This is a genomic window from Acinetobacter sp. ME22, assembly GCF_022012315.1.
Lineage (GTDB): Bacteria > Pseudomonadota > Gammaproteobacteria > Pseudomonadales > Moraxellaceae > Acinetobacter > Acinetobacter brisouii_A.
Genome location: NZ_JAKLTL010000004.1, coordinates 115344 through 288427, shown reverse-complemented (window position 1 = coordinate 288427; position 173084 = coordinate 115344). Strand labels below are relative to the sequence as shown.

The following is a 173084-nucleotide window of genomic DNA, read 5'->3' as shown; positions in this document are numbered from 1 at the left end:
ATTTTCTTTGCGGGAAAATTAGGATAATGATAAAGTTAGGTTGAGTTTATTAACCAGTCGTGAAAAATTTGTGCTGCGTCATTAAGTTTTCGATGCTTTTCATAGACTAAAAATTCTCCATTTCCAGTGTGGCATTTGAAAGATGTCACTTGTTGAAGTTTTCCTGTATGTACCAATTCATCTGCTATAAAGCTCCATGCCAATCCTATGCCCATTCCTTGTTGTACTGCATGAAAAGCCAATGTCAGTTGATTAAACGTTGGGCTACCTGAGGCAATTTGATAGGACATATCAAAGTGTTGGAACCAGTCTTTCCAGTCTAAACAATCCCATGTGCTGGCATTAATTTGAACTAATGGAATTTTTGCTAAGTCCTGTAAGTTATGAATTTGTGAAATATCAAGATCAGGATGAGCAACAGGATAAATGACTTCTGGGATCAGGCGCTGGCTATGTAAAGATGACCAATGCCCTGCACCATATAAAATACCAAGATCATATTGGGTAAAGCTCGACTCATCCATAGTATTGATCGCATCGACATGTACGGTAATGTTGGGATAAGCCTTATGAAATTCGACCAATTTTGGAAATAGCCAAAATTGAGTCAGTGCATGCGTTGCAAGAATGGTGACACTATCGGATTGATGAATTGTCTGTAAGCGAATGATTTTATGTTGTAATTTCTCAAATATTTGCTGAGTTGTTTGATGTAGTTCTTCTCCAGCAGGGGTCAATACCACACCGCGAGGTTTACGTTCAAAGAGTTGAATTTTTAAAGAATCTTCAAGCTGCCGAATCTGTTTGCTGACAGCACTTTGAGTCAGATACAACTCAGTTGCTGCTTGGGTAAAGCTCCCGTGCCTCCCGACAGATTCAAAGGCAATCAAGGTTTCAAGAGGGGGTAATTTTTTAATGTAAGGACTCATATTTTTACCATCGCTATTCCTCTATGGAATAGATCAATTCTAAATGATCTTTAGTCTTTTTACTGTGATCTCTTTATGCTGCTGTTTTATTTTTAGGGAAAATCAGTATGCGCCAAGGCATTATTTTCGCGATTTTAGCCTGTGCTTTGTGGGGAGGAACAATTGTTGCTCCTTGGTTTATTCCTGAATTTAATCCAATTTTGATTAGTAGTGTGCGTTTTGTTTTATATGGGCTAATTTCATTGCTTGTGGCATTGCCTACCTTAAAAAAATTAATTAAAAAATTAGATAAAGCCGATATTTATAAACTAATTCAGTTGTCAATTGCAGGCAACATTTTATATTTTGCCTGTATTGGTACGGCTGTACAGTTTGCAGGAATTACCATGACATCATTGATTAATGGCTTAATGCCTGTATCCATTGCCTTTTTAGGACGAGGTGAACAGTCGAGTCTACCTTTTTCACAACTTAAGTTACCGCTCTGTATTGTGGCATTTGGCTTGATTTTGATTAACTTTATTCCTGATGTATTTTTAGGTGTACATTCGAGCACTGGGCAACGAATTTTTGGAATGGCATGTGTTGTTGCTGCAGTTGGGAGTTGGTCATGGTTTGCGATTCATAATGCACGTTATTTGAAAGAAAGTGCCTTTAACAGTCGTGAATGGTCGAGTTTAATGGGCATCATGACGGGGTTAATCGCCTTACCTGCGGGAATATTCACGGTGATTCTGATGCCGAAAACGTGGTTTTTACAGCAAAGTGCAGAGCAGTGGGTGACCTTTGCAATGGTTAGCTTATTTTTAGCAATAGCAGGTTCTTGGATCGCAAATGCTTTGTGGAGTGCTTCAACCCGACGTTTGCCGATTAGTTTAGGTGGGCAGTTGATGGTGTTTGAAACCCTGTTTGCATGTAGTTATTCGTATGTATTTGCTGGACGTTTTCCGAGTAGCCTAGAAGCAATTGCAATTGGGTGTATTTTAGGTGGCGTGTTTTGGGTGATTCGCTTGTATATGCGAGTACAGCCAGAAAAAACATCGGATCCATCTACGATTTCATAGAATCAAAAAAAGCCTCAACATCCTGTTGAGGCTTTTTTTGATTCTTCACCGAGGGTACAACTCCTGTCATACCATAAGGTTTCCATACCTAGATTTTTTATTCTTTTAATAAGAGACGTCCTGTCTCTGTATGGTTCTATCTTAAGAAAAAAATGAATGATGCCATAGCCGCGAATGGCGGTAAGCGTTGTAAGAGATTGCTGACAACGCTGTAATCATTACATCAGGATTGCTTCGAATTCTGCAAAATGCGAATGTTCTAAACACTGTTTCTTCTTGGTTTTTTGTTTAGAATATTGAAGATATGCCATTAGCCGAGATCAGCATGCAAAAAATACAAGATTCCACTGCGATTGTTCATCAAAATACGCAGGATTATTTGCACTGGTTTCGTCATTCCGCACCTTATATTAATGCGCATCGTAATAAAACTTTTGTGGTGATGTTTGATGGTGAAGCCATCCAGCATGAAAATTTTCAATATATTATTCATGATATTGCGTTACTGCATTCCCTCGGCATTCGCTTGGTTTTGGTTTATGGCGCACGTCCACAAATTAATGCCCAACTGCACATTCAGCAGCTTGAAACGCCTTTTGAGCAGTCACGTCGTGTCACAACCCGTGAAGCATTGCCTTGTGTGATGCAGGCTGTCGGTGCTGTGCGTATGCAGATTGAAGCACTTTTGTCGATGGGGCTTGCCAATTCCCCTATGTTTGGCGCACGGATTGATGTCGTTTCGGGCAATCTGATTACGGCTAAGCCTTATGGGATCCGTAATGGTATTGATTTTCAGCTGACAGGTGAAGTTCGTGCGGTGGATGTCGATGCCATGACGCGTTTGCTGGAACGTCATAATATTATTTTGCTCGGCCCTGTGGGCTATTCAACTACAGGTGAAGTCTTCAACTTGCTGGCAGAAGAAGTCGCCACCAAAACTGCCATTGCTCTCAAAGCAGACAAGTTAATTTTCTTGGGCAATCAACGTGGGGTACTCAATCCGCAAGGGCAGTTACAGCGTGAAATTGCACCGCATCAGCTCGATCAATATATTGCTCAATCTCAGCAAAGCCAAAGTCAAATGGCGTTGTACTTACAAGGGGCAAAAGATGCAGCACTGAATGGTGTGCAGCGGGTGCATGTTTTACCGTATGCGCATGATGGTGCTTTGATTCAGGAATTGTTTACCCGTGACGGGATTGGCACCATGGTCACGGATGCACATTATGAAGAAGTGCGTATGGCGAATATTCAGGATGTCGGTGGTTTAATTAACTTGCTACGTCCGCTTGAAGAGCAGGGGATTTTGGTCTATCGCTCACGTGAGCGTTTGGAAACCGAGATTGATCAATTTGCGGTGATTGAGCGCGATGGAACGATTTTGGCTTGTGCCGCTTTATATCCGATTCCAACGACTGAAAATGAAATTGCATCGGCTGAAATTGCCTGTGTTGCAGTGCATCCAAGCTATCGCAAGTCTAATCGTGGTAGCCAGATTTTAAACTTTTTGGAAGAAAAAGCCCGAACTTTGGGGATTCAGCAGCTCTTTGTATTGACCACGCGGACGGCACATTGGTTCTTGGAGCATGGTTTTAGCCATGCAACAGTCGATGATTTACCAAATGCTCGACAAGCGTTATATAACTATCAGCGTAATTCATTGGTATTTAAAAAGATAATCTGAAATTTCGATGCTGTTTTTAAAACCCATTTTATTTTTATGGATTAGTATTTTTATTGACAAGATGAGTGCACAAAGTCACAGAATTGCTCTACAATCAAAATCATTTCTCTGAAATTGTGTTGGCAATGGAACTAAAGAAAAGTACGCAAAAACGTAATCAACTTTTAAATGCTGCCTTAGATGTCTTTTCTGTGTACGGCTTTAATGGGGCGAGTCTGGATGAAATTGCCCAGTTGGCACACATGCATAAGTCAAATATTTTCTATTATTATGAAAATAAAGAAGCGCTGTATATTGAAGTGTTGATGTCGGTTCTTCAGAAATGGATTGAACCTTTGCAACTGTTTGAATCAGGTTTAGAGCCTGAAGATATTCTGACGCAGTATATTACGCAAAAGATTGAATTTTCTAAAACCAATCCGAAAGCCTCTAAACTGTTTGCCTTAGAAATTATTCAGGGCGCACCATATATTCAAACGGTACTGAAAGGTTCGATTAAGAAACACGTTAAGCGTAAGCTGAAAGTGCTACAACACTGGCAAGCTGAAGGGAAAATGGCTGCACATATTGACCCTGAGCTGTTTATTTTGAATTTATGGTCAATTACGCAAAGTTATGCTGATTTTGATGCTCAGTTTTCTGCGATTTTAGGCAAAACCTTGCGTAATCGTAGTTTTCATCAACGTGCAATTCAACATACCATTGCGATGTTGTTACATGGCAGCATGACGCCACCAGTGCAAGAATAACACTGGTGTTGTTGCTTTAAAAATGCTGTTGATAGAGCTGTAACAGTTTTTCTGCCCCCACTTTTAAATTATCTTGCCAGTCGAGATGCGCGCTATCATCTGCACCATCGGTAATATATTTCACCGAAATCAGGCGCACGCCGAGCTTTTTACAGACTTTTGCCAGCGCATAGCCTTCCATGTCGACCACCTGACATTGCACTTTGGGCAAACCTGTTTCAAATGAATCCCCTGTACCACATACAGCATGGGGAAGCTCAGGAAAATAGCGCTCAAGATCAATTTCTGCGGGATGCTCATCATCCATTGGCGTAGTTCCGACAGGAAAGCCAAGCGGAGAGACATCCATATCGCGTTGTACAAATTGTCCGATCTCAACCAACGCATGTCGTGGAAAACTAGAACTGCCTGCTGTACCAAAGTTGATCAGGGTTTTGCAGCCTGTACGCTGAATCACGTCATAGGCTTTAAATGCTGCATTGACCTTACCAATACCACTATAGTGCACGGTAATACCATGATTTTCGAAATAACCTTGAGATTCGCTCGGAAGTGCCATGATCAGGGCATGGTCATGCAAAGTGTTCAAATGATCTACTCTTTGGGGATGAAGTTGCGTGTTTAGTATAACCAAATTGTGTTGATCTGTAAGAGTGACAGCAAGTTGGGTGGGTTTGAAATCAATTGAGATTTTTATTTCTAAGTAAATGTTTTTAAACATTAAAATTTGATAAAAACAACCACAAGACGAATTGATCAGAATATGGCACAATAGTTGGCTTTGAAATCATCAATTTTTAAAAGTGCCATGAAGCTACTTCGTTTGAATGCCTTGCCAGCCGATTTAGATTTGCCAAAGACAGCCGTGACGATTGGCAACTTTGATGGTGTGCATCTTGGGCATCAGTCGATGATTGCTCAGCTTAAACAAGCAGCGCAAGCCGAGCAGTTGAAAACTGCCGTGATGATTTTTGAACCGCAACCTTTAGAGTTTTTTAAAGGTTATCAAGCACCGCCACGCATTATGTCGCTGCGTGAAAAAGTTGAATATCTCAGTGAGTTGGGTGTGGATTATGTGGTGATTGCCAAGTTTGACAATCATTTTCGTAGTCTGAGTGCGGAACAATTTTCAGAACTTTTAAAACAACAACTCAATGCACAGCATTTAGTGTTGGGTGATGATTTTCATTTTGGTAAAAACCGTCAGGGCAATGCCGAGTTTTTACGTCAGTATGGTTTTAGTGTCACCAACTTGCATACTGTGGAACTCGATGGTGAGCGTGTCAGCTCAACCCGTATTCGTGAAACCTTGCAAAAAGGTGATCTGGCTTTGGCTGCGCGCCTGCTTGGTCGTCCGTATAGCATTACAGGTCGGGTACAATATGGCGATCAGATTGGGCGCACCATTGATTTTCCAACGATTAATGTACGTTTAAACCGCCATCGTCCATGTATTAACGGCATTTACGCAGTTGATGTGTTTTGTGAAACGACTGCGCTAGATGCCAAAGTCCGCCAAGACTCACCTGAGCAACTCGGTGTTAAAGGTTATCAACCGACGGCACTGTTTGGGGCGGGGCATGTTGGCACGCGTCCTGCGATTCGTCAGGAACACCCACAATGGCGTTTAGAAGTACATTTTCCTGAGGTTTCTGCTAATCTGTATGGTTTATTAATGCGAGTGACATTCTTACACTTTTTGCATGGTGAACGGAATTATCCTTCTTTAGAAGCACTCAAAGCAGGAATTCAGGATGATGTTGTACAATTACGCGCATTCCGTGAGCAACACCACGAATTCCCTTTTTAAATTTTAGTTTTAATTTTGATGTTACAACGTGTCGGCGTGAGCGCAGACAAAACTGGAAGCAACTTGCATGAGCGATAAGCAAACACCTGAAAATGTAGTGGATTATAAAGCCACATTGAATCTGCCAGGTACTGAATTTGCAATGAAAGCAAATTTGGCAGTACGTGAACAAAAATGGTTAGAAGAGTGGTACGCCGACAACATTTATCAGCAGATTCGTGCTTCGCGTATAGGCAAGAAAAAATATGTCCTTCACGATGGCCCTCCGTATGCGAATGGTCAGATTCACCTTGGACACGTGGTCAACAAAGTTCTTAAAGATATTATTGTCAAAAGCCGCACTTTAGATGGCTTCGATGCACCGTATGTACCCGGTTGGGACTGTCACGGTTTACCAATTGAACTTAAAGTTGAAGAGAAAGTAGGTAAAGTCGGCGAGAAAGTCGATGCTGCAACTTTCCGTAAGCACTGCCGTGAATATGCGCTAGAGCAAATTGATATTCAGCGTAATGACTTCAAACGTCTAGGGATTCTGGGTGATTGGGACAATCCGTATTTGACCATGAACTTCAAGCAAGAAGCCGATATCGTACGTGCTTTGGGTGCAATCCAGAAAAATGGTCACATTCAGCCCGGCTTAAAACCAGTGAACTGGTGTCTGGACTGTGGTTCAGCATTGGCAGAAGCTGAAGTTGAATATGAAGATAAAAAATCTGACGCGATTGACGTTGGGTTCTCTGTGGTTGATCTTGCAGATTTGTCAGCACGTTTAGGCGTGGACGTTCAAGATCCAACCGATTTGGTGATCTGGACGACGACGCCTTGGACTTTGCCTGCCAACCAAGCGGTGGCATTGCATACTGAAATTGAATACCAATTGGTACAAGTACAAACGGATCGTGGCACACAAAACCTTGTCTTGGCAAAAAGCCTAGTTGAGTCTGCGTGTGAGCGTTACAAGTTAGAAAATCCTGTGGTGCTTGCTGACTTTGTTGGTGAGAAGCTGGAAAATCTACAACTGCAACATCCATTGATCGCAGAACGCCAAGTGCCTGTGATTTTGGGTGAGCATGTCACGGCTGATAGCGGTACAGGCGCAGTGCATACGGCACCAGGTCATGGTGTAGACGACTATAAAGTGGGCTTGATCTACAACTTGAAAGTGGACAATCCTGTCGGTGGTAATGGGGTGTATTTGCCAACTGCACCGATTTTTGCAGGTGAGCACATCTATAAAGCCAATCCAAAAATTATTGCAGTATTGGGTGAAACAGGTCGTCTTTGGGCACACAATCCGATTAAGCACAGCTACCCACACTGCTGGCGTCACAAAACACCAATCATTTTCCGTGCAACACCACAATGGTTCATCAGCATGGATCAACAAGGTCTACGTGACGGTGCCTTGAATGCAATTGAAAAAGACATTCAATTTGTTCCGAACTGGGGTCAAAACCGTATTCAATCGATGATTGAAGGTCGCCCAGACTGGTGTATTTCACGTCAACGTACTTGGGGTGTGCCAATCCCGTTCTTTGTGCATAAAGACACCAATGAGTTGCACCCACGTACGCCTGAACTGATTGAAGATGTAGCGAAACTGATTGAACAAGAAGGCATTGATGCATGGTTTAACCGTGGCGCTCAAGACTTCTTGGGTGATGAAGCTGAACAATACAATCCTGTACGTGACACGCTAGATGTTTGGTTTGACTCGGGTACAACCCACTATGCGGTACTTGAGCAACGTGATGAGTTGGAAAGCCCTGCGGACTTGTACCTAGAAGGTTCAGACCAACACCGTGGTTGGTTCCAGTCTTCATTGTTGACCTCTATGGCGATCCACAACCGCGCACCATATAAAGCGTTGTTGACGCATGGTTTCACAGTGGATGAGAAAGGTCGTAAATTGTCTAAGTCTTTAGGCAACTACATTCCGCTTGAAGAAATCATCAAGCAGTTGGGTGCAGATGGTCTACGTTTATATGTCGCATCGAGCGATTACCGTTATGAAATTGCAGCGTCTAAAGAAATCTTTAGCCGTGTCAGCGACAGCTACCGCCGTATTCGTAACACCTTACGTTTCTTGTTGGCGAACTTAAACGGTTTCAAACCAAGCACAGATTTGTTACCTGTTGAAGAATTGATTGCACTCGATCAATACATCTTGCAACGTGCGAACGAAGTTCAAAAAGTCATTACTCAAGCTTATGACGAAATGAACTTCCACGTGGTATGCAGTGCATTGACCAACTTCTGTATCAATGACTTGGGTGGTTTCTACCTCGACATCATTAAAGACCGTCAGTACACCACCAATGCCAATTCGCAAGCACGTCATTCAGCACAAACTGCGTTGTATCACTTGGTACAAGCCTTTGTTCGCTGGATGAGCCCAATCTTGAGCTTTACAGCACAAGAAGCATGGCCGTTGATTCCAGAGCAATCTGAACAGTATGTGTTTACGACGGAGTGGTATAGCATTCCAACGGTGACAGCAAATTTACTTTCAGAAGCAGATTGGCAAACATTAATTCAAGTAAAATCAGCAGTAAATAAACAGATTGAAGTGGCGCGTAACGCTAAACTCATCGGCAGTAATTTGTCAGCGAAAGTTGAGCTTTGGGCGCAACCTGAACTTGCAGCAGTCCTCAACAAACTGGGTGATGAACTCCGTTTTGTATTGATTACTTCACAAGTGGCGGTTCATGAATTTGCAGAACAAGGCGAAGCAACCGAGCTAGACGGATTACGTGTTCAGGTGTCTGCTGCTGAAGGTGAGAAATGTGCACGTTGCTGGCATGTTTTACCAGATGTCAATACACATGCAGCACATCCTGGTTTATGTTCTCGTTGTATTGTGAATGTTGCCGGTTCTGGCGAAGAGAGAAAGTATGCCTAATCCTCAAAACAAGGGTTTAGTATTTTACGCGCATAATATCCTGTGGTTGGGGCTGTCCGCCCTTGCCATCGGGCTGGATCAATGGACCAAACACATTGCCAGCACAGACTTGGTGTATGCGCAACCTGTCCATGTAATGCCATTTTTAAACTGGACATTGCTACATAACTATGGCGCAGCCTTTAGCTTCTTGTCCGATGCAGGCGGTTGGCAACGTTATTTGTTTATGGGACTTGCTGGGCTCGTGTCTTTGATTTTTGTATTTTGGCTGATGAGAATGCCGAAATCCATAAAGGTTTTACCCGCAGCGATTGCCCTGATTTTAGGCGGTGCGCTCGGTAACTTAATTGATCGGGTAACTTTGGGTTATGTTGTTGATTTTATCCATGTGTATTATCAAAATCACAACTTCCCTGCGTTTAACATAGCCGATAGTGCGATTACCTTGGGAACGATTCTGTTGCTCATCGACACGTTCTTTTTGGAAAAGCAGCGTAAAGCAGGTGTGAAAAGTTAAGATGGTTGAAATTATTAATCCCAATGAAGAAACACGCGTGAGCGAAGGTTCAAAAGTTGATTTGCACTTTTCAGTCACCATTGAAAATGGCGTAGAAATTGACAATACCCGTAGCCGTGAAGAACCTGTCAGTTTGGTGATTGGCGATGGTAACTTGTTACCAGGCTTTGAAAAAGCATTGTTTGGTTTACGTGCAGGCGATCGCCGTACTGTGCATTTACCCCCTGAGGATGCTTTTGGCCCTTGGAATCCAGAAAATGTTCAGCGCTTTGATACCGTTAAATTTGAACAGTCTCCAGTGGTTGGACACATGATCGAATTTGAAGACAAAGCGAAAACCAGTTTGTTTGGTGTGGTGAAATCGGTCAATGAAGATATTACGGAAATTGATTTTAACCATCCACTTGCGGGCAAGAACATCACTTTTGAAGTTGAAATTTTCAAAGTGACCCCAGCAGGGCAACAAGGTATTAAAATCATGTAAGAAAAAAGCTCCTTCGGGAGCTTTTTTTAACGCACCTGAAGAATGATATTGTCATCATTAATCAATAAATAGTCACTGTTGACCTTATACCACTGTTGACCACGTGCAGGTTTTGGCAGGTTATAGTCATCATAATCGACTTTATAACGATCACTGCGATAATGCTGTGGCATGGTATAGCCTGTTTGCCATTTTAGTTGTTTCAGGCGTTGAAAGCCACGCTCTTCACGGGCACGACGACGCTCTTGTAAGTCTTGTAGTGAAAATCCATCATTATCAGCGCGATTAAAGAAACCATCATCGTTGTTACTGAAGCTATTTGCTCCGCGACCACCAAAGTTGCCACCTCCTCCACCATGAGGGGCTGCAAAAGCAACAGGAATACTTAGCCAAACAGTTAAGCATAGTGCCATCGCTGTTAAACTCTGTTTCATTTTGCGTCCTCAATGTATTGCATGTTATGCCAAGTGTGGCTGTACTACTGTATAAAAAAAATGCAGAGAAACTGTGAAGATCATGACATGATTGTTTTAAAAAACGTTCAAAATGGACTATATTCAAGATTCTTATGCAAATTTTCTTTTGATTATAAGCTAAAAAATCAGCACCTTAATTTTAAAGATGCTGATTTTTTGTTTAACTTGATTAAGTTTGGTGATATTAATATAAATTGATCATTTGGTAAAATTAGTCTTGAGCATTAATACTTTGCCCGTTCATTCCAATACTATCTTCACCCATTAAATAAAGATACGCTGGCATAATACTTTCAGGTGTCGGTAAGCTCAGAGGATCTTCCTGAGGAAAGGCTTTGGCACGCATTGCTGTACGGGTTGCCCCCGGATTAATACAGTTATAGCGCACATTGGCTAAGCTATTTTCACTGGCAAAGATTTTATTCATTGCTTCAACCGCAATTTTTGAGATCGAATATGCCCCCCAAAGTGCACGAGCTTCTCGTCCAACGCCTGAAGATGCAAAAATGACAGAAGCATTTTCAGATTTTTCCAGTAAAGGCAGTAGTTCCTGAGTGAGGACAAAAGGCGCACGTAAATTGACCGCCATCACTTCATCCCAGACATCAACAGAATAATCTGCCAATTCTACGCGCTCACCTAAGATGCCTGCATTGTGTAGGATACCATCAAGACGACCAAACTGACGGTCTAAGGTATCGACCAAATGTTCATATTCACGGCTAGAGGCTGTGGAGAGCTGTAAAGGTAAAATGGCGGGCTGTGGTGCGCCTAAACTTTCAATTTCATCATAAATGACTTCAAGTTTATTGAGGGTGCGTCCATGCAAGACGACCGTTGCACCATGTAGCGCATAACTGATGGCTGCTGCGCGCCCAATGCCATCGCCTGCACCTGTGATTAAAATTATTTTGTCTTTTAATAAGTCAGTTCGAGGTCGATATTCTGAATATTTCATTATGAAACCTCCATTTGTGATTGATGTTTATTTTAGATTGCCAATTGCTGCTGTAATACGTGGTGTAACTGTTGTACCGTGTCAATAATGCAGTCGGCTTGCCAAGCCTGTAAATCGTCACGATGCTGTTCTGGTAAATAGCCATAGGCAGCCAAAATGGTGTACATGTCGGCATTTCGACCCGCTTCAATATCGCGTGGATGATCACCTACATAAATAATCTGTTCAGGATCAATTTGCAATTGTTTGGCTGCAAGAAACATCGGTTCAGGATGTGGCTTAGCGTGGGTGACATCGTCAGGGCAGACCAAAACCGAGCAACGTTGTTGCAAATTCAGTGCCTCTAGCAATGACTCACTCAAATTACGTGGCTTATTGGTGACAATGCCCCACGGAATTTGGTGCTGTTCAAGCATGTGGAGTAGAGGATACATGCCTTCAAACAGATCAGTTTCCACCACAATCTGCTGACCATAACGATCGAGAAAATCCTGACGATGTGCCAAGAAAGTCGCATCGTCAATCGCCAGTTCAGGATAGACCAGTTTCACCATAGCACGTGCGCCTTCAGACACCTGACTACGAATGGTGTCGGCATCGACTACAGGGCGCTGTTGTTCACGGCACATGTCTTGAATGATACGAATAAAGTCTGCTGCGGTATCGATCAGCGTACCATCGAGATCAAAGAGAACGGCTTTCATGTTTTAACCCAAATTTTGTGTATAGACCATGTAGTTCACATCAACATTGGGTGCAAGCCAGTAGTGTTTAGTCAGTGGGTTGTAATGTAACCCTGTCATTTGTTTTAACTTTAAGCCTGCAGCTTCAATGTCAGTTGCCAGTTCAGAAGGACGAATGAATTTGTGATAATCATGTGTGCCTTTTGGTAGCATACGCAGTAGATATTCTGCCCCAATAATGGCAAACAGATACGATTTTGGGTTACGGTTAATGGTCGAGAAAAACACATGACCATTCGGCTTAACCAGTTTCTGGCACGCTTGAATAATTGAGGCAGGATCTGGAACATGTTCCAACATTTCCATACAGGTGACGATATCGTATTGACCTGTTTGTTCTTCTGCGAGTTGTTCAACAGGCACTTGGCGGTATTGAATATTGGCAACCTGCTCTTGTTCGGCATGTAAACGTGCCACGGCAAGCGGTGCTTCGCCCATATCAATGCCGAGCACTTCAGCCGCACCGCGACGTGCCATACTTTCTGCCAAGATGCCACCACCACAGCCGACATCGAGGATTTTTTTGCCACGTACACCGCCAGACAGTTCATCGATCCAGTTTAAGCGTAGCGGGTTAATCTGATGTAAGGGTTTGAATTCGGAATGCTGATCCCACCATTTGGCTGCGAGAGCTTCGAATTTTGCAATTTCTTGTGGATCAACATTCAGCTGTGCCATGACCTTCACCTCAGTACAGTGCTTCATTTTTAAAAGATTTGTTTTCGTTGCTAGTGTAGCGCGTCTTGGAAAAAAAGCGATAAAAGCTGTAAAAAAGTTGACAGAAACAAAACGTTTTTTGCATAGATGTTTTATAGTTAGCGGCTAAGCTAGTCAAAATCTTATATAAGGAAACATCAATCCATGAAAAAATTCATTATCAATGGCTTAGCTGCAACAGTTATGGCATTTTCAGCCAACGCTATGGCGGCAGATTTTGTTGCAGGAAAAGATTATACGATTTTGAAGAACCCCGGTAAGGTTGATGTTCCTGGGAAAATTGAGGTTCGTGAGTTCTTTTGGTACGGTTGCCCACACTGTTTTAAATTAGAACCTCACATGCAGGCATGGCTGAAAAAGATGCCGAAAGATGTCAATTTTGTACGCTCTCCAGCAGCAATGAATCCTGTTTGGGAGTCGGGCGCACGGACTTATTATGCTTCTGAGCAATTGGGTGTACGCAAACGTACTCACTTGGCTTTGTTTGATGCGATTCACCTGAAAAACCAACAAATTTTTGACCAAGCTTCAGCAGCTCAATTCTTTACAAAATATGGCGTGCCTGCGGCAAAATTTAATGCAGCTTATAGTTCATTTGCAGTCAGTGCCAAAGTGATGCAATCGAACCAACTCGCTGCACAATACCAGCTAACGGGTGTACCTGCAGTGGTCGTGAACGGTAAATATGTTGTACAAGGTGAAGATGGCAAAGTGACTGAAGTGGTCAGTTACTTGGTGAACAAAGAGCGTCACGGCAAATAAATTTTGTGATTGGTTCTAAAAAAAAGCGTATTTAACCATACGCTTTTTTTGATTATTGGGGAAGCTGAATAAACTGTAACTGTTGTATAAAGCACTGGAGAAATTGATATTGTTGATTTGGATTTTTACTGTGTAACCACTTGATGACCCAAGCAAAATGTAATTCTAAACTTAATGCCGCCAAGGCTTCAGATTGTTGCTGATGCTGTAATAGGCTGCCATATTTTTTGTGTAGAACTTGAGCAAGGTCATCGACTAAAAACTTGATTTCTTGCTGAATTTTATCTTGCAAAAAAGCACTACTGTTCCAGCGTTCGACAATAAAAAAGTGCCAGTGAGCCGCTTTAAATTGAATTTGATGACAAAAGACGTTGAGATGCTTTTCTAAAATGTCACTATTTTTGTGTTGCACATGCTCTGCGATCTGTACCAGATGGCTTTTAATCATCAGCGATGTCTGATCAACGAGCTCAGCTGCCAGTTGTTCTTTGTTGGGAAAGTAGCGGTAAAAAGCACTGGGTACCATTCCAACCGCCTGTGCCAATTGACGTAGACTAATGCTGTTAAAGCATTGACCTGCATAACTCAGCTTTAAAACCTGTTCTAAAATTGCTTGCTGACTTTGCAATTTGCGCTCAGCACGTACTGACATAGCAAGCCCATCCTTACGATCTTTCATCTCTGTACTTCTCGACGCATTATAGCGGTTCTCGATCAAAGAAAATGTATGTTTTTGCTAAAAAAATAGAAATTATTAAATATAAATCATATAGTTATATAGTTTTTTAGATTATATGCTCTAATCTAATTTTTTAATCTATTGAAAATTAAAATAATTTTACTGATCCAATCTTATTGTGAATTTGCATTTCAAACGTAATGACAGTTCAATGACGTGTGTATAGTCGAGATTGATGAAATGTTGCATGAAAATAAAAATAAGCTGCCGAAAATTAAATTTACATCTGAAAATACAATGTATATTTTGAATAAAATATTTAAAAATCAATATATTAATATAATTTTGATTGAATGTGGAAATTGAATATAGGGGTCAGTTCCAAAACTCAGTTGCCATTCTGCTATAATTCAGGCGAAATTTCTGACTTGAAACCGAAGGAAAAATTATGCGTATTGACCAACGAGCATTAGACCAATTACGCGATGTTAAAATTACGCGTAACTACACGCGTTATGCTGAAGGTTCAGTTTTAGTTGAGTTTGGTCATACCAAAGTACTCTGCACAGCAAGTATTGATAACAGTGTGCCGCGCTTTTTGAAAGGTCAGGGTCAAGGTTGGGTGACTGCTGAATATGGCATGTTACCTCGTTCAACCCATACACGTTCTGACCGTGAAGCAGCACGCGGCAAGCAAACAGGGCGCACTCAAGAAATTCAACGTCTGATTGGTCGTAGCTTACGCGCTATGGTTGATCTGAAAAAACTCGGTGAAAATACCATTACGATTGACTGTGATGTGATTCAGGCCGATGGCGGTACGCGTACTGCATCAATTACTGGTGCAGCAGTTGCATTGATTGATGCAATGAATGTGTTACTTGCCCAAAAGAAAATTAAACAAGACCCACTTAAAGGTTTGGTAGCTGCGATTTCTGTGGGTATTTTCCAAGATGAAGTCTTACTTGACCTTTGCTACGAAGAAGACTCGAACTGTCAAACTGACTTGAATGTGGTGATGACCCAAGCAGGTGAATTCATTGAAATTCAAGGCACTGCTGAAGACAAGCCATTTACCCGTACCCAATGTAATGCCATGTTAGAAATGGCAGAGCAGGGCATTCAAGCACTCATCAAAAAGCAGCAAGAAGCGCTGGGCTGGTAAGCAACATCATAAGGAAAGACTCCATCTGGAGTCTTTTTTTATTTAAAGAGCAAAATTCCTGCCCACGTAATCGCCATCATACTTAAAGCGACAAATTGTGCTGCACTGCCCATATCTTTGGCATTTTTGGCGAGCGGATGGCGATCCAGTGAAATACGATCGACCACTGCTTCAATCGCCGAGTTAAATAACTCCACAATCAAACCGAGCATGCCGACCAAGATCAGTACAATATGTTCAAGCTTACTGAGATTGAGCCATAAATTGATGGGCAATAACACAATATTTAGTAAGACAATCTGGCGAAATGCTGCCTCATAGCGAAAAGCCGATTTAAATCCTGCGAGTGAATATCCCGCGGCATTGATAATGCGCTTGACTCCAGTTTTGCCTTTGAGTGGTGAATATTGATCCATGACAATCTACAGAGAAAGAAACTGTTGCTATGTTAATCAACCTCTGGCTAAAAGTAAAAAGAACAGATTTCTCTTCAGATTAAAGTTGTAAAGTCATACAGAACAGTCTGAGTCAGTTAAAATGTCGCGATGCGATTCGATATGGGAATGAAGATGTCAAATCAGACAAAATTTGCAGTGATTGATGGTGTATTACAAGGTGTGCAGCAATTACCTTCTCCCAATTTTAATCAGCGTCCTGCCAATACCCCGATTCAGTTGGTGGTGATTCACAATATCAGTTTGCCACCGTCCCAATTTGGCGGGGGCTATATTCAGCAGTTTTTCCAAAATCATTTGGACTGGAATGCTCATCCCTATTTTCAAACCATTGAGGGGATGCAGGTTTCAGCCCATCTGCTGATTTTAAGAACAGGTGAAGTGATCCAGTTCGTCAACTTCAATGATCGGGCATGGCATGCGGGGCGTTCCAGCTATTTGGGTGTACCTGAGTGTAATGATTACTCGATTGGCATCGAACTCGAAGGCAGTGATGACTTGCCTTTTGAAGTGGTGCAATATCAGGTACTTGCTCAAGTGGTTTCAGCATTACAATGCGCGTATCCAAAAATTCAGCAGCATATTGCAGGGCATTCCGATATTGCCCCACAACGCAAAACCGATCCAGGTGAGCATTTCCACTGGGCAGATTTTCGTGAATTGTTACACAAAGAAAATCACACAAATTGAAGAATTAATAACGAAATTGTCTGGGCTTTTCATTAAAATAGCCACTTCCAATTTGACTTAGGTGTAAGCGATGGCGCTTTGGCGGTCGACCTTTATCGTGAGTGCTATGACCATGTTGTCCCGTATTTTGGGGTTGGTACGTGACATGGTCTTGCTGAACGTGTTTGGTGCAGGCAAAGAATTCGACGTCTTTGTTGTTGCATTTCGCATTCCCAATTTTTTCAGGCGACTGTTTGCTGAAGGTGCATTTTCACAAGCGTTTATTCCGATTCTGACCGAGTACAAAACTGGACGTTTACATGCCGAAGTTCAAATCCTGATTAGTCGGGTATTCGGCTGTTTATTGGTGGTGATGTCATCGATTACTTTATTGGCGATGATCATTGCGCCTGCGGTGGTGTATGTCTACGCCCCAGGGTTCCATAATGATCCTGACAAGTTTGCTCAAGCGGTTGAAATGTTCCGTTTGACCATTCCGTATTTGATGTTTATGTCACTGACGGCATTTGCTAGCAGTATCTTAAACAGTTACGGTGCATTTTTTAGTCCCGCATTTTCCCCTGTTTTATTGAATCTGGTGATGATTGCAGGGGCGTGGTGGCTGACGCCATATTTGCAAACCCCGATTATGTCTTTGGGATGGGCGGTTCTGGCGGCAGGCTTTATTCAACTGGCGATCCAGATTCCTGAGTTATGGCGTAAAAAACTGCTGATTCCACCGCGTATTGACTTCCAACATGAGGGCGTACAGCGCATTCTCAAACTGATGCTGCCTGCCTTGTTTGGTGTATCCGTGACACAAATCAATTTATTGTTGAACACCATTTGGGCATCGTTCATGCAGAGTGGTTCGGTGTCTTGGTTATACAGTGCTGAACGGATGACGGAGTTGCCATTGGGCTTGATTGGTGTGGCAATTGGAACGGTGATTTTACCATCGTTGTCTGCACGTCATGCGGAGCAAGACCTTGAGCGTTTCCGCGGCATGATCGACTGGGCGGCACGTGTGATTATTTTGGTGGGCGTACCTGCCAGTGTTGCGCTATTTATGTTGTCGACACCGATCATTCAGACCTTGTTCCAACGTGGTGAATTTACCGCTGAAGATACTCACATGACCGCATTGGCATTGCAATGTATGAGTGGTGGTGTTTTGGCCTTTATGCTGATTAAGGTGTTTGCCCCAGGTTTTTATGCCCAGCAAGATACCAAAACGCCTGTACGCGTTGGTTTGATGGCAGTTGCAGCCAATGCGATTTTAAACGTGATTCTAATTAGCTTCTTTAAAATGATTCACTGGAATGCAGAGCATATGGCACTTGGGATTGCATCTTCAAGTTCAGCCTTTGTCAACGCGGGCATGCTGTATTACTACTTGCATAAGCGCAATATTTATCGTTTTGGGTCGCATTGGAAAAAGATCTTTGCGCAATATGCTTTTGCCAATTTGTGTATGATTGGGGCATTGGCATATGGTTTACATTTCTATAGCAGTCATGCTGCAACGTGGATGAAGATTGCAGAGTTAAGTGGATTGTGTGTGGTTGGTGCGCTTGCTTATGCGGTCGGATTACTGCTTTCAGGCTTCCGCCCTCGGCATTTGCGTCCAGAGCATTAAGCATGAAAAAAACCCGACACTGTCGGGTTTTTTCTTGTTGAATTATTTTACTTTAATTAATTCAACATCAAAAATCAGGGTGCTGTTTGGCCCAATCGCATCGCCCGCGCCAATTTCACCATAGCCGAGTTTAGCTGGAATGAAGAAACGGGTTTTACCGCCTTCTTTCATGGTCAGTAAGCCTTGCGCCAAGCCACTAACCACTTCACTGACACGAAAATCAACCGATTGTTCACGGGCAATTGAACTGTCAAACACCGTACCGTCAATTAAACGGCCTTCATAGTTGATTTCAACCGTACTGTTTTTATTTGGGCTTTTGCCTTGACCCGCTTTTAAAACTTGGTATTGCAAACCTGAAGCCATGGTGACAACACCTGCTTGGTGAGCATTCTTGTTTAGGAAATCTGCACCTGCTTTGGCATTGATATCAGCTTGCTGCTGATGTTCAAGTAAATCTTTGGCTTCTGCCTGTTTTTTATAAAGTGCTAAGGCATTTGCCATTTCTTGTTCAGACAAAGCTGGGTTTTGATTGCGTGATGCCGCAGTCAATCCCTCAACAAAAGCATTGAGATCTAGACCTTGCATCGCCTCGGCATTACTTTTCCCCAAGAGATAACCAAAGCTATAACCTGCTTGGGTACTTAATGAGCTATTGCCATCAATGGTATTGGCTGCCCAAACAGGCGTGGATAAGCAAGATAAAGCACATACGACGCTCAGGATTTTTTTCATTATCGTCTTCCTAAAATATGAATGGAGAGTAAATACTCTCCATTATTTTGATTATTTTACAGCAAGTAAATCGACCTTGAAGATCAAGACACTGTTTGGTGGAATGGCTTGGTTTCCTTGTTCACCATAAGCCAGTTTTGCAGGAACGTAAAGCATAATGCTACCGCCTTCTTTCAGCAGTGGAATGCCTTCGATCCAACCTGGAATAGTACCCGAAAGTGGGAATTCGGCAGGTTGACCACGCGTGTAACTACTATCAAATACTGTGCCATCGACCAGTTTACCTTCGTAGTTAACTTTAACGGTTGAGTTGGCAGTGGCTTGTTTGCCTGTACCTTGTTTGATGATTTCATATTGCAAACCAGAAGCTGTGGTTTTTACCCCAGCTTTTTTGGCATTTTCAGCCAAGAAAGTTTTGTTCTTTTCCTGCAAGCTGTTGAGTTTGCCTTGTAATTCTTTTTGATAGTTCACAATCGCTTCTTTGACTTGCTGGTCGTTATAGGCATGTGGTTTATGGTCACGGGCATCACGTAAACCTTGTGCAAAACCATCAATATCCATTTCAGCAGAAACCTGACCACCCATTTGGTAGCCTTGCATATAGCTTAGGATCTTTTTCGGTTCAGAAGAGGTACTTGCTGATGCGCGTTGTGATTTGGCTGGAGCAGGGTGTTGAGATGCATAAAAAACAGGAACAAGTGCAGCGCCGCCTAAAATAACTGCAACAGCAACGGGTAAGGCTTTACTCATAAGAGGAATCCAATTTTATTCGATAAACATAGCTGGCCTGATCATGCAGGCATGAGTGGCTGTAAGCATATAATGGATTGTAAATAAACGGTATGTTTTTTGTGTGAAGTAACCGCCTAATCTGATTAAAAACGTGTTTTAAATCTGTAAATAAACCCAATCGGGTAGACAGAGGTCGCTCACTTTTTTATCCAAAAAATCAGTGTGATTTCTGTTATATTAGTCAGCCTGTAAGGATCATCAATTATGATCCTCTTTTACTTTATTGATTAGGATCGGACTGTCTATGTTGCAACGAGATCAACTCAAAATCGCGATTGTGGGTTTAGGCTATGTGGGACTGCCACTGGCTGTCGAATTTGGTAAAACTGTCGCAACAGTCGGGTTCGATATTCAGCAAAAACGGATTGATGAACTTCGAAACGGTCAGGATCATACTTTAGAAACGTCGCCAGAAGAATTACAACAGGCGAGCCATTTAAGCTATACCACACAGATTGATGATTTACAGACCTGTAACTTCTTTATCGTCACCGTACCGACCCCGATTGATCAGTATAAACAACCCGATTTAACCCCGTTGGTCAAAGCGTCTGAAAGCATTGGCCGTGTCTTGAAAAAAGGCGATGTCGTGGTGTACGAGTCAACCGTGTACCCAGGGGCGAGTGAAGAAGTCTGTATTCCTGTACTGGAAAAAGTGTCAGGTTTAACTTTTAACCAAGATTTCTATGCAGGCTATAGCCCAGAACGGATTAACCCAGGTGACAAAGAACACCGTGTCACCAATATTCTAAAAATCACATCAGGGTCTACGCCAGAAATCGCAGATTATGTCGATGACGTCTATAACCTGATTATCACCGCAGGCACACATAAAGCACCAAGCATCAAAGTCGCTGAAGCAGCCAAAGTCATTGAAAATACCCAGCGTGATGTCAATATTGCCCTGATCAATGAATTGGCGTTGATTTTCAATAAAATGGGCATCGACACTGAAGATGTGCTCAAAGCCGCAGGTACCAAATGGAACTTCTTGCCGTTCCGTCCAGGTCTGGTCGGGGGGCACTGTATCGGGGTTGATCCGTACTATTTGACCCATAAAGCGCAAGCGATTGGTTATCATCCTGAAATTATTTTAGCGGGTCGCCGTCTGAATGATGGTATGGGTGCTTATGTGGTGACGCAACTGGTTAAGACCATGGTGAAAAAGCGCATTCAGGTTGAAGGTGCCAAAGTCTTGGTGTTGGGTCTCAGCTTTAAAGAAAACTGTCCAGACATTCGTAACACCCGCATCATTGATATTATTCATGAATTGCAGGAATACCACATTCAGGTCGATATTCATGATCCGTGGGTGGATGCCGCAGAAGTCCAACATGAATATGGCTTGGAACTGACTGAAACCCCGAAAAATCATTATTATGATGCGGTGGTGTTGGCGGTTGCCCATCATCAGTTTAAACAACTGACTCGTGATGAGATTGCCAAGCTGTGTAAAGCCAACTTTGTCCTGTATGACTTAAAATACGTGCTCGACAAAGACAGCGTGGACATTCGTCTGTAAGCGACCTCATGAGTAAAAAAGTCTATCTCAATTCTTTATGGATGATGGCTGAAAAGCTGTTGTCCATTTTTGGATTGATCTTTGTAACCTCGTTTGTGGCACGTTATATCGGCCCTGCCAACTTTGGTAAGCTGACCTTTGCCACTTCGATTTTTGCCATTGTGCAAACGGTGTCGTTATTTGGCTCCGACAACCTGATTTTCCAAAAAACCAGTCAAAACCGTAAAACGGGTGAGCATCTTATATTTGCCACACGAACTTTACGCAATCTGTTCTTTGCGGTGTTTGCCAGTTTGGTGCTGCTGTATCTGTATTTAACCGTTGATCCACTGACTTTTATTTTCTCGGTCGCAGCGTGTATCGGGGTGTATTTTTCTCTGCATGACACCGCTTATAGCATTTACTTCAATGCCACCTTGCAGTCACGTTTCAATACCATGTGTAATGTCACTGCGATTTTGGTCAGTCTGATCGTGCGTTATGGCATTGCCGAATTTCATTTACCTGTCAGTTATTTAAGTATTCCGATTGTGTTGGTGACGCTGGTTCCATTTCTGATGCGTCGGGCGATTTTTGCCCGTAAAAAACTCAGTAATCCGCAGCGCATTGCCGAGCATTTACAGCAGTATCGTGGTTATGTGCTAAAAGTCGGGCGCAAACTGGTGCTGTATACGCTGTCGATTGCGATTTTTACCAAGACCTCGCAACTGTTTTTGGGGATGAAATCGCAGCATGATTTGGGGATTTATTCGGTTGCAATGACTTTGGGCAGCAGTTTTTACTTTGTTTTAAATGCTTTTATTTCCTCATTTTTGACTCAGATTTATGCGGAAAAAGACTTTGAACGCAGTCAAACTATGGTGGCACGCTTAAATGCCATGGTGATTGTGATTGCCTCTTCGGCTGCGGTATTTTTCGCCTTGTTTGGGCACTGGATTATCCAGTGGCTCTACGGTGCTGCCTATCAACAGGTCAACGATATTTTGATTATTGCGGTCTTTGTCACCCTATTTTCAGGGATGTCGACCGTAGCTGAAAAATACCTGATCAAGTTCAATGCCTATGATTATTTGCACCATAAGACCATGAGTTTAGTGGCATTTAATGTGATCGTGACCTTTTTGGCGATTCATTATTTTGCCTTGTATGGCGCAATTTTTGCCATTCTCGCCACAGAAATTTTGTCATTAACGCTATTTAATTACTTTTATAAGCAGGGTTTAATTTTAGACACGCATATTCGTATCTTTAAACCATCCACCTATTTCAAACGCTGAGAATACCCCGATGAAGCTGAGCTTGATCATCCCCGTTTATAATGTCGAAAAGTACATTGAACAATGCCTGACCAGTATCTGCCAGCAATTGCCTGTGCCTGATGTGGAGGTGATTGTGGTCGATGATGGTAGCCCAGACCAGTCGGTTGCCAAAGCACAGCAGTTTTTGGCACAGCAGCCTGAAGCGGTACAGCAGCAATTTCGGATTATTCGCCAAAAAAATCAGGGCTTGAGTGGGGCACGTAATACAGGGATTGGAGAAGCGCAAGGCGAGTACGTGGCATTTCTGGATTCCGATGATTATCTCAATCCGCAGTATTTTGCCGAAGTGTTTAAAGGCATACAGGCGGCTGCGGACATTATCCAGTTTGCAGTGCAACGGGTCGATGATCAGGGCAATATCATTCCGTTTTTACACCGTATGTCGAAACAGGGTTTGCAGACTTTAGATCAGGATATTCTACTGGAATTGTCGAATCGTTCGGCTTGGTTTGCATGGCTGCGCATTTATAAACGAGAGCTGTTTCAAGAGATTCGTTTTCCTGTCGGCAAAAACTATGAAGATGCTTATACCACGCCATTGTTATTTTTCGCAGCAAAAACGGTGTATTTTAGCGCTGAAGTGTTGATCAATTACCGTATCAATCCGCAAGGCATTACCGCAACCAAATCCCGTAAAAATATTGATGATTTGGGTGGCGTGCCGTTATTTTATCTCGAACATATCGAGCAGCATCCTGAGTTGGTGGCGACCATGATTGCGATTAGCCAGTCGCATATTATGGATGTGCTGAATGCCGATGGAATCAGTGCGGCACAGCAGCGCTGGAAAATTTTAAAACAACAAATGCGTCAGCATCCACTCAATGAAAGCATGATTCGTAATCGTGGCAATCGCCTGTTTTTCCAATATGGTGTGGCATTTTTATTGTTTGACCGTAGCTTGCGCCGTTTAGGTCTGAAAAAATGATTGGCAAAATCTGCTTTCTGATTGGTAATCTCAATCTTTCAGGTGGAACGGAGCGAGTGACCACACTAGTTGCCAATGCTTTGGCTGCACAAGGTCAACAGGTCTGTATTCTGAATTTGTCGCAGGGTGAGCATCCATTTTTTGCTTTGGATGCCCGTGTGGAAAACCATGCACTTTATCCACAGCCTGTGTCGATGAAAAGCCATTTATTCGGAACCATCTGGAAAATCCGCCGTTTTGTGCAGCAGCAGCAGATTCAGCATTTGGTGGTGGTGGACAGCATTTCCTGTATTTTTACGGTGCCTGCGCTGTTCGGTTTGAAGGTGCAACATATTTGCTGGGAACACTTTAATTTTGAAGTGGATTTGGGTGTACGTCTGCGCCGTGTCGGGCGGGTTTGGGCTGCGCGCTATGCCGATGCGGTGGTGACTTTAACCGAACATGACCGCCAGTTGTGGCAGCAGGGCATTGCCAAAATTTCTGCTAAGATTCAAGCGATTGCCAATCCATCGCCATTTAGCATTGCCTCACAGTTACCGAGTCTCAGCCATAAAACCGTGCTTGCTGTTGGGCGGCTACGTCCTGAGAAAGGTTTTGATCTGTTACTGGAAGCATGGCAATTACTTCATGCGAAATATCCTGACTGGACACTGCGGATTGTGGGTAGCGGTGAACAGGAACAGGCACTCAAACAGCAGTCACTTCAGTTGGGAATTCAAGATTCGGTGGACTGGGTGGCAGCGACACCTGAGATTGCCCAGTATTATGCACAGGCATCGATTTACTGTTTAAGTTCACGTTTTGAAGGTTTTGGCATGGTTCTGCTCGAAGCTCTGAGTTTTGGTTTGCCAATCGTGGCTTTTGATTGTCCGATTGGGCCGCGTGAAATTTTAGCCAATACGTCAAATTCGTTGGTTGCTCCTGAAAATGCGCAGGCTTTGAGTGATGGATTGACACAGATGATGGCGTTAGAAACGACGCATTATCAACAGATTGCTGAACAGAATCAGCAATATGTGCAACAGTATTCGACCGAGCAGATCGTGACCCAATGGCTTGATCTGTTTGCCCAAGCTTGAGTGAATTGAAGATGAAAATTTTGCTGCTAATTACAGGTTTGGGTTTAGGTGGTGCAGAGAAAGTCGTGACCAGTCTGGCTGATCAACTGTTTGAAGCAGGGCATCAGGTCAAAATTGCCTATTTGCGTGGCGAAATTGAGGTTCGACCGCAACATGCCGAGATTGAACTGATCTCACTGGGACTCAATTCAATAGCAAATTTTTCACACAGTGCACGAAAATTTGCGCAACTGATGCAGCAATTTCAGCCCGATGTGGTGCATGCGCATATGTTCCATGCGATTTTATTTGCCCGTTTGCTGCGTCGCTCGGCACAAATTCGGTATTTGATGTGTACGGCACACAGCAAGGCGATTGGCGGTAAAGCACGACAATGGTTGTATCGTCTGACCGATGGTTTGAGTGATCTGAATACCAATGTCAGTCAGGAAGCCACCGATTTTTTTGTGGCGCAAAAAGCCTTTAGCGCGACCAAAAGTACCGCGGTCAGTAATGGCATTGATACGCAAAAATTTCAATTTTCTGCAACCGCACGTCAGCAGCTTCGTTCGCAATTCGGTTTCTCCGATGACATTCCTGTGTTGATGGCAGTCGGGCGTTTGATGCAAGCCAAAGATTATCCCAACCTGATTCAGGCATTTCGCTTGCTACTCAACACGCAGCCGAAAGCACAGCTCTTGATTGTTGGGGATGGCGTGCAACGGACTGAGTTGGAACAGCAAGTGCAGCAATTAGACTTGAGCCATCAGATCCATTTTCTGGGGGTACGGCATGATGTTGCTGAACTCCTGTCCGCCGCAGATCTGTTTGTCTTATCCTCAGCTTGGGAAGGTTTTGGCTTGGTGGTGGCAGAAGCTATGAGCTGTGAACGGGTGGTGGTGGCAACCGACTGTGGTGGCGTGAAAGAAGTGTTGGGTGAGCCTGAGTGGCTAGTTCCACCACAAAATGCAGAAATGCTCAGCAAAAAACTCGTCCAAGCGTTACAATTGTCGACAGAACAAAAAGCCCAATTGGGGCAGCAGCACCGTCAGCGCATTCAGCAGCATTACTCGATGCAGAGCATGTTGCAACAATGGTTGGCACTTTATCACCTCAGCACTGAGAGAACAGCATCATGAGCCAATATCAACAATGTTGTGAACAACTGCAACAGCAGCCTAAAACGTGGTTAATTACAGGCGTTGCAGGATTTATTGGTTCAAATTTGCTGGAAAAATTATTGTTGCTGGGTCAGCGTGTGGTGGGTTTAGACAACTTCTCGACGGGCTTTCAGCATAATCTCGATGAAGTACAAGCCACCGTATCGGCTGAACAATGGCAGAATTTCAAATTTATTCAGGGCGATATTTGCAACCTTGAAGATTGCCAAACCGCGTGTGCAGGTGTGGATTATGTGCTGCATCAGGCAGCGCTCGGTTCAGTGCCACGTTCGATTGAAAACCCGATTGCCACCAATGCGTCGAATATTTCGGGCTTTGTGAATATGTTGGTCGCAGCCAAAGAGGCTCAGGTCAAAAACTTTGTCTATGCAGCAAGCAGTTCAACTTATGGTGATCATCCTGCTTTGCCTAAACAGGAAGATATTATTGGCAATCCGTTGTCGCCGTATGCCGTGACCAAATATGTCAATGAATTGTATGCCAGCGTGTTTCAGCGTTGTTATGGCTTTAACTCAATTGGTCTGCGTTACTTCAATATTTTTGGGAAACGCCAAACCCCAGACGGTGCTTATGCCGCAGTGATTCCAAAATGGACGGCTGCCATGATTCAGGGCGATACAGTCTTTATCAATGGCGATGGCTCAACCAGTCGCGACTTTAACTATATTGCCAATGCCGTGCAGGCTAATCTGTTGGCTGCAACCACAGAAAATACGGCTGCGTTGAATCAGATTTACAATGTGGCTGTGGGCGGGCGAACTGATCTCAATCAACTGTTTAATATGCTGACCGAAACCTTAGCTAAAAATGCGGTGAACTATACCCAAGCTGCTGTATATCGCGATTTCCGTGCAGGCGATGTGCGTCATTCACAAGCCGATATTTCCAAAATTCAGACGTTGCTCGGTTATCAACCGCAGTTCAATATAGCACAGGGCATTGAACAAGCTATGCCGTGGTATGTCCAGCATTTACAGGGTTCAGCACAATAATCTATGAAGTTCTGTATTATTTCCAACGACTTGCATACTGTCCGAAATTTTCGGGGTGACTTGCTCAATAGTATCGCTGCGCAAGGCTATGCGATTCATATTCTTGCTCCAAATATTGAGTTATACCCTGAAGATCAGCATTATTTTCAGGACTTGGGTTTTCAATTGCACAGCTATCCTTTGCAGAAAATGGGTACTAATCCTGTTGCAGATTCGAAAACCCTGTTGGCGATTTATCAGCATCTTAGAGCGATTCAACCCAATAAAGTCCTGAGCTATACCATTAAACCTGTGATTTACGGCACGATTGCGGCGTATCTGGCGAAAGTGCCTGAGCGTTATATTTTGCTCAGTGGTTTAGGCTTTGCCTTTCAGGACGATCAGTCCGCAGGGCGCTTGAAATATGTAAAGCAGTTATTTAATCAAATTTTTCGTTTTGCACTCCGTCAAGCGACTGCGGTGATTTTTCAAAATGCGGATGATTTGGCTTTGGTTCGTGAACTCAAGCATTTGCCACCGCATATCCCGACGCATATTGTGAATGGTTCAGGGGTAAATACCGAAAAATTTGCCCCACAGCCGTTACTTCTCGATGAGCACAATCATCCTCAACCGATTTTCTTGATGGTGGGACGCTTGCTCAAAGACAAAGGCGTGTATGAATACATCGCCGCAGCGAAGCAAATCAAGCAGCACTATCCGCAAGCCCATTTTCATCTGGTGGGTTGGATTGATGAAAATCCCGCAGCCATCGCCCAAGAAGATTTGGAAGAATGGATGGCATCGGGTTTGATTCAGTACTGGGGCAAACTCAGTGATGTGCGTCAGGCGATTTGCCAAGCCAATATTTTTGTGTTGCCGTCTTACCGTGAGGGGATTCCCCGTTCGGTACTCGAAGCGATGGCAATGCGCCGTGCGATTATCACCACCGATGCGCCGGGTTGTAAGGAAACCGTGATTGATGGGCAAAATGGTTTTAAGGTGCCTGTGCGGGATGCCGATGCCTTGGCGCAAGCCATGCAACGCCTGATTGAACAACCTGCTCAAATTGAATGGATGGCAGCGCGGTCTCTGATTTTGGTGGAGCAGTGTTATGAGGTTGAACGGGTCAATCAACAGATGTTACAGGCGATGCAATTTGTGACAGATTCATCAGTCAGTACGCCCTCGACATGAATGGCAGTTTTGTCCAAGAGTTGATAAAATACGCTTTTTAAAATTGATCTACCATTTCGGCAGACCAGTGTTTCAACAAGGTTCAATTCAATGTCTACGATCGCTATGCGATGTGATCTCGGTGGATGGGTAAAATAATCATGCTCAAAAGACTTGTCGATATCATCATTGCTTCTATTGCATTTACGATTTTGTTGCCTGTGTTTATTTATGTTGCCTTCAAGGTCAAAAAAAATCTGGGTTCACCGATTTTCTTTTACCAAGAACGTCCAGGGAAAGATGGCAAGCTGTTTAAAATGATGAAGTTTCGCTCTATGAAAGATGCGCTTGATCAGCATGGCAATCCACTTCCAGACGAGCAGCGTATCACGCCGTTTGGTCAAAAGTTACGTTCAACCAGTCTCGATGAAATGCCTCAATTGCTCAATGTGATTAAGGGTGATATGAGCGTGGTTGGCCCACGTCCGATGCTCAAAGAATTTGTCGAACATTACACGCCTGAACAAGCACGTCGTTTGGAAGTCCGCCCTGGTATGACAGGTCTGGCACAAATTAGCGGGCGCAATGAACTTGATTATGAAGAACGCTTCAAATGTGATGTTTGGTATGTCGATCATCACAATGTTGCGGTGGACTTCAAAATTATGTTTAAAACCGTATCGGTGATGCTGAAAAAAGAAGGGATCAACGCGCCTGGTCATGTTGGCCCATCGTTATTTACAGGCAATGACACAGACACGTCGAAACAAAGTAAAACCTGATTGTGAAATTTGATAAATGATTAAAAAAGCTATTTTGCCTGTTGCAGGTTTAGGAACTCGTTTTTTACCTGCGAGCAAGTCTATTCCGAAAGAAATGGTGACTGTGGTCGATCGTCCTGCCATTGAATATGTGGTGCGTGAAGCGGTTGAGGCAGGCATTGAGCAGATTATTTTGGTGACCCATTCTTCTAAAGCTTCGATTGAAAACTATTTTGATCGTAACTTTGAACTGGAAACCACGCTAGAACAAAAGCAAAAGTGGGACTTATTGGCAGAGATTCGCCAGATTGTCCCTGAGCATGTCAGCATTGTCAGCGTGCGTCAGCCACAGCCTTTGGGCTTGGGACATGCGGTTTTATGTGCCAAATCAATTGTAGGTGATGAGGCATTTGCGGTGATGTTGCCTGACGTTTTGGTCAAAGCTCAAAATCAGCAAAATGATTTGGCATGTATGGTTGCGCGTTATCAGCAAGCCCAAGCAGCACAAATTATGGTGGAAGCCGTTCCTGAAAACTTGGTTGATCAGTATGGGATTGTGGATGTCAAAACTGTTCCAGATGAGGGGCAAAGTATCGAGATGCAAGGCATTGTTGAGAAGCCTGCATTAGGAACAGCGCCAAGTAATTTGTCGGTGGTTGGACGTTATGTGCTTCCTGCAAAAATTATGCAATTGCTTGAACAAACACCGAAAGGTGCAGGCAATGAAATTCAACTGACAGATGCTATTGCCATGCTCAATCAAACTGAATGCGTGGAAGCTTATCGAATGTCAGGTGTAACCTTTGACTGTGGCAGCAAGCTCGGTTATCTCAAAGCGGTATTGCATTATGCGGTTGAACATCCAAAACTCGGTCAGGATGTCATTGCTTTAATTCGTGAACTCGATATCTAAATCGGAGCTAGGCCATGAAAATCGCAGTCTATGGAGCAACATTACATGCTGGGGTTATGGCAGGCTTATTTGCAGAGTATGGGCATCATGTTTATTGGTGCCCAAGTCTTTGTGCCCAGCAGCATAGCAGCATTCATTATCAAGATCAGAGTGTTAATCAATTGCTGCAACAGCAGTTGACAAGCCAGCGCTTATATTTACAGTCGTTGCAGGAGATTCCACTGAGTGTCGATGCATACTTTTTTGCATTTAACTCCAATGAATTACAGCAACAACAGCAAGTCCTAAACCATTTGCAGCAGCAGCCGATCATCCATCCCAAATTAATGATCAACGGGTCAAGTTTTGGTTTGGATGGAACAACCCAGTTGATGCATCAACTGCCGCAGGATGACTGGTGCTACTTACCTGATATGATTCAGGAAGGCAATGCCATCAATAGTGTGTTGCAGGTTAAACATGTGGTGGTCGGGGCGGAAACGGCAAGCGCCCAAACAAAAATCCGTGAGTTATTACGTCCATTTTTTAGCTATAACCATAATTATCTGTTTATGCCTATTTTAGATGCTGAATTTACCAAACTCAGTATTTCAGGCATGTTGGCAACCCGAATTAGTTATATGAATGATTTGGCTCAGGTTGCTGAAAAACTCAATATTGATATTGCCAATGTGCGTCTAGGGATTGGTGCCGATAATCGGATTGGTTCAAGTTATTTGGCGGCAGGTGTGGGATTTGGTGGGGCAAATTTTTCGCATGATATTTTGACACTGTCACAAACTATTGCTGATACAGGGGTCAAAAGCCAGTTGCTAGAACAGGTCTGGGAGATTAATGAGCAACAGAAGGAACTCTTATTCCGTAAGTTGTGGAATTATTATCAATGTGATCTGCAAGGCAAAGTGATTGCAATTTGGGGAGCATCCTTTAAAGAGGATACCGCCAGAACCAATTATTCTCCGATTCATACCATGCTCAAAGCCCTGTGGGCACAAGGGGCGATTGTACGTTTGCATGATCCACAAGCCTTATCTTTAATTGCAGAACAGTACGGTTCACGTGATGATCTGATTCTCTGTGAAGATCAATATGACGCCACCCAAGGGGCAGAGGCACTGTGTGTCTTGACAGCATGGAAACAATATTTAAGTTTGGATTATCGCCGTTTGCATCAGTTGATGCAGCATCCACTGATTTTGGATGGGCGTAATATTTATGATCCAGAATATATGAAGGCACAAGGCTTTGCCTACGCAGGAGTCGGTCGCCAATGACAGAAGAAAATATTACTCACTTTCCGAAAGCTCAGCACAGCTCGGCACAGCAAGAGTTAACTCAGTGTGCCCAAGCATTGTCCCAGTTACATCTCACTGAATTATTTGCAGAAAATAACACGCGGTTCCAAGACTTTTCTTTGCGTTTTGAACAACTGTTTCTCGACTATAGCAAGCAGCGTATTGATCTGCCGATTGTTCAGCAACTGATTCGTTTGGCTGAACAGCAACAACTTAAAGCATGGATTCAGGCATTATTTTCAGAAAAAACCATTAACTATACTGAGCAACGTGCAGCGATGCATTGGGCACTGCGTTTACCTGAACAATCCGTTGAATTTCCAGAGTTGGCTGAGCAGGTTCAGCAGCAATTACAGCGTATGTATGCTTTGGTGGAAAAAATCCATGCGGGGCAATATCGCGGTGCAACAGGTGAAGTGATTCAGGATGTGGTCAATATTGGGGTGGGGGGGTCAGACCTAGGTCCACTGATGGCGACGCATGCACTGTCTGACTTTAAAGTCAAAACTGCAAAACCTTTACACGTACATTTTGTTTCAACGATGGATGGGAGTCAGTTATCAGATTTACTGCATCAACTGCGACCTGAAACGACACTGTTTATTATCTCCTCTAAATCATTTGGTACGATTGATACTTTATCCAATGCTCAAACTGTACGTTTGTGGCTTGAAAAAGCCTTGGGTCAGCAAGATAAAGTCGTTAAAAATCATTTTATTGGCGTGTCAACCAAAGCCGATAAAATGACGGCATGGGGAATTGCCCCTAATAAACAGTTCCTGCTTTGGGACTGGGTCGGTGGGCGCTATTCACTGTGGTCATGTATTGGCTTGCCGATCGCTTTAAGTATTGGTGTTCAAGGCTTTCAGCAATTTTTGGCTGGGGCACATGCGATTGATCAACATTTCCGTACAACTGAATTTTCCCAAAATATTCCTGTCTTAATGGGTTTGCTTGGGGTGTGGAATAGCAATTTCTTGGATGTCCAAACCCATGCGGTGTTGCCGTATGATGGTCGCCTCAAGTATTTTGCAGCGTATTTGCAGCAGCTCGAAATGGAATCGAATGGTAAGTCGATTCAGCGTAATGGTCAGAAAGTCACCATGAACACTTGCCCAATTGTATGGGGAGAAGTGGGGCCAAATGCGCAGCATGCTTTTTATCAATTGCTGCATCAGGGTACACATACCGTGAGCTGTGATTTTATTGCGCCTATACAGCGTTACAATACTCAGCAATTTACCTATGTTGAAAATGCCAGTGCCTTGATTGAACAGCATCACTTGGCGCTTTCTAACTGTTTGGCACAATCCCGTTTATTGGCTTTTGGTAATCAGGCTTTAGATCAGAGTGAACTGGATCATTTGCCGATTTATAAACAGTACGCAGGCAATCAAGCAAGTTCGACGTTATTGGTGGATGAACTTAATCCTTATAGTTTGGGGATGTTAATCGCCTGCTATGAACATAAAGTCTTTGTGCAATCCGTGATTTGGAATATTAATCCTTTCGATCAATGGGGCGTTGAAAAAGGTAAAGAAATTGCTAATCAACTATTACCGATTTTGAATGGGCAGCAGCATCATTTGCCAGAGTTGGATGCCTCAACTCAAGGCTTACTCAAGATTTTGTTAGGAAAATAACATGACAACAGTTTTAGTGACGGGTGGCGCAGGGTTTATTGGTTCGCATACTTGCGTTCGTTTGCTAGAAACAGGTTATAACGTTGTTGTACTCGACAATCTGAGTAACAGCTCGCCTGAAGCATTGAAACGTGTACAAGAACTGACAGGAAAGACACTCAACTTTGTTGAAGGCGATATTCGTGACAGTCAAGTACTGGATCAGGTATTTGCTGATCATGCAATTGATGCGGTAATTCATTTTGCGGGTTTAAAAGCTGTCGGTGAAAGTCAGCAAATTCCACTGACTTATTTTGATAACAATATCTCGGGCAGTATCAATTTAGTCCAAGCGATGCAGCGGGCAGGGGTATTTCGACTGGTGTTTAGCTCATCGGCAACGGTCTATGGTGATGCTCATCCATCACCATTGCAAGAAACCATGCCGACCGCGATGCCAAACAATAATTATGGCTACACCAAACTGGTGGTTGAGCAAATGCTGGAGAAACTGGCAGCGGCGGATGATCGTTGGTCATTGGCTTTGTTACGCTATTTCAATCCTGTGGGGGCACATCCAAGTGGTCGAATTGGTGAAGATCCACAAGGCATTCCAAATAACCTGATGCCGTATATTACCCAAGTGGCTGTGGGTAAACGTGAAAAACTGTCGATCTTTGGCAATGACTACGCTACCCCAGATGGTACAGGCGTGCGTGATTATATTCATGTAGTAGATTTGGCAGAGGCACATGTTTGCGCACTGAAAAATCGTTTAACCCAACAAGGCTGCCGTGCATGGAATATTGGTACAGGGCAGGGCGTTTCGGTTTTAGAAATGAAAAATGGTTTTGAGCAGGTCAATGCTGTGCCGATTGCTTTTGAGTTTTCTTCACGCCGTGCAGGTGATGTCGCAACCTGTTTTGCCGATAATACCCGTGCAGTGACAGAGTTAGGTTGGCAGCCAAAATATCAGCTTGAAGATATGCTCAAGCACAGTTGGAACTGGCAAAAGCAAAACCCTCAAGGTTATCGTTAAATATAAAGGTGGCGCGACAAGCGCCATTTTTTCTGAGTAATTGCCTCAAAACTGCTTATTTTTTGATATAATTCGCCGCCTGTTCAATCAATCCTCTCCCTCCTGCCTTATGAACACCTTACGCCAGCAAATCCTCTTTTTGCTTGTGGCCTGTTTGTCTACATTTTTTTCGATGTATCTTGCATCAAGTTGGAATTTTTTGCTTGATGGTTTCTCTTCAATTCGTCTTGCCAAGACATTGATGTCCTGTTTGTTTAATTACAGCCTGATTTTATTATTTGCTGCTGTTCTAAGACGACAATATACCGCACTAGTACTGAGTCAGATTTTCGCGGGACTGATTGAATTTATTAACTTTAAAAAAGAAAAATATCTCTCCACCAACTTTAGTCCCGATGACATCTTATTATTTTCAGAAGCTTTTAAAGCTGCACCGATGCCATTGAAAGTTGCTTTTTTTGCCTTTATTGCAGTGTTCTTGACTGTGCTGATTTTCTGTTTCAGAAAAGAAAAAGCCACACCCATAAAGACTCACTTGGTGCAGTTGTTGCTGAGCGTGGTGATGTTTTGCTCAGCCATATATATGAACTACATTAAGAGTCCAATTGGGGCTTGCAGTAAACCGAACTATCCAAGTATTTGTTTAAATATGTCAGGTTTTCCCAATACCCGTAGTGACTGGATTGGGGATTTTCGCAAGATTCAGAATTTTGGTTTTACCACATTTTTTATGTCGAAAATTTTGGATAATTTAACTGAAACTTTTTTACCGCATGAAACTGTTTCACGTGAAACCATTGAACAGATTTTTAAGCCATTAGAAACCCCTACAGCAGCAAGTGAGCCAGCATCATCGACGACGGAACAACCCAATATTGTGGTGGTCATGGATGAGTCGATGTGGAATCCGCGCTTGCTCGATAAAAAATTACCGAAGAATCTCACGCCATTTACCAAGCAAAATCAGGTCTCTGCATTATTATCTCCTTCATTTGGGGGTGGGACTGCCAATGTTGAATTTGAAGCACTGACCAGCTTAAACACGATTTTCTTCCGTAACGAACTGGTCTATGTGGCAAAAATTCGTAAGCCAATTTATTCATTGCCATTGTATTTAAATAGCTTGGGCTACGACACCATCGCCATGCACAACAACTGGCGTTACTACTACAACCGCAATCGGGTGTATCAGTCGATGGGCTTTCACAAGTTTATATCACTGGAAAACATGATGAACTCAGCTAATCGTGCCACATTATTCAATCAGGCAGGTTGGGCGAATGATGATGTGATTTTTAATTCCATCAAAACAGAATTAAGCCTTGCCAGTGATCAGCCGAAATTTATTTATGCGATTACGGTGGAGAACCATCCGATGTATTCGGATGACCGTTATGGGGCACAGTCTTATAAGCTCAATCCGAATCTGTCTGAAAGTGCCCATCAGAAAATGGCAACCTACACAGCTGGGGTGGCGCGAGCCGACCAACATATTCGTGATCTGACAGCGTATGTGAAAACCCTGAAACGTCCAACCATTGTGATTGCATTTGGGGATCATTTGCCAAATCTACAAAATGTGTATGATGAATATCATTATTTTGATCAAGACCCAAACCGTGAAGAACCGAATGCCTATGAAACACCATTGGTACTGTGGAGTAATTATGCGGTACAGCGGAAAATTTTGACACAGGCGTATGTGCCAACCAGTTTCTTAGCACCGAAAATTTTGCATTTGGCGAATTTGCCATTGTCACCTTATTATCAATTTATTGAGCAGGTTTCTTCTTGTTACGATGCGATTCATCAGAAATTTATTCGTGAAAAAGCATCGTGCAAATTCAATAAAGAGCAACTTCTTGAACAATATAAATCATTGAATAACGACACATTGAATGGACATAATTTTACCTATCAAATGCTGAAACCAAAAAGTCATTGATGCCATAAAAAAAGCTCGGTATGTGACCGAGCTTTTTTTATTGCTGCCGATGTAAGTGATTAGCTCTGAATCATGGCGGATAGTTCATCGACATAGGCTTGCATTGTACGCGGCTGAAGTTCGCTACGGCTTTCAATATTTAAACGCAGCAATGGTTCAGTATTGGACGCACGGATATTTAAACGCCATGCGCCAAAGTCCAGACTCACGCCATCGGTACGGTCAATCACAGGATTTTGTGCAGCATAATGATCAAAAATCTTTTGAATGGTGATTTGGCTATCAGCAACTTTAAAGTTAATTTCACCGCTACATGGGAATTTGGCAATCATGTCTTCAACCAAGCTCGACAACGATTGTTGAGTTTCAGACAATAAACTTGCCACCAATAACCATGGAATCATGCCACTGTCACAGTAAGCAAAATCACGGAAATAGTGGTGTGCGCTCATCTCACCGCCATAGATGGCATTTTCTTCACGCATGATTTGCTTAATGAAAGCATGACCCGATTTAGACTGTACGGTTTGCCCTTGATATTTTTCAACAATATCCTGCGTGTTCCAGACCAGACGCGGGTCGTGCACGATTTTTTCATTGGGATGTTGCAACAAGAAGGCTTGTGCGAGTAAACCGACAATGTAATAGCCTTCGATAAATTGACCTTTCTCATCGAACAAGAAACAGCGGTCAAAGTCGCCATCCCAAGCAATCCCCATATCGGCTTGATGAGCAAGCACGGCTTGTGACGTACTGTCACGGTTTTCGACCAGTAATGGGTTAGGGATACCATTGGGGAACGTACCATCAGCTTCATGGTGAATCTTGATAAATTCAACAGGGATATTGAGTGCTTTAAACTGGGTTTCGAGCGCATCAATCACATGACCTGCTGCACCATTACCTGCATTGACCACCAGTTTGAGTGGGCGAATTTTTTCAGGCTGGATATAACCCAAAAGATGTTGTACAAATTCAGGCAAAATATTGTAGCTTTGTGTGCTGCCTTTTGGGCTGACTTCTGTAAATTCAGCACTTTCTGCCAAAGCTTGAATTTCTTTTAAACCTGTATCGGCACTAATCGGACGTGAATTTTCACGCACCAGTTTCATACCGTTATAGTCCATCGGGTTGTGACTGGCTGTCACTTCAATACCGCCTTGAACATCGAGATGGAATGCCGCAAAATATACTTCTTCTGTGCCTGTCATGCCCAAGTCAAGGACATTGACCCCTGCATCATTTAAACCACGAATCGTGGCTTGTTTAAGACTTTCACTGCTAAGACGAACATCACAACCGACCGCGATGGTTTGAGGTTGATAGATCTGACCGTAGGCACGACCAATTTTATAAGCAATATCTTCATTCAATTCAGTTTCGAGTTTGCCGCGAATGTCATAGGCTTTAAAGCACGTCAGTTTTGTCATGATATTGATAGATAGACTGTTATTGGAAAACTTCATTATAGCGGTCTTTTAAAGCTTGTCTGTATTTGAGGCATTGAACAACGTAACAAAGTGCATCTCATATTTTGCTGAAAAAATCACATAATCACCTGTGTTAGACATTTTTTCGATGAGTTAATATAATTTTTGTTAAAAATTAGAAATAAAATACATAAAAAATAATAACTTATAGTTATGTTTTTAGTTCTTATGGTGATTGTTTAAGAGATTTTGTGGAATTTTTGAGTGAATCTTAAAAAAAAATTAAAATTTAAAGTAAAAATAAGTTTTTGAATTAAAATAAGAAAATTTAAGTATTAATTTTTTGTTGCAAGTATTTTGTATTTTTTTTGTTGACGAAAGAATAGCCCCTGAGTAGAGTAGTCCCCGTTTTTAATGGAGCGGCCTCGAAATTGGATTTCGACTTATATGCTTTATTCTTTTCCATCTTCCTTTGTTAATGTCTGCCCATATTACTGTGGACAACTCACTGGATCGTATAAGGTCTTAGCCTATGAACAAAGTAAAGATTAGTCTTGCTTGGCAAATCTTAATTGCATTGATTTTGGGTGTTGTTGTGGGAACTATTTTGCACAACCAACCCGATATTCAGCAAAGTGTTGTGAATAACTTTTTGAAACCAGCCGGTCAAATTTTTATTAACTTGATCAAGATGATCGTTGTACCGATTGTGATTTCAACTTTAATCCTAGGTATTGCTGGGGTTGGAGATTCCAAAAAACTTGGAATCTTGGGTGTAAAAACCATTCTTTATTTTGAAATTATTACCACTGTTGCGATTGTGGTGGGTATTGTTGCTGCCAATGTCTTCCATCCTGGTTCAGGCATTGATATGTCTTTACTGCATAAAGCCGACATTTCTCAGTATGAACATACCACTGAAGAAGTGCAGTCACAGTCACATGGTTTGGTACAAACGATCTTGTCGCTGATTCCATCGAACATCTTTAGTGCGATGGCTAGTGGACAAATGTTGCCGATTATTTTCTTCTCGGTGATGTTCGGGATTGGTTTAGCTGCTCTGCCTGTAGAAACGAAACAACCATTACTCAATGTGTTGAAAGCAGTTTCTGAGGCGATGTTTAAAGTCACCCATATGATCATGCTGTATGCACCTGTGGGTGTATTTGCCTTGATCGCGGCGACTGTGACGACGTTTGGTTTTGCTTCATTGGTGCCTTTGGCAAAATTGGTGGTGTTGGTTTACGCTGCAATTTTATTCTTTGGTTTGGGTGTCCTCGGTTTAGTTGCAAAAATCTGTGGTCTGAACATTTTTACCCTGATCAAGATTCTCAAAGACGAACTGATTTTGGCGTACTCAACGGCAAGTTCTGAAACCGTTTTGCCACGTATCATGGAAAAAATGGAAGCGTATGGCGCACCAAAAGCGATTTCGAGCTTTGTAGTACCAACAGGCTATTCATTTAACCTTGATGGTTCAACTTTGTACCAAAGTATCGCGGCAATTTTTATTGCACAGCTTTACGGAATTGACTTGTCGATCACTCAAGAAATCGTGTTGGTCTTGACCCTCATGGTTACTTCTAAGGGGATCGCAGGTGTTCCGGGTGTATCCTTTGTGGTGCTGTTGGCGACTTTGGGTTCAGTCGGTATTCCACTTGAAGGTCTAGCGTTTATTGCAGGGGTTGACCGTATTTTAGATATGGCGCGTACTGCATTGAATGTGGTTGGAAATGCCTTGGCTGTGCTGGTGATCAGTAAATGGCAGAAGCAATTCGACGAAGACAAAGCAAAAGCGTACGAAGCATCTTATAAATAAGATCATCTATGCGAAATAAAAAACGGCTCATCAGAGCCGTTTTTTTTATGTCAGTGTGGACTAAGATAATGATGAGTCACTGGCAAGGCGTTTCTTATGTTTGAAATAGCTATAGCCAAAAATAATCAGACCGACCATGTAAAGCTGTACTGAATCCCACAGTAAAGAAAGATCTGCGGCATACAGTAACCAAAGCGCATAAATAGTTGCGACAAGTGCAATCAAGATATGTTTTGGCTGTTTCTTTTTACCCGATTCTTTTAAGTAGAACGCGGATACCAAGAAATAAGGCAACAGAATCATCACCGAAGAAATCATCAACAGCCACGTGTAGTTTTTATTGAAAAAGTACACGCCAATCAATGCCGCCTGCACCACAATCGAGGTCAGCCATAACGATGAAATCGGCACATTGTTGCTATTGGTCTTGAGAAACATCGCAGGGAATGCCCCATTTTTCGCAGCCAAAAATGGAATTTCAGTGGCGAATAAAGTCCAACTTAAATACGAGGATGCTACTGAAATCATTAAGCCGACCGTAATCACAATGGTGCCTGGCAACCCAATTAACTGGGTCAAAATGGTTGCCATCGATGGGTTGTGCATGCCTGCAATTTCGGCACGACTGGTGACGCCGTAAGACAACACCGTAACCATCACATAAAAAGCCAATGCCAGTAACACGCCAAACACCGTGGCTTTACCGATATCATTACGGTTACGCGCACGAGAAGACAGCACCACAGCACCTTCAATTCCTGTGAACACCCATAAGGTAATCAGCATCAAGTCTTTGACCTGTTCCCAAACGGGCATTTTTAAGGAGAAGTCATGCAAATTGAGTTTGAAAAAATCCAGTTTGAATGCGACCAAACTACAGGCAATAAACACCACCATCGGTACGATTTTGGCAAGGGTGGCAATCAGGTTGACCACCGCCGCTTCTTTAATTCCGCGACTCACTAGCCAATGCACCAACCAGACAAAGATCGATGAACCGATCAGGGCATAAATGGTATTGCCATCGCCAAAGATCACATGCTCTTTGGTATCCACGAATGTACCGAGACTTGAGAATACAATCACCACATAACCGACAATGCCAATCGTGGTACATAGCCAGTAGCCCCATGCTGAGCAGAAGCCAATCAATTCGCCAAAGCCTGCACGAGCATAGTTATAAATTCCGCCGTCCAGTTCAGGGTACTGACGAGATAAATACAACAATGAAAATGCCAAGAATAAAATACCGACCCCAGTGATCAGCCATGCAATTAGCAGGGCTGAACCATTGGCAACGGCTGCCATGTTCTGCGGTAAACTAAACACCCCAGAGCCGACCATGGAGCTAAACACCAGTGCGGTCAGCGACAGTAAACCAATTTTTGCAGAAGACATATTTTCTTATTCTTTAAAAAACGCAGACAGTTCGGCAATGTGTGCAGGGGTAATCCCACAGCATCCACCAATTAACGATGCACCAGCATCTTGCCATTTTTTAGCAAAAGCCAAGTAAGCAGTCGGGTCAAGGTCTTTACGTACTTCATCCAAGCCATCATTGGCTGTTGCAGATTCGTCTTGTGGCGGGAATGCATTGGCGTAGGCACCAATCGTCAGTTCAGGCGCCAATTTTTTGATTTCCTGAATCGCTTGCAAAATCACTTCAGGCTGACAGCAGTTAAATAATACCGCTTCTGCACCGATGCGACGAATCACGTCTACCGCTTGTTCAAGGTTTTCACCTGAACGTAAATAAGCACGATCTTGTTGCAACACATCTTGCAGAGTGAAAGAGACCCAGTACGCTTTGCCATCTTTTGGCAGCAGGTTGTGTACCATTTCTACTTCTTTCAGGCTCGATTGGGTTTCAGCCAACCAGAAATCGACTTGACCTGCTAAAGTTTCAATAATCGGCAAAGCCAGTTCACGTACATGATCTTCTTGGAATAAATCGGCACGGTATGAGCCAAACAGTGGCGGTAGGCACCCTGCGATTTTGACATCACGACCACTTTCTTGAACGGCTTTTTTGGCTTGATCAACAGCGACTTGTACCAGTTGGCGCACTTCGGCATCGAAACGTTCTTGACCAATATGGAATGGTACAACCGCATAATTGTTGGTGGTAATCACTTCTGCACCTGACTGAATAAAGTCGAGATGCACATCTTTTACAATTTCAGGCGCTTCCCAAAGGGCAAGTGCAGACCACTCAGGTTGACGAAATGGTGCACCACGACGTGCCAATTCACGACCTACACCACCATCTAAAATTTTCATCGGACAATTCTTCTAGCACTATAAAGCGCATTAGTATACTCAAAAGCCGATTTCGCCGTTAATGGACTTTTTGATAACCTTATTCAGTAAAACCATGAAGTCATATAGGGGGTGATGATGTGATTTATAAGGCACCCAACTGTTGCCACGACTCACCCGTATGAAAACTGGCGTAGTGCTGTTGTAACTGATGTAAATCGTGGTTTTGCAGCATCAGGAAAATGATCAGGCATAGACTGAGTAAAGCCGCTGTCCATAAATGTTCTGCAATCGAAATATGCTTGGCACGACGGTAAAAATAATAAGCGGATAAGCTCAGATGAGGTAACAGCAACCCGATAAAAGACAGATGCAAATATAGATACAGCAACAAGCCAATCGGCAAAATCAGCAAACAGCCACTACGCAACAGGCTTTGCTGGCGTTGCAACTGATAAATCACAACCAAGCAGAGGTCGAGCCAGAAGAAGATTGTCGTGCCACCTAAAATCGCAATATAGCACGCCTGTAAAATGGCGATGCCAAAGAGGCTATACAGTAAAACGCCACTGATTTTTGACCAAGACATCAATCGCAACATATTCAACCTGATTTAGAAAAAGAATGATCAGTAGACTGATCGCGGGTTTGCCGATAACTCAGCACGACTGTCAGTAAAGACAAACTTGAACCGAGCAGCATCGCAGGGATAATACTCAGCAGCCGTGCCATCAGACTGGATTGCAATGCACCCAACTGATTGCTCGACGTGACAAAAATGCCATTAATCGCTGCAATCCGACCGAGCATGTCTTTGGGGGGAATCAGTTGCAGCAAGGTCTGTCGAATCACGATGCTATAACTGTCACAAGCACCCATCAGCAGCAAAATCAGTACCGCAAGATAGAGATGTCGACTCAGTGCAAACGCAAAGCCGCAACAGGCAAAACCTGCAACTGCAATCAGCATTTTTTGCCAGAGTTGCTGTTGGGGTGGAAACTTCACCAACACACTCATCATCAGCAGCGAGCCACAGGCAGGAGCAGCGCGTAACAACCCAAAACCATCGGCATCCAGATGCAAAACATCCTGAGCAAAGATGGGGAGCAGGGCAACCACCCCCCCAAAAAAGACCGAGCTGACATCAAGTAGCATTGCCCAAAACAGCACTCGACTCTGCCTTAAAAATGCCGCAGCTTCTTTAAGACTTAGCCAAACAGAACTTTGCGCAAGCTGTGGAAATTCTCGCGCTTTAAGCTGCCAGAGCGCCAGACTGCCCAATGCAAACAAGATCATCACTGCCATAAATGTCACGTCCAAACCGAAATGGGTGAGTAGCAATCCTGCCAAAATCGGGGCAAGCACCGCATTGATTTGCCAGCAGAGTGCTGTCCATGTTGAAGCATTGCTATACAGTTTTTCGGGAACTAGAAATGGACGCAACGAATTAAAACACGGGCTATAAATGCCGCGAATACAGCCAAATAAAAAGATGATGCTGTACACAGAAACGAGAAATAACGTGTCCGAAAGCAGCTGTTGTTGGTGACTGGAAAAACATAACCACAGCAGTCCTGATAGTGGAATTGAACTGCTAAAACTCAGTTGTAAAATTCGTTGTCGGTTAAAACGATCGGCAAGATACCCACCCCAAAGCGAGAGCAGTACAAATGGCAGAAACTCTGCCAATCCGACTAAACCGAGCATCATCGGGTTATGCGTGAGCTGATATAAATAAAAACTCAGCAACACTTCCTGAATCAAAATCGCTAAGGTCAGACAGCACTGATTCACGGTCAGCAATGAAAAATCGCGACAGGTCAGGGCAGCAAAAGGTGAAATTTTGTCAGACATTAGAGATCTTAAAAGGCATAAATAACAAGGTTTTAAAATGACAAAAGGGATGAATGACTTCATCCCTTTTGTTTTCAGTGACTTAAATTACTTTTGTGCTTGTTGAGCAACAGGGGTGTAATGTAAGCCCAGTGTTGAACTGGTGTACTGACGTACTTGGTCAAGCAAAGCAGGGTTTTCGCCCAAGTCTTGTTGATAAGAACGAATAATTTCATGCAACTTGCCGTTCCATTCGCCTTTGGTTTGTGTAGGGAAGGCTTTTTCCAAGACATTCAAAATGATGTATGGCGATGTTGATGCACCCGGTGAAGCACCCATCAATGCTGCAATCGCATGGTCTTCAGAAACAAACACTTCAGTACCAAACTGCAATTTTGCAGGTTTACCCGGTTCTTTCTTAATGATCTGTACACGTTGACCACCTTGGCTCAAGTGCCAGTCTTTCGGGTTGGCATCTGGGTAGTAGCGTTTCAGTTCGCGGAAGCGGTCTTCATCAGTCATCATCACCTGACCAATTAGGTATTTCACCAAGTCCATGTTTTCAATACCAATCGCAGTCATCGGCAAAATGTTGTTTTTGTTGGTATTGGCAATCAAATCTAACTGTGAACCATTTTTCAGGAACTTGTTCGAGTAAGTTGCAAATGGCCCAAATAACACATATTTCTTACCGTCGATATAACGGGTATCGATATGCGGTACAGACATTGGCGGTGCACCAAAGTCGGCACGACCATACAATTTCGCCGTGTGTTGTGCTGCAACTTTTGGATTGTCTGTAATCAGGAATTCACCACCAACAGGGAAGCCCGCATATTGTTTCGCTTGTGGTAAGCCAGTCATTTGCAACATTTTAATCGCTGCACCGCCTGCACCAATAAACACAAAGCGTGTTTTGACATGATCCACTTTGCCTGTTTTTAAATCTTTAAATTCAACAGACCAAGTTTTGTCATCGTTTTGGCTAATGCCTGTCACTTCAGTTGAGGTTTGTAACTTGAAGTTTGGTGACTTTTGCAAATGAGCGACCAATTGGCGAGTGATTGAACCGTAGTTCACATCCGAACCAATTTCCATTCGGGTTGCCGCAACTTTCTGTTTTGGATCACGTCCTTCCATCACCAAAGGTGCCCATTGCTTAATCTGATTTGGGTCTTCAGTAAACTTCATACCTTGGAAGAACGGGCTTTTGATCATGGCTGCATAACGTTTTTCAAGGAATTTAACGTTGTCATCCATCACAAATGCGTGGTGTGGTACAGGATTGATAAAGCTGGTTGGCTCGCCCAAAACGCCTTGTTTGACTTGATATGACCAGAATTGTTTTGCAACTTCAAATTGAGAAGCGACTTTTTCTGCTTTGGAAATGTCCATTTTACCGTCTTTTTCTTCGGTATAGTTCATTTCCATGAAGCCTGAGTGACCCGTACCTGCGTTGTTAAAGCCATTTGAGCTTTCAAGTGCAACATTATCGAGGCGCTCATACATGCGAATTTGCCAGTTTGGCTGTAATTCGTTGAGATAAGTCCCGAGTGTTGCACTCATGATACCGCCGCCAATCAGTACGGCATCAACAACAGGTTCACCTTGGGTGGTATTAATTTTTTTAGACGCAATCGGTCTAAACAAAAAGATTACAGCAAGGATGATTAATACCAAAAGCAGTATTAATAATGCCTTTAAAAACTTACGCATTCAATTTACCTAAAAAATGAAAGGTCTTGCCAAAAGCGTGGCAAAAAAGTGGACATTAAAAATGTTCAAAAATGCTAGAAAATAAAACAGGATATTTAAAAAGCGAGGATAGAGATTGAACAAAATAAGACTTTAGTATAACAATTGTGTAGATCTATTAATAGACAGGAACTTTAATATAACCTACTGAATTAATCGGAATTTTTAAAAAATTATTGATATTCAATTGCTTATATTTTAATTAATTTTAAGAAATTGGGCTATTTTTTAATAAATCATTAATATTAGTCATAACATAATGAAAGTTATAAATAAATTTTAATTATGATGATTATTTAGTAAAAATTATAAATCTTTCAATAAGATGATTTTTTCTTCCGATTGCATCATTCTCCAAATTAGCTTGTTGAAAGAGAGGATCAGTGGACAAGCAGCTGCCATGCAATTCCCCACATCACGCCACCAATTACTGTATCTAAAATTTTCCAAGAAACAGGGCGGTTAAAAATCGGCTGAAGCAATCGTGCGCCATACCCTAAACTAAAGAAAAATAGCCATGAGGACAAAATTGCACCACAGGCAAACCATTCTAATTGATGCGTAAATTGGCTAGAAATTGAACCGAGTAATAATACCGTATCGAGATAGACATGTGGATTGAGCCATGTAAATGCCAAACACATCATCATGATTTTAGTCAAACTTTCAGGTTCGGTTTGGCTTGGGGTTAATGCTGCATTGCTATAGAGCGCTTGATAAAAACTGCGTAGCCCATAGCAAAATAAGAATAATGCGCCTGCATATTGGGCAAACATGAGAAGTTGTGGAAATTGTCCAATGGCTTTGGAAAAGCCTGTGACGCCTAAAAAAATTAAAATAGAATCTGACAGCGCACAACTTAGCACAATCCACAAAACATATTGCTGTTTTAAGCCCTGTTTGAGAACAAAAGCATTTTGTGCACCAATCGCAACAATTAAGGACAGGCTAGTCGCCATGCCGTACCAGAAAGCAGACATCGTTTACTCAGCATATTGATTTTTGAGCATTATGATTTTTTAGTTAAATCAATGCAGTAAAACTAAAAAAATTTCAGTGTCCTTAAAAAATTTTTATTTAGGGCTAGGGGAAAGTGCGTTTTCGCATAAAATATCAATACTTTATTAAAGGATAAAATAATGAAAAATATAATATTGGCAATTTTATGTTTAATGCCATCATTCCTATGGGCAAATCAAAATTTTGAAACCTTATCTCATCATGTGGTTATTTCAGAAATAAACCGATCGGGTGTTTATTGGATTGTCCAACCGCAGATTTCTCAAAATGACCTTAAGCATATTCCAGTACGGAGTTGGCAATATATTGTCATTGTCATAGCAGATTTTGACCAAGAGGGTAATATTAGTCAGGTACAAATAATGAGATCTTCAGGGAATCAAGAATTAGACCACATTGTTTTAGCAAGTTTTAAAGATGCTAAAGTTCATAATCCATATGCAAGACCTATACGAATTGCACAGCCTTTTTCTATTTCTACTGCAAAAGAAGATCAAGAACCAAAATGGCAAAAGTGGTTAAAAAAACACATGATCTAAGCATAAAAAAACAGCCTGTTAATAAAAACAGGCTGTTTTTGAGTAGAGGGAATTTTCCTTTAATCCACCGATCACAGAATTATTCGACCGTCACCGATTTTGCTAAGTTACGTGGCTGATCCACATCGGTACCGCGTAGTACCGCAACATGGTAAGACAATAACTGTACAGGCACGCTGTAAACGATTGGCGCAAGCCATTCATTCACGCTTGGAATTTTCACCACGTGTTGACGGTCTTTTTCATTGATGCCACTTTGCTCATCGGCAAAGACAAACAATTCACCACCACGCGCTTGCACTTCTTCCATGTTCGATTTGAGTTTATCGAGCATCTCATCTTGTGGCGCAAGAATGACCACAGGCATGTCATTGTCAACCAGTGCCAATGGACCATGCTTGAGTTCACCCGCCGCATAGCCTTCTGCGTGAATGTAAGAAATTTCTTTGAGTTTCAACGCACCTTCTAATGCAATCGGGAAGTGCGTACCACGCCCCAAGAACAGACAGTGTTGCTTTTCAACAAACAGTTCCGACAAACGCAAAATTTCGGCATTGTGCTGTAAAGTATCGAGCACTACTTTTGGACAGTGCCATAACTCACGGGTAATTTCAGCAATTTTCTCAGCAGATAGACGCTGTTTGACTTGACCGATTTTGAGTAATAACAACATTAAAGCAGCCAACTGTGTGGTAAATGCTTTGGTTGAAGCGACGCCAATTTCAGGGCCTGCGAGTGTCAGCAGGTGATGATCTGTTTCGCGAACCATCGATGAGGTTGCGACGTTACAGATGGTCATGGTTGAAATATTCAAGCCTTTCGCTGCGGCACGTTTTTGCGTATCGCGTAGCGCTGCCAAAGTATCTGCGGTTTCACCTGATTGTGAAATACATACGTACAAGGTACGGTTGATGATCACAGGCGAACGGTAGCGGAATTCACTGGCAATTTCGACTTGGCAAGGCACATCAATCAATTGCTCTGCCCAGTATTTGGCAATCATGCCTGCATGGTAACTGGTACCACAGGCAATAATTTGAATTTGCTCGATATTGTTAAAATCAACTTCCGCATTGGCAAGGAAATCTTCACGCAAAGCATTGCCATTCAATGCTTGAGAAATCGTTTGTTGCAGCGCTTCAGGCTGTTCATAGATTTCTTTAAGCATGTAGTGCTTGTATTCACCTTTCGATGAATTGCTGACGGTTGCATCAAGCTCTTTCACAGGGCGTTGAATCGCTTGTGTACCGTGCGCATAAATTTCAATGCTAGTACGGGTTAAACGTGCAATATCACCTTCTTCAAGGTAAATAAAGCGGTTGGTGATCGGCAACAATGCCAACTGATCCGAACCGATAAAGTTCTCACCAATCCCCACACCAATGACTAGTGGAGAACCTTCACGAACCGTAATCAGTTCATTTGGATAGTCAGCATGCACAATACCCAGTGCATAAGCACCTTTGAGTTTTGATACGATGCTTTGTACTGCAACCAAAAGTGAATCTTCAGTTTTGAGTGCTTCAGCCACCAAATGGGCAACCACTTCGGTGTCTGTTTGAGAATTGAAGACATAACCAAGCGTTTGTAAGTCTTCTTTTAGCTCAGCGTAGTTCTCAATAATGCCGTTATGCACGACGGCAACTTTGCCTGAAATATGCGGATGCGCATTGATTTCGGTTGGTTTCCCATGCGTTGCCCAACGGGTATGCGCAATGCCTAGGTTTCCAGAGACCTGATGTGATTTAACCGCTTCTTCAAGGTTAACCACTTTACCCACGCGACGCTCACGTAGCACTTGACCTTGACTAATTAAAGCCAAACCAGCCGAGTCATAGCCACGGTATTCAAGGCGCTTGAGACCTTCAATTAAAATTTCACTGATATTTCGTTCGGCAACGCCACCAACAATACCACACATAGGATTTACCTCTTATTTCTTAGTCTTTTGGGGACGTTGATAATCTGCTTTTTCAATTTGTGGAGCGCGTTCAAAAGCCAGTGCATTGTCCACCACATCTCGGGTAATGACCGAGCCTGCACCAATTGTTGCCCCATTGCCAATTTTGACTGGCGCAACCAGTGAACTATTTGAACCAATAAATGCGGCATCACCAATAATGGTTTTGTGTTTATTTGCACCATCATAGTTACAGGTAATCGTGCCCGCACCGATATTTGAACCCGCACCAACTTCAGCATCACCTAAATAGGTAAAGTGGTTGGCTTTTGAGCCTAAGCCGATGCTTGAGTTTTTCACTTCAACAAAGTTGCCGATATGCACGTCATTGGCCAGTTTTGCACCTGGACGTAAACGGGCAAATGGGCCGATTTGAGTGTCTTCACCGACGACCGCACCATCGAAAATGCTATAAGGCTGAACTTTAGTGCCTGCGGCAATTTTGGTATTTTTTAATACGCAGCCTGCACCAATTTCCACACCATCACCGAGTTCGCAATCGCCTTCAATAATGACATTGATGTCAATACGTACGTCTTGACCGACTTTGAGCTGACCACGCAAATCGAAGCGTTTTGGATCGGTTAAAGTCACGCCTTGACGCATCAACTCGAGTGCTTGTTGCGCTTGGAATTCACGTTCTAAAGCTGCAAGTTGAATACGGTCATTCACGCCTTCAACTTCAAAAGCTTGTTCAGGTTGAATCGATGCAATTTCTAAACCTTCAGCCACCGCCATTTCAACGATATCCGTCAGGTAATATTCGCCCTGAGCATTGTTATTGGATAATTTTGGCAGCCATTCATGTAATTTGGCATTGCTGACACAGTAAATGCCTGTGTTAATTTCTTGAATCTGGCGCTGTGCATCAGAGGCATCTTTATGCTCGACAATGGCTTGGATTTGACCATTTTCACGCACAATACGACCGTAACCTGTTGGATTGTCTACCGTGAGGGTAATCATGCCAATCCCCGTTTGGCTTGAGGCATCGAGCAGTTGCTCTAGGGTTTGCTGGCGTACAAGCGGCACATCACCGTATAGAATCAGGGAAATCCCGTCTTGCGGCAAAACAGGTAAAGTGACTTGTACGGCATGACCTGTACCGAGTTGTTCAGCTTGTTCCACCCATTGAATCTGTTCATGGCTGAATGCATCTTTGACCAAATCACCGCCATGCCCATAAATGGTAATAATATTTTGAGCTTGGAGTTGTTTTGCAGTTTGAATCACATGACCGAGTAAAGGTTGCCCTGCTAATGGTTGTAACACTTTTGGCAATTTAGAGCGCATGCGCGTGCCTTTACCAGCAGCAAGAATAATCACGGTAGTTGACATAATAACCTACTTAAATGGCGTTAAGCCCCTGAAAGTACTAAATATACGGTAATACATAATGCAGCCCAAATCCCTGCAATAATGTCATCCAGCATAATACCGAAGCCACCTGCAACCTTTTGGTCAGCAACACGAATCGGCCACGGTTTCCACACATCAAACAGGCGGAATAACGCAAAGCCAATCAATGCCCATTGTATATGCATTACATTAAAAAAGATTAAAGGCAATAAAGTAATTGATTGTCCTGCAAACTCGTCCCAAACAATTCGTCCATCGTCATGTACGCCAATCACTTTGGCGGTATGCCCGCAAATCCAGATCCCGACAAGGGACATCACAATGATTGCGAATACCGAGCCATAAAAGCCCAAAGCAATCCAGATTGGAATGAACAATAGTGCAAAAGCTGAGCCAAATGTACCGGGTGCTTTGGGTGCTAGACCTGAGCCTAAGCCGACGCCACAAAACACGACGCAACGATCAAACCAAGACATGCCTTGGAATTTAATAGGTGGTTTATGCAAAGTGTTGATATCCGCTTAATGGTAAGGATTGAGGTTGCCCTTGGTATTCCAGTCTTAAACCGAACTCAGCCTGAATCGACCCGATGATGGTGAATGGTGTGGTTGGGTTCAACTGACATAAACGCTGATAATTGTCTTTAGACAGAGTAAAGCACAACTCATAGTCATCGCCGCCTGCAAGGGCATATTGCCAGCGTTGTTCAGGTGCTAAGACCTGTAGAGCAGGGTCAAGCGGGAGCTGATCAAGATACAAGGTCGCCCCGACACCTGACGCTTTTAAAATATGCCCCAAATCTTGTGCGAGACCATCAGAGATGTCAATCATGCTTGATGCCAGTCCTCGTAAACTTTGTCCAAGTTCACAGCGAGGTGTTGGATAGTCTAGCCGCTGCTGTAGAGGATGCCCCAAGTGTTGTAAGGCAAATGCAGCATCACCAATTTGTCCACTGACCACGACATAGTCACCGACCTGTGCGCCAGAACGGGTAATGCCCTGAGCCGTTGGAATCCAGCCTAATGCAGTCACACTAATGGTTAAATGCGGGCTTTGTGTGGTATCCCCACCAATCAATTGCACGTTGTAAGGGGCACAGCAGTCAAATAGACCCTGACTAAAACCTTCGAGCCAAGTGTCATCGACTTGTGGCAAGCTGAGTGCCAAGAGAATACTGTGAGGCGTTGCACCCATTGCGGCTAAATCGGAAAGGTTGACGGCAACACTTTTCCAGCCAATGGCATGTGCAGAAGTAGAAAGTGGGAAGTGGCGACCTGCAACCAGCGTATCGGTGCAGATCACCAGCTGTTCCCCCACGGGTGGGGAAACGATAGCCGAATCATCTCCAATACCTAAGTCGACCTGTGCAGATGCAGCAGTTTTGAAATAGCGATCAATCAGCGAAAATTCGGCCATAGCGTTCGACAACACATTAGTCTTGCTGTTTTTCAGCTTCGCGTAGCACTTGTGCTAAACGATCCAATACACCATTGATGTATTTGTGGCTGTCTGCACCACCGAAGTGTTTAGCAAGCTCAATCGCTTCATCCAAAACAACACGGTATGGAATTTCTAAATGCTGACGTAATTCGTAAGCACCGAGACGTAAAGTTGCAAGCTCAACACCGTCAAGCGCATCAATTTCACGATCCAGTACAGGAATCAGCAAGGCATCTAATGCTTCGTGCTCTGCCACGATTTGAGTCAGCAATTCGTGGTAGTAGTTTAAGTCGACTTTGTGCATGGCATTTTCAGCACGGGTGCGTGCTTCAATTTCATGAACAGGGTTATGGCTCATTTGCCATTCATAGACGCCTTGTACAGCAAAACGACGTGCTTTGCGTTTTGCCGCATAAATTGCTTGTTGTGTTTGTGACATGAATTAAATTGCCTTTAACAAATTCACCATTTCAATAGCAGTCAAAGCAGCTTCACTGCCTTTGTTGCCCGCTTTGGTGCCTGAGCGTTCAATTGCTTGTTCAATGCTGTCAGTAGTGAGTACGCCATTAATGACAGGCAGACTAGACTCTAAACCAACAACACCTAAACCTTTGGCACATTCACCCGCAACAAAGTCAAAGTGAGGAGTGCTACCACGAATCACTGCACCCAATGCAATAATTGCATCGAATTGTGCAGAGTTCGCCAATTTTTTCGCAACAACAGGCAGCTCCCATGCACCAGGTGCATGAATGACCGTGATATTTTCTTCTGCAACGCCATGACGTTTTAATGTGTCAATTGCGCCTTCAAGCAAATGTTCAACCACAAAGCTATTGAAACGAGCAACCAAAATCGCGTAACGGCCTTCGCTCGCGAGATGTAATAAACCTTCTATACGGCGAATCGCCATAGCAACCTCGATTATTTTCCAAAAGATTGATCGGCAGAAATATATTCCACCACTTCTAAGTTAAAACCAGAAAGGGCATTGAAGCGTAAAGGCGAACTGAGGAGGTTCATTTTTTCCACTCCCAAGTCGCGTAAAATTTGCGCGCCGACCCCAATGGTCTGATACTGATGTGACAATGCCGCATTGGATTTGACTGGCGTTGGCGCAGTTAATGCATCGAAAGCAGGGCCTAGGTCAGGCAAGCTTTTTTGACCAATCCAAACCAGAACGCCACGTTCACTGTTGGCAATCGTTTGTAGTGCATGGTCAATTGTCCATGCAGACTCGCCCGATTGTTTTTTCAATTTTAATAAATCACGCGTTGGGTTAAAACCATGAACACGAACGGCGGTGGTGCCTTCTTTTGGCTCACCTTTCACCAAAGCCAAATGAATGTCTGGGCTGCCTTGCTCTTGATAACGATACAATTGCAATGGACCATATTCAGTATCAATGGTTTGCTGACTTAAACGTTCAACCGTTTGTTCATTGGTCATACGGTAATGAATCAAGTCGGCAATTGTACCAATTTTTAAGCCATGTTTTTCAGCAAATATTTCTAAATCTGGACGACGAGCCATTGTGCCGTCTTCATTGATGATCTCGCAGATCACCGATGCAGGCTCTAAACCTGCTAAACGTGACAAATCTGAACCTGCTTCAGTATGTCCCGCGCGGTGTAAAACACCCCCTGGCTGAGCCATGAGCGGGAAAATATGCCCAGGTTGTACAATGTCACTTGGTTTAGCTGCGGCTGCTACCGCTGTGCGGATGGTATGTGCACGTTCTGCTGCTGAAATACCTGTCGTAATCCCATCAGCCGCTTCAATCGACAAAGTAAAGTTGGTGCCATGTTGTGCGCCGTTTTGATCGACCATAAGCGGTAAATTCAATTGCTTACAACGTTCTTTACTCAAGGTCAGGCAAACAAGACCTCGGGCATGGGTAATCATGAAATTGATATCTTCAGCACGCACATGCGTTGCTGCCATGACTAAATCGCCTTCATTTTCACGATCTTCGTCATCCATAAGGATGACCATTTTACCAGCACGAATATCTTCGATAAGCTCTTCAACTGTATTGAGCGCCATCCTGTCCTACCTTAACCCTAGATCGACAATCTGATCGATTGTTGCAATTGTTTATATTAGCAATTTTTAGGCAGTATTGCCTATGTTTCCAAGCGGAACCACAGCAGCTTTTCTGATGTGTATTTCTATAATGGTGCTAAAGCTGATGATGTCAAGGTAAAATCACCATAAAAAAACCCCGCAACATTGGCGAGGTTTAAAAATGTGCCCAATTTAAGTGGTGCTAGAACGTGATTTCTTACTTTTTAAAATCTCGGTTCTTAAGCTTTGTGCCAACTCGGCACATTCACTATTCATACCACTGATCATGAATGCGTGACGGGTCAGTACATTGCTTGGATTTGGTAATGCCACCAATTGGAAATGATCGCTCACCAGTTTTAAATATTGTTCTTGAAGATACAGCGCACTTTCTCTTGCAGTTAAATGATGGGTTAAGCGGGCTGCGGCTTGCGTGGCATCAAGCTGCATATCTTCAACGGCATTGGCAATGGCACAGCGGGTTTGTAGTACAAAACGTTTTTCTTCGCGATAACGTTTATACAGGACTTCAGAGAGCAACTGAAATACCATACCAATCATCAGTAAACATTCGACAGCTTTTGGGCGTTCCGCATCAATACTAATGTTTGCACCATCTGCTTGAAAACTTTGCTGTACATTGATATCTGCGGGTGACAGATCATAGTGTTGCACACATAAGTCAATGCTTTTCTTTAAGAATAACTGACACAAGTTAAAATAAGGCACAGAAACGGTTTGACTCACTGTACTCAATAATTGTTTAGGGTCATAAAATTGAATGTTGAGTGCTAACGCATGTGGATGTGCAGGACGATCAGATTTTTCACTCGCCAGTAATTTAGTTGGGATGGCTTGTTTTTTCGATTGTTTTTGTGCCTGAGCAATCACCACGGCACTGTTGTGTTTTTCCTGTTCCAACGCTTGAGTGAGCGCCTGAATTTCATGTTTTAAACGTGATTCATTATTGACTCGTGCCAAGTATTCGCTACGGCTTGGACGGGCAATCGCACGATAAGCAATCCATAAAGCGAAATGTAAAATCAGAGAAATAAAAATGGCGAGCCATTCGCTACGCAAAATTTCACCAATGCTTGGTTTGATGAGGGTGACTTCAACACGTCCGACTTTCTTTTCATTTTGTAAAGCATCGCGACTAAAGACTTCACCTTCACGGGTTCGGTATAAGCCATCTGTGGCGAGGACTTGGTTTGAAGCATCGAGAATACGAATTGAGGCAATACTTGGATTGGTTTTATAACGATCAACCAGAAGTGCTAAAGAAACGCGGTTTGCAGGGTCAAGCTCATGCAAGCTGTCTGTAACAAGTTGTGTTGTTAACAACTCACCTTGATTTGCACGATTTTCTTTGAGTTGATGTGTGGTTGCGATGACTAGCAAAAAGGTTTGCAATGCAAAACTTACAATTAGCAGGCTAGCAAATAGCCCTTGTCTAGGTGCATTCAAGGTAAACTTCCAAGGCAATTCAATTCATTTTCGATTATGATTCTAGGCATAGTTGTAGCTCAGACTGAGTCATCCATGCGAGAAATCATTCTTATTTCATTTTTAGGACCCGACCAACCCAATCAGTTCACTCGATTGATGCAGGTTTTGTCCTCTCATTCATTACAAATTTTAGATGTTGGTCAGGCTGTGATTCATAATCAGTTGACTCTTGGCATCGTGGTTGCATCTGAAGATCAGACGGCAACAGCATTGGCAATGAAAGAGATTTTAATTTTAGCACATGATATTGGCTTAACTGTGCGATTTAAACCAATCTCCAACGCAGAATATGATCAATGGGTTAGTGAAGGTGGACGTACCCGTTATATTGTGACGGCATTTGCACCAGAACTGACGGCTGCCGATCTGCAAGCAGTGACAAAAATCGTGTCAGGTCAGGGGTTTAATATTGAAACTGTGACTCGTTTATCAGAACGTTTGTCACTTGATTCACCTGAAGAACAGCACCGTCGTGCTTGTGTACAATTTGGTTTGAAAGGGCAAATGCTCGATGCTCAGGCCATGCGTGCGGCATGTTTACGTTTGTCCAATGAGCTGAATGTCGATGTAGCCGTTCAAGAAGACAATGTTTATCGTCGTAATCGCCGTTTGGTCTGCTTTGATATGGACTCTACTCTGATTGAGCAAGAGGTGATTGATGAGTTAGCGCTTGAGGCAGGTGTGGGCGCACAGGTGGCTGAGATTACTGAACGTGCCATGCAAGGCGAACTCGATTTTCAGCAGAGTTTCCGTGCACGTGTTGCCTTACTAAAAGGTTTAGATGCATCTGTATTACCTAAAATTGCAGAGCGCCTGACTATTACGGAAGGTGCAGAGCGCCTGATCTCGACTCTAAAAGCTTTAGGCTATAAAACAGCGATTTTGTCAGGTGGTTTTCAATATTTTGCTGAATATCTGCAAGAGAAATTGGGCATTGATGAAGTTCACGCCAATATTTTGGATGTCCAAGCGGGGATTGTGACAGGCGAAGTAAAAGGTGCGATTGTCGATGGCGCACGCAAAGCAGAATTGCTTCGTGGTTTAGCCAATGATATGGGAATTTCATTGGAGCAGGCGATTGCTGTTGGCGATGGCGCTAATGATTTGCCAATGCTGTCAATCGCAGGTTTAGGTGTGGCTTTCCGTGCTAAACCACTGGTTCGTCAAAATGCCAATCAAGCGATTTCGAGTGTCGGTTTAGATGGTGTTTTATACTTACTCGGTGTGCATGATAAAGATATGCATCGTGCTTAAAAATTGTCATCGTTCCAAAAAAGCACAACTTTAGAGTTGTGCTTTTTTAATATAAATTAAATATTTATTTCTTAATTTTTACATTTTTATGTTTGGTCAGACTTTTTTGTAAAAAGTGATAGAGTTCACATAAAATAAATTTGGCTATGTAATGACAACCAAAGCCATATATTTCTTATATTTGTGAAGTTTTGTGAATAACAGCATCGGTCATCATCTCAAGATTCACGACAGGGTATGTCGCTTTAATCAAAATCAGCTCTTTTTTTTCTTTTAAAACTTTGCATAATGCAAAGATGGACATGTAAATAAAGCAGTATGGAAACAGAGACCTAGATTAGACTGCATGTTCAAAAATAGATCAGTAGTTTATTCACAGTTATGTGATCGACGGAGGTTTTTATGTTAACAGCAAATTTTGCCAGCATTATTGGGTTGAGTCTGATTGGCATTGCACTTGTGGCTGTTTTCTTCTCGCCTTTTCGTCATTGGTTGGGGTTTATGTGTGCAGGAATGGTATTCTGGGGGATTGTTGAAAGCATCCGTTTAAGTCTGCAATATGCATTTCACTTGCCAATGACGTATGGTTATTTAACCGCTTTAAGTTTAGTCATGATTGGAATCACCTTATTACTCTTAAGAGCAGATCGTATTGCACAAAAGGCATTGGCAAACCGTCGGTTAATTGAACACACACCTGTGTATGAAGAAGAATTATAAAATCAGTTACTCAACTCGGGCGTATTGAAAAATACGCTCTTTTTTTACTTAAAAATTGTTATACAAAGCCTTGTTCTTGATTTGCAAAGTTATGATACGATGCGTTAAAGATGAATAAAATGACAAATAGGCTCGCTCAATGCACATGAATCTTTCTGCTATTCCTGTTGTAAAGTTACCTTTGCTGAATGTCAGCACTGATCCGCTTGATTTATTGGTGGTTAGCATTGTTTTACGTATGAAACAGCTTGCAAAAACTTCACCAAAATTTATTGAATTATCACATGATCGCCAAATCCGTATTCAGATTGCGACAGATGCGGGTTTTGCCCGTCAGATTTTGGTGAACAATGGTAAAGTTGAAACTGTTGCGGGTGCGCCTCAGCCTGCTGACTTTACCCTACAATTTGCTGATAGTGATCAAGGCGTAAAGACCTTAATTAAAGGCGAACCTTCGGCATTTATGACAGGCATGCAAAACGGCAGCATTAAAATGGAAGGGGATTTTAGTTTACTGGTCTGGTTTAATAAGGTTGCACGCCTGTTGCCACCACAATTGCCTAAGCCTGTACAAGCCAAAGTTAAGCAGGTTCGTCAGTTTGTTCGCCAAAAGACAGGCAAATAATTGATAATCATACTAAAAAGCGCTCAGATTTGAGCGCTTTTTTATGTTTAAAGCACTTCAAGGTTAAATGTCACAGGGCCGTCATTGACCAAGTGGACTTGCATGTCAGCAGCAAAAATGCCTGTTTCAACTTGCGGGTATTGGGTCTTGGTATATTCAACCAGTTGCTCATACAATGCTTTGGCTGCGCTAGGTGGCATGGCTGGGCCGAAGTCTGGGCGTAAGCCTTTTTGAGTTTGTGCCATCAGGGTGAACTGTGAAACCAGTAAAATGCCGCCTTGAGCTTGCGCTACATTCCAGCCCATTTTGCCATTTTCATCATCAAAAATACGATACTTTAAAATTTTATCAATCAGCTTTTTGCCAATATCCAAGTTATCTTGTTGAGCAAGACCTAGAAATACCAAAATACCTTGTTGAATTTCACCTGTAATTTGTTCATCGACAATGACTTTAGCCGATTTGACCCGCTGCAATAACGCACGCATGCTTGGAATGACTCGTAAAAAGTACAGACTATAAACATTTCTTTCAGGCTTTGAAATGTTTTTACAGAAATGGTTGTGGCGATAAATTCGGCAAAAATGCAGCGAATTTGCGAGTTTTTTATCATAGTTTGCTAAAACGCACGCTGAGTTGCTGATAAAAATGTGGTTTAATGCTTTGAGCTAAAAACGATCTAACCGATATGGAACCAATAATACGATCCTTGCTTGATACGGATTTATATAAATTTACCATGCTACAAGTGGTATTACATAAGTTCCCGCAAACCCATAGTGTTTATCAATTCCGTTGCCGTAATCTTGAAGATACGGTGTATCCACTGACAGATATTTTGGACGATTTGAATGAGCAGCTTGATTATTTGTGTGAGCTGCGTTTTCAGGATGATGAACTTCAATATTTGCGCAATTTGCGTTTTATCAAAAGTGACTTTGTCGACTATTTAGAATTATTCCAACTTAAACGCCGTTTTATTCGTGCAGGGATAGATGATCAGGGACGCCTCGACATCCATATTGAAGGGCCAATGGTACAAGCTCTGATGTTTGAAATCTTTGTTTTGGCGATCGTCAATGAACTATATTTCAAACGCGTTCATTCCGAAGAGGTACTGGCTGAAGGTGAGCGCCGTTTACAAGCCAAATTGCAGCTCTTAAAACAATACGAACAGCAAATCGATGACAGTCCATTTTTAGTCTCTGATTTTGGTACACGTCGTCGTTATAGCTTGACATGGCATAAGCATATTGTTGAAGAGTTTTATCAGGCTGCGCCGAATGTGTTTCGTGGTACCAGTAATGTGATGTTGGCGAAAGAACTGGGCATCACCCCAATCGGTACGATGGCTCATGAGTTTTTGCAAGCGTTTCAAGCATTGGATGTGCGTTTGCGTAATTTCCAAAAAGCAGCACTTGAAGCATGGGTTCAAGAATACCGTGGTGATTTAGGCATTGCTTTGACCGATGTGGTCGGAATGGATGCCTTCTTGCGTGATTTCGATTTGTACTTTGCCAAATTGTTTGATGGTTTGCGTCATGACAGTGGCGACCCGTATGAATGGGGTGATAAAGCTTATGCCCACTACCAAAAGCTAAAAATTGACAGTAAAACCAAGATGCTAACCTTTAGTGATGGGTTGGATTTGCAACGTGCATGGGATTTGCACCAGTATTTTAAAGACCGTTTCAAAGTCAGTTTTGGGATAGGAACCAATCTGACCAATGATATGGGCATTAAACCACTGAATATCGTGCTGAAACTGGTGGAATGCAACGGGCAATCGGTTGCCAAAATTTCAGATAGTCCGGGTAAAACCATGACTGATAATGATACTTTTCTTGCTTATTTACGTCAGGTTTTTCAGGTTGAAGATGTGTCGAGCTAAACAGCCAGATTCAACTGTCGATTTGAGCATTGTGTCTTGTGAATCTTAGGCACAATGCTTGCATAAAAAATCATAAATCGGCAGGAAAAGCCTATGTTATGATCAAGTCTGATCGAGTTTCAGTACGCCTTGAGCCAAATAAAAATGACCGCCACTTCTGAATTAAAATTGCCTTTATTGATTGAAGCCGAAGACCTAGTCCCACATTTAGGCAATCCGCACATCAGAATTGTGGATTTAAGCCGTGGATCTGTCTATGAACAGCTACATATTCCACATGCGATTCACCTTAAACCTCAGCAACTGGTTCAGCAGCATGAATTGGCTTCAGGCATGTTGCCAGATGTTGAGCGCCTAGAGCAATTGATTGAATATTTACAACTTTCACCTGAACATCATGTGGTTGCCTATGATGATGAAGGGGGAGCTTGGGCAGGACGTTTCTTGTGGAATCTACACTGTTTGGGTTTTGAGCAGACGAGCTTACTCAATGGTGGAATTCATGCTTGGTTAGCTGCAAGTTTACCAACGACGGCTGAGGTCGATGTATTGCCTGTGGTTGAGCAACGCTTAAAAGTTGATTTGACACAGGCAGCTAAAGTCCGAATTGAATATGATCAACTCATTGAATTAGTTCACAATCAGCAGATTCAGCTTTGGGATTGTCGTACTGTGGATGAATATACAGGGCTACGTTTAGCCGCACGTCGAGGGGGGCATATTCCACATGCATTGCATTATGAATGGAGTACTGCACTTAATCGTCAAAATCATTTAAAATTACGTACTTTAGAACACATACAGCAACGTTTGCAGCAATTGGGCTTTGATTTTAGTCAGCCAGTGGTGGTGTACTGCCAATCACACCACCGTTCAGGATTGGCTTATATTTTAGGTCGCCTGTTGAATTGGAATATTCGCGCATACGATGGTGCATGGAGTGAGTGGGGAAATCGCCCCGATAGTCCAATAGTTACGGGAGAGAAACCGCTTTGAGCCTCACATCACAACTGAAGAAACGTCTTTTTTTACAGGCACAACGAGTTGTTCCACAGCATCAACTTAGCCGTGTGGTCGGAAAAGTTGCTGCAAGTGAAAACCCTATCATAAAAAATATTGTTATTCAGGCATTTAAATCCAAATACGATATTGATTTGTCGATTGCAGAGCAAACCAATCCATTACAGTACAAATCATTTAATGAATTTTTTACACGCGCTCTAAAACAGGGAACACGTCAGGTCGATACTCACCTGAACAGTATCGTTTGCCCTGCCGATGGTGCTATTTCGCAGATTGGTCAGATTACCGATGGCGAAGTGTTCCAAGCCAAAGGACAAAGCTTTTCGGTCGAGCAGTTGGTGGGTGACCCACAACTGGCTGCACCGTTTAAACAAGGTCAATTTGCAACAGTTTACTTGTCACCGCGTGATTATCACCGCGTGCATATGCCTTTTGCAGGGACTTTAACAGAAACCTTGTATGTACCTGGTGAATTGTTCTCAGTGAATCAGGTGACTGCTGAAAATGTACCGAATCTATTTGCGCGCAATGAACGTATGGTGTGTTTGTTCGATACCGAAATTGGACGGATGGCCGTGGTGCTTGTCGGTGCGATGATTGTGGCGGGTATTGAAACCGTTGCAACAGGTAAGGTGAAACCCAATGGTCGTTTAGACTTGCAGCAGCATCAGCTTGAACTACAAAAAGGTGCTGAGTTGGGGCGCTTCTATTTAGGCTCAACGGCGATTATTTTATTTGAACCAAATACCATGGCATGGGATGCTCAATTCAAGGCTGAATCAACTGTGATTATGGGCGAACGCTTAGGGCAGGCGCTGTAATTTGCTGTTATTAGCGGTATCAAAACGCAACCTAGAGGGTTGCGTTTTTTGTGGATTATCGTTGTTGGGCAAAAGCTGCAACACATTCAGGGTAGGAACGACGAGCCTGAGTTTGTTGAGTTTTAGATAAAGCAAAATAAGCTTCGATCCATTGATTCGCTAAAGTGCTCCTAAATTCTGGCTGCTGAAAAGCATAGTCAGGGATACTGCCTTGCTGAATTTGGCGCATTTTGGCTCGAAGTTGTTGCAGATCATGCGGTGCTTGGGGCTGCCGAATCACAAAACATAAAATTGCTTGATAGCGTGCAATTTCATCGGCATCGGGTTGTTGTGCTTGAATCAGTAAAAATACAAGCAGGGCAGCACATAGACCGCCAATCACAATATAAAACTTTTTCATGCCTGCTAGTGTAGGGCTTTATGCCTCAGCTTGACAGAGGCGCTCTTTGGGAAAGACCGCTTTAAAGCATGAGCCTTGATTAGGTTTAGAGTCTACTTCTAGATGTGCGCCATGCTGCATCAGAACATGTTTGACAATCGCAAGACCTAAACCTGTACCACCTGTCTGGCGGCTACGTGCACTATCCACACGGTAAAAACGTTCGGTCAACCGTGGTAAATGTTTTGGATCAATCCCGATGCCATTGTCTTCTACGGTAAAATAACCATGTTCCTGATCGTCATGCCAACCAATGGTGATCACACCCCCTTTTGGGGTGTATTTAATTGCATTGGTAATCAAATTACCAAAAGCACTCGCCAGTTCAACATCTGAACCGATCAGATCACAATGACTGTCAATGTCGAGATTGAGGATATGGCTATATTCAGAGTTATAAGCTTGGGCATCATCAAAAAGTTGGTTCATCAGACTAGGCATGTCCACGATTTGATTTTTGGCGAGCTGTTTATCATTTTCTAAACGGGATAACAGCAACAAGTCATTGACCAAGGCATTCATGCGTTTGGTTTGAGCCTGCATCTGTTCAAAAGGGCGTCTCCAGCGTGGATTGAAGTCTTCCTGATCGGTAAATGTTTCTAAATAACCACTTAACACGGTGAGTGGTGTTCGTAGTTCATGGGAAATATTATCGACAAAATCTTTACGCATTTGTTCAAGGTTATGTACACGCGTCACATCATAAGCCACAACCAAGCGACTTTCTAAACCAAAACGGGTCAGTTTAATCTGTACATAACGATCTTCATGCAAAGAAGATTTCAGCTTAATTCCATCGGGTTGCTGTTCCATATTATTGAAATATTCAACAAAAGCGGGCTGGCGTAAAATACCCAAAATATTACGCCCCCGATCCAGCTCCTGAATGCCGAGTAAGCGCTCGGCTGCAGGGTTCCACCATTCAATTTGATGCAGCTCATCAGTGAGTACCACGGCTTCAGCCAGTGCAACCAAGGAGGACTGGGCACGATCAATCAAACCCACCATCTCCGCCTGAACGACACGTTCTTGGCGTTGGGAACGATAGATATTGAACAGTAATGCCCCCCAAATTCCATTGAGATTGGGAGGAACTTCATAGGGGCGGTTGGCAATCCAGTCATTGACCAAATACAAGGCGCGTAATTGCATGACAACAAACAGGATAAATGCAGCTGCAATACATCCCCAAAAATGACCGATCCCAAAGCCAACTAGACTCGCAATAATCAGGAAAAACAGTAAAATCCGTAAGTCTTGCTTAGCATAGTCCCATAAACTGCTATAACGATAATTTTTATGTTCGTGGCTAATTTCTGGGGTGGGGTACGGTTCATACATAAAGGTGGTCTAACTAACTTAAAGCATCGGCACGAGTTGAGAAACGGTAACCTGTACCACGTACAGTTTGTACGAAGCGATCAACACCAAAAGGTTCGAGTACTTTGCGCAGGCGACGAATATGGACATCAATGGTTCGGTCTTCAATATAAACGTTACCGCCCCAGACTTGATCTAGGAGTTGAGCACGCGTATAAGCACGTTCTGGATGCGTCATAAAAAATGCCAGTAAGCGATATTCTGTCGGTCCCATATCCAAGATATTATCAGCAAAACTCACGCGCTGACTCACTGGATCTAAGATTAACCCATTGGCATCAATGACTTTTTCACCACTCAACGCATTAGAACGACGTAAAACCGCTTTAATCCGTGAAACCAGTTCCCGTGTTGAAAATGGTTTGGTCATGTAGTCATCTGCACCTGCATCGAGACCTTGAACTTTATGGTCTTCTTCGCCACGAGCAGTCAGCATAATCACTGGAATTTCAGACAGCGTTTCATCGCGTTTCAAACGACGGCACAAATCTACGCCACTGACTCCCCCTGGTAGCATCCAATCAAGTAAAATAAGGGCAGGGCGTTGATCAACGATCATTTGATGAGCCTGTTTGGCATCTTCGGCTTGCAGACACTGAAAACCTGCCATATCGAGCGATGTATGAATCATCTCACGAATCGGTAATTCATCATCGACGATTAAAATGTAGTCCTCTTTCACAAGGTCAAATCCTATCACTGCTTTATTTGTATATAGCTCAGTATTACAAAGACTAATTATGACAGTATCATTGCAGCAGATTATAGGTATCTGCAATTTTAAAAAATATTTGTGACAAAATCTTGATCACCACATGACTAAATGATGACGCGGGTGGTAATCAAGTACAAGATCGAGATGGTAATGAAAAATTTTCAAGGAAAAGTGGCTGCAATTTCAGGTGCAGGTTCAGGTATTGGTCAGCAGTTGGCAATTTTGCTTGCACAACAAGGTTGTCATTTATCCTTGAGTGATATTAGTTTGGCAGGTTTGCAACAGACCTTAGCATTATTGAAAGAATCCACCGTGAAGATTTCAACGCACATGGTCGATGTCGCAGAACGTGAGCAAGTTCAATATTGGGCAGAGCAAACTGTACGTGAACATGGACAGGTCAATCTGATTTTTAATAATGCAGGCGTGGCATTGGCTTCGACGGTTGAGGGTGCGAGTTATGAAGACCTGACTTGGATTACCAATATTAATTTTTGGGGGGTAGTCTATGGCACCAAAGAGTTTTTACCTTATATCAAGCAGACTCAAGAGGGTCATATTGTCAATATTTCCAGTATTTTTGGAATAGCAGCTCAGCCTACCCAGTCAGCTTATAATGCCAGCAAGTTTGCAGTGCGTGGATTTACGGAAGCCTTACGACAGGAGTTAGATATTCAGCGTTGTGGGGTCAGTGCTTTATGTGTGCACCCAGGCGGAGTGCGGACGAATATTGCAAAATCAGCACGTTCTAACCAAAGCTTAAAAACTTTGGGCATTGAAACAGATGGTACTCAGCAAGACTTTGAAAAATTGCTGCGAACGCCCCCTGAGAAAGCTGCTAAACAAATTTTAAAAGCCATACGCCGTAACCAACGCCGTGTCTTGATTGGTGCAGATGCCAAGATTTTAGACTTTTTGCAGCGGTTATTTCCTGCGGGTTATCAGCGTTTCAGTGTCTGGTTGAATCGTTTACAGACATGGAAAGATTAAAAACAAGAAGAGAAGCTTTAGCTTCTCTTCTTGTTCAACATGTTGGCTGTAGTTTCTTAAACTCGACCTCGTGATAAGAAGCCGATGACTGCCAAAATTAAAGCAACAACCAATAAGATAATGGCGAATTGTTGAGATAAACCAGCTACACCACCGAATCCAAGTAAGCTAGCAATCAGTGCAATCACAGCAAAAATAATTGCCCAACGAAACATGATGATTCTCCTTAAGTTTTTTATTCTGTGAAGTCAGTTTAGCACTATGATTTTGCATGACTGTTTTTGCTTTGTGCATAAAATGTGCAACTTTCACACGGCTTTTAGCATCACTCTGTAAGTTATGTTGATAAAATTTAAGTCGCTTGTTGCCATGCTATAATTGAAACTCTGTTGTTTTTAGGCTGAATTGCTGATGTCGCTACGCCCTCAATTTTGGAAGAAATATCCATTAAATCAAATGTCAAATGAGGAATGGGAAGCCTTGTGTGATGGCTGTGGCTTATGTTGTTTATTGAAGCTTGAAGATGAAGATACCCATGAAGTTGCTTATACAAAAGTGTCGTGCAAGTTACTGAACTGTACAACAGGACAATGTTCAGATTACATTCATCGCCAAACACATGTGCCAGATTGTATTCACTTAACCCTAGAAAAATTAGAAACAATTCATTGGTTACCCTCTAGTTGTGCCTATCGACGCATTTATGAGGGTAAAAACTTACCTTCATGGCACTATTTAAATACAGGATCACGGCAAAGTGTGATTAAAGCCAAAAAGTCAGTTGCGGGGCGCTGTATTTCAGAAGAATTTATCCATGAAGATGAGCTTGATGAATATGTGGTTCGTTGGGTGAGATAAAATTAAAATAAAAACAATAAAATAGCGGTTAAAAAAGCATCTCCTTAAATTGTTGGCTTAGATTTTGCTTGATTTTTATACATATAAAATTTGTGAAATTTCCAATATTCTAAGCAACAGTGTCATGGGGGGTAAATGTATAAATATCGCGATATCAAACATCTTCTACTCATCTTACTTGGCTTTTTTGCAAGTTCGAGTATGACTTGGGCAGCAACTGCCCCTTATGTCACCAATTTAGATCAAATCAATAGTGGTAATACCGCGTGGATGTTGACATCCACCGCCTTGGTATTGCTGATGACTATTCCCGGAATTGCATTGTTTTATGCAGGAATGGTACGCAAAAAGAATTTAATCGCAACTGCATTACAAAGTTTGGTCATTGTTTGTTTAGCCAGTGTGTTATGGGCTGTAGTGGGTTATAGCCTTGCATTTACACCGAATAATGCCTTCATTGGGGGCTTTGACCGCGTGATGTTACAAGGCGTAGTTTTCGATGCAATTGATGGCAAGATTTCGGTGAGCCATATTGCTTCGAGCATTCCTGAAACGGTTTGGATCATGTTCCAAATGACTTTCGCGATTATTACCCCTGCATTAATCACAGGGGCATTTGCAGAACGAATGCGTTTTTCGGCGATGTTTTGGTTTATGTTTTTCTGGATTTTACTGGTTTATGTCCCCGTAGCCCATTGGGTTTGGGAGCCAACAGGTTGGCTTGCAGCAAAAGGTGCTTTGGATTTTGCAGGCGGTACTGTAGTTCATATCAATGCAGGTGCAGCAGGTTTAGCCTGTGCTTATATGCTGGGTCAGCGACAAGGCTATGGTAAAGAACCATTTTTCCCCAATAACCTGATTTATACCTTTATTGGTGCAGCATTACTGTGGGTGGGTTGGTTTGGTTTCAATGCAGGTTCAGCAGGGGCAGCCGATGGTCGCGCAGGCATGGCGATGTTGGTGACACAATTAGCCGCCGCAGCCGCTGCATTGACTTGGTTATTGGTGGAATATATCAGTCGTCGTAAAGCAACTTTATTGGGGGCATGTTCAGGTGCGGTAGCAGGTTTGGTGGCGATTACCCCTGCATCGGGTTTTGTGGATATGACAGGTGGTTTACTGATTGGTTTGATTGCAGGCGTGTGTTGTTACTGGGGTGCAACCCAACTCAAAAGTTTACTCAAAGCCGATGATTCTTTAGATGTCTTTGGTATTCATGGTGTAGGGGGCATTGTCGGTGCGATTTTGACAGGTATTTTTGCACAAAAACAGATCTCAGGTTTGGATGCAAGTTTACTTGTGCAAGTTATTGGTGCAGTCACAACCTTCATTTATAGCGCTGTGGTTTCAATCATTATTTTATTTGTGATTAAGAAGGTCATTGGCTTACGGGTCGATGCTGAACAAGAACAGATCGGATTAGATTTAGCGCAACATGGCGAGCATGTGCCTTAATGTGTTGCATAAAAAAAATAGATTCAGTGCACTCACTTGAATCAGACTGTGGAGATGAATATGAAAACGATGTTAAGCAAAGATAAAAAAGTTGAGAAAGAAATCTTTGATCTAGCCACACAGTTGTATGTGCGTTTAAGACGCGTTGCTGGACGCGTGATTGATGTGGTTTATCTGGAGCATAATTTAGAGTATGCAGAAGAGGTGGTTAAACTTGCTTTATCCACAGGAGATAATGAACTACATCGTTTGGGTTTACGTTTAGAAAGCGTATTGGCAACAGGAACAGCACCAACTCATATTCCAACAGTGAAATTTATCGCACCTGTCACCGCAACTCATCCAGCAATGGCTGAAGAAATCAGCCATCCTGTGATTAATAAAGAAGAAGTTCCACATCATTATATTGGAGCACTACGCTAAGTCACTTTGGCTGCTTGGCGCTCGGCACGGGATTTTTGAATAACGTGATAACCTGAGCTAAAGCCCAAGCTGGCCATGACAACAGCCACAACAAGATCGGGAATGCTGCTTTGTGTGCCAAAAACACCGATAGCAGCCAAGATCACAGCAATATTTCCAATCGCATCATTGCGACTACAGAGCCACACCGAGGTCATATTGGCATCGCCATCGCGGAAGGTATAAAGCACAAGGGCACTCAGCACATTGGCAACCAAAGCCAATAATCCGATCAGTCCCATCGTTATGGCTTCAGGCTGAAGCCCTGTCCAGTAAGCCCAAACCACCTTGACCAAGATCAGTACAGCAAAAGCGAACATAGTGATGCCTTTAACCAATGCAATACTGGCTCGCCAATAGAGACTCATACCCAGTGCCATAATGGAAATCGCATAGTTAAAAGCATCTCCTGCAAAATCTAGCGCATCTGCCCAAAGTGCTGTTGAACCTGCTTTTACGCCAACAACAACTTCAATGATAAACATGCTGAGATTCAAGAAGAATGCAATCCATAGCGCATTGCGAAATTTTTTTGATCGTGCCTGTTTCGGCGTATGATGTTCACATTGACAACCTGCCATTTGAAAATCCTGTCTAATCTGCATACACTGATTTAAAAGCTTGGAGTAACTCTAAGGTCAAGAGAGGTGTGTATGTTTTTTAGCATTGGTGAACTCGCTAAAAAATCGAAGCTTTCAGCCGATACCATTCGATTTTATGAAAAAAAGCAGTTATTTGCTGCACCACAGCGCGCCAACAACAATTACCGTTATTATGATGATCAGGCTTTACAGCAGTTGATTTTTATTCGGCACTGCCGAGAATTGGGAATGTCACTCAAGGAAATACAAGAGATGAATACCCTGTTACAACATCCTCAAGATAACTGCGCAGTGGTTGATGAACTGGTTGAGGCACATTTGGGGCATATTCAGGAGAAAATTCAGCAATTACAAAAATTTAGTCAGCAATTACAGCAGTTACGTCAAAGCTGTAATTCACAAGCCTGCATACAAGATTGTAATATTGTTAGAACCTTACATCAGCTGGATGCAGAGTAAGGCTAAAAATATAAAAAATTCATTCATCGCAAGATGCATGAAAGTGTTTTGTGAGAAGGATGTATCGATGCAAAGATTTAAACATCTTTTACTATTTATGTCAGTTGGGTGGCTGGTGAGTGCCTGTAGTTCATCAGATTTTAGTCAGTTAAAAGCGCTCAAGGAATATTTTGATCAGCCTGACGATACCCGTAATTCTAAGTTTACTTTACTGCATTTTCAAAAAGTCAGTTATTTTAATTCGCCGTGGGCACTGGCGGCATTGCCTGATGGACGTTTGCTCGTCACAGAAAAGGCAGGGGCAATTAAACTCTTTGAACCCGCAACCCAAAAAATATTGAGTGTTGCAGGCGTACCTACAGTGGTAGATGCAGGACAGGGCGGTTTGGGAGATATTGTTTTACATCCCGATTTTCAGCGTAATCATTTGATTTATTTTAGTTATGTTGAAAGCTCTGATCAGGGAACTGGCGCAGTGGTCGATCGTGCTGAATTAGATTTGTCACAGGCGCAGCAACCACGGTTATTACATCGGCAACGTATTTGGACACAACAGCCTAAAGTACGTGGTCATGGTCATTTTTCTTATCGGGTGCTATTTGACCGAGATGGTAAGTTGTGGATTAGCTCAGGTGAACGTCAGCAATTTAGCCCAGCCCAAGATTTACAAAGCCATTTGGGGAAAATTGTACGCCTCAATGCCGATGGTTCAGTGCCCTCAGATAATCCGTTATATGCCCAAGGTGGAACAGCCGCACAGCTTTGGTCATGGGGGCATCGTAATCCTTTAGGCATTGCTTTTGACAGCCAAGGACAACTTTGGGAAGTCGAAATGGGGCCAAAAGGCGGCGATGAGTTAAATCAAATTCATAAAGGTCGGAACTATGGTTACCCCTTGGTGTCTAATGGTGATCATTATTCAGGAATTAAAATTCCACGGCATAGTACTCGTCCTGAGTTTCAGGCTCCAGTCGTGAGTTGGACACCAGTGATTTCTCCTTCAAGTTTAATTATTTATCAAGGTAAACGTATTCCGCAGTGGACAGGAAAGGCATTGATTGGAGGTTTATCTTCAGAGTCGATTATTGTGGTCGATCTTCAGCAGAAACCGATTAAGGAACTGGAAAGGATTGAAATGGGACAGCGGATTCGTGGCTTACTGCAAACGCCAACAGGAGATTTGTGGGTCATTGAAGATGGGGAGAATGCAGCTTTACTTAAATTGCAGTAAACTATGTGCGTTTTTTATTTCTGAATGAAAAACTGCCTTAAAATGACTGAAAAATAAAGCAAATTGATGATATTAACTGGATTTTTATGAATAAAATTAGAAACTTATTTTTAGTAACTCTGCTCAGTGGCTTTTTGAGCAACCCTGTATATGCAGCAATCGATTTTGATGAAATGAGTGCTCCACAGGTTTTACAACTCGCTAAACAAGGTAATCCTGAAGCGCAAAATAAAATTGGCGATATCTACTATTACGGTGATGATGAAACTGAACAAGATTTTGATCAGGCGCTTATGTGGTATGAAAAGGCAGCAAAACAGGACAATGTAGATGCAGAATATGCCCTTGGACTCATGTATGACGATGGCGAGGGTGTCGAACAGGATCTAAAAAAAGCTTTAGCCTATTATCGCAAAGCAGCTCAGCATGGCTCAGCACAGGCAATGACCAATATTGGCTATCTTTATGAAAATCAAAAAGAGATTCCAGATTATCATCAGGCATTTTCATGGTATAGCCAAGCAGCGAAACTCGGTGAGCCAAATGCATTGAATAACTTGGGAACATTTTATCTGCATGGTTATGCAGTGGTGAAAAACAGTAAGAAAGCCGTTGAATATTATTCACAAGCCGCAGAGCAAGATAATGCGCTGGCTCAGTATAATTTGGGCTGCTTATATCGCGATGGGATTGGCGTTATCCAAAATAACAAGCAAGCGCTGAAATGGCTAGCAAGAGCCGCAAAGCAAGGCAATGAAGATGCGCAAGCGGATTTGTACAGTTTGATTGAAGCACTCTAATTAAAATTATTTGATAATGATTCTCAATAATGATAAAACAAAACATCTCGTTTTGTAGCACGATCATTATGAAATTTTCAGCTCAGGCAGGCAGCATCTTATTGGGTTGCTTGCTTGGTTTTAGTAGCATCACGGCAAATGCTCGTCCCAATATTCAGCCGTTACCTGCCAATATTGCCCAAACAGGTTCGGCTGTTTATCAGTTTAAAACTTTAGAATTTGACTCGAAAGATCGCCAGCGACACTATCGGGTGTGGCTCGGAATTCCTAAACATGCTGCGCCAGCCCAAGGTTATGCTGCGCTATATATGCTCGATGGCAATTCTGCAATGTCACATCTTCAGGAAAATGTCTTGAAACAACTGAGTAAGTCGGATGCACCTGTTTTGGTGGCAGTGGGTTATCAAAGCAATTTGCCTTATGACGTGAATGCCCGTGCTCAGGACTATACGCCTGCCGATGCTTCAGGCAAGTTACAGCCTGATGCCAATCACCCTGAACGGATGACGGGTGGGAGTGCCGAGTTCCGTCAACTGTTATTAGATAAGATTGTGCCGTGGGTCAATCAGCAGACACAGATTAATCCGCAACGGACTGCGTTGTGGGGACATTCTTATGGTGGGTTGTTTGTGTTAGATACTTATTTAAACAGCAACTATTTCCAGTCTTACTTTGCGGCAAGTCCTTCGATTCACTGGCAAAATGACCGTATTCAGCAGATGTTGAATCAGGCAACACCTGCCCAGTTACAGCATAAGCATTTATCAATTATTGAAGGTGACGTACAAACCCCTGTTGCGGCTGATGACCAAGACAAGCAGATTGATGAATTAATTGATCAAAATCGGGAGATTGTGCGACAACTGCATCGTAAAGGGGCAGATGTCAAACTGGTGGTGTATCCCGACTTGAGGCATGGTGAAGTTTTTCCAGCCTCGTTGCTCGACGTAATCACAGAACAACGCTATTGAATGGGTATTTCAATCTTGTAGACTATAGCAAAGCCAAAACAATGAATTGAAACCGCATGTCAGAGAGCCAAATTCCATTACCCGAGCGTTTGCGTCCCCGTGATCTGTCTGAAATTATTGGGCAAGAACATTTGCTGGGAGATGGTGCGCCCTTACGCCAGATGATTGATCAGGGACATTTACCTTCAATTATTTTTTGGGGGCCGCCAGGTGTTGGAAAAACCACGATTGCCTTACTTTTGGCTCAAGCAGTGGATCGTCCTTTTATCAGCTTGTCGGCACTGAATACTGGCGTCAAAGAACTCCGTGAAGTGATCGCGGAAAGTGGTGACTTACTGACACCTGTGGTTTTTATTGATGAAATTCATCGTTTTAATAAATCTCAGCAAGATGCATTATTGGGTGCAGTCGAAAAAGGCAAAATTACCTTAATCGGCGCGACCACAGAAAATCCGTCTTTTGAGGTGAATAGTGCTTTGCTGTCACGCTGTCAGGTGTATAGCTTAAATGCCTTGTCCAATGAAGCGATTGAAAGTTTATTAAATAAGGCACTACAGCAAGACCGTTTTTTAAAAGACCGTCAGATTTATATTGATGAATTTGATGCGCTTATTCAGTTTGCAGCAGGTGATGCACGTAAGGCACTTAATTTACTGGATTTAATTGCCAGTACCTTTGAGCCAGAGCAAGACAATCATATCAATAATGCACTGGTGGTACGTGTTGCTCAGCAAAACATTGCACGTTATGACAAGTCGGGCGAGCAGCATTATGATTTGGTTTCGGCATTCATTAAATCGATTCGTGGTAGTGACCCAGATGCAGCTTTGTACTGGATGGCACGTATGCTTAAAGGCGGGGAAGACCCGTTATTTATTGCACGCCGTATGCTGATTGCAGCTTCGGAAGATATTGGGAACTCCAACCCAAATGCACTGTTACTGGCAGGGGAGTGTTTCCGCTCTGTGCAGGTGATTGGGATGCCCGAAGCCCGTATTCTGTTGGGGCAATGTGCGGTGTACTTGGCGACCAGTGCCAAAAGTAACAGTACCTATTTGGCAATTAACCGTGCTATGGAACTGGCAGAGAAAACTGCAAACCTGTCTGTGCCATTACATTTACGCAATGCACCAACCAAGCTGATGAAACAACAGGGTTATGGTATCGACTATCTCTACCCACATGATTATCCAGAGCATTTTGTCATGCAGGATTATTTGCCACCAGAACTTAAAGGCACAAAGTTGTATGAGTCAGCTCGCAATAAGCGAGAAGTGGAAGGCGAACGTTTGCAACAGCGTCGTTGGCAGCAAGAACAGCAGCAACAGTAAACCAAATTGCCAAGATTCCTTGGCAATCTTTTTGATTATCTCAAAGTTGAATTTGTTTTACAGGACACGGGCTTACTCAGCAGTTCGGCTTTGTGATTGTTAAAGCTATAAAGTTTGCCCTGATTATAGATTTTGATGACTTTGGCATGTAAAACTTGAGTTTTAAATGCAGCCAGCTGTTTTGCCTGACCTAATCCAAAAATATTGCTTTAGTTTTTATTGTCGAGCAGAAACTGGATTTGTCCTGCCTGTTCGTCATAGGCTTTAAGAACGACTTGGCCATCACTATTCTCAATGGAGAACGTTGGCTTTTGGCTCACCACATTACAGTTGAGTTTAAGCGAGAGAACATCACCTGTTTTTGCCTTGTTTTTCAGGTCATAAATGTCCTGTTTTTTATTCTCAATATAAGACCATTGATCGTTTGGCAGGTTTTCAGTGAGTTGTTCTAGCTGGCTGATATTACTATCACTCACATCAACCACGCCTTTTTTGTTGGCTTGTGGGATTTCTTCTTTCGCAAGTCCGACTATATTTCCCACTTTATGTGTGGCGTTGGAAACAGTTTGACAGCCTGTCAGGTAAATGAAAGGGATGAAACCTAGGCAGAGGGATTTAAAAAATTTTTTTTTTCATTGCTTTGCTTATAAATTAAAAAATATTGTGGTGTATAAGTTGTAGGATTTTGAAAATTAAAATTATTTTATATGGATAATAAAAAACCGAGCCATAAGACTCGGTTTTTTGCAGTTTAAACTTAGATATCTTCTAAGTTAATGCCTAAGCGTGCTGCAACTTCTTCATAAGCTTCAACAACACCGCCTAAACCTTGACGGAAACGGTCTTTGTCGAGTTTTTTCTTCGTTTCTTTGTCCCACAAACGGCAACCGTCTGGAGAGAATTCATCACCAAGTACGATACGGTCATGGAACACACCAAACTCAAGTTTGAAGTCAACCAAAAGCATATCACCTTGATCAAACAAAGCTTTAAGAACGTCATTTACTTTATAAGTCAGTTCTTTCATGCTCTCAAGTTGTTCAGCAGTTGCCCAACCTAAAGCAATCGCTTGAGATTCGTTGACCATTGGGTCACCAAGCGCGTCATCTTTAAAGAACAATTCGAAAGTAGGAGGAGTTAACTCTTTACCTTCTTCAATGCCCAAGCGACGGCATAAAGAACCCGCTGCATAGTTACGAATCACGCACTCTACAGGAATCATTTTAAGTTTTTTCACTAACACTTCTGTTGGTGTAAGCAATTTCTCAAAATGAGTTTCAATACCAGCAGCAGCCAGTTTTTCCATAATAAAGGCGTTAAAACGGTTGTTCACCTTGCCTTTACGATCTAGTTGCGCGATTTTTTCGCCGTTGAACGCCGAAGCATCGTCACGAAAAACTAAAATCAAGTGGTCTGGACTATCTGTTTCATAAACAGATTTTGCTTTACCTGTATAGAGCAAGGTTTGTTTTAACATGGGATGAACCTGTTTTCAAAAATATACCTAGGGTGACTAGGCTGGCCAATTTTGAGAAATCTGGTCTAACAATGCTTTCGCTTTAGCCTGATCAGCAAAACTGTTATCAGGATTAAATAAAACGAGGGTATTGGTTTTACCAACAGCGGAAAGCTTTAAGACATAGGTATGATCATCGATCTTAATGGTTGCTTCATACCGTGTTTGGCTTTGGCTAATCACGCTGTAATTTAGACTGCTTAGTGTTGCAAGCGTGTACGCCCAAATTGTATCAGATTTACCTGTAACTTTCAGTAACGGATTTTGGTTTCCGTCAACTAAAACCACAGGTTTTGGATAATTATCTTGAGCTTCAGTCAAGGCACGGTTCGGAACGACCTCACCCGCACGTGGCATAACAAAACGGTTACCTTTTTTATTTTCATAATCAGGCGCATGTTGTAATGCCTGTGGGTCAATAATCGGTGCAGGATACAGTGGTGTTGCAGGTCGAGCCATTGAACCTTCAGGGTATTTTAAGGGTTCGATTTGATCGTTCGACTTTTTATAGTTTAAAGAACCATTGTTAATACTGAGCGTATTACTCAAGGTGCTACAACCAGCCAAACTTAAAACTGAAAGTGCAAGGGTTAAACCTAAACGTAACTGCATAATATTGTGCTCTTTAAATAATACCGACGTCTTTTAGCGCCTCACGCAATGGAGCGCGATATTGTTCTGCAAGAGGAGTCAGTGGCAAACGAATACCTGTGCCAATTTGTCCCATTTCATGTAATGCCCATTTCACAGGAATTGGGTTCGATTCGCAAAACAAAATATTGTTTAAATTTGCAATCTTATTGTTGATCTGCTGAGCAATATCTTGATGACCTTGTAATGCAGCAGCACAAAGCTCACTCATCAGTTTTGGTGCAACATTGGCAGTCACAGAAATATTACCATTTGCACCAAGGCTGATCAGTTCGGCAGCTGTTTCGTCATCACCTGAGAAAACAGACATACGACCTTTTAATGCATCGATGAGTGCTTTACCACGTGCTGTATCACCAGTCGCATCTTTTACCGCAATGATATTTGGAATATCGGCAAGGCGAAGTACAGTTTCATTTTGCATGTCGACGCCTGTACGTCCAGGAACGTTGTACACAATAATCGGTAAATCAACAGTTTCAGCAATCGCTTTGAAGTGTTGGTATAAACCTTCCTGAGTCGGCTTGTTGTAATAAGGTGTCACGAGAAGTGCGGCATCTGCACCGAGCATTTGCGCTTCTTTGGTCAGTTCAATCGCTTCATGAGTTGAGTTTGCACCAGTACCAGCAATAACAGGGATGCGTTTGTTGACCACACGAATGACTTCTTTAATCACTTGTGTATGTTCAGACATACTTAGGGTTGATGGTTCACCTGTAGTGCCGACTGCAACAATTGCATTAGTACCTTGTTCGACGTGCCACTCAACGAGCTTTTCAAGGTTCTTCCAATCTACGCTGCCATCTTCAAACATAGGGGTGACAAGTGCGACAATTGAGCCTTGAATATTCTGAGCTTGCTGAGTCATTTTGAAAAAATATCCTATTTGACCATCCATGCAATTTTAAAAAGGATGGTTACTGATTTTTTGAATTTAAGCGGGAAATTCAACGAAATTTTGCGGCAACGTTGAATGTTGCTTACTCAAATTATGACTGAACATGGTATGAAGAACAATATACTTTCGTTAAAGCTTGAGAAAACTTTTGAGACATTTTTTAAGCAGTTTGTGTCAAAAGTCTCGCTGTTGATAAATTTAACAAAAAGATCGAGTTAAACCATGTAGCTCAGGTTTTGTTTTGTAAAGTATTGGCTAAAATCTCGGCATACCCGAATCTTGAGGAAAATAAAAATGCATCTACAACATAGCGCACTGATTGTAGTCGATATTCAAAATGGCTTTACTCCAAAAGGACATTTGGCTGTTGCAAACAGTGATCAGATTATTCCCTTGGTCAATCAGTTGGCTAAGAAATTCCAGCATGTGGTACTCACACAAGACTGGCATCCTGCCAATCATATTTCCTTTGCTGAAAATCATGCAGGTAAGCAGCCTTTTGAAACGATTCAGCTCGATTATGGAACACAAGTGCTGTGGCCAAGTCACTGTGTACAGGGAACGCATGATGCAGAACTGCATCCTGACTTAAATATTCCACATGCGCAGCTGATTATTCGTAAGGGTTGGCATACCGAGATTGACAGTTATTCGGCTTTTTTGGAGGCAGACCAAAAAACCACGACAGGTTTGGCGGGCTATTTAAGAGAGTCTGGGATTGAAACGGTTTATGTGGTTGGAATCGCGACGGATTTTTGTGTGGCATGGACTGCGATGGACGCTGTAAAACTGGGTTTTCAGACCTATGTGATTGAAGATGCCACCGCAGCCATCGACTTAAATGGTTCATTACAGCAGGCATGGGCGGTGATGCAGGGCTTAGGGGTGATTCGTTTGCAGTCTGGTCAGCTTTAAGGATATTCAGTTTTTTAGAAAATCGGCAAAATTCTTGCATATGTTTTTGAAAATGGCTTTGGAACAGCGTATGAATTTTCAAACATGGGCAGCTTTTGTCGATCATTTTGCGCAGTCGGTTTCGCGTATTATGCCTTTGGATGGGGTATTTTCATACAAAATCGACTCGGCGCAGTCACAAAGCGATTACTATTTTCAGAACTTGTCATCGCAGTTAGTCGATGAATACCTCTCGGAAATGCAGGGGCATGATCCACTCTCGATTCAAAAACATTTTTATCGCAATGTCGATACCTTGGCACTGAGCCAGTGCTATGTTGATTCGACCTATCAGGAGTTTGCTGATCGGGTACAGATGCAGGATAACGTCGAACTGTTTTTTAAAATCAATAAAGTGCCTGTGCGTGGTATTAGTCTGATCCGCTCGAAACAACATGCAGCATTTTCAGCACAAGAACTACACGTGATTCAAAGCTGTTATTTGCTTGGAAATTATCATCTGAATCAAATGCTGATTTTGTCCAATCAGGACATGGGTGAAAAATATTCTGACTATGGTTTGACTAAAAAAGAACAACAAGTTGTTGATTTTATTTGTTTAGGTAAAAGTAACCAAGCTATTGCCGATGCGATGTTTGTCAGTGTGCCAACAGTAAAAACCCATGTGCAGCACATTTTTCAAAAAATGCAGGTGAGTAGTCGCCAACAAGTGATCAGCCAGTTCCTCTAGCCCAATCAAAATCATTCTTTTGGATGATGCCTTTTCTCTAGTCTGAATTTAAGTTTACTCAATATCAGTATGATCTTTGGGGAAAATCAGATGAAATGGAATAAAGGCAAGATGGGATTCAACGGAATGAATCAACTTAAAATGCTAGGTATGGGTTTGTCGATGGCATTGTTAACTCAACAGGCTTTGGCACATGGTCAGGCAGCCAAAATGTTGCCGTTGGCACAAGCTATGCAGGCGGTGGGGGCAACTGTTGAACAAGACCAGTATGCCGATGTCTATACCGTGACCAAAAATTCAACTTATGTTCGGATTAAACCGAACAGCAATACCATTCTGGTCAACGGCAAGCCGCTGAAAATTAGTGTGCCTGTTATCATCAAAAATGGACAGGCGATGGCATCTGAAGAACTCGCCAATGAAATTTTCCAGTCGAAACTCGATCAAACTTTTCAGGTCGAAAGTGTCCCGCATCCATTAAATACGTTATCTGCCGATGAAATTCGTTCTGTGACAGCCATTATTAAAGCCGATACACGTGCACCACAAGCTTTGCGTTTTAGTCGTTTGGCACTCAAAGAACCCGATAAAAATGTGGTGTGGAATAGTGTCTTGAACCATCAGGCGTATACAGGTGACCGTCAGGCGGTATTTTCCTTACTGGAAAATAACAACATCATTGAAGGTGTGGTGGATCTAAAAACCCAGAAAGTTACCGAATGGAACATTCTTAAAAATACGCATGGTATGGTGCTACTCGATAATTTCGAGCTGGTGCAGCAAGTGATTAAGGAAAGTCCTGAATATGCGGCAGCACTGAAAAAACGTGGCGTGACTGACATCAGTAAAGTCGTGGCAACACCGCTGACCGTGGGCTATTTTGGTGGTGAAGATGGCTTAAATAAGGAACTGAATCTGCTCAAAGTTGTATCGTATTTAGACACAGGCGATGGCAACTACTGGGCGCATCCAATTGAAAACTTGATTGCTGTGGTCGATCTCGACAAGAAAAAAATTATCAAAATTGAAGATGGCGATTTAATTCCCATCCCAATGGCGGCACGCCCCTATGATGGTCGTGACAAAGCAATGGTTGCCAAAAAACCATTACGCATCACTGAGCCTGAAGGTAAAAATTTTACTGTGACAGGACAATATGTCCATTGGGGTAACTGGTGCTTCCATGTTGGACTGGACTCACGTGTCGGGATTCAGTTATCGACCCTGACCTATAAAGATCAGGGCGTAAAACGCAAAATCATGTATGAAGGTAACTTGGGCGGGATGGTTGTGCCTTATGGTGATCCTGACATGGGTTGGTATTTCAAATCCTATCTCGATTCGGGTGAATACGGCATGGGAACGCTGACTTCATCGCTACATCGTGGGACTGATGTGCCTGAAAATGCGGTGATGTTTGATGCCGTGATTGCCGATTATCAAGGCAACCCTGTCACGATTCCAAATGCCTTTGCAATTTTTGAGCGCTATTCTGGGCCTGACTATAAACATCAGGAAATGGGACAGCCAAATGTCAGCGTGGCACGCCGTGAACTGGTGGTGCGTTGGGTCAGTACCGTCGGTAACTATGATTATATGTTTGACTGGGTACTGTCAGAAAATGGCACGATTGGCATTAATGCAGGTGCAACAGGGATTGAGGCAGTCAAAGGGGTGAAATCACGCACCATGCACGATGCAACAGCCAAAGAAGACACCCGTTATGGAACATTGATTGATCACAATATTGTGGGAACAACTCATCAACATATCTATAACTTCCGTTTAGATATGGATGTGGATGGCAGTAACAATACCTTAACTCGTATGAACCCTATGATTGCCAAAAATGGCAAAGGGCTGCGTAAAAGTGCTATGGAGTTAGAAACCAGTACCGTCAGCAAAGAACAGGATGCTGCAGAGAAGTTCGATGCAGGCACCATTCGCCTGATCAGTAACTACAGCAAAGAAAATGCAATGGGCAACCCTGTATCCTATCAGTTGATTCCGTATGCAGGCGGGACGCATCCTGTCGCCAAAGGTGCGAACTTCTCGAAAGATGAATGGTTGTTTAAACGTTTGAACTTTATGGATAAGCAGATTTGGGTGACCAAATACAATCCAAATGAATTGTATCCTGAAGGGGCGTATCCAAACCGTTCTGACCATGACACAGGGCTGGGGCAGTTTGTGAAAAACAATGACAATATTGATAACCAAGATTTGGTGGTCTGGCTGACCACAGGCACAACCCATGTGGCACGTGCTGAAGAATGGCCAATCATGCCAACCGAATGGGTGAATGTCTTGTTGAAACCATGGAATTTCTTTAGTCAAACACCAAGTTTAAGCAGTAATCAGTCAGATCAACCTGTTGCAGAAACAGCACCGAGTAGTTCTGATGCACATTCAGGTCATTAAGCTAGAAATTAAAATCCACCTCGACAGAACCAAATTGCTGCCGAGGTGGATATTTTTTGATAATTCTATCGAACGCTAAAAAACCGAGATTTCTTTCTATTTTATTTTTGAGATGATGTTGCAAGCTTCGTTTGCAGCGTGATTTCATGAAATTATTTTTATCGATGATTCAGTTTGTTCAGAAAAGTTTTGCACTGCTAAACAGCAGGCATAAAAAAACCAGTCATCGAATGGGCGAGACTGGTTTCTTTAATTGGCTGTCTGAACGATTATTCAGAAAGGTCAACACACAAGTATTTCATTTCGAGATACTCTTCGATGCCGAACTTCGAACCTTCACGTCCAAGACCTGATTGTTTTACACCGCCAAATGGTGCAATTTCGTTGGAGATCGCACCAGTGTTGATGCCGACCATACCATATTCGAGTGCTTCACCCACACGCCATTGACGTGCTGTGTTCTGAGTGAATAAGTAAGCTGCCAAGCCAAACTCAGTGTCATTTGCCATCGCCACAGCTTCGTCTTCAGTTTTGAAACGGAACAATGGTGCAAGCGGACCAAAAGTTTCTTCTTTAGCGACTTTCATGTCTTGAGTCACGCCAGTCAACACAGTTGGTTCAAAGAATGTTGCACCAAGCTCAGAACGCTTACCGCCAATGCGGATTTGAGCGCCTTTAGCCACGGCATCATCAATGTGTGATTGAACTTTAGCGACTGCTTTTTCGTCAATCAACGGACCTTGAGTTGAACCTTCATGACGACCGTCACCCACTTTCAACTGTTTAGCCACAGTTTCAACGAGGCGTTCAGCCAATGCATCATAAATGCCGTCTTGAACATAGATACGGTTTGCACATACACAAGTTTGACCGCTGTTACGGTATTTACTTGCCATGATGCCTTGAACCGCTTGATCCAAGTTTGCGTCATCAAAAATCAAGACAGGTGCGTTACCGCCCAATTCAAGAGAAAGTTTCTTGATGGTTGGTGCACATTGTTGCATCAAGATACGACCCACTTGGGTTGAACCTGTGAAGCTGAGTTTACGCACGATGTCGCTGTCACATAAAGTTTTGCCGACTTCTGCTGCATCACCGCTGATGTTGATTAAAACATCTACAGGTAAGCCAGCTTGTAGTGCAAGCACTTCAAGGGCATATGCAGTTAACGGCGTTTGTTCTGCTGGTTTAACCAACATCGAACAACCTGCTGCAATGGCTGGCGCTGCTTTACGGGTGATCATTGCCGCTGGGAAGTTCCAAGGCGTAATCGCTGCCGTCACACCAATACCTTGTTTAATCACAAGTAAGCGTTGTTGTGGTTGAGTTGATGGTAAAACTTCACCATCAATACGACGTGCCTGTTCCGCAAACCAACGAACGAAAGACGCTGCATAACCAATCTCACCACGTGCTTCAGCCAGTGGTTTACCTTGCTCAGCGGTTAAGATTTGTGCCAAATCTTCTTTGTGAGCAAGCATGAGGTTGTACCATGCCCATAATACGTCTGCACGTGCAGTCACAGTTTGCTTTTTCCAAGCTGCCTGTGCTTTTTCAGAACGTAAAATTGCGGCTTCAACAGCTGCGCTGTCGTAGGTTTTCACCCACGCCAGCGTTTCACCTGTAGCAGCGTCATTCACTTTGATATAGTCGTCTGAAGCAGGTGCTTCAAACGAAATATCAGCGTGCTTTAGCAAATACTGCAAGTTAGCTTGGATCATGCAGATTGCTCCGCTGCATTGGTTGCGTTCAAAGTTGCAAAACCTTGTTTCAAGATGTCTAGACCTTGACGGAATTGTTCAACTGGAATAGTCAATGGATACAAGAAACGGATTACGTTACCGTATTTACCACAAGTCAAGATTAATAGACCGTTGTCCATTGCATGTTTTTGAACTGCTTTTGCTTGGTCAGCAGTTTCAAGTTCAACAGCAATCATTGAACCTAAAGCACGGATGTGAGTCACGACATCGCCAGTCGCTGCTTTGATGTCTTCTAAAGTTGCAACAAGCTCAGCACCCAATTCGTTTGCACGTTCGCAAAGGTTTTCGCCTTCAATCACGTCGATGACTGCGTGAGCAGCAGCAACTGCAACTGGGCTACCTGCGTAAGTACCACCTAAACCACCTGGATTTGGAGCGTCCATCACTTCAGCACGGCCAACAACACCAGAGATTGGGAAACCACCACCTAAGCTTTTCGCCATCGTGATCAAGTCAGCTTTAGTGTCGTAGTAGTTCATTGCGAACAATTTACCAGTACGTGCAAAACCTGATTGAACTTCGTCAGCCACGATTAAGATACCGTGTTTGTCACAAAGTGCGCGAAGACGTTTTAAGAATTCAGCAGGAACAACGTTGAAACCGCCTTCACCTTGAACTGGTTCAAGAACGATTGCTGCAACGTCATGCGCTGCAACGTCTTCACTGAAAATGTTTTCGATGCTTTCGATCGCGTCATCAATAGACACGCCTTTTGCAGGAACTGGGTAACGTGCGTGGAATACGCCAGCAGGCATAACACCGAAGTCACGTTTGTAAGGTGCAGTTTTACCAGTCATTGCCATCGTCATGAAAGAACGACCGTGGAAACCGTTACCAAAAGTAATGATGCCGTGACGACCTGTGTAAGCACGTGCAATTTTCACTGCATTTTCTACAGCTTCAGCACCTGTAGAGAAGAATGTCGTTTTTGCAGGGCCTTCGATTGGCGCACGTTCGTTAATACGTTCAGCTAAAGCCACATAACTTTCGTAAGGAACAACTTGGTAAGCAGTGTGCGTGAATTTAGTTAACTGTTCAGTTACAGCAGCGATCACTTTCGGATGACGGTGACCTGTGTTTAGTACCGCGATACCACCAGCAAAGTCGATAAATTGATTGCCTTCAGCATCCCAAAGAGTTGAGTTTTCTGCTTTTTCTGCATACCACTGACACATTACACCTACGCCACGTGGAGTCGCTTGTTGTTTGCGCTCGTTCAGTGCAGTATGTTTATCGCTCATGTTAATCCCTCATTTTGGTCATCGGTTACAGCTTGTACGTATGTATAGCATCATGATCAGTCATGATGGTTTACAATAACTGTGTATCGCTATAATTTCGCGCTTTAGGCGGCAAGTAACGAGAGCCACTTTAATACAGAAGGAGAGAGCCAATTGCGTAGCCTACTTGGAGATCATTTGTTGCAACGATTACAACAAGACACCGAGGGTACGCTACATCAACGGTTGTTTCGTTGTTTGCGTAGTGCCATTGTGGAAGGGGTATTGCAGCCCAAAACTCGCTTGCCTGCATCACGTGATTTGGCAGGGGAAATTCATGTGTCGCGAAATACGGTATTAACAGCCTATGAGCAGCTGCAAGCTGAGGGTTATGTCGAAGCCCGAACAGGACATGGCACATGGGTGGCAGAGAAGCTGCCAGAAGCTTTTTTAAATAGTCAGAAAAAGAAAACCCCGTTGCATCTGCAACCTACCAATCATAGCTATACCTTGTCACACCGTGGGGCAAGTTTGGTCGGCTACGCGGCTGCATCTCCGCATCAATGGGGGGCTTTTGTGCCAGGTGCACCCGATGTCACCGAATTTCCGCATCATGTTTTTAGCCGAATTCAAGCCCGTTTAAGCCGTGAACCAGACATTAACCGTCTGATTTACAGTAATGCTGGGGGCTGTGTCGAGCTGCGTAGTGCTTTGGCAGATTATTTGCGTGTGGCGCGTTCAGTCCAGTGTGATGTCGACCAAATTATTATTACTGAAGGCATTCATCAAGGTATTGACTTAGTCTCTCGTGCGCTGAGTGATATTGGTGATCATGTCTGGATTGAAGATCCTGCTTATTGGGGAATGCGTAATACCTTGCGGATTAACGGATTGCACTTGCGTCCAATGCCTGTCGATATTGAAGGGATTATTCCTGAGGATAATCCAAAGCAAGCACCGAAACTGATTTTTGTGACACCATCGCATCAATATCCACTGGGTTCACACCTGAGTTTGGCACGTCGTAAGCAGCTATTAAGCATCGCACGTCAGCATGGAAGCTGGATCATTGAAGATGATTACGACAGTGAATTCCGTTTTTCAGGGCAGCCGTATCCATCTTTACAAGGCTTAGAACCTGATGCACCTGTGATTTACATGGGAACCTTTAGTAAAACCATTTATCCAGCATTGCGCGTGGGGTATATGGTGGTGCCGAAATCGTTATTTTCACCTTTGCGAATTGTCGCGGCTGAGTTGTATCGCGGTGGGCATTTGCTGGTTCAGAAAGCACTGGCTGAATTCATTCGTGAAGGACACTATGAAGCGCATATTCGTCGTATGCGACTGCTGTATGGCAAGCGCCGTTCATTCCTGATTGATCTGATTTATCGTTATTTAGGTAAAGAATTTCTGCATGAATATGATGAAGCTTCAGGTCTGCATTTGGTGATGAAACTGCCGACTTACTGTGATGATGTCGCAATCGCGACCAAAGCCTTAGAGCGAGGCGTTAAAGTACGTCCATTGTCACAATATTATATGCAGTCACATGCGCGTGCGCAGCGTGGTTTATTGATGGGTTTTGCCTGTGTCAATGAAAAAGACATGGTGATGGCATTTGGTGTGTTGTTACAGTGCTTGCGTGAAGCAGGTGTGCCGACCCTGAACTAAAAATAAAAAAAACAAGGAGATCGCCAAATCTCCTTGTTTCCCTTGGTCGTGAGACCAACTTGATGCCGCCGAAAAAATAAAGCTTATGCAATATTTGCTTGGTCAGAAGTCAGGGAGAGCCGTTTAACTGTACCCATGCCAAGCACAGTAAACGAAGACAACCTCACCAATTTATTTTTTCGTCACCACCAATCTGTTGATACAGGCAGACCAAGCTGCCTGTATTGAGTTTGCTGTTTATTTACTCTCGGCAGCAGCAGAAATTGTTTTTTCGCTACGACGTTTAGTCACGATCAAACCTGAAATCACAACCAATACGCTGAGAATTGCGGTTGAAGTAATCTCATGGGTATGTGCTGGGTCAAATGCCATAATACCCAGTGCTGCGATGATGAAGACAATCACTGCCCAAGTTAAGTAAGGGAAGAACCACATTTTCATTGTTAATGGTTTGCCCGCAGCAACCAGTTTTTTACGCATAGCCAATTGTGAGCATGCAATCACCAAGTAAACCAACAATGCGATTGCGCCAGAGCTGTCAAGCAAGAAGCTGAATACGGCTTTTGGTGCTGCGTAGTTGGCAAAGGTACAGATGAATGCAATCGCAGTTGAAAGTAATACAGCAGCGACAGGGGTATGTTGTTTGTTCACACGTTTGGTGAATGCAGGTGCATCACCACGAACACCCAATGAATACACCATACGAGATGCTGTGTAGAGTGCTGAGTTCAAGCAGCTTGCAACCGAAGTCAGAACTACGATATCAACCAAAAGTTTTGCATGTGGCACGTGTAGTGAAGCCAATACAGTTTGATATGAACCCATGTCTGGTAAGCGTGGGTCATTCCAAGGTACAAGTGCAATCACAATGAAGATTGACACGATATAGAACAACGCAATACGCCAAATCACAGAGTTTGTTGCTTTAGTGATTTGATGTTCAGGGTCTTTCGACTCGCTTGCCGCAATCGTGACAATTTCAGAACCCATAAATGAGAACATGGTGGTTAAAAGAGCTGCCAAGACTGGCCCCCAACCATTTGGCATAAAACCACCATGATCCCATAGGTGTTTAACCCCGCTGACTTCTGGATTTGGAGAGAAACCAAAGACAGCTGCGCAACCAAAGATAATAAATGCAATGATTGAAACAACTTTGATTAATGCAAACCAGAACTCAAATTCACCGTAATTTTTTACGCTAAATAAGTTCGTGACAGTCAGAGCGGCAGTAATAAGGAAAGCAAGTAACCAGATTGGAGCATCTGGCATCCAAGAATTAATAATGGCAGCAGCAGCATTGGCTTCAAATGGAATCACCAATACCCAGAACCACCAGTATAACCAACCAATGGTAAATCCAGCCCATTTACCAATTGAGCGGTCAGCATAGGTTGAGAAAGAACCGCTGTCTGGTTGAGAAACAGCCATTTCACCGAGCATACGCATCACGAGAACGACCAGTGTTCCTGCAATGATATACGCTAAAATAGCCGCAGGCCCAGCCGCAGCAATGGCATGTCCTGAACCAACAAACAGACCTGCACCAATTGCTCCCGCAATTGACAACATGGTGACATGGCGATTTTTTAAGCCTTGAGAGAGAGAGGCTTCATTTGCTTGCGTCATAAAAAAACCTTCAAAAATAAAAAATGGATTTATATCGAACCCACATTTGCCCTAGGGCACTATGGGTACGCAGCAAGGACTAGCCTAACTACTCTGCAAGGAAAAATGAGAGTGAAAATGTGTCGATCTCATCACTGAGACCGACACGACATTGGTTAAACCAACGACCCCAAAATTTTGAAAAAAAGCTGTCTGAGCAAATTTGCTACGACCGCAAATAGCGGCATGCACATGAAAAATTTGATGTGTTGCCATACGATTTTCCTTAATTCATAACTTAGATTTTCATGTGGTGATGAGCACAATCCAATCTGACCAATTTGCTTTCTCCTAAGTTGAATCTACCGAAGGAAGTGGCTTTCAACATGAGATCACATTTGTGTCTGTATACATCCAGTAACTTTAATTTGTCGTTTCGTTGTTGAATAAACTAGAGCCATTTCTCAATGTAAGGAAAGAGCCAATTCTATAATTAAACTTACAAATTGGTTCTATTGATTTAAAAAAGTGTGATTTTTCTAGTTTGTTTTGATCATTTGGTTTTTTTTATTTCTTTTAAAATTATGTATATACAAAAAACATATTGAATGATATTACTATTTAAAGTAAGCGTGAAAATTCGATTAAATATCATTTTTAAAAATACTAAAAATTTTTTAATAAAATAATTGAATTGGCTCCTTTAAACTAAATTTTGTAAGAAATAGGTTGATTGCACTCTATTGGGGCGAATTAAAATCATGAGCCGATAAAACATAAAGTGCCTTAAAGTGGTTCATCGTAGCAAAGAGAGTCATGTAAGTGTTTAATCATGGTGCATTATTCTATGTTTGCTTGAATGTAGCGAAAGGTCTGAAAGGTCGAGAGATTTTATAAACCAATAAAAAACCCACAGATGTGGGCTTTTTATGCTGGCAGAAGGGTTTATCCTATCTTAGCCAAGATTCTTTTCTTCTTTTAACGCTGCTTGCTGTTCTTTACCCCAGTTAAATTTCTGAGCACATACACCCAAAATTACGATAAATAGAGCCAAGCCAGACGTATAGATGACTTCTTTAAAGTATGTTCCTTCAATCAGCATAGCGATAATTGCACCTACAATGGTGAAGATGACCGCATAGGTTAAACCCGGGAACAACCACATTTTGAACTCAAGTTTCTGACCTGAAGCTTCAATTTTTTGGCGTAAACGCAACTGTGAACAAGCAATCGTTAAGTAAACATACAATGCTGCTGTACCTGTTGCGAGCATAAAGATGTCATAAACATCCATACTGTTTGTTGCTGTTAAAATTGCAGCCAATACTGCAAAGATACAAGATACAAATACACCAACTGAAGGGCTACCTTTACTGTTGATTGAACCAAATGATTTTGGTGCATCACCACGTTTAGATAAAGAGAACAACATACGTGAACAGGTATAAAGTGCTGAGTTAAAGCAGCTACATACAGAAGTCAGTACTACAAAGTTAACGATATGACGTGCTTCAGGAACACCAAGCGCAGTCAATGTTACGCTGTATGTACCCCAAGTTGCATCTTTTAAAAGCGGGTTGTTATGTGGGATCAAACATACAGTAATGAACATTGAACCTACATAAAACAATAAGATACGCCAAACAACAGAGTTAGATGCTTTACGAATTTCACGTGCAGGATTATCTGATTCAGCCGCAGCGACAGTCACGATTTCTGCGCCAATATAGGCAAACATCACACCCAGTAAAGCGGTAATAATGGATGAGAAGCCATTTGGCATAAAGCCTTGTGCAGTGAGATTGCTAAAGCCTTGAGCACCTGGTTGGCTCCATGGCCACAAATGTAATACAGCCAAGCTACCGATCACCAAGAAGATCACGATGGCGATCACTTTGATTAAGGCAAACCAAAATTCAAATTCTCCATAACTTTTTACATTTTGTAAGTTAACGAGAATTAGTGCCCCAATCACAGCAAACATATATACCCAAATTGGGATGAGCGGGAACCAGCTATTTAAGATTTTCCCTGCAACATAGGCTTCCCAACCCATGAGCAGTGCCCATGAACACCAGTATAGCCAACCGATGGTAAAACCTGCCCAACGTCCAATCGCACGATCTGCATAAGTTGAAAAAGAGCCTGTATCTGGGTTGAGAACAGCCATCTCACCGAGCATACGCATAACAAGTAAAATCAATAAACCGCCAAGTGCATATGCAATTACTGCAGCAGGACCTGCCGAAGCAATGACGTTACCTGAACCAATAAATAATGAACCCCCAATTACACCTGCAATCGAGATCATTGTAAGATGACGTGACTTAAGCCCGTGCTTTAAGTCGGAGGTGTTGCCCTCATTTGCTTGCGTCATAAAAAACCTTCACAAAAAAGAAAAAAATGAATCGAATTGAACGCACAACTGCTTTAAGCGAAGTTGCATGTTCCGCAGCAAGCACATGCCTAGCTACCCTGCAAGTAAGAGGAAAAGGAGTTTGAGGCTGTAACATGCTGGGCAGTTACAGCAATATTGGAACAGAGGCGATCTAAACAGATCGTTTGATGACCAGTTGGATGGCGACCGCCGATTGTGGCGACATGCACATAAATTGCTTGATGTGTTGCCATATGATTTTCCTTAATTCATTACTTCGGATTTCGCGGATTTAAGCGCAAATGTCCTGCAAATTTGTTGTAAGACTCGATATTGGACTAAAGTCGAATTGGCTTTTGTTTCAACAGCGTGTGTGACAACAGTTGTGTATGCATACTTCCAGTAACTTTAATTTGTCGTTTAAGTGCCAAAGAAACGAGAGCCATTTAGGAATATAAGGAAAGAGCCAATGTGAAAACTTCATCAAAAAATTGGCACTAAAACCATAAAAATATTATGGGATTATTTTAACCAAAAAAAACAAAAAATAGATTAAAAATATTAATTTTCAATCATTTAACATAAATTCAATAGTGTTGTTTTTTTGTAAATAGATACTAAAAAATGCTTAAAAACATTAATTTAAAAAATACTAAGAATTTTTTTTAAAAATATTTAAAATAACGGTCAAAGAGCTTATTGAGCAAATAAAAAAGTCAGGCAGTGTTTCCACTCTCCTGACTTTCGGTTATGGCTTAAAAATTACCAGCCACCACGGTCACCGCCGCGATCGCCACCACCATGACCGCCACGGTCACCGCCGCCATCATAATGACCACCACCACCGCCATGATGTGGGCCATCTGCCCACCAGAATGGATCAAAGAGTGCACAGCCTGACATGCTGAGTACAGAAATCATCGCTAAGCTACCCAATAGCACTTTGACTTTTTTCATGATTGTCTCCTTATCACAACTGCGTACCTTAACTGATACACAGGCGGGAAAAATGAAGATATTGATAGATTTTGTTGTTTTATACTGTAAAAACACCAATAAACAGTTAAATTTTGCTGAAAAGCTAGGCGGGGCGTAGAAAACGTACGCTTTGCTGACAAATATGTTTGGTGAGTTGTTGAAGTTGTGGGGATTGTTGCTGCCAGTGATGCCAATACAAGGCGATATCTGTTTGAGCTTCGGGTAAGATTTCAACTAATTCACCCAGTTCAAGGGCTGTACCCAGTTGTACATCGGGAACAAGTCCATAGCCCAAATCTCGATGAATCGCATGCACAAATGCTTCTGAAGACGGAATGAAATGATAGGGGTAACTATTTGAAGTTAGACCATAAAGTTTCAGTAAAACATTTTGATGCATGTGGTCTTTATGATTAAAAATCACCGCAGGGGCTTGAGTCAGTGCTTGCCGATGAACGCCTGTTTTGAACCAACGTGCAATAAATGCAGGTGTTGCCACCATTTTATAGCGCATATAACCCAAAGGTTTAGCTAAACAGCCACGTAAGGGTTCAGTTTCAACTGAAATACAGGCATGAACTTGTCCTGCTTCGAGTAGTGCGTGTGTGAGTGATTGATCATCAATTCGAATTTCTACAGCGATTTTTTGTTGAATCACCATTTGTTGTAAGCTTGGAAGTAGCCATGTCGCCAATGAGTCGGCATTGCTGGCAATAATCAGTTTAATAAACTCAGAATCGGCTTGTTTGCCTTGCAAACTCTGTAAAAAATTTTGTTCCATAAAACGTTGGCGTTGTAAGTATTGCAGAAGTTGTTCACCTGCGGGAGTGGTTTGGCACGGACGCCCGCGGATCAGCAGCATTTGCCCAAGTTGGCGTTCAAGTGCTTGGACACGTAAAGATACCGCTGAAGCGGTTAAGTGAAGCTGTAAACTGGCATATTCAAAACTTCCAGTTTCTGCGACAGCGAGAAAAGCTTGGCATTGTTTACTGTCGAGCATTGCATAATCCAACTGAGTTTTTTTTAGATATGACTAGATTAACTTAAAATTATTTATTTTTTAGAAAAAATGAAAAATGATTTAAGCTTGACAAAGCAACGATGAGAAAAATAAGAAAAATGACACACTTTTGGGGTGGAAATGTGACTGGATTAAAAATGATAAAATAGCATTTTGGGGAGCGAAGTATTATGCACCAAATTAAAGCAATTTTATATTTATATAAAATCGTTTGCTTGCAAGTTCGACAAAAATTGTTGAAAAATCTAGCAAATACAAATCAATATTTTAAATTTAAGCGAGAGGAAAAATAATAGATTATTTTATTGATCTATTTTGGTGCGATTTTAATCAATAAGGTTAAACTTAATTAAGTGTTTTAATTTTAAGAGTTTAATTGTACTTTGTTGTGAAAATTGAATTGAGTTTTTTATGTAACTGGCTGTGGTAAATATATTTAAGTCCCCAATATGGTGCGAATGAATTTACAATGAAATTCAGAGAAATGTCATTTAATTGTCACAATACCGTCGCAAAATTTGCACAATCTTATGATATGTCGCAGACCTCATGAATCATCAGGCATCTATAGTGGCTGACACCCAACCAACGCCAGTCATTGCCCCAACAATCAAAAATTCTTCTAATAATATTCATGCTCCAACCCCTAGCTGGTTTAAATATGTTTTTGCTGTAGTCGTTTTAGCATCCCTGACCTATATCGGTGTACAGCTCACTTTCGATTTGTCTCAAGTTCCACCTTTAAGCCTGTTCTCATTCATCATGCTCGGTATGGCTTTGGTGATTGCTTTAGGCTTTGAATTTGTCAATGGTTTTCATGACACCGCCAACGCCGTTGCAACCGTGATTTATACCAACGCCATGCCTGCGCCTGTTGCAGTCATGTGGTCTGGATTCTTTAACTTTCTCGGTGTTTTAACTGCAAGTGGTGCAGTGGCTTACGGCATCATTGCGTTATTGCCTGTTGAGTTGATCTTGCATGTTGACAGTGGCGCTGGTTTTGCCATGGTGTTTGCTTTATTACTTGCAGCAATTATCTGGAATTTGGGCACATGGCTGTTTGGGATTCCTGCTTCAAGTTCACATACCATGATTGGTTCAATTATTGGTGTAGGCATCATGAACCAGTTGTTGCACTCGGCAACAGATGGGGTGAGTGGTGTTGATATGGGGCAAGTGCTAAAGGTTGCCAAAGCATTGTTCTTCTCACCGTTGATTGGTTTCGGTTTGGCAGCAGCAGCGTTCTTATTGTTAAAGTTGGTAATGAAAAAACGCCAAAAGGAATTGTTTGTTGCTCCTGAAGGTAATAAGCCGCCATCGTTCTTGGTACGTGTGTTACTGATCTGTACTTGTACAGGGGTAAGTTTTGCCCACGGTTCAAACGATGGTCAAAAGGGTATGGGCTTGATCATGCTGATTTTGATCGGGATTGTACCGCTTGCCTATTCACTCAATAAAACCATGGATCCTGCGCAAGTTCAGTCTTTTGCAGCATTGTCAGAAAAAACCGCGCATATTCTGGTGGCTGATCAACCGAATATGCCTGAACTGCAAGCCCGTGATGTTTTAACCAAGTTTATTCAAACGCATCAATATAACCAGAAAGTCATGCCAGCAGTCGCAAGTTTGTCGAACCATTTGGGTGAAGCGGTTGCGAGCTATGGCAGCATGTCAAAAGTACCTGAGAAAGCAACCGTTAACTTGCGCAATGATATGTACTTGAGCAATGCCAGCTTGAAAGAGTTGGATAAAGGCAATCACTTGGCACAATTGTCACCTGCACAAAAAGCAACGGTTGATGACTACCGTAAGAATATCGATAAAGCCACTCAATACATTCCAACATGGGTAAAAGTAGCCGTGGCATTGGCGCTTGGTCTAGGCACCATGGTCGGTTGGAAACGTATTGTGGTGACGGTTGGGGAACGTATTGGTAAAACACATTTGACGTATGGTCAAGGGATGTCGGCTGAGCTAGTCGCGATGGGGACGATCATTGCTGCGGATAAGTTTGGTTTACCTGTCAGCACCACGCATGTCTTGAATAGTGCCGTAGCAGGAACCATGACCGCCAACAAATCAGGTTTACAGTGGGGAACCGTGAAAAGCATCCTGATGGCATGGGTATTGACCTTGCCATGTGCAATGGTGCTTTCTGCTTCATTATTCTGGGTATTTCTACAATTCGTTTAAGAGATAACTCGCTGTAAAAAAGACCTCATAAGAGGTCTTTTTTTGTTTTAGAGATCGATGACATCGGCAAAGCTTGCTCCGAGTAACTGTGCCAAATCTTGTGGGGACAAACCAATATCCAAACCACGTTTGCCACCGCTGACATACATTTTCGTTAAAGCTTGTGCGCTAGCATCAATCACGGTTTTTAAGCGTTTTTTCTGTCCCAATGGACTAATTCCACCGACCAAGTAACCTGTGAGGCGTTCAGCATCTTTCGGGTCTGCCATGTGCAGTTTTTTGCAACCTAATGCGGTCGCTACTTTTTTTAAGTTCAACTGATGCTGTACAGGCAAGACAGCCACGAAGTGATTTTTATCATCCGTCACCAATAAAGTTTTAAACACTTCATGGACGGCTAAATTCAGCTTTTCAGCCGCTTCAAGTCCAAAGCTTTTGGCATTGGCATCGTGCTCATATTCATGCACGCTAAATGTAATTTTTTTCGATTGGAGTAATTTACAGGCAGGGGTCATCGGGAAAACTCTGATGCAAATAAGAAGCTTGGCATTATAGTCCTGTTTTGACTTGAGCATTGCAGATTGATGGATAAATGTATGTGTAACGCAAATCAGATGCAAATGTGGTGCGCTTTTGTACAATCGTTACACTCAAAAGCTTAATTCTCAATTAATATTTAAAAGCTATGATTTTAGCCCGCAAAAATCCAAGCGATGATGATCAAAAAAACTGATTTTCAGAGGAAACCCGAGTAGAATCCGCCTTTCGTTTTTTCTCTAGAAAGGCACCGCCTCAACTCGACTTATGATGTTTTTCAAGGAATTCTTATGTTAGCGCTAGATACACAACATGTTCGGATGAATCAGCATGCTGTAGATAAAGCTCAGGCGTTGCAATGTCTAGTGGATATTTTAGTTGAAGATCAACTGGTTAAGCCTGAGTACATTCAGGGTTTGCTTGGACGTGAGCAACAAAGTGCAACTTACTTGGGGCAAGGTATTGCCATTCCGCATGGAACACCACAGTCGCGCCAGTATATTTTAGAGACTGGGGTGCGTTTAGCTCACTTTCCTGAAGGCGTAGTCTGGGATGGTGAAAACAAGATTTATTTGGCAGTGGTGATTGCTGCAAAGTCAGATGAACATTTACAAGTTTTACAAATTCTGACCCGAGCTTTGCTCGATGATGTTTCTGAGCGCGTGAAAAATGCCGAATCGGCTCAGCAAATTATTGAACTTTTACAGGCACAGCCGCCATCTTTGGCATTGCATGAAAACTTGATTGCGACCAAAGTAGCTGTGTCGGATCTGGATGATTTTATCTGGCAAGCCAGTCAATTGTTGAAACAACAAAAAATGGTGGAATGTGGCTTCCTGAGCCAGTTACAACCCAAAAATATGATTCACTTGGGTGAAGACCTTTGGTCGATTACTGCGAGCCAGCATGTGTTGAGCCCTGCGGTCAGCATTATCCAGGCTGAACAGCCGATTCAGTATCAAGGTCAGCAACTTGGTACGTTGTTGTGTATTGCTAGCAATCCACAGCTCGACATGACCCAGTTTAACCGACTCATGGACATTTTCTTTGATCCTGAGCAGTTACAAAGCTTGAGTCAGCAAAAAGATGCGCAGCAAATTGCCCAGCTGATTGGTGCAGAAATGATTCCTGATTGGGCATCACAGCGTGTGGTACTGGCGAATGCCCATGGGCTGCACGCACGACCTGCAACTCAGTTGGTCAATAGCTGTAAGGCTTTCCAAGGTGAGATTCAGGTGTCTGTCGATGGTGGGCAGTTTGTATCGGCGAAAAGTCTAACTAAATTGTTGTCTTTGGGCTGTAAGCGTGGACAAACCCTGACGTTTATTGCTGAACCTGAAACTGATGCCGTTGCTGGATTAGCAAGCGTGATTGCCGCCGTTCAACAAGGTCTAGGTGAAGAAGTTGGGCCAGTTCAGGAAACTGCAACAGCGGCGCAGCCTGTTCAGAGCATTGTGGTTGAAGAAGAAACCCAAGCAATACCTGATCAAAGTCACGGGATTGCAGCATCGGCTGGTTTGGCGTTTGGCCCTGCACATGTGGTGAAACCGCGCAAGTTCAAATATGACCGTTTTGGTTCAAGCCTGAAAGCGGAAAGCGAAAAGCTCGATATCGCGATTCGTCAGGTCAAAAATAGCATTCGCCAGTTTATTGCTCAAAGCTCAATTGAAGCAATCAAACAGATTTTCATGGCACATTTGGAAATGCTGGATGACCCAGATTTGATTCAAAGCGTACAACGTGGCGTGCAGCAAAATTTATCTGCTGCCGCTGCATGGCATGAACATATTGAAGCGGCTGCCAAAGCACAAGAATCACTGAATGACCATTTGTTGGCTGAACGTGCCGCAGACTTACGTGATATTGGCGAGCGTGTTCTTGCGGTCTTGTGTGGTGCGCCAGAAATTACCGAGCCGCAAGAACCGTACATTTTGGTGATGCATGATGTTGGGCCAAGTGATGTGGCACGTCTTAACAAAGATCGTGTTGCAGGGATTTTGACGGCTGTTGGTGGGGCAAGCGCGCATAGTGCGATTGTAGCCCGTGCTTTAGGCATTCCTGCGGTGGTCGGTGCAGGCTCAGCAGTGCTGAATATTCCCAATCACAGCGTTGTGCTGATCGATGGAGATACAGGCGAATTCATCGTCAAGCCTGAAGCTGAGCGCATCGAACAGGCGATTGCTGAACGTGAGCGTCAACGCCAACTGCGTGAGCAGGCCGAGCAGCATTGTTTGGAACCTGCAATGACGTTAGATCAGCATGCAATCGAGATTGCAGCCAATATTGGGAAAGTACAAGCGACGGCTCAAGCAGTTGAGCATGGTGCAGAAGCCATTGGTTTATTGCGGACTGAATTGGTGTTTATGTCGCATAACAGTGCGCCAAACGAAGCCGTTCAAGAAGCAGATTATCGTGTGGTGTTTGACGCTTTGGCAGGTCGTCCGTTGGTGGTACGTACTCTCGATGTTGGTGGTGACAAACCATTGCCATATTTACCGATTGCACCTGAAGAAAATCCGTTCTTGGGTTTACGCGGTATTCGTTTGACTTTGCGTCAACCCGAATTACTGCGTCAGCAACTGGTCGCGTTGCTTAAGGCTGCGGATAATCGTCCTTTACGCATTATGTTCCCGATGATTGGACGTGTAGAAGAATGGCGTGAAGCCAAAGCCATTTTGGATGAAGTCCGTGCAGCGCATCCGTGTGAACACCTTGAAGTGGGTATCATGATTGAAGTACCTGCGGCGGCATTGCTCTCGCCAATTTTGGCGCAGGAAGTCGATTTCTTTAGTATCGGCACCAATGACCTGACCCAGTACACCATGGCAATTGACCGTGGACACCCTGTGTTGTCGGCTGAGGCGGATGGTTTGCATCCAAGCGTTTTATTACTGATTGACCAAACTGTACGTGCTGCACATCAGCATGGTAAATGGGTCGGTATTTGCGGTGAATTGGCAGGCGACCCTAAAGCTGTCCCAGTATTGATGGGACTTGGGGTGGATGAGCTGAGTATGTCGAGTACCCGTATTCCATTGGTCAAAGCACAGATTCGACAGTTAAATTTTGCTGACTGTCAGCAATTGGCACAACGTGCGTTAGCTTGTGACACTGCAACCGCAGTCCGTAATTTAGTTGAGTAAGTGGTATGGCAAAAATTTTAACAGTGACTCTCAATCCTGCGATTGATGTCACTTTACAGCTAGACAACTTGCAGGTCGGTGAAGTCAATCGTCATCATGCGGTTGTCAGTCATGCTGCGGGTAAAGGCTTAAATGTCGCACAAGTGCTGAAAGATTTAGGGCATGATGTCATCGTGACTGGCTTTTTAGGTGCAGACAATCGTCAAATTTTTGATGCACACTTTGCTCAAGAAGGCTTTGAAAATCAGTTTGTCTATGTGGCAGGCGAAACCCGCCAAAACATTAAAATTGCGGAAGCTTCAGGTCGTATGACCGATATTAATGGCAAAGGTGTCCAAATTGATGCGATTGCCAAACAGCAATTATTTGACAAAATTCAAAGTCTTCTGACTCATATTGAGATTGTGGTGATTGCAGGAAGTTTACCACCAGGTTTTGATGCCAATGAGCTAAAACAACTGATTGAATGGTTGAATCAGCAAGGTAAAAAAGTCGCTGTAGACACCAGTGGTCAGGCGTTAAGTGCAGCAATTGCAGCAAATCCGTGGTTGATTAAACCCAATGGTGATGAGCTCACTGAAACTTATCATTTGCCTGCTAGCACTTATCTTGAACAGCAGCAACTTTTCCAGTCGATTGGGCATATGCAAATTCAGCATATTATTGTTTCAATGGGTGAGGGTGGTGTGAACTGGTTACATCCAACTCATCCCTTACATGCTCAAGCACCAAAGGTACAGGTGAAAAGTACAGTCGGGGCTGGGGATTCTTTGGTTGCGGGAATGATTCATGGCTTATTAACGTATTACAGCCCTGAAGAAATTTTAAAAACTGCAACAGCAATTGCCAGTCATGCTGTGACCCAAATCGGGTTTCAAGTCCCAGATCTCTCTGTCATTGAAGACTTGAAGCAAAAAATTGCCATCAATTCGTTGAGCTAGGATTATGTCAGACATTCATCAGATTTTATTTGTACCGCATAGTGCTGAACAGCCCATCAATGCATTGATTTTGGCAAAGAAACTTGTACAGATTGCCCAAAAAGCAGGGCATCAGGCTCAGGTTGTTGAAGAGCTTGAGCAAGTTACTTCGTTGCCTGCCGATGTGGTTGTGGTGCTTGGACAGAAATTACCTAAGTTACCGCTTGCTGACACGCAAAAAGTGGCCTTGATTGATTTGGATCAGGCACAGCAAGATCCAAATGCGTTATTGCAACAGGCTTTGGCGACTGCTCAAACAGTTACAGAGCTTGCTGAACAACCGCAGCAAGCCAACACAGAAGCGCGCAAATTTGTTGCGATTACCGCTTGCCCAACAGGGGTTGCCCATACCTTTATGGCGGCAGAAGCACTACAACATGGTGCCACGAAACTGGGCTATGAGATTCATGTAGAAACTCAGGGTTCTGTTGGTGCAAAGAATATTTTGTCTGCTGAAGCCATTGCTGATGCAGATATCGTGATTTTGGCGACGGATATTGAAGTCAATACCGACCGTTTTGTGGGCAAGCGCGTATATCGTTGTGGTACAGGCTTTGCGCTCAAACAAACCGATAAAGCCTTTGCGAGCGCGATCAAAGAAGCAAAAGTTTTAGAGTCGGGCAAACAGCAGACAACTGCAAACAGCGAAGGCTCGGAAAAGAAAGAAAAAGTTGGCATTTATAAACATCTGCTGACAGGTGTGTCTTTCATGCTGCCAATGGTGGTCGCAGGTGGTTTAATCATCGCGATTTCTTTCATGTTTGGTTTAAACCCTGTTGATGGTAGCTTTGCAGCATCTTTAAAACAGATTGGTGTTGCTGCATTTACCCTCATGGTACCCATGCTGGCAGGTTATATTGCCTATTCGATTGCTGATCGTCCTGGTTTAACCCCTGGTCTGATTGGTGGCTTGCTGGCAGCCCAATTGCAAGCAGGCTTCTTGGGTGGTTTGGTCGCAGGTTTCTTGGCGGGTTATATTGCGTTGTTTCTTGCCAAAAAAGTCAAACTGCCTTCAAGTTTGGAAGCCTTAAAGCCGATTCTGATTATTCCATTGCTGGCAAGTTTGGCGGTTGGACTGATCATGATTTATATCGTGGGGCATCCAGTTGCTGAACTCTTTGATTTATTAAAAGAGTTTCTTGCCACGATGGGAACAACCAATGCCATGATTATGGGCGTAGTCTTGGGCAGTATGATGTGTATTGATTTAGGTGGCCCGATCAATAAAGCAGCCTATGCCTTTACGGTGGGTTTGCTGACATCACAAACTTATGAGCCTATGGCGATTACCATGGCGGCAGGTATGGTGCCACCACTCGGTATGGCGATTGCGACATTCTTGGCGAAAAATAAATTTGCCAAGTCTGAGCAAGATGCAGGTAAAGCGGCGATTGTCTTGGGGTTGTGCTTTATTTCTGAAGGGGCGATTCCATTTGCAGCTAAAGACCCGATTCGTGTGATTCCATGTACGATTGCAGGTGGAGCGGTGACAGGTGCACTGGTTGCCATGTTTAAATGCCAGTTGGTGACTCCGCATGGTGGTATTATTGCGTTAGTGATCCCTAACGCGATTAATCATCCTTTGCAATACCTCATTGCAATTGCGGTTGGAAGTTTTGTGACAGGTATTAGCTATGCAGTCATTAAGCAGCGTGAAACAGTCAAGACTGTAACGGCTTAAATTAGAAACTGCTCAAACCTAAAAGACTGAATCTCCAAAGAGCTTCAGTCTTTTTATTTACAGGTCAGGACGCATATGTCCACCCGATAGAATTAAGGCTAATAAGAGGCTAACTTTCAGTAGACCTGCACTTAAAAGAATCCGATCATATTTTTTGAACCATAGTTTCATAGCAAGCAATCATCCCTTTTGATCTAAAGCATATCGAAACGCAGTTAGCAAATAGCTTAAAAATAAAAATGTTAGGAAAGTAGGTATAAATTGTGAGAATAAGTATGTTTTGTGAGCATAAATTACAGACTTTCCAAGACCAATTGAATGCTTTCTCTCGTGCTTTAAAAGTCAAATTGATTAAATATTAATCAAATGGTATCTTAAATTGTAACCATGATGTGATACGTTATATCGTTTTTAAATCAGAAATATAGATAACATTAGGCAGTAAAAATTAGCATTGTAAATTTAGAGATGTCTAAAATTTGTTACAACCCTTTCATACATCTTAAAAGCTTTCTCTCTACAATGGCACGCTGTTGATGTTTTGATGGAAAAAAATAGGTTTTTGTAATGATACATGCTCACCATGCGGTTCATGCGCATAACTCTCACACCCATTCAGTTCAGGTTCACGTTCGCCATGCATCTTCACGTGATATAAAAAAACCAGAGCATGTTCAATCTCAGCGTAAAGCACATCATAGCAAAAACGTGAAATATCGAATCGATCAACAATCTACTCTAGATGCACAACGTATTAATGTTTCTAAATTTTCAATCAAGTTAGAAAGTATCTCTGCACGCCGTAGTTCTGAAAAATGTGCACGTAATGTGCGAATTGCTTTGCAAACTGCAGGTGCTGATGTTTCTAATCATCCGATTGCCGCAGCAGATTGGGGGCGGACTTTAGAGAAAAATGGTTATAAACAAATTAAACCTGCATTTAATCGACCACAGAAAGGTGATATTTATATCATTGATGCAACAAGTGACCATGTTTATGGACATATTGCAGGATATACTGGATCAGAATGGATCTCAGACTTCCGTCAAAGTGGTTATGCGGTATATAAAGAAAAAGATGTTGAATATCATTATTATCGGTTAGAGCCTACAACCGAACTATAATCTAGGCAGCAATAAAAAAGGTCTAAATCTAAAGATTTAACCTTTTTTGAGAATCGCGAAACGAAAGATACGACCAGCTAAAGGGATGGAACGCTTCGCCATTTCTTGTGCGCCATGTGCTTCAATTTTTTTGGCACAGGCAAGAACATCTTTCCCTTTAATTTGGTCAATTGGCATATTGCCCAAAGTAGGAAAAAGGTCTTTTTCAAATACAGATAAATCACGTAAATAAGTCGTTTCTTTAATGACAGCTTTACGATCTTCCACCCATTCCATAGCAAGCGCTTTAAAAAGTGTATTTTCATTGACCTGTATTTTCTTTTGTTTTTTGCTTCATTGGGATTAATCCCATCTTTCAGTCCTAAGCGAGCCTCATCTCTGGCACGGCAAGCCTGAGCCAATGTGGTCTCTGGATATGTACCAATACTGAAAATGTTTTCTTTACCATTAAAACGGAATTTCATTCGCCAATGTATACCACCCCATGGCGTGACTTCTAAGTACATACCTTTTTCATCAGCATACTTGGTTTTCTTCTCTAATGGCTTGATTTTTCTGAATTGATCGCCTGTGAGGATTACTATTTTTTCGCAGAATTGGGGGTATAATTTTGGGGGTAATTTATTATTCCCACAGTGATATCCCCAACTATATCGGGATTGCAATAGATGGAATGGATCGTATTAGACATAAAAAAAGCCTAAACCCTTTAGATTTAAGCTTTTTGAAATCCTGCAGGACATTGCAGGAATAAAATCTGGCGAGAGAGGGAATCATATTTTCTGTATAAGATTTTGATAAAAATAAAATAAAGATTTTATATTTTTAATTTATCCCCCAATTGTCCCCCATTAAGAAAATACAAATTTAATTTTAAAACAGTATTAATAGTAAAAGGCTCTGATCAGAGCCTTTTACTATATAGATAGAACCCAACCCTAGATATTTCCTGTGTATTCTTTCCACAAATAAGTAATACTATTGCCTCTATAACGATAAAAACCAAGTGGTTCATGTACGCGTTCAATCAGTTGTAACCATGCCTTTTGAACCGTACCTTGTCCATCATAGCAATGGGTGTATTTTGGCTCTGGAAAAATTCCTTGTAGCTGATAATCCAAGCAAACTATTTCCCATTGTTCTTGCAATAAAGGTAAATAATCTATTTTATCGCCAAGTATATAAATGAATGCTTGTGCTGTTAGATGATGATCAAGCCCTTTAACGATGTGCCACTGAATATCATAAAGTTTACCTGCGAGCTGTTTTGAAGCATGTAGCCATTGAAAGTATTTTTTCAGTACTTTTACTGAATCTTTTTCCGCATCTTCCTGCGTCATATAATGTGGAGGGTTAGTTTGAGCAATTAATGGTAGCTCTAAGAAAATACAATTGGCTTGTTCTTGGGTTTGCATGACACGTCTGAAAACTGTCTTTTGTTCATTGCGAAGTTTTTGGATTTGGGCTTGAAATTTATTTGCTTGAAGTTTGGCTTTAGCTGTATAGAGTTCAGCACGTAAACAACGGAATAAATTTTCCCATATATGATTAGGAACTGGCTGGAGTGATCTCATGAGTTGTGAGTTTTCAACAGCAAATTTATGGAAAACCTTGAGATAAGGATTTGTTTCAAATCCATTAAAAAGATCTACAAACTGTGAAAACAGTGGCATTTGCTGGAGCGCAAAATAACACAATGGATTCATTAAAGGATTTGGGTAAGCCAAGGTTGGCTTTGGAAAGACTTTAATCGTATCTTGCTCTAGCTTTTTTTGAAAATCAATTAATCCAAATGCCGTTTGCTCAAAGTATCCATTGGCGTATGGTGGACGTGTTATTTTGATATCAAATGATAAGTTTACATGGTTATTGGGGTAAACATTCGGTGGTGTTTGAGTATGATTAATAAATAAAGGTTGTGCGTTGGGTACAAATACTTGGTTCATATTGAAAATCTCTGTAATAGGGTTAAATAGATCAATAATGTTTGGTCAGGTTTGGGCGACCCATTTTGTTACGTAGATGAGGTGAAACGCCTGTATTTAATGTTTTGACGCGTTCTAAGCTGCTATGTAAGACGTACTGCTCAAACTTAGCAAAGTAGTGAATAACTTTCGCAATGTTGTCGTACTTAGTCTGATCATCACGGTTGATTACACCTAAAGCATCGTATTTGTACTTCTTACGATTCTTGCTGGAATTACAGTTAAAATAGCTATGCTTACCATCAATTTGCTTATCCCACATTTCACCAATCATTCGACCTAAGCTAATGTCTTCACGATGCTTGCTACCACAAAAAAAGAAAAAGCAATGAATGTGTAAAGCCTGATCTACGCCTTGCTCAAGCTTCCAAACGTAGCCTTTTAAACGCATAGACTTACTGCGACGTAGTTTCTGTAAAATTATATGGAAATGCTTTACAGTTTCTTTAGGCGTAAAGTGCTTTTTGTCTATAGGTAAATATAGATCAATACGCACACCAACTAAGCGCGAGTATTTTTTACGTAGTTTATCGATGTATCTCAGTACGTTTTTTTTACGCTTTCTTGCCATCTTTCGACGATCATTTACACGTTGTACAAATTTTTCATCTTTTAAGCCTTTAAAAATCTCTTTAACAAGGGAATTAGCGATTATTGCTACAGAATTTTTATGACCTGCCGGTATTACATTTGCATTTATTACGTTGAGCTGATCATTCGGGTACTTAATTAAATCGAATAGACAATTCTGATCATTTGGAAGCACTTGATTAAAAGAGAATGTTACTAAATCATATTCTTCACACTTCAAATGCATTGGCGATTTCAATTGCTTATTAGCAAGTAAAAAGCTTCGTATCAATTCCAGTAACTCGGGATAAATCAATTCCCAATGATCTGGAACTAATTGATTTTGTTTTGACTTAATCCAGCCATAGAGGTAAGTCGCATGATGTTTCTTAATTTGATTACATATGAGGATTGCATATAGACAAGCAACAATTTGCGGGTCTAGCTGTTGTTTACAGAGCAGATTGGTTGTCAGTAAGTTTCGTACTTCAGCACTGTTATCTGCATCATCTGAGTAAGCATGTTCTAGCTCAATGCCTGTACTGACTTCATCATAAGGTTCTGATAATGATTCTTCATTTTCTACTTCAACTGATTGCTCTAACTCTTCTGAAGGGAGGGAGGCATCGATTAATTCAAATCTACTTATATCTTTTAGATTAGGTGTAAGATCAATTTCTATGGTGCTCATAGATATAGCTCCAATCGGTAATAAAATACGGATTGCTGCCATCTGATTTATAGTATGTGTAGAATCTAAAAATGATAATTAATATATTGAAATCAATAATTTATTCATATAAGTTTAATTGTTCTTATCAATCAAAATTATATAGAATCTATTATTTATATTATGTATAAATATATAGATATATCAATCATATAGAATACATATGCCAAAATCAGAGACAGCAATGGTTAACAAGGGGACTTAAGATCAAGCCCCATCGGTAATGTCGATATATTTCTGTTACTACGTGAGTGAAAAGATAAGCACTTAAGGCTTATGCTTTTTTATCTAGTAACCATGCATAAATTTCGTGTTGGAACCAGCCTACTGATGAGACTCCAATTTTTATGGGCGTGGGGAAATCTTTGTCATACCTTCGACTTCGTGGATTGAGTTTTTCATAGACTGAACTACGAGATATTCCACATATTTCGGTGACTGCTGGTAAGCGTAGGATTTTTACTTCAGTAGATTGTTCTAAATTCATTGTGTTTGCTCATTAAATTGTCTATTGAACAAAATTATTTTGGTTTAAATTAACTAGTACAAACAGACCAACTTTTGCGTCAAAAATTTGAAATGAGATAGAAAAATGATTAAAAATATTTTTTTTTATTTGACTGATTCACAAATTGATGAATATACGAATGAAAAATTACTGAATGATCCAATTTATCGAAAATACTCTAAGAATAAAAATTATAAAAAAATGAAAAAGTTAGAAAGTGTAGTTAAAAATGTGATTGAAGAAAGTATCAGTGAAAATTCTAATTTAACTAGAGAGATAAGAAGAAAATCAATAGTTTATAATTTAAATAAAAAAATTGAAGTTTTAAAAAATATAATCTTGAATCAAAGAAGCAACGAATGGAGGGAGTTGTATCAATGGTTAAATGAAATCCATAAAAAAAATGTAGAACCGTGTTTGACAAAAGATGTATTTACAGAAGGTGCTCAAGAGTACTTATGGGGAGGTGCCGATGATGATGGACTCATGAGGCGTGAACACTTTGAGTTGGTCAAGAAAATTTATCATACAATTCAATATGGGCGACACGATTCATTTATCAATATTGGGCATTCATTAATTAAGCCTGACAAAGCAGAGATACGAATAAAGGAAATCGTCAAATTATTTAATCAAGAGCTGGATAAAAATGCGATCATTAAGCATAAATTTATAAATTTTATAAAACATTATGATTTACATGGTTTTATATGTACCCCTGATTTTGAAAAGTTCTTTTGTGATTGGTGGGATTATGCTCAATTTTTAATTGAGGAAAAAGGAAATTATTTAAATATTAGAGACTTGGAGATGGAAGTCGTGAATAATCTTAATTACTTTCCTGAACATATAGAGCCATTAAACTTGGTGCCAAATTTATACCGTCGGAATGTGAATGTTTCAAATGGTTATTTAGCGAACTCTCAGGCAACTGAGTTAAAGTTGACTTATGATTTACCAGTAAGAAGCCAAATTCCAATTGAACATATAATTAATAATTATTTAAATGAACTTAAACACTTCTTTTCTAGGTATGCTGAAGAGAATTTTGATTTTCAAGAACGAGTGATTGAAATTAGTAAATTGCAGACACAATTTCAAAGTATGTTGCATAAAACACTAAAGTCGATCGATGAGACGGATTTAAATAGTAGAGTCGTTGAGATACTATATTTGAAATGGTCTTATGAGCGGGAAGACACATATACTCCTTTTGAATTTATGAAAGAATTGGTTAAATTTTTTGATAAAAAAATAGAACGGACTATAGAATACAATTTCAGATTAGATGATAAGTTGTCTACAGATGCTGCAAGAATCTGGATAAAAGCTGTAAATAGAGATGTGGCTGGAAACCATGAAACTTATAATTTGTATGATTTTTCAGTTGGCTCTATAAGACAAAAGCTAGGGCGAAGCCTAAAAAGATTCTAAGCTATATGTCAAAAAATGGCTTGCACAAAAAAAACGTTATTTCTCTAGGGCAAAGACTCATCTTTACATTCATCCAAATTGCCAAAATTGCGGTTTTTAGCATAAAATTGACCACACTGCTGGCTGGATCGGTCAGCAGTTTCGTCCAGTATAACATCAAATTTCACGTTACCAAACGCGTCAGAATTTGGTGTTTTGAATGCCTAAAAATTATAGGTACATGACAAGCTATTATTTGTACTGATGGCCACCTTATGCATATTTTCCGCAGCACAACCTAAATAGACCTGTGTTGCAGAACGAACCATAGTGCATATTCTTAAAATCATAAAAAAACCTTTGGTTCGACAGTTTCCCCGATTGATGAGAAACCCTGTTAATGTGGTGGGGTCATTATTGAGTGAAATAATATCCAACTTATCAACATAGCCTGTTATGGTACTTTGCGAAGGTTCACGACGAGCATAAACTTCAAATTGATCCTGAACAGTTTGAACTGTCTCAGTATTGGTATTACTTTGATCAGCATCATCCATAAATTTTGCATCGGTATCTGTACTCATGGCTTACGCTTGTCGTTCAGATGCACTCGGACTTGGTGCTACGATTGTGTCGGCTGCTTGAGGCTTTTCCTGATTTGGGCTACATGCCGTTAAACTGAATAGAAATGAACTGGATAAAAATATGGTTGAATCAGCTTCATGGCTGAATTTCTCTGATCTATTTTTATGCTGACATGGATGGAGTTTGACCTTGCATCCATGTCAGTAGATATTATTGTTGTGCCGTCGTGTTATAAAAAGTGGGCTATTTACATTTCCCTTGACGAACAGACTGAACCAGTCGAGGTTCAGTTTTATCTGCATCAAGGCGTAAGCAAATGGTTTTTTTGGTTTTTGCTGAGCTAGAAATCAATTCTTCGCCATGAATCGGGTTTGCTCCACCTGCATTATAGACTTGATAGCGTTTACCTGAGGTGGTTTTAAAACTAAACGCATCACCTGATTCACTAAAGCCTTCGATCTTTTTGACGATAACGCTGGCGGAATTCGGCTGAGCAAAGACTGAACCACAAAGCAGACTGAGGCTGCATGTGAGGATAAATTTTTTCATGGAAGTGTTCTCTTATTTATTTTCTAAAAATAGTGACTGGCCAAACAACGGCTTTACCCAGATTGTAGGCATAGCTTAAATGTGCGGTACTACTGCAATTCTTGAAATAGACCGAGCAAATGAAAGCAATGACAATATACCCGATGATTAAATAATTTTTCATAATACTTTCCTCTACTTATTTCTGACATTGCTGTACGGCATTTGCCATCACCACATTGAAGCCTTCAGGCGGTTGCATGGTTTCTCGAACGGTGACATCACTCATTTTTTCCATAAATTCAGGCGAGTAATGTTCTTCAACTTTGTCGTAAATGCAGGAGCAGGTTGAACGATCTAAACCACCTGCCTGACAGCCTGCTTTAAAGTCTCGTTTGACTTTACTTTCGCAGCCCAGCAGTAAGGTGCTGGTGAGTGCAAAGGCAATCACCACAAAGCAAGATTGATATTTCATAGGTATTCCAATTCATTGTTATCTATTGTTTTCAAATCATGTGGATGGTTTTATTTATGCCAGCCTGCGAGATAAATCAGTAGCCATAATGCACCGAGCAGTAAAATAAAGCCCGGCCCCAAAGCCACCACAACGATGACAATTAAGATGAGCTGTGCAATCAGTTTCATGATGTTGTTCCAGCACAAAGCTACCCCTGAATCAGCAACTCAGTGGTTGATCCATGCCTTAAAATCAATTAATGCACAGTGTGAGAACACAATGATGGAATAGGAATAAAAGGTTGCAGCGGTGGTGCAAGAGAAGAAAGCACAGTAAATTGCGTCATGATTGACTCCTAGATGTATAGAAGTTCTACCGCATCACTGCTAAATAATGGTGGCAGAACGAAAAGGGGTTAGCAGACTGGACATCTAGAACCAGCACGCGCGAACGCGTCCCCCTCCCGTTCTACCGCAAAGGGGGACGAGAAGGTTTTACGCACGTAGAGAATACTCAGAAGAATAAACCCTGATGCGCTAGATGAAACGGTCTGCTAAAACCGACTGACAATGTAGGTCAGCCCTTGCATGATAATCGTTGATAAAAAACAGGTCAATTCATCCCAGTATCAAGCCATTAAAATTTATCGTCATAGTGCTTAGAAACAGCACATTCTAAAAAATTACAGATACATATCATCTGAATGAGAGCGATATAGCTGATTTCACATCAGCCATATCCAATACCCGAATTTAGGTTGTGCCTGCTTTCCCCCAAAGCAGGCTTTTTTTATTCAGCTCATTTAGCCATAGGAAAAATTCAGATGAGTTTGTCATGCCCTTATTGTCAGTCCCGCGATACGGTACTGCTTCAATCCCCACATTATTTCCCAATCACCCCGTCATCCAATTCAAACAGCAATCCCGCCATGTCTCCGATGGCACTGGCAGCTTTAGGCGTCAGCATTTCCAAAAGCCTGAACCTTCCTCCGATTGCAGGAGCATTGGTCGGTGTATTGATCGGTGGCGTCTGGATGTTGATGACTGAAGACGATGCACAAAGAAGTACATCACCGATTTCGATTCAACATTACTACTGCAACGACTGTGATCGAGATTTCAGTCCAAATATTCGCAATTCATCTTTTTAGTATTGAACCTTTTACGGTTCATCCATTCATTTGGATGAAAACACACTTTTTATAGGAATTATTTTATGGCACATCTGATTGAAAATATGGCGTATGTTGGTGCAACCCCTTGGCATGGTCTCGGCAATCAACTCACTCAAAATCAACCGATTGAAGTCTGGGCACAACAAGCGGGGATGGATTGGCGGATTGAATCCTCCAATGTCAGCTATATGGCGCAGAATGATCGTGGACAAAGCCTGATCTTGCCATTCGAGGAACAGCGAGTGTTATATCGCTCTGATACCCATGCACCCTTATCCGTCGTCAGTCAACGCTATCAGGAAGTTCAACCTTTAGAGATTCTGGAATTCTATCGTGACTTAACTGAACAGGCGGGCTTTGAGTTGGAAACCGCAGGGGTACTCAAAGGCGGTAAGAAGTTCTGGGCTTTGGCAAAAACGGGACAAACCTCAGCGCTCAAAGGCAAGGATGTCAGTAATGGCTATATCTTACTGGCAACCGCATGTGATGGCACCTTAGCCACCACTGCGCAATTCACCTCGATTCGGGTGGTGTGTAACAACACTTTGGCGATTGCCCTAAAAGGACAAAGCAGCAGTGTAGGGGTGGTCAAAGTCCCACACAGTACCCGCTTTGATGCCGAGAAGGTCAAACAGCAACTCGGCATTTCAGTACGGGCATGGGATGAACACATGTATGAAATGAAACAGCTTAGTCAGCGTAAAGTAACACAAACCGAAGCAGCGGCTTATTTCGATGCGGTGTTTAACAACAGCAGTCTCAGCATTGCTGATCAGGACGATAGCATTATTCAGTTCTATCGTAATGTTGCCACTCAAGCACAAAGTCACCCAACAGGCAAAGCCGAGAATAAAACCGAACCGAATGGGCGGGCTTTATCCAAAGTCATGAGCATGTTTAACGGTCAGGGGCGGGGTGCTGAACTCAGCTCAGCCAAAGACACAGCTTATGGTTTGCTGTGTAGCATTACCGAATTTACTGATCACGAACGTCGTGCCATGAGTCAGGATCATCGCCTAGATTCGGCTTGGTTTGGGGCAGGTGCTGCCCTGAAACAACGGGGACTGGAACAGGCTTTACGTCTGATTGCCTAAGCTTGATCGCTGTCCACTGTACAAGCTACCGCTCAAGCTAGCGTATAAGCCAGCCAACTCTGATCTTCAAATCATCAAAGCCTTTTACCTATTCGATTGCATTCAAAGCTGTGTCTTCGGACACAGCTTTTTTTATGCCCAAAATTTAACAATGACAGGAAATTCGTATGAATACAGCAATTTCAAATCCATCTACATCAACTCAAGCTGCCCTAAATAAGCAACGTCCGAAACTGTTTACTGCCAAACGCTTTGTCGATACCAAAAAACTCAGCCAAGCTGAATGGCTAGAAGTGCGTCGGCAAGGCATTGGCAGCAGCGATTGCGCTGCGGCATGTGGGCTGAATCCTTACATGTCGATGTTAGAACTATGGATGATTAAAACTGGACGGATTCAACAAAACCTCGAAGATGATCATCAAGGGCATGCACCCTTGTACTGGGGTAAACAGCTAGAGCCACTGGTTGCGGAATACTACAGCCTGAATACCCAACATAAAGTCAGACGTGTCAATGCCGTGTTACAGCACCCTGATCCAGATAAGCACTTTATGCTGGCGAATTTGGATTATGCCGTGGTCGGTACTCCTGAAGTACAGATTCTGGAATGTAAAACCGCAGGCGAACATGGGGCAAAGCTGTGGCGGGATGGGGTTCCACTCTACGTTTTATGTCAGGTGCAACATCAACTGGCTGTTACAGGTAAGCAGGCAGCACATGTTTGTGTGTTGCTGTGTGGACATGAGACTAAGATTTTTAAAGTCACCCGCAGTGAATCAGTGATTAGGCACATTATCCAAGCGGAACGTCAGTTCTGGGATTGTGTTGAGCAGGATATTCCGCCTTCCGTGGATGCTAGCGCTTCGGCTGCCAAAGCGCTGCAATTGCTTTATCCAGAACATGTGCCCCTGAGTACGGCTGATCTATCTGAAGATGCTGAGGCTAATCAACAGTTTGAGCAATTGATTCAAACCCGTCAGCACATCGAGAAGCATCAGGAGCAATTTGATTTACTGAAACATCAGCTACAAGCCAAGATGCAAGAAGCTGAACGTGCCGTGTTTCAGGGTGGTTCAGTCACTTGGAAGCGTTCCAAGGACTCAATCAGTTTAGATAGTAAGGCACTACTCAAACAACATCCTGAATATTTACAGCAGTTTCCACAAAGCAAGCAGGGCAGTCGACGCTTTCAGATTTACAACGATTGAACTGGCAGGCTTCACTCAACTGCATACCCATTCAACAATCTCAATCCATCCCATGCTCAGTTCATGGGATTTTTTATTGCATTCACATTCACTTAAATAAAGAGGACATCAATATGATCAAAGGTTTAATTATTACCCCACCCGTGCTCGGTCGCGTTAGCATCGGTAAAGTGGTCGAGAAAAATGGCAAACGTCTGCCAGAAAAAGACGATCAATTTACTATTACCAGTCAGATTCACAGTAAAGACGGCTGGGTGAAACATCCACTGGATGAGCAGCTTCGCGCTAAAATGCCCAATCAGAAACTTCGAAGCATTCCAGTACGAATGCTATTTGATGATCCTGAATTGAATCTCCGTGCCGAATATACGTTGTTTGACCGTCAAACGGGACGACCTGTGTGCATTGGTGATGGCGAGACCTGTCAGCGTCGCACAGGCAATGGAGTTGAACAACATGCTTGTCCATCCCCTGATCTGTGTCCACTAGCGCAAGGTGGACAGTGCAAACCCTATGCCCGTTTATATGTCAATTTGGATGAACAGGATGAACTCGGCAGCTTTGTACTAAGAACCACAGGCTTTAACAGCATTCGCACCTTAACGGCACGGCTGCGTTATTACCATGCTGCGGTGAATGGTTTCTTGTCCTGCCTACCGTTACAACTGACTTTAAGAGGCAAAAGTACCAGCCAAAGCTATGGCACACCAATCTACTATGTGGATCTGACGCTCAGGGAGGGAATCAGTTTGCAGCAAGCGATTGTTGAAGCCAAACAACTACAGCAGGAGGCACTAGCCTGTGGCTTCCAACAGGAATTACTGGATCAGGTGGCGCGGCAAGGTTATGCCAATGCTGTGTTTGATCGGGATGAAGGCGAAGATGGGATGCAGGTTGTGGAGGAATTTTATTCTGAACCATCGACTGAGACATCCTCAGCCGATCCAAATCAGAACATGACCGAGCTTCAGCAGATTCAACAGGGCTTACAGCATAGTGTTCGGGTAGTGAATTAGACATGAGCAGGGAATGGGTATTCTAAAAAATAAGTTTTTACAGGATGCCCATCATTTGAGCGAATACCCGCTCGCATCAATGATCAGGAGTAAGCATCATGAATGAGATTACAGGTCAAACTTTTGTGATGAATCAAATTATTAATATTAAAGAGGTTATTCAATTCACAAGTATTAGTCGAGCAAAAATCTATGAAATGATTAATGTCGATTCTAAGTACTATGATCCAACCTTTCCAAAACCAGTACGTTTAAGTGAGTCACGTATCGGTTGGTCGGCATGGGAAGTGAATCGGTGGATTGAACTTAAGTTAGAAGGACGATAGAGGAATAGTTGAATGATAGAATTAAACTATGAGGTTATCAAAATTTTTATTGAAGGTTGGTTGGTTAGATATCATGGCTTTTATTTGGCTGATAATCGGGTCGAAAAAATTCATGCAACTAATAAGATCGTGTTTCAATTACTTAATTCATCAATTGAGTTAAGAAATATTTCTGAAAATAGGGTGTTAGTATCTATACTTTTACCGGAATATATTGAGTCTAAAGATTGTATTGCAATTGCAATGAAATTATATCTTGAAATAATGCAAGTAATTGAAAAAGAAAAGCTTTAGGCTTTTCTTTTTTGTATTCAACAAAGAGTGTTTGTTGAATGTATTTCATATTAGTAGTATTCTCACTGGAGACGACTCTCCAGTGAAACTGTTTTAAATGAACTCAACTAGCTTTACATTGCATTTTTCAGGGCATGAAACTTTTGCCCTGCGTTATGGTTGGCTTAATAAAGCTTATACTACTTTGAATTTAAATGAAAAAAATATTGAAAAACAGGTTGTAGAGCTTGGTGTTGGTAAAAACATGGTCAATAGTATTAAATATTGGTCTGACATATCGGGTCTAGTGCCTTTACAAAATAAAGAAGATAAGAAATTAAGCTATGAAACAAAATTGGGTGATATTTTTGAAAAATTCGATCCATATTTAGAGTTGAATGAGTCGACTTGGTTACTACATTATTTCATTCAGAAGAGATTTAATGATCTAACATTTTCTCGATGGTATTTTAATTTTTCAAATAAACAAATTTTTGATAAGTCTGAATTAGTTAGTGATTTAATTGATTGGCTAGAATCTACTGATCTTAAAGTACCATCACTTGCAACTTTACAGAAAGACTTTGACTGTTTTTTATTATGTTATTCAAAAAGATTGAGTGGAAAAAAGCTTAATGAAGATACTTTCATTTCTCCTTTAAATGAACTAAACCTTATTTATCAGATTGAATCTCATAAATTTAAGGCAGATTTGCTTGAGCAAAAAAATTTACCTGTGCAAGTTTTTCTATACTGTTTAGTGGATTATTGGAAAGAAAATTTAATCGAATCACCAACAATAAGTGTGGATAGTGTTTCAACTAATCCGGGTAGTCCCGGAAGACTGTATCGTTTAAATAATGCAGCAGTAGATTACTTCTTAAATCAATGTGCATTAATAGATGATCGTTTTAAATGGACTGACACTTTAGGTATGAGGAGTCTAGCTTGTGATCAGATAAAGGAAATTAATTTAGAAGAGCTGTTATCTAATATTTATCGTGGAAAAATTGAAAATGAATAAAGTAGAGAATTTGAATCATTATTACCAGATTCATGTTAATCATCTTTTATCTACACGATTAGATACAGATATATCAAAAGAATTTTTTAATAAAGTCGTTTTTCATGGAACGGCATATAACTCATTACAGACTATAGTTGATTCTTTTGAGACTTCTGCCCAGTCATCGTTTACGTTAACGGGAAGTTATGGAACAGGAAAATCAACATTAGCAACGATATTAATTGGGTTGCTGCATAATGATAGTCATATAAGAAGTGCGGCTAGAAACCTTATTAATGATAAAAAGCTTCTTAGAAAAATTGATAAATCTTTTAATTTTTCTGAAGATAAGCCATGGTTGATTATTAAAGCTGTAGGAGGTGTAACTTCACCTGCTGAGCTATTCTATAAGTCTATTATAAAAGCACTGAATGATGCAGGGTTATTAGCATTATTTGAAGATGATTTATTCTTTTTACCAGAAGAAATGCATAATGAAAGTCAATTGATAGAATGGGTTGAAGAAGTCTTTCAAGTATTGCAAGGTAAAATATCAGGTAGTTTCTTTGTTTTAGATGAAATGGGGAAACTATTAGATCATATTGCTCGAAATAGTGGGGATTTGCATCTTTTTCAGGAGCTATCTGAAAAAGTAAACAGACTATCAACTAAAGATTGCCCTTTTATTTTTTTAGGGATTTTACATCAGTCTTTTGCTGATTATGCAAAAGGATTAAGCCACCAAATCGCTTTAGAATGGGCAAAGATTCAGGGGCGCTATGTTGATATTGCATATCGTATCTCTTTAGATGAATCCGTAGCATTAATTTCAAAAACAATTAAGAAAACAAAGCATAAGCTTCCCGAACAAGCTGTTTTTTTAAATGAGCAATTAATTAATAATGTAGTATCAACTATTGGTTCACGATTAACGAACAGTAGTCCTAGGATCAAGCAATACTTTATTAATGCTTTGCCGTTACATCCATTGACGACAGTATTATTAGGTTCAATTTCAAAAAGTAGCTTTAGCCAAAATGAACGTAGCATTTTTAGCTTCCTTTTATCTGTTGAGCCATTTAGCTTTAGAAAATATTTAGAGACTGATGTTGAATACTATAAAACGTATACTGTTGTGGATTTATGGAACTATTTGAGTCATAACCTTCAGCACCAAATTTTAGGTTCTAAAGATGGGCATTCTTGGGGGGTAGTTGAAGAATCCCTAGGATTATTAAGTAAACAGTTAAATAAACTGGAATCTGCTGAGAATAACGTGTTAGATGGGCTTTACTTTAATATTGTTAAAGCTATTGCAATGATGAATTTGTTCGGGAAATCTTTAGGAGTATATCCAACAAGAGAATTGATCGCAATTTCATTACCAGCGTCTTCAACTACTTTGGATTATCTTGATGAATGTTTATCTAATCTTAAGTCTTGGGGAATAATCACATATTGGAATCGAACAGATTCTTATGAGGTTGTAGAAACATCAGAATTAAATATTCAGCAGTTATTGCAAGAAAAATTAGAAACACTAAGTAGTCAACAGAACTATTTTGATCATATTGATTATAAAGGGAATGCTATTCTTGCTAAACGACATTACCAACAAAAGGGGGTAATGCGTTGGATGGGACAATATTTAGTTAGTGATATTATTGGACTCAAGCGCTTATTTAATAGTGACGAATTAAAGAATAGCAAAGCCTTTGCACAGTTTGTTTTAATCTCTGATCCAACATTAACAGTAAAGAAAATAAAAGAACTTTCTGTTGAATATGAATATTTTGCAATTTCAAATCTGAAAAAATTAAATGAGATCTTGAGTTGGTCTAAAGAAATTTTTGCCTTAAAAGAAATTCATAAAGATCAACCTAAGTTAATGATTGATCCAGTTGCAAAAAAGGAATATGTGCAACGGCTAAATTACGCATACCAACAGATTGATTCTTTGTTTCAGCAATCGTTTGAAAATGTTGAATGGTATTTTGCCGGAGAGGCTATTTCATCACAATCATTATCTATGGTTTCATCTGAAATAGCAGATAAACTATTTTCTGCATCTCCATCTGTGTCAAATGAGTTAGTCGTTCGACATGATGTATCTAGCTCCGCTGCTGCTGGTCGTAGAAAGTTATTAGAAAAGATGCTTGAAAATTCTGACATGGAGAATTTAGGGATAGATAAATTTCCTCCAGAGAAGGCTATCTATTTATCATGTTTAAAGCAGTTAGGTTTACATCAATATAAATTGGATCAAGATATTTGGTCTTTTGTTATACCTAAGCTTGAAGATGCTAATAATGAAGAACAGAGAGATAACTTTAAATTAGTTTCTGATATGTTTGAAACTGGTTATGCTCTGTTCGTGGAGCAAAAAAAGTTGGTTAATTTGGCAGAGCTTTATTCAAAATGGTCTCAGCCTCCTTTTGGCATACCTCAAGGATTACTACCAATCTTTGGTTTAGCATTACTGCTAGCTAAGCAAAGTGCTTTAGCATTTTATGATAAGGATATTACACAAGAGTTTCGCTTTATTAGTTCAATAGATGAAGAGTTTCTAAATAAATTGGTAAAGCGACCGAATGAAGTTGCTGTAAAGTTTGTAAAAGAACCAGAGGATAGGGATCATTTTATATATTTATTAGCAAAAAATATTAATAGTGTTTTTTCTAAGAATATTGAAGCTACTCCATTATTAGTAGCTCGTTTTCTTGTTTCTTATATGGTAAAGCAATCTAGCTGGGTGAAATTCTCAAAAGATAGTGAATTTTTTGATGAAGAGGTTCAACAACTTCGAGCATTTATTGTAAAAGCTGATGATCCATACAAATTATTGTTTGATGATATGTACGATTTGCTTGGGGTCGGTCATAAGACAGATGAGCAAATTCTAGTCAGTATTTCTAATTTTTTCCTTAGTATTGGGAGTGCTAAAGTTGAATTATTTAAAAAATTTGAAAAGCGTTTATATAAAGAGTTAGGGCTAATAACTTCAGAGACAATTGAGCAAGCCAAATCTATTAGTAAATCAGCAGCAGATTGGCAAATGAAAAAATTTGCGGAGCACTTATCTAATAGTTCTAATGATTCATCGCAGTGGATATCTAATATTATTACTTTACTTGGGCAAATCCCAGAAAGGGATTGGACTGATGAAAGTTTGAAAAAAGCTTTTGAAGCATTACCAGCTTATGTGCAGCGTTTTAAACAATTAAGTTTCTTTGTAAAAAATGCTCAGTCAGAGTTCAAGGCAAATCAAGAACATCAATCTTTAGCGATCATTGTAAATACTGCTAATGGTTTTGAAGAGTATAATAGAGATGTAATTATTGATTCAAAGCTTCAAGGGAAATTAAATGATATTGAGATTGAACTAGATAAGCAGGTCGACTCAATAGAATTAAGTGATGATGCTAAAGCAGTAGTTTTATATCAACTGTTGAAAAAATATTTATATCCGATAGGTGAGGAGAAGAAACGTGAATATTGATAAACCAGTCAAACATGTTTTAGGTCTATCGGGGGGGAAGGATAGTGCTGCATTGGCTGTTTATATGCGGGATAATTATCCAGAGCTAGATATTGAGTATTTTTTTACAGATACAGGGAAAGAATTACCTGAAGTTATGGATTATCTAAATAAGTTAGAAGCTTATTTAGGTAAACCTATTTTACGTTTAGGTTCTGATAAAGATTTCGACTATTGGCTAAAAGAATATAATCATTTCTTACCTTCAGGGCATCAGCGCTGGTGCACTGTGCAAATGAAATTAGTCCCGTTTGAAAAATGGGTAAAACCTTTTTTAGATGAAGGTTATGAAATTATTAGTTATGTAGGTATCCGCGCTGACGAGCCTTGGCGTGAAGGTTATGTGCCAACCCAAAAATTTCTAACGACTAAAATGCCTTTTGCTGAAGATGGTTTAGTTAAAGAGGATATTATAAATATCTTAGAAGGGACAGGCTTAGGATTGCCAAAGTATTATGAATGGCGTTCGAGAAGTGGATGTACATTTTGCTTTTATCAACGGAAAATTGAATGGGTTCGTTTAAAAGAACGTCATCCTGATAAATTTGAAGAAGCTAAAGCTTATGAAAAGAAATTAGCAGATGATAAGTCTACAAATGGTGAAACATATTATTGGATGGGAAAAAATACACCTTTAAGTACACTTGAAGACCCTGAACGTATTGCTCAAATTAAAGCTGATCATGAGAAAAAGCTTGAAAAATTCAAGAAAAAGCGTCGTCGTAATGCTCTATATGATGATCAGTTGATTGAAATGATTGATTTAGATGCAGTATATGATGAAATGGAAGGTGGAGGTGCTTGTGTGACTTGTTATAAGTAGAATATGCTTTCTAGGTTTATTTTATGTAGAAGTCTCTGTATTCTTTACGGAGATTTTTACATAAAATAAATGGGGGTATTATGCAATTAATGGGTGCAGTATTAAGAAATTTTTATGAAATAGGGACTTTAGTAAATCAATCAGATGTAACTGATGGTAGTTACTCTCTTAAAGTACCTCATTATCAGCGTCCATATAAATGGACAAATACTGAAATTTCTAACTTAATTAAAGATTGGAAAGGTAATATTCCCGCACAAACAGTTGGTGTATCTAATACAAATAAGTATTTTGCTGGCTCGGTTGTTTCAGTAGCTGCTCCTGATACAAAATTTCACTCTTTAATTGATGGGCAACAAAGAACAACAACTTTATTTTTAGCTAATTTTGTACAATTTATTTTATTGCGTAGATTGATCTTATCCGATATTGATAAAAAACGTTGTGCAAAGCTTCAAAAATACAATGATAAATTAGCTGAAACAGTGCGTTATATTTTTACTGATGATAAAACATTATCTTATTTTAGTTCTGTAGTTGTTGAGTTGACTAAGATTGCTGATGATGAGGCAATGGAAGAACTGCACGAGCAGCAAAATTATCTAGAAAAATATCAAGACTTATTATGGATTCCTCCATTTGATTCTAAAGAGCAATATGAGCGTGATTCATATGAATTAATGGTAAATAAGTTAGAAGATGTTGAATTTTATTTACATTATGATCGTTCATCTTTCAATACAATATTAAAACGTGTACTTGCTCAATTCTTGGTTGGGTTTGGTGATACTACAGAGTTATATACTAATAATATTATTGAAGACAAGCTTACGGAAAATGAAAGAATTTATGCGAATGCATTAACTATAATTGTCAGTATATTTAAAGAGCTATTTCCTAAAGATGAGAGTATTAAAGATACTTATCGTTACGTACACTTCTTATATGAAAAAATAGATACATTTTTGCAAGATGTTAATGTTTGTGTAATTCAAACTGCGAATGCAGATGATGCTTATACTTTATTTGAAGTGATGAATGATCGTGCACTAGCACTAGATGATTTGGACCTAATAAAAAATCAATTCTTCAAAAAATTTGTTAATACGAACCCAGAGCTTGATAACTCTAAAATGGATCAAATAATTCAAAAATTAGATGATCAATGGGGGGATGAGATATTCCATCATAAAAACATGAATAAAACCTATAAAAAGTTGGTTACATATCTAGGAACTGTTTATATAACAAGATCTACAGATTTAAGAAATGAAGGTAATGAAAAATATCGATTAAACTTAAATAATTATCTTGCTATGGATAAGTATACTCAAAAAGATATTAAGCGTGATTTTAATGTGTTTGAAACGTGTTTTAAGATATTAAAAATCGTTAAATTACCATTGAAAAAAAAGGATAATTTTTCAATTGTTGCCCAGTATGAAAATGAAACTGAATTTAAGAAAACATTATATTTTCTAAATGCTTTGCAACAGGATGGTGTAATCTCTGGATTGTTTAACTTTACATTAGCGACAATAGAAACTATTAACAGTGATTTTAATCAAAATATAGTGTTGAAATTTATAAATTTACTTATAGATAATAAGGTTGATAAGGAAAAGGTAAAGTCGGAGTTAGAAGTAGATGAACAAAGTGCGATCCAAATATTAGGTAAAATAAATAATATTCATGAGCAGGCAAAAATTTTACGAAAATCTTCAATAATGGCTAACTCGGCAGAATTGCCTAGGGATATTTCTAGAAAAATTATTGAGGCCAACTATATTTCTTCTACTGAACGTGATTTATTAGAAGTTAAAAATTTAGATTTAACAGAACATCTAAGTGAATTTGAGAGTTGGTTAAATAGTTGGCAATATAAACCAAAGATGCTTTTTAAAGTTAAAACTTTGTTTGCATCTATTATTCAATATAGCCTTGATGCAAATAATAAACTAATTGTTAAGCCTGTTAATCTTAGTGTTAGTCCGGATTCGAATGGAGTTATGGAGTTAGATCATATGGTTCCACAAAATCCAACGGAATCAAGCATTTTAGATTTTAATCATTCTGATAGAGAATTATATGTTAATGGCTTGGGTAATATGATGCCATTACCAAAGCCAAATAATATAAGTAAGTCTAATGAGACGCTTGAAAAAGCATTTGAGTATTATGAAGCTGCTGGATTGGCAGATCATTTTCTGATTAAGCAAACTAAAGAATTAGTTCAAGAAGTTAAAGATGATACAAAAAAAGCTGAAGATTTTTTTACTACACGTAAAACGAATCTTATTAACTATTTTAAACAAATAGTTTAATCCTGATAATTAGATTGAATAAAAAGGATTTTTAGATCCTTTTTATTCAAATAAATTTAAAATATTCATATTTAATTGATTTAATGAAAGCCGTATAGACGATTGTGCATCCTCAAAACTTAAGCCTATTTCACGAAGTACATAAGACATTTCAATATTCATAGATGAACAAGCCGAACCTTGAGAGCATAAAAAATCTGAGTTAGCTACAAAATGTGTAGCATCAAAGTTAGCAAGTCTTATATTTAATATATGAGGAATATATTTTATGTCGGGGGAATTGATAACTCCTCCAATCTCAATAACTTTAGTTCGTAGTAAAGAATTAATTCTATTGACTTCTGTAAAAGTATGTTCAATTGTTTGATCTTCTACGGCTGCACCAAAACCTAAAATTAATGGTGTGGGCAGCGTACCACCTCTTAATCCATATTCTTGTCCAGCTCCATGAATTATAGGCTGTATTCTAGTTTCCCTTAAATCTCTTATATAAATCGCCCCAATTCCTTTTGGTCCATAAATTTTATGGGCTGATATAGAAAGCATATCAATATTTAATTCATCCACATCAATAGCAATTTTTTTATATGATTGAGCAGCATCTACGTGAAACTTAATATTTTTTTCGAAACATGCTTTACCAATCGCTTTAATGGGTTGAATCGACCCAAGCTCATTGTTTACATGCATGATACTGACTAAAACAGTATCATCTCGCATGGCTTGAATGACGTCCTGAGAATTAATGATTCCATTTTTTTGAGGGGAGATATAAGTAATTTCATAGCCATGTTCTTTTTCAAGAAAATGGCAAATTGCTAAAATACATTTATGCTCAATTGACGAAGTAATGATATGTTTACCTTTCTTTTTGTTTGCTAAAACATATCCTTTGATTGCTAAATTATTGGCCTCAGAAGCACCACTTGTAAAAATAATTTCATTTTTATAGGCACCTATTGAGTTGGCGATAGTCTCTCTAACTTTTTCAATTTTTTCAGCTGAGGAACGACCTAGTTTATGAGCGGAAGATGGGTTTGAATATTCTTCTTCAAATGCTCTAAATAATTCTTTTTTAACAGAAGGAAGAAGAGGGGTCGATGCAGCAAAATCTAGATAAATCATATTACGTGCATAAAAAAAGAGATGCTATAAGCATCTCTTTTTTTATGTTTCTAATCAATCATTCTAACCAATTAATTAATTCATCCCATGCAAGCTCGTAGAGTCTTCTAGAGCGTGTGATAATAAAGTCACTTGTCCATGGTTTATTCATATTTCCTAATGCGATTAGATTAGGCATATATTTTTGTGCTTGGAGGAGTTCTTGAGTTAATTCCCCGAAACGAATATTATTTTTTTCTGCTGCTTCACTAAGAATTTGATTTGCACTAGTTTGATCCTGTGCTCCTACAACCTTGTAAAAGACTCTTTTTTCTGCCCAAATTCGATTTCCTAGAGATGAGTTTAGTTGTTTAGAAACAAGTACTAAATTCCCAAGCGTATCAATTAATTCACCATTTTCATATATAGTTGCTTCCCATGATCCATTATTAGACTGTGGTGCGATATGCTCTAAAGACAAACTGCGGTCATCTACGTAACTTTCAATATTAAGGCATGGGTTTGAAAGGTCTTTTCCTTTAGTTAGAAGCCCCTCATAGGCTGAATCTGCAATTGCATCATGATGTGCCACTAATAAAATAAATTTTGCAACTTTTTGAGCATTTTTATAGATTGGCTGATTGATAGCTAAGTTAATAAAATTTTCTTTGTTTATTACTTTTCCTTTGCGATTACTATCAAGCAGTCTAGATTTTAGCTCTGCTTTAAATTGGTCAATATTAATAATATTGTCTTTCATGTAAAGTCTAGCTAGACGAGGTAATCCAGAAGGCATTTCTGTTTTACTTAGAAATTCACGATATTCATTGTCAATACCGCCAGTCCCTCGTCTTGTTGCTCTCCAAAGAGTACTAAAGGCAACCATTGCTTGTAGTGCTTCCTCAAACTCTTTAAATCGTTGTTCTTTCTCAGTGGCATCGGGAGCATCAACGATTTGGCTGAAAAATAACGTTAGGATAGGGATAACAATAGTGTGATTGATATCTTTAAAAAATTTTAAACCTAGTTTTGAAGTTGTTGAAAGTTGATGGATACCAAAAAATTTATCTAAGCCCGTATAGCTATCAGATTCCCAAATAAATTTTTTAAAATTAGCACAGTAGCTAAGCATTTTTATAAAGGCAATAGGGCTTGTTGTTTCTTCAAATGAGGTCTTTAAAGCACTCCTTTGCTCTGCTAAACGACCAGAGATTTTCATGCCTGAATAGCTACTAAAAAAATGAATAAGTAATTCTTTAGTAGCTTTTTGTAGTTCTGGTCCTACAGAGAAGGTACATAGATAATCAGAAACTTGATCTAATAATTGTTTTTCTACAGAACTTTCATATTCTGCTAAGCCTACAGCATTGACAACTCTTGGTTTAAATGTTTCGAATGCAGTAAGAGGTTCGCCAGTTGTGTTTAATGATTCAAAGATGGTAAATGCATAATCTTCATTTTTTCCTTTAACAACTGTTAAAACTACACGATGAAGTACATAGCGAGCATAAAAAACTAATAAGCTCAGTTTATCAAAAATTTCCTTTTCTGTTTCTGGTAAAGCACGAATTTCTGATATTGGTCCAACATGGTTGAGTAAACCTTCTTGAAATGACTCCGAAGAGTATATATCTTCTATATTGGGAATTTCATCCATCTCATCAGCAATGCTGCTTCTATTGCTAATTATAGTTTTTAGTATTTTAGTTATTTGATTAAAGCGGTCAACGATAGCTTCTTCACCTTCCATATTTACATTGCGTTTTACTGGTTTATATTCGGTTGCTTCGTATTCTGCTTTATCTATTTCTGTGATGTAGTTAAATGTTAAATGAGCAATTGGAGAGTCATATTTTCTATAAGCAGTATTTTTTGACCATTGATCATCTATTGATCTAATCATGCGTGGGTATAATGGTGATTTACCAAAAGAATATTTTTCGTAGAAAGTATCTGCAAGCGCAGATAATACTTCTTTTGTTTGACCATCTAACCACTCTAAAGCAGTAAAATTACTCTCTAGCTCAGGTGTAATTTCCTCATTATTCTGAGCTAATTTTTCATGTTGACTAAATATAACTTTCGTTTTTTTAATGAATTGTTTATGGGTCAAATGAATAGTGTTATGTAATGCAATACAGACTAATAATAAAGTAGTCATACGTTGTTGACCATCGATTACTGTAAGTACTTTGCTGGGAACATCTGTTCTTACAATTGGTTGAACAGTAGAGTTATTAACATCATGAATTGTGATAACTGTCCCTAGAAATGTAAAACTTTCATCAGATTTTATTAATGTTTTTATTCCATGGCTGATGTCTTCAATTAAGCGGCTGACTTTGTCTTTATCCCAGCTATAGGGGCGTTGGTATGAGGGAATATATAATCCTAATCCTCGATCTGCTAGTAACTCCATAGGTGATTTAGAAATAGCTTCGAATATAGTTTTAGGATCTACAGCCATAATTTTCTCTGTTTGTAATTTTCAAAAATAATGCTTTAATCATAATTTGAAATGTAGAAAAATAAAACCTATTGAATTAGTTTAATTTTTAAGTTGTTATGTTGTTAAAAATAAAAAATAATCAGACATAATTCTTTATATACTTAACTTTAAATAATTATTTTTTTGCACAAATATTGTATTTATTTCTCAAACTATCAATAAAATCAGACCAGTCTTGCATCATCTTTTTACGATATTCTAAGTGTTGAGCATGGTTATAAGCTTGAGATACGGCATTACCAACTCTGTGTGCTAGCTGAATTTCAATTGCATCATGTAGATAGCCTTGCTCATGTAGAGTTGTGGATGCTAAACCACGAAACCCATGACCAGTCATTTTACCGTTATATTTCATTGTGCGGATCACGCAGAGGAGTGCATTACTACTCATAGGTTTAGCATTACTATGGTTATAAAAAACGTACTGCTTATTGCCCGTGAGAGGGCGTAACCCTTCAATGAGTTCAAGAGCCTGCCTAGATAAGGGAACAATATGAGGCTCGGCCATTTTCATTTTTTCAGCAGGAATACGCCATAATTTAGTTTCAAAATCGATTTCGCCCCATTCCATCATTCTAAGTTCAGCAGTTCGTACAAAAGTTAATGTCATTAATTGAATTGCTGTTTTAATCATTGGATTGCCATGATAGCGATCCATGCGTTCAAGAAATGGAGGAAATTCTGAAATATCCAAACGAGCCATATGTTTAACTTTTCTAGGCTTTAAGGCTTCTTGTAAATGGGGTGTTGGGTCATTTTCAATAATTCCTTTACGAATTGCGAAACGGAAAATTCGACCCGCTAAAGGAATTGAGCGTTTTGCCATTTCCTGTGCTCCACGTTCTTCAATTTTTTTGGCACAGGCAAGTACGTCCTTACCTTTAATTTGATCAATAGGCATTTCACCCAAAGCAGGGAATAGGTCTTTTTCAAATACGGATAAATCTCGTAAATAAGTCGTTTCTTTAATGACAGCTTTACGATCTTCCATCCATTCCATAGCGAGTGATTTGAAAAGAATGCTTTCATCTGTTTGTTGTAAGCGTTCATTTTTTACCGCATTTGGATCAATATTTTTATATAGCTGAATTCGAGCTTCATCGCGAGTACGGCGAGCCTGAGCGAGTGAAATTTCAGGGTAGCTTCCAATTGTTAAAGTACTTTCTCGACCATTAAATCGATACTTTAAGCGCCAGAACCTTCCACCAGCAGGTGTAACCTCTAGGTATAACCCTTTTTCATCGGAATAACGCTTTTTCTTTTCAAGTGGTTTTATTTTTCTGACTTGAGCATCTGTAAGCATTTTGAGCTGAATCCGTACAAATTGGGGGACGAGAAATAGTATAACTAATTCGTCCCCCAATTGTCCCCCTATTTATGGAGGATTGCTTTGGATGTGGCAGGATTCTACGGAACATAAAAAAAGGCTTAAACCCTTTAGATTTAAGCCTTTTGAGATCCTGCAGGACATTGCAGGAATAAAATCTGGCGGTGAGAGAGGGATTCGAACCCTCGATACGCGTAAACGTATACACACTTTCCAGGCGTGCTCCTTCAGCCACTCGGACACCTCACCAAGGCGTGCGATAGTAACTAAAAAAACTCAGGCTGCCAAGATTTAATCAGCACTTTACGGAAAATTTTTTATTTAAATGCTAACATTGCACTAAAAATCATCTTGGTTTAATTATGCAATGCAAAACATGACCCAAAAAACAAGACTGTCTGCAATTACCCTTGCAGCACTTGGCGTGGTCTTTGGTGATATTGGTACCAGTCCACTTTATGCGTTAAAAGAATCTTTTCATGCTGCGCATGGGCTGGGAATAACTCCAGCAAATGTCTTGGGTATTTTATCGATTATTTTTTGGTGTTTAATGCTGATAATCAGCATTAAATATGTTGCTATCGTGATGCGTGTTGATAACAACGGTGAAGGCGGCATCATGGCATTACTCGCCTTAAACTTGCGTAAGGCTAAAATTGCTGAAAATAAGAAAATCTACCTGATTGCGATTGGTTTTGTTGGTGCATCTCTATTTTTTGGGGATGGTATTATCACCCCAGCAGTTTCGGTACTCTCAGCAATTGAAGGTTTATCTATTGCTACAAATGTATTTGATCCATACATTCTGCCGATCGCTATTACTATTGTCATTACACTGTTTTGTGTACAAAAACATGGTACTGCATTTGTTGGAAAATTTTTTGGTCCACTCACTTTATTATGGTTTCTTACTATTGGCGTGTTTGGCATTATTAGTGTGGTGAAAACCCCTTTAGTTCTTGGAATGATTAATCCATATTGGGCTATTCATTTTATCTTTACCCACCCAACGATGTCTTTTTTTATCATGGGCGCTGTTGTTTTAACAGTTACAGGTGGGGAAGCACTATATGCAGATATGGGACATTTTGGACCAAAACCGATTCGTTTAGCATGGTTTGGTGTCGTTCTACCATGTTTAATCTTGAACTATGCGGGGCAAGGTGCCTTACTGCTACGTGATGCAAATGCGATTGAAAATCCGTTCTTTTTACTCGTGCCTTCTTGGGCGCTATATCCGACCATTGTTCTAGCGGCTATTGCAGCTGTGATCGCATCTCAGGCTGTCATCTCAGGTGTGTTTTCATTGGCACGACAAGCAATTCAATTGGGGTATTTGCCGCGTTTAAGTATTAAACATACCTCTGAGTCTGAGGAAGGGCAGATTTATGTACCTTTTCTAAACTGGTTATTGTTGGCAGCAATTATTGTGCTGATCATGATTTTTAAAACCAGTTCTAACTTGGCAAGTGCTTATGGTTTGGCAGTCACCTTAACCATGTTATGTGACACCTTATTAATTGGCGTGTTCATTTATTATGCTTGGAAGTGGAATACTTTCAAATTACTGTTGGTGATCACCCCATTTTTATTGCTCGATATCATTTTGGTTGCAGCGACCTCTCTTAAAATTCTTTCAGGAGGTTGGGTACCATTACTGATTGGTGGTATGGCGTTTGGTATTTTAATGACATGGAAACGTGGTCGTGAATTGATGTTTGCCAAATTGCAACATGACACACTACCAATTGATTTGTTTGTAAAAAGTGTTGGGTCAGATGCTGTACATTGGGTACAGGGCGATGCGGTATTTTTAACAGGTACACCGAACGTTGTTCCACATGCGATGTTGCATAATATTAAGCACAATAAGGTATTACATGAACGTAATATTCTTATTACGGTGATGGTACAAGATGTTCCGTATGTGACCCAAGAAGAACGGATTCAGGTTGAAACACTCAATGAGCGTTTTTACCGTATGCAATTGTTTTATGGTTTTAAAGATGAACCTAATGTTCCGCGTGATTTAAAACAGGCTTATGAACAGCTCGGCTTTGGGTATGATTTGATGCATATCAGCTTCTTTATTTCTCGTGATCGCGTTGTACATAAAGTTGGGGATGGTATGTCACCATGGCGTGAACGTTTATTTATTTCTATGCAACGTAATACCAGTCCTGTGAGCGATTTCTATCAGATTCCAACCAATCGTGTGGTTGAATTAGGTGGGCAAATCGAAATTTAAGCCTAAAAAAACCAAGGTGAAGACCTTGGTTTTTTTATTGGGATCATTAGCTTATGGCGCTGGCGTCATTGCTGGAGCTGGACTTTCAGGATTTGCTGCTGGTGCAGTACTGTCTGACGCCATGGGCTGAGTTGGTTGAGGTGTTGCAACTGCTGTAAATTTACCACTGCTCATTAAGTCAGCCAACGAACCTGGTTGACCATTGACCGTGGTACTTACTTTTACCTGAGATAAGCTTTCTAAGGTTTCACCTGGCTGTACAGCAGGCTCTGCAAAGGTTGCTGTTGCAGTAAACATCCCCATGAATAAGCCAACACCAATCGCAATATTACGCATATTTGAACTCCAATATTAAAAAAATTGTGTGAGTTTTACCTCAAACACCATCCCATAGATTAGTCTGCTTCGCAACTAAGTGTACGGAATATCAATAAATTAGAAGTAAAAGTAATGTATAACCACAACAAATTGTTACGCAAAAAAGTCTGAGAAAAACAAAGCATCTTTATGCTTTGGGTATTTGAAATTTACAGCATATACTTTCTAAAATGAGCTTGCTAAGCAGCTTTTTAAGTGTTCAAGGATAAAACGACATGACAGCATCTCTTCACCGTCATTTTCAATGGCTTATTCTCGTGGGGGCAACTACAGCCGCAGGGGCAACCTTTGCACAAGATTCATGTCTTTCTCAGTTTTATCAACAAACACCACCAATTTCAGTCAAATCGAGTTTACAGAAAAATAGCTTCCCATTGTGTTTTAATGGTTTTAATGTGATGTATTCAGGTGTTTCTAAAACTCCGCTGTGGAGTGCTGAGCGACTAACGGCAACACGACTGAGTCAGAAGATTAAACGTGAAGACCAGTTTCATGAAGAACAACAAGTCCCTGAGCAATTTCGTGCCACTTTAGCTGATTATCGCGCTTCAGGTTATGACCGCGGGCATATGTCGCCAAATGCAGATATGCCTGATAAATCTTCACAATATGATAGTTTCTCTTTAGCCAATATGGTGCCGCAAGCACCAAAGAATAACCAAGAAATTTGGCGTAAACTTGAAGAAGCAACACGAGGATTGGTCAAAAAACACAAGCAAGATGTGTATGTGGTGACAGGTCCTATCTTTACAGGGCAGCGCTTAAAGACGATTGGTAAGGGGAAAGTGATTGTACCAAGTGCTGTGTTTAAGGCGGTTTACATGCCAAAAACAGGTGTGATTGGTGCATATTACGCCCCGAACAATAACTCACAACAGGTTGAAGTGGTTAGTATTTGTGAAATTGAACAGCAAACAGGCTTAAATTTATTTCCAAAATTATCGGTTGATGTAAAACGTAAAATTTATGATTTACCTTTGAGTACAACCGATCTTCAAGCAAATGCTCAACCAAAACTATTGAAAACAGACCAAAAGAGCCAATGTGCTGAGCCGTCAGGTAGTACAGCAGATCTGCATTCATTGCAGCAATCATTTGATCAAGCGGTACAGCAAACCACAGATCAAGTTACCCAACATGTAGAAAAAACTGTACAGCAAGAAGGAGAAAACTGGCTAAAAAAGTTGTTTGAAGTGTTGCTAGAATTTCTTTTAAAGTTATTTAAGTCTTAAAATCAGGAGTTGAAGATGTTTAAACCCTTTGCCGATGAACAGTCATCCTCTGCGATTTATGATTTAACGCTAGAAAATCAGCTAGACTGCATCAATCTCTATGGCAATCTGCAAATTACCAAAGATCAGCAAGGTTTAGCTGCAGCCAAAGCTTTACAGGCTTTGATGAATCAAGTTGTTGAAGTTTTGCAGCAGCAGGAGAATTTGCCCGAGCACATAGAACGGCAACCCGAGCAAGAAATAGAGAACCCATTTTTATAAGGTGCTACGGATTTTCTGTAGACAAAAAAGCGCAAAGAAAATACTCGACATAGTGAGAACAATGCTTAAACCACTTGCAATGTCGAGTAAAGCACTGACCCATAGACCAACCCCCAGTGCAATTTGACCGATGATAAACGCATAAATCACCATTTGCTTTGGAGAGTGTGCCAGTAAGCGTGCTGCTAAGGCAGGAATCACCAGTAAAGCACCCATCAACAGTGACCCTACAGCACGCAGAGCCAATACAGTGAAGAGCGCCAACAGTAGCATAAAGATAAAGCGTTGTAGCTTGGCATTTACCCCTTCGCTGATTGCAATATCGGGGTCAATTGCAATCTGAATCTGTGCTGACCAGAATTTCCATAAAATTCCAACAGCAATCACAATAATAACTGCAAAGATAGGTAGATCTGACCAGCTAATGGTGAGTAAATCCCCAAAAAGATAGCTCAGAAGTTCTGGACGTAAGGCAGGTAAATTCTGGATCAGCATTAAACCTGAACAAAGCAGTGTAGCTGCACAAAGTGCGAGCAGTGCGTCATTGGGTAAACGCCGATCATGCAAAATCCATAAAATACACACCAGTAATAATGCTAAACCTGCAACACCCACCCACATAGGAAGCTGTAATACACCCGCAACAGCAACGCCAAGTAAAGTACCATGTGACATGGTGTCTGCAAAAAAAGACATTCGCCGCCATAGCATTAGGCAGCCGAGTGGAGCAGTCAAAATAATGAGTAAAGCACCCATCACCCATGCAGGGAGTAAAAGTTGTAGCCATTCTGTCATGGGTTAAGCTTCCGGTTCAGGGTGAATATGTGGTCGATGATCATGTTCACAGCTTGCCGTTGGGCTATCGCCATGAGCACAGTGATCATGATGATGTTGATAGAAGACGCGTTGTGTCCCAAATATGGCTTGATATTCAGGATGCTGTTGGACATTTTCTGGAGATCCACTACAGCAGATGTGTTTGTTCAGACAAACAACACGATGTGTCCCTTGCATCACCCATTGCAAGTCATGAGACACCATCACCACAGCACAGCCATAGCGTTCAGGTAAACTGCGGACATATTCATACAGTTCTGCTTCAGATTGGATATCTAAACCCTGCATAGGTTCATCGAGAACTAAAACCTGTGGTTTTCGTAATAATGCTCGTGCTAAAAGAACACGCTGTCGTTCCCCACCAGAGAGTTGTTGAACCTTAGCCTCTTGCAGTTTTTCAATGCCTGTTTCAGCAATAATTTGCTGTTTAGTGCTTTCGTCACAGCGTTCGAGCGCAAGTAAATCCCGTACACGAAGTGGTAGACTGTGAGACGGATTGAACTTTTGTGGGACATAAGAAAATTTTAAACTGCGATCTTTAAGCACTTTTCCTGATGTTGGCTTCATAATGCCTAACAACACTTTGATGAGGGTCGATTTTCCTGCGCCATTTGGACCAATTAGCGTCACGATTTCATTAGCATGCAGCTCAAAGTCGACCTGCTTTAAGATCTCACGTTCTTCAATACGAACATAAATTTTCTGTAATGAAATCAGGGCAGGCGTTAGTGACGTTGTGTGCACTGTTGGCATTTTCCTGAAATTTCAATGATAGTATGATGAATACTGAACTCATCAGAATGAGCAAGTGAATTGAGATGAGCCATTAAGGCATCGGCAGACGCTTCTTTCACGGCTTTGCAGCTCACACAAATTAAAAAAGCAGCTTGATGCCCCTCACGTGGGTGGCAGCATGGAATAAAGGCATTAATTGAACTTAACCGATGGATTAAGCCTTTATCCAATAAAAAATCTAAACTACGGTAAACAGTAGGTGGAGCAGCTGGCTTGTCAGAAGTATTTTTAATTTTTGCCAAAATATCATATGCACCTATTGGCCCTGAAGCATTCAAAATTAAACTAAGAACTTCTTTGCGTAAGGGAGTGAGGCGTGCACCTGTTGCAAGACATAGCGCTTCTGCCTGCTCTAGGCGAGAATGAATATCACCGTGGTCATGTACCTCGTGTAAGCTATTAGCGTGCGAATGCGAACATGAACTCATAAATATCTTACCTATGGTGCTTCAAAACAGAATAAGTTAACTCTTTTATAACAATATCACTATTTTTAGTGTTATAGTGTAACACTAAATCCGAAGTGATGCTATATAGAGATCGTTTGAACATGATGGCGCGTTTTTTTGCAATGTGTGTCTTACTCTGCATGAGTGGCAGTTTATGGGCACAGGGTTTGGTTGTATCGATTCATCCATTATACCTCATCGCTAAAGAAGTGACCAAAGGTGTAGAAACGCCAACTTTATTATTAGGCAATCAATCTGGACATGATGTACAACTGACTCCTGCCAATCGTAAAGCTATTCAAGATGCTGAATTGGTTTTGTGGTTGGGTAAAGCGCATGAAGCACCATTGGATAAACTGCTAGGACATAATCCAAATGCTATTTCACTTTTAAATTCGGGTGTTTTGGCTACATTGCCAATGCGTGATGTAGAAGGTCAACCAATCGCAAATACTGTAGATACACATGTTTGGCTAGATCCGAATAACGCTGTGCGAATTGGTTTTTTTATTGCGGCATTACGTTCTAAGCAGCATCCTGAGTATAAAACCGAATATTGGGCGAATGCTAAAAACTTTGCTCAACAACTTCTGATTAAAAGTAAACAGGTTGGCACATATAAAAATACAATCCAGTACTGGTCATATCATGATGCCTATCAGTATTTAGAGCGCCCACTCAATTTACGACTTGCAGGGGCATTGAGTACAGATCCACATATTCCTGCAACTGTCACACAAATCAAATACCTTAATGATCATCGACCATATCCGCAGATGTGCTTACTTGCAGAGGGTCAGGCCAATAATCAATATCAAAAGTTACAACCTTTCCGTTTTCAAGCAGTAGACGAAAGTATGATCGGTGAAAATAACTTCATTTCAGGTTGGATTGATTTGGCTAAAAATATCCAGAATTGTGCAAGAAATATGCGAAAATAATCAGATCAAGAGAATCTTAATAGAAAATTAAAAAACGACAGATTATTTCAAAATCGTACGTCTTAAGTCGGGAAAAGATTGCATGTTTAGGGGGGGGACTCTATAATGCCACCGATTAAAAACGATCATCAGGTTAACTTGTCAAGCTTTTATGCTGTGAGTAGAGATTAATGAGCCGACCAAGTCGCATGATTGACCGACGATTGGCGAAAGCTTTGGTCTTCTTGCAAGCATTGACGATACCTGTTGCAACTTTGATTGCTTGGGTGCTGAAAGATAGTGTGGTAGCCAAAAGTATCGCCTTAGGTGGACTGGTGTGTTGGTTGGCACATTGCTATTTTGCTTGGCAATCTTTCCGAGTTGCAGGAGCACGTGCCTCGAAACAAGTGCTTTCAAATATGTATCGAGGCATGATGGGTAAGTTTGCTATTGTGATCGTTGGACTGATTTTGATTTTAAGCAATGTCAAGCCGTTGTCATCGGTGGCGTTGTTTTGTGGTTTTATTCTCGTTCAAGCCATGTCGTGGGTTGCTCCTTGGTGGGTGTCACGTCAACAAAAACGAGTATAGGCGCATAAGAAATTGAATATATAGAGCAAGGTGAGATATCTAGCAGCGTGCGATATTCACCTACTCTTTTTAGTAATTGACATTGACCAGGTGTGATTTATGGCTGCTGAAGAACATGCCCTTACTTCGACAGAGTATATTAAGCATCACTTGACCAATTTGACCTATGGCAAAATGCCAGACGGTACATGGAAATTGGCTGAGAATGCGAAAGAAGCTCATGATATGGGTTTTTCTGCTATTCACTTGGACTCAATGGGTTGGTCAATTGGCCTTGGTATCATTTTCTGTTTGCTTTTCTGGAGTGTTGCGAAAGCTGCCAATTCTGGCGTGCCTACCAAATTCCAAGCAGCAATCGAAATGGTTATCGAGTTTGTTGACTCAAGCGTTCGCGATACCTTCCATGGTAAATCTCGTTTAATCGCACCACTTTCACTGACCATTTTCATGTGGATTTTCCTCATGAACTTAATGGACTTGATCCCTGTTGACTGGATTCCGTATTTGGCTCAACACATTGGTGCAAGCGTATTTGGTATGGACCCTCATCACGTTTACTTTAAGATCGTTCCGTCTACAGATCCTAACATTACCCTTGGTATGTCATTGTCTGTCTTCGTTCTCATCTTGTTCTATAGTATTCGTGAGAAAGGGATTGGTGGTTTTGTTGGCGAATTAGCGCTCAATCCATTTAACCCAAGTAACCCGATTGCAAAAGCGTGTCTAATTCCTGTTAACTTAATTTTGGAATTAGTGACCTTCCTTGCACGACCAGTTTCATTGGCTCTACGACTATTTGGTAACATGTATGCAGGTGAGTTAATCTTCATCTTGATCGCATTATTACCGTTCTGGATTCAATGGGCATTGTCTGTGCCTTGGGCGATCTTCCACATTCTCGTAATTACGTTGCAAGCATTTATCTTTATGATGCTGACCATCGTTTACTTGAGCATGGCAAGCGAAAAACATTAATGGTATTGCCTAATTGTCATGTGCAGTTAGGCGAATTTTTATATTTTAGTTTGGTATAACTAACCTCTGAGGAATTTTTTCATGGTATTAGGTCTAGTTGCAATTGCATCTGCTATCTTAATCGCTTTCGGTGCTTTGGGTACTGCGATTGGTTTTGGTCTTTTAGGTGGTCGCTTCTTGGAAGCTGTTGCTCGTCAACCAGAATTGGCTCCACAACTTCAAACTCGTATGTTCTTAATCGCAGGTCTTCTTGATGCTGTGCCTATGATCGGTGTTGGTATTGGCTTGTTCTTCATCTTCGCTAATCCATTTGTAGGTTAATAGCTTCATTTCTAAACCCATAGAACTTTGAGGAATAGTAATGGATATTAACGCAACATTGATTGGCCAAGCGATTGCATTTGCGATTTTTGTCGCATTCTGCATGAAGTTTGTTTGGCCACCACTAATCAATGCGATTAGTGAGCGTCAGCGTAAAATCGCTGATGGCTTAAATGCTGCTGAAAAAGCTAAAGCTGACCTTGCTGATGCACAAGCACAAGTTAAGGCAGAGTTAGATGCAGCAAAAGCACAAGCGGCTCAATTGATCGAACAAGCGAACCGTCGTGGTGCGCAATTGGTCGAAGAAGCGCGTACCCAAGCATCTGCTGAAGGTGAGCGTATTCGTCAACAAGCGAAAGAAGCTGTTGATACAGAAATCAATTCTGCTCGCGAAGAATTACGTCAACAAGTTGCTGCTTTGGCAGTTGATGGTGCAGAGAAAATTCTTAGCCAGAAAGTTGACGCAGAAGCTCACAATGCCATGCTGACTCAGCTGGCTGCTAAACTTTAAGCGAGGGAAACATGGCTGAACTCTTGACGTTGGCACGCCCGTACGCCAAAGCAGCATTTGCTTACGCTTCTGAGCAAGGTGCAACTGACAATTGGTCGAATGCGTTACAAGTGCTCAGTGCTGCGGTGCAAGACGAAGCATTTTCCGCTTATTTAAATCGCCCTGAGCTTACTCCTGTGGAGCAAGTAGAGCTTTTTGCTAAAGTTTTAGGTGAGCAACAAACGCAAGCTGTGTCAAATTTTTTGACATTGCTTGCTGAAAACGACCGTTTGGCGTTGCTTCCTGAAATTGCAGCAGAATATGAACAGCTTAAATCACAGAATAACAACACGGTTGATGTCGTAATTGAATCGGCATTCCCGTTAACTTCTGTTCAGGAACAGTTGCTTGCACATGCGTTAGAAAAACGTTTTAACGCAGCAATTAATGTTTCTGTTGAAGTAAATCCTGCGCTCATTGCAGGAGTTGTGATTCGTGCAGGCGATCAAGTGATAGATGACTCTGCGCTTAACAAGCTTGAAAAAATGCGGACTCGTCTTCTTGCCTAAAGCAAAAAGACTGAACTATTAAAAGATTGAGGAATAGCGCAATGCAACAACTGAATCCATCCGAGATCAGTGCGCTCATTAAACAGCGTATCAGCGATCTGGACACCAGCGCGACCGCTAAAAATGAAGGCACCATTGTTATGGTGTCTGACGGTATCGTGCGTATTCACGGTCTTGCTGATGCAATGTACGGTGAAATGATCGAATTTGACGGCGGCTTATTTGGTATGGCACTGAACCTAGAACAGGATTCAGTGGGTGCCGTTGTTTTAGGTAACTACCTAAGCCTTCAAGAAGGTCAAAAAGCTCGTTGTACAGGTCGTGTATTAGAAGTTCCAGTTGGTCCTGAACTTCTTGGCCGTGTCGTAGACGCTTTGGGTAACCCAATTGATGGTAAAGGCCCTATTGATGCAAAACTGACTGATGCTGTTGAAAAAGTAGCACCAGGTGTAATTTGGCGTCAGTCTGTCGATGAACCTGTTCAAACTGGTTATAAATCAGTTGATACCATGATCCCTGTTGGTCGTGGTCAGCGTGAGTTGATTATTGGTGACCGTCAAACTGGTAAAACAGCAATGGCGATCGATGCGATCATCGCTCAGAAAAACTCTGGCATTAAATGTGTATACGTAGCAATTGGTCAAAAACAATCGACTATCGCTAACGTTGTACGCAAGCTAGAAGAAACTGGCGCTATGGCGTACACCACTGTTGTCGCTGCTGCGGCTGCTGATCCTGCTGCAATGCAGTATTTGGCTCCGTACTCTGGCTGTACAATGGGTGAATACTTCCGTGACCGCGGTGAAGATGCGTTGATCATTTATGATGACTTGTCTAAACAAGCAGTTGCGTATCGTCAAATTTCATTGCTTTTACGTCGCCCACCAGGTCGTGAAGCATACCCAGGTGACGTATTCTATCTTCACTCACGTCTTCTTGAACGTGCTTCTCGTGTATCTGCTGACTATGTTGAGCAATTCACGAAAGGTGAAGTTAAAGGTCAAACTGGTTCATTAACTGCATTGCCAATCATTGAAACGCAAGCAGGTGACGTATCAGCATTCGTACCAACTAACGTAATTTCGATTACTGACGGTCAGATCTTCCTTGAAACTTCGTTGTTTAACGCAGGTATCCGTCCTGCTGTAAACGCGGGTATTTCTGTATCGCGTGTTGGTGGTTCTGCTCAAACCAAGATCATCAAAAAATTGTCAGGTGGTATCCGTACTGCTTTGGCACAATACCGTGAATTGGCAGCGTTTGCTCAGTTCGCTTCTGACCTTGACGAAGCAACTCGTAAGCAACTTGAACATGGTCAACGTGTAACTGAGTTAATGAAGCAAAAACAATATGCTCCTTACTCAATTGCAGACCAAGCTGTTTCAATTTATGCATCTAACGAAGGCTATATGGCTGACGTTGAAGTGAAGAAAATCGTTGCATTTGATGCTGCGTTAATTGCTTACTTCCGTTCAGAACATGCTGCGTTAATGCAAAAAATCGATGAAACTGGCAATTATGACAAAGACATCGAAGCTGCATTCAAAGCAGGTATTGAGAGCTTCAAAGCGACTCAAACTTACTAAGTTTTTAGTTAGGTTTGGTTCACGGATCAACCTTCGGAAGCCCGAAAGGGCTTTCGATTACTAGGTTAAGCGTATGGCAAATTTAAAAGAAATTCGCGCCAAAGTAGCTAGTATCAAGAGCACGCAAAAGATTACTCGCGCGATGCAAATGGTAGCTGCTTCTAAAATGCGTCGTGCGCAAGAGCGCATGGCTCAGGGCCGTCCGTATGCCGATAATATGCGCCGTGTAATTGCTCACTTGGTACAAGCGAATCCTGAATATAAACACCGTTATATGGTTGACCGCCCAGTTAAGCGTGTTGGCTATATCGTTGTGTCTTCGGATCGTGGTTTGGCAGGTGGCTTGAACATTAACTTGTTCAAGAAAGTTGTGCAGCATGTCAAAGCACAACAACAGCAGTCAATTGAAGTTGAATTTGCTTTGATTGGTCAAAAAGCGGTTTCGTTTTTTAAGAGTTACGGCGGTAAAGTGCTCGGTGCTACGACCCAAATTGGTGATGCACCAAGTTTGGAACAGTTAACTGGCTCAGTGCAAATCATGCTTGATGCATTTGATAAAGGCGAATTAGATCGTATCTACCTCGTTTCAAATGGTTTCGTCAACGCAATGACACAACAGCCTAAAGTTGAACAACTAGTTCCTTTAGCACCAGCTGAAGAAAGCGATGACCTCAACCGTCAATATGGTTGGGATTACATCTACGAACCAGAAGCAGAAGAATTGTTAAATGGTTTGTTGGTTCGCTATATCGAGTCTATGGTTTATCAGGGCGTGATCGAAAACGTTGCCTGTGAGCAGTCTGCACGTATGGTTGCAATGAAAGCAGCAACTGATAACGCAGGTCAGCTTATTAAAGACCTACAACTCATTTACAACAAGCTGCGTCAAGCCGCGATTACTCAGGAAATTTCCGAGATCGTTGGCGGTGCCGCTGCCGTTTAACATTATTAGTTTGAATTGAGGAGACAGCAATGAGTAGCGGTCGTATCATTCAGATCATCGGCGCGGTTATCGACGTCGAGTTTGAACGCACTAGCGTTCCTAAGATCTATGACGCTCTCCATGTTGATGGTACTGAAACTACATTAGAAGTTCAGCAACAACTTGGTGACGGTGTTGTTCGTACCATCGCAATGGGATCTACTGAAGGTCTTAAACGTGGTCTTACAGTAACCAGCACAAATGCACCGATTTCTGTTCCTGTTGGCCCAGCAACGCTTGGTCGTATCATGGACGTTTTGGGTCGCCCTATTGATGAAGCAGGTCCAGTTGCAACTGAAGACCGTTTGCCAATTCACCGTCAAGCACCTTCTTATGCTGAACAAGCTGCTTCTACTGACCTTTTAGAAACTGGTATTAAAGTCATCGACTTACTTTGCCCGTTTGCTAAAGGTGGTAAAGTTGGTCTATTTGGTGGTGCGGGTGTTGGTAAAACCGTAAACATGATGGAATTGATCAACAACATCGCAAAAGCGCACTCAGGTTTGTCTGTGTTCGCTGGTGTTGGTGAGCGTACTCGTGAAGGTAACGACTTCTATCACGAAATGAAAGATTCTAACGTTCTTGACAAAGTAGCAATGGTCTACGGTCAGATGAATGAGCCACCTGGTAACCGTTTACGCGTAGCGTTGACTGGTTTGACCATGGCTGAATACTTCCGTGATGAGAAAGATGAAAACGGTAAAGGCCGTGACGTATTGTTGTTCGTTGACAACATTTACCGTTACACATTGGCTGGTACCGAAGTATCTGCACTTCTAGGTCGTATGCCATCTGCAGTAGGTTACCAACCTACACTTGCAGAAGAAATGGGTGTTCTTCAAGAGCGTATTACGTCGACTAAATCTGGTTCGATCACTTCGATCCAAGCGGTATACGTACCTGCCGATGACTTAACTGACCCATCGCCTGCAACGACATTTGCTCACTTAGATGCAACAGTAGTATTGAGCCGTGACATCGCATCTTCTGGTATTTATCCAGCGATCGATCCACTTGACTCAACTTCACGTCAGTTAGACCCATTAGTTGTTGGTACTGAGCATTATGAAATTGCACGTTCTGTACAGAACGTATTGCAACGTTATAAAGAGCTTAAAGACATCATCGCGATCTTGGGTATGGACGAATTGGCTGAAGAAGATAAATTGGTTGTTTACCGTGCGCGTAAAATCCAACGTTTCTTCTCTCAACCGTTCCACGTAGCTGAAGTATTTACTGGTGCTCCTGGTAAATTAGTACCACTTAAAGAAACGATTCGTGGCTTTAAAGGTCTATTAGCTGGTGAATACGATCACATCCCAGAACAAGCGTTCTATATGGTTGGTGGTATTGACGAAGTGATTGCTAAAGCCGAGAAACTTTAATTAGCTACTCTAATTTAGGAGATTCTCATGGCGACTATGCAATGTGATGTCGTAAGTGTGAAAGAGTCGATTTACTCTGGACAAGTTACGATGTTAATCGCAAAAGGTGCAGGTGGTGAGCTAGGTATTTTACCTGGACATGCACCGCTTGTAACTTTACTCCAACCTGGCCCGATTCGTGTTCAGTTGGAAAATGGTACAGAAGAAATCGTCTATGTATCAGGTGGTGTTTTAGAAGTTCAACCTCACGTTGTGACTGTGCTTGCAGATACTGCAATCCGCGCGGACAACTTGGACGAAGCTGCAATTATGGACGCGCGTAAAAACGCTGAACATTTGCTTGCGAACCAAAAAAGTGATTTGGACTCTGCTGCTGCATTGGCTGCACTTGCAGAAACTGCTGCTCAGCTTGAAACTATCCGTAAAATCAAAAACCGCGCGCAATAAGCAGCGGTTGGAGATTGAAAAAGCCACTCGAAAAGAGTGGCTTTTTTTATGCATGTGTATTTGAAATGAAGTATTTTGGCTAAATTATCTGTACTGGTGAATCAGACTGTATTGTGTAAAATTTAAAAGGCTTATGCCAAGGTCGAGCCTGAATTTGTCTTATTTTATGGTATAAGAGAAGTCTATGCTGTCAGGTTAAACATGATGAAACTTATTGAAATCGAACCTCATTTTTGGGAACTATATCAGAACCAAGATCAACTCTATTTAAGCGTCAGTGTGGATAATAGTGCAGCAACCTATAACTGGGATTTGCACCTGACACAAGCACAGCAACAAGCGTATCAGCAACAGGGACGAGAAAGTATAGTGGAGCTTGCCAAACAAATTGTGGCTGCTGTTTTTCGTGGTGATTTTTCATTTGTGGAACAATACGCAACGACTTTAGAAGAACAAAATGCCATGTTGGCTGCATTTAAAATATGGCGCAATCTGCAAAAAAATGATTAATCTTGATACTGAATCGAAAATTTTCCCTCAGTGCTGCTGATTTGTACCTGATAAATTTCGTCAAATCCTTCACTCAACTGGGGCGCTTGTAAACGTCGATGTGTGGCTCGCACGCCTTTTTCAGGAATAAGAGCTTTACCTTGACGTTGCAGATTGCGTGTTAAAGCACCTTCTAGAGAAGTTTGAAAATAATAGGCAATGATTTGAAAGCCCGCTTGTTTAGCTTGATGGATATATCGAGCACGATCTTCAGCAGAAACATTGGTGTTATCAATCACGCATTTTGTTTTAGAGGCGAGACAAGCTTCAAAAATCAATTTTTCCCGATGCCGAGTTTTCAGCATGTCTAAATTAATACGCAAATGGGTATGATAAAAATATTGTTGGTAAAATGTAGATTTCCCTGATGCCTGAATTCCAATAAAAATAATGAGTTGCATACTTTATCTAATTTTAAAATCTTATTGATGATGTATTAAAACATGGTTCATTGAACTAAGTATTTTATTTAAAAAAAGATTTCAAATGAGCTAATCTGAGATTATTCACATAAAACCTACCAAATACCTACCCAAACTACTTTAGGTTATTAATGAGAATGATTATTAAGTTCATTGAAAACTTTCAACATTCTTGATCAATGCAATAATAAGGAAAATAACATGGGAAGCACAATGAAAGCTGCTGTTGTCACAGCATTTAATCAACCCTTAGAAATCCAAGAGGTCGCTATTCCAAAAGTCAGTGCTGGTAAAGTACTGGTCAAAGTGATTGCAACAGGTGTATGCCATACCGATCTTCATGCCATGCATGGTGACTGGCCGATTAAACCAACTGTTCCATTTATTCCTGGGCATGAAGGTGTTGGTGAAGTGATAGAAATTGGTGAAGGAATTTCACATCTCAAAGTGGGGGATAAAGTTGGAATTCCATGGCTATATTCAGCTTGTGGGCATTGTGATCATTGTTATGCGGGCTGGGAAACTTTGTGTAAAGAGCAGCAAAACTCAGGCTACTCCGTTAATGGCAGCTTTGCGGAGTATTGCCTTGCTGATGGTGATTATGTCGGTGTAATTCCAGAAGGTGTAGATTTATTGGAAATTGCACCAATTTTATGTGCTGGCGTAACTGTCTATAAAGGTCTAAAAATGACAGAAGCCAAGACGGGGGATTGGGTCGCAATTTCAGGAATTGGTGGTTTAGGACATGTTGCGGTGCAATATGCTAAAACAATGGGCTTCAATGTTGTCGCAATTGATGTGGATGATTCCAAACTTGATTTGGCAAAAGAACTGGGTGCAGATGTTGCAATTAATGCGCTCAAAGTGAATGTCAAAGATGAGGTGATTAAAGCCACAGGAGATGGCTGTCATGGTGTGTTGGTGACGGCAGTTTCTCCGAAAGCCTTTGAGCAGGCGGTTGCTATTGTACGTCGTGGCGGTACGATGGTGCTCAATGGCTTACCTCCAGGTAAGTTTGATCTGTCTATTTTTGATATGGTACTGGACGGAATTACGGTACGCGGTTCGATTGTTGGAACACGTCTAGATTTGAAAGAAGCTCTGGATATTGCAGCGCGTGGTAAAGTGAAGGCACATATCAGTGTTGAGCCACTCGAAAATATTAATGATATTTTTGAGCGCATGGAACATGGAAAAATTGATGGTCGTATTGTGATTGATTTAGCGCTTTAAGCCATAATAAAAACAGGGTGCATGATGCACCCTGTTTTTATTTTTTAGATAATTAATAATGAACGACTTTAACGACATGATGGTTGTTGGTGTTGATCAATACATATTTATGGTCGACTTTATACCACTGTTGATGACGTGCTGGACGTGGTAATTTTTTGAAGTGACGGTAATCTACTGCGTGCGCACGTTTAAAATGAGCAGGTGGTGCAGCATGACCAACACGCCACTCTGTAGTTGTCACGGTCTTTTTCACATAGTGTGGGTCATTTGGATGTGCAAACACTGAACCAGCGGCTAAAGTTGCAGATACCGTTAAAATAATTCCTTGGACTAAACGTTTCATTGAATTCTCCACATGTTATTACTGTTGTTTCGATAGTTTTATTTAAGCAGATTCGGGAGATAAGCCAAGATGGATTTTGTTGGGACAATTTTAAAACCATGAACAGACCATGAAAATATCCCTGACTAATGTAAACTTAGATTAATTGCTTAGTATTTATGAAAAGATAAATCAATAAAAAATAGAGTAAATCTGCTTGGATTTACTCTATTTGAAAATTTTATTTGGCAAGTTCAGCTTCAATTGCACTGACAATACGTTCATCATCGGCAGTGATGTCTGGTGCAAAACGTGCCACGATGTCGCCATTTTTGCCAATCAGGAATTTCTCAAAGTTCCAAAGAATTTCAGGTTTTGGATTTGGTGTTAAGCCATATTCAACCAAATCTTTCCACCAAGGGCCTTCACCAATACGCTCTGGTTGTGCCGCAATCAGTGCTTGATAAAGTGGGTGTTTATCTTCACCAGCAACTGAAATTTTTGCGAATAGTGGGAAATCAACTTGATAATTCAGTGAGCAGAACTGTTGAATTTCTTCATTGGTACCTGGTTCTTGTGCCAAGAAATTATTCGCAGGGAAGCCCAAAATCTCTAAACCTTCAGCTTGTTTAGCCTGATACAGTTTTTCCAAGCCTTCGTATTGCGGGGTTAAACCACATTTAGATGCAACATTAACGACTAACAAGACTTTGCCTTGGTACGGTGCAAGTGTTGTGGCTTCACCTGTAATGGTGTTTACAGGAATTTCATAAATAGACTGGCTCATGATGCAATCCTTAAAAAGTAGACTAATGTTTTAAAATGATTTTTTATTAAAAACAAGCAGATTTACGTGACTAGCGTTCCAAGCGCATTTCCGCAGGGGTTTTTCCCAAGTAACGCCGAAAAAATGCAATGAAACTGGAGCTATGGCGAAAACCAAGCAAGTAAGCAATCTGCTTAATGCTTTGCCCTTGTTTCAGCAAACATACTGCATGAATAATTTTGGCACGGTTACGCCATTCGGAAATGGGTAATCGCAGTTCTTGCTGACTTAAACGTAACAAATGTCGTTCGCTGATTTGAAAAGGGGCAAGCAGATTTTGAATTGAATGCTGAAAATTGGATAGCTCATTCAGCTTTGCCAAAATAGGCTGTAAAACAGGGTGGCTACTTTGCGGAAGATAATGATCATAACTGTCGGCAAAGCGAAGTTGATCAAAAATTACCTGTAATAGATGCTGATATTGCTGCGGGTAGTTGTGGCGGATCAGCAGTGCTTCTTTGACCAAAGCATGGAGCAGGGGGCGAGTGACCAAGGTTTGACACTGTGGAGTGAGGTGTTGCGCCAAATCAGGATGAATACGAATACAGATAAAATGCGTGACATCTTGATTAATCGCAAGACAACCATGTTCTGTCTGTGGAGGTAGCCACAGCCCATAATTGGGCGGGGCTAGGTAGAGTTCATCTCGGATTTGCAGTTGTAAAATGCCATCCAGACTAAAATTGAAGTCGCCCCACAGACAGCAATGCATCGAAATCTGTTCGTTAGCCTGAAAGAAGAATTCATGGATTTCAATCAGGTCACTTAAGTTTTTCAGATTTGATGCATGGGTCATAAGCAACTCTCAGGATTCGCAGCTCACTTTTGGATTGTTTAATCCTCGGGTCAGGGTAAATAAAGCAATCAGTGCCAAGATAATAAAACTGAGCACACTATAGATCAGGGTACTTTCATTATAGTGATCAACCACGATGCCACCAAATAATGAACCGACCGCAATCATCACCTGAAACATCCCTACAAATAAAGGCATACCTTTTTCTACCGCATCACCTGCGTGCAGGAACATCCAGATATTGGCTGTGGTCGGGAATGCGCCAAACGCAAAGCCCCATAATGCCGTTAAAGTCAGCGCTCCAAATAAGCCAGTTGCAAAGATAGGGAAGCTGAAGAAGACAATCGCAAAGCATAAACCCACAAAGGCAAGGGTATAACGAATATTGAGATTTCCGCTATAACCTGCAAAGGCATTTCCAAAAATTCCTGCAATACCGTAGAGCAACAATAGACTGCTAATGGTTGAACTACTAAAACCTGCAATATGCTTGAAGAACGGTGCGAGATAGCTATAGGCACAGAAATGGGCTAAACCAATCAGTAGCACAATCACGATACCATGTCGTGCCTTGCTGACCCGAAGTAATGCAGGTAAATCACTGAAACGAATTGCTGATTCGGGTAACAGTTTAGGTAAGCAAAAGACTTGTAAAATCAGGACTAAAAATCCAATTGCAGCATTGATGGCAAAGGCACTACGCCAACCGTATAAGCCACTTAACCAAGTCCCAATTGGCACACCCAATACAGTTGCAAAAGTAACACCAGTCATGACGACTGCAGTGGCTTTGGCAATTGGTAACTGTGCAGGTGCAAGTTTGCCACTTAAGGCGATTGCAGTTGCCCAAAAACCACCAATCGAGATCCCTAAAACCAAACGACTGAGTAGCACAATATGAAAATTGCTGGCGAGTGCGGTAATGGTATTGGCAAGCACCATAATTGCCGTAAGCACAATCAACACATAGCGACGGTCGAGCTGCTTAAACCAAACAGGGAGTAGTGGTGCGGCAAAGGCAGCCATCACCCCAGGTAAGGTAATCACCAAACCTGCTGTGCCTGTGGAAATCTGTAAATCGCTGGCAACATTATTTAAAACGCCAACGGGTAAAAATTCACTGGTGACTAACACAAAAGCAGCAATGGCAACCGTCAAAATGGCGAGCCAACTGCCTTGAGTGGGGGAAGATTGCTGTTCTGAGACCACGGAAGTGGGCATAAAGGCATCCTGTTTTAACAATAAGAATTAATTTTATAGTGATCACTATAAAATAAAATAGTTGAAGAAAATGCTCCCGTCAATTAATTTATAACGGTTGCTATAAAAATGGTTATTCCCTGTATGACAGAACACCCTACAGATTTGGCGATACAAGACACGGATGTCCAAATCAAAAAAAAACGTGGTCGACCAAAGTGTTTTGATGAACAGCAGGCATTGGAAAAAGCCATGTTGTTGTTTTGGGAACATGGTTATGAAGCGACATCAATCAGTGACTTAACACAGGCTCTACACATTACTGCCCCGAGTCTATACAGTTGCTTTGGTGACAAAGCCTCATTGTTTTATCGCTGTATTGACTATTATTTGGAACATGAAGCCTGTCCGATTGTGCCGATTTTTGAGCAGGCAAAAACAGCAAAAGTTGCTTTCGAGATTTATTTATATAACCACTTACAACGCTTGTTGCAGCCCAATAAACCTGCGGGATGCATGCTGATTGTTGCTGCTGTCAATTGCTCGGAACAAACCCATGATGTACAGCAGAAAGTTTTAGAGAAGCGCCTGAAAGAAAAGCAGAAATTGCAGCAGCGTTTACAACAGGGCATTGTGGATGGGGACTTGGCGGCCGATACACCGATTGATGAAATGACTGATTTTTATGCCACTGTGATTCAAGGTCTGACCCTGCAAGCGCGTGATGGCTCGACACAGGAACAATTGCATAAAGTGGTTGAGCATGCGATGCGGGTTTGGGACTTATTTTAAGCCATGTCGTGTTTACGATATTGATGTCGGATTTACAGTATTTCAATCAAATCCGCCGTTCGGCACAATAGTCGTCTGATCCATGATGAAGAGAAAATGTGATGCAACAACGCCAAATAACCCCGTGGTGGGCATTGGTGCTGCCCTTATTGGCTGTACTGATTTGGTCACTGAATATTGTGGTGACGCGGTATGTTTCGGACTTCATTTCACCTGTCAGTATTAGTTTTTATCGCTGGATGATTGCTTTCGTGTTACTGACCCCGTTCATGCTGCATCGGGCATGGCAGGTGCGGGCACAGGTCCGTCAGCATTTGGGGCAACTGGCGATTTTGGGTGCATTTGGTATGGTGTTGTATCAGGGCATTGCCTATACCGCATCGCATTATACCTCTGCGACCAACATGGGCATTATTAATGCCTTTATTCCTGTATTTACCATTTTTGTGTCGATGCTATTGCTTCGAGATATTCCCAATCGCTTTGCGTTGATTGGAAGTGCCTTGTCATTTTTTGGATTGCTGTATGTGATCGGACAAGGGGATTTTTCAGCTTTGTTAACATCAGGACATCATTTTGGTGATGCGTTGATGGTCGTCGCTGTATTTCTCTATGCATTTTATGGCGTATTTCTGAAAAAATGGCGTTTGAATTTGCCTTTGATGGTCAGTGTTTATCTGCAAATTGCGTTTGCTTTGCTGTTTCATCTGCCGTTTATTGCGTATTTGGGATTGGATGCTCTGAATAGCAAAAATGTGTTAAGTGTAGTATATGCAGGGGTGTTTCCATCCTTGTTTGCACCAATTTTATGGATGTTGGCAGTGCAACATTTAGGGCCAAATCGAACCAGTATTTTTATGAATCTTATGCCTGTGTTTACCGCAGTGATTGCGCTGATTTGGTTGCATGAGCAATGGACGATTTACCATACGCTAGGTGGTGTGATGATCTTGTTGGGCATTGCACTGGCGCAGAAGAAAAGCGTGAGTAAGGTGTTAAAACAGGTTTAGTCTTCGCCTTGCATTTCAAGCAGGCTTTCGAGTTCATAAATTCCCAAATCTACCACATGACGATGCAGAAAGTTTTGTTCTGGCAGCTCAGGATTTGGGTATAACCAACGGGTAATTTGTTCAGCAACACTCGAATGATATTGGATTTCAAAATGATTTAAGCCATAAAACACGGCTTTATGAGCATCTGGAACATTTAAGTTAAAGCGTGGATTGGGGTGTTCGCCAAGCGCACTTTTCACGCTCACCAAGTAATCGCCAATAATCGATAAGGTTTTGGTTTTAATCTTTTTAAATTCCATTGTACCCGCAACCAAAAAGGTGTTGATATGGGCAGGCAAGGGAGCGGGTTTACGGCTGTCATCCATTGAACCAATACGTATGGATAGATGTTCCCAGTCATCATCACGGACACTGCCATAGCGCAGATCTAAAATACCGTTACTGCGAAAGTTGACCACATGACGGGCAATTTTAACGAGCGGAAACCGTCCAAGCCGCTCTTGCAGGCGAAAACCAAAACGCTCTAGGGCTGCACCATGATGTGGTGAACCAATACAAATCAGGTTTTGACTACGATGAAACCAGTGTTTTAAATCTTGTTTGCCATAAAATAAGGCACTACGGCAGACCAGTCCGCCCATACTATGCCCAATCAGATCAATCGACTGAATACGAGGATTACGTTCGATCAGGTCTTCAAGCAAATTGGACAAGCTACGTCCATTGGCTGAAATCCTTCGTCCAGTATTGTAGTTGAGATATAGCATGGTATTGTAATCACGCTGTGCCAGTAGGCGTTCACCAATCCCTTCATAGCCATGATTTGACCAATAACGATGGCTCATACATAAACCATGCACAAAGATGACTACACGTCCACCCACATCTCCTTTTTGGATGGCACCATAGTGGTCGTAGAGAACCATCGGCAAGGCAAGGGGATTTTGTTGCAATAAAAAATAATCACCCGCAATCCCATTTAAAATACTGAGTGCTTCTTGAGCAATTGGACTCAGTGCTTTATCGCGCATGTGTGGATAATGTTGCAGAATATGTCTTAAACATGGCGCAAGAAAGCGACTTCCATATTTCTTAAGCAAATCATAAACCAGATGGTTAAACTGATGAATGATACAACTGCGCTGTAAGCGCTGCGCACGTTGCTCATCAATCGCGAGTAGACTCGACAATAACTCTGTTTGAATATCATGCATTAAGCCATACAAGTTTTGTGTCGGCGTTGTCAAAAGTTGTGCAAAACCTTCCAGCAAGTCAGCTTGACTGGGTGGGGTGTCATCCCAACGACAATAAGTCTCATGTAGCGGCGTTAAACTTGGCATAGTCTTTGATCTCTCTATAACTGTGCTAACCAAGTATTGTCTGGTACTACGGCAATAGTTTATGGTTTTGCTATGCTTTACCATACGCAATTTTTACGCAGGCTGAGCGGGCTTTTGTCCTACAAGACCAGTTTAAATCATCATAAATGGTCATGCGGGGAATGATGTAGATTTAATACAAAATTGATGGTTGATTAAGATGAATATTATTTATTTACATGGTTTTCGTAGTCATTCTTATTCTATAAAGGGGCAACAGCTTAAACAATACTGCCAGCAAAATCACCCTGAGTACAGCGTTCATTTACCCGATTTGAACATGCCACCGTTGGAAGCACTGGCGCATATTTCAGGCTATATGCAGATGCTCGATGATGTGGTTCTGGTGGGGAGCAGTCTAGGGGGCTTTTATGCAACCCATTTAGCACTGCAACACAACTGTCCTGCGGTATTGATTAATCCTGCTGTGCATCCTTATCCTTTGTTTATGCGTTTGTTTGGTCAAGGGCAAATCCCATTACAAGTCACAGCCGACTGGACACTGGATGAACCACAGTTGCAACAGTTGGCTGCCATGGATATCCCTATTGTGCAAGATGCCAGCAAATTGTTAGTGTTATTGCAACAAGGCGATGAAGTCTTGGATTATCGGGAAGCACAACGCTATTATAATCAGGCTCAAACCCCCAGTATGATCATGACAGAAGTGGGGGGAAATCATGCCATGGAAAATTTTGCTGATAAAATTCCCATGTTGCTGACTTTTTTAGCCTTAGCGATCACAAAGGAAAAATAATCACGTGTCACAATATACGGCTCAATCCCTCGAAGTTTTATCTGGTCTAGATCCTGTACGTCGCCGTCCGGGAATGTATACCGATACCACGCGTCCAAACCATCTTGCGCAAGAAGTGATTGATAATGCGGTGGATGAAGCTTTGGCAGGGCATGCCAATCAGATTAGTGTCACAGTCTTTGAAGATGGCTCACTCTCGGTTCAGGACAATGGTCGCGGTATGCCTGTCGATATTCACCCTGAATATGGACAAAGCGGGATTGAGATCATTCTGACCAAGCTGCATGCAGGCGGTAAATTCAGCACCGACAACTACCAGTTTTCAGGTGGCTTGCATGGGGTCGGGATTTCAGTGGTCAATGCCTTGTCCAACCGTGTTGAAGTGGATGTGCAGCGTCAGGGCAATCTCTACAAGATGGCTTTTGAACATGGCGAGCCTGTTGCACCGCTTGAAGTGCTTGAAGGTAAAGCGCCGAAACGTGCCACAGGCACACTGGTACGTTTTTGGCCAGACAGCAAATATTTTGACAATCCGAAATTTGCTTTAAAAGCTTTAAAACATAACCTGAAAGCCAAAGCAGTTTTGGCGGCGGGTTTAAAAATTTGCTATATCGATAAGATTAACAATGAAAAAATCGAATGGCAGTTTGAAAATGGTCTGGTCGACTACTTGATGGATGAACTGCAAGATCGTGAGATTTTGCCACAGCCTGCCTTTGTTTCGCGTGGAGATGCAGAACGTGCCAGTTGTGAATTTGCCGTGTGCTGGAATGTTGAAGGTGGCGAGCAGATTCAGGAAAGTTATGTCAATCTGATTCCAACGGCTCAAGGCGGAACCCATGTCAATGGCTTGCGTTCAGGCGTGACCGATGCACTACGTGAGTTTTGTGAGCTTCGTAACTTGTTGCCACGTAACATGAAACTTTCCGCAGAAGATGTCTGGGATGGCGTGAACTATATTCTGTCGCTCAAGTTCCAAGAACCACAATTTTCAGGGCAAACCAAAGAGCGTTTGTCGAGCCGTGAAGCGGCAGGGATTGTGCAGAATATTGCCAAAGATGCTTTTGCTTTGTGGTTTAACCAAAATGCAGAAACTGCAACTCAACTGGCTGAAATGGCAATTGCCAAAGCAGGTCGACGTTTAAAAGCGGCCAAAAAAGTTGAGCGTAAACGCATTGTTTCAGGGCCCGCATTGCCAGGGAAACTGGCGGACTGTGTTGGGTTAACCCGCGAAGAAAGTGAATTGTTTATTGTCGAGGGGGATTCTGCAGGGGGCAGTGCCAAGCAAGCCCGTGACAAGAATTTCCAAGCGATCATGCCGATTCGCGGGAAAATTCTGAATACATGGGAAGTGTCTTCTGACGAAGTTTTGGCATCACAAGAAGTCCATGATATTGCGATTGCGATTGGTGTAGACCCAGGCAGTGATGATTTATCGGAATTGCGTTACGGAAAAATCTGTATTCTTGCCGATGCCGACTCGGATGGTTTGCATATTGCAACTTTACTCTGTGCTTTGTTTGTGAAGCATTTTCCTGCTTTGGTGGAAGATGGGCACTTGTTTGTCGCCATGCCACCATTGTTCCGTGTCGATGCTGCTAAAGACGTATTTTATGCACTTGATGAAGATGAATTGGAAAGCATTTTAGCCAAAATCAAAACTAAAAATCCGCAGATCACCCGCTTTAAAGGGTTGGGTGAGATGAATGCGAGCCAGCTTCGTGAAACCACGATGGATCCGAATACGCGCCGTTTGGTACAGTTAGATCTGGATGATGCTCAATTCACAGCCAGTTTGCTGGATAAGTTACTTGCCAAAAAACGTTCTTCAGATCGTAAACATTGGTTAGAGCAAAAGGGTAATTTAGCTGATTTGGCAGTTTAAGCACAGTAAAAAGAGGGCAGTTGCCCTCTTCTTTATGGATGAGTTTGTCGGTATAAGTCCCATTCATCCTGCTCTTGCCCATTGGGTAATTTACAGTTGGACGATTCATTGCCAAAAGCATCTTTGAGGTGGTGTAATTTACCGCCTTGCTCTAGGCAATATTTACTGGCAGGGTTTGCCATCGCCAGTTGTTTTTCCGAAGGATTACTGCTACATGCTGCTAAAAATGCCGTTGCAGTGGCAAGGCTCAGTACAATCAAATTTTTCATCATAAACAAGAGTTGGCACACTAAACAGGCTTTCTACTATAGCCAATGGAGCTTGCAGAAGTTTTATGCTTTTGCAAAGACTAAGTAGGGAAAATGTAGAAACATGTTATTCAATCGACATGTCGGTATGCCAAAGGAAATAACCGCCATACTGATTCATTTTAAATTCACCACCTGCGGATTTGCCTTGTTCAGTGAGTTGGTGTTTTCCAGTAATTTAGCAGACAGGCTGCCGAAACAGCCTAACTAGAATCCTATTCTTGAATCAGTACCGATTCAGGGAACTTGAACACATCACAGTTGTGACCTGTACCGAGTCGGTCAACCACAGCAAAATCACTTGGACTTTCCAAAGTCAGAAGTGGGTGATGCCATGTTCCTGCACGATAATTCACGCCTTGTGTACCATCTGACATAAAGGCGCGAATACGCTGTAGATCAGGCTGTTCAGCATTTAAATTGGGACCAACCACAATCAGGAATTTTTGTCCCTGCATTGGAATAAAGGCTTGTGAGCCAATTGGATGTCGTTCCAGCATATCAATCTGCAATGGCAAAGTTGTGGTTTTGATATTGCGGAAAATACTGATGCCAATCTTGCCTGTTGCGTCGCTTTCAGTTTGTACCAATGCGTGATAACGCTCGGTATGTGCATCATTGATATGAAAAAAATCATGTCCTGCACAGCCGATCACTTCGCCGAATTCGGCGAAGCTTTCAATGCTTAACGGTTCAATCTGAACGGTGATTTGACTCATCCTGTGACTTTACCCCATAAACGAATACGGCTAATGCCGCCATCTGGAATCATGTTGACGCGGATATGTGAGATTTTTTCATGCGCCAAAATTTCATTGATATAGCTGTGCACATGATCCATTTGCATGTCTTGTGCTTCCAGTAAAAATGGCCAGAACATGCTTTGCGGGATTAATTGTGGATCGGTGGCATCTTCTACATAGACGGCTTGAATTGACACTTGTGCAGGGAAGTTGCCTTTAAAGTGAGCCGTATCAATCTCAATTTTTTCAATAGCGCCTGCCTGTCCTAACGCCAACACGCACCAATCAAAACCAGGCGCGCGGCGGCGTTTGGTTTCCCAGCCATCACCCATGTTGATACCACGCCCTGGGTTGATCAGGTTACGTGGGTGACCATAGTGTGCATCACTAAATGCAATCACACGTCCGCCATTTTCCAGTGCCAGCAAATCGAGAGTTTGCTCACTGTCTTTAAGCTGAATTTGCACTTCACCATACACGCGCAAACGCGCTACACCACCGTCAGGGAAAATGTTCAGGCGAATATGGGTAAACACCTGATCTGATGCAATCTCAAAAATATGATGCTGACTTGAACCTAAAACACTGTTGGGCAGCAAACTGTGCCATTCAACCTGATCAAGTTGATCATCGGGTGCGTAGCAAGCTTCTAGTGCAGCTGATGCAGGATAGTTGCCTGTAAAGAATGTGGTGTCGATGTCTAGCCCTGAAATCTTGCCTGCCACACCGAGTTTAACGATACACCAGTCGTAGCCTGTATGACGTTTACGGCGGGTTTCCCAACCATCCATCCATTTGCCATGATCATCAAATTTGTCTTCGACAAAAATCGGCGCATCGGCATTGAGCATGCGTTTTGCTTCAGCAAAAAATTCATCAGAACAGTCAATGATCGTGGCACCAATACGTGCATCGGCAAGGTTGGTCAGGTGAGTCAACTGCGTTGGTAGTTCAAAAGCAGGCGCAAGTAGGGTAGCCATGTATTTTTCCTGTGGGGTGTTTTTATGTCGTGAAATAAAATCCTTTGCCTATACTAGCATTGTTGATTATTTAAAAAAGAGTGGCAAAAATGTGGCAGTTTTGCAGGAATTGAACGAATTCAGAGCAAAATAGTTGGTATGGCACGTTTTTGGCATCAAAAATAAAACAAACGGTATAAATATACAGGAGCTATAGATGGAAATTGTCATTATCGGTGCTGGTATGGGGGGGTTAACCACAGGAATTGCACTAAAAAGGTTCGGACATAAAGTAACCATCTATGAACAAACACAAAAAATTCTTCCCGTTGGTGCAGCGATCTCTTTATGGTCAAATGGCGTGAAATGCCTGAACTATTTAGGATTATCTGCTCAAATTGCCAAACTGGGTGGGCAAATGAATGATCTGGCTTATGTCGATGGTTTGACAGGGGAAACCATGACGCAATTTAGTTTGCAGCCGCTCATTCAAGAAGTCGGTCAGCGTCCGTATCCTGTATCGCGCGCCGATTTACAAAACATGCTTATGGATGAATTTGGTCGTGAAGATATTCATTTGGGTAAACGTATGGTGGCCTTGGAGCAACAAGCGGGCAAGGTGAAGCTGCAATTTGAGGATGGTGACGAAGTTGAAACCGAGCTGTTGATTGGGGCAGATGGCACACACTCGATTACCCGTGCTTATGTACTGGGTGAACAGGTTCAGCGCCGTTATGCAGGCTATGTTAACTGGAATGGACTGGTAGATATTTCTGAAGATTTAGCACCAGCAGAACAATGGACAACCTATGTCGGTGAGGGCAAACGTGCATCATTCATGCCCGTAGCCGATCAGCGTTTCTATTTCTTTTTAGATGTGCCATTACCTGTCGGTTTGGAGAATGACCGCAGTCAGTATCAAAACCAACTCAAAGAATATTTCAAAGGCTGGTGTCCACAGGTTCAAAGCTTGATTGAACGACTTGATCCGCAAAAAACTAATCGGGTTGAAATTCATGACATTGAGCCATTTTTGAAGTTCTATAAAGGGCATGTGGTTTTGGTGGGCGATGCCGCACACAGTACCACACCTGATATCGGACAAGGTGGCTGTCAGGCGATGGAAGATGCGATTTATCTGGCACGTGCCTTACAGGTCAATACTTTGGGCATTGAAGATGCTTTGTCCCGCTATCAGGAAAAGCGCAATGAGCGTACCAAAGAAATGGTGTTACGCGCACGTAAACGTTGCGATGTGACCCATATGAAAGATGAGGAAACTACCCAAACATGGTACAGCGAACTGCGTCAGGAAGAAGGGCCGCATATTATGCAGGGTATTATCAGTAATATCGTGGGGAATGTATTGGATTAATACGCATCACAAAACAAAAAATCACTCTATAAAAAAAGATGCCTTGAAGGCATCTTTTTTAACAACTAGATCAAGCGATAACGATCACCTAAGTGATCGTTATACCATGAGACTTAGAAGTTGTAAGTGATTCCAAAACGGTTTTGCAAGAATGCATTTGAATCGCCTTTTTGTTTTTGGAAACCAATAAACTCAGACAAACTCAAACCTTTTAACGCACCTGTAAAGTTATAGAAGCCATAGAACATCACTTCATACATATCTTTATTGGTTTCGGTATTGCTCAAATCGGTATAGGTAATACGGCTACCCACAAAAGCGTTTTGACCAAATGGCGAAGAAAGCTCAGTGGTATAGAAATCACCAGGACCTAAGTCTTGAGTACTGGTAAAGAAGGGTTGTGCAAAGTACGGATCAGAAGAGGTGTTATGTGCATATGGTGTTGGTAACGTGCCGTTACCCCAAGCATCATCTTTCTTGAACACATGGTCGTAGGCAAGACGCCAAGTCAATTTGTCTGTTGGTTTCAGTTTAAGCTGAGCACCAAGAGATGTGCTGTCAACTTTACCGAACTGAGCATCACCAATGTCATTGGCATAAGCAGCTTGTACGCTCACTTCTGGTGCCCATTGAACCTTGTCAAAACCAAGATTGGCTTCGCCATAATACAAGTTGAATGAATCTTCATAGCTTTCTAACCATGCTTGGGTTTTCAAGTATTTATCATTCAAATTGAATTTTTTACCTACGCCAACGCTAGTCACATGGTCAAGGCGAGTGTCTTGAGCTGCTGAGAAAGGATCATCGTTGTAACGGTCACGGTGTGCAAAGCTGTCATCGCCATAGCTTTTGTATTTGTTGATATAGTTTGCGCGAACGAAGTTATCAGCATCGCCATATTTCATATCAATACCTTGATACAAGAATGGTTGCACACGATAGAACGAGTAATCGCCCATAAATGGTAGATCAAGTTTTTGATTACCCACGGTCACAGAGAACTTGTCTTGTGTCCAGTTGATATAGGCTTCACCAATGCCGAACGTATCTTGAGAAAGTTCAGATACATCATCTGAGCCATGTGCAAGACGTTTTTGACCTTCAACACCAATTACTGCTTGGAAACCGTTGTAGCGTGCAGTTTTGTAATTGATGTAACCACCCGCAGTGGTGGTATCTTGGCTATTGTTGGCAAAATAGGCATGATTTGTTGAAAATGAATTGAGACGTAAACTACCTTCAATCGTCCCACAGCTCAACATTTGAGAGAAATCACTAACATTCGCCGCTTTACAAGCTTCATCGCTCGATAATGGCAATGCAAAAACCGAAGAGCATAAGCTGCTGATACCACATAATAGAAGCGCTTTTTTAAGGCGAATATTGCTCATTGTAGACTTCCCCACACAAAATAAACTGGTTTACATGCAAGATGCAAAAATCTGACCAATTTTAAACAATTTTTTTGAAAATGCAGCGTTTCACTGATGAAATGCTAAAGAGATCGTTGAGAAAAACGTCAGAAAAGTGAGGAAGGTCTTGGGCGTATGATTCAAGGAGACCATTTATGCAACAGATTTTAAACTTTTGAATTATAAAGTCTCAGCGAAAAACTATATTTTATGAAGCATTCTGCTTGTATTTAGTGCAAAAAATGAATCAGACTTGACCATTTAGTCCAAAAAGAAGTTTTGATCTTATGATCAAAACTTCTATTGTATTTGAGCTTAACTTCCTCGATAGGTTGAGTAAGCAAAGGGACTAATCAAGAGCGGAACATGGAAGTGTTCTTCGGGATTGTTCACATGAAATTGGATACAGACTTTGGGGAAAAAAGTATCGAGCTGTTTTGCTGCGAAGTAAGGGGCAATTTCATATTCAAGCTGATATTCACCCGCAAGACAATTGGTTAAGCCAAAATCTTTCAAGCGACCATCGGCATCGGTTTGCCCTTGTCCCAATAAAGTGTGGTTTTCTGCATTAAATAATTTTACGGTGACAGCCGCAGCAGGTTTGCCCAAGTGGGTATCTAAAATATGGGTACTAATCACGCCTCAATTCCTTGTTCCAAACGGTGTAGCGCAATGCCTGCCAGTTGTTGGTGAACCACTTGTTTTTCAGTGTCTTCATCATTTTCTAGGCGCTGTTGTAATGCATTTAAGATATCCATGCTAGTGAGTCCAACGGCTTTAATTAGAAAAATAAAACCAAATTTCTGTTCATAAGCAAGATTGGCATCGTATAGCGCATCAGTAGTTGCGACATCTTGATAGACCAATGCTTGCTCTTTTTCTGAAAAAGCTTGTTCTTGTGCAGATAGATCTTTTTTAGCTTTCTGTTCACCAATACGAGGATGAGTGTCGAGTGCCGCTTTAATGTCTTGCCATGTCCATGTTTCAGTTTGCTTTTGCGCTGCATTGATCAGGGTATGTTTGCTCGGATAAGGACGCTGTTCAGCGAGGTCTCGTATCCATGAGGAAATGTGGACACAATGTTTTAAAAATTCTTGTGCTTGTGTCTCAGAGAGTTGGTTGAATTCAGAAAGTTGCATAATTATATCCAGTTTATTGTTGCTATGACTCATTTAAACATGTGCATTCATGTCTGAAAAAGCAAGAGCCGATCTAAATTTTTTACTTTGGAAAATGATGTTGATACCAATGCTGGGCAATATCATGACGGCGGCAAATCCAAACCTTCTCATGTGACTGGATGTAATCCAAGAAACGCTGTAGCGCTTTAAAACGACCAGGCTTACCTAAAATGCGGCAGTGCATGCCAATCGACAGCATTTTCGGAGCAGTTTCACCTTCGGCATACAGCACATCAAACGCATCTTTTAAGTATTGATAGAACTGTTCGCCACTATTGAAGCCACCAGGTGAACAGAACTTCATGTCGTTCGATTCTAAAGTATAGGGAATGATCAGGTGTGGACGGCTTTCGCCCTCAGCATTGGTGAGCGTTGTCCAAAAAGGTAAGTCATCACCATAGTGGTCGCTATCGTATTGAATTTGTGGAAACTCAGCCAAAAGTTGACGGGTGTTTGGGCTATCGCGACCTGTGTACCAACCGATTGGTGCCTCACCGAATAGACTTTCAAGCACGCTGATCGCCTGATCCATATACTGGCGTTCCAATTCGATGGGCATATCCTGATAGTGAATCCAGCGTTGACCATGCGATGCAACGTCATAACCTGCTGATTTGATGGCTTCAACCACATAAGGATTACGAATTAGCGCCATGCCTACCCCAAAAATGGTCATTGGTAAGTTACGGCGTTGAAACTCTTCATGAATACGCCAAAAGCCTGCTCGCGAGCCGTATTCATACATTGAGTCCATCGACATATGCTTGGCTGGAAAACTGGCCGCACCAATAATGTCAGACAAAAATTGTTCTGAACCTGCATCACCATGTTCAATATGATTTTCCGAGCCTTCTTCATAGTTGAGAACAAATTGCACCGCAATTTTGGCTTGATGTGGCCAGTTGGCATGCGGAGGTTGCCCATGATAGCCAATCAGGTCACGTGAATAGGGCTGAGAACGAATAGAATCAATGAGTGCTTGACCACGCAAGTAAGAAGTTGTCACGGTTGGTTTCCTTTTGATCGTTTTTTGCAAAATATACTTGCATATTTTTGAGTATAGCCTGATATTTGAGGTATAAGGACACCGAAACAATATGCAAAAATGGTGACAATATCTTTGGTGAAAGCAGTCTAATCGCTGATAAATCGAAGAACTTTTAACCATCATGCACATGGGTTTTAGGTGCATACACATGGATGGTTTTTTGTTTTGCACACAGCAGATCGATGAAAGAAAGAGGATGAATTATGAACATTGAAATCCGCACAGATAAAAATATTCAAAATAGTGAACGTTTAATTGGTTATATACGTGCAGAACTTACGAATGAATTTCAACGTCACAGTGAACGTATTACCCATTTTTCAGTACATTTGAGTGATGAAAATGGTGACAAAGGCGGAGATGACGACTTACGCTGTATGATTGAAGCGCGTCCAGCAGGATTTAAACCAATCGCAGTGTCTCATAAAGCAGGCAATATTGATGCAGCTATTCATGGTGCAATTGAGCGCTTAAAACGTAGTTTAGAACATGTGATTGAGAAAAAAGACAATCCTCGTGCTAAACCACTCGAAATTATTGAAGATGAAGCTTAATTTTAAGCACGTCTAGAAAAGCTCCTTCGGGAGCTTTTTTTATTGTCTTTCAAGATCGGTTTCTTGATACACTGCTGTACAGAACATCATCATTTGAGAAGACTTCATGCTAACGACATCACAACATGCTTTGATTGATGCCATTGAACAACTGGATTTTGCTCAGGTTAAAGCCGTGTTAGAGCAAGGGCTTGATCCAAATTTTACTGATCCTGAAAAAGGCATGCCAATTTCAATTGCTTGTGATGGTTTATTTCAGTGGTGGGAAATCGTATGCGATGCCTATGAAGCAGGTCAGGCATTAACAGAGCAAGAAAAACAACAGGCTTTACAAGTCCATCTCGATATTCTAGATGCATTGATCCAAGCCAAAGCCAATGTCCATTTATGGGATGCAGAAGAGTTTTACGGCCCACTTTGGGATGCTGCAAGTGCAGCCTGCGTACCTGCAGTTCAGCGTTTACTCGATGAAAAAGTCAATCCAAATACATTGGATGATGAAGATTTGACCGTGTTATCATCAATCAGCCAGTTATTTTTTGAATGTGATTATGATGAAATTGACTGGTCAGAAACCTTGCCTGAGCAAAAGCAAACTTTACAGTTACTGCGTGAGCATGGCGCAAAAATGACAAAAGAATTAACCAATGCTTAATCCTTGAGAATATTTATGAAACTATGGCAACCCACGGCATTCGCACTGGCTTCAGCAGTGAGTATGCATAGTCTTGCAGCTGAATTTTCTTTTGACCGCCCAGGTACGGGGTTTGGTACAGGGATTACCCCTGTTGGCCAACTTGCATGGGAACAAAGTTTACCGAGCGTATCTTATAGCAAACAAGGAACAGATGAGGGTTATGAAAAAACCACGACTGTTCAGACGGATATGTTATTTCGTACAGGTCTGACCGACAGTATGGAATTGCAACTCGGCTGGGATGGTCCAGCATGGACGCAAATTCGCCATGCAGGACAAAAAGTCAATGATCATGGTTTAGGCGATGTGTCTGTTGGTGTAAAAAAAGCCATTGATCTACAAGATGACAAAATGACCATGGCTGTTTTAGGTCAAGTCTCTTTTGCAACAGGCAATCAAGGTTTTAGTGAAGATCATGATCGTTATACCATTGGTTCAACCGTGGCGTATCAACAAAACGAACTTCTGAATACCAGTATGACGATGTTTTATGAGCTAGAAGATGGTCATTGGTCATGGACGGCAGTGCCGACCTTGAGCTATCAAATTGTTGGTAAGTGGTCAGGTTTTTCTGAGTTTGTTTATCGTAAACAAGAAGGGCAAGCCGATCAGACCTCATTGGCAACAGGCTTAGTTTATAGTCTTAACAATCGCACACAATTTGATGCCAGTATTGGTGTCGGTTTGAGCGGTGACGTACCTGACTATACGGGTGGTTTTGGCGTATCCTACCTGTTCTAAACCAATGAGCAGATGTGCCCATGCGACTGCACACGCAAAGAAAGGCGATATTGTGGTTTATACAATATTGCCTTTTGTTTATCGCCTCTTTCCCTGTATTTGCTCATGCAGATGAGCTATTGCCTGTAGAGCAGGCATTTCAGTTTTCAGCCGAATCAATTTCAGATCATCAAGCACAGTTGTCTTGGAAAATTCAGCCGAACTATTATTTATACCAACAAAAATTTACGGTACAACAAAACGCTCAGTCTGTTTCACTTCAATTCCCTGCGGCAGTTTCACAACACGATGACAATTTTGGCAAAAGTCTGGTTTATTTTAATCAGGTTGCTTTTACGATTGCGACTAAGCCCAACCAAAGTTATCGAGTGACATGGCAAGGTTGTGCTAAAGACCGTTTATGTTATCCACCCCAAAATATCACGATACGTACAGATGCAGATGGTTTGCTCAGCGTACAGGATCAAGTGCAAAACCAAAGTACGAGTTTACTTGAACTGTCTCAACAACAATCTCAGCCGTTGAATCAGAATGATGCTTTAAGAACAACATCTACAGATCATTCAGGCACAGCATCAGATCCACAACTGGCAGCAAGTGCCGATGATGAGGTTTGGTCTCAGCGCTTGAGTCAGCATTCGTTTGGATATGGTCTGTTACTGTTCTTGGGCTTAGGTATTTTGTTGGCATTTACACCATGTTCCTTGCCGATGATCCCAATTTTATCGTCTTTATTGATACGAGAGCATAAGGGGCTAAAAGCATGGAGTATCGCACTGGTTTTTGTCAGCAGTATGGCTTCAGTCTATGCCGTATTGGGCATGATAGCGTCATCTTTTGGTTTAGGCTTTCAGCGCTGGTTACAGCAACCTAGCATCCTCATGGCATTTAGTGTGCTGTTTGTGATTTTTGCCTTAAATTTGTTTGGACTGTTTGAAATCAAGTTGCCACATCGTTGGACACAGCGCTTAGATCAGGCTCAGTCCGTGCAAAAAGGTGGTTCATTACTTGGCGCTGCTCTTATGGGCATTATTTCTGCCTTATTGGTGGGACCTTGTATGACAGCACCGCTTGCAGGGGCATTGCTGTTTATTTCGCAAACTCAAAATCAGTGGCATGGGGCAATTTTGCTGTTTAGTTTGGGCTTTGGTATGGGTATTCCCATGCTGTTGGTGAGCTTGTTAGGTGCTAAAGTCTTGCCGAAAGCAGGTCTGTGGATGATACAGGTAAAGGTCATCTTTGCATTTGTCATGTTAGGCTTAGCCGTTTACTTTATTCGCCCAATTGTGCAGATTGGTGCGTGGCAATGGCTGAATGTTCTGCTGATTTTGAGCTTTAGCGCTTATTTGTTGTATGGCATTGCTCGACATGCGCGTGGCTTAAAATGGCTATATGCTGTGTTGTTGCTGAGTCTTGTACCTGCATATGCTTATCAACAATATCAAGGATGGCAAGTTTCCAGTACAGTTCAAACAACGCCAAAAAACCAGTGGCATATTGCCAAAACAGCCGCAGAATTTCAAAAATTGCTTGATCAAGCACCTCAAGGAAAGGCAATTATTGTCGATATTTATGCAGATTGGTGTGTTGCCTGTCAGCCAATTGAACATCACATCTTACCACAAGCAGAAGTTCAGCAAGCGCTTGCAGCGTATTACCTGATTAAACTCGATCTCAGCCAGTACGATGCTTCACATCAGGCTTTGCTCAAGCAGTGGGATATTTTAGGGCCGCCGACTTATCTGTTCTTAAATCAGCAGCATCAAGAGCAACGTGGTTTACGTCTAACAGGTGAGTTTAAAACAGCCGAGCTATTGGCACATGTCCAGCAACTCAAACCTTAGTCGTTTGATTTGAGATGATGAACAAATGCAGCCAAGTCCGCAAGGGCTTGCTTGCTTTCGTCAAACCAAGCATCAAACATAAAGAAGTTATGCCACATCCCTGTATAGAGCTTGAATTCAACCTCAACACCTGCTTTTTTTGCCTGTGCCCTAAAGCGTTGTGCATCATCGAGTAATAAGGCTTTACTTCCGATCTGAACCAAGGTTTTTGGTAAGCCTTGTAATTGATCAAATAAAGGGGAAACTCGAGGGTCATCACGATCGGTATGGGGTGCAATATAGTGTTGGATCGCATTTTCAATCAGTGTCAGTGACAGTAAAGCATCATGTTGCTGATTAAAACGTAGTGATTCACTGCTCAGCGTCAGGTCAAGTAAGGGTGACATGAGCACAAGACCACAGGGCTGTGGTGCATTTTCACGGAGCAAGCGTAAATTTAAACTCAAGGCAAGATTTGCACCTGCACAGTCGCCAGCCAAAATAATATGGTCTGCAGCTACGCCCTGATTGAGGAGTGCATGATAGGCTTGATACAACGCGTCAAATGCCGCAGGAAACGGTTGTTCAGGCGCTAAAGGATAGTCGATATGAATGACAGGAAGCTGAGTTCGTTGTACTAAACTACACATCAGCGCACGGTGAGAGTGCTGTGAACCTAACATAAATAAGCCGCCATGAATAAACAAAATAACATGTTCGGCAAAATTGTTTGGGCTAATTTTTTCTACTGGCAGTCCAGCGAGTTGATCATGTTCAAAATGTAGATCTTGGGTATTTTTAGGAAAAATTTTACAGATTTTTTCGAGTGAAAAACGTAAGGTTGAGGTTGGAATATTCCATTGACTTGGCGTGCGTAAACCATTTTTGAGTAAAGACTCAACAAGTAGTTTTTTCCACATTGATTTCAACATGCTTCAAGTTCCATTTTAAGAAATAACAGCGCAATATACGAAGATCTTGTAGATATCGTTACAAGGCTACACTAAACGGTCACACTGAAAAATTGCAAATTTGTTGTGTATTTTGAATACTGAAGATCGGCAATCATACAGAAGACTAGGGAAGAAATAATGAAAAAAATGCTACTTGCCTTGGGGCTATTTGGCGCTGCAATTGCTGCACATGCAGCAGATCCGCTCAATGGTACGGTTTGGCAAACGATTGATGATGCAACCAATAAACCCAAAGCATTGGTTGTGTTTACTGAGCAGAAAAATGGAACGTTGTCTGCAAGCATTCAAAAAGTGCTGACAGCGGGTGAGGAAAATGCCTGTACCCAATGTAATGGCCCTTATAAAAACAAATCATTACGTGGTGTAACGATTGTTCGTGGTCTAAAAAATGTAGGCGGCACTGAATATGACAATGGCTCAATTCTTGACCCTAAAAACGGTAAAACTTACAGCTTAAAAGGCGAATTGATTAATGGCGGCAAGCAGTTAAAAATTCGTGGCTACCTCGGTTTTTCAGCGCTTGGGCGTAACCAGACATGGAATCGCGTCCATTAAAATGGATACTGAGGAAAGTCAAGCCTAGATAATTCTAGGCTTTTTATACTTAAGCTAAGTTGCGGTATGCCGCTTCGTCAAAACCCACAATCAAGCCTTGAGTTGTTACAAGAACAGGGCGTTTGATCAAACTGGTATGAGTGGTGAGAGCTTCGATTAAATTGGCTTCGCTGCTCAGTGCATGTTGTTGTTCGGCTTCACTTAATTTGCGCCAAGTGGTGCCTTTTTTATTAAGAATCAGGTCTTGCCCGCAGGTGTCTAGCCAATGCTTTACTGTTGTCGCATCAATCCCTTGTTTTTTATAGTCATGGAACTCATAGCTCAAGCCTAACTCGGTCAGCAGGTCAAAGGCTTTTTTCATGGAATTACAGTTTTTGATGCCATAAATTTTCAGCATATTCATCACTCATCTATCGATATAACGAATGAGCTTAACCAAAAATATTTTGTTCGGCTATGATTATCTTGATGGGAAAAATGGGGTTTCCAAATAGAGAAAACCCGCATTAGATCATCCTGATTATGCGGGTCTCATTTACAACGTCCGATGTCACATCCTTGAAAAACAATCTAAATAATTTAGTTTGTTTTTACTTTCATCCTACGGCTTCCTATCCTTTTGCTGTCATCCTGACATGTCCCTGTGCCGTGCAGCTATAATGCTACAAATACGTGTCAGAAAAAAGCAATTCAGACGACAATGGATGTAAGCTATTTTTAGCGGTTTAGTGAACACATGTTCACAAATTATGCCAACTGGTAGTCAATAATGACTGGAGCATGGTCACTAAACCACTGATCTTTATATACCCAAGCATTTATTGCACGGGTTTTCCAGTCAGGTGAACACGCTTGGTAGTCAATGCGCCAACCGACGTTTTTCGCACGTGCCTGTCCTCGGTTTGACCACCAAGAGTAGAGTTCAGCTTCAGGGCGAACTACACGGAAGGTATCGACATAGCCCAAATCATCATAAATATGATCAAGCCAAGCACGCTCATGGGGTAAACAGCCAGATGCTTTTTGATTACCTGACCAGTTTTTAATATCAATGCGCTTATGCACAATGTTGTAATCCCCACATACAATGATGGATTTATTTTCATCGCGCCATTGTTTGAGGATTTTTTTGTATTCATCTAAAAAGTGATCTTTACGGGCTTGTGCTTCATCACCTGAAGAACCTGATGGAAGATACAAAGAGGCAATATGTACAGGCTGTTCCAAGCCTAAATCAAACTCGGCACAAATAAAGCGCCCTTGTGAGTCTGCAAGTTCAAAGCCTAAGCCATCTTTTATTGAAATAAAGGGCAGGCGGCTATAGATCGCCGTACCTGCATAGCCTGCACGCTCAGCAGGAAACAGATGTGTATGCCAGCCTTCAGGTCTAAATTTATCTGTCCATTGGGCATGGGTAATACGACTTTCCTGAATACAAACGACATCGGCATCGGACTGTTCTAACCAGTCGAGTAGACCTTTGGTCACGGAAGAACGTAGTCCATTTACGTTAATTGAGACTACACGTAGAATTTTTGCCTCACTTGGATAGTGATCCTTTGGTATCATGCTCAAGTCTTACCTCAATATCTGAATTTGGAGCTCTCATGACAACGCCGTCTCAATTTAACCCACAGGCTTTTATTGACCTTGCTTTATCACGAGGTGTGCTGAAGTTTGGTGAGTTTACTTTAAAATCGGGTCGTGTTAGCCCTTATTTTTTTAATGCAGGTTTGTTAAATGATGGTGAAGCATTGTCATTGCTTGCACAAGGCTATGCCGATCAATTGGTTCAATCTGACAATGTCGAAGTAATTTTTGGCCCTGCGTACAAAGGTATTCCTTTCGTTGCGGCAACAGCAGTGGCATTGTCGCAAGTGCATGGTAAAAGTGTACCTTGGGGTTTTAATCGTAAAGAAGCCAAAGATCATGGCGAAGGCGGTGTTTTAGTCGGTGCAGCAGTAGAAGGTAAAAAAGTCTGGATCATTGATGATGTGATTACCGCAGGTACTGCGATTCGTGAAGTCGTCACCATTTTGAAAAATGCGGGCGCAAGCATTGCGGGCGTGTTGGTGGCATTAGACCGTCAGGAACGTGGTCAAGGTGAATTGTCTGCGATTCAGGAAGTACAAAAAGAACTTGAGATTCCTGTACATGCCTTAATTACCATGAAAGATTTGATGGATTATTTGGATGCCAAAGGCGAGAAAGAAGCCTTAGCGAATATGCAGGCGTACCGTGAGAAATACGGTATCTAATTCAAAAAGGGAGCATATGCTCCCTTTTTTACGCGGAATCATTCAGTCAGATTTGGGGTAAATGATAAGAGTGTCATCCTCAAAATTTTATATATCAATTTTTTAAATCATGATGTTTGAAATTTAACTTCGCTCTATAGCGGCTAAGCATTTCAGTGAAATTCAAGCATGAAAAGATTGATGTATAATTCATAAATTTTTCTTATAAAAATGAAAGGAAAGTTCAATGCGAATTAATAAAGATACAACATTGTGTATGTCGCTTGCGAGCAAACCAAGCAACTTTGGAACACGATTTCATAACTATCTTTATGAAGCGCTAGATTTAAATTATTTATATAAAGCATTTGCTCCTCAAGATTTAGCGCAGGCCATTGTAGGGGTACGTGGATTACCTGTTCGTGGTTGTGCTATTTCAATGCCTTATAAAGAAGCTGTGATTGCCTTGGTTGATGAAATGGATGCGTCTGCCAAAGCCATTCAATCAGTCAATACCATTGTGAATACAGACGGTGTATTAAAAGCATACAACACTGACTTTATCGCAATAAGTAAAATTATTGAAAAGTATGACATTTCACCTGCAACCAAGTTTGCATTAAAGGGTAGTGGTGGAATGGCAAAAGCTGTGGCATTTGCGTTAAAAAGCAAAGGTTTTTCAAATGGAATTATTGTTGCCAAAAATGAAACTTCAGGGCCTGAACTGGCGCAAAGCAGTGGCTATACTTGGCAAAAAGAATTGGAAGATACAGACGTTGAGTTGTTAATTAATGCGACACCAGTGGGTATGACAGGCACAGCATTTGAAGATGATCTGGCATTTTCTGAGCAGATGATTACTGCCGCAAAGCTGATTTTCGATGTCGTCGCATTGCCTGAAAATACACCTTTGATTCAGTTGGCTCAAGCGCAAGGTAAACCAACCATTCAAGGTTCCGAAGTCTTTGCATTGCAAGCTTTAGAGCAATTTTATTTATATACAGGCGTGTATCCAAGCCAAGAAGTATTTAATGCGGCAGCTAAATTTTCCAGAGCGGGTTGATGGAAATTTAAATCTTTCATTTTTTATTGAGAGAATCTGGTTCATCGCATTTTAAACAGTTGAGATACATCCCTAATTTTTCTTGACGCCCTTGCACAGTCATGACCCAAGGGCGGTTTTGCCAAGGTGGGGTATGCCTGACATGTTGCGTATGTCCACAGGTCAAAATAGCATACCAATGATTCTCATCATCCAAAGCAAAATCAACAATAGCCTGCTGCATATCAAATATCTGTATGAATTGACAGTGAGATGAAAAGGGCAAAGATCCCCTTTCATCTGTATATCGCAACGAAAATTATGATCTTGAACAATCTGGGCTTGAGCCATAGCAATTGCCAGACTTAATCTCATAAATCGTTGAATGCCCAGGATTACCCTTAGGTCGTGGTACGCCCTGTGGCACAAAGAAGGTCACAGAATGCGCACCATATAACCCCGCTGGAATAGTCATGTCTTTTAATACCACATAAGCACTATGAAAATGCACATACTCCATACCTGTACCCGATTCTCTTGAACCACCAACTACTGGTGGCGTATGAATATTCCGCGCTTTATTGTAGGCGGCTTTCCACGCGTCAATATCTGCACGTGTAGCAGGACGGAGTAAACCCTTCGAAACGGCATCATGTATCCCGGCAGTGCCTGCTAATGGTGCATTTGGATCAATCACATCTTTAATTGAGCGCTCTTGAGATGAGCTTAGCTGAGTATTTGCAGTGATATTGCCGATATTGGCTTGCCCGTTTTTAGCAATCACAATCGCCTGAATATCACGTTGCAAAATACGCTGCGAAAATTGATTCATTTCTGCTGCATTGTCATCTGACACATAGCTGTAGCCACATTTCGAATTTTTGTACGACGTTTCTAGCACTGGAATTGATTTAGGTAAACCTACCACACGCTGCGCGTGATAACCGGTGGCAATGACACCCACAATTTTTGTATTGTTCTCCCATTTAATTTTCCAAATGGTTGGCTTATACGCCCCTAAAATTAAAACCACTGGACGATTATGCTGAACTTGAATGTCCATTTCAGTGGCTTGCTGATCGCTGCCATCAATTTGATAACTGGTTTCCCGACCTGAATATGCACCAGTGGCAAACACATCATATTGAGTTGGCAGTTGTGCTTTAAACTTTGTGCAATCATTTTGTACAGGCGGCGTATAGTTTGATGATTGGAGTTGTTGACGATTGCTTGCCATAGAAGTCAACAGGGTGCGTAACAGTTCAACATTATCTGGCGCTGCTTGTCGATATAAACAGTCTTTGGGGCGAAGGTTGTCTGCTAAATCCGAAAAACATTGCCAGATCTTAATAGGTTGCCCTGCGTGCACTTGCGGCTGAAAATACAAATGATGTCCTGCCAATGCGGTAGGAATCTTGTCATTATTTTGCAATTCGGCCGACAATTGCAGCCGATCAAACTGAAATACAACGCCATCTTTCTGTTCTAAGTTGGCAATTACATCTCGCTGAATCGATGATGATTGGCGTAGCAATTGCATCACTTGTTCTGAGCTGTTTGTACTTTGCGATAAATACAGATGATTTACTTGAGAAATAAACTGTTGTTTCTGCTTCTCAATATGCATCAAAACTTGATGATTTTGATATTTTTCATAGCCCACAGTTCCAGCAAAGCCTAAGCCAACAATGGCACAGCTTCCTAGTACACCGATGATGACGCCTGATTTAAATGTTCGTTGTTTATTTTGCATTCTTTGTGATTATTTTGTTATAAGATGAAGCTTAAAATACAGCAAAATTTTGAAAATAAATACATTGTGATGTTGAAATTAGCCGAATATCTAAGTGCTATTTAAAAGATAAGCATCTGGAAAATTCAGAAAACATGATTCTGAATCTCCGCTATACTTTTTCTCATCAAAAAATAGCGAGAGTAAAAAATCATGCGCGTACTTGTTGTGATGGATCCCATCGAAAATGTCAATCTGAAAAAAGATTCAACTATGGCGATGTTATGGGCGGCAAGCCGTCGTGGTCATGAATTGGGATATGCTTTACAACAAGATTTGTATATCGATCAGGGCAAAGCCTTTGGTCTCATTTCGCCACTGAAAGTGTTTGAAGATTATCAGCATTATTACGAGTTGGGTGAAAAGCAGAAGCAATCACTGGCAGATTACGATGTCATCTTGATGCGTAAAGACCCGCCGTTCGATATGAATTTTGTCTATACCACCTATATTTTGGAACAGGCAGAGCGTGAAGGTGCATGGATCATCAACAAACCGCAGTCGCTGCGTGATTGTAATGAAAAACTATTTGCCACTCAGTTCCCAGAGCTTCAAGTGCCGACTTTGGTGACTTCACAACAAAGTTTGATGCGCGAATTTATTGTTGAGCATGGCGATGTCATCGTTAAACCACTGGATGGTATGGGAGGAATGGGGATTTTTCGTTTATTCCAAGATGGTGTGAATATTGGTTCGACGCTTGAAATTCTGACGCAAAATGGTCAGCAACCGATTATGGCACAGCGCTATATCCCTGAAATTGTTGAAGGGGATAAACGTATTTTGATGATTAATGGTGAACCGATTCCATATTGCTTGGCACGTATTCCACAAAATGGAGAGGTTCGTGGCAACTTGGCGGCGGGTGGCTTGGGTGAAGCTCGTCCTCTAACTGAAAATGACAAACGTATCGCTGAAAAGGTTGGGCCATTCTTGCGTGAAAAAGGTTTAGTCTTTGTCGGACTCGACGTGATTGGGAATTATGTCACTGAGATCAATGTGACGAGTCCAACCTGTATTCGTGAAATTGATCATCAGTTTGGCACGTCTATTGCCGATACATTATTTGATGTGTTAGAACAAGGGCGTTAATTTGCCCTTGTCCTGATGCTGAACTATGAAAAAAATTAAAAAATTCTTACAACAAGAGCGTACACAGCGTGCGCTCAATGAATTTAAGCAGTTATTACAACAGCATCCAAAACAAACCTTGCTTGATAGCATGACATTATTTACATCTGCCAAATCTTTTGAAAAAAATAGTCTGCTTGGCAATCCTGTATTCAATGAACTGGGTCTGCACCGCTATCGAGTTCAAAAAGCCGCTGAAATGGCTGCAAAACGCCGTGAAAAATTGGCAGTTCATCTTGCGGTTGAAGATGTTGCACAGTTTGAGAAAAATGGCTTTATTCTCAAAGAAAATTTTTTAGATGATGCCAAATTTCAAGCGTTAAAAGCTGAGTTATTGGCAACACCATTAAAAACCCGAGAAACGTTACAGGGCGATACCGTCACTCGGCGTATGGCACTCGATCAACAGGCGTTAAAACAATTACCTGTGACTGCTCAATTATTGGCAAGTTCAAATTGGCAAAATTTATTGAACTATGTAGGGAGTTTTAAAGTCCAACCTGTCTACTATTTACAGATGATTTTTTCCCATGTTCGTCATGCACGTCCTGACCCTCAGACCAATTTGCATAGTGACACCTTTCATTCGAGTGTTAAGGCTTGGCTATTTTTAGAAGATGTGGCTGAAGATGAGGGACCTTTTGTGTATGTCGCAGGTTCACATTGTGTCAATGATCAGCGCTTGGCATGGGAGTATCAAAAATCTTTGAGTATTCATGCCAAAACTGAAGCCATGACTCGCCGAGGATCATTTCGAATTCAACCTGAAGAACTTGAGGCTCTTGGGTATCAACAACCACAGGCCTTTGCAGTAAAAGCCAATACTTTGGTGGTTGCAGATACCTATGGTTTTCATGCACGTGGCACAAGTGTACGTCCATCAACCCGCATTGAACTTTGGGCGTATGCACGTCGTAATCCATTTTTACCGTGGACAGGTTTAGACCCAACTGCATTGCCAATGATTAGACATCGCTTGGTTCCTTGGTATTGGAAAGGACTCGATTATTTAGAAGAAAAATTTCAACAAAAAAGCCCGTGGCGTGATGTCGGGAAAAAATATGCCACCGACCCTGTCGTGCTCCGAAAAAAATAACTTGTCTGTAGATTCAACAACTAATGTGTTAGAACAAGATCAGCATCACTTTAATTAATCAATATTTGTTTAAATGACGTGAAAATCATTCACGCCAATATGACTTTATGATTAAAATAAGCCTAGAAATTTATGTAACTTGCACAGCCGAAGTATTTGACAGTGACCAATTCTCAATCACAAAAATCTAAACACATTATGATGATGGCTGCGGGTACGGGTGGACATGTTTTCCCAGCATTAGCCGTCGCAAAATTATTACAAGAACAAGGTCATCAGGTGTCATGGTTGGCGACGCCTGCAGGCATGGAAAACCGTTTATTGAAAGACCAAAACATTCCAATTTATCAGATTGATATTCAGGGTGTGCGTGGTAATGGTTTGCTACGCAAATTGGTGGCTCCTTTTAAAATTTTAGGGGCAACACTGGCTGCAATGCGTTTTATGAAACAGCAGAAAGTAGATGTAGTTGCAGGCTTTGGTGGTTATGTCGCAGGACCAGGCGGCTTGGCTGCCCGTGCATTGGGTATTCCTGTACTGATTCATGAACAAAATGCAGTCGCAGGTTTTACCAACATACAGTTGTCACGAGTGGCGAGTAAAATCTGTCAGGCGTTTCCAAATACCTTTCCTACTTCAGACAAAGTGGTCACCACGGGTAACCCAGTCCGTAAAGAAATTACGGATACTTTGACGCCGAAGTGGCGTTATCAGACCCGTGAGCAAGAACATTTACCACTCAATATTTTAGTAGTGGGTGGTTCATTGGGCGCGCAGGCACTCAATGAGAAATTGCCTGAGGCATTCAAACAGTTGAATGTACCGTTGCATATTACCCATCAGTGTGGTCAAAAGCAGCTTGCTGAAACCCAAACCCGTTATGCCAATGCACCTGAACAGTTAAAGGTTCAAGTCGTTCCATTTATTGAAGATATGGCAAAAGCATATAGTGATGCTGACCTGATTATCTGCCGAGCAGGTGCATTGACCGTGACCGAAGTGGCAACCGCAGGTGTGGCAGCCGTCTTTATTCCATTGCCAAGTGCGGTCGATGATCATCAAACCGCAAATGCACGTTTTCTTGAGGGTGTCGGTGCGGCAAAAATCTGTCCGCAAAGCAGCATGACCCCTGAAAGCTTACAACAGTTATTGACGCCACTGATGAACCGTCAGCTTTTGTCTGAAATGGCAATTAAAGCACGTCAACACGCACAACCAGAAGCCACCCAACATGTGGTGGACTTAATTCAAGCATTATAGTTAGAGCATCGTATGTCATCGACAACCCCAGTAGATCAAGTCAACAAACTTATCAAAGTGCCTGAAATGCGCCGTATCAAACACATTCATTTTGTGGGAATTGGCGGGGCAGGGATGTGCGGTATCGCCGAAGTGTTAAAAAACCAAGGTTACTGTGTTTCTGGTTCAGACATTAAAGCCTCAAAAACCACAGCACATCTTGAAGCAAAAGGCATTCAAGTCTATATCGGACATGCTGCTGAAAATGTATTGGGTGCCAATGTTCTTGTGGTATCGACAGCAATTGATCATGAAAACCCTGAAGTGAAAGCAGCATTGGAACAACGTATTCCAGTGGTTCGCCGTGCCGAAATGTTGGGTGAACTGATGCGCTATCGTCATGGGATTGCGGTTGCAGGTACGCATGGGAAAACCACAACCACCAGTTTGCTGACCACCATGTTGGCAGAAGAAAACCTCGATCCAACTTATGTGATTGGTGGTTTGCTGAACCGTACAGGTGTGAATGCTGCACTCGGTGCGAGTCGCTATATTGTGGCTGAAGCCGATGAGTCTGATGCGTCATTCTTATTTTTACAGCCAATGGCTGCGATTATTACCAATGTCGATGCTGACCATATGGACACTTACGAAGGCAGTTTTGATAAGTTAAAAGACACCTTTGTTGAGTTTATTCACCGTTTGCCATTCTATGGTTTGGCGGTGGTGTGCGGTGATGATGCCAATGTGCGTGAAATCATGTCGCGTTTTGGTCGTCCAACCATCACTTATGGTTTTAAAGAAGACAATGACATTCGTGCTGTTGAAGTTGAACAAGATGGCATGCGTTCACACTTTACCGTTTTGCGTAAAAACCGTGAGCCATTACGCGTCACCATCAATCAGCCAGGTCTACATAATATTTTAAATGCCTTGGCTGCGATTGGTGTTGCGACCGATGAAGGTGTTTCTGATGCGGCAATTTGTCGTGCCTTGGAAGGCTTTAGCGGTGTTGGTCGTCGTTTCCAAGTTCAAGGTGAATATGCGCTGGGCGATGGTAACGTAAAACTGGTTGATGACTATGGGCATCATCCGAAGGAAGTTGAAGCGACGATTAAAGCTGCGCGCCAAAGTCATCCCGATCGCCGTTTAGTGATGTTGTTCCAGCCGCACCGTTTTAGCCGTACACGCGACTGTTTTGATGATTTTGTTGATGTTTTATCGCAAGTTGATCAGTTGCTGTTACTTGAAGTTTACCCAGCAGGCGAAAAACCGATTGTGGGCGCAGATAGTCGCTCACTCGCACGCAGTATTCGCTTACGTGGTGAAGTTGAACCGATCTTGATTGATCCAGTCGAAGGTAACCTCGAAAATGTCATTCAAAAAGTGTTACAACCAAATGACTTGTTATTAACACAAGGTGCGGGTAACGTGGGTGCAATTTCGGTTGAGTTAGCGCAAAAACGCTTATTTATAAAATAATCCCGTTTGGGTGATTTGCTTAGATTCAAGGATAAAAAACGTGTCAAATGCTTCAAAATTCGGCAAGGTTGCAGTGTTATTGGGTGGACGTTCAGCAGAGCGTGAAGTTTCCTTAGATAGTGGTCGAGCAGTTCTTGAAGCATTGTTGCGTTCAGGTGTCAATGCAGAAGCATTTGACCCACAAGAGCGCAGTGTGACTGAACTGGTTGGCTATGACCGCGCATTTATTGTATTGCATGGTCGTGGCGGTGAAGATGGTCAGATTCAAGGTGTTCTTGAATGGTTGAACATTCCATATACAGGTACGGGCGTACAAGGCTCGGCGATTGGTATGGATAAAGTCAAAACTAAACAAGTTTGGCAAGGTTCAGAGTTGCCAACAGCACCTTATCGTATCATTAGCAAAGACACAGATTTAGCTGATGTGGTTGAGAGCTTAGGCTTACCT

The 173084-nt window shown here is 41.6% G+C and carries 168 protein-coding genes, 1 tRNA gene and 2 pseudogenes (1 of these 171 only partly in view); 93 read left to right on the top strand and 78 right to left on the bottom strand.

All coding sequences use genetic code 11. The features are described from left to right. Nucleotides 1–35: 35 nt before the first annotated feature. Nucleotides 36–929, bottom strand: a complete 894-nt coding sequence (locus tag LVY74_RS08345; RefSeq protein WP_237814688.1) for a LysR family transcriptional regulator — start codon at nucleotides 927–929, stop codon at nucleotides 36–38. A 107-nt stretch (nucleotides 930–1036) separates the two neighbouring features. On the opposite strand from LVY74_RS08345, the gene LVY74_RS08340 reads away from it, so the two are divergent. The 3 genes from LVY74_RS08340 (at nucleotide 1037) to LVY74_RS08330 (ending at nucleotide 4426) form a co-directional block, all read left to right on the top strand. Continuing rightward, a complete protein-coding gene (locus tag LVY74_RS08340; protein ID WP_237814687.1) occupies nucleotides 1037–1993 on the top strand; it encodes a DMT family transporter in 957 nt (318 codons plus the stop codon). 325 nt (nucleotides 1994–2318) lie between these two features. Then, a complete protein-coding gene (argA, locus tag LVY74_RS08335) occupies nucleotides 2319–3677 on the top strand; it encodes an amino-acid N-acetyltransferase (RefSeq protein ID WP_151778252.1) in 1359 nt (452 codons plus the stop codon). A gap of 125 nt (nucleotides 3678–3802) precedes the next feature. Beyond that, nucleotides 3803–4426 carry a TetR/AcrR family transcriptional regulator gene (locus LVY74_RS08330; RefSeq protein WP_237814700.1) on the top strand — a complete coding sequence of 208 codons (624 nt, stop codon included), beginning with the start codon at nucleotides 3803–3805 and terminating at the stop codon, nucleotides 4424–4426. A gap of 16 nt (nucleotides 4427–4442) precedes the next feature. On the opposite strand, the gene LVY74_RS08325 is transcribed toward LVY74_RS08330, so the two are convergent. Further along, on the bottom strand, nucleotides 4443–5015 hold the full coding sequence (locus LVY74_RS08325; RefSeq protein WP_237814686.1) for a 5'-methylthioadenosine/S-adenosylhomocysteine nucleosidase family protein: 573 nt from the start codon (nucleotides 5013–5015) through the stop codon (nucleotides 4443–4445). A gap of 219 nt (nucleotides 5016–5234) precedes the next feature. Between LVY74_RS08325 and ribF the strand changes: the two genes are divergently transcribed. From ribF to LVY74_RS08305, 4 genes are all read left to right on the top strand, one after another. Beyond that, a complete protein-coding gene (gene ribF, locus LVY74_RS08320; RefSeq protein WP_151708961.1) occupies nucleotides 5235–6236 on the top strand; it encodes a bifunctional riboflavin kinase/FAD synthetase in 1002 nt (333 codons plus the stop codon). A 67-nt stretch (nucleotides 6237–6303) separates the two neighbouring features. Further along, a complete protein-coding gene (gene ileS / locus LVY74_RS08315) occupies nucleotides 6304–9138 on the top strand; it encodes an isoleucine--tRNA ligase (protein WP_237814685.1) in 2835 nt (944 codons plus the stop codon). Next, nucleotides 9131–9655 carry a signal peptidase II gene (gene lspA / locus LVY74_RS08310; protein ID WP_237814684.1) on the top strand — a complete coding sequence of 175 codons (525 nt, stop codon included), beginning with the start codon at nucleotides 9131–9133 and terminating at the stop codon, nucleotides 9653–9655. Before ileS ends, lspA begins: the two co-directional genes overlap by 8 nt. Nucleotide 9656: 1 nt before the next feature. Beyond that, entirely contained in the window at nucleotides 9657–10139 is a 483-nt protein-coding gene (locus LVY74_RS08305; protein WP_237814683.1) for an FKBP-type peptidyl-prolyl cis-trans isomerase, read from the top strand. A 26-nt stretch (nucleotides 10140–10165) separates the two neighbouring features. On the opposite strand, the gene LVY74_RS08300 is transcribed toward LVY74_RS08305, so the two are convergent. The 4 genes from LVY74_RS08300 to ubiG all read right to left on the bottom strand — a co-directional run bounded on the left by LVY74_RS08300 (nucleotide 10166) and on the right by ubiG (nucleotide 12994). Next, a complete protein-coding gene (locus LVY74_RS08300; RefSeq protein ID WP_237814682.1) occupies nucleotides 10166–10573 on the bottom strand; it encodes an RcnB family protein in 408 nt (135 codons plus the stop codon). A 253-nt stretch (nucleotides 10574–10826) separates the two neighbouring features. Beyond that, nucleotides 10827–11573: a YciK family oxidoreductase gene (locus LVY74_RS08295; RefSeq protein WP_237814681.1), complete on the bottom strand. Its 747-nt coding sequence runs from the start codon at nucleotides 11571–11573 to the stop codon at nucleotides 10827–10829. 32 nt (nucleotides 11574–11605) lie between these two features. Continuing rightward, nucleotides 11606–12277 carry an HAD family hydrolase gene (locus LVY74_RS08290; RefSeq protein ID WP_237814680.1) on the bottom strand — a complete coding sequence of 224 codons (672 nt, stop codon included), beginning with the start codon at nucleotides 12275–12277 and terminating at the stop codon, nucleotides 11606–11608. Between the two features lie 3 nt (nucleotides 12278–12280). Then, a complete protein-coding gene (gene ubiG, locus LVY74_RS08285) occupies nucleotides 12281–12994 on the bottom strand; it encodes a bifunctional 2-polyprenyl-6-hydroxyphenol methylase/3-demethylubiquinol 3-O-methyltransferase UbiG (protein ID WP_237814679.1) in 714 nt (237 codons plus the stop codon). A gap of 183 nt (nucleotides 12995–13177) precedes the next feature. On the opposite strand from ubiG, the gene LVY74_RS08280 reads away from it, so the two are divergent. Further along, nucleotides 13178–13795 (top strand): thiol:disulfide interchange protein DsbA/DsbL, encoded by a 618-nt coding sequence (locus LVY74_RS08280; RefSeq protein ID WP_237814678.1) that lies wholly within the window; start codon nucleotides 13178–13180, stop codon nucleotides 13793–13795. 52 nt (nucleotides 13796–13847) lie between these two features. Here LVY74_RS08280 and LVY74_RS08275 read toward each other — a convergent pair whose 3' ends face one another. Further along, nucleotides 13848–14474 carry a TetR family transcriptional regulator gene (locus LVY74_RS08275; protein WP_237814677.1) on the bottom strand — a complete coding sequence of 209 codons (627 nt, stop codon included), beginning with the start codon at nucleotides 14472–14474 and terminating at the stop codon, nucleotides 13848–13850. Nucleotides 14475–14922: 448 nt separating this feature from the next. Here LVY74_RS08275 and rph point away from each other — a divergent pair, with 448 nt between their 5' ends. Further along, a complete protein-coding gene (gene rph / locus LVY74_RS08270; protein WP_237814676.1) occupies nucleotides 14923–15639 on the top strand; it encodes a ribonuclease PH in 717 nt (238 codons plus the stop codon). 38 nt (nucleotides 15640–15677) lie between these two features. Here rph and LVY74_RS08265 read toward each other — a convergent pair whose 3' ends face one another. Next, nucleotides 15678–16055: a diacylglycerol kinase gene (locus tag LVY74_RS08265; protein WP_237814675.1), complete on the bottom strand. Its 378-nt coding sequence runs from the start codon at nucleotides 16053–16055 to the stop codon at nucleotides 15678–15680. 153 nt (nucleotides 16056–16208) lie between these two features. On the opposite strand from LVY74_RS08265, the gene ampD reads away from it, so the two are divergent. Together ampD and murJ are read left to right on the top strand one after the other, a co-directional pair. Continuing rightward, the gene (ampD, locus tag LVY74_RS08260; protein ID WP_237814674.1) at nucleotides 16209–16784 is read left to right on the top strand and encodes a 1,6-anhydro-N-acetylmuramyl-L-alanine amidase AmpD; all 576 of its coding nucleotides are present in this window, start codon (nucleotides 16209–16211) and stop codon (nucleotides 16782–16784) included. 70 nt (nucleotides 16785–16854) lie between these two features. After that, a complete protein-coding gene (gene murJ, locus LVY74_RS08255; RefSeq protein ID WP_237814673.1) occupies nucleotides 16855–18402 on the top strand; it encodes a murein biosynthesis integral membrane protein MurJ in 1548 nt (515 codons plus the stop codon). A 42-nt stretch (nucleotides 18403–18444) separates the two neighbouring features. On the opposite strand, the gene LVY74_RS08250 is transcribed toward murJ, so the two are convergent. Both LVY74_RS08250 and LVY74_RS08245 read right to left on the bottom strand, forming a co-directional pair. Further along, nucleotides 18445–19137, bottom strand: coding sequence for an FKBP-type peptidyl-prolyl cis-trans isomerase (locus tag LVY74_RS08250; protein ID WP_237814672.1), 693 nt, complete (start codon nucleotides 19135–19137; stop codon nucleotides 18445–18447). A 51-nt stretch (nucleotides 19138–19188) separates the two neighbouring features. Next, entirely contained in the window at nucleotides 19189–19887 is a 699-nt protein-coding gene (locus LVY74_RS08245; protein WP_237814671.1) for an FKBP-type peptidyl-prolyl cis-trans isomerase, read from the bottom strand. A 286-nt stretch (nucleotides 19888–20173) separates the two neighbouring features. Between LVY74_RS08245 and tviB the strand changes: the two genes are divergently transcribed. The 13 genes from tviB to LVY74_RS08180 all read left to right on the top strand — a co-directional run bounded on the left by tviB (nucleotide 20174) and on the right by LVY74_RS08180 (nucleotide 35659). Beyond that, nucleotides 20174–21451 (top strand): Vi polysaccharide biosynthesis UDP-N-acetylglucosamine C-6 dehydrogenase TviB, encoded by a 1278-nt coding sequence (gene tviB / locus LVY74_RS08240; RefSeq protein ID WP_237814670.1) that lies wholly within the window; start codon nucleotides 20174–20176, stop codon nucleotides 21449–21451. An 8-nt stretch (nucleotides 21452–21459) separates the two neighbouring features. Beyond that, on the top strand, nucleotides 21460–22728 hold the full coding sequence (locus LVY74_RS08235) for an oligosaccharide flippase family protein (protein ID WP_237814669.1): 1269 nt from the start codon (nucleotides 21460–21462) through the stop codon (nucleotides 22726–22728). 10 nt (nucleotides 22729–22738) lie between these two features. Beyond that, complete coding sequence (locus tag LVY74_RS08230) at nucleotides 22739–23698, top strand: glycosyltransferase family 2 protein (protein ID WP_237814668.1); 960 nt, start codon at nucleotides 22739–22741, stop codon at nucleotides 23696–23698. Beyond that, nucleotides 23695–24777: a glycosyltransferase family 4 protein gene (locus tag LVY74_RS08225; RefSeq protein ID WP_237814667.1), complete on the top strand. Its 1083-nt coding sequence runs from the start codon at nucleotides 23695–23697 to the stop codon at nucleotides 24775–24777. Before LVY74_RS08230 ends, LVY74_RS08225 begins: the two co-directional genes overlap by 4 nt. An 11-nt stretch (nucleotides 24778–24788) precedes the next feature. Beyond that, nucleotides 24789–25895 carry a glycosyltransferase gene (locus LVY74_RS08220; RefSeq protein ID WP_237814666.1) on the top strand — a complete coding sequence of 369 codons (1107 nt, stop codon included), beginning with the start codon at nucleotides 24789–24791 and terminating at the stop codon, nucleotides 25893–25895. Next, a complete protein-coding gene (locus LVY74_RS08215) occupies nucleotides 25892–26929 on the top strand; it encodes an NAD-dependent epimerase/dehydratase family protein (protein WP_237814665.1) in 1038 nt (345 codons plus the stop codon). Before LVY74_RS08220 ends, LVY74_RS08215 begins: the two co-directional genes overlap by 4 nt. Before the next feature lie 3 nt (nucleotides 26930–26932). Further along, nucleotides 26933–28105, top strand: a complete 1173-nt coding sequence (locus tag LVY74_RS08210; protein WP_237814664.1) for a glycosyltransferase family 4 protein — start codon at nucleotides 26933–26935, stop codon at nucleotides 28103–28105. 140 nt (nucleotides 28106–28245) lie between these two features. Beyond that, nucleotides 28246–28866, top strand: coding sequence for a sugar transferase (locus LVY74_RS08205; RefSeq protein ID WP_237814663.1), 621 nt, complete (start codon nucleotides 28246–28248; stop codon nucleotides 28864–28866). A gap of 16 nt (nucleotides 28867–28882) precedes the next feature. Continuing rightward, nucleotides 28883–29758, top strand: coding sequence for a UTP--glucose-1-phosphate uridylyltransferase GalU (galU, locus tag LVY74_RS08200; protein WP_237814662.1), 876 nt, complete (start codon nucleotides 28883–28885; stop codon nucleotides 29756–29758). A gap of 14 nt (nucleotides 29759–29772) precedes the next feature. Next, complete coding sequence (locus tag LVY74_RS08195; RefSeq protein WP_237814661.1) at nucleotides 29773–31032, top strand: UDP binding domain-containing protein; 1260 nt, start codon at nucleotides 29773–29775, stop codon at nucleotides 31030–31032. Next, complete coding sequence (gene pgi, locus LVY74_RS08190) at nucleotides 31029–32696, top strand: glucose-6-phosphate isomerase (protein WP_237814660.1); 1668 nt, start codon at nucleotides 31029–31031, stop codon at nucleotides 32694–32696. Before LVY74_RS08195 ends, pgi begins: the two co-directional genes overlap by 4 nt. A 1-nt stretch (nucleotide 32697) precedes the next feature. Then, nucleotides 32698–33714 (top strand): UDP-glucose 4-epimerase GalE, encoded by a 1017-nt coding sequence (gene galE / locus LVY74_RS08185; protein WP_237814659.1) that lies wholly within the window; start codon nucleotides 32698–32700, stop codon nucleotides 33712–33714. Between the two features lie 109 nt (nucleotides 33715–33823). After that, on the top strand, nucleotides 33824–35659 hold the full coding sequence (locus LVY74_RS08180; RefSeq protein ID WP_237814658.1) for an LTA synthase family protein: 1836 nt from the start codon (nucleotides 33824–33826) through the stop codon (nucleotides 35657–35659). A 59-nt stretch (nucleotides 35660–35718) separates the two neighbouring features. Here the strand turns inward: LVY74_RS08180 and LVY74_RS08175 are convergent, their stop codons facing one another. After that, entirely contained in the window at nucleotides 35719–37089 is a 1371-nt protein-coding gene (locus tag LVY74_RS08175; protein ID WP_237814657.1) for a phosphomannomutase CpsG, read from the bottom strand. Nucleotides 37090–37621: 532 nt separating this feature from the next. Between LVY74_RS08175 and gltP the strand changes: the two genes are divergently transcribed. Continuing rightward, nucleotides 37622–38908, top strand: a complete 1287-nt coding sequence (gltP, locus tag LVY74_RS08170) for a glutamate/aspartate:proton symporter GltP (protein WP_237814656.1) — start codon at nucleotides 37622–37624, stop codon at nucleotides 38906–38908. A gap of 60 nt (nucleotides 38909–38968) precedes the next feature. On the opposite strand, the gene LVY74_RS08165 is transcribed toward gltP, so the two are convergent. The 6 genes from LVY74_RS08165 to LVY74_RS08140 all read right to left on the bottom strand — a co-directional run bounded on the left by LVY74_RS08165 (nucleotide 38969) and on the right by LVY74_RS08140 (nucleotide 45735). Beyond that, nucleotides 38969–40306 (bottom strand): basic amino acid/polyamine antiporter, encoded by a 1338-nt coding sequence (locus LVY74_RS08165; protein ID WP_237814655.1) that lies wholly within the window; start codon nucleotides 40304–40306, stop codon nucleotides 38969–38971. A gap of 6 nt (nucleotides 40307–40312) precedes the next feature. Then, nucleotides 40313–41188, bottom strand: coding sequence for a homocysteine S-methyltransferase family protein (locus tag LVY74_RS08160; RefSeq protein WP_237814654.1), 876 nt, complete (start codon nucleotides 41186–41188; stop codon nucleotides 40313–40315). Nucleotides 41189–41312: 124 nt separating this feature from the next. Next, nucleotides 41313–41756, bottom strand: coding sequence for a hypothetical protein (locus LVY74_RS08155; protein ID WP_237814653.1), 444 nt, complete (start codon nucleotides 41754–41756; stop codon nucleotides 41313–41315). A gap of 14 nt (nucleotides 41757–41770) precedes the next feature. Further along, the gene (locus LVY74_RS08150; RefSeq protein WP_237814652.1) at nucleotides 41771–43021 is read right to left on the bottom strand and encodes an MFS transporter; all 1251 of its coding nucleotides are present in this window, start codon (nucleotides 43019–43021) and stop codon (nucleotides 41771–41773) included. Between the two features lie 87 nt (nucleotides 43022–43108). Further along, nucleotides 43109–44716: a malate dehydrogenase (quinone) gene (gene mqo / locus LVY74_RS08145; protein WP_237814651.1), complete on the bottom strand. Its 1608-nt coding sequence runs from the start codon at nucleotides 44714–44716 to the stop codon at nucleotides 43109–43111. A gap of 419 nt (nucleotides 44717–45135) precedes the next feature. Next, nucleotides 45136–45735: a LysE/ArgO family amino acid transporter gene (locus tag LVY74_RS08140; RefSeq protein WP_151709449.1), complete on the bottom strand. Its 600-nt coding sequence runs from the start codon at nucleotides 45733–45735 to the stop codon at nucleotides 45136–45138. 159 nt (nucleotides 45736–45894) lie between these two features. Between LVY74_RS08140 and LVY74_RS08135 the strand changes: the two genes are divergently transcribed. Next, entirely contained in the window at nucleotides 45895–46314 is a 420-nt protein-coding gene (locus LVY74_RS08135; protein WP_237814650.1) for an energy transducer TonB, read from the top strand. 79 nt (nucleotides 46315–46393) lie between these two features. On the opposite strand, the gene glmS is transcribed toward LVY74_RS08135, so the two are convergent. The 8 genes from glmS to LVY74_RS08095 form a co-directional block, all read right to left on the bottom strand. Continuing rightward, a complete protein-coding gene (gene glmS / locus LVY74_RS08130; protein ID WP_237814649.1) occupies nucleotides 46394–48235 on the bottom strand; it encodes a glutamine--fructose-6-phosphate transaminase (isomerizing) in 1842 nt (613 codons plus the stop codon). A gap of 12 nt (nucleotides 48236–48247) precedes the next feature. Beyond that, a complete protein-coding gene (gene glmU, locus LVY74_RS08125; RefSeq protein ID WP_151777953.1) occupies nucleotides 48248–49612 on the bottom strand; it encodes a bifunctional UDP-N-acetylglucosamine diphosphorylase/glucosamine-1-phosphate N-acetyltransferase GlmU in 1365 nt (454 codons plus the stop codon). A 20-nt stretch (nucleotides 49613–49632) separates the two neighbouring features. Beyond that, nucleotides 49633–50109, bottom strand: a complete 477-nt coding sequence (locus LVY74_RS08120) for a phosphatidylglycerophosphatase A family protein (RefSeq protein WP_237814699.1) — start codon at nucleotides 50107–50109, stop codon at nucleotides 49633–49635. 22 nt (nucleotides 50110–50131) lie between these two features. Then, a complete protein-coding gene (gene thiL / locus LVY74_RS08115) occupies nucleotides 50132–51049 on the bottom strand; it encodes a thiamine-phosphate kinase (protein ID WP_237814648.1) in 918 nt (305 codons plus the stop codon). A 16-nt stretch (nucleotides 51050–51065) separates the two neighbouring features. Then, nucleotides 51066–51512, bottom strand: a complete 447-nt coding sequence (nusB, locus tag LVY74_RS08110) for a transcription antitermination factor NusB (RefSeq protein WP_151709454.1) — start codon at nucleotides 51510–51512, stop codon at nucleotides 51066–51068. 3 nt (nucleotides 51513–51515) lie between these two features. Further along, entirely contained in the window at nucleotides 51516–51986 is a 471-nt protein-coding gene (gene ribH, locus LVY74_RS08105; RefSeq protein WP_004750191.1) for a 6,7-dimethyl-8-ribityllumazine synthase, read from the bottom strand. A gap of 11 nt (nucleotides 51987–51997) precedes the next feature. Further along, on the bottom strand, nucleotides 51998–53119 hold the full coding sequence (ribBA, locus tag LVY74_RS08100; protein ID WP_237814647.1) for a bifunctional 3,4-dihydroxy-2-butanone-4-phosphate synthase/GTP cyclohydrolase II: 1122 nt from the start codon (nucleotides 53117–53119) through the stop codon (nucleotides 51998–52000). 213 nt (nucleotides 53120–53332) lie between these two features. Then, nucleotides 53333–54607 carry a hypothetical protein gene (locus LVY74_RS08095; RefSeq protein ID WP_237814646.1) on the bottom strand — a complete coding sequence of 425 codons (1275 nt, stop codon included), beginning with the start codon at nucleotides 54605–54607 and terminating at the stop codon, nucleotides 53333–53335. A 75-nt stretch (nucleotides 54608–54682) separates the two neighbouring features. On the opposite strand from LVY74_RS08095, the gene serB reads away from it, so the two are divergent. The 3 genes from serB to LVY74_RS08080 all read left to right on the top strand — a co-directional run bounded on the left by serB (nucleotide 54683) and on the right by LVY74_RS08080 (nucleotide 57248). Beyond that, entirely contained in the window at nucleotides 54683–55903 is a 1221-nt protein-coding gene (serB, locus tag LVY74_RS08090) for a phosphoserine phosphatase SerB (protein ID WP_151777950.1), read from the top strand. 402 nt (nucleotides 55904–56305) lie between these two features. Then, entirely contained in the window at nucleotides 56306–56623 is a 318-nt protein-coding gene (aciT, locus tag LVY74_RS08085; RefSeq protein ID WP_237814645.1) for an AciT family ciprofloxacin tolerance protein, read from the top strand. 145 nt (nucleotides 56624–56768) lie between these two features. Continuing rightward, a complete protein-coding gene (locus LVY74_RS08080; RefSeq protein WP_151708374.1) occupies nucleotides 56769–57248 on the top strand; it encodes an SCP2 sterol-binding domain-containing protein in 480 nt (159 codons plus the stop codon). A gap of 47 nt (nucleotides 57249–57295) precedes the next feature. Here the strand turns inward: LVY74_RS08080 and dtd are convergent, their stop codons facing one another. Next, complete coding sequence (gene dtd, locus LVY74_RS08075) at nucleotides 57296–57736, bottom strand: D-aminoacyl-tRNA deacylase (RefSeq protein ID WP_151708375.1); 441 nt, start codon at nucleotides 57734–57736, stop codon at nucleotides 57296–57298. 200 nt (nucleotides 57737–57936) lie between these two features. Between dtd and pncB the strand changes: the two genes are divergently transcribed. From pncB to asd, 3 genes are all read left to right on the top strand, one after another. Next, nucleotides 57937–59139 (top strand): nicotinate phosphoribosyltransferase, encoded by a 1203-nt coding sequence (gene pncB / locus LVY74_RS08070; RefSeq protein ID WP_237814644.1) that lies wholly within the window; start codon nucleotides 57937–57939, stop codon nucleotides 59137–59139. A 144-nt stretch (nucleotides 59140–59283) separates the two neighbouring features. Next, on the top strand, nucleotides 59284–60135 hold the full coding sequence (locus tag LVY74_RS08065; RefSeq protein ID WP_237814643.1) for a sulfurtransferase: 852 nt from the start codon (nucleotides 59284–59286) through the stop codon (nucleotides 60133–60135). Further along, nucleotides 60132–60983 carry an archaetidylserine decarboxylase gene (gene asd, locus LVY74_RS08060; protein WP_237814642.1) on the top strand — a complete coding sequence of 284 codons (852 nt, stop codon included), beginning with the start codon at nucleotides 60132–60134 and terminating at the stop codon, nucleotides 60981–60983. The genes LVY74_RS08065 and asd overlap by 4 nt, the downstream gene beginning before the upstream one ends. Nucleotides 60984–61038: 55 nt before the next feature. Here the strand turns inward: asd and LVY74_RS08055 are convergent, their stop codons facing one another. From LVY74_RS08055 to phoB, 3 genes are read right to left on the bottom strand one after another with little or no spacing between them, the layout of a single operon-like run. Beyond that, nucleotides 61039–61383: a hypothetical protein gene (locus LVY74_RS08055; RefSeq protein ID WP_237814641.1), complete on the bottom strand. Its 345-nt coding sequence runs from the start codon at nucleotides 61381–61383 to the stop codon at nucleotides 61039–61041. 18 nt (nucleotides 61384–61401) lie between these two features. Further along, nucleotides 61402–62763: a phosphate regulon sensor histidine kinase PhoR gene (phoR, locus tag LVY74_RS08050; RefSeq protein ID WP_151708380.1), complete on the bottom strand. Its 1362-nt coding sequence runs from the start codon at nucleotides 62761–62763 to the stop codon at nucleotides 61402–61404. 13 nt (nucleotides 62764–62776) lie between these two features. Then, complete coding sequence (gene phoB / locus LVY74_RS08045; protein WP_151708381.1) at nucleotides 62777–63484, bottom strand: phosphate regulon transcriptional regulator PhoB; 708 nt, start codon at nucleotides 63482–63484, stop codon at nucleotides 62777–62779. 183 nt (nucleotides 63485–63667) lie between these two features. Here phoB and LVY74_RS08040 point away from each other — a divergent pair, with 183 nt between their 5' ends. Further along, nucleotides 63668–64507, top strand: coding sequence for an SDR family NAD(P)-dependent oxidoreductase (locus LVY74_RS08040; protein WP_151777943.1), 840 nt, complete (start codon nucleotides 63668–63670; stop codon nucleotides 64505–64507). A gap of 56 nt (nucleotides 64508–64563) precedes the next feature. Here LVY74_RS08040 and LVY74_RS08035 read toward each other — a convergent pair whose 3' ends face one another. Continuing rightward, on the bottom strand, nucleotides 64564–64722 hold the full coding sequence (locus LVY74_RS08035; protein WP_237814640.1) for a DUF1328 domain-containing protein: 159 nt from the start codon (nucleotides 64720–64722) through the stop codon (nucleotides 64564–64566). 196 nt (nucleotides 64723–64918) lie between these two features. Between LVY74_RS08035 and LVY74_RS08030 the strand changes: the two genes are divergently transcribed. The 3 genes from LVY74_RS08030 (at nucleotide 64919) to LVY74_RS08020 (ending at nucleotide 67243) form a co-directional block, all read left to right on the top strand. Then, complete coding sequence (locus tag LVY74_RS08030; protein ID WP_151708384.1) at nucleotides 64919–65365, top strand: YcgN family cysteine cluster protein; 447 nt, start codon at nucleotides 64919–64921, stop codon at nucleotides 65363–65365. A 201-nt stretch (nucleotides 65366–65566) separates the two neighbouring features. Continuing rightward, on the top strand, nucleotides 65567–66820 hold the full coding sequence (locus LVY74_RS08025) for an ammonium transporter (RefSeq protein WP_442862783.1): 1254 nt from the start codon (nucleotides 65567–65569) through the stop codon (nucleotides 66818–66820). 60 nt (nucleotides 66821–66880) lie between these two features. Then, nucleotides 66881–67243: a hypothetical protein gene (locus LVY74_RS08020; RefSeq protein ID WP_237814639.1), complete on the top strand. Its 363-nt coding sequence runs from the start codon at nucleotides 66881–66883 to the stop codon at nucleotides 67241–67243. On the opposite strand, the gene LVY74_RS08015 is transcribed toward LVY74_RS08020, so the two are convergent. Continuing rightward, nucleotides 67240–67863, bottom strand: coding sequence for a cation transporter (locus LVY74_RS08015; protein WP_151708387.1), 624 nt, complete (start codon nucleotides 67861–67863; stop codon nucleotides 67240–67242). The two genes, LVY74_RS08020 and LVY74_RS08015, sit on opposite strands and share 4 nt — an antisense overlap. Before the next feature lie 72 nt (nucleotides 67864–67935). Here LVY74_RS08015 and LVY74_RS08010 point away from each other — a divergent pair, with 72 nt between their 5' ends. The 5 genes from LVY74_RS08010 to LVY74_RS07990 all read left to right on the top strand — a co-directional run bounded on the left by LVY74_RS08010 (nucleotide 67936) and on the right by LVY74_RS07990 (nucleotide 72676). Beyond that, nucleotides 67936–68343 (top strand): MerR family transcriptional regulator, encoded by a 408-nt coding sequence (locus LVY74_RS08010; RefSeq protein ID WP_237814638.1) that lies wholly within the window; start codon nucleotides 67936–67938, stop codon nucleotides 68341–68343. Nucleotides 68344–68410: 67 nt separating this feature from the next. Further along, nucleotides 68411–69574, top strand: coding sequence for a PQQ-dependent sugar dehydrogenase (locus LVY74_RS08005; protein ID WP_237814637.1), 1164 nt, complete (start codon nucleotides 68411–68413; stop codon nucleotides 69572–69574). A gap of 86 nt (nucleotides 69575–69660) precedes the next feature. After that, a complete protein-coding gene (locus LVY74_RS08000; RefSeq protein WP_237814636.1) occupies nucleotides 69661–70374 on the top strand; it encodes a tetratricopeptide repeat protein in 714 nt (237 codons plus the stop codon). 68 nt (nucleotides 70375–70442) lie between these two features. Beyond that, entirely contained in the window at nucleotides 70443–71345 is a 903-nt protein-coding gene (locus tag LVY74_RS07995) for an alpha/beta hydrolase (protein WP_237814635.1), read from the top strand. 56 nt (nucleotides 71346–71401) lie between these two features. Further along, entirely contained in the window at nucleotides 71402–72676 is a 1275-nt protein-coding gene (locus LVY74_RS07990; protein WP_237814634.1) for a replication-associated recombination protein A, read from the top strand. A gap of 209 nt (nucleotides 72677–72885) precedes the next feature. Here LVY74_RS07990 and LVY74_RS07985 read toward each other — a convergent pair whose 3' ends face one another. From LVY74_RS07985 to dapA, 4 genes are all read right to left on the bottom strand, one after another. Then, the gene (locus LVY74_RS07985) at nucleotides 72886–73218 is read right to left on the bottom strand and encodes a hypothetical protein (protein WP_237814633.1); all 333 of its coding nucleotides are present in this window, start codon (nucleotides 73216–73218) and stop codon (nucleotides 72886–72888) included. A gap of 215 nt (nucleotides 73219–73433) precedes the next feature. Continuing rightward, the gene (gene purC / locus LVY74_RS07980; RefSeq protein ID WP_111895899.1) at nucleotides 73434–74153 is read right to left on the bottom strand and encodes a phosphoribosylaminoimidazolesuccinocarboxamide synthase; all 720 of its coding nucleotides are present in this window, start codon (nucleotides 74151–74153) and stop codon (nucleotides 73434–73436) included. A 36-nt stretch (nucleotides 74154–74189) separates the two neighbouring features. Continuing rightward, on the bottom strand, nucleotides 74190–74804 hold the full coding sequence (locus tag LVY74_RS07975; RefSeq protein WP_151708393.1) for a lipoprotein-34 precursor (NlpB): 615 nt from the start codon (nucleotides 74802–74804) through the stop codon (nucleotides 74190–74192). Between the two features lie 13 nt (nucleotides 74805–74817). Next, on the bottom strand, nucleotides 74818–75711 hold the full coding sequence (dapA, locus tag LVY74_RS07970; protein ID WP_237814632.1) for a 4-hydroxy-tetrahydrodipicolinate synthase: 894 nt from the start codon (nucleotides 75709–75711) through the stop codon (nucleotides 74818–74820). A 324-nt stretch (nucleotides 75712–76035) separates the two neighbouring features. On the opposite strand from dapA, the gene pncA reads away from it, so the two are divergent. The 3 genes from pncA (at nucleotide 76036) to tynA (ending at nucleotide 79807) form a co-directional block, all read left to right on the top strand. After that, nucleotides 76036–76656, top strand: coding sequence for a bifunctional nicotinamidase/pyrazinamidase (pncA, locus tag LVY74_RS07965; RefSeq protein WP_237814631.1), 621 nt, complete (start codon nucleotides 76036–76038; stop codon nucleotides 76654–76656). A 70-nt stretch (nucleotides 76657–76726) separates the two neighbouring features. Continuing rightward, nucleotides 76727–77386 carry a response regulator transcription factor gene (locus tag LVY74_RS07960; protein WP_237814630.1) on the top strand — a complete coding sequence of 220 codons (660 nt, stop codon included), beginning with the start codon at nucleotides 76727–76729 and terminating at the stop codon, nucleotides 77384–77386. 111 nt (nucleotides 77387–77497) lie between these two features. Continuing rightward, nucleotides 77498–79807 (top strand): primary-amine oxidase, encoded by a 2310-nt coding sequence (gene tynA / locus LVY74_RS07955; protein WP_442862782.1) that lies wholly within the window; start codon nucleotides 77498–77500, stop codon nucleotides 79805–79807. Between the two features lie 269 nt (nucleotides 79808–80076). Here tynA and LVY74_RS07950 read toward each other — a convergent pair whose 3' ends face one another. After that, on the bottom strand, nucleotides 80077–81528 hold the full coding sequence (locus tag LVY74_RS07950) for an NAD-dependent succinate-semialdehyde dehydrogenase (protein WP_237814629.1): 1452 nt from the start codon (nucleotides 81526–81528) through the stop codon (nucleotides 80077–80079). Beyond that, nucleotides 81525–82811 (bottom strand): 4-aminobutyrate--2-oxoglutarate transaminase, encoded by a 1287-nt coding sequence (gene gabT, locus LVY74_RS07945; RefSeq protein ID WP_237814628.1) that lies wholly within the window; start codon nucleotides 82809–82811, stop codon nucleotides 81525–81527. Before gabT ends, LVY74_RS07950 begins: the two co-directional genes overlap by 4 nt. A gap of 153 nt (nucleotides 82812–82964) precedes the next feature. Here gabT and pdxR point away from each other — a divergent pair, with 153 nt between their 5' ends. Continuing rightward, a complete protein-coding gene (pdxR, locus tag LVY74_RS07940) occupies nucleotides 82965–84464 on the top strand; it encodes a MocR-like pyridoxine biosynthesis transcription factor PdxR (RefSeq protein WP_237814627.1) in 1500 nt (499 codons plus the stop codon). A gap of 237 nt (nucleotides 84465–84701) precedes the next feature. Here the strand turns inward: pdxR and gabP are convergent, their stop codons facing one another. The 5 genes from gabP to LVY74_RS07915 form a co-directional block, all read right to left on the bottom strand. Then, nucleotides 84702–86093 carry a GABA permease gene (gene gabP / locus LVY74_RS07935; protein ID WP_237814626.1) on the bottom strand — a complete coding sequence of 464 codons (1392 nt, stop codon included), beginning with the start codon at nucleotides 86091–86093 and terminating at the stop codon, nucleotides 84702–84704. A 934-nt stretch (nucleotides 86094–87027) separates the two neighbouring features. Continuing rightward, on the bottom strand, nucleotides 87028–88449 hold the full coding sequence (locus tag LVY74_RS07930; RefSeq protein WP_237814625.1) for an amino acid permease: 1422 nt from the start codon (nucleotides 88447–88449) through the stop codon (nucleotides 87028–87030). 89 nt (nucleotides 88450–88538) lie between these two features. Then, nucleotides 88539–88703 carry a hypothetical protein gene (locus LVY74_RS07925; protein WP_237814624.1) on the bottom strand — a complete coding sequence of 55 codons (165 nt, stop codon included), beginning with the start codon at nucleotides 88701–88703 and terminating at the stop codon, nucleotides 88539–88541. Between the two features lie 508 nt (nucleotides 88704–89211). Next, a complete protein-coding gene (locus tag LVY74_RS07920) occupies nucleotides 89212–89406 on the bottom strand; it encodes a hypothetical protein (protein WP_237814623.1) in 195 nt (64 codons plus the stop codon). 124 nt (nucleotides 89407–89530) lie between these two features. Then, nucleotides 89531–90427: a LysR family transcriptional regulator ArgP gene (locus LVY74_RS07915; RefSeq protein ID WP_151708402.1), complete on the bottom strand. Its 897-nt coding sequence runs from the start codon at nucleotides 90425–90427 to the stop codon at nucleotides 89531–89533. Nucleotides 90428–90997: 570 nt separating this feature from the next. On the opposite strand from LVY74_RS07915, the gene LVY74_RS07910 reads away from it, so the two are divergent. Continuing rightward, nucleotides 90998–92641, top strand: a complete 1644-nt coding sequence (locus LVY74_RS07910; protein ID WP_237814622.1) for an inorganic phosphate transporter — start codon at nucleotides 90998–91000, stop codon at nucleotides 92639–92641. A 47-nt stretch (nucleotides 92642–92688) separates the two neighbouring features. On the opposite strand, the gene ybaK is transcribed toward LVY74_RS07910, so the two are convergent. Beyond that, entirely contained in the window at nucleotides 92689–93156 is a 468-nt protein-coding gene (ybaK, locus tag LVY74_RS07905; protein ID WP_237814621.1) for a Cys-tRNA(Pro) deacylase, read from the bottom strand. A 312-nt stretch (nucleotides 93157–93468) separates the two neighbouring features. Here ybaK and ptsP point away from each other — a divergent pair, with 312 nt between their 5' ends. From ptsP to LVY74_RS07885, 4 genes are all read left to right on the top strand, one after another. Next, nucleotides 93469–96321, top strand: coding sequence for a phosphoenolpyruvate--protein phosphotransferase (gene ptsP, locus LVY74_RS07900; protein WP_237814620.1), 2853 nt, complete (start codon nucleotides 93469–93471; stop codon nucleotides 96319–96321). 5 nt (nucleotides 96322–96326) lie between these two features. Then, complete coding sequence (pfkB, locus tag LVY74_RS07895; RefSeq protein ID WP_237814619.1) at nucleotides 96327–97262, top strand: 1-phosphofructokinase; 936 nt, start codon at nucleotides 96327–96329, stop codon at nucleotides 97260–97262. A gap of 4 nt (nucleotides 97263–97266) precedes the next feature. Then, nucleotides 97267–98982, top strand: coding sequence for a fructose-specific PTS transporter subunit EIIC (locus LVY74_RS07890; RefSeq protein ID WP_237814618.1), 1716 nt, complete (start codon nucleotides 97267–97269; stop codon nucleotides 98980–98982). Nucleotides 98983–99549: 567 nt separating this feature from the next. Continuing rightward, nucleotides 99550–100107 carry a CHAP domain-containing protein gene (locus LVY74_RS07885; RefSeq protein WP_237814617.1) on the top strand — a complete coding sequence of 186 codons (558 nt, stop codon included), beginning with the start codon at nucleotides 99550–99552 and terminating at the stop codon, nucleotides 100105–100107. Nucleotides 100108–100152: 45 nt separating this feature from the next. On the opposite strand, the pseudogene LVY74_RS07880 reads toward LVY74_RS07885, so the two are convergent. From LVY74_RS07880 to LVY74_RS07865, 4 genes and pseudogenes are all read right to left on the bottom strand, one after another. Continuing rightward, nucleotides 100153–100685, bottom strand: a pseudogene (locus tag LVY74_RS07880) (tyrosine-type recombinase/integrase); the annotation flags it as partial. 360 nt (nucleotides 100686–101045) lie between these two features. Then, on the bottom strand, nucleotides 101046–102053 hold the full coding sequence (locus LVY74_RS07875) for a hypothetical protein (RefSeq protein WP_237814616.1): 1008 nt from the start codon (nucleotides 102051–102053) through the stop codon (nucleotides 101046–101048). A 31-nt stretch (nucleotides 102054–102084) separates the two neighbouring features. Continuing rightward, entirely contained in the window at nucleotides 102085–103353 is a 1269-nt protein-coding gene (locus LVY74_RS07870; RefSeq protein WP_237814615.1) for a YagK/YfjJ domain-containing protein, read from the bottom strand. 313 nt (nucleotides 103354–103666) lie between these two features. Next, nucleotides 103667–103879 (bottom strand): helix-turn-helix transcriptional regulator, encoded by a 213-nt coding sequence (locus tag LVY74_RS07865; RefSeq protein WP_237814614.1) that lies wholly within the window; start codon nucleotides 103877–103879, stop codon nucleotides 103667–103669. A gap of 105 nt (nucleotides 103880–103984) precedes the next feature. On the opposite strand from LVY74_RS07865, the gene LVY74_RS07860 reads away from it, so the two are divergent. Beyond that, nucleotides 103985–105334, top strand: a complete 1350-nt coding sequence (locus LVY74_RS07860; RefSeq protein ID WP_237814613.1) for a hypothetical protein — start codon at nucleotides 103985–103987, stop codon at nucleotides 105332–105334. A 203-nt stretch (nucleotides 105335–105537) separates the two neighbouring features. On the opposite strand, the gene LVY74_RS07855 is transcribed toward LVY74_RS07860, so the two are convergent. The 4 genes from LVY74_RS07855 to LVY74_RS07840 all read right to left on the bottom strand — a co-directional run bounded on the left by LVY74_RS07855 (nucleotide 105538) and on the right by LVY74_RS07840 (nucleotide 106901). After that, nucleotides 105538–105897 carry a hypothetical protein gene (locus LVY74_RS07855; protein ID WP_237814612.1) on the bottom strand — a complete coding sequence of 120 codons (360 nt, stop codon included), beginning with the start codon at nucleotides 105895–105897 and terminating at the stop codon, nucleotides 105538–105540. A gap of 244 nt (nucleotides 105898–106141) precedes the next feature. Next, on the bottom strand, nucleotides 106142–106447 hold the full coding sequence (locus tag LVY74_RS07850) for a hypothetical protein (RefSeq protein WP_151709379.1): 306 nt from the start codon (nucleotides 106445–106447) through the stop codon (nucleotides 106142–106144). A gap of 16 nt (nucleotides 106448–106463) precedes the next feature. Beyond that, the gene (locus tag LVY74_RS07845; RefSeq protein WP_237814611.1) at nucleotides 106464–106610 is read right to left on the bottom strand and encodes a hypothetical protein; all 147 of its coding nucleotides are present in this window, start codon (nucleotides 106608–106610) and stop codon (nucleotides 106464–106466) included. 15 nt (nucleotides 106611–106625) lie between these two features. Beyond that, on the bottom strand, nucleotides 106626–106901 hold the full coding sequence (locus LVY74_RS07840) for a hypothetical protein (RefSeq protein ID WP_151709378.1): 276 nt from the start codon (nucleotides 106899–106901) through the stop codon (nucleotides 106626–106628). A gap of 805 nt (nucleotides 106902–107706) precedes the next feature. On the opposite strand from LVY74_RS07840, the gene LVY74_RS07835 reads away from it, so the two are divergent. The 10 genes from LVY74_RS07835 (at nucleotide 107707) to LVY74_RS07790 (ending at nucleotide 119665) form a co-directional block, all read left to right on the top strand. Beyond that, complete coding sequence (locus tag LVY74_RS07835) at nucleotides 107707–108033, top strand: hypothetical protein (protein ID WP_237814610.1); 327 nt, start codon at nucleotides 107707–107709, stop codon at nucleotides 108031–108033. Nucleotides 108034–108098: 65 nt separating this feature from the next. Beyond that, on the top strand, nucleotides 108099–109151 hold the full coding sequence (locus LVY74_RS07830; protein ID WP_237814609.1) for a DUF932 domain-containing protein: 1053 nt from the start codon (nucleotides 108099–108101) through the stop codon (nucleotides 109149–109151). A 167-nt stretch (nucleotides 109152–109318) separates the two neighbouring features. Further along, nucleotides 109319–110359 (top strand): YqaJ viral recombinase family nuclease, encoded by a 1041-nt coding sequence (locus LVY74_RS07825; RefSeq protein WP_237814608.1) that lies wholly within the window; start codon nucleotides 109319–109321, stop codon nucleotides 110357–110359. Nucleotides 110360–110472: 113 nt separating this feature from the next. Beyond that, a complete protein-coding gene (locus tag LVY74_RS07820; protein WP_237814607.1) occupies nucleotides 110473–111375 on the top strand; it encodes a recombination directionality factor in 903 nt (300 codons plus the stop codon). Nucleotides 111376–111473: 98 nt separating this feature from the next. After that, nucleotides 111474–111701, top strand: a complete 228-nt coding sequence (locus LVY74_RS07815; RefSeq protein WP_237814606.1) for a helix-turn-helix transcriptional regulator — start codon at nucleotides 111474–111476, stop codon at nucleotides 111699–111701. A gap of 12 nt (nucleotides 111702–111713) precedes the next feature. Further along, entirely contained in the window at nucleotides 111714–111995 is a 282-nt protein-coding gene (locus LVY74_RS07810; protein ID WP_237814605.1) for a hypothetical protein, read from the top strand. Between the two features lie 97 nt (nucleotides 111996–112092). Beyond that, complete coding sequence (locus LVY74_RS07805; RefSeq protein ID WP_237814604.1) at nucleotides 112093–112998, top strand: DUF4007 family protein; 906 nt, start codon at nucleotides 112093–112095, stop codon at nucleotides 112996–112998. Continuing rightward, the gene (locus tag LVY74_RS07800) at nucleotides 112991–116479 is read left to right on the top strand and encodes a hypothetical protein (protein WP_237814603.1); all 3489 of its coding nucleotides are present in this window, start codon (nucleotides 112991–112993) and stop codon (nucleotides 116477–116479) included. Before LVY74_RS07805 ends, LVY74_RS07800 begins: the two co-directional genes overlap by 8 nt. Next, nucleotides 116469–117341, top strand: a complete 873-nt coding sequence (locus LVY74_RS07795; protein ID WP_237814602.1) for a phosphoadenosine phosphosulfate reductase family protein — start codon at nucleotides 116469–116471, stop codon at nucleotides 117339–117341. Before LVY74_RS07800 ends, LVY74_RS07795 begins: the two co-directional genes overlap by 11 nt. An 80-nt stretch (nucleotides 117342–117421) precedes the next feature. After that, the gene (locus tag LVY74_RS07790) at nucleotides 117422–119665 is read left to right on the top strand and encodes a DUF262 domain-containing protein (RefSeq protein ID WP_237814601.1); all 2244 of its coding nucleotides are present in this window, start codon (nucleotides 117422–117424) and stop codon (nucleotides 119663–119665) included. A gap of 42 nt (nucleotides 119666–119707) precedes the next feature. Here the strand turns inward: LVY74_RS07790 and LVY74_RS07785 are convergent, their stop codons facing one another. The 4 genes from LVY74_RS07785 to LVY74_RS07770 all read right to left on the bottom strand — a co-directional run bounded on the left by LVY74_RS07785 (nucleotide 119708) and on the right by LVY74_RS07770 (nucleotide 124854). Further along, nucleotides 119708–120790: a cysteine desulfurase family protein gene (locus LVY74_RS07785; RefSeq protein WP_237814600.1), complete on the bottom strand. Its 1083-nt coding sequence runs from the start codon at nucleotides 120788–120790 to the stop codon at nucleotides 119708–119710. Nucleotides 120791–120848: 58 nt separating this feature from the next. Then, nucleotides 120849–123236 (bottom strand): DUF262 domain-containing HNH endonuclease family protein, encoded by a 2388-nt coding sequence (locus LVY74_RS07780; protein ID WP_237814599.1) that lies wholly within the window; start codon nucleotides 123234–123236, stop codon nucleotides 120849–120851. A gap of 157 nt (nucleotides 123237–123393) precedes the next feature. After that, entirely contained in the window at nucleotides 123394–124581 is a 1188-nt protein-coding gene (locus LVY74_RS07775) for a tyrosine-type recombinase/integrase (RefSeq protein WP_237814598.1), read from the bottom strand. Nucleotides 124582–124764: 183 nt separating this feature from the next. After that, nucleotides 124765–124854 (bottom strand) — tRNA-Ser (locus LVY74_RS07770). Nucleotides 124855–124972: 118 nt separating this feature from the next. Here LVY74_RS07770 and LVY74_RS07765 point away from each other — a divergent pair. Next, nucleotides 124973–126853, top strand: coding sequence for a potassium transporter Kup (locus LVY74_RS07765; protein ID WP_237814597.1), 1881 nt, complete (start codon nucleotides 124973–124975; stop codon nucleotides 126851–126853). Between the two features lie 51 nt (nucleotides 126854–126904). Here LVY74_RS07765 and LVY74_RS07760 read toward each other — a convergent pair whose 3' ends face one another. Next, nucleotides 126905–127189, bottom strand: a complete 285-nt coding sequence (locus tag LVY74_RS07760) for a hypothetical protein (RefSeq protein WP_237814596.1) — start codon at nucleotides 127187–127189, stop codon at nucleotides 126905–126907. Between the two features lie 257 nt (nucleotides 127190–127446). Here LVY74_RS07760 and LVY74_RS07755 point away from each other — a divergent pair, with 257 nt between their 5' ends. Then, nucleotides 127447–128463, top strand: coding sequence for a DNA/RNA non-specific endonuclease (locus tag LVY74_RS07755; protein ID WP_237814595.1), 1017 nt, complete (start codon nucleotides 127447–127449; stop codon nucleotides 128461–128463). Nucleotides 128464–128478: 15 nt separating this feature from the next. Further along, entirely contained in the window at nucleotides 128479–128724 is a 246-nt protein-coding gene (locus LVY74_RS07750; RefSeq protein ID WP_237814594.1) for a hypothetical protein, read from the top strand. Here the strand turns inward: LVY74_RS07750 and znuB are convergent. From znuB to LVY74_RS07735, 3 genes are read right to left on the bottom strand one after another with little or no spacing between them, the layout of a single operon-like run. Further along, nucleotides 128719–129519: a zinc ABC transporter permease subunit ZnuB gene (gene znuB / locus LVY74_RS07745; protein ID WP_151777438.1), complete on the bottom strand. Its 801-nt coding sequence runs from the start codon at nucleotides 129517–129519 to the stop codon at nucleotides 128719–128721. The genes LVY74_RS07750 and znuB overlap by 6 nt on opposite strands. A 3-nt stretch (nucleotides 129520–129522) precedes the next feature. Next, entirely contained in the window at nucleotides 129523–130314 is a 792-nt protein-coding gene (gene znuC, locus LVY74_RS07740; protein WP_151777437.1) for a zinc ABC transporter ATP-binding protein ZnuC, read from the bottom strand. Next, nucleotides 130287–130784 (bottom strand): transcriptional repressor, encoded by a 498-nt coding sequence (locus tag LVY74_RS07735; RefSeq protein ID WP_151708415.1) that lies wholly within the window; start codon nucleotides 130782–130784, stop codon nucleotides 130287–130289. Before LVY74_RS07735 ends, znuC begins: the two co-directional genes overlap by 28 nt. A gap of 125 nt (nucleotides 130785–130909) precedes the next feature. Between LVY74_RS07735 and LVY74_RS07730 the strand changes: the two genes are divergently transcribed. From LVY74_RS07730 to LVY74_RS07680, 11 genes are all read left to right on the top strand, one after another. Continuing rightward, the gene (locus LVY74_RS07730) at nucleotides 130910–131746 is read left to right on the top strand and encodes a metal ABC transporter solute-binding protein, Zn/Mn family (RefSeq protein WP_237814696.1); all 837 of its coding nucleotides are present in this window, start codon (nucleotides 130910–130912) and stop codon (nucleotides 131744–131746) included. Nucleotides 131747–131916: 170 nt separating this feature from the next. Then, the gene (locus LVY74_RS07725) at nucleotides 131917–132315 is read left to right on the top strand and encodes an ATP synthase subunit I (protein WP_151708417.1); all 399 of its coding nucleotides are present in this window, start codon (nucleotides 131917–131919) and stop codon (nucleotides 132313–132315) included. A gap of 99 nt (nucleotides 132316–132414) precedes the next feature. Beyond that, nucleotides 132415–133290, top strand: a complete 876-nt coding sequence (gene atpB / locus LVY74_RS07720; protein WP_237814593.1) for a F0F1 ATP synthase subunit A — start codon at nucleotides 132415–132417, stop codon at nucleotides 133288–133290. 81 nt (nucleotides 133291–133371) lie between these two features. Further along, nucleotides 133372–133611 carry a F0F1 ATP synthase subunit C gene (atpE, locus tag LVY74_RS07715; RefSeq protein WP_111894935.1) on the top strand — a complete coding sequence of 80 codons (240 nt, stop codon included), beginning with the start codon at nucleotides 133372–133374 and terminating at the stop codon, nucleotides 133609–133611. Nucleotides 133612–133651: 40 nt separating this feature from the next. Further along, nucleotides 133652–134122, top strand: a complete 471-nt coding sequence (locus LVY74_RS07710; protein WP_237814592.1) for a F0F1 ATP synthase subunit B — start codon at nucleotides 133652–133654, stop codon at nucleotides 134120–134122. Between the two features lie 11 nt (nucleotides 134123–134133). Continuing rightward, on the top strand, nucleotides 134134–134670 hold the full coding sequence (locus LVY74_RS07705) for a F0F1 ATP synthase subunit delta (protein ID WP_237814591.1): 537 nt from the start codon (nucleotides 134134–134136) through the stop codon (nucleotides 134668–134670). A gap of 41 nt (nucleotides 134671–134711) precedes the next feature. Then, nucleotides 134712–136256: a F0F1 ATP synthase subunit alpha gene (atpA, locus tag LVY74_RS07700; RefSeq protein ID WP_111894938.1), complete on the top strand. Its 1545-nt coding sequence runs from the start codon at nucleotides 134712–134714 to the stop codon at nucleotides 136254–136256. A 73-nt stretch (nucleotides 136257–136329) separates the two neighbouring features. Beyond that, nucleotides 136330–137199 (top strand): F0F1 ATP synthase subunit gamma, encoded by an 870-nt coding sequence (gene atpG, locus LVY74_RS07695; protein WP_237814590.1) that lies wholly within the window; start codon nucleotides 136330–136332, stop codon nucleotides 137197–137199. Between the two features lie 29 nt (nucleotides 137200–137228). Further along, nucleotides 137229–138623, top strand: a complete 1395-nt coding sequence (atpD, locus tag LVY74_RS07690) for a F0F1 ATP synthase subunit beta (protein ID WP_237814589.1) — start codon at nucleotides 137229–137231, stop codon at nucleotides 138621–138623. Nucleotides 138624–138650: 27 nt separating this feature from the next. Further along, nucleotides 138651–139070, top strand: a complete 420-nt coding sequence (locus tag LVY74_RS07685; RefSeq protein WP_237814588.1) for a F0F1 ATP synthase subunit epsilon — start codon at nucleotides 138651–138653, stop codon at nucleotides 139068–139070. Nucleotides 139071–139271: 201 nt separating this feature from the next. Beyond that, nucleotides 139272–139580: a hypothetical protein gene (locus LVY74_RS07680; protein ID WP_237814587.1), complete on the top strand. Its 309-nt coding sequence runs from the start codon at nucleotides 139272–139274 to the stop codon at nucleotides 139578–139580. Here LVY74_RS07680 and LVY74_RS07675 read toward each other — a convergent pair. Next, nucleotides 139577–140020: an ATP-binding protein gene (locus LVY74_RS07675; RefSeq protein WP_237814586.1), complete on the bottom strand. Its 444-nt coding sequence runs from the start codon at nucleotides 140018–140020 to the stop codon at nucleotides 139577–139579. The two genes, LVY74_RS07680 and LVY74_RS07675, sit on opposite strands and share 4 nt — an antisense overlap. Nucleotides 140021–140242: 222 nt before the next feature. Between LVY74_RS07675 and adhP the strand changes: the two genes are divergently transcribed. Next, the gene (adhP, locus tag LVY74_RS07670; RefSeq protein WP_237814585.1) at nucleotides 140243–141274 is read left to right on the top strand and encodes an alcohol dehydrogenase AdhP; all 1032 of its coding nucleotides are present in this window, start codon (nucleotides 140243–140245) and stop codon (nucleotides 141272–141274) included. 52 nt (nucleotides 141275–141326) lie between these two features. Here the strand turns inward: adhP and LVY74_RS07665 are convergent, their stop codons facing one another. The 4 genes from LVY74_RS07665 to LVY74_RS07650 form a co-directional block, all read right to left on the bottom strand. Continuing rightward, complete coding sequence (locus LVY74_RS07665) at nucleotides 141327–141620, bottom strand: RcnB family protein (RefSeq protein WP_151708423.1); 294 nt, start codon at nucleotides 141618–141620, stop codon at nucleotides 141327–141329. A gap of 220 nt (nucleotides 141621–141840) precedes the next feature. Beyond that, entirely contained in the window at nucleotides 141841–142386 is a 546-nt protein-coding gene (locus LVY74_RS07660; protein WP_151708424.1) for a glutathione peroxidase, read from the bottom strand. A gap of 70 nt (nucleotides 142387–142456) precedes the next feature. Beyond that, nucleotides 142457–143221 (bottom strand): AraC family transcriptional regulator, encoded by a 765-nt coding sequence (locus tag LVY74_RS07655; protein WP_237814584.1) that lies wholly within the window; start codon nucleotides 143219–143221, stop codon nucleotides 142457–142459. Between the two features lie 9 nt (nucleotides 143222–143230). Continuing rightward, a complete protein-coding gene (locus LVY74_RS07650; RefSeq protein ID WP_237814583.1) occupies nucleotides 143231–144442 on the bottom strand; it encodes an MFS transporter in 1212 nt (403 codons plus the stop codon). A gap of 123 nt (nucleotides 144443–144565) precedes the next feature. Here LVY74_RS07650 and LVY74_RS07645 point away from each other — a divergent pair, with 123 nt between their 5' ends. Next, nucleotides 144566–145213, top strand: a complete 648-nt coding sequence (locus LVY74_RS07645; RefSeq protein ID WP_111894947.1) for a TetR/AcrR family transcriptional regulator — start codon at nucleotides 144566–144568, stop codon at nucleotides 145211–145213. Nucleotides 145214–145314: 101 nt separating this feature from the next. Further along, nucleotides 145315–146223: a DMT family transporter gene (locus LVY74_RS07640; RefSeq protein WP_237814582.1), complete on the top strand. Its 909-nt coding sequence runs from the start codon at nucleotides 145315–145317 to the stop codon at nucleotides 146221–146223. Here LVY74_RS07640 and LVY74_RS07635 read toward each other — a convergent pair. After that, entirely contained in the window at nucleotides 146220–147566 is a 1347-nt protein-coding gene (locus LVY74_RS07635; RefSeq protein WP_237814581.1) for a GPI inositol-deacylase, read from the bottom strand. The two genes, LVY74_RS07640 and LVY74_RS07635, sit on opposite strands and share 4 nt — an antisense overlap. Nucleotides 147567–147765: 199 nt before the next feature. Here LVY74_RS07635 and LVY74_RS07630 point away from each other — a divergent pair, with 199 nt between their 5' ends. Together LVY74_RS07630 and parE are read left to right on the top strand one after the other, a co-directional pair. Next, a complete protein-coding gene (locus tag LVY74_RS07630; protein WP_237814580.1) occupies nucleotides 147766–148362 on the top strand; it encodes a YqiA/YcfP family alpha/beta fold hydrolase in 597 nt (198 codons plus the stop codon). Between the two features lie 4 nt (nucleotides 148363–148366). Next, on the top strand, nucleotides 148367–150247 hold the full coding sequence (parE, locus tag LVY74_RS07625) for a DNA topoisomerase IV subunit B (protein ID WP_237814579.1): 1881 nt from the start codon (nucleotides 148367–148369) through the stop codon (nucleotides 150245–150247). A gap of 32 nt (nucleotides 150248–150279) precedes the next feature. Here parE and LVY74_RS07620 read toward each other — a convergent pair whose 3' ends face one another. The 4 genes and pseudogenes from LVY74_RS07620 to alc form a co-directional block, all read right to left on the bottom strand. Next, nucleotides 150280–150519: a putative hemolysin gene (locus tag LVY74_RS07620; RefSeq protein WP_237814578.1), complete on the bottom strand. Its 240-nt coding sequence runs from the start codon at nucleotides 150517–150519 to the stop codon at nucleotides 150280–150282. A gap of 103 nt (nucleotides 150520–150622) precedes the next feature. Further along, nucleotides 150623–150727: pseudogene (locus LVY74_RS07615) on the bottom strand (DNA repair protein); the annotation flags it as partial. A 43-nt stretch (nucleotides 150728–150770) separates the two neighbouring features. Next, the gene (locus LVY74_RS07610) at nucleotides 150771–151274 is read right to left on the bottom strand and encodes an ureidoglycolate lyase (RefSeq protein ID WP_237814577.1); all 504 of its coding nucleotides are present in this window, start codon (nucleotides 151272–151274) and stop codon (nucleotides 150771–150773) included. Beyond that, complete coding sequence (gene alc, locus LVY74_RS07605) at nucleotides 151271–152278, bottom strand: allantoicase (RefSeq protein WP_237814576.1); 1008 nt, start codon at nucleotides 152276–152278, stop codon at nucleotides 151271–151273. Before alc ends, LVY74_RS07610 begins: the two co-directional genes overlap by 4 nt. Before the next feature lie 196 nt (nucleotides 152279–152474). On the opposite strand from alc, the gene hpxO reads away from it, so the two are divergent. After that, entirely contained in the window at nucleotides 152475–153632 is a 1158-nt protein-coding gene (hpxO, locus tag LVY74_RS07600; RefSeq protein ID WP_237814575.1) for an FAD-dependent urate hydroxylase HpxO, read from the top strand. 113 nt (nucleotides 153633–153745) lie between these two features. Here hpxO and LVY74_RS07595 read toward each other — a convergent pair whose 3' ends face one another. The 4 genes from LVY74_RS07595 to puuE form a co-directional block, all read right to left on the bottom strand. Continuing rightward, nucleotides 153746–155023: a hypothetical protein gene (locus LVY74_RS07595; protein WP_237814574.1), complete on the bottom strand. Its 1278-nt coding sequence runs from the start codon at nucleotides 155021–155023 to the stop codon at nucleotides 153746–153748. A gap of 336 nt (nucleotides 155024–155359) precedes the next feature. Further along, on the bottom strand, nucleotides 155360–155683 hold the full coding sequence (gene uraH, locus LVY74_RS07590) for a hydroxyisourate hydrolase (protein ID WP_237814573.1): 324 nt from the start codon (nucleotides 155681–155683) through the stop codon (nucleotides 155360–155362). Further along, a complete protein-coding gene (gene uraD / locus LVY74_RS07585; RefSeq protein ID WP_151777525.1) occupies nucleotides 155680–156183 on the bottom strand; it encodes a 2-oxo-4-hydroxy-4-carboxy-5-ureidoimidazoline decarboxylase in 504 nt (167 codons plus the stop codon). The genes uraH and uraD overlap by 4 nt, the downstream gene beginning before the upstream one ends. Before the next feature lie 82 nt (nucleotides 156184–156265). Next, complete coding sequence (gene puuE, locus LVY74_RS07580) at nucleotides 156266–157231, bottom strand: allantoinase PuuE (RefSeq protein WP_237814572.1); 966 nt, start codon at nucleotides 157229–157231, stop codon at nucleotides 156266–156268. A gap of 245 nt (nucleotides 157232–157476) precedes the next feature. Between puuE and LVY74_RS07575 the strand changes: the two genes are divergently transcribed. The 4 genes from LVY74_RS07575 to dsbD all read left to right on the top strand — a co-directional run bounded on the left by LVY74_RS07575 (nucleotide 157477) and on the right by dsbD (nucleotide 161109). Next, on the top strand, nucleotides 157477–157827 hold the full coding sequence (locus LVY74_RS07575; protein ID WP_151709621.1) for an HPF/RaiA family ribosome-associated protein: 351 nt from the start codon (nucleotides 157477–157479) through the stop codon (nucleotides 157825–157827). Between the two features lie 106 nt (nucleotides 157828–157933). After that, complete coding sequence (locus LVY74_RS07570; RefSeq protein WP_151709620.1) at nucleotides 157934–158482, top strand: ankyrin repeat domain-containing protein; 549 nt, start codon at nucleotides 157934–157936, stop codon at nucleotides 158480–158482. Nucleotides 158483–158497: 15 nt separating this feature from the next. Then, on the top strand, nucleotides 158498–159265 hold the full coding sequence (locus LVY74_RS07565) for a transporter (RefSeq protein WP_151709619.1): 768 nt from the start codon (nucleotides 158498–158500) through the stop codon (nucleotides 159263–159265). A 20-nt stretch (nucleotides 159266–159285) separates the two neighbouring features. Continuing rightward, nucleotides 159286–161109 carry a protein-disulfide reductase DsbD gene (gene dsbD / locus LVY74_RS07560; RefSeq protein WP_237814571.1) on the top strand — a complete coding sequence of 608 codons (1824 nt, stop codon included), beginning with the start codon at nucleotides 159286–159288 and terminating at the stop codon, nucleotides 161107–161109. Here dsbD and LVY74_RS07555 read toward each other — a convergent pair. After that, the gene (locus LVY74_RS07555) at nucleotides 161106–162020 is read right to left on the bottom strand and encodes an alpha/beta hydrolase (RefSeq protein WP_442862779.1); all 915 of its coding nucleotides are present in this window, start codon (nucleotides 162018–162020) and stop codon (nucleotides 161106–161108) included. The genes dsbD and LVY74_RS07555 overlap by 4 nt on opposite strands. A gap of 159 nt (nucleotides 162021–162179) precedes the next feature. On the opposite strand from LVY74_RS07555, the gene LVY74_RS07550 reads away from it, so the two are divergent. Further along, nucleotides 162180–162617: a DUF2147 domain-containing protein gene (locus tag LVY74_RS07550; protein WP_151709617.1), complete on the top strand. Its 438-nt coding sequence runs from the start codon at nucleotides 162180–162182 to the stop codon at nucleotides 162615–162617. Between the two features lie 49 nt (nucleotides 162618–162666). Here the strand turns inward: LVY74_RS07550 and LVY74_RS07545 are convergent, their stop codons facing one another. Beyond that, nucleotides 162667–163014 carry a Spx/MgsR family RNA polymerase-binding regulatory protein gene (locus tag LVY74_RS07545; protein ID WP_237814570.1) on the bottom strand — a complete coding sequence of 116 codons (348 nt, stop codon included), beginning with the start codon at nucleotides 163012–163014 and terminating at the stop codon, nucleotides 162667–162669. Nucleotides 163015–163364: 350 nt separating this feature from the next. Further along, nucleotides 163365–164186, bottom strand: a complete 822-nt coding sequence (locus LVY74_RS07540) for an exodeoxyribonuclease III (RefSeq protein WP_237814569.1) — start codon at nucleotides 164184–164186, stop codon at nucleotides 163365–163367. Between the two features lie 38 nt (nucleotides 164187–164224). Here LVY74_RS07540 and pyrE point away from each other — a divergent pair, with 38 nt between their 5' ends. Together pyrE and LVY74_RS07530 are read left to right on the top strand one after the other, a co-directional pair. Next, a complete protein-coding gene (gene pyrE, locus LVY74_RS07535; RefSeq protein WP_111894967.1) occupies nucleotides 164225–164875 on the top strand; it encodes an orotate phosphoribosyltransferase in 651 nt (216 codons plus the stop codon). Between the two features lie 226 nt (nucleotides 164876–165101). Further along, entirely contained in the window at nucleotides 165102–165917 is an 816-nt protein-coding gene (locus LVY74_RS07530; RefSeq protein WP_237814568.1) for a shikimate 5-dehydrogenase, read from the top strand. 16 nt (nucleotides 165918–165933) lie between these two features. Here the strand turns inward: LVY74_RS07530 and LVY74_RS07525 are convergent, their stop codons facing one another. Together LVY74_RS07525 and LVY74_RS07520 are read right to left on the bottom strand one after the other, a co-directional pair. Continuing rightward, nucleotides 165934–166140: a DUF3565 domain-containing protein gene (locus LVY74_RS07525; protein ID WP_237814567.1), complete on the bottom strand. Its 207-nt coding sequence runs from the start codon at nucleotides 166138–166140 to the stop codon at nucleotides 165934–165936. A 75-nt stretch (nucleotides 166141–166215) separates the two neighbouring features. After that, nucleotides 166216–167649, bottom strand: coding sequence for a hypothetical protein (locus LVY74_RS07520; protein WP_237814566.1), 1434 nt, complete (start codon nucleotides 167647–167649; stop codon nucleotides 166216–166218). Nucleotides 167650–167841: 192 nt separating this feature from the next. Here LVY74_RS07520 and gshB point away from each other — a divergent pair, with 192 nt between their 5' ends. From gshB to LVY74_RS07495, 5 genes are all read left to right on the top strand, one after another. Next, on the top strand, nucleotides 167842–168780 hold the full coding sequence (gshB, locus tag LVY74_RS07515; RefSeq protein ID WP_237814565.1) for a glutathione synthase: 939 nt from the start codon (nucleotides 167842–167844) through the stop codon (nucleotides 168778–168780). A gap of 25 nt (nucleotides 168781–168805) precedes the next feature. After that, complete coding sequence (locus tag LVY74_RS07510) at nucleotides 168806–169915, top strand: phytanoyl-CoA dioxygenase family protein (RefSeq protein ID WP_237814564.1); 1110 nt, start codon at nucleotides 168806–168808, stop codon at nucleotides 169913–169915. A 162-nt stretch (nucleotides 169916–170077) separates the two neighbouring features. Further along, nucleotides 170078–171175 carry an undecaprenyldiphospho-muramoylpentapeptide beta-N-acetylglucosaminyltransferase gene (murG, locus tag LVY74_RS07505; RefSeq protein WP_237814563.1) on the top strand — a complete coding sequence of 366 codons (1098 nt, stop codon included), beginning with the start codon at nucleotides 170078–170080 and terminating at the stop codon, nucleotides 171173–171175. Nucleotides 171176–171187: 12 nt separating this feature from the next. Continuing rightward, entirely contained in the window at nucleotides 171188–172636 is a 1449-nt protein-coding gene (gene murC / locus LVY74_RS07500; RefSeq protein WP_237814562.1) for a UDP-N-acetylmuramate--L-alanine ligase, read from the top strand. A gap of 40 nt (nucleotides 172637–172676) precedes the next feature. Then, nucleotides 172677–173084 carry the beginning of a D-alanine--D-alanine ligase gene (locus LVY74_RS07495; RefSeq protein ID WP_151709812.1) on the top strand. The gene runs 522 nt beyond the window's last position, so only the first 408 of its 930 coding nucleotides appear in the window; the start codon lies at nucleotides 172677–172679; its stop codon lies beyond the right edge, outside the window.

Bases quoted from the DNA above. Each gene is read 5' to 3' on its own strand.
- LVY74_RS08345 (WP_237814688.1), bottom strand. From the start codon at position 929: ATGAGTCCTTACATTAAAAAATTACCCCCTCTTGAAACCTTGATTGCC.
- LVY74_RS08340 (WP_237814687.1), top strand. From the start codon at position 1,037: ATGCGCCAAGGCATTATTTTCGCGATTTTAGCCTGTGCTTTGTGGGGA.
- argA (WP_151778252.1), top strand. From the start codon at position 2,319: ATGCAAAAAATACAAGATTCCACTGCGATTGTTCATCAAAATACGCAG.
- LVY74_RS08330 (WP_237814700.1), top strand. From the start codon at position 3,803: ATGGAACTAAAGAAAAGTACGCAAAAACGTAATCAACTTTTAAATGCT.
- ribF (WP_151708961.1), top strand. From the start codon at position 5,235: ATGAAGCTACTTCGTTTGAATGCCTTGCCAGCCGATTTAGATTTGCCA.
- ileS (WP_237814685.1), top strand. From the start codon at position 6,304: ATGAGCGATAAGCAAACACCTGAAAATGTAGTGGATTATAAAGCCACA.
- lspA (WP_237814684.1), top strand. From the start codon at position 9,131: ATGCCTAATCCTCAAAACAAGGGTTTAGTATTTTACGCGCATAATATC.
- LVY74_RS08305 (WP_237814683.1), top strand. From the start codon at position 9,657: ATGGTTGAAATTATTAATCCCAATGAAGAAACACGCGTGAGCGAAGGT.
- LVY74_RS08300 (WP_237814682.1), bottom strand. From the start codon at position 10,573: ATGAAACAGAGTTTAACAGCGATGGCACTATGCTTAACTGTTTGGCTA.
- LVY74_RS08295 (WP_237814681.1), bottom strand. From the start codon at position 11,573: ATGAAATATTCAGAATATCGACCTCGAACTGACTTATTAAAAGACAAA.
- LVY74_RS08290 (WP_237814680.1), bottom strand. From the start codon at position 12,277: ATGAAAGCCGTTCTCTTTGATCTCGATGGTACGCTGATCGATACCGCA.
- ubiG (WP_237814679.1), bottom strand. From the start codon at position 12,994: ATGGCACAGCTGAATGTTGATCCACAAGAAATTGCAAAATTCGAAGCT.
- LVY74_RS08280 (WP_237814678.1), top strand. From the start codon at position 13,178: ATGAAAAAATTCATTATCAATGGCTTAGCTGCAACAGTTATGGCATTT.
- LVY74_RS08275 (WP_237814677.1), bottom strand. From the start codon at position 14,474: ATGAAAGATCGTAAGGATGGGCTTGCTATGTCAGTACGTGCTGAGCGC.
- rph (WP_237814676.1), top strand. From the start codon at position 14,923: ATGCGTATTGACCAACGAGCATTAGACCAATTACGCGATGTTAAAATT.
- LVY74_RS08265 (WP_237814675.1), bottom strand. From the start codon at position 16,055: ATGGATCAATATTCACCACTCAAAGGCAAAACTGGAGTCAAGCGCATT.
- ampD (WP_237814674.1), top strand. From the start codon at position 16,209: ATGTCAAATCAGACAAAATTTGCAGTGATTGATGGTGTATTACAAGGT.
- murJ (WP_237814673.1), top strand. From the start codon at position 16,855: ATGGCGCTTTGGCGGTCGACCTTTATCGTGAGTGCTATGACCATGTTG.
- LVY74_RS08250 (WP_237814672.1), bottom strand. From the start codon at position 19,137: ATGAAAAAAATCCTGAGCGTCGTATGTGCTTTATCTTGCTTATCCACG.
- LVY74_RS08245 (WP_237814671.1), bottom strand. From the start codon at position 19,887: ATGAGTAAAGCCTTACCCGTTGCTGTTGCAGTTATTTTAGGCGGCGCT.
- tviB (WP_237814670.1), top strand. From the start codon at position 20,174: ATGTTGCAACGAGATCAACTCAAAATCGCGATTGTGGGTTTAGGCTAT.
- LVY74_RS08235 (WP_237814669.1), top strand. From the start codon at position 21,460: ATGAGTAAAAAAGTCTATCTCAATTCTTTATGGATGATGGCTGAAAAG.
- LVY74_RS08230 (WP_237814668.1), top strand. From the start codon at position 22,739: ATGAAGCTGAGCTTGATCATCCCCGTTTATAATGTCGAAAAGTACATT.
- LVY74_RS08225 (WP_237814667.1), top strand. From the start codon at position 23,695: ATGATTGGCAAAATCTGCTTTCTGATTGGTAATCTCAATCTTTCAGGT.
- LVY74_RS08220 (WP_237814666.1), top strand. From the start codon at position 24,789: ATGAAAATTTTGCTGCTAATTACAGGTTTGGGTTTAGGTGGTGCAGAG.
- LVY74_RS08215 (WP_237814665.1), top strand. From the start codon at position 25,892: ATGAGCCAATATCAACAATGTTGTGAACAACTGCAACAGCAGCCTAAA.
- LVY74_RS08210 (WP_237814664.1), top strand. From the start codon at position 26,933: ATGAAGTTCTGTATTATTTCCAACGACTTGCATACTGTCCGAAATTTT.
- LVY74_RS08205 (WP_237814663.1), top strand. From the start codon at position 28,246: ATGCTCAAAAGACTTGTCGATATCATCATTGCTTCTATTGCATTTACG.
- galU (WP_237814662.1), top strand. From the start codon at position 28,883: ATGATTAAAAAAGCTATTTTGCCTGTTGCAGGTTTAGGAACTCGTTTT.
- LVY74_RS08195 (WP_237814661.1), top strand. From the start codon at position 29,773: ATGAAAATCGCAGTCTATGGAGCAACATTACATGCTGGGGTTATGGCA.
- pgi (WP_237814660.1), top strand. From the start codon at position 31,029: ATGACAGAAGAAAATATTACTCACTTTCCGAAAGCTCAGCACAGCTCG.
- galE (WP_237814659.1), top strand. From the start codon at position 32,698: ATGACAACAGTTTTAGTGACGGGTGGCGCAGGGTTTATTGGTTCGCAT.
- LVY74_RS08180 (WP_237814658.1), top strand. From the start codon at position 33,824: ATGAACACCTTACGCCAGCAAATCCTCTTTTTGCTTGTGGCCTGTTTG.
- LVY74_RS08175 (WP_237814657.1), bottom strand. From the start codon at position 37,089: ATGACAAAACTGACGTGCTTTAAAGCCTATGACATTCGCGGCAAACTC.
- gltP (WP_237814656.1), top strand. From the start codon at position 37,622: ATGAACAAAGTAAAGATTAGTCTTGCTTGGCAAATCTTAATTGCATTG.
- LVY74_RS08165 (WP_237814655.1), bottom strand. From the start codon at position 40,306: ATGTCTTCTGCAAAAATTGGTTTACTGTCGCTGACCGCACTGGTGTTT.
- LVY74_RS08160 (WP_237814654.1), bottom strand. From the start codon at position 41,188: ATGAAAATTTTAGATGGTGGTGTAGGTCGTGAATTGGCACGTCGTGGT.
- LVY74_RS08155 (WP_237814653.1), bottom strand. From the start codon at position 41,756: ATGTCTTGGTCAAAAATCAGTGGCGTTTTACTGTATAGCCTCTTTGGC.
- LVY74_RS08150 (WP_237814652.1), bottom strand. From the start codon at position 43,021: ATGTCTGACAAAATTTCACCTTTTGCTGCCCTGACCTGTCGCGATTTT.
- mqo (WP_237814651.1), bottom strand. From the start codon at position 44,716: ATGCGTAAGTTTTTAAAGGCATTATTAATACTGCTTTTGGTATTAATC.
- LVY74_RS08140 (WP_151709449.1), bottom strand. From the start codon at position 45,735: ATGTCTGCTTTCTGGTACGGCATGGCGACTAGCCTGTCCTTAATTGTT.
- LVY74_RS08135 (WP_237814650.1), top strand. From the start codon at position 45,895: ATGAAAAATATAATATTGGCAATTTTATGTTTAATGCCATCATTCCTA.
- glmS (WP_237814649.1), bottom strand. From the start codon at position 48,235: ATGTGTGGTATTGTTGGTGGCGTTGCCGAACGAAATATCAGTGAAATT.
- glmU (WP_151777953.1), bottom strand. From the start codon at position 49,612: ATGTCAACTACCGTGATTATTCTTGCTGCTGGTAAAGGCACGCGCATG.
- LVY74_RS08120 (WP_237814699.1), bottom strand. From the start codon at position 50,109: ATGTCTTGGTTTGATCGTTGCGTCGTGTTTTGTGGCGTCGGCTTAGGC.
- thiL (WP_237814648.1), bottom strand. From the start codon at position 51,049: ATGGCCGAATTTTCGCTGATTGATCGCTATTTCAAAACTGCTGCATCT.
- nusB (WP_151709454.1), bottom strand. From the start codon at position 51,512: ATGTCACAAACACAACAAGCAATTTATGCGGCAAAACGCAAAGCACGT.
- ribH (WP_004750191.1), bottom strand. From the start codon at position 51,986: ATGGCGATTCGCCGTATAGAAGGTTTATTACATCTCGCGAGCGAAGGC.
- ribBA (WP_237814647.1), bottom strand. From the start codon at position 53,119: ATGGCGCTCAATACAGTTGAAGAGCTTATCGAAGATATTCGTGCTGGT.
- serB (WP_151777950.1), top strand. From the start codon at position 54,683: ATGCGAGAAATCATTCTTATTTCATTTTTAGGACCCGACCAACCCAAT.
- aciT (WP_237814645.1), top strand. From the start codon at position 56,306: ATGTTAACAGCAAATTTTGCCAGCATTATTGGGTTGAGTCTGATTGGC.
- LVY74_RS08080 (WP_151708374.1), top strand. From the start codon at position 56,769: ATGAATCTTTCTGCTATTCCTGTTGTAAAGTTACCTTTGCTGAATGTC.
- dtd (WP_151708375.1), bottom strand. From the start codon at position 57,736: ATGCGTGCGTTATTGCAGCGGGTCAAATCGGCTAAAGTCATTGTCGAT.
- pncB (WP_237814644.1), top strand. From the start codon at position 57,937: ATGGAACCAATAATACGATCCTTGCTTGATACGGATTTATATAAATTT.
- LVY74_RS08065 (WP_237814643.1), top strand. From the start codon at position 59,284: ATGACCGCCACTTCTGAATTAAAATTGCCTTTATTGATTGAAGCCGAA.
- LVY74_RS08055 (WP_237814641.1), bottom strand. From the start codon at position 61,383: ATGAAAAAGTTTTATATTGTGATTGGCGGTCTATGTGCTGCCCTGCTT.
- phoR (WP_151708380.1), bottom strand. From the start codon at position 62,763: ATGTATGAACCGTACCCCACCCCAGAAATTAGCCACGAACATAAAAAT.
- LVY74_RS08040 (WP_151777943.1), top strand. From the start codon at position 63,668: ATGAAAAATTTTCAAGGAAAAGTGGCTGCAATTTCAGGTGCAGGTTCA.
- LVY74_RS08035 (WP_237814640.1), bottom strand. From the start codon at position 64,722: ATGTTTCGTTGGGCAATTATTTTTGCTGTGATTGCACTGATTGCTAGC.
- LVY74_RS08030 (WP_151708384.1), top strand. From the start codon at position 64,919: ATGTCGCTACGCCCTCAATTTTGGAAGAAATATCCATTAAATCAAATG.
- LVY74_RS08025 (WP_442862783.1), top strand. From the start codon at position 65,567: ATGACTTGGGCAGCAACTGCCCCTTATGTCACCAATTTAGATCAAATC.
- LVY74_RS08020 (WP_237814639.1), top strand. From the start codon at position 66,881: ATGAAAACGATGTTAAGCAAAGATAAAAAAGTTGAGAAAGAAATCTTT.
- LVY74_RS08015 (WP_151708387.1), bottom strand. From the start codon at position 67,863: ATGGCAGGTTGTCAATGTGAACATCATACGCCGAAACAGGCACGATCA.
- LVY74_RS08010 (WP_237814638.1), top strand. From the start codon at position 67,936: ATGTTTTTTAGCATTGGTGAACTCGCTAAAAAATCGAAGCTTTCAGCC.
- LVY74_RS08005 (WP_237814637.1), top strand. From the start codon at position 68,411: ATGCAAAGATTTAAACATCTTTTACTATTTATGTCAGTTGGGTGGCTG.
- LVY74_RS08000 (WP_237814636.1), top strand. From the start codon at position 69,661: ATGAATAAAATTAGAAACTTATTTTTAGTAACTCTGCTCAGTGGCTTT.
- LVY74_RS07995 (WP_237814635.1), top strand. From the start codon at position 70,443: ATGAAATTTTCAGCTCAGGCAGGCAGCATCTTATTGGGTTGCTTGCTT.
- LVY74_RS07990 (WP_237814634.1), top strand. From the start codon at position 71,402: ATGTCAGAGAGCCAAATTCCATTACCCGAGCGTTTGCGTCCCCGTGAT.
- purC (WP_111895899.1), bottom strand. From the start codon at position 74,153: ATGTTAAAACAAACCTTGCTCTATACAGGTAAAGCAAAATCTGTTTAT.
- LVY74_RS07975 (WP_151708393.1), bottom strand. From the start codon at position 74,804: ATGCAGTTACGTTTAGGTTTAACCCTTGCACTTTCAGTTTTAAGTTTG.
- dapA (WP_237814632.1), bottom strand. From the start codon at position 75,711: ATGACTCAGCAAGCTCAGAATATTCAAGGCTCAATTGTCGCACTTGTC.
- pncA (WP_237814631.1), top strand. From the start codon at position 76,036: ATGCATCTACAACATAGCGCACTGATTGTAGTCGATATTCAAAATGGC.
- LVY74_RS07960 (WP_237814630.1), top strand. From the start codon at position 76,727: ATGAATTTTCAAACATGGGCAGCTTTTGTCGATCATTTTGCGCAGTCG.
- tynA (WP_442862782.1), top strand. From the start codon at position 77,498: ATGGGATTCAACGGAATGAATCAACTTAAAATGCTAGGTATGGGTTTG.
- LVY74_RS07950 (WP_237814629.1), bottom strand. From the start codon at position 81,528: ATGATCCAAGCTAACTTGCAGTATTTGCTAAAGCACGCTGATATTTCG.
- gabT (WP_237814628.1), bottom strand. From the start codon at position 82,811: ATGAGCGATAAACATACTGCACTGAACGAGCGCAAACAACAAGCGACT.
- gabP (WP_237814626.1), bottom strand. From the start codon at position 86,093: ATGACGCAAGCAAATGAAGCCTCTCTCTCTCAAGGCTTAAAAAATCGC.
- LVY74_RS07930 (WP_237814625.1), bottom strand. From the start codon at position 88,449: ATGACGCAAGCAAATGAGGGCAACACCTCCGACTTAAAGCACGGGCTT.
- LVY74_RS07925 (WP_237814624.1), bottom strand. From the start codon at position 88,703: ATGGCAACACATCAAGCAATTTATGTGCATGTCGCCACAATCGGCGGT.
- LVY74_RS07920 (WP_237814623.1), bottom strand. From the start codon at position 89,406: ATGAAAAAAGTCAAAGTGCTATTGGGTAGCTTAGCGATGATTTCTGTA.
- LVY74_RS07915 (WP_151708402.1), bottom strand. From the start codon at position 90,427: ATGCTCGACAGTAAACAATGCCAAGCTTTTCTCGCTGTCGCAGAAACT.
- LVY74_RS07910 (WP_237814622.1), top strand. From the start codon at position 90,998: ATGAATCATCAGGCATCTATAGTGGCTGACACCCAACCAACGCCAGTC.
- ybaK (WP_237814621.1), bottom strand. From the start codon at position 93,156: ATGACCCCTGCCTGTAAATTACTCCAATCGAAAAAAATTACATTTAGC.
- ptsP (WP_237814620.1), top strand. From the start codon at position 93,469: ATGTTAGCGCTAGATACACAACATGTTCGGATGAATCAGCATGCTGTA.
- pfkB (WP_237814619.1), top strand. From the start codon at position 96,327: ATGGCAAAAATTTTAACAGTGACTCTCAATCCTGCGATTGATGTCACT.
- LVY74_RS07890 (WP_237814618.1), top strand. From the start codon at position 97,267: ATGTCAGACATTCATCAGATTTTATTTGTACCGCATAGTGCTGAACAG.
- LVY74_RS07885 (WP_237814617.1), top strand. From the start codon at position 99,550: ATGATACATGCTCACCATGCGGTTCATGCGCATAACTCTCACACCCAT.
- LVY74_RS07875 (WP_237814616.1), bottom strand. From the start codon at position 102,053: ATGAACCAAGTATTTGTACCCAACGCACAACCTTTATTTATTAATCAT.
- LVY74_RS07870 (WP_237814615.1), bottom strand. From the start codon at position 103,353: ATGAGCACCATAGAAATTGATCTTACACCTAATCTAAAAGATATAAGT.
- LVY74_RS07865 (WP_237814614.1), bottom strand. From the start codon at position 103,879: ATGAATTTAGAACAATCTACTGAAGTAAAAATCCTACGCTTACCAGCA.
- LVY74_RS07860 (WP_237814613.1), top strand. From the start codon at position 103,985: ATGATTAAAAATATTTTTTTTTATTTGACTGATTCACAAATTGATGAA.
- LVY74_RS07855 (WP_237814612.1), bottom strand. From the start codon at position 105,897: ATGAGTACAGATACCGATGCAAAATTTATGGATGATGCTGATCAAAGT.
- LVY74_RS07850 (WP_151709379.1), bottom strand. From the start codon at position 106,447: ATGAAAAAATTTATCCTCACATGCAGCCTCAGTCTGCTTTGTGGTTCA.
- LVY74_RS07845 (WP_237814611.1), bottom strand. From the start codon at position 106,610: ATGAAAAATTATTTAATCATCGGGTATATTGTCATTGCTTTCATTTGC.
- LVY74_RS07840 (WP_151709378.1), bottom strand. From the start codon at position 106,901: ATGAAATATCAATCTTGCTTTGTGGTGATTGCCTTTGCACTCACCAGC.
- LVY74_RS07835 (WP_237814610.1), top strand. From the start codon at position 107,707: ATGAGTTTGTCATGCCCTTATTGTCAGTCCCGCGATACGGTACTGCTT.
- LVY74_RS07830 (WP_237814609.1), top strand. From the start codon at position 108,099: ATGGCACATCTGATTGAAAATATGGCGTATGTTGGTGCAACCCCTTGG.
- LVY74_RS07825 (WP_237814608.1), top strand. From the start codon at position 109,319: ATGAATACAGCAATTTCAAATCCATCTACATCAACTCAAGCTGCCCTA.
- LVY74_RS07820 (WP_237814607.1), top strand. From the start codon at position 110,473: ATGATCAAAGGTTTAATTATTACCCCACCCGTGCTCGGTCGCGTTAGC.
- LVY74_RS07815 (WP_237814606.1), top strand. From the start codon at position 111,474: ATGAATGAGATTACAGGTCAAACTTTTGTGATGAATCAAATTATTAAT.
- LVY74_RS07810 (WP_237814605.1), top strand. From the start codon at position 111,714: ATGATAGAATTAAACTATGAGGTTATCAAAATTTTTATTGAAGGTTGG.
- LVY74_RS07805 (WP_237814604.1), top strand. From the start codon at position 112,093: ATGAACTCAACTAGCTTTACATTGCATTTTTCAGGGCATGAAACTTTT.
- LVY74_RS07800 (WP_237814603.1), top strand. From the start codon at position 112,991: ATGAATAAAGTAGAGAATTTGAATCATTATTACCAGATTCATGTTAAT.
- LVY74_RS07790 (WP_237814601.1), top strand. From the start codon at position 117,422: ATGCAATTAATGGGTGCAGTATTAAGAAATTTTTATGAAATAGGGACT.
- LVY74_RS07785 (WP_237814600.1), bottom strand. From the start codon at position 120,790: ATGATTTATCTAGATTTTGCTGCATCGACCCCTCTTCTTCCTTCTGTT.
- LVY74_RS07780 (WP_237814599.1), bottom strand. From the start codon at position 123,236: ATGGCTGTAGATCCTAAAACTATATTCGAAGCTATTTCTAAATCACCT.
- LVY74_RS07775 (WP_237814598.1), bottom strand. From the start codon at position 124,581: ATGCTTACAGATGCTCAAGTCAGAAAAATAAAACCACTTGAAAAGAAA.
- LVY74_RS07765 (WP_237814597.1), top strand. From the start codon at position 124,973: ATGCAAAACATGACCCAAAAAACAAGACTGTCTGCAATTACCCTTGCA.
- LVY74_RS07760 (WP_237814596.1), bottom strand. From the start codon at position 127,189: ATGCGTAATATTGCGATTGGTGTTGGCTTATTCATGGGGATGTTTACT.
- LVY74_RS07755 (WP_237814595.1), top strand. From the start codon at position 127,447: ATGACAGCATCTCTTCACCGTCATTTTCAATGGCTTATTCTCGTGGGG.
- LVY74_RS07750 (WP_237814594.1), top strand. From the start codon at position 128,479: ATGTTTAAACCCTTTGCCGATGAACAGTCATCCTCTGCGATTTATGAT.
- znuB (WP_151777438.1), bottom strand. From the start codon at position 129,519: ATGACAGAATGGCTACAACTTTTACTCCCTGCATGGGTGATGGGTGCT.
- znuC (WP_151777437.1), bottom strand. From the start codon at position 130,314: ATGCCAACAGTGCACACAACGTCACTAACGCCTGCCCTGATTTCATTA.
- LVY74_RS07735 (WP_151708415.1), bottom strand. From the start codon at position 130,784: ATGAGTTCATGTTCGCATTCGCACGCTAATAGCTTACACGAGGTACAT.
- LVY74_RS07730 (WP_237814696.1), top strand. From the start codon at position 130,910: ATGGCGCGTTTTTTTGCAATGTGTGTCTTACTCTGCATGAGTGGCAGT.
- LVY74_RS07725 (WP_151708417.1), top strand. From the start codon at position 131,917: ATGAGCCGACCAAGTCGCATGATTGACCGACGATTGGCGAAAGCTTTG.
- atpB (WP_237814593.1), top strand. From the start codon at position 132,415: ATGGCTGCTGAAGAACATGCCCTTACTTCGACAGAGTATATTAAGCAT.
- atpE (WP_111894935.1), top strand. From the start codon at position 133,372: ATGGTATTAGGTCTAGTTGCAATTGCATCTGCTATCTTAATCGCTTTC.
- LVY74_RS07710 (WP_237814592.1), top strand. From the start codon at position 133,652: ATGGATATTAACGCAACATTGATTGGCCAAGCGATTGCATTTGCGATT.
- LVY74_RS07705 (WP_237814591.1), top strand. From the start codon at position 134,134: ATGGCTGAACTCTTGACGTTGGCACGCCCGTACGCCAAAGCAGCATTT.
- atpA (WP_111894938.1), top strand. From the start codon at position 134,712: ATGCAACAACTGAATCCATCCGAGATCAGTGCGCTCATTAAACAGCGT.
- atpG (WP_237814590.1), top strand. From the start codon at position 136,330: ATGGCAAATTTAAAAGAAATTCGCGCCAAAGTAGCTAGTATCAAGAGC.
- atpD (WP_237814589.1), top strand. From the start codon at position 137,229: ATGAGTAGCGGTCGTATCATTCAGATCATCGGCGCGGTTATCGACGTC.
- LVY74_RS07685 (WP_237814588.1), top strand. From the start codon at position 138,651: ATGGCGACTATGCAATGTGATGTCGTAAGTGTGAAAGAGTCGATTTAC.
- LVY74_RS07680 (WP_237814587.1), top strand. From the start codon at position 139,272: ATGATGAAACTTATTGAAATCGAACCTCATTTTTGGGAACTATATCAG.
- LVY74_RS07675 (WP_237814586.1), bottom strand. From the start codon at position 140,020: ATGCAACTCATTATTTTTATTGGAATTCAGGCATCAGGGAAATCTACA.
- adhP (WP_237814585.1), top strand. From the start codon at position 140,243: ATGGGAAGCACAATGAAAGCTGCTGTTGTCACAGCATTTAATCAACCC.
- LVY74_RS07665 (WP_151708423.1), bottom strand. From the start codon at position 141,620: ATGAAACGTTTAGTCCAAGGAATTATTTTAACGGTATCTGCAACTTTA.
- LVY74_RS07660 (WP_151708424.1), bottom strand. From the start codon at position 142,386: ATGAGCCAGTCTATTTATGAAATTCCTGTAAACACCATTACAGGTGAA.
- LVY74_RS07655 (WP_237814584.1), bottom strand. From the start codon at position 143,221: ATGACCCATGCATCAAATCTGAAAAACTTAAGTGACCTGATTGAAATC.
- LVY74_RS07650 (WP_237814583.1), bottom strand. From the start codon at position 144,442: ATGCCCACTTCCGTGGTCTCAGAACAGCAATCTTCCCCCACTCAAGGC.
- LVY74_RS07645 (WP_111894947.1), top strand. From the start codon at position 144,566: ATGACAGAACACCCTACAGATTTGGCGATACAAGACACGGATGTCCAA.
- LVY74_RS07640 (WP_237814582.1), top strand. From the start codon at position 145,315: ATGCAACAACGCCAAATAACCCCGTGGTGGGCATTGGTGCTGCCCTTA.
- LVY74_RS07635 (WP_237814581.1), bottom strand. From the start codon at position 147,566: ATGCCAAGTTTAACGCCGCTACATGAGACTTATTGTCGTTGGGATGAC.
- LVY74_RS07630 (WP_237814580.1), top strand. From the start codon at position 147,766: ATGAATATTATTTATTTACATGGTTTTCGTAGTCATTCTTATTCTATA.
- LVY74_RS07620 (WP_237814578.1), bottom strand. From the start codon at position 150,519: ATGATGAAAAATTTGATTGTACTGAGCCTTGCCACTGCAACGGCATTT.
- LVY74_RS07610 (WP_237814577.1), bottom strand. From the start codon at position 151,274: ATGAGTCAAATCACCGTTCAGATTGAACCGTTAAGCATTGAAAGCTTC.
- alc (WP_237814576.1), bottom strand. From the start codon at position 152,278: ATGGCTACCCTACTTGCGCCTGCTTTTGAACTACCAACGCAGTTGACT.
- hpxO (WP_237814575.1), top strand. From the start codon at position 152,475: ATGGAAATTGTCATTATCGGTGCTGGTATGGGGGGGTTAACCACAGGA.
- LVY74_RS07595 (WP_237814574.1), bottom strand. From the start codon at position 155,023: ATGAGCAATATTCGCCTTAAAAAAGCGCTTCTATTATGTGGTATCAGC.
- uraD (WP_151777525.1), bottom strand. From the start codon at position 156,183: ATGCAACTTTCTGAATTCAACCAACTCTCTGAGACACAAGCACAAGAA.
- LVY74_RS07575 (WP_151709621.1), top strand. From the start codon at position 157,477: ATGAACATTGAAATCCGCACAGATAAAAATATTCAAAATAGTGAACGT.
- LVY74_RS07570 (WP_151709620.1), top strand. From the start codon at position 157,934: ATGCTAACGACATCACAACATGCTTTGATTGATGCCATTGAACAACTG.
- LVY74_RS07565 (WP_151709619.1), top strand. From the start codon at position 158,498: ATGAAACTATGGCAACCCACGGCATTCGCACTGGCTTCAGCAGTGAGT.
- dsbD (WP_237814571.1), top strand. From the start codon at position 159,286: ATGCGACTGCACACGCAAAGAAAGGCGATATTGTGGTTTATACAATAT.
- LVY74_RS07555 (WP_442862779.1), bottom strand. From the start codon at position 162,020: ATGTTGAAATCAATGTGGAAAAAACTACTTGTTGAGTCTTTACTCAAA.
- LVY74_RS07550 (WP_151709617.1), top strand. From the start codon at position 162,180: ATGAAAAAAATGCTACTTGCCTTGGGGCTATTTGGCGCTGCAATTGCT.
- LVY74_RS07545 (WP_237814570.1), bottom strand. From the start codon at position 163,014: ATGCTGAAAATTTATGGCATCAAAAACTGTAATTCCATGAAAAAAGCC.
- LVY74_RS07540 (WP_237814569.1), bottom strand. From the start codon at position 164,186: ATGATACCAAAGGATCACTATCCAAGTGAGGCAAAAATTCTACGTGTA.
- pyrE (WP_111894967.1), top strand. From the start codon at position 164,225: ATGACAACGCCGTCTCAATTTAACCCACAGGCTTTTATTGACCTTGCT.
- LVY74_RS07530 (WP_237814568.1), top strand. From the start codon at position 165,102: ATGCGAATTAATAAAGATACAACATTGTGTATGTCGCTTGCGAGCAAA.
- LVY74_RS07525 (WP_237814567.1), bottom strand. From the start codon at position 166,140: ATGCAGCAGGCTATTGTTGATTTTGCTTTGGATGATGAGAATCATTGG.
- LVY74_RS07520 (WP_237814566.1), bottom strand. From the start codon at position 167,649: ATGCAAAATAAACAACGAACATTTAAATCAGGCGTCATCATCGGTGTA.
- gshB (WP_237814565.1), top strand. From the start codon at position 167,842: ATGCGCGTACTTGTTGTGATGGATCCCATCGAAAATGTCAATCTGAAA.
- LVY74_RS07510 (WP_237814564.1), top strand. From the start codon at position 168,806: ATGAAAAAAATTAAAAAATTCTTACAACAAGAGCGTACACAGCGTGCG.
- murC (WP_237814562.1), top strand. From the start codon at position 171,188: ATGTCATCGACAACCCCAGTAGATCAAGTCAACAAACTTATCAAAGTG.